The organism is Bacteroides sp. 1001136B_160425_E2, from assembly GCF_015559655.1.
Classification (GTDB): domain Bacteria; phylum Bacteroidota; class Bacteroidia; order Bacteroidales; family Bacteroidaceae; genus Bacteroides; species Bacteroides luhongzhouii.
The window spans coordinates 57,672-249,557 of record NZ_JADMQH010000009.1 but is presented as its reverse complement, the minus strand read 5'-3'; the positions used below and the strand labels follow the sequence as shown (position 1 = coordinate 249,557).

The window sequence follows — 191,886 nt, the reverse complement described above, 5'->3', positions numbered from 1 at the left end:
GGTAACAACCGTGTTGTGGCCAGGTCTGATGGAACTGTTGTTCAGACGACTCACTATTATCCTTATGGTATGTCTTTTGCAGAGGGTACCTTTGCAGACAAGCAGCCTTACAAATATAATGGTAAGGAGCTGGATACGGAGAATGGATTGAATAGTCGTACTGTAGATGACATAGCACGTCCAATAGGAGAATCCTTGGTTAGCATATGTGGGAGGGTACTTTGCCGGGAAACTTTTAGGATGGACTGCCAAAGGAATAATGCGTGCAATTGGAAAAGAGGGAGGCATGGTTGCTGGCAGGACTACTACCGCTATTAGACAGGTAGGGCGATCACTCGAAAGTGTAGATGATGTTTTGCTAACTCTTCATTGCTGCAAGGCCAAACTCCAGCCCAGGTTGAAGGCCTATTAGGTAAGACACCTGGCTGGTAGGTCGAGACATTGGGAAGAGGGGCGCATAAAGGACAAGGTAGGATACTTAGAGAATATACGACGAACGGCCGAACAGGTAGGATGATACAATGGCATCCTGGTGGTGGACATCATGGTGTAAACCCTTATTGGAAAGTTTCTTAAAGCAAAGGTTATATCTAGAATATTTTAAAGATGGAAACAAAACTTATATACAATAATCTTATTCAAGTTTTGAGGCTTGTAGCTTCAGAAGCGAATGTTCAAATAGAGTCCTTTCCACAATACGTGAATGTCACTGATGAAATAGCTTTGTTATATAGTGATATTTATTCATTGGTTCCTCAATTAGTAGATGCTGGGTTGATTTTGCCACAACATCTTGCTATTTTGAACCGAATAGACAATCTATTTGAAGTAATGTCTAATAATGAAACTTTATGGAATCTTGAAAGACTAGAAGATAATGCTAGTTGGAAACAATCTAGGTTATTGGCTTTTGAGGCATTAATGGAGCTAAATGTGTCTTATGAGAAACCCAATCTTGATTTTGTTAAGTGGATGAAGAGTTAAGCATAAGTATAACGGTAAGGCACTGAATACAGATAATGGATTGAACCTGTATGATTACGATGCCCGACAGATGGATGTTATTTCCGGACGTTTTACCAGTGTTGATTTGGGTGGTGCTGATGCTATGTAAATATTATCATCAGAAGTGAGTGCTATAAATAAACAAGGTAAATGGAATATTCCTATATTGCTGTCTTATTTATTCTTCCTTTTATTTGGATTGTTTTTAGGATATAAATTAGCTAGCGAAGCGTACGATTACTTGAAAGCATTTATTACTTTTGTTTTTAGTTTGAAAAACGCACAAGCGAAACTTATAAAATATAGTTATATACCTTTAATACATAACGACTTATGAAAATAAACAAACAAGACATTATCATTCCCACAAATAAATGTATAGATTAACGTTTAATCTTAAAATCAAAGAATTATGAAAACATTAAAGAAATCTTTGCTCGCAATTGCATTATGCAATTTCATGCTTTTTGCTTTTCCGATAGCTGCTGACGCTATGCGGATTTATGTGAAAAATTTGCATGGTGTAACACTTACATTGGAAGTTGAACAGACAACAAAAATAGAAGAGGTCAGGAAAATGATCTTTGAAAAAACGGGTTGGATACCAGAGAATATGCGATTATTATTTGCTGGAAAACAATTGGAGGATGGGCGGACTTTAGCTGACTATAATATTAGCCCAGATGCCACTTTGCATCTTTGTATGCGAGGAGTTGATTGCTAAATATTGAGATTTATAGAATTATTAATTAGGGCATGAGCGAAATGCGCATGCCCTATTGATATAGAATCTAAACATACTTGAGAATATCTAAAGGATTATTTCTTCTATGTCAGAAGAATTGATGACCTTTGTGTACAGTTTTTCTGCAATATATTTTTTCTATGAGATATGTCATTTTATTAATATCATTGATATTATCCTTGTGTGTATATGGACAAAAATCGTGTAAGATAGCTGGGGTAGTTAAAGATGTTAATAACAGAAACCTACAAGGTGCTACAATTAGACTGCTGTCTGTTCCAGATAGCACTTTTATTATTGGAACTCAAACCGATGCTTCTGGCATGTTCTCGCTAGACGTTTCGATCCCTAACTTTATAATGGAAATAAAGTTATTAGGTTTTCGAACTTTACTGAAGCAGTTTAAAATAGATATGGCGCAAGTCAATCAGCATGTCGGTGAGATTTTGCTAGATGAACAGTCATATGCGTTAAAAGAGGTTTCTATAACTGGTAGTGCTCCAGCTATTATAACAAAAGGAGATACAATAGAGTATAACACTAGCATATATTCATTGCCTGAATATGCATCAGTGAGAGACCTGTTGAAAATTCTTCCCAATGTAACAGTTTCGAATTCAGGTATCATAATGGTTCAGGGAAAGGAAGTTAAGAAAATTCTTGTGGATGGTAGAGAATTTTTTTCCGGTGATCCAGAATTAGCTTCAAAAGCATTACCAAGTAAAATTGTAAATAAGGTACAAGTCGTTGATAGGGCTTCTGTAAGTGCCCGACTCTCCGGATTTGATAATGAGAAAAAAGAGACGATCATAAATCTGGAAGTTAAAAAAGAAATGAAGACTGCGGTAATGGCGAACGCTAATGTCGGCGGTGGACTAGATATCGAAAATAAAGATGTGAAGTACGAAAATAACGCATATATAAATCTGATGAGAGACAAATGTAACTTCACATTATTCATGCAAAATAATAACACAAATAATGGCATGGAAGGAAGTTCTGATGGAATTCTTAAAACAGGGCAGATTGGACTCAATATTAGTAATGACTATTCTGGTAAAATAAAGTTATATAGTGATATCATTTATGACTCGAAAGAAAATGATATTGATAATAAAACAAGCAGTAGAAATATATTGGGCGTCGATGATTTTCTTTACGATAATAGTCGAAGCTTTAGCGTCGATAAACCAAAATCATTAAATGTAAATTCCAGATTTGAATGGAAACCAAATGATAAGAATACTCTATTTATTAAAGTCACCGGTTTATATAATACAGGAAAACGGGAGCGGACTGAAAAGTTCGAATCCCTAAATAATGCTCTTGATACATTATATAATGGGAAATCAGATATTTATTCAAAGAATAGAGGATACAATTTGGGACTGTCCGTTGACTATGCTCACAATTTCGTAAAGAAAAAAGGCCGGATTTTTTCTCTTTCATTTATTGGTGACATTAACAAGAATCGTATCACTGATAAATCAGTTTGGCATCAATATTTATTTGAAAACAAAATACTTGAAAAGGACTCTCTGTTGAATCAAAGCATCAACAATAGAAATAGAAATAGGAAACTCGTACTCTCTTTATCATATGTTGAGCCTATTTCTAAAAGAAGCCTTGTACAGTTGCTGTATAAGTTCCAAGAGTCATCTTATAGTCAAGATAGAATCACATATGATATGAGCATGTTATCTCCGGAGGAATATATAGAGGTGATTAACGGTTCCCAAAGTATCAGTTTAAGACAAAATACAAAGGAACAATGGTTCACATTAAATTTTAAGTCCTCTGTAAAGAAAATGACTTATATACTTGGTGCAAACATGATTCTGAATAATACAACAAATAAAATACATGAGCCTTACTCGACTTCTTCCGGTGAGCTTACACCTAATTCAGCGAAACTAAATACAATTCTTTATTCCCCTACCTTTAATTTCAAGTATGCTTTTACAGATAAGAAGATTCTTAAGCTTGATTACCAGGGGCTGATGACACCACCTTCTCCCACTCAAACGCAGGACTATGTTGACTCAAGTAATCCGACTAATAACGTAAAGGGGAATCCTAATTTAAAACCTCAATTCAGTAATAAAATTGTGGCCAGTTATTCAGGATCTAATCCAAAGAAGCAGATCTACTATAGTCTCTCTATTTTAAGTCAATTTATAGTAAATGATATTCGGCCAGTAACTGATATTGATATCAGTAGTGGGATAAAGACTACCACATATAAGAATTTTAAGGGAAATTGGAATGTTGGAGTAAATTCAGTCTTTAATCTTCCATTAGTGAATAAAGATTATAAGGTAGGAAACTCTTTGAGCTTTTTCGTTGATAAAAGAAACAGTGAATTTAATAATCTACACCGTACCATGAAAAGATTTACTTTTGATGAAAGACCGCATATTAGATATTATAAAGAAAATTTTGATTTTAAAGTTGAGGGTATATTCAGTTATACCAATGCAAAAAGCAATGTTCATGAGCAGGAAAATATTGAAACTTATGATTGGGGAAGTAGCTTGGATGTTTCTGTTGCGTTGCCATACAAAATACGTTTAGGCACTACGTTGCGCTGGGTTAATAAGAAAGGTTATGGTGCAGGATATAATTATTCAGAAACGATTTTGAATGGAATGTTGTCTAAACGAATATTCTCTTCACCAAGATATGGAGAGGGTATGATAAAGTTTGCTATAAATGATATCCTTCAGAACCGGAGAAATTCTTCTTTAATCATTGGAGATAATTACTATCAATCTAACGCGTCGAGAACATTAGGATGTTACTTTATCGGAAGTATTATCTATAACTTTAATTTTTTCCCAAATGCCCGGTAGAAACTTAGGTTCTGAAAACGGATTTATGATTTTCATTTCTCATATTCTCATTCATTAATCATAAATGGCAGAAAACTAATAGGATAGACTATGAGAAATGATTTATAAGACGGCATTTCTCATAGTTTTTCCGTTAAATACTCCGTATTTTACTTTGTTTCTCATACTTGTTGGATTCATTTCTCATAGTGTTTTTCCAATCAACCTATACAAGAATAAAGAAGCAACTAGTCAACGATTATCAGGGAAGTACATATTCTTCTTGTCCCATATATTGTGGGAAGGTATTCCCTATTAACAGGGAAAAGATTCTCTTATTTTGTGGGAATAAATTCTCATAATATTAGGGAATATTTTCCCATAATATATGGGACAAACGGAACTACAGTTTATCTTCAACCAGAAAAAAAGGAGAAGTATAGTATTTAACTATGAGAAATACTCTGAAATACTATGAGAATAAGGTGAATTTTAAGCTAAAATAGAAGGTGTATTATGAGAAATGCCGTCTTAGAAAGTATTTCTCATAAGCTATTTATTTGATTATTTGCTGTTTATCAGTCACCTATGAGAATATGAGAAATGAAAATGAAAAATCTTCTCTAGAGGCGGCTGAATTTTTTATTGATACATTTAAAAACGCACCGTAATAAACTAAATTATTATTTAGTTTATTACGGTGCAGAAACAAAATTAACTTTAGGAAAATTGTCCTGTGAATGGACTTAAAGTTAATCGCTTTGATTATTATTTTTATATGATTCTTTTTAAATTTCTCTTTAGTGGTTTCTCAAATTTCAAGCGTTCATAGTATAAAGTTCAATAGATATAGGTAAAAAGTTAGGATTGGTGTTTGAAATTCCACAATATTCCTCCGGTCTGTTTATTCTTCTTTTATGAGTGACCGGAGGAGTTGCTGGAAATCCTGTTTGACCAGAATGAAAATATGATATCATGAGGACTGTTTTCCAAGCTTTTGATAATGAAATTGCCTGACTAAAATCCGTTGGTGGAACTAATAACTAAAATAATATTTAAATGAGAAAAAGAATATCGTTATTGCAAATGGCTGTTTTCTTCTTTACGGCTCAGGTAGCTTGGGCAGGTAATATAAAAACAGAAAAAGTAACACTGGTAGGAAATGGAATTGTAGAATTTATCCCCGTAGGGTATGATGTTTCCCGTACGCCTTCATTAATTCTCTCCCATGAACCGGAAAAGAAAGGTGAAGTACCGGAAAACTGGAAATTAGTTCCTCAATTTACGATGACTGATGGCAAGGCAAATGCCTCATTGGATGTTCCAGCCGGAACAAGTCTGTATGGAGGTGGTGAAGTGACCGGTCCGTTGCTGCGTAATGGGCAAAAAATTAAAATGTGGAATACGGATAATGGTATGTATCGGGTTGATGGTGGCTCACGTCTGTATCAAACGCATCCGTGGGTGTTAGGTGTTCGTTCGGACGGGACAGCGTTTGGCGTATTGTTTGATAGTTTTTGGAAGGCTGAATTGATTACTAATTCAGATAAAATTGAATTTAATACTGAAGGAGCACCTTTTCGTACTTATATCATAGATCGTGAATCTCCACAAGCTGTATTAAAAGGACTTGCCGAATTGACCGGTACTATAAGTATGCCTCCCAGATGGGCAATCGGTTATCATCAGTCTCGTTTTTCTTACGTGCCGGAAGCTAGAGTGAAAGAAGTTGCCAATACTTTTCGTGAAAAGAAGATACCGTGCGATGTAATATGGTTTGATATCAACTATATGGATGAATTCCGTGTATTCACGATCAATAACAGGGATTTTCCCGATCCGAAGCGCATGAATAAGTATCTGCATGATAATGGATTCCATTCCGTGTATATGATAGATCCGGGTGTAAAAGTGGATGATAACTATTTTGTGTATAAAACCGGAAAAGAGCAGAATGCTTTTGTTTGTGATATCTATCGTAATGAGTTTCACGGGAAAGTATGGCCGGGTGCTTGCGCATTTCCTGACTTTACCCGTCCGGAGACGCGCACTTGGTGGTCCGGACTTTATAAAGACTTTATGGCTAATGGAATAGATGGCATTTGGAATGATATGAATGAACCGTCTGTATTTGATGGTCCTGGGGGAACGATGCCGGAGAACAATATTCATTTAGGAGGAGGCAACTTACCTATTGGTAGCCATTTAATGTATCATAATGCTTATGGTCGTCTGATGGTCGAAGCTTCTTATAATGGCATGATGGCTGCTAATCCAGGCAAACGTCCATTTCTTCTTTCCCGCTCCAATATTATTGGCGGACAGCGTTATGCAGCCATGTGGACGGGCGATAACGAAGCTACTTATGAACAGATGAAACTTTCTGTACCGATGTCTATTACATTGGGGTTGTCTGGTCAGCCTTTCAATGGTCCGGATATAGGTGGATTTGCTGGGAATACGACTCCCGATTTGTGGGGAAACTGGTTAGGCTTCGGTGCATTTTTCCCTTTTTCCAGAGGACATGCTTCCTGTGATACAAATAACAAGGAACCGTGGGCATTTACTAAAGATATAGAAAAGGAATCACGCATGGCATTAGAACGTCGTTATCGTTTGTTACCTTATCTTTACACTGCTTTTCATGTGGCTCATAAAGATGGACAGCCTGTGATGGCTCCGGTTTTCTTTGCTGATCCGAAAGATGAAAGTTTGCGTGCTGAAGAGCAAGCTTTCATGTTGGGGACAGACCTGTTGATAATTCCTGCATTTGCAAAGAATCCTTCTCTACCCAGAGGAATTTGGGAAAATTTATCTTTGGTTAAAGGAGATACAAAAGGTAAATATCAGGCTAAATTAAAAGTGAGAGGTGGCTCTATTATTCCAGTAGGCAAAATAATTCAGAATGTGAATGAAAATTCATTCGACCCATTGACTTTAGTTGTTTGCCCGGATGAGGATGGCAGAGCGGAAGGCTCTCTGTATTGGGACAAAGGAGATGGATGGGGATTTCAGAAAGGAGATTATAAACAGCTAACTTTTAAAGCAGAGTTAGTAGACGGGCATCATCTTATTGTAAAAGTGACAGACGATAAAGGGGAAGACCAAATTGATTTTGGAATGATAAAGGTAGAAGTATTGTATGCTGGTCATACTTATAAATCTTCTGGTGATATAGCTAAAGGCATTACAGTGAAATTGTAAAGGAGAATACAATAAATGAGGAGTTCGTTTATTTAATCATCTTCTTTTTGTACTGTTTAGAACTAAACTTCATCCTTATAATCTAAATGTGATTACTAAAAATAGCTTCCAGTCAAAAACATCAGTAAAAAAGGTTGTTGACTGAAAGCGAACCGAAAGCAAAAAAGAGAGATGAGTTCGGTCTCTTTTTTAGAGCCTCTATATTCGTTCAATAGAGCCTCTGTTTAAGTGAAATGCAGGCTTCGTTTCACTTAAACAGAGGCTCTGTTTTATTCACCTGACGCGTTCTTTGACTTGTTGTAAACGAAAACCATTCATAAATAATGTGTTAGGGATTGAAGGGAAAAGTGTACCTTTGCCCATCGTTTAACCGGAGAAGACAAGATGAACAAAATAACAGTATTGACTACAGACATCAATGTAGTGTCTATTAATAACGAAGATTATATCTGCATTACTGACATGCTAAAAGCCAAAGATGGCGATTTCTTCATATCAGACTGGCTGAGAAACAGGAATACACTGGAATACCTCGGTATATGGGAGCGGTTGTATAACCCAGGATTTAATTATGGCGAATTCGCCACAATTAGAAATCAGTCGGGGTTGAACAGTTTCAAAATCAGCGTGAAAGAATACGTGGAGAAGACCCATACTATCGGTATTTAAGCGAAAGCCGGAAGATATGGAGGCACCTATGCACACAAGGACATCGCATTTGAATTTGGAATGTGGATTAGTGCTGAATTTAAAATCTATTTAGTCCGCGAGTTCCAGCGCCTTAAGGAGCAGGAACTCGCGCAACTGGGCTGGAGTGCCAAGCGAGAACTGTCGAAAATAAATTACCGCATCCACACCGATGCTATCAAACAAAACCTTATCCCGGCAGAAGTCACACCACAACAAGCCTCCCGCATCTACGCCAGCGAAGCCGATGTGCTGAACGTTGCCATGTTCGGCCTCACTGCCCTCGAATGGCGCGATGCGCATCCCGACCTGAAAGGAAACGTCCGCGACTATGCCACGGTGAACGAATTGATTTGCCTCTCGAACATGGAGAATCTGAATGCCGTATTCATAGGAGAAGGACTTCCTCAGCACGAAAGGCTTGTCCGACTGAACCGGATAGCTATCCAGCAGATGCAGATACTGGAAGATGTAAACAAGAAGTACCTCAAGTAGCTGCTTTTACCAGAATGAACCGATAGATTTTTAGCACGGCAACTATAATAGTTTTCGTCCCGCCCCGCACACCGACTTGTGTGTGGAGTGGGACGTTTTCGTTTACGGCAAGCCATGTACCCCTACATGTACGGATTCGGCTTCCTACCAAATAACAATGCTTGATTTACAATGTGTTATCAATGAAAAAAGGGATGCATCTATGAAGACGCATCCCTTTTTTCATTAATACTACTATGAGTATTTATCAGTTTATTAGAATGTAAGTTGTACTCCTAAGTTAAACACGCGCTGGTTCATGTATGCATCACCGGCGGAGTTGGACTTGATTTCCGGGTCTTGTTGATACTTATCAAAACTTGTCCATGTAAACATGTTGTAAGCATTGAGATAGACACGGAGGTTTGTAAGCCATGAAGGCAACACTTTTGTGGGCACTTGATAGGAGACGTCGATGGTTTTCAAGCGGATGTACCAAGCATCAATCAACCAAAAGTCGGACATATACGCTGCTGCGCTGTTTACAGTTGACGGATTGCTTGTTAAGCGCGGAAATTCGATGGCTTCACCGTTCAGGTAGCGTTCCAATGTCCAGCGTTTCTGGTGTAGAGGTTGGAATTGACTCTTGAAAGGTTCGATACCTGTGCCGTTTACCGAGAAACTGTAGTTGAACGAACCTTGGAAGAGTACGCTCACTGACAATCCTTTCCACGAACCACCGATTGTCCATCCCAGTGTGGTGTTGGGTAAGTTTGGCTTACCAATAGCTCCCTTGTCGAAGTCGTTGATAACACCGTCTCCGTTCAAATCTTTGTATTTCAAGTCGCCGGCTTGGATAGGCACGTCGGTATTGGGCACAGCCGGTGCATTTGCGGCTCCTGCATGAATCAAGTCCACTTCTTCAGGTGTATAATAACCTATCCAAGTGTAACCGAATGGTTGGCCGATAGGACGACCTGTTGCCGACAACCAATCGTATCTTTGTTGTGCTTCGGCATTAAATTCTACCTTATTCTTAGCATACGAGAATACGAAGTTGGTATTGAAGTTGAACTCACCGAAACGGTCTTGATAACCAATCTGTCCGTCGAAACCCATATTGCTGGTGCGTGCCACGTTGATAGGTGAAGTACCCACACCTAAGATCTGCGGTATGTCATTGCGTTTCACAAGCTGATTATATCGTCTATCGTAGAACCAGTCGAAAGTGAATGAGAAGCGGTCGAATGCATTGAAGTCGAGACCTATGTCAAACTTCTTAGCTTCTTCCCATGTCACACTGCTATTGCCAAGGTCACCTTCCGTAATAGCAGTGGAAGTGACATCGCTTTGTCCGAAATTATAAGCATTATCAGTTGCTGTATATATCTGGTTGTAAAGGTAGCGGTTACCCATAGCTACGTCCGAACCTACAATACCATACGAAGCTCTGATTTTCAATAGTTGGATGAAAGAAATGTTATCCTTGAAGAACGATTCTTCGGAGATACGCCAACCCACGCCAATAGCAGGGAATATTCCGTAGCGGTGTCCTTCGGCGAAACGGTCGGTACCGTTGTATGCAACATTGAAGTCGACCAGATATTTATCTTTATATTTGTAACCTACGGTAGCGGTAAGGCCCTGAAAGTTTTCGGGAATCTTTTCTCCTGTATCGTTTGGATTTTTTTCTACGGTACGGCTTTGGCGGCTATACAGTAACGTGGCACTAACGTCGTGTATTCCATTGAATACGCGTGCATAGTTGATGGAGGCCTGAACATCCAAATTTTTCACAGCCTGGTTGGTTCCGGCCGTCAGAGCATACTGTGAATAAGCATATTGACGGTTGGGATTGATGTTGTACTGATCCGTAGTAGGATCGTAGTGATAGGTAGGGTACGCATCTTTTCCCCGGTTCACCTTGCGGAAGACTTCGTCGATAGTAGAATAAGCTATGCGTGCATTGGCCGACAATCCTTTGGTGAGCCAATCCATCTTCCAGTTCACACCGTAGAGAATGTTGTTATCGTTACGGCGTGTACGCGTGTAACCTTCGTTAGCCAAACGTGCATTCAATGTAGGTCCGTAACCGTCCACATCTGAAAGGTAAGCATACGATCCGTCCGGATTGAGCACCGGTGCCGAATAGGGGTGCATAGCGGTGAAATTGTAAATCTCGCCTGTAGCATTCAGACTACTCGGTTCGTTGATATTCATGAAGCGTGAACTGAAGTCCAGGCGCATAGTCAGATTATCAGTAACTGTAAAGTCCAAGTTGGTACGGTAGTCAAAACGGCGGTAAAAATAGCCGGTATTCACATCGTCATCCGCTTTAGCAAAGTTACGAACCAAACCACCTTGTGAGAAATAACCGCCGGAAACAAAGTATTTCAAACGTTTGGTACCACCCGATACGTCGACATTGATGTTCGACTGCATAGCCGATTTTTTGAACACTTCGTCGTACCAGTTTACATTAGGATGCCCGTATGGGTCGGAACCGTCTTTAAACAGTTCCAAATCATGTTGTGTAAACATTTTAGTCAAACCATCGTTAGTACGTGCCTCGTTGACTAACAGGGCGGTGTTGTATGAGTCTAAGAAGTTGGGTTTACGGACAGGTATCTGACCGCCGGCTTCTGCACGCACATGGATCACTGGTTTTCCTTCTTCACCGCGACGTGTCTTGACTACCAACACACCGTTAGCGCCCTTGATACCATAAATAGCAGTAGTGGATGCATCTTTCAATATAGATATGCTTTCAATCTCATTGACATTGATTTGCGACAGCTGTTCGTAACTGTATTCCACATCATCAACCATAATAAGCGGTTTGTTACCGTCCTCATTCAAGGAGCTTACACCTCGGATGAAGAAGTCGGAAGCATCTTTTCCCGGCTGACCGGAACGTTGCTGACTGAAGAAGCCGGGCAGTTTACCCGATAATGTATTCTGCAAGCTACTTGTAGGAACTCTACGCAATTCGTTGGCTTGAATACCGCTCACGGCACCGGTCAGAGTGATACGTTTCGCGCTACCGCGACCTGTGATAACAACTTCGTTCAAGTTGTTGGCTTCGGAAACCCTCAATGCGATATTCAGTGTGTGCTGATTCGTTATTGCGACTTCCTGATTTTGATAGCCTACAAACGAAAATACCAATGTTTCGCCGCGTTTCACTTCCAGCGAATATTTTCCATCTATATCGGTGATGGTACCCCTTCCGGCTCCCTTTACCAGAATACCCGCCCCGATAAGCGGTTCGTTGCTTTCCCCATCAATAATGGTACCGCTTATCGTAAACGATTGGGAGTATGCCTGTACAATGCAGAGGAGGCACAAGAATGTTATAATTACTCTTTTCATAAGATATTACCAATTAGGGTTTTGAACCATATTCTTATTTTTTATTACTTCCGAATAAGGAATCGGATAGAAATAACGTTTATTGTCCCATTGTACATTGAGCACAGCTTGCGGAACGTAGGTCGTGGAAGTCTGTGATTTAGTGATGTACATTCCTTGAATAGGCTGTGCATAGACCTGTTCGGCAAGTCGCCAACGACGAATGTCCCAATAGCGATGCTCTTCAAAAGCCAATTCAATGCGGCGTTCATTCTGAATCACTTTGCGCATTTCGGCTTGCGTCAAATTGTGTGTCTGCTCATTGGTTGTTAGTCCATACAAATTCTTTTCACCAGGTTCGATACCTGCACGTCGGCGCAGGGCGATGATAGCATCATATACAGCTTGTGAAGGAGTAGACAAATATTCGTTTTCGGCTTCGGCAAAATTCAGAAGTATTTCGGCGTAACGGAACATCACCCAGTTGTGTTGTGTGTCTTGATATTCGTTGGCTGCTTCGAAATCACCCATAAACTTGCGCATGTAATAACTCGTGAGCGAGTATGACGAACCAAGAGGATTATTGGCTCCACCCTGCCATGTTTCCATCGTAGAGTTCACCCATGACGAACCATTGTGTATAATGGTATATTCCAAACGTGGATCACGTTGTGCGTAAGGAAGCTGTTCATTGTATTCATATTTACCTTTATCATTGATAAAGTGACCGTCTTTCATTAAAAAGGCATCGACTAAATTCTGTGTGGGATTGGTGCGGCCGTTTCCTTGTTTGGCACCGCTAAGTCCCAACGGACCGTTAGCTGTTTCCACCGTCTTATCCATTGCGTTTTCACGGAAGAAGATAACTTCTTTATGTTCGTTTGAATACCAATTGGTAAATACATTCTTGAAATTGTCGTCAAGTCCCATGATAGCTCCGTCACCCGTTCCGTACGTGTTAATAAAGTTGCGGGCGGCATCGGCTGCTATTTTCCAACGTTCGCGATCATAAGAGGCATATCCTATCAACTCATTACCAGATTCAATGGGCTTTTCGTTGAATAACGGACTTGCTGCATAGAGCAATACACGAATCTTCAGTGCCTGGGCAGCCTGTGTGTTTACTACGTGTGCGCTAGCGGCGGCGTCAGGTAGTGGCAGCGAACGAAGGTCATCTTTGATATCGTCAAGCTCACTTACAATATACTTGATACATTGCTCGAACGTGCTACGTGGCAATTCGATGTTTTCGTTCAATTCGTACACTTTATCACCGATAATGGGCACTCCACCGTAGCGCTTTACCAATTCAAAATAGAAGTAAGCACGCAGGAACCGGGCTTCGGCTTTCATAGAATCATTGAGCCTGCGTGTATTACCGAGTGCATCAGTGTAAGTAGTGTTGAAAGGTACTACGTCAATTCCACTCAACAGAATGTTTACGCGGCGAATCACCAAATAAGGGTCGCTCCAAATCATATCCGAGTTAATAAGATTGGAGGCACTGTAACGTCCGATGGCCAGTTTGTATACATCAGACTCGGACGAATAGACAGAGAGCGCATCATCGGAAGCGGCATCCAGGTAGTCACCATTTACACCGTTGTGTCCATTGCGCATGTAATAGTAAATGCGGTTGAGATACTTACGTACGACAGTTCCGTTGGAGTCGGTCCTCGAGAAGAGGTAATCTTCTGTAAACATATCTACAGGCGTACTCTCATAACTGTCTGTACATGCGGTAGCACTCAATAACAGCATAAATGCTCCTACTGCCCATGTGCCATATTTATTTTGTTTCATATCCATCGTTTTTTATTAGAAGTTAAGATTGATTCCAGTCGTAATGGTGCGCTGTAACGGATAGCTGGTGAAGGTAACTTCAGGGTCTTGCAAGCGGGTACGTGACCATGTGAGTAAATTTTGTCCCTGTACAAATATCTTCACGCGCAGTCCGCCTAAGTAATTACGGCAGAAGTTTTCGGGTAGTTTGTACGATACGGTAGCGTTCTTGAGACGAATATAGTTGCCGTTCTGTACAAAGAGTGAAGAGTTCCAGTTGTTTCCGTAGTTGTACATATTGCCTCCGGCAGTCAGTCTCGGATACGTAGCTGTTTCAGCTGTTTCGGGTGTCCAACGATTCAGAAGATTGGTGTAAGCTTGTCCGTAGCTTTGTCCGATCACTTGGAATCCTTCGAGCAACGTGCGGTCGCTATTATATAAGTCGCGGTTGTAAGCACCTTGGATAAGTGCTGTAACTTCCAACCCTTTCCATTCAAAGCCTAAATCAATACCAAAATAGCAAGTCGGTTTGTCGCCACCAATCACAGTACGGTCGAATTCGTTGATTTCGCCGTCACCGTTCATGTCTTTGTATTTCACGTCACCCGCTTGAATATTGTTGAAGCCGTTCATTACGGGATATCCATCGGCTATATCTTTAGCTGTGAGGAATCCGGTAGCTACCAATCCGTAGATGGCACCGGTGGGTTGACCTGTCATTTTCAGATAGTCGTAAGGTACATATTGCTCGTCCATGAATAACCGTTTGTTCTGTTCCATACTCCAGTTGGCTGATACATAATAGTTCACCTTACCGATGTGATCTTGCCAGCTAAGTTGTGTTTCCAATCCGTAGTAACGTGTTTTTCCGATATTTTCTGTCGGATAAGCAATACCTAATAATTGGATGCTCTTACCACGTGATTGCAATATATCGTAGTAGTAGTCATTGTAATAGTCAGCCGAGAAAGTCAACCGGTTCTTTAATAAGGTTAAATCTAAACCTACATTGACTTTCCTTCCTTTTTCCCATGTCAGGAGGGTATTTGCCAATGGGGATATTTCCGACACTGAACCTCCGTTGCTCATGGATGTACCGTTGCTATACCAGAATCCGCCATCTTCATTGTATCTCTTTAAGTAGCTGAAGTATCCGGCATTGTCGATTCCGTTTCCTGTATGACCGTAGGTGGCACGTAACTTGAGTTGGTCTATCTTTGATGCTTCCATAAACTTCTCTTTGCTGATATCCCAACCCAGACCTACTGCCCAGAATGTTCCCCAGCGACGTCCATTGTCATAGCGGTTGTAATAGCTTTCCGTTACGGCTGCTTGCGCGAAGTATTTGTTATCGTAATTGTATTCAACTTTCTGTCCGATGTTCGACGGAATCATAGGCAGGTCGTAGTTGTTGAGTATGGTACGTGTATCGCCCCAAAGTGAAGCTTTCACACCATGCATACCGAATTGGCGTTCCCAGTCTACATACATTTTGCCATACATATATTGGTACGTTGATACTGAACGGTAACTATTGGTTTGTGAACTTACATCTCCATACTTGTCATAAGCCTCGTTGCCTTGTTGGGTTATGCTGTATTGAAATACTTGTGCCTGTTTGGTACGAACGATAGCATTACGCACTTGCGATGAGATGTTTCCTGTTGCACCAACGGAAAGTCCTCTCACCAATTTATCGAAGTCATATTTCAAATTAATGGTTCCTACGACGTCGCGGGTATTGCTTGAGATATATCCCGAACCAGTGGTCTGTGCATAGAGGTTTTGGGTATACGAAGCGTTACCACCATACGTACCGTTGGGATTTAAGACGGGATAAGCATTGTTGGGAGTCTGCCATACGTTGCTCAAAAGGTCGCTGTATCCTGTCCCCGAAATACCTCCAGGTTGGTTTCCTTCTTCTATACGTCCCATTAAGGACATGCTTACCTTAAATTCATCTGTCACGTTGATGTTTACCTTCGATGTGATGAGATACCGGTTGTACTTGAAATTGGTGTTGTAGCTGTTAGCGTCGCTCGTCTTGAACAATCCGTTTTCGCTGTAATATCCCAAACTTACAAAGTATTGAGCCACCCGTCCGCCACCTGTTACATTCAGGTTATAGGCTTGTGACGTAGTAGAATTGTTCATAATAGCATCTTTCCAATTTACGTCGGGATGCAGATAAGGGGAAGTTCCATTGCGATAGGCTTCGAAATCATCATACGTATAGAGTGGTGATTTGCCATCATTGAGCAATGCTTCGTTGAGCAGATAAGCATATTGATAAGCCGAAAGTGGATTTGGGCCGGATTTCAATGCACTGGATATACCAAACTTTCCGGTGAGTGAGAGATGGAAACCACCTTTTGCATCAGGATTTTTGGTAGTAATAATCAATGCACCACGTGAACTGCGCATTCCTAAAAACATATTGGAAAGGGCATCCTTTTGAATGGTAACCGATTCAATGGCTTCGGGATCTATGGAATACAGGTCACGTTCTACACCGTCGACAATGGCTACAGGCGATTGTCCGCGTGCTGAAATGAGAAACTCCGAATTATCTCCGTAGATACCTCCACCTACATTAGGAATAGCTCCCACTATATCGGATTTAGTATTGGCATCAGTCCGTAACAGTTGCATGCCACGGAAAGGTGATACATTAAGACCTTTCAATCGTCCTTGCAATCCGGTAAGGATGGTAGCTGACTGATATTTTATCAAGTCGTTGGTATAAACCGTCGAAGATGCTCCTAGGGTATTACTTTTAGTGTGATCCACACTGTCTATCGGTGCATCTTGTGCCTTTAGTGCGACGGCAGCTATACATAGTAGTCCCGTCGTTATCATTTTATACATATTCTGTTTCATTATCAGTAGAATATAAGGTTATCACTCGCAATAGAACGTATATATGAATGGTTCCTTCTGCGGAGGAAGAGGTATATTTAACATTACGAAGTCATCATCAGACTGTGTAACGGAGATAGATCCATCGGCATTAGTGAAGGCATATTCAATACTTACAAGCTCTGTTCCTTCAGGTACATTGAAGAACCCTTCCGGCCAGAATGTGATATTGTATGTTTTGGTATACTGATTCTCTCGTTTCATCAGGGTCTTGTCACTCTTCTCATTTACGGTATAACGGTGTCCGTCGCTAGCTACCGCCGTTCCTTCAAAATAGATCTTATCGGCCTTGACAAGTGCATTATCCTCGTCCATGCCTCCTATAAAGCTAAAGGTAACAAAGTCGTTTTGCAATGATGTCAATGGAGTGGTTTTGTTGAAGTGTTCGCTACAGAAGTCAGTAACAAGTCCTTCACCTTCTACTACCTCAAAACATCCGGCTTCCTCACATTTCTTTGCATCCGCACTTGTACTGAAGTTATCGTCAGTACTGTTAATAAAGAATGATGGTTTGAAACGCAGATTTTTGTTTCCTACCGGTACACGGACATAGATTGTAAAATGAATCTCCCCTGCAACGCCGTTATAGGGTTTTGTCCAATAGGCTGCCCATTCCATATCTTCCAGAATATTGGTACCGACACCGTATTCTTGCATGAGAGCAGCCGACCATGATAATCCTGGTTTATTGCTAGGCTGTTCGGTCGATGGGATAAGCGTCATGTTTTGCTCACCTATATTCGGATCAAATGTATCTTCTGTGTATGAAACTCTGGCATTTTGTGCCAGATTCCAACTTTTTGGAGCCAAGAAACCGAAAACAAGTCGTTTGTCATTGCGCGGATCTCCTTCAACCTTAATATGTCCATGCATTTTGAAAGTAGCAGTCATCCCGGCCTTTGCATAGTTTACGGCTTTTCCGTCTATCATTTGGGTTATATCGACAGAATCGATAAAGAGGCAACTCATAACGACGAAAGTCATAAGTATAGTTGATAACGCTACGATGTGCCGTTTGCGTTGAAGCAAGCTGATTAATTTCTTTTTCATAAAGCGTTATGATTTTTAGTTTTCTGATATTTTCTTGAATACATAAGTGTAGGTATTCGAACCACACCCGGGGCTATGAGTAATCACGATGTTACGTTCGCCATTGGTAATGGGGAATAGGATATCGGTACTGGCCTGCTCTGTGGCTCCATCCTCTGTGAAATAGAGGCGAAAAGGATAATAGATATCGTCAACTTTCCACGTGCCATTGTGGCGTACCACAAAAGGTAAATAGTTTTCAATTGTGTACTTACCATCTTTCTTCAGGTCAATTTGGAACTGGCTGAAGTCCATGGTTTCGGTAATATCATTACTGTTGCGGCTCACTGTGGTGAGTTGCCACGTGCCTGATATGTCTTTGACCTGCTCCGTGTTTTTGTCAGGATCAGCAGGAGCAGAGAACGTATCACACGATGTCACAAGCAGAGTAGTCAGCAAGGCTATTGCCGCCAAATGTATGCTATGTTTCATATTTTGGGTATTTTATTAATTATAATAGGGATTCTGTAGCAAATCTTTCGACTTCACCGTCTCATTGTAAGGAATTGGGAAAAAGTACATAGCCGGACGCCATACATGCGTGCGTACATCAAATTCTTTCCAAGTCTTTGTTCCGTCAGTGGCGCGAGTGATTTCAATGCCATGCATGGTTTTGCTTTCGGTTTGCGGAGCAATCATCCATCGGCGTACATCAAAGAAGCGATGCCCTTCAAAAGCAAATTCAAGGCGGCGCTCTTCCTGAATGGCTTGGCGCATCTGTTTTTGTGTCATATCCTTTTCAAGTCCGTACATACCATCTGCACCGGGCTCGATGCCGGCACGCTTGCGAATGAGTTTTAATATGGGATAACAACCGAGTTGTTGTCCGCCTAGCGTTTCTTCGAAATCGGGACCATGATATTCATTGGCTGCTTCAGCATACATCAGTAAGATGTCGGCGTAACGTATCAGTGGATCGTTGTGACGGCTTGGGTTCCATGTACTACCTTTACATAAGCGATCACATCCCTTGCGTACATAGAAACCGGTGGCAGTGCCTTGGTATACGGCATCGCTTGTCTGCCCTACGCCAATCCATGTGTTAACAACTGTGGTAGCACTGTAAGTATCGTCGGCAGGGACCAACGCACCATCATAAATCACAGTGTTGTTGAAACGGGGATCGCGACTTTTGGCGGGATTCAAAGGATCGAATGTGTATTGGCTATTGTTAATAGGTTTACCGTCAATCATAGGGAAAGCATCTGCCAATTCTTTGTATATGTATCCGCCGTGGCGTGTTCCGGAGTGACTGCCACTAGGTGGATAGTAAGCAGCCTCATGTCCGGACTCACGTTGATACTTACGGTCGAGGATATTGCCGGCAAAGGCTCCGTTATTGTTTTTACCATCATCATCGGTCAAATTGGCATTTCGTGTATCGCCAGCTTGGAATATGACGTAAAATCCGAAACCTGGTTCGGCTTTGCCGTTCAAATCTTTACTTCTAATAAAGAGATTATAGGTTCCTAGATTGATTACCGCGCGGGCAGCATCCATTGCCGTTTTCCAACGTTCTTTATCATAAGAGGGATAGCCTACTAATTCTTTGGTATCGGTAGGAGCGAAATCACTTCCATTGAATAATGGACTAGCTGCATAGAGGCAGACACGGGCTTTAAGACCCAGGGCGGCTGCCGATGAGGCACGGCCGTTTTCTTGTCCTGTTCGTCTTATGGGAAGTACATTGAGTTGGACGATAGAGTCACATTGATGGGTCACATACTCTACACATTCCGCCCATGTATTACGTGAGGTTTTCATAGTCGAAGTAGCATCATATACATTATTCCCAATAATTGGTACACCACCGTAGTGTTTCATCAGAATGAAGTAGTACCAGGCACGCAAGAAAAGTGCTTCGGATATGTATTGAGCTTTTCGGCTCTGTACCATCGGTGATCGGTCTATGTTGGCGAGGAATACGTTGCATCGACGAATGTTGGTGTAGCATTTCGACCATGCGTCATCACTTACCGTAACTGGATTAACCGTACCGGTAGCAAACATCATGTTTGTCCAGATGGTAGACGAAGGATAAAATTCAGCTTCGTCACAAGCGCTTTGCAGCCCACCACCATTAGCCAAAAGGTACGTCCATCGGTTGTAGTTGATATCAAATCCGATGTCGGTATAAATTCCGGTCAGGAAGTTGGCGGTATACGTACTATCTGCAAAAACGGTCTCACGATTTAAATCCGAAGTTTGGGTTTGATCGAGGAAACTGTCATTACAGGACGCAACTGTTCCTAAAAATAGGAGTAGCATTAATGATTTCATGTACAATTTCATAGTAAAACTTATAAAATTAAAATTAAACAATTTAAAGCCAATAAGCCGAGACTAATTCACGACTTGAATTTGTATTAAGACGATTGACAAGATATACACCACTAAACACAATATTTTTTTTCACGTATTATTATTCAGTAAAAAGGTCATTGTATTATTCGAGCAATGATAGTAGATCAAATACATCTAAAGAAAGAGTTATCCGAATTAGTGGTTTTTCATTCCTGAATCGTCTTTACCCTAAATTCTAATAGTGTAACATTATGAGACGCATCTTTTTGTCAACCTTTATGGCTTGTATTATCGGCTTTACAGGTGCAGAAACAAATTAAATAATCTTAAATATCTTATTAAACATGAAACCAATTCATCTTATCCTAAGTATCGCACTCCTCGCTGGAGGAGCATGTGGTGACCAGCAAGAACCTTATTACGGCAATTCAGAAGTGAAGATGCCTCAGATTGATTCCGAATGGAATCTCGAACTAATGCCAAATCGATCAGGACAATATTGGAAAGTGTTCGTCTACAAAGACTTGAAATACAATGCCCTTTTCACTCGGTCGTTGGGCTGGAATGGAGGAGACGGTGTGTTCACTACTGGTTTGCCTGACGGGAATATATTTTGGTCGTTCAATGATAGCTTCTATGGCGTAATCAATGAAAATCGTTCACGAGGTAATTGTAGTTTTCCGCGTAATAGTATTATGGTACAAACACCTGGTGAGAAGGATGAAAATCTTGTTTGGTTAGCTGATTACGTACAAACCAATGATCCTAATGCGGATAGATACTATCAGGTACGCACTCACATTCGTCATCCGAAAGCTACACTCTCGGAAGAAAAAATACAAGCTGGAGAAATCGATCAGGATTATCTTTATTGGGCAGGAGATGCTACGATATATAACAATCAGATGCAAATGTTGTGGGGAGCCGTTGATAATACCGATCCGAACAACCTGATGCGCCGCTTCGGTACTTGCTTGGCTACTTATAGCTTGGAAGGAAAGCCGGGTGATGCTACTTACATGAAACTTATCAGTCGTAATGATAACTTTAACGACCACACTTTAGGTTATGGCGACACTATGTGGGAAGACGAAGACGGACATATCTATCTTTACACAACTTCCAATTATAAGGTGGCTGTGGCACGTACCGCTACACGCGACCTTGGCAGCCAGTGGGAATATTATGTGGCCGACCCGCAAGGACATTTCTCGTGGACAACGCAGTACCCCTCAATCCAAGATGCTGAAAACTCTACAATTATCCCTTTGGAAAGTGCGTGCTCTATGCCTTGGGTATTTAAAAAAGGTGATACCTATTACATGATTGGACAATCCATGTGGTTCGGGAGAGACGTGCTGATGTTCCGTAGTAAGCATCCTTATGGGCCGTTTGTTGATCAAAAGACTCTCTTTACATTACCCGAATTTCTTGATAAGATTGGCGAACAACGTTATCAACATGTTTATATGGTAAATATTCATCCGGCTTTATCACGTACCGGTGAATTGGTGATCTCTACCAATACAGACTGTTCCAACTTTTGGGATAATTTCAATGCACCGGGTAGTGCCGACTTTTATCGTCCTTATTTCTACCGTGTATTTAATTGGGAATCATTGTACGATAACGATGCTCCACTTGAGTAAAAGGATTTACTATCTCTGGCGTTGATCATAAGTTTCACTGGGCTGATGCTGTGATTGATGGTAATTCCATCATCGTCTCATCTCCTGAAGTTGCTTTCCCAATAGCAGTGCGTTATGCTTGGGCAGATAATCCAATTTGTAATTTATACAATGGAGTTAACCTTCCGGCATCCCCTTTCCGTACGGATGACTGGCAGGGTATTACTTATGGTAATAAATAAATATAGTTGTTTCGATTTGCCAAGTGAAATAGATGTAACACATAAAAAAAGAACCATGAACAAACTCATTTATTTAGTAATCTTCTCTTTTTTTTCAACAGGTATCTATGCCCAAATGAAAGACCTTGTGCAATATGTCAATACACTGCAAGGTACCGACTCTCATTTCGGATTAAGTTATGGAAATACATATCCTACTACCGGTATGCCTTATGCCATGCATACGTGGTCTGCCCAAACAGGGAAAAATGGAGAAGGCTGGAAATATCAATATGCGGTAGATAATATCAGAGGATTCTGCCAGTCTCACCAATGTAGTCCGTGGATGAGTGATTATGCTGTGTATTCTTTTATGCCGATGGTGGGGAAATTAGTTGTTAATCAGGAGATGCGGGCAACAAAGTTCAGCCACGACAATGAAATAGCCAAGCCGCATTATTATAAAGTGACACTGGATAATGGTATTACTACCGAAATGGCGCCGACTACTCGTGGTGTACATTTGCGCTTTTCTTATCCCTCCACCGAGGACGCCTATCTGGTGATTGACGGATATACGGATATGAGTGAAATCAAGATTGATCCGGCAAAGAGACAAATCTCCGGTTGGGTGAATAACCAACGTTTTGTAAACAACTCTAAGACATTCCGTAGCTACTTTGTGGTGCAGTTCGACAAAGCATTTGAAGATTACGGTATGTGGGAAAATCAGAAAGATGAGATTTTTCCTAAAAAGTTGGAAGGAGAAGGCAAAGGTTATGGCGCTTATATCAAATTTAAAAAAGGAACGAAAGTGCAGGCAAAGGCTGCCTCTTCTTACATCAGCGCAGAGCAGGCTGTGATTACACTAAATGACGAACTAGGTAAAGATAAGAATTTGGAGGCCACTAAAATACGCGGACAGAAAACATGGAATGAATTATTGAACAGAATCCAGGTAGAAGGCGGAACGGACGAGCAAATGAAAACTTTCTACTCCTGCCTGTTCCGTGCCAATCTCTTCTCACGCAAATTCTACGAACGTAAAGCGAATGGAGAACCTTATTATTACAGTCCCTATGACGGCAAAGTGTATGACGGGTATATGTATACGGATAATGGTTTCTGGGACACCTTTCGTTCTCAATTTCCACTGACCAACATTCTTCATCCTACCATGCAGGGACGTTATATGAATGCCTTGCTTGCCGCACAAGAACAATGCGGATGGTTACCTTCCTGGTCAGCTCCCGGAGAAACAGGAGGAATGTTGGGCAATCATTCCATTTCGTTGCTGGCAGATGCGTGGGCAAAAGGAATCCGGACTTTTGATCCGGAGAAAGCCTTGAAAGCCTATGCACACGAAGCCATGAATAAAGGTCCTTGGGGAGGTGCCAACGGACGTGGTTTCTGGAAAGAATATTTTGAACTGGGATATGTTCCTTATCCGGAATCAATGGGATCGAGTGCACAGACAATGGAATATGCATACGATGATTTTTGTGGCTACCAACTGGCTAAAATGACCGGAAACAAACATTATCAGGAAGTCTTTGCCCGTCAGATGTATAATTATAAAAACGTATTCGATCCGTCTATCGGTTTTATGCGTGGAAAAGGCGTCGATGGTAAATGGCAGGAACCGTTTGATCCTCTGGAGTGGGGCGGACCTTTCTGCGAAGGTAACGCCTGGCATTATACGTGGTCTGTATTCCATGATGTAGAAGGATTAATAGACTTGTTCGGAAGTGATGAGAAGTTTACCACCAAGATGGATTCGGTATTTGCCCTTCCTAGTACTATTAAACCGGGAACTTATGGAGGAGTGATCCATGAAATGAAAGAAATGGAACTGGCAGGTATGGGACAATATGCACATGGCAATCAGCCGATTCAGCACATGCCTTATCTGTATAGCTATGCCGGTCAGCCATGGAAAACACAGTATTGGGTACGTCAGATTGTTGAAAGACTCTATAATTCAACAGAAAGAGGATATCCGGGTGACGAAGATCAAGGCGGTATGTCATCCTGGTATATATTAAGCTCATTAGGCATCTATGCCGTTTGTCCGGGTACGGATGAGTATGTGATTGGCAGTCCACTATTTAAAAAGGCTACCATAACGCTGGAAAACGGAAATAAGTTTGTAATTGAAGCAAATAACAACAATAAAGAGAATGTCTATATCCAGTCTGCTACTTTGAATGGACGTGTATTGGATAAGAATTTTATAAAATATGACGACATAGCAGACGGTGGTATGCTTCGTTTTGAAATGGGAAGTCTGCCGAATAAAGAACGATGTACATCGAAATATGCCGCTCCTTTCTCTTTGTCGAAAGAATAAGAAACTAAAAAAGTGTAACGAGAATACAGTATGAAAAATAAAGTTTTAACAGGTTTATTATTGGTTTTGATTGGAGGGTGGGGGAGTCTCTCGGCGCAGAGCGCTGGGAGTAATTATGCCCGTCAAGTAAATACCCTGATAGGAACGAAGGGCGTGGGCTTGACTTCGGGATATCTTTATCCCGGAGCCACTTATCCTTATGGAATGGTGCAGTTCACCCCCTCTTATTTTTCCAAACGTTCCGGGTTCGTCATCAATCAGTTGAGTGGTGGCGGTTGTGAGCACATGGGTAACTTTCCTACTTTTCCGGTAAAAGGTAAACTGAAGATGTCTCCGGACAATATTCTCAACTACCGCATCAATATTTCTGAAGAAAAAGGACACGCCGGTTATTATGAAGCAAAGGTGCAGGAAGATATCCATGCAAAACTGACAGTAACCGAAAGAACCGGTATGGCGAGTTATGAATATCCGGCCGATCAGCAATATGGTACGGTAATTATCGGTGGAGGTATTTCCGCAACTCCGATAGAACAGGCCGCCATCGTCATTACTGCGCCGAACAAGTGTGAAGGATATGCGGAAGGTGGCAATTTCTGTGGCCTCCGTACACCGTATAAGGTCTATTTTGTAGCAGAGTTTGATACGGATGCGTTGGAATCGGGAACATGGAAAAGAAATGAGCTGAAACCGAACGCGACTTTTGCCGAAGGAGAATATTCCGGAGTTTATTTTACTTTTGATGTGAATAAGAAGAAAAATATCCAATATAAGATTGGAGTTTCTTACGTCTCGGTAGAGAATGCACGCGAGAATCTGAAAGCGGAGAATACCGGATGGGATTTCCTGCAGATTCAGAATCAGGCAGAATCCAAATGGAATCATTACTTGGGTAAGATCGAAGTAGAAGGAACTAATCCGGATCGTACCACTCAATTTTATACCCATCTGTATCGTTCATTCATTCACCCGAACGTATGCAGCGATGTGAATGGAGAATACATGGGAGCTGACTTCAAAGTGCATAAATCCCGTTCCAAACACTATACTTCTTTTAGCAACTGGGACACCTATCGTACACAGATTCAGCTATTGTCAATCCTTGATCCTGAAGTAGCCTCTGATATTGTTATTTCTCACCAATTGTTTGCCGAAGAAGCTGGTGGTGCTTTTCCGCGTTGGGTGATGGCTAATATAGAAACCGGAGTAATGCAAGGAGATCCAACTCCTATCTTGATATCCAATGCTTACGCTTTTGGTGCCCGTAATTATGACCCGAAACCGATTTTCAAAACCATGAGAAAAGGAGCGGAAGAACCGGGAGCAATGTCACAGGAGGTTGAGGCTCGTCCGGGACTGAAACAGTATTTGGATAAAGGATATTACAACGCTTCTATACAACTGGAATATACTTCCGCTGATTTTGCAATCGCACAATTTGCCTTACATGCTGTAGGAGATGAGTTTGCAAGCTGGCGTTATTTCCATTTCGCACGTTCATGGAAGAATCTGTATAACCCGGAAACCGGATGGTTGCAATCACGCAATCCGGATGGTTCGTGGAAACCACTGACTGAAGATTTCCGTGAATCGACCTATAAGAATTATTTCTGGATGGTGCCATACGATATTGCCGGTCTGATAGAAATCATCGGAGGCAAAGCAGCCGCAGAAAAACGCCTGGATGAATTCTTTACCCGCCTGGATGCCGGTTACAATGATGCTTGGTTCGCTTCCGGCAATGAACCGAGCTTCCATATTCCTTGGATATACAACTGGGTAGGAACTCCCTATAAAGCACAGGAGATTATTAACCGTGTATTGAATGAACAGTATTCAAGTAAAATTGATGGTCTGCCGGGCAATGATGATTTAGGAACGATGGGTGCCTGGTATGTATTCGCTTGCATCGGACTTTATCCCGAAATACCGGGAGTGGGAGGCTTTACGGTGAACACTCCGATATTCTCATCTGTAAAAGTTCATTTGAAGAAAGGGGATATGGTGATAAAAGGCGGTTCGGAAAAGAATATTTATATCAAGTCCATGAAGCTAAACGGTAAACCGTATGACAGTACATGGATCGATTGGGACCAACTGAATAATGGGGCTACAATAGAATATACTACCTCGGCTAAGCCGGACGTGAAGTGGGGAACTAAAGTGACTCCTCCCTCTTTCCCTTAAAGCAAACCAACGAGGTATATAAGTTTATATCATAAATTTAGGCACGGATTACATAGATTAACGCTTGAAATTATTTTGCAAGAGTACTTATTTATAATATCAAACGTAAGAATGAAAAGAAAACTACAAAACATAGCTTATTTACTGATGGCTGCCGCATTAGTCACTTCATGTGGCGAGAAGAAGCAGACATCTGGATTCCCAGATTGGGCGTGGGCAGATTTCCAGCGTCCGGAAGGTGTTAATCCGATTATCTCTCCTGACACTACGACCCTTTTCTATTGTCCGATGCGACGAGACTCAGTAGCATGGGAAGCGAGTGATACATTTAATCCGGCTGCTACTGTTTATGATGGGAAAGTAGTGGTCCTCTACCGGGCTGAAGATAACTCGGCAACTGGTATCGGATCACGTACCTCCCGTTTGGGATATGCCTATTCTGACGACGGACTACACTTCAAACGAATGTCCCTACCCGTATTTTATCCGGCAGACGACAGCCAGAAAGAGCTGGAAAATCCCGGCGGTTGCGAAGACCCACGTGTTGCCGTAACAGAAGATGGACTTTACGTAATGCATTACACACAATGGAACCGCAAACAGGCGCGTTTGGCAGTAGCTACCTCGCGCGATCTTCAAACGTGGGAAAAACATGGACCGGCTTTCGCGAAAGCATACAACGGAAGATTCATAGATGAATTTTCCAAATCTGCCTCTATCGTAACCAAATTAATCGACGGCAAACAAGTGATAGCCAAGATTGACGGCAAATACTGGATGTATTGGGGAGAAAAGTTTGTGAATGTAGCCACTTCCACAGACTTGGTCAACTGGAAACCAATGTTGGATGAAAATGGAGAATTCCTGAAAGTGATGGCTCCCCGCGCAGGTAAGTTTGATAGTGACCTGACCGAATGTGGTCCTCCTGCCATTCTTACAGAGAAGGGAATCCTGCTACTTTATAACGGCAAAAATAAGTCGGGCGCCGAAGGAGATACACTGTATACTGCCAACTCTTATTGCGCAGGACAGGCCTTATTTGATGCCAAAGATCCTACTAAACTAATCGATCGCTTGGATAAACCTTTCTATATTCCCGAATCAGATTTCGAAAAGAGCGGACAATATCCAGCCGGAACCGTATTTATAGAAGGGCTTGTATTCCACAATCAGAAATGGTTCTTATATTATGGCTGTGCCGATTCACGTGTGGCAGTTGCCGTATATGACCCTCTCAAAAAATAAAGAAAACGTTCATGAAGAAGATAACAATTTGTAAAATATAGATTAAGACATGAAAAAATTATTTGTATTGATTGCTGCGGCTTGTATGACATGTACTGCTGCGTTTGCACAAACTGTGAAACCTTTTAAGGAAGGTGAGAGAGCAGTGTTTTTAGGAAATAGTATAACAGATGGCGGTCATTACCATTCATACATCTGGTTGTATTATATGACTCGTTTTCCGGATATGCCTATCCGTGTGTTCAACGGTGGCATTGGTGGAGATACGGCGTATGATATGAACAAACGCCTGGATGGTGATATCTTTGCGATGAAACCTTCCGTGTTGATGGTTACTTTTGGTATGAATGATTCCGGATATTTTGAATACAACGGCGATAAACCTAAAGAATTCGGAGAGCAGAAATATCAGGAGAGCATAAAAAATTACCGGCAGATGGAGAAACGTTTTCAGGAGCTTCCTGATACCCGTATCGTGATGGTTGGAACTTCTCCATACGATGAAACTGTACAACTGAAAGAGAATACGCCATTCAAGACAAAGAATGAAACCATCAAAAGGCTCGTTGAATATCAGAAAGAATCGGCAGCTAAAAATAATTGGGAATTTACTGATTTAAATGCTCCTATGGTTGCTTTGAATCAGCAATACCAACAGAAAGATCCTACATTTACTCTTTGTGGAAGCGACCGTATTCACCCCGACAACGACGGACACATGGTGATGGCCTATCTTTTTCTGAAAGCCCAGGGATTTGCAGGTAAGGAGGTAGCGGATGTGGAGATTAATGCTAATAATAAACAAGCCGTTAAGTCGGAGAACTGTACCGTTTCCAATATAAAGAAGAACGGAAAAGACTTGAGCTTTGACTATCTGGCAGGTGCTCTTCCTTATCCTTTGGATACTATTGCCCGTGGTTGGGGACAGAAAAAGAGCCAGGCAGAAGTGTTGAAGGTTGTTCCTTTTATGGAAGAGATGAACCGTGAAACGTTGAAAGTAACAGGGCTGAAAGGCAATTATAAATTGTTGATAGACGATGAAGAAATAGGAACCTGGAGTGGAAATGAACTGGCAAAGGGTATTAATCTTGCGGCTGAATCCAAAACTCCCCAATACCAGCAGGCATTAACGGTTATGCACCTGAATGAATATCGTTGGGAGATTGAAAGAACATTCAGAGAATATGCGTGGTGCGAATTCGGCTTTTTCCAGCAAAAGGGATTGTTGTATGCTGATGACAGAAAAGCGATCGAGGTGATGGATGAAAACTTGGATAAAAACGTTTGGTTGAAGGGACGTCGTGATATGTATTCAAAGATGATGTTTGAAGCTGTCCGTGATGCTCGTCAACAGGAAATGGATGTTCTTATCAATAAGATTTATGAAATAAATAAGCCTGTTGTAAGAAAGGTTTTACTTAGAAAGATATGATGTGATAGCAACGTAGAAATACGATAGAATTCTCACCGTAATGAGAAAAAATACTCATACCTATGGAAATATATTCTCATAGGCATGAGTATTTTTTCTCATAGGGATAAGTATGGTTGAGAATTGAATTTTAATTTTTTTTCCAAAAGTCGGAAGTAAAAAGTAGTAATACTGTAAATAACTCCAAACGTCCCAAGAGCATTAAAAAAGAGAGCAGCCATTTGGCAGCATCCGGCAGTTCACTCCATGAAAAGGCCGGACCACATGTGCCGAGTCCCGGTCCCATATTGCCTATACTTGAGATTACTGTTCCGATTGATTCCAAAAAGCCTACTCCTAGGCCCATCATGACAAGTACACTGATAATAACAATGACCGCATACAAGAAAGTGAAAGCTAGTACGGTAGACTGTATAGAAGGGGAAATGACTTGCTTGTTTATTCGTACCGGGAGCACGGCATTAGGGTGAAGAATATGCTTGAATTCGTTTTTTGCAACCTGAAGCAGAATAACCATACGAATACATTTGATACCTCCGGTTGTACTGCCGGCACAAGCTCCGATGATCATTACTATTACAAGACATCCCCAAAGGATAGAAGGCCATAGCATATAATCGGCTGTGGCAAATCCCGTAGAAGTTTGCAAGGAAATCACTTGGAATAGTGATTTACGGAACGCTTCTTCTATGGAGATAGAAGAAGTCTGATGGAGCCAGACTGCAATAAATATAGTAAAAAAGGAAACACACAAGAAATAGAATTTCAGTTCTGCGTCATGAATGAACTTTTTTATTTTTCCATTGAACATCAACAGTAATAGCGTGAAGTTGATACCCGAAAGAAACATGAAAGTAGAGATTACATAATCGATATAGGGTGAGTGATAATATTCAATACTCGCTTGTTTGGTAGAAAATCCGCCAGTGCTGGTAGTTGTGAAAGCATGGCATATACTATCGAATACGCTCATACCACCGAATGCTAATAGGACAATTAATGTCCCCGTCATTCCGGCGTAAATCCCCCAAATCCATTTGGCAGTGATACCAATACGGGGATGTACTTTGTCATGAGTAGGGCCGCTGGCTTCTGCTGCAAACACCTGAATTCCACCCACACCGAAAATCGGTAGAACGGCGATGGTGAAGAATACAATACCCAAACCACCTATCCATTGCGTCATAGCCCGCCAGAAAAGTATTCCATGAGGCATTGACTCTATATTATTTAAAATAGTGGCACCCGTGCTGCTGAACCCGGACATCGTTTCAAAGAATGCATCCGTGATACTTGGGATATATCCTCCTATATAATAAGGTAGCATTCCGAAAAGAGAAAAGGTAACCCATGCTGCACTGACTATGACATATCCGTCACGGCGATTCAGGGATTTCACTGCATCTTTCCCGATAGCGAGCAACAAAACCCCGATGTAGGCGGTGATGGCTGATGAAATCAGGAAGCTCTGCAAGTCGTTCTCTTTATAGAAAAGAGAGACCCCTCCACAACATAACAGCATGGCTGTTTCTATCAGAAGCAGAAAACCCAGAATCCGGAATATCATCTTCGAGTTAATCATAGACAAGTAATTTATTTAATAATACTTGATACTTACTTAGTTAAAGAACTTCTCAATCTTTTTAATCATCATGCTTAGGCAGAATACGACTACATGGTCGCCGGGACGGATTTGCGTATCACCTGTCACCAGGATACCTTCTCCGTTACGGATCATTCCTCCGATGGTGGTGCCTTTGGGAAGTCCCAGGTCTTTAATCAGGTGTTTGGTTATTTTAGCCCCTTCCGGTACAGTGAATTCGGCAACGTCCGCATTGGCAAAAGTCAGGCATTTCACGTTAGACACGTCGGCATCCAGCATCATTTGGTAGATGTGGCTGGCAGCAATCATTTTTTTATTGATAACCGTGCCGATGTCGAGACTCTCTGCCATACCGATATAGTCGATATTCTCCACTTCTGCCACCGTCTTTTCCACTCCCATACGTTTGGCGGCGAGACAGGCCAGAATATTCGTTTCCGAGTTGCCGGTCAAGGCTACAAATGCTTCGGTATTCTTTAGACCTTCTTCGATAAGCAGGTCCATGTCGCGACCGTCTCCGTTGATAATCATTGTCTTATCATCCAGTAGTTCTGTCAGGCGGTTGCAACGGTTCAGGTCATTATCCACTATTTTCACCTGCATATAGTCCGGCACATATTGTGCGGTACGGACTGCGATACGGCTACCTCCCATAATCATTACATTGCGTACGTCGGCATAGTCTTCTTTGCCGGCTATCTTACGTATATAAGGAATGTATTTGCGGGTAGTGGTGAAATAAACAATGTCATGCAATTTAATAACATCGTCTCCGCGAGGGATAATCGTTTCCGTTCCGCGTTTGATGGCTACTACGTGGTAAGGAATGTTGGGGCCGCCTAGCTGATGCAGCGGTATATTCAGGATTTCAGCCTTTTCGCGCATCTTCGTACCAATCAGGATCAGCGAACCTCCACAGAACTCCCACCATTGGCGTACCCAGCTCATGCGCATGGAAGATACGATTTCTTTAGCAGCCAGCATTTCCGGGTAAATCAGAGAATCTACTCCCAGTTTCTGGAAAAACTCTTTATTTTTAGGCAGAAGATATTCATAGTTGTCGATACGCGCCACTGTCTTTTTAGCTCCCAGGTTGGTGGCCAGCATACAGGCAGTCATGTTGCGGCTTTCGTCCGGTGTGACTGCGATAAACAGGTCGGCTTCTTTGACGCCTACTTCTTTCAATCCGGAGATGGAAGAAGGAGAAGCGGCAACAGTCAGCAAGTCAAAGTTGGCGCTAAGAGCACTTAGTTTCTCTTCGTCATCATCCATCAAGATAATATCTTGCTTCTCGCGCGATAACAGCTTGGCCAAATGGGTGCCTACGTTGCCGGCACCGGCAATAATAATCTTCATGTCAATTGATAAATTCTTTTATTTTAGTCAGAATCCCTTCTTCATCCATGCCGCACAGTTGGTACAGTTCGGCAACTGCCCCATGTTCCACAAATATGTTAGGGATACCGATACGCTTCACGGTCGGTTTGTATTCGTTGTCTGCCATAAATTCGAGGACAGCGCTACCCATACCGCCTCTGATAATTCCATCTTCGATGGTCAGGATACGTTGGAATTTACGTCCTGCCTCGTGCAACAGCTCTTCATCCAGTGGTTTCAGGAATCGTAAATCGTAATGGGCGATGGACAGTCCTAAATCAGCTTCTGCCCGGGTGATGGCACGGGCGGCTATGTTTCCTATCGGTCCGATAGTAATCACTGCAAGGTCGCTACCCTCTTTCAGTTTTCGTCCTTTTCCTACCGGAATTTCTTCCAGCGGACATTTCCAGTCCACCAGTACGCCGCGTCCACGGGGATAACGGATCACGAACGGTCCCTTGTCCGGCAATTGTGCCGTATACATCAGACGACGTAATTCGTGTTCATCCATGGGGGAACTGATAGTCAGATTAGGGATCGGACGTAAACATGCCATATCAAAAGCCCCGTGATGAGTGGGACCGTCTTCGCCAACCAGTCCGGCGCGGTCGAGACACAAAACAACAGGAAGATTCTGAATCGCTACGTCGTGGATGATATTATCATGCGCCCGTTGCATAAAAGAAGAATAGATATTGCAGAATGGTTGCAGTCCGTCTTTTGCCATTCCTCCGGAGAAGGTAACTGCATGTCCTTCGGCAATACCGACATCGAAAGCGCGTTTTGGCATTTTCTCCATCAATATATTCATCGAACAGCCGCTGGGCATGGCGGGAGTGACACCGACAATCTTCGGGTTGGCTTCGGCAAGCTCCACCAGTGTATTTCCGAATACGTCCTGGAAAAGCGGGGGCATTCCTTCGGTGTTGGCAATGAAACGTTCGCCGGTGACGGGATCGAATTTGCCGGGAGCATGCCATTCGGTGGCGTGTTTCTCTGCCGGTCCGAATCCTTTTCCTTTGATAGTATGCAGATGCAGGATTTTAGGTCCTTGCATATCTTTGATATCACGTAATACTCTTGCCAGGTTCTTTACGTCGTGTCCGTCTATCGGGCCGAAGTAACGGATATTCATCCCTTCAAAAATATTCTGTTGCTGTGCAGCCATCGATTTCAGGCTATTTCCGAAACGGATGAGCGCTTTGCGGCGTTCTTCGTTTAAAATGCCAAGCTTGAACAGCATGCGCGAGAGCTTGAAACGTAACTGATTATAGCGGTTGGAAGTTGTCAGGTTGAAAAGATACTGTTTCATGCCTCCTACGCTGCGGTCGATTGCCATATCATTGTCATTCAGGATAATGAGCAGGTTGTTCGACGTGGCAGATGCATTGTTCAGTCCTTCAAAAGCCAGTCCGCCACTCATTGATCCGTCGCCGATAATGGCTACTACATGGCGTTTGGCGTCTCCTTTCCGGGCGGCTGCGACAGCCATACCGAGAGCGGCAGAAATAGAATTGGAAGCGTGTCCGCACGTGAAAGTATCATATTCACTTTCTTCCGGAGACGGGAAAGGGCGGATTCCTCCGAGTTTCCTGTTTGTAGAAAATGCTTCACGGCGCCCTGTAAGAATTTTGTGGCCGTATGCCTGATGTCCCACGTCCCATACAATACGGTCATAAGGTGTATTATAGACGTAGTGCAGAGCTACGGTCAGTTCTACGGTCCCCAGGCTGGCTGCGAAATGTCCGGGGTTGCAGCAGAGTTCTTTAATAATGTCTTGCCTTAGTTCACCACATACTTCCGGCAGTTGCTCCACGTCTAGTTTTCGCAGGTCTTCAGGATAGTTGATCGTATTTAGCAAGTTATATATCGGTTCATTCTTCATGATTCGAGGAAATTTAGTGCAAAAATACGAAAAGAAAGTATATTCGGCCTCCTTTTTTTTATAAAATCTTATCCGGCATAGAGACGTATCTGTTTTTCCATACTCCCTAAGATCATTGAATCGTGAGGAAAAAGAGGGCGGAAATAGTTTTTTGATTACTTTTGCACATGAAACGTAATGAAATGATGGAAAATCGTATGAACTTTCAAACATCTGTAGAATTACCTGCCGGGATGCCATCTGTCAGTCATGCAGACCATATTCTTCTGATGGGGTCCTGTTTTGCGGAAAATATCGGACGGCAATTGATGGATGCCGGATTTCAACTGGACCTGAATCCTTTTGGTATTCTTTATAATCCTTTATCCGTCTCATCTGCTTTGAGGGAGATTATAAGGAATAAGGAATACAACGAACAAGATTTGTTTGCCTACAAAGATTTATGGCATAGCCCGATGCATCATGGCTCTTTTTCGGCTTTTACGCCCGAAGAGACATTGCATACAATAAATTCACGCCTTCACCATGCTTATAAGAAACTGCCGGAGTTGAACTGGCTGATGGTGACAATGGGGACTGCCTATGTTTATAAACAAAAGGAGAGTGGACAAGTGGTAGCCAATTGCCATCAGTTGCCGGAAAGTCATTTCTTGCGTTACCGGCTAACTGTTGAAGAAATTGTAGAAGATTATACAGCACTCATCACCGAAATGACCGCCCGGAATCCGGAACTAAAATGGCTGTTTACAGTCAGCCCGATCCGTCATATACGCGACGGGATGCATGCCAACCAATTAAGCAAATCGACTCTGCTGCTCGCCATCGACCGATTGCAACAACTGTTCCCGGAGCGAGTGTTCTATTTCCCCTCTTATGAAATCATATTAGACGAATTACGTGATTATCGTTTCTATGCCGACGATATGTTGCATCCGTCTCCTTTGGCGATTCGTTACCTCTGGGAACGCTTCTCCGAAACCTTCTTTTCTGCTGAAACAAAGAAGGTTATCGTAGCTGTGCAAGACATCCGCCGGGACTTGGCGCACAAGCCTTTTCATCCCGAGTCAGAGGCGTATCAACGCTTTTTAGGACAAATAGTGTTAAAAATAGAACGACTTATCGGAAAATACCCGTACTTAGATTTTCAAAAAGAAACAGAACTATGTCATATGCGATTGAATCCATAGCCAAAAGTATCGGTGCCCGCCGTGTGGGCAAACATAAAGCGACTATTGATTGGCTGTTAACAGACAGCCGCTCTTTGAGTTTTCCGGAAGAAACTCTTTTTTTTGCTTTAACTACCAAACGAAACAGCGGGGCCCGTTATATTCCCGATTTATACGACCGGGGCGTACGTAATTTTGTAATTACGGAAGAAGACTTTAAATTAATTGAGAATGGAGAGTTGAGAATGGAGAGTTCTATGCAGCATGATGGTGCGCAGCCAACTATCAATTCTCAACTATCGACTATCAATTTTCTTATCGTTCCCAATCCTCTGAAAGCTTTGCAGAAGCTTGCCGAAGCACATCGTGATAAATTTAAAATCCCTGTGATCGGTATCACCGGCAGCAATGGAAAAACCATTGTGAAAGAGTGGTTGCATCAGTTGCTTAGCCCGGATCGTTGCATCGTTCGTTCTCCACGCAGCTATAATTCGCAGATCGGAGTCCCACTTTCTGTGTGGCAACTTTCTGAAGAAGCCGAACTGGGTATTTTCGAAGCCGGCATTTCCGAGATGGGAGAGATGGGAGCTTTGAAACGAATGATTAAGCCTTCCATTGGTATTCTGACCAATATCGGTGGTGCCCATCAGGAAAACTTCTTCTCCTTGCAAGAGAAATGTATGGAAAAGCTGACGCTTTTCAAAGACTGTGATGTCGTGATTTACAACGGCGATAACGAGTTAATCAGCAATTGTGTCGCAAAATCAATGCTGACGGCGCGTGAGATTGCCTGGAGCCGTACCGACATTGAACGTCCGTTGTATATCAGCCGTGTGACCAAGAAAGAAGATCATACCGTCATATCCTATCGTTATCTGGAGATGGATAATACTTTCTGTATCCCTTTCATTGATGACGCTTCTATTGAGAATGTACTGAATTGCCTGGCAGCTTGTCTTTACCTGATGACACCTGCCGACCAGATAACCGAGCGGATGGCCCGTCTCGAACCGATTGCTATGCGTCTGGAAGTGAAAGAAGGAAAGAATAACTGTGTATTGATTAATGATAGCTATAATTCAGACTTGGCATCATTGGATATTGCTCTCGATTTCCTTGTACGCCGCTCGGAAAAGAAAGGCTTGAAACGGACGCTTATCCTGTCGGATATACTGGAAACCGGACAAAGTACCGCTACGCTTTATCGACGTGTGTCGCAATTGGTACAGAGCAAAGGTATCAATAAACTGATTGGCGTAGGGCAGGAGATATCTTCTTGTTCCGCCCGTTTTGATGATGATCTCGAACGCTACTTCTTCCCTAATACAGAAGCACTCCTTGCATCCGATATACTCAAGTCACTTCATTCGGAAGTAATCTTGGTGAAAGGTTCCCGTGTGTTCAACTTTGATTTGGTATCCGAAGCCCTCGAATTGAAGGTACATGAAACCATTCTCGAAGTAAATCTCGGAGCGATGGTAGCCAATCTAAACCATTACCGTTCTATGCTCCGTCATCCGGAGACAAAGGTGATCTGTATGGTGAAAGCATCAGCATACGGAGCCGGTTCATATGAAATAGCCAAGAGTTTACAGGAACACCATGTCGATTATCTGGCCGTAGCCGTCGCCGACGAAGGTTCCGAACTCCGCAAGGCAGGTATTACCGCTTCTATTATCATTATGGACCCGGAACTTACTGCATTTAAAACCATGTTTGATTATAAGCTGGAACCGGAAGTTTATAATTTCCATCTGCTCGACGCACTTATCAAAGCTGCGGAAAAAGAAGGAATCACCAACTTCCCCATTCACGTGAAACTCGATACGGGTATGCACCGACTCGGCTTTGCAGTGGAGGATATTCCATTGCTTATCCGTCGACTGAAGAATCAGAGCGCGGTGATTCCCCGTTCAGTATTCTCTCATTTTGTGGGAAGTGATTCGTCGCAGTTCGACGGTTTCACCCGCGGACAGATTGAATTGTTCGAGAAAGGCTCGCAAGAATTACAGGCCGCTTTCTCTCATAAGATTCTCCGTCATATCTGTAATACGGCAGGAATCGAGCGTTTTCCCGAAGCACAGTTCGATATGGTGCGCTTGGGAATCGGACTTTATGGAGTTAGCCCGATAGACAATTCGATTATACACAATGTAAGTACGCTCAAAACCACCATCCTTCAGATTCGGGATGTTCCTCAAGATGACACAGTAGGATATAGCCGGATGGGACATTTGGTACGCCCTTCCCGCATTGCTGCTATTCCTATCGGTTATGCGGATGGACTGAACCGTCACTTGGGACGCGGCAACGCCTATTGCCTGGTGAACGGAAAGAAAGCTCCTTATGTCGGGAATATCTGTATGGACGTCTGCATGATCGATGTGACGGATATTGATTGTCGGGAAGGCGATCAGGCTATCATCTTCGGCGATGAACTGCCGATTACGGTGTTGTCCGACAAGCTGGATACGATCCCTTATGAAGTGCTGACAAGTATATCGACACGGGTGAAGCGGGTATATTATCAGGATTAGAACTTTCTAATAACCCTGTGTTGTCATAAAAAACAGGGTTAATCCATGTAACCTGTGGTGAAAATGATTATATTTGCAGCAACTATTAAAAACCTCTTATATCAAATAAACTTATGACAAACTTATTATTGTTAGGCTTTTTGCCTAGTGGTTCCGAATGGATTATTATTGCTTTGGTTATCCTTCTTCTTTTTGGTGGAAAGAAAATTCCTGAACTGATGCGCGGATTAGGCAAAGGCGTAAAGAGCTTCAAAGACGGTGTGAATGAAGCGAAAGATGAAATAAACAAGGCAAAAGACGAGTTGGACAAACCTGTAGATCCTTCTAAGAACTAAAAGAGTACAACATACGGATGGCAGAAATGACCTTTTGGGATCATTTGGACGAATTGCGTAAGGTACTTTTTCGAGTAGTTGGAGCTTGGTTTGTATTGGCGATAGGCTATTTTATTGCTATGCCCTACCTCTTCGACCATGTAATACTTGCGCCTTGCCACAATGATTTCATATTCTACGATTTATTACGGCATATCGGTAAAACATTTGATTTGACTGATGACTTCTTCACGCAACAATTTTATGTGAAGCTGGTCAATATCAACTTGGCTGCTCCTTTCTTTATTCACATGTCGACTGCATTTTGGATGTCGGTAGTGACGGCTATGCCTTATATCTTTTTTGAAATATGGCGTTTCATCAATCCCGCCCTCTATCCGAATGAGAGAAAGGGCGTGCGTAAAGCATTGACTATCGGAACATTGATGTTCTTCATCGGTGTACTGCTAGGTTACTTTATGGTTTATCCGCTGACTCTCCGTTTCCTTTCTACTTATCAGTTGAGTTCGGAAGTGGAGAATATCCTGTCGCTCAATTCTTATATCGACAATTTTATGATGCTGATTCTCTGCATGGGATTGGCTTTTGAACTTCCATTGGTTACATGGCTGCTTTCTTTAATGGGAGTGGTCAACAAGTCCTTCCTGCGGAAATACCGCCGTCATGCGGTTGTCATTATAGTGATAGCAGCTGCTATTATTACTCCGACAGGAGACCCGTTCACCTTGAGTGTTGTAGCTATTCCACTTTATCTGTTGTACGAGATGAGTATTTTGATGATAAAGGACAAGAAGAAAACAGAAGAGGAAGTTGAAGATGAAGCTGGAGATGAAGTTGCCCTGTCCGAAGAGTGAAGCGATAGAATCTTATGAAATCCTTTTAGCAGTTTGCCGGGCGGAAGATACTTATCTTGCCGTAGGATATAAGCAAATGCGCGACTTGCTGGAGCGTATTTGTCGTGCGCAAATGCAAAACGAAAGTTTACAGATGACCGACCTTTCCGCACGAATCAGTTTCGTGGCGGCTAAGGTCGGTCTTTCTGTTGCAGAGCAGAACCGGCTGCATACTTTCCGGCTCACTTCGAATGCTATTCTGAACCGCCAGCAGGAGCCCAACCGGGAACAACTCTTGCGCGATGCGAAAACGTTAGCTTTCTTTATTCGTAAACTCCTGGAAGAGGATATTCCCTTGGAGCTATACCGGTTACTTCCGCGTGCGGATGCCACCTACCTGGTTGCGCCCCCTGCCCGCGAACGGGTGCAGCGGATGCGTGTCTGCTTCCAGTATGCTGATGAGCAATATTTGTATGTGACTCCCTTGGATGAAGTCTCGGAGAAACCATATCTGGTTCGTTATAATATTCCTCAAATGAATGAAGAGTTTGCAGAAACGTGCAAACTGCTTTGGCGACATGCCCAAGTCAATTTATTGGATGTTGCAGTGGATGAGACAGGAATCCTGACTCCTTCTTTCATTGTACTCGAACCGGATTATTTACTTGATATCAGTTCTCTGGCAGAGTGTTTCCGTGATTACGGGCATCATCCGGCCAATTATTTTCTTTCCCGTCTTCAACCGATCGAAAATGCCCGACCTCTGTTACTGGGAAATATAGCCAATCTTTTCCTGGACGAATGGATTCATGCGAAGAGTGAAGATATAGATTATCGTACCTGTATGCAGAAAGCTTTCCGGCGTTATCCTATTGAATTGGCTGCCTGTTCCGATTTGCGTGACAAAGAGAAAGAACGCCAGTTCTTTGAGGACTGTAAACTGCACTTCGATCATATTCGTGAAACGGTCAATGATACCTTTCATGCAGCCGGTTATGAACTGGACAAGACAGATGCCGTGCTCGAACCGTCTTATATCTGTGAAGCACTTGGACTTCAGGGACGTCTCGACTATATGCAGCGGGATATGTCTTCTTTCATAGAAATGAAATCCGGTAAAGCGGATGAATACGCTATCCGGGGGAAGGTAGAACCGAAGGAGAATAATAAAGTACAGATGTTGCTTTATCAGGCAGTCTTGCAATATTCAATGGGAATGGATCACCGGAAAGTGAAAGCCTATTTGCTTTATACCCGTTATCCGCTTCTTTATCCTTCCCGTCCTTCGTGGGCAATGGTACGTCGGGTGATTGATTTGCGTAATCGCATTGTAGCCGATGAATATGGCGTCCAATTGCGGAACAGCCTGGAATATACGGCACAAAAACTGGAAGAAATCAATGCTTCAACCTTGAATGAACGAGGATTGAAAGGACGTTTTTGGGAAACATACCTGCGTCCCTCTATTGATAACTTTCAATCGAAACTAAAAGCTCTTTCCCCACTGGAAAAGAATTACTTCTATGCGGTTTACAACTTCATTACAAAGGAACTTTATACCTCAAAATCCGGTGATGTGGATTATGAAGGACGTACAGGGGCAGCTTCTTTATGGCTTTCTACATTAGCGGAGAAATGCGAGGCAGGAGAAATTATTTATGATTTGAAAATAAAGGAGAATCATGCTGCCGATGAACATAAAGCCGGACTTACTTTTTCTTTCTTTAAAAAGGAAAAGGCTGGGAAAACTTTGTTGAATGAAGCTGCCGTAAATGATATTACTGGGGATAAAGCTATTGGAGATGATATTACTGGAGATGAAACCTCTGAAAGTAAGACTGTCAGAAGTGAAGCTCTTGAAACAGAGACTTTTCTCCCTAATTTCCGTCAAGGCGATGCCATTATTCTTTATGAACGAAACTGCGATACAGATAACGTCACCAATAAAATGGTTTTCAAAGGCAATATCGAGTACTTGACAGAAAATGAAATAGGTATTCGTTTGCGTGCCACCCAGCAGAATTCATCCGTACTTCCTGCCGAAAGCCTTTATGCGATAGAACATGATACAATGGATACAACATTCCGCTCGATGTATCAGGGCTTATATGCTTACCTTTCTGCAAGGAAGGAGCGTCGTGACTTATTGCTGTCACAACGTCCTCCGCGGTTTGATGAATCATTGGATTCCATGATTTCCCGTTCGGAAGACGATTTTACGCGAGTTGCTCTGAAAGCAAAAGCCGCACAGGATTATTTCCTTCTTATCGGACCTCCGGGAACGGGCAAGACTTCGTGTGCCCTGAAGAAAATGGTGGAGACTTTTCATGCAGATAAAGATGCGCAGATTCTTTTGCTTTCATATACCAACCGGGCTGTTGATGAAATCTGTAAGTCGCTGGCTTCTATTGCTCCGGCAGTTGATTTTATCCGTGTGGGAAGTGAATTATCATGTGATGAAGCCTACCGCGGACATCTGATTGAAAATGAATTATCCTCTTGTAACCGTCGTTCGGAAGTTTACGAACGCATCCGGAATTGTCGGATTATGGTGGGAACGGTAGCGGCTATTTCCGGTAAACCGGAACTGTTTCGTCTGAAACATTTTGATGTAGCCATTATTGATGAGGCTACCCAAATTTTGGAACCGCAGTTGTTAGGCATCCTCTGTGCACGTGGAGAAGACGAAAAGGATGCGATAGATAAGTTTGTGTTGATCGGAGATCATAAACAACTGCCTGCTGTAGTGCAGCAAAAGACGGAGCAATCGGTCATTTATGATGAATCTTTACTGTCTATCGGGTTGACCAATCTTAAAGATTCCTTGTTTGAACGCCTCTACCGGAACTGTACTGCGACGGTTCAACATATATTGTCTTCATCGGAGCAGTCGTCTCCATTGGAACAATCATATCCATCATTCGCAGCTCAGCGCTCCTACGATATGCTGTGTCGCCAAGGGCGAATGCATCCGGAAGTTGCTTTGTTTGCTAATCGTGCTTTTTATGGAGGGCGTCTGATCCCTGTCGGCCTGCCTCACCAAACAGAATCATCCGATACTATTTGTCGTTTGGCTTTTTATCCCTCTGTACCCGAAAAGGTGGGCGCATCTGCAAAGATCAACTATTCGGAGGCGCGCATTGTTGCCGACTTAGCTGTTCGCATTTATGAAGATCATCAGACAGATTTTGACGAATCCCGTACTTTAGGAATCATTACCCCTTACCGGAGTCAGATAGCACTGATTAAAAAAGAAATAGAATCATTAGGTATTCCGGTTCTGAACCGAATCTTGGTTGACACGGTAGAACGGTTCCAGGGGAGCGAACGTGATGTAATAATCTATTCCTTCTGTGTCAACTACCCTTACCAACTAAAATTTCTATCCAATTTGACGGAAGAAGAGGGTGTCTTGATCGACCGGAAACTGAATGTAGCCTTGACCCGTGCAAGAAAACAGATGTTCATCACGGGAGTCCCCGAGCTACTCGAACGCAACCCACTCTACAAAAGTTTATTAAAATTAATAGAAGGCTCCTGAAAATTGCATCATTTTTGCAGATGTTAGTTTTTATTCTCTCTTTATGCGATTCATTAACACCTCTATATTGAACAAACGCCTATATTTGCAACACGTTTTTTTCATAGAGATTTAGATTTAAGGTTAGAAGAATTGTGGAAGTCGTGAGACTTCCCTTTTTTTCATCTTAACGTTTACTATACTTCATTATAGGAATGCAAAAACACTGTTTTTAGTGTTTCGGTTAAAAAATTTGCAAGAAGATGATGCAGGATAAGTAAACCTAAAAAGCCTTCTTCGTGAGAAGAGGCTTTTTTATTTTTCATTTTTTGAATAATTGGTTAGAAAACAAAAGAGTAACTCGGCGGCGAGTTACTCTTTTGTTTTCTAACGATTCTATCTGTACGAATAGATTTAATCCAATACGATAGGTTTGTATTTCGGAACTAAAGCCTTCATGATAACCCAACCCAACAGATAAGCTACTGCACATACGCAGAAGATAACGAAATATCCGGCCGGTTTACCTTCGAATCCCATGAATGTCATGGCAGGGTGTACAAATTGTGCCCCTTGTTCCAACAGCTCTTTCGTCATTTCCACTTCATGACCGTCAACCATCGTTGTTCCGGAAGCATACACGAATAAGTTACCTGCCACTTTCTGAAGAATCATAGAGCCTACGCCTCCTGCCATACCACCTATACCGGTGATACTTGCAATAGCTGTTCTTGGGAACATATCGCCTACGGTAGAGAATATATTGGCCGACCAGGATTGATGAGCAGCTCCACCAATACCGATTAAGATAACCGGGAACCATGGAGAAACAGTACCTAACGGTTGTGCTAACAGTACAACCAGCGGGAAGAAGGCGAAAATTAGCATCGCTTTCATACGGGCTGCATACGGATTCATACCCGTTCTGTTGATGAAGATAGTAGGTAGTTTACCACCATAGATAGATAACATAGTCACTGCATAAAGTGTAAAGATCAACGCCATACCCAACGGGTCGGAGGTTTTGATACCGAATTGAGTATTCAGATAAGACGGAGTCCAGAAAAGGAAGAACCACCATACGCCGTCAGTCATGAACTTACCGAAGACAAAGGCCCATGTTTGTTTGTAGCTGAAACATTGCCAAAACTTCATTCTCTTTTCATCTTTCTCGTCTGTCATCGGAGCACTGCCTACTTCGCGATGGTCTTGCTCGATATAGTCAAGCTCTGCCTGATTGACATGTTTGCTTTTCGATGGGGCATCATACATAAACACCCAGAATCCCATCCAAATAAAGCCAAGTCCACCAATTACGATAAATGCCATTTCCCAACCGAACATTTTTGCCAGGATAGGAATGGTAAGAGGGGCGATCAACGCACCGATAGATGCACCGGCATTGAAGATAGAAGTAGCGTAAGCACGGTCTTTTTTAGGGAAGTACTCCGCGGTTACTTTAATGGCGGCAGGGAAGTTACCAGCTTCTCCTAAAGCAAGGATACAGCGGGCGGCGAGGAAGCAGTACATACTGACCGTAGCAATAGTCACCACTACATCTCCTGTGGCACCTGCCAGTTCTGCTGCGCTATGAAGACCTACCTGTGCTTCTGTGATAACACCACAAACGGCATGAAGACAAGCACCTGCCGACCATACACCGATAGCCCATAGAAAACCTTTTTTAGTTCCCATCCAGTCGACAAAACGACCGGCAAACAGCATACATATAGCGTATACAATGGAGAAAACAGAAGTAATAGTACCGTAGTGAGATTCGTCCCAGTGGAATTCCGGTTTGATAAATTCATCCCACGTCAATGAGAGAACCTGACGGTCGAGATAGTTAACTGTAGTAGCAAAAAATAGCATAGCACAGATGGTCCATCTGTAGTTTGTCATCTTTTCACCTGTTTTTTGAAATGCATTCATGATAATGGATTTAAATAGATTTTGTTTCGTTGACAAAGGTCGGTATTTCGACTGAATTTTATTTGTAAAAATTGGTCAAAATCATGTATTATTCGTTGCATTATAGTTGGATTTTGTTACATCCTATATATAATATGGTAACGAGGTGTTTGTTCTCTGGGGGAAGAATACGTAAAATCCGGAAAACTTCATCCCTTTCTCCCGGAAGAGAAAAGGATGAAGTTTTTCGGATCATTGATTATATGTATGAACAGGAATACGCAACGGTTAGCGCATTTCTGTATATTTGATCTTGTCCATGTCTCCGTAGTCGAGGTTTTCACCTGCCATACCCCAGATAAACATGTAGTTGCTTGTTCCGGCAGCAGCGTGGATAGACCATTCCGGTGACATAATAGCCTGCTCGTTCTGCATCCATACGATGCGTTCTTCTTGAGGTTCGCCCATGAAGTGACAGATAGCATTTCCAGCCGGTACATTGAAGTAGAAGTATGCTTCTACACGACGAGAGTGAGTGTGTGCAGGCATAGTGTTCCATACGCTACCCGGTTTCAACTCTGTCAGTCCCATCTGCAATTGGCAAGGGCCTTCTTCAAGTACGTTGTTAACAATCAACTGGTTGATAACGCGGTCGTTGCTTTCTTCCAGCTTTCCGGCAGCAAATGAGTTTGCTTTCAGCGAGCCTTTGCGTCCGTCGATAGTAATCAATTGAGTCTTGTATTCCTTGTGAGCAGTAGCCGAGTTGATGTAGAACTTGGCAGGATTGCTGGAATCTTTGCTCTTGAAAGTCACTTTCTGTTTGCCTCTACCTACGTACAGAGCATCTTTGAATTTCAGCGTATATTCTTTACCGTCTACCGTTACGATACCTTCGCCACCAATGTTGATGACACCCAGTTCGCGGCGTTCGAGGAAGAATTTAGATTTCAACGGGTCGATTGTTTCAAGTACCAATTCTTTTGTTGCAGGTACTGCGCCACCGAAGATCAGACGGTCGTACATAGAATAAGTAACGTTGATTTCGTTCGGGACCATTACTTTTTCCATCAGGAAGCTACTACGCAAGCGGTTAGTATCGTACGTTTTCACGTCTTGCGGACTGCAAGCCACTTGCATCTTGTAATTCACTTGGGCAGAAGCAGACATCGCTGCGATACCCAACATCATTGCAATTGCTAATTTTTTCATCATCTTTTCTTTATAGTATTTATATTATTCTTTATTGGTTGATGCGTTTTTTGCGTCGTTTCTGGTCATGCGGATACGGTTGTAGATAGCCATTCCAAGTGCCAGTGCCACGAGGATGGCAGGGCCGATAATCTTCAGACTGTAAGTCAGGTGGAAGATACCCCAGCAGAAGAGGCTGGAAGCAAAGTCGAGTGCTCCACCTTCAAAACCGGCGGGGATATTCACTGTCGGGTCGCCTGTTGCGGCATATACGTCTTTGGCGGCCAGTGTGAAGAAGCCTGCCAGGCCGGTTACGAAATACAGGCCGATTGTCAAAGCTACCAGGCCGATGATGAATGATTTCACTACGTTCCCTTTTGTAATAGGCAGAATCATCGGGAACAAGTAGAACATACCTGCCAGAGAAGCCAGCGGTAAGAAACGGTTGCCCGGAAGGATAACAGCCAGGAAGATAGTGACAGGGATCAACAGCAGAGATACCACCAAGGTAGTCGGGTGACCGATAACCAGTGCAGGGCTCATACCGATGCTCAATCCGGTGTTATTCTTATATTTCTTAGCGATCAGTTCGCGGGTAGCGTCAGAGATCGGTTTCAAACCTTCGATAAAAAGACTGGTGATACGTGGAATCAATTCCATCACCGCACCCATCTTGATACCCAGACCCAATATACTTGGGATACTGTCCACTACTTCTTTCCAACTTCCGCAGCCCAATGCACCGATACCGCAACCAATTACGATACCCAAAAACAGCGGTTCACCCATCAATCCGAATTTCTTTTTCAATCCTTCAGAATCGATATTCAGTTTGTCGAATCCCGGAATTTTATCCAATAGTTTATTGATTATAAGAGCAAACGGAACGAAACTTTGGCAGAACGGTTGAGGAATAGAGATGCCGTCCATTTTATCATAGAACTTCTGGAAAGCAGGAGCAGTCATATCAGCCATTACCAGCGTAATGATGTAGCAGATGATGGCAGCGAAGAATCCCCAATAGATATTGTCGGAAGCAAAGTACACGATAGCACCGATAAATGCGAAGTGCCAATAGTTCCAAAGGTCGATATTGACGGTACGGGTTGTTTTGGTAAGCAACATTAATAAGTTAACTCCCAAGCAAACAGGGATAATGAAAGCACCGACTGAAGTGTTGTAAGCTACCGCCGCAGCAGAAGGCCAACCCATGTCGAAAATTCCCAATTCCAATCCGTAGATTTCAACCATTTTACTTAATGCCGGACCCAGACTGCTGGTGAGCAATGCCGTCACTACTGATAAACCAACGAAACCGACACCAACCAACAAACCGCTTTTTAGCGCTTTGGGAAATTTAATACCGATACATACTCCTAAAATCGTGAAAATGATTGGCATCATTACTGCCGCTCCAAGACCGATAATGTACTTAAATACTTCTTCCATTCTGTTCTATTTTTTCTCTGTTTTAATGATAAATTACCTGTGTTTCCCCAGAGGGTATTAGTTGTAAACCGTGCCAAAAGTAAGACCTTTTTTGCTTTCTTCCAAAACGAAACTCTTAATTTATGAGATATTGCATCAAAAATGGACATTTTTGACGTTTGCGTGCACAAAATTAGTCGTTTCCGTGCACGAAAAACAAAAAATGCACCTACTTGACTAAAAAATCCCACTGGGTTTGGAGGAAAAACACTACTTTCGTAGCGTGAAAAAAGACTATGTTGAATCCTTAAAATAACAAACCATGAGACTAACTCCTTTTTATAATTTTTTTATAGTGGCTTTATTGGTTACAATGACCGTCTCCGTATCGGCACAACAGGTAGACAGCAAGCTTCCCTGGTCTGTACGACTGACTGAATCGGAAATGATCCGTTACCCCGAATCCTGGCAGCTCGACTTTCAGCCGAAACTGAAGTGGGATTATTGCCACGGACTTGAACTGGGAGCCATGCTCGATGTGTATGATACTTATGGCGACAAGAAAATTCGCGATTACGCTATCGCGTATACAGATACAATGGTGCACGAAGACGGAAGCATTACTGCTTATAAATTAACCGATTATAGTCTCGATCGTATCAACTCCGGAAAAATCCTTTTCCGTATTTATGAGCAGACCAAAAATCCTAAATATAAGAAAGCACTTGACTTGCTTTATAGTCAGTTTGAAGGACAACCGCGCAATGAGGACGGTGGTTTTTGGCATAAAAAGATTTATCCCCACCAAATGTGGCTGGACGGAATTTACATGGGAGCTCCTTTCTATGCGGAATATGCATTCCGTAATAATCTTCCGCAGGACTATGCAGATGTAATCAACCAGTTCGTCACTTGTGCTCGTCATACATACGATCCTAAAAATGGTCTTTATCGTCATGCGTGTGATGTAAGCCGCACCGAACGTTGGGCGGATCCGGTGACCGGACAGTCGAAACATACGTGGGGACGTGCGATGGGATGGTATGCGATGGCATTGGTGGATGTGCTCGAATTTATTCCGCAGCATGAAGCCGGAAGAGATTCTTTGCTTGATATATTGAATAATGTAGCTGTGCAGGTGAAGAAACTTCAGGATCCGAAGACCGGAGGATGGTATCAGGTGATGGACCGGAGTGGTGATAAGGGAAATTACGTAGAATCTTCCTGTTCCGCCATGTTTATTTATTCGCTCTTTAAGGCTGTTCGTTTAGGATATATTGATAAGTCTTATCTGGATGTGGCATTGAAAGGCTACAAAGGATTCCTGGATAATTTTATCGAAGTGGACAACAACGGATTGGTAACCATCACCAAAGCTTGTGCAGTGGCAGGATTGGGAGGAAAGGTATACCGTTCCGGCGATTATGACTATTATATTAATGAAACTATCCGCAATAACGATCCTAAAGCCGTAGGACCTTTTATTATGGCTAGCTTGGAATACGAACGTTTACAAAAGTAATTTCCGACGATGAAAAGGACTATTTTTAAAGGAATGATGTGTTTGCTTCTACTGGGTGTGGGAGCAACATCTGTTTATTCACAACAACAGCAACGCAAAGATACATTAGTCGTGGCACGCGACGGGACAGGGGAGTATCGTAACATTCAAGAAGCCGTGGAAGCTGTCCGCGCTTTTATGGACTATACGGTGACGATTTATATCAAGAACGGTATATATAAAGAAAAACTGGTCATTCCTTCCTGGGTAAAGAATGTGCAATTAGTGGGTGAAAGTGCAGAAAAAACGATTATCACTTACGATGATCATGCTAATATCAATAAGATGGGTACTTTTCGCACTTATACGGTAAAAGTGGAAGGAAATGACATCACTTTCAAAGACTTGACGATTGAAAATAATGCGGCTCCACTGGGGCAAGCGGTAGCTCTTCACACCGAAGGTGACAGACTGATGTTTGTCAACTGTCGTTTCTTGGGAAATCAGGACACTATTTATACAGGCACCGAAAGGGCTCGTCTCTTATTCACGAATTGCTATATCGAGGGAACTACCGATTTTATTTTTGGCCCTTCCACCGCCCTATTCGAATATTGTGAACTGTATAGTAAACGTGATTCGTATATCACTGCTGCTTCCACTCCTCAAAGTGAAGAATTTGGTTATGTTTTCAAAAACTGTAAGCTGACAGCCGCTCCGGGAGTGAAAAAAGTATATTTGGGTCGTCCGTGGCGTCCTTATGCGGCAACGGTCTTTATCAATTGTGAGTTTGGTAATCATATCCGTCCCGAAGGATGGCACAATTGGAAGAATCCGGAGAACGAAACAACAGCTCGTTATGCCGAGTTCGGAAATACAGGTGCGGGCTCGGATACTTCCGGGCGTGTGATGTGGGCTAAACAGTTGACAAATAAGGAGGCAATGAAGTATACTCCACAAAACATCTTTAAGGAAAGCAGTAATTGGTATCCTTATAAATAAAACAAGTAAGATGGACAATCGTTTGTCGGTTTGTTAATCCGGTTTCATGCTTTGATACATTTTGTTTCACGGTGAGAAACTAAAGTTTCCATTAAGGGGAAACAATGGTTTCATTACGGGGAAACTATAGTTCCCCTATATGGAAACTATCAGTTCCAAGCCATTGAAACTAAAGTTTCAAGTAATAAATAAGTGGTGACAGGTTGAATAAAGAACCTATCACCTCATCTAACCCCGATGAATAAGGCTTTTGCTTGATGGCGGTGATAGAGGAAAATGATTTTTTTGTATGGAGAGTAGCATAATAATAATAGTAGGTGGATATGAAGACACAAAGACATAAAATGATGGGGTTGCTGGCAGCCGTTTTTATTCTTTTTTCTGCATTTCGTGCAGACAAACCGGTAATCACTATCTTTATGATAGGCGATTCGACAATGGCTAACAAGAAAATAGACGGAGGAAACCCCGAACGTGGTTGGGGAATGGTACTTCCCGGATTCTTCTCCGAAGACATACGGATAGACAATCATGCCGCCAACGGTCGAAGTTCCAAGAGCTTTATCAGCGAAGGACGCTGGGAAAAAGTAATTTCTAAAGTGAAAAAAGGAGATTACGTTTTTATTCAGTTCGGTCATAACGATGAGAAAGCAGACTCTACCCGTCACACCGATCCGGGTAGCACTTTTGATGAAATTCTTCGTCGGTATGTGAATGAAACCCGCGCCAAAGGTGGAATTCCGGTATTGTTCAACTCTATCGTCCGTCGAAACTTTGTGCAGCCGAAGGATGATGCCATCGCAAAAGATGTACGTCGCACACCGGGGGAAAAGGAAAAACCGAAGGAAGGAACTGTTTTGTTCGATACGCATGGTGCCTATCTGGATGCTCCCCGCAATGTGGCAAAAGAACTGGGAGTGACTTTTATCGACATGAACAAAATCACCCACGACCTGGTGCAGGGACTTGGACCTGTAGAATCAAAGAAGTTGTTTATGTTTGTCGAACCTAACCAGGTGCCGGCTTTCCCGAAAGGTCGTGAAGACAATACTCATTTAAACGTATACGGAGCACGAACAATTGCCGGACTGGCAGTGGACGCTATCGGCAAGGAAATTCCGGAACTGGCGAAATATATCCGTCATTACGATTATGTGGTGGCCCAAGATGGTAGCGGTGATTTCTTTACCGTACAGGAAGCAATCAATGCTGTTCCTGATTTTCGCAAAGATGTTCGTACCACTATCCTGATTCGTAAAGGAACTTATAAAGAGAAGCTCATCATTCCTGAATCCAAGATTAATATCTCTTTGATTGGAGAAGACAGTGCGATACTGACTTATGACGGTTTTGCAAACAAGAAAAATGTATTAGGCGATAACATGGGAACTTCCGGTTCGTCCAGCTGTTACATCTATGCCCCCGATTTTTATGCGGAGAATATCACATTCGAGAACTCATCAGGCCCCGTAGGACAAGCAGTTGCCTGCTTTGTGTCTGCCGACCGTGTCTATTTTAAGCACTGTCGTTTTCTAGGTTTCCAGGATACGCTCTACACATACGGTAAGCAAAGCCGCCAATATTACGAAGACTGTTACATCGAAGGAACGGTTGATTTTATTTTCGGTTGGTCTACGGCTGTTTTCAACCGTTGCCACATTCATAGTAAGCGGGACGGTTATGTCACCGCTCCTTCTACTGATAAAGGCAAAAAATATGGCTATGTATTCTATGATTGCAAACTGACTGCGGAACCGGAAGCCACAAAAGTGTATCTGTCTCGTCCCTGGCGTCCGTATGCGCAAGCTGTATTCATCCATTGCGAACTGGGGCAACATATTCTTCCCGTTGGCTGGAACAACTGGGGCAAGAAGGAAAACGAAAAAACTGTCTTTTATGCCGAATATGAAAGTCGGGGAGAAGGAGCCAATCCGAAAGCACGCGCTGCTTTCTCCCAACAATTGAAGAATCTGAAAGGATATGAAATAAATGCTGTTTTGGCGGGAGAAGATGGATGGAATCCGGTAGAGAACGGAAACAAACTGATAACGGTAAAGCGTTGACCAGCTGACCAGGTAAAGAAACAAATGACTAAATAAAAAACAAATTAGCCGGTACAGAAGCAACGATAGCCGCGGCGGAAGTACCAATTAAACGGGCAGATGAACAAAAAACAGAATCCGACAAGATATTTTGTTTTTTGTTCATCTGCCTAAAATAGATAACTTGTCTTATAGAATGGCCCGATTCTGTTAAATAGCCGCTAAAGATTGCATTAAACTACAAGTATTTTTCTATCTTTACGCCACAGAACCGAGTGATATGATGAAGAAAACCTTAATTTCAGTAATCCTTTTGCTAGCTATTGTGTTCTCAACACATGCGCAGCAGCACTGTTTTTTCACCCACTATTCTACTGAAGATGGATTATCCCAAAATACGGTGATGAACATCTTGCAGGATCACAAAGATAACCTCTGGTTTGCCACCTGGGATGGCATCAACCGTTTCAACGGTTATACCTTCAAAACATACAAGGCCCGTCAGGGAAACTACATCAGTCTGACCAATAACCGCGTAGACCGTATATATGAAGACCGTTATGGCTTTCTGTGGTTGCTGACTTATGACAACCGTGTTCATCGTTTCGATCCGAAGACAGAGACTTTCGAACAAGTGCCAGCTGCCGGAGAGGAGGGAAGTACTTTTAATGTACATACCATTGAAGTGATGCCGAACGGAACCGTCTGGCTGCTGACGGAAAACGACGGAGCCATCCGCATCCTGACGCATCCGGATGAGAATAATCGCTTGACATGGGATATTTATTCCAGTAAGACGGAACTGTTTCCTTCTTTACATGTATTCAAAGTTCATCAGGATAAAGCTGGCAATGACTGGCTGTTGACGGATAATGGCCTCGGTATGATCCATCCCGGAAAGAAAGAACCGGATTCCTATTTTACGGAGACAAAAGGAAAGTTTGGCGGAATGAACCAGGCTTTCTATGCTGTGCAGGAACGTGACAAAGATATTTGCTTCGCCTCAGACCATGGACGTATCTGGTCTTATCAGAAAGAAAGTGGAGAATTTACGTTGATCGAGCTTCCCACAAAAGGACAGATCACCTCCATTCATCCCGTTGCACCAGACGTATCCGTTATTACCACCGATTCGGATGGTTTCTTTACTTACAATCTGCGAACAAAAACAAATGTACATTACTCGTTCCTGACTTGTAGGGCGTTACCCGCAAAGCCGATCCTTTCTGCTTATGTAGACCGTTCCTCGGAAGTGTGGTTCGAACAGGAAGAACCGGGCGTTGTAGCTCATTTCAATCCCTCGACCGGAGTGGTGACCCGTGAACAAATTCCTATAGAATACAGTAATCCTGAACGTTCCCGTCCGGCTTTTCATATCCATGAAGACGTAAACGGTTATCTTTGGGTACATCCTTATGGAGGAGGTTTCTCTTACTTCGATCCTCAAAAGAAATGCTTGGTTCCTTTCTATAACGGACTGGGTAGCCGTGACTGGCGTTTTTCCAATAAGATTCATTCAGCCTTTTCCGACAAACAAGGTAATCTGTGGCTTTGTACCCACTCTAAAGGATTGGAGAAAGTGACTTATCGAAATGTACCCTTTGCGATGATGACCCCTATGCCTCATGAACACGAATCGTTGCATAATGAGGTGCGTGCCCTGTGTGAAGACAAACTGGGAAATTTGTGGGTTGGCTTGAAAGACGGTATACTTCGTATATATGATGCAGGCAAAACTTATAAAGGATACCTCACCGAAAGCGGCACTATCTCTATCACCGGTACTCCCATGCAGGGAACCGTTTATTTTGTTATTCAAGACTCAAAAGGAATCATCTGGATTGCGACAAAAGGAGACGGCCTTGTTCGTGCCGAGCCGACTTCCTCTAACGGAATGTCCTATAAACTGACCCGTTATCTTCATCGTGAGGATGATATGTACAGTTTGAGCGATAATAATGTATATTGCGTCTATGAAGATCATTATGGCCGTATCTGGCTGGCAACTTTTGCCGGAGGTATCAATTATATCACGGAGAATGAAGCAGGAAAAACATTGTTTATCAATCACCGGAACAACCTGAAGGGCTATCCTATTGATCCTTGTTACAAAGCTCGTTTTATCACTTCCGATAATAACGGACGCTTGTGGGTAGGAACAACTACGGGTGCCGTTGCTTTTGACGAGGACTTTAAGAAACCGGAGGATGTGCAGTTCTATCATTTCTCCCGTATGCCGAATGATACGCAAAGTTTGAGTAATAATGATGTCCATTGGATTATCTCCACTAAGAAAAAGGAACTTTACCTGGCTACTTTCGGTGGGGGACTCAACAAACTGGTATCTATCAGTAAGGACGGTCATGGAGAATTTAAATCATATTCCGTACTGGATGGTCTTCCTTCCGATGTCCTGCTTTCCATCCGCGAAGATAGTAAGCAGAATTTATGGATTAGTACGGAGAATGGAATTTGTAAGTTCATCCCCTCTGAAGAACGTTTTGAAAGTTATGACGAACGTAGTATTACTTTCCCTGTACGCTTTAGTGAAGCCGCTTCGGCATTGACTGCTAAAGGAAGTATGCTTTTCGGTGCCAGTGGCGGAGTCTTTATATTTAATCCTGACTCTATCCGTAAGAGCAGCTATATCCCGCCTATCGTATTCTCCAAACTGACAGTGGCCAATGAGGACATTACCCCCGGAGTCAACTCATTGTTGAAAGTGGATATTGATGACGCTGATAAATTGGTGCTTTCGCATAAAGAGAATATTTTCTCCGTTCATTTCGCGGCACTCGATTATACCAATCCGCAGAATATACAGTATGCTTATATTCTCGACGGATTTGAGAAACAATGGACCTTTGCCGACAAACAACGTAGCGTGACTTATACGAATCTTCCGAAAGGAGAGTATGTGCTTCGCGTCCGTTCTACCAATAGCGATGGTGTGTGGGTGGATAATGAACGTATTTTGGATATTGTCATTCTGCCTTCTTTCTGGGAAACGCCGATGGCTTATGTGCTTTATATACTTTTCATTCTGATTATTATTCTTGTGGCTGTTTATATCCTGTTCACCATTTACCGGTTGAAGCATGAAGTGTCGGTCGAACAGCAGATTTCGGATATAAAACTGCGCTTCTTTACGAATATATCCCATGAGTTGCGTACTCCGCTTACGTTGATAGCAGGTCCGGTAGAGCAAGTTTTGAAGAATGATAAATTGCCGGCTGATGCCCGCGAACAGTTGGTTGTGGTTGAACGGAACACCAGTCGTATGCTTCGTCTTGTCAATCAGATATTGGACTTCCGTAAGATTCAGAATAAGAAGATGAAGATGCAGGTACAGCGAGTGGATATTGTGCCTTTCGTGCGCAAGGTGATGGATAATTTTGAGGCTGTAGCCGAAGAACATCGGATTGATTTCCTGTTTCAGACGGAAAAGGAGCATCTTTATCTTTGGGTGGACGCCGATAAGCTGGAAAAGATTGTATTCAATCTACTTTCCAATGCATTTAAGTATACGCCAAATGGCAAGATGATAACGATGTTTATTCGTGAAGATGAGAATACTGTTTCTATCGGTGTACAAGATCAGGGAATCGGAATTGCGGAAAACAAAAAGAAGTCCTTGTTTGTCCGTTTTGAGAATCTGGTAGACAAGAATCTGTTCAATCAGGCTAGTACGGGTATCGGACTTTCATTGGTGAAAGAGCTTGTAGAGATGCACAAGGCTACTATTTCCGTGGATAGTCGTTTGGGAGAAGGAAGTTGTTTCAAAGTCGATTTCCTGAAAGGGAAAGAACATTATGATAAGGAAGCCGAGTTTATCCTGGAAGATACGGATGCTCCGGCAAGAATGGGGCAGGTAGTGGATATAGCCAACTCTTCCATTCAGTCTGAAACGCTGGTGGCCGATGATTCGGAGAAGATAGAAGATGTTTATGAGGAGGAATCTGCAAAAGAAGAAAACTCTAAAGAACTGATGTTATTAGTCGAAGATAATCAGGAATTACGTGAATTCTTGCGTAGTATATTTTCTCCGATGTACAGGGTAGTGGAAGCTGCCGATGGCAGGGAAGGAGCGAATAAAGCATTGAAGTATCTCCCGGATATTATTATCAGTGACGTGATGATGCCCGAGAAAGACGGTATCGAAATGACGCGTGAACTGCGTGCGGATATGACGACCAGCCATATACCTATTATCTTACTTACTGCCAAAACAACGATTGAAAGTAAACTGGAGGGACTGGAATACGGTGCGGATGATTATATAACGAAGCCTTTTAGTGCTACCTATCTGCAAGCCCGTGTGGAAAATCTGTTGATGCAGCGTAAAAAACTGCAAAGTTTCTATCGGGATAGCCTGATGCATATCAATATGTCTGCCGGTCAGGAGGATACACCTGTTGCTACGGATGTGCCATCGGCAGAAGAAGATACTTCCGAAACTGTACCTGCAACGCTCGATATGTCTCCCAACGACCGCAAATTTATGGATAAATTGGTGGAATTAATGGAGCAGAATATGGATAATGGTGAACTGGTGGTCGATGATTTGGTTCGGGAACTGGCTGTCAGCCGCTCTGTCTTCTTCAAGAAACTGAAAACACTAACCGGACTGGCTCCTATCGAATTTATCAAAGAAATGCGTATCAAGCGGGCCACGCAATTAATAGAGACCGGAGAGTTTAATATGACGCAGATTTCATATATGGTCGGTATTAATGATCCGCGTTATTTCAGTAAATGTTTCAAGGCGAAAGTTGGGATGACGCCAACGGAGTATCGGGATAAAGTGGGAAGATAATAAGAAAGGCTATCATTTATCTGATAGCCTTTCTTATTCAATATGTCTTTTCAGACATTCTATTCTCTTTTCTTATTCTGTCCAGCGAGGGTCACCAATGCTGCTTGGGAATAGGGCATCTATAATTTTGAAGTTTCCTTCTTCCGGATTTTCAAATACTTCTGTAGATGACTTATCATATTTGGTTACGTCACCAAGAGTGCTATGGAATGTCATGTCATTGGTTCCATAAACTTTTTCGATAGTCAGACTAAGATTAGCAGCTGCATTTGCATTATGAGCCTTTCTACTAGTTCCACCATTTGCCAAGATTGTATTCTTGATAGCTAAAGACATGCCTAGGGTATTTTTATCTCCCAGTTCTAACAGTGCTTTTGTACCTCCCCAGCCGTACATCGTACAATAATCGATGGAGAAAGAAGCAGCATTTCCTGCATAGAAGATACGTCCTTGTGGTTTAATCAAGGTGCTATTTGTAATTTCAGTAACAGGTATTTGGGCGACTGCTGATTCTTTATAAGCAAACATATCCCCACTACAACCATTGATAATAGATTTGTTTACACTAACTTTATTAATTTGAATGTTTATACCTTCTTTGGCTCTTACTAATGATTTAGAGTTACTAATCGTACAGCCTTCTATTAACAAAGTGTTGATATTGGTTGATACGTCATCTGTCATATCTGCACCTTTCTGAAGATTAAAGAAATAATCTCCTTGTGCATCAACATTTAAATTATAGAAACGCACCACATCTTTGTTGCCTAAAGTCAAAATAGTTTTAGTTGTCATTGTTGCCTGTTCAGCTCCGCCACTTGCTCCCCAGAATACGATTGATGTAACAGCTTCAGGTACAATGACAGTTTTACTGAATGTGATTGCTGTAGAATGTGGTACAACTAGAACTATATTTCCACTTTGTGCAGCAAGTACCTCGTTTGGATCATCAGCAGCAGTAAGATATACAGGTGTGTAACCATCCGGGAAGTTTTCTGTAGTTTGGAATGATTTCTCACCTCTCAATACATCTTCACCGTTAACAGTATTGTATATACCGATAGTGTATGCGGTAGAAGCTGCCAGACCTGTAAGTTGATAACTGCCTTTTGCATTCATTTCCGAAGAAATTGGAATGTTTGTTACTGTTGAAGTCTCTGTGTTCGTCAGTAAGAAGTGGGTTACGCTCTGATTCTTTTTCCATGTGATAATGGCAGTAGAACCAGTGATGGTTGAGATATCCTCAATTAACTGTTCTGTCTTGGTCTTAAAGCTTGTATTTTCCGGATATACCCATTTGGAAGGTGAAGCTGTTTCAGAGCATGAACGGATACGAATATAATAACTGGTATTTGCATCCAATCCTTCAATAGTGTACGGAGAGCTTTTTATACTCTTATCCTCTCCGAAGATAACAGATCCTTCCTGATAATTTTCAGCTGTAAGTTCAGAAGTATTTACTTCAATGATGTAATAATCTGTATTGATCGTATTATTCCAAATAACTTCTGCATTGTTAATGCTAGGGCTGACTGCCAATTTAGTACTACGGAACAGACGGTTATAGGCACTATCTGTTTCCCAATCATTTGCTTTCTCACACGATGAAAGCATTACGGTCAGGGCTATAAAAAGCCCTGATAAAACCGTGTATCTTGTTGATTTGATAAAATTCATGTTCATGAGATCAGTTATTGAATGATATTCATAATTTATTAGAAATTATAAGAGTTCTCTATGTAACCGTTGGCATCCGAAACAGTCTTGGAGCCTATCGGTAATAGATGTCTATTTTTGATCGTAGCATTTAAACCACTGCTGATATCATCTACATACTCAAGATTTGTATCATTGGTTGTTTTACTAGTATCTGCTACTCCCTTCTTCCATTCATAGTTGGTTCCCCAACCGGTAACATATTCATAACCTGCAGTTTTAGCTGCTTCCTTCACTTTATCAGGATCTTCAAGGTCTCTAAGTTCATTAGGAATTTGTTCAGTACGCCAAGTGATACTATTCATGTCAATTGAATACGGATCATCTGTCTTCATTTTATAGAAGATAAATTTGGGAGCAGTCTCAATCATAGCTTTGTAGTCTGTTCTGAATTGATCCAGCTTTTCGGAAAGTGTTCCCCAACGTATCAGATCATATTTACGAACACATTCACCTGCAAACTCCCATGCACGTTCTTGATCAAGCGCTTCCATGAAATTGTTTCGGGCGGATGCTTCAATAGCGTTTTTAGCGGCATTTTGGGTAGCAGTGTCAAAGGCACGGATATGTACTTCTGTCAAAGCTTCAAGTGCAGTTTTTGTAGTGGTACCATTGGGATTGCTGCCTTCTAATCCATACAAGTTATACATCACTTCAGCATACATTAATAAAATATCGGAATAACGCATCACTACCCAGTTAATACCTGGAGCCCATTTCTGGTCTGTGTTTTGTGCCAAAGAGATGATTGCATCATCCATTTTACGAATGTCCCATTTTGCTACATAGGCACTGAAAGGAGCATTAGAAAGCAATGTCTCTTTTATAACAGCTTTATTGTCTACTGTCGTTTGTTTTAATTCATAGTAGGCGCATGTAATATCTCTACGGCTGTCGTTATTATCAAAAGATAAAATATAAGAAGCTGTAAGTCTGATATTACCACTGCTATTACCTTTTGCGCCATATTTGTTGCTGGCACCATTGATACGAACTCCGGTACTGTAACCCATTTCGCCAGATCTACCTAATCCGTGAGCTACCTCATATAGATTTTCATAATATTTAGTATCCAGTGTCCGCTTATTGATTAAGTCCCATTGGTTTTCAAAAGATGGATTCAACTTATGAACTTGTTTGCTTACTACAATATCCAAATGTGCTAATGCACGTTCGTGCAATTTTTGAACTTCTGCTTCTGACGGACGTTGAGTAGGGAATTGTCCGTCACTGCAAGTCGGATGGTTTCTATAACCTGTTTTTGCTTGTTCGCGGATGCTATATCCGGCGCGTGATAAAGCAATACGTGCAAATAATCCATGTGCAAAACCTGCAGTGGCATGCTCTGTTGTGTATCCGTCTTCACCTGCCCAAGGAAGGTAATTGGCAGCTTCGTCCAAATCATCTAACAACTGGTCTAAAATAATATCCCGGTCTGTTTTTGCTGCATACATGTTAGAACCATCAGGTTGGGTAGGCTCAAAGCGCATCGGAACATCTCCGTAATTCTTAACTATATCATAATATACCATTGCACGCATGGTTAATGCTTCTCCTAAATAACGGAGCATTGGTTTACGGGTGGTAGTTCCTTCTGCTAATAAGTCGCTATTACGAATACCGTCAATAACGATATTGGCATTTTCAATAATAGCAAAACATCTTTCCCAGTTCGTATCAAGTTTATCCCATCCTTTGCTTAGATAGTAATTACCTAATCCTCTTTCTGAATTTTGATGAACTTCCGATTGCTTGGTTGCATTTGCTAGTTCAATATCCGTATTATTACCGAAATTGATAGGGATACGAGAACCATACGTGTGGTCGTATGTCAAATCGGCATATACCTTGTTTAACGCTTGCTCTGTATACACGACAGAGTTAAAAACATTTTCTCCTTTCAACTCCGAAGGGGAAGACTGGTCGAGAAAGTCACTGCATGAAAGCAAGCTCAACAATCCGGTTCCTAGTAATATTGATTTTATATAAGTTTTCATATATGTATTTCCTTTCTATTTATGGGTTAGAATGTAACATTAATACCCCCTACAAATGAGCGGCTTTTGGGATATGCAGAATAATCTACGCCCGGAGTCATTGGAGTACTGCGACGTGTATCTACTTCCGGATCTGCTCCCGAGTATTTTGTGAAACAATACAAGTTGTAACCAGTCACATAGATACGTACGTTTTGCATAAATATTTTGTTTACAAAAACTTTAGGTAGTGTATATCCGATTGAAATGTTATTGACACGGAGGAAAGAACCATCTTCTACTGCCCAGTCAAGTAATGGCATTTCTGTGATTGAGCCTGGATTATACATGGAAGCTCCGGCATTTATTTCATTTAAACGATTAATAGTATAATCGAGCCCATTACTCTTGATATATGAACTTTTCAGCATGTTTTCTCCTGTTGACGGATCAATCCAGGAATAACGTTTGGCTAATGTAAAGTTATCATTTAAGTTCCATCCTTTTTTAGTATCATTATAGTAACTTGAACCTAACTTGGTTGCATTCACAATCTTGTTACCAAGAGAGTAATTGAAGAAAGCTGATAAATCAAAGTTCTTATAACGCATGTTTATACCGAAACCACCGGTAACAGTTGGAACTGTATTTCCTAGACGTTTCTTCGTAAATTTGCCATCTTCATCAGCTTTCAGTTTTAGTGCACCCGGACCAAAATTGTTATATTTAATCAGTTCTGTCGGATCTGTGAGATTTTCGTTAAGCACCCACTTGCTGCCGTCCCATGAAAAATCGTCAGTAGTATAGAAGCCATCCAATTCATATCCGTACACTTCTCCCAGACGTCCTCCTTCCTCAATGAAGAAGTCGTTTTGTCCGGCAGGTTTACCTCCCCAGTTACTACTTTGCCAGGTTTGTCCTCCGGCTAGCTTATCAATTTTAGCTCTATTATAAGAAATATTGAAATTGGCGTTTAAACCAAAGTCCTTAGTATCTACTATGACTGCGTCTAATGCTAATTCTATACCTTTATTTGATGTCTGTCCAAAGTTCTTATATTGGGTAGAAAAACCAGTGCTTGAAGGTATTGTTGCATTCATCAACAAGTCTTTAGTTGTATTCCAGTATGCATCAATACTACCGGATAAGCGGTTATTCCAGAATCCGAAGTCAATACCTAAGTTACGGGTAAGTGTTGTTTCCCATTTTAGGTCAGGATTAGAAAGATTAGAAGCATGTTGTAATACAACAGCACTTGTTTCATTGAAATAAATGTTTTTATCACTTGTTTCCGCTAATGAGAAAGTAGAATTAATGGCACCCGATTTAATACGGTTATTACCAGCTGTACCTACACTTAAACGAAGTTTTAGGTTGGATAACCATTCTTTGCTTCTTTCCATCCATGCTTCGTCAGATATTCTCCATGCTAAAGCTAATGATGGGAAATATCCCCATTGGTTTCCTTTTGAGAATTTACTGGAACCATCGGCACGCATTGTGAAAGTCATTAGATACTTGTCTTGTATCGTATAGTTGACACGTCCGAAGAACGATAATAGATTGTCTTTAAAACCAATATAAGTAGAGGTAGGCAATGCCGTTCCGTTACTCATGCCGGAGAGTACGTCATTAATAGTCATATATTTGGAGAAAGCAACGGAGGTGTTGATAGTCTCGTGATCGTAACTACTTGAAACTTCATGTCCTAACATAACATTTAGTTTGTGAGTGTTATTCAAGAACTTAGTATCATATGTTACTGTATTTGCATTACGCCAGTTTTTATTAACGACCTTATTTAACAGAGCTTGTGGCTGTCCATAATAACCATATTTAGAATTACTTGTAGCTTCCACTCCCCATACTTGGTCAGTATTGTTATATCTCCATCCATAACCAAACTCACTTCTGAATGTTAATCCTTTGATTGGTTTCCAGTTAAGTCCTACGTTATAGTTTTGTTGCAAGCGGGTTTGTTTCTTGTAAGTTGCATTTAAACGTTCCAGTGGGTTATATTGTGCATTGTTCACATTCTCATCATCATCGCTGTCCGAACTTGTTGTATTAATTTCCTCTACCGGTTTGTAGATGACGGAACGTGATATTAGTGAATTGGCTGCACTTGATTCGTTTGCATCTGCTCCACCACTGATACCATCAATTGTTTGGTAACTAAAACGGGCATTAAAGTCCATTGTTAACCATTTGTTGATATTGGTATTAAGTTTGGCATTAATATTCTCTTTTGAGAAACCCGAACCAAGCATGATACTTTTTTCTTCGTTATGTGCATAACTAACACTGAATTTGGTATCTTTATTACCTCCACTCACACTCACATTGTATTGTTGTTGATTTCCTGTACGACCAAAAATCTCATCCTGGTAGTCGGTGCCTTTCATAGATTTGTAAATATCCAAATCATCAAACATACCATATTTCATCCCTTCCTGGTCAATTTCTTGTTGCCATAATACATATTCGTAAGGGTTCAGTACATCTACCATTTTAGTAACTTTACGAACACCGAACGAGGCCCCCAAATTCACCTGAATCTTACCTTCCTGACCGGATTTAGTAGTAATGATGATAACACCGTTTGCACCGCGGGCGCCATAAATAGCAGTAGAAGAAGCATCTTTCAATACATCTACCGATTGAATATCTGTTGGAGCAATATCAGAGATACTTGATACGGGAAATCCGTCTACAATATAGAGTGGTGAATTATCTTGAGATAGAGAACCGCCGCCACGTACGCGGATTTTTACATCTGCATCAGGTGAACCTTCAGTGGTTGTGATAGATACACCAGCCATTTTCCCTTGTAGTGCTTCCGATGCGGAAGATACCGGAATAGCAGCAATCTGTTTGGCACTAACGGAAGATACAGAACCGGTCAAATCCTTTTTTGCAACGGTCCCATAACCAATTACCACAACTTCGTCCAACGCTTGTGTATCATCGGAAAGAGTGACATTAATTTGACTTTGTCCTTTTATAGCAATATCCTGAGTTTTCATTCCGATATAAGAAATTGTAAGGGTTGCTTTTGAAGGAACCTTGATAGAATAGTTACCATCTAAATCGGTAATTGTACCATTGGTAGTATTACCTTTCTCTACTACAGAAGCTCCGATGATCGGTTCTCCCGTTGTGTCTTTCACATTACCTTTTACGGTAATTGTTTGCGCTGATACGCTAAGCGATATCGCTGCAAATAGCATTAGCAGCCAACTGCGCATGTTTTTCACCTTGTTAGACATTCTTTGCATGTTTATTAATTAATGGTTATTGTTTTTAATTATGTACTCACATTTAGGGTTAATTCCTCGATACAAAAGTATATGAATGTGAATATAGGTATGTGCAATATTTGTTTTTCACCTAGTATTTTTTGTTTTTTAATAGCCGGTCGGCATTTTTATAATAGTTTTAAAACAAAAAATACACATGATAGCCCGAAAAGCCTTGTTTTGTCGATTTCAATGACCTCGAAAAACAAAATTTGAACAAGACTTTTTTTTATCCTGCCTACTTTTGCCCTTATTAATCTAATAATGTATGAAAATGGATATAATTCTAAGTAAATGGTGTTTAGCCATTTTGTTTGCTTTTGGAATTCTGGCGTGTACTGATGGTGGTGACGCTAATGAATTGCCTAAAGAACCTGAAGGGACTGGAGAAATTCAAGATGAAAAGATACCAGCTTTTCCTGGGGCAGAAGGACATGGACGCTACACAGCCGGTGGGCGTGGTGGTGATGTATATATTGTTACTTCATTGGAAGACAAGTTACAGAACGGAACTTTACGTTATGGTATTGAGAAACTAAGCGGAAAACGTACAATTGTTTTCCAGGTATCCGGAACCATTCATTTAAACGGTGATTTAAAGATTAAGAATGGAGATTTAACAATTGCAGGACAGACAGCTCCGGGGGATGGTATTTGTTTGGCTGGTTATCCGGTCTTCTTGGAAGCAGACAACGTTATTGTCCGTTTTATGCGTTTTCGAATGGGAAATAAAGAAGATGTCAGTGCAGACGGAGCTGATGCCTTTGGAGGTCGGTATCATAAAAATATTATGATTGATCATTGTTCTATGAGTTGGTGTACTGACGAATGTGTCTCTTTTTATCAAAACGAGAATTTCACATTGCAATGGTGTCTTATTTCTGAAAGCCTGCGTTTAGGTGGGCATACAAAAGGCCCTCATGGCTATGGTGGTATATGGGGAGGTATGAAAGCTTCTTTCCATCATAATCTATTGGCACATCATGATAGCCGTAATCCTCGTCTAGGTCCTGGGGTTAATTCGACAAAAGAGAATGAAATTGTTGATATGCGTAATAATGTCATTTATAACTGGTGTGGAAATTCTTGTTATGGTGGAGAAGCCATGCATGTAAATATTGTGAATAATTTTTATAAGCCGGGTCCTGCCACTCCTACTGGCACTTCTAAACGTGGACGTATTATTGCCATTGACAAAAAAGTGAGTGAGTCGGATAAGAAATCATATCCAGCCATTTTTGACACTTGGGGAGATTTTTTTATCCAAGGAAATGTGGTGGATGATGGGCAAATTAATGGTGCGGTTGATTACGAACGTTGTGTGAAGGCTACAAAAGATAACTGGGAGTATGGAGTTTATAATCAGTTTGATAAAAAGTATGGAACGTTGGATGAAGATACAAAAAAAGCTCTTAGACGCACCACTCCCGTAGAAACAGGTACTGTTACCACTCATGATGCCCGTACGGCTTTTGAGCGTGTTATGGATTATGCAGGTTGTTCTTTGCACAGGGATAGAGTAGATGAACGTATTGTTCGGGAGACTCGTAGCGGGACTGCGAACTACCAGGGAATGAACAAGCATAATGGTCAGGGAGTTGTTGAGGGTATTGATTGGAAAAGTGTAGGGTATCCCAAGAAAGGTATCATTGATAGTCAGGATGATGTGATTCCTGTCGGGGAATCTTCAGCATGGCTTGAATTGGTACAGGGTGTTATTTTAAAGGATTCGGATAATGATGGTATGCCTGATGAATGGGAAAAAAAATATGGTTTGAATCCGGATGATGCTTCTGACCGAAATGGTAAAACAGTAGATGAGGAAGGAACATATACAAATCTGGAGATGTATATGAATAGCCTGGTACAAAAGATTGTTGAAGAGCAGAATAAAGGAGGAGTACAATAAATAAATTAGGTGTATTTTTGTATTATTCCATAAATAAAAATATGAATATGAATTTGATCTTTCGTTGTTTAACCATTTTATTAACTCTGATCGGGAGTGGGGCTGTTTTTGCCTCTTCTGGTATTGGTAATACTCTTGATTTCGGAGAGTTGGCTGCTTTTCCCGGAGCAGAAGGATATGGACGTATGACTACAGGTGGACGTGGGGGTGAAGTGTATATTGTTACTTCTTTAGCTGATGATGGAATGCCTGGTACTTTACGTTATGGCATAGAAAAGTTGGATGGTCCTCGTACTATCATTTTTCAAGTGTCCGGTACGATATTTCTGCATAAAGACCTAAAAATACGGAAAGGGAATTTGACTATTGCGGGACAAACTGCACCGGGAAACGGTATATGCATAGCAGGTTATCCGGTGACAAATTATGCCAGTAATGTAATTCTTCGTTTTTTACGTTTCCGTATGGGTAATAAAGAATGTGTACATCCTGACGGTGCAGATGCTTTAGGAGGAAAAGGGGCAAAGAATGTGATTATAGACCATTGTTCTATCAGCTGGTGTACAGATGAATGTGCTTCTTTTTATGAGAATGATGATTTTACCATGCAGTGGTGCATTATTTCTGAAAGTCTTAGATTAGGTGGGCATACCAAAGGTCCTCATGGCTATGGAGGAATTTGGGGAGGTGAACACTCTTCTTATCATCATAATCTATTAGCCCATCATGATAGCCGGAATCCCCGTTTCGGATTAGGAGCTAAGGCACGTAAGAGTGGAGAATGTGATGGTGATTATGTAGACTTTCGCAATAATGTGATCTATAATTGGGGTATGAACAGTTCGTATGGTGGTGAAAGAATGAATATCAATATAGTGAACAATTATTATAAACCAGGTCCTGCAACGGTGACAGGCTCTAAACGTGGACGGATTTTTGCTATAGATGCAACAGAAAATGAGAATGGGGAGTATCTGTGGGGAAAGTATTATATCGATGGTAACATTGTAGATGGAGGGGCAGATGATAAAAACAGCCAGAAGGCTACAGCTAATAATTGGGAATATGGAGTTTACAATCAATTTTCGAATAATTATAAAAAAGTAATTACACAAAAAACAAAAGGCTCGATTCGAGTGGACAAACCTCATGGATTTGCATTGGTAACGACACATTCAGCTTTCAATGCTTATAAACGAGTGTTGGATTATGCGGGGTGTTCATTGCATCGAGACGATGTAGATGCACGTATTGTGAAGGAAACACGTACGAGAACAGCTGGATATAAAGGTTTGAATGCTCATAATGGAGAAGGAGGCGTTTGGAAAAGCGAAGGGTATCCGAAGCCAGGATTGATAGATAGTCAGGATGATTTGTTACCATTAAATACTCCGGGATATGTTTCTCCATGGCCTGTTCTTTTACAAGGAAGTGTTTTGATTGATTCGGATAATGATGGTATGCCTGATGCATGGGAAAGAAAATTCGGATTAAATCCGGATGATGCTTCTGATAGTAATGGAAAAACGATTGATAAACATGGCCAGTATACAAATCTGGAAATGTATATGAATAGTTTGGTGCATGACATTATTGAAAAACAAAATAGCGGTGGAAAGAAGTAATCTGCAAACATCGTATTAAGAATTATCTTTATCAGGTAAGATTCTTTATAGTCAGTTTCACCGGTTTTTATCCGGTATTCATCGGAATTTATACCGGAAATCAACAGAAAAGGCTATAGAAGCCGTGGGAAATGATGTATCTTTGAACCATTAATCAATTAATAATAGAGACAATGGAAGAGAAACAAAAATTCCCCACTGCTACAGGCTTTTCCGGTAAAATACTGATAGCTTCGCTTTTTATCCTTTCCGGGATTCTGCTGTTTGCCCGTAATATGGGATGGATTACATCTGAAGTCTTCGATATTATCGTATCCTGGCACTCACTCCTTATTATATTAGGTATATATTTTATGATTCGCCGCCATTTCATTGGTGGAATCATCCTTTTGTTGATAGGTGTGTATTTTTTGATTGGAGGGCTTTCATGGCTGCCTGAAAATTCACAGGCAATGGTATGGCCTATCGCTCTGATAACAGCAGGTGTCTTATTCTTTTTTAAATCCGGCAAGAACAGACGGGGGCAATGGGCGCACCATCATGCCATGCAACATCGTCAGAAGTGGATGAAGATGCATCAGGGACAACCCGGCATGAATTTTGAAAGTGAGCAACAGCAGGCAGAGTCGGTAGATGGCTTTCTGCGTGCCGAGAATGCTTGGGGAGCTGCCCGTCACGTGGTACTTGACGAATTGTTTAAAGGAGCTGTAATTCGCACATCCTTTGGAGGAACAACGATTGATTTGCGGCATACCCATATTGCGCCCGGAGAAACATATATAGATTTGGATTGCAGTTGGGGAGGAATTGAGATATATGTCCCTTCTGACTGGAAAGTCGTGTTTAAATGCAATGTTTTCTTTGGAGGATGTGATGATAAACGTTGGCAGAGTGGAAATATAAATAAGGAAAGTGTATTGGTGATTCGGGGAACACTTTCTTTCGGAGGCTTGGAGGTTAAAGACTAGCGTATGAAAGCACATCCGATTATAGATAATCCTTTTCGCTGGATTCCGATGCTGGTGCTGGCATTGATTCTGGTTGCATTCCAGGTCGTTTTAGTCTGTGGATATACCGGAAACGATTATCTTCCCGCTTTGGTAGATGGAATAGCGACGATCGGTTGGCTGGCGGCTATCGCCTATCTGGCATGGTTTGTGGTCGGTCTTGTCTCGTTGTTCCAGACGGATGTAATTATGATCATCATTGGAAGTATGCTTTGGTTGGCAGGGAGTTTTATGGTCTGTGATATAATGGTGAGAATTGTAGGAGTACCCTATGTTTCTTTTGCGCAGACAATCCCTTTCCGACTATTGTTCGGACTACCGGTTTTGATTGCCATTACTCTCTGGTATCGTCTGATAGTCACAAAAGAAGAAGTGCAAAACCAAGAACTGGAAAAAGAACTGGCTGTACATCAGGTGAACGTGGCTGGACAGCAGGAAGAATTACCCATGGAATGGATAGATCGTATTACAGTGAAAGACGGCTCCCGGATTCATTTGGTGAAGGCAGACGAATTGATCTACATACAAGCGTGTGGAGATTATGTGATGCTGATAACCCCCACAGGGGAATACCTGAAAGAGCAGACCATGAAGTATTTTGAAACTCATCTCTCTCCGGATACATTTGTTCGGGTGCATCGTTCTACGATTGTGAATGTTACGCAGATTTCCCGGGTCGAGCTTTTCGGAAAAGAAACCTATCAGCTACTATTGAAGAATGGAGTGAAACTTCGGGTTAGTCTTTCCGGTTACCGATTGCTGAAAGAACGATTGGGGATATAAAATCTGTTCAATCTGATCGTAAAAACTAATTTATCCTGATACCCGAAAAGGAAAGGCAACTTTCACAGGAGAAGGAAACAAACCCGGATTTATCAATAGCAGGCTTTTCTGTACCGTAGATTCGGATGGTGATGGTGCCTGACGAGTGGGAAATAAAAAACGAAGGATCCGAATAGACAATATACGAATCTTGAGATATATTTAAATAGTTTGATGCAAAATATAGTCGACGCACAGAACAAATAGATAATAAGTAATTCTCCGTTCAATACGGTGAATTTGGATGATATGCCCTTCAAGTGTTTGATGATAACACTTGAAGGGCATATCGTTTGGATGCATGGCTCATTGGAGGGGCACTTTTTTACTCAAGCTCGTTTTTTACTCCTTTTCTACTGAATCTTACTCTATATTCTCTTGCTTAATTCTCAATTTTGCACTGGTGAAAGAACTAAGAATTCACTTTAGCGAAAAACATCCTTTATGTATAATGAAAATCTAATCAAATGAGAAACATGAATTTATTGCGCCTGATAGTAAAGCCTCCTTAGAATTTTATTTCTCTTTTATAAAAAGGAAATAGAATTACTGCTTATAATTATATTTTTTAAAACTATACAAACTAATATTTATGAAACATCTAATTAATACATTTCTTGTATTGTGTCTGTTTCTTGTCTCTTGTTCGCAGAACTCGGATGAGGAATGGAATTCTGATACTTCAAATGTACCTGAAGTCCAAACTGTTGGTTTTCGTTTTACAAGAGCAAGTCTTGAAACGTTTGCTGCTCATGGAATAACCGAAATTGGTATTTATGTGTATTTGTCAGATTCTCTGGTTTATGGAGAGAATCTTTCTTTGAATGACGGCAATTTGGAAGTGGATGTCCCTTTGGGGGAAAGACTTCAAACATTTGCCGTGGCTAATGCAGATCATCTGGAAAGAACTGACAGTCTTTCTAAAGTGATTATTTACCAAGACTTACAGGCCCAAAAAGAGATTTATCTTTCAGAAGTGACCGAGTTCATGTCAGATCGTACGGTCAGCCAGGTAAACTTGGAATTAAAAAGAATTGTGGGACAAGCTACTTTTCAACCTTCTGAAAGCGGAGAAGATATTGCGGCTATTACTCAATTTGACAGGCTGAATATGGTATTTACCAATGTTGGCATCGGTTATATGGTGAACACCGGAGAGTGTATACAAGAAGATGTGGAAGTCAGTGCAGATCTTGCATCAGGTTTCACTGCATCCGTTTATTCTTTTCCGACTATTGGTCAGAATTCTACCGGACTGGATCTTATTTATATAAAGGATGGGCAGGAAGTGAATCGTACAAAGCGTGTATTGGATACGAATATTACATTTGAAATATCCAAACGTACGGTTGTTAACATACCGGTTCTGGACGAAAGTTATCTGCAGGAGGCTTTTACTCGTGGTCGTATGCTAAAGACTGCTACTAATCAAGGGTTGACTATCAAGGAATATGATTTTTAATTGAAAGCTTTATGAAGAAAAATATACTATATTCTTTAGTAGGATTAACAGTCCTATTTAGTATGTCTGCCTGTTCGGAAGACAGATATGAAACCTCTGTTGTGAAGCAGATCGAGTTGTTCTTAAATGATGAAGAATGGTTCGTGAATGTGGGAATTAATACAAAGCCGCTTTTTATCTATAATGCCGGCAGTGGAGAGTATGTGGCGAATTATACTTCTCATTATCGTTTTCCGCTGGAGAATGGCACGTATAAAGTGGTGGCTACTCCCTCACCCGAACAGTTGATTCCCTCTCCTGTCAATTTGAATGAACTGGTTATTGAGCAAGACCCCGAAGCTAGAAGAAAGGTGGAGATCTCCTCTCCGGTAGAGTACAGTTCGCCTTTCGATACTCCTTTGAGTATCCGTATGTATAGCCGTACCGGCGTACTTCGATTAAGGGCGACGGATAAAAAGTCCGACAGGAGTTATTCGACGGTACGTGCCATTGTTTCTGCTCCTATATCAGGGTATCGTGTGATGGATGCTTCTTTCATAGAGTCACCGGTCGAATTGGTACGCGACAGGGCTACCTCCACTGGTGGTGTAAACTATACGGATGATTTCGTCACTTTTGAAACAGCAACTATCGGGCAGGCAGTAAATGTTCGTATTGATTATTTGGACAATCAGGGAAATGTCATTCAATCCAAGCCGATGGAAGGTTCTTTCCCTATTCATCCTAATGATACGACACAAATTGATTTCCCGTTAAATGATACGGAACACCCGATTATTCAAGATTACACAGTAACTATACTTTCTGAAGGCTGGAATGAAGAAACAGTAGTTCCGGAGGTGCCGATTATTGTACCGGAAGGATATACTTATGTAGCTCCCGGCACTAATTTGCGCAACCTTTGCAATGAAATGTTCGATAATGAGGAAGTGACAGAAGTGCGACTTTTCCTGAAAGCAGGAACTACCTATGAACTTGGCCGTTTGGAAATAAAGAAGCCGCTTTCAATACTAGGACAAGAACCTTCGACAGGCGAAACACGGACCGTTATGAACATGGGTAATGCTTCTATCAATGGAGAGTTGGATTATTTACGTTTCGAAGGCATGGACATTAATGTCACGGACGACTATATGTTCAGACTGGCGCAACTTTCTTTCCATGTAAAAGAACTGACAGTTAAGAGCTGTGATATAAACGGTCTGCGACGTAGTATGTGGTATGCCGAGATTTCAACAGACGATCAGCAAATGGTGGATCATTTTGTATTGGACGACTGCCGGTTACTGAACTTCAATGCAGGTGACAGGAATTATTCGATGATAAGTCTGGGAACTAATAATCCGATTTATAATATTACTATACGAAATTCTACGGTTCATACGGCGACACAAGGCTTGAGAAACACTTTAATCGGTGGAACCAGAAATCAAAAAGAAAACATGAGTATTACGTTAGAGAATAGTACATTCGTTCGTTTAGGCCCTGCCAATATGACTTTCTTTGATTTGCGTACAGGTAGTGCAATGACGGAATTGAAATTGACAGTTAAGAATTGTCTCTTCTCGGGAACCACAGAATCGGGACAAGGAAGATGGATGTATCTTGACGGAAAAGCGGTGAAAGATTTTTCTGATAACTATCGCACCAGTGATTTTGTCATGAGTAATTGGGGAGTTGATACTGCTGAAGTACCTGCTGCTACGGTAACTAAAGACGAATTGTTCGAAGATGTCGCAACCGGAAATCTGATTGTCAAAGATAAGAGTTCGGAAGTATATACGAAGCGTATCGGAGACCCGCATTGGTTTGAGTAATATAAAAAACAGATAAAGAATTAGCACATGAAATCATTTATATTCATATTACTATTATCTTGTGTATTGGGGGCATGTAGTTCTTCGGATGAGGCTGACGAAACATTGATTGCCAATTCATTGGAACTATCTAAAGAGAGTGTAAAACTTTCTAATATACAAGGATCATATACTGTCTCTGTGACGGCCACGGGTGAATGGAGTGCTTCTGTGATAAATGGCGGAGATTGGTTAAGCATTTCCCGCTCAACCGGTAACGGCAGTGCCGATTTGCGCCTGTTTTTTACAGACAATACGCAGGGAGAGAAACGCGAAGGCATGATTAAAGTCGTGCAGGAGTCGGGAAACACTACCATTGAAAAAGAAATTGCCGTAGAGCAATTAGGAGGAGATCCGGATATATTACTTGATTATTCAAAAGAAAAACTCTCCTTCAGGGGAGGGGAGTTCTCTGTTACGGTAGTGGCTAATGTGGACTGGGAAGTATCGATCGATGAAGAATACGCTTCTTGGATACGGCCTGTAGAAGATGTTTTAAGCAGAACACGTGCTTTTACAAGTAATGAACGCATTTTCTTCCTATCGCCGAATAATGGATTGGAAAGAGTAGGAAAAATTGTGTTCAAGACTACCGGCGATTATGTACTTGGCAGAACCGTTGAGTTGACTCAAGAAGTATCACAAGCTTTTCTTGAACTGGCGACAAAAGAATTTGTCCTGCCTTATCGTTATCATACGCTGTCGATTCCTGTGGATTTAGGAGAATTTGACGGTGCAGAATACACGATTGAAACAGGAGAATCCTGGATTACTTGGGATCGGGAAGCCTCTACCTCTTCACAGATTGTGCTGCAAATAAAAGATAATGAAACGGACTTTCCGCGAAAGGCTAAAGTAACAGTGAAAAATGTCACATTGGAAGAAACTGTTGATATTCTTCAGTATGGTAAAGCCAATATGACTATTGGTGACGATGCGGCTACTTTATTGGCATTTCCCGGAGCGGAAGGCTTTGGACGTGTCACTACCGGTGGACGTGGTGGAAAAGTGTATCATGTGACCACTTTGGAAGACGGAGAGCAGGAAGGAACCTTACGCTATGCCATCAATCAGCGGGACACCCGTACCATTGTGTTCGATGTGGCAGGTACGATTTTCCTGAAAAGTGATTTGAGGATTCGATATGGTAATCTGACTATTGCCGGGCAAACAGCCCCCGGACAAGGAATTTGTATTGCCAGCTATCCGGTAGTTCTGGCAGCGGATAATATCATTCTTCGTTATTTGCGTTTTCGTGTCGGTAATGAGAGTGGCGGTGAACCTGACGGGCTGGGAGGTATGGAAAATACCAACGTGATTGTAGACCATTGTTCAATTAGTTGGAGTATTGATGAGTGTTTATCAGTATATGGTGGAGAAAACTTGACTATCCAATGGTGTATTGCTTCGGAAAGTCTCCGTACAGCAGGGCACGGCAAAGGTACGCACGGTTACGGTGGAAACTGGGGAGGTACGAATGTGTCTTACCATCATAATTTATTGGCACATCACGGAAGCCGTGTGCCCCGTCTTGGCCCTCGTCCTAAAACACAGGAGAACGAATATATGGATATGCGTAACAATGTGTTCTACAATTGGGGTGGAAACGGTTGTTATGGCGGTGAAGGTATGAACGTGAACATAGTGAACAACTATTATAAGCCGGGACCGGCAACTCCAAACAATTATGTCCGTTATCGGATCGCCGGAATTGGGGTTCGTACTTATGATTATTGTCATGAGGAAGATGGAACACCGAATGCATGGTTCCCGATGATGCACAAATGGGGTACGTTCTATGTAGATGGCAACGTAGTAGAAGGCAATGCCGAGGTGACAGCGGACAATTGGACGAAAGGTATCTATGAGCAAATTGATAATTCGAGATGTGATGACACATTTAATGATCAGGTAAAAGCAGAAATGCATCTTACCACTCCTTTGGCAACCGGTAGAGTAACTACTCACTCTGCACAGCAGGCCTTTGATCTTGTTGTTGATTATGCAGGATGTTCGAAGGGACGTGATCTGATTGACGACCGGATTGCCATGGAAACCCGGAACGGAACAGCAACCTACATCGGTAGTGTGACTCCGAATGCGGGAGATTCACCGGGGCTGATCGATCTTCCGGATGATGTAAAACCTGCGGGGGCAGTGAGTGCCTGGCCGGAGTTATCGGGTAACGGTGTATCATCTGCAAACTTGAAAGATACGGATGGAGACGGAATACCTGATATTTGGGAAGATGCGTATGGACTGGATAAAGAGAATGCGGCAGACGCTTCCGGATTCACGCTTAATTCCCGTTATTCAAATCTGGAGATTTATCTCCACAATCTGGTACAGCACATTGTTTATGCCCAAATTCAGGGAGGAACAGTAGAATAAAAGCTGTCTACTTAAATATGTAACTAAAAACTTATACTGTAATGAATAAAATTATCATAAGTATTTTTACTCTCCTACTGGTTGCGGTAGGCACTTCCGCCCAGGTTGTGACCGGTACGGTGACAGATGATTTGGGACCTGTAATCGGAGCTGCGGTGATGGTAGAAGGAACAACCATTGGAGCTACGACGGATCTTGACGGGAATTTTTCCATCAATGTTCCCGATGCGAAAACCGCTGTACTGGTGGTTCGATATGTCGGGATGAATGAAATAAAGGAGCCATTGAAAGGGCGTACATCAGGTATTCTTATTAAAATGACGGAAGCAGTCGGACAGTTGGACGATGTGGTTGTGATAGGCTATGGCACTCAGAAGAGGGGAAATTTGACCGGTGCAATCGCCAGTGTGTCAGGAAAGGTATTGGAGAAGGTTCCGACAGCTTCAGTGGCTGAAGCTATGGTCGGAAAACTTCCGGGTGTACAGATTACTTCCGTAGACGGTTCGCCGGATGCAGAAATAAAGATTCTTGTTCGTGGTGGAGGATCCATTACGCAGGATAACACTCCGCTTATTTTGGTGGATGGTTTTGAAGTTGGAAGCCTGAATGATATTCCTCCTACCGATGTGGAGTCTATCGAAGTATTGAAAGATGCTGCTTCAACAGCAATCTATGGTGCCCGTGGTGCGAACGGCGTTATTCTTGTTACCACTAAAAAGCCAATGGAAGGACGGGTGAGCATCAATGTAAATGCTTACCTGCAAACCAAGACTTTGTCGAACAAACTGGATGTTATGGACCCGTATGAGTTCGTACTGATGCAGTATGAATACGAGCGTCAGAGAAGTTCTAATCCTACCGGTTTTTTTGACAGGTATGGCAGGGCCAATGAACTGTATATTTATCAGGGTGACGAAGGTACGGATTGGCAAGATGAAGTGTTCGGTACCAATCCGGTGGCTAAGTATGTAGATATCAGCCTGAATGGAGGTACGGAGAAAACGAAATATAAATTCTCTTTTATCCATCAGGATCAGCCAAGTGTAATGGTGAATAACGGACTGAAGCAGAACAACCTGAATATGACGTTGAATACTAAGATTCTTGATAAACTGACCTTTGAATATCGTACGCGTGTGGTACATAAAGTGGTGGACGGTTCCGGGACAGAAGGAGTGAGTTTGCTTTCTGCACTCCGTCAAGCTCCTACAAGAGGATTGGATGAATACATGACCTTACCGGAAGATAATATATATTTCGATCCGGAATCCTATGATGAAGAGGTACGTTTTAATCCGATAGAGGAATCGGAGAGAAACTACCGGAAACGAATTTCAAAAACGTTCAATACGATGGGAGCACTGACTTGGGATATTTTGAAAGGACTGACTTTCCGTTCGGAATTTGGCTATGAATATAGCACGACAGAGAATCGACGTTTTTGGGGAGTAGATACCAGTACGGCCCGGAGTCATAATAATCTGCCGTTTGTAGAATGGGGAATGAGTCAAACCTCCAAATGGCAATTAAGCAATGTACTGAATTACAACTTCATGTTGAATGATGTACATGACTTCCGGTTAATGATCGGACAGGAAATGAAACATAATATCACAAAGGGGAAGACCTATACGACCCGTTATTTTCCTGCCAATACTACAGCAGAGAAGGCGTTTGATAACTTGGCGTTGGGTACGCCTTATGAGAATTCTTCTTCAGCGGGATCTCCGTCGCGTATAGCTTCTTTCTTTGGTCGTATCAACTATGGGTATGAAGATAAGTATCTGGCGACATTGACGTTGCGTGCCGATGGCTCTACAAAATTTGCTTCCGGCAATCGTTGGGGATTTTTCCCGGCAGCTGCTATTGCCTGGCGTATGTCTAATGAGGATTTTCTGAAAGACAGCCCGATCGTTTCCAATTTGAAATTGAGGTTGAGCTACGGTACGTCCGGTAACGACCGGATTCCTGCCGACCTGTATGCCAAATATTATGGGGTAAGCAGCAACCGTCCGGCGGGATGGGGAGAAATTTCCCGTTACTATTATCGTTTCTACAATACCAGTTATCTTTATAATCCGGATGTGAAGTGGGAAACAACGATCACTCGAAACTTGGGTGTGGACTTCGGTTTCTTCAAAGAAAGGTTGAGCGGTTCGCTTGATATTTATTGGAATACAGTAAAAGATTTGCTCGTTCCTTCGGATATTCCTGGCTATACTGGTTATACGAGTCTCATGAGCAACGTGGGGCAGACTTCCAATAGAGGTATTGAGCTTTCATTGTCAGGATACATTGTTGAGACTAAAGATTTTAGTTTAAATGCAACCTTTAATATCGGGCATAATAAGAACAAAATCGATAAACTGTCGAGTGGAGAAAATGAATGGATTCTGTCTTCCGGATGGGCGGGGACACAGTTGCTCAATACTGATGATTATCGGGCGCGCGTAGGCGGAACCAGTGGTCTCATCTACGGATTTGTGAATGACGGCTTTTATACAATGAATGATTTCGAGTCTTTTGATTCTGCCGCCAGAACCTGGAAATTGAAAGACGGAGTAGTGGACTCCAGCCCGTTGTCAGGAACACCACGTCCGGGTAATGCTAAATTCAAGAAGTTGACTCCGGTGGATGAGAATAGTGCCAATCCTTATCAGATTACGGATGACGACCGTACTGTAATTGGTGAAACAACTCCCAAGTTTTCGGGAGGATTCGGACTGAACGCTACCTATAAAGGCTTTGATTTGAGTATGTTTTTTAATTTCATGTATGGTTTTGATGTGTATAATGCAAATAAAATCATGATGACTACTTGGTATGATAATAGTGGCAATAACCTTAGTATGGATGTTGCTTCCGACAAGCGTTGGCGTAATTTTGATGATATGGGAAATGAGATCCGTTATAATCCGGAAGCATTGGCGAAGTTCAACGAGAATGCAACGATGTGGAATCCGACCTCTATCGGACGTCCCATTGCGATGTCGTATGCTATTGAAGACGGTTCGTTCTTGCGTCTGAATACCCTTACACTGGGATATACTCTCCCGCAGGCATGGACTCGTAAAGCTGGATTGAACAGAGTGCGTTTTTATATGTCGGGCTATAACCTTTGGACGATCACAGGTTATTCCGGGTACGATCCTGAAGTAAATATCGCTACCGGATTAACACCGAATATCGATCATGATGCCTATCCGAGAAGCCGTACTTACACTTTTGGCGTGCAACTGACATTTTAACAATTAATACAGAAGAACTATGAATAAGAAATTAATATATTCGGCTATTGTTTGCCTGGGACTGTCGATGTCTTCCTGCAATGACTTTCTGGATGTGGAACCTCCGGCAGGATTTACTCCCGAGTATCTTTTCGAGTCGGAAGATGAAATCAATTCTTTGATTACTAATGTTTATTCGGCAATGACCAGAGATCAGATATATGGAGGAGCATTTGCCTACAATTTAAATACGAATACTGATGTAGAGATGTCTTCTTTCACCAATAATACGGTCAACTCTGCCGGATCGGACGTCGGTTGTTTTGATGTGAAACCTTATTGGAGTACTCTGAACGATACATGGAATGCTGTTTATTCTGCCATTAATGTGTCTAATGACATCATTGAGGGAATTGAAAACTCTCCTTTGTATTTGCAGGGCAGAACCAGCGAACAGTTGAAACACATGTACGGAGAGATTAAAACCCTCCGGGCCATGCTTTATCTGGATTTGATCCGTACGTTTGGAGATGTGATATTTGTTACAAAACCGTCAGAGTCTACTGATAACTTTTTGGTAGGAGTGACAGACCGCAATGAGATTCTGGAGTTTCTGATTGAAGATCTAATCAGTGTGGAGCCGGGTATGAAATATGCTGCCGATCTGGATTATGGTGTGGAACGTGCTTCCAGAGAATATTGTCAGGGGTTGATCGGGCTGTTGGCTATGAATCGTGGCGGATGGACTTTACGTCCCGATAAAGATAATCCCTCCAGTATCGGTTACATGGAACGCGGAGAGAACTTCGAGCATTATTATGATATTGCCATTGAATATCTGGGTAAAGTGATTGGTGAAGGAAAACACGATCTGAGGCAGAGCTATGAGCAAGTATGGGCGAATGAATGTAAGTGGACAACGGTCAGCAATGACGACATCATTTTTGCCGTGCCGATGTTGAAAGGTACTACCGGACGCTATGCTTTTAATATCGGAGTGACAATAGCGGAGGGAGACCATGAATATGGACGTGCCAGAAACTATGTAACGTTCTGTGGGACGTATATCTTCTCTTTTGATAAGAATGATTTGCGTCGTGACGTGACTTGTGCTCCTTATAAATATGATGAAGATTTGAATCAGGAACTTGATATGGGGATTGCCGGTATGGGCGTAGGAAAATGGTCAAAGTTGAAAATGGATGCGCCGATGGGCTCTTCCAGCCAGGGTAATACAGGTATCAATGCTGTCCGAATGAGATTTGCGGATGTGTTATTGCTTTATGCGGAAGCTGTAAATGAACGTTTCGGACCTCGCGAAGATGCGAAAGAGGCATTGAAGCGCGTAAGAAGAAGAGCTTTTGACGCTTCGATGTGGACAGACAAGGTGGAATCGTATGTGGAAAGTCTTGGCAGCGAAGAAACATTCTTTGAAGCGTTGATGAATGAACGGAAATGGGAATTCGGAGGTGAAAGTATTCGCAAATATGATTTGGCGCGTTGGAACAAGTATGGAGAAGTGATATACAATTTATACAACGAAATGGTAAATTGGGGGCTTGTGGCTAACGGACAGTACATAGAAGGAATTGATGATGTGCCGACTAATATTTATTATAAAGATATACCGGACCCGGTGAATAATGGTCGTACCATCCTTGATATTCAGGGAATTGATGAATATATGCATGCTCGTCCGGCTGGATATGAAGATCAGGAATATGCTATTAGTTGGAGGGTGCTCGATAGGGAGACACAGACTTACAAAACAGCTGATGCCATATCCTGGAGTTTCAGAGGATTTATCAATATGAATAATGACCGGATAGTGAAACCCACCGATCCATTAAGATACTTGTGTCCTTATCCGACGAAAGTTATCACCGATCATCGCGGATTGATACAGAACTATTACGGTTTTTAATTCAACAACTCAAAAGTAAATTGAAAGAACTATGATGAGATTAAAATATATATGGTCGGCAATGACCATGTCCGTGTTGCTTTCCGGTGTGCTTTTCACCGCTTGTAAGGAGGATGAATATCATAAGATAGACGACCTGTTCCAGCCTCGTTATGTGTTGGAAGAACCGGAAGTGAAGAGCAACTCCATTGCCTTGGTGTGGTATAAAGTGAATGAAGCAGTTTCTTATACGGTAGAATATCATTTGGATAACTATTACAGAAATCTTTTTGCTTCGGTGGAAACAACAGAACCTTATATTTTCATGGACGACATACCATACGGGACCACCTTTTATATTCGTGTGCGTGCCAATGCTGCGAATGCTATCAATAACTCACAGTGGGCTTATGCCTCGGCTACCACAGAACCGCGTCCCGACTATGCTAAAATTGTGGAGGATGTCTCCAGAGGAGAGATTACTGAAAACACAGCGGTTATCCGTTGGACGATCGATCCGGAAAACCCGGTAGATAGTATCAGCGTGAAGCCAAGCATGGACACTACGCTGGAAGAGGTGACGCGTTATTTGACAGCGGAGGAAATGGCACAGGGGTATGCAGAAATCGACGGATTGACTAGAAATACGTTGTATGCAGCTAATTTGTACGATACGGGTAAACCCCGCAAGTATGACAAGCCGTACAATCAGGTGACTTTCCGTACGGCAGGTCCGTCTATGGAAACGATTATAATAGGATGGGATGATAATCTGTCTGAAATACTAAGTACGAACAACGATAATGCAGATATTCCGGAGGGAACGGAATATTTCTTGCCGGCGGGTTCTTCTTATACGGTGACTCCGTTTGAGATAAAGAAAGGCTTTAAACTGGTAGGTAGCACCGAAGGTGAAATGGCAGAGGTTGTATTGACAAGTTCGTGGAGAATTGCTTCCGGGTCTTATATTGCCAGTCTTGAATTTGAGAATATCAAGTTCAAACAGGAAGTGCTTGACAATTACTTCTTTAATTGCGGTAATTCTTATACATTGGAAAATATTAGCTTCTTCAATTGCATATTCACCGGACTGAATCGTGGCTTCTGGCGTCATCAGGGATCTAACCGGAAATATATAATGGATTTCTCGATGGAAGATTGTACGTTGGATTTATGTGGAGCACGTGCCGGAGGTACGTATGGTACGATCTATTTAGGTTCGGGAGCAGGCAACGATACGATGGACAGAGCGGTATTTAGAAATTGTACGTTCAGCAGAGATCATCAGGGATTACCGGCAGGTACGGGAAGTTTCGGCAACTTATTCTGGGCGCGTGACATGAGTACGCCTATTCATCTGGAATATAAGAATGTGACTGTTTATGATTTCTGTATTAACAGCATGATGATTAATATGCCGGCTGCCGTTGGTTCAGAGTTGATTATGGAGAAATTCCTGTTGGCATCACCTTGTGGACAGGCTTACTCTCTTGGTGCAAACACGACAACTACTTTCTCTGACAATTATATTACTACCGATTACGCTTTGGGAGGTAGTAACCTTCGTGCGACGGAGTTGGGCGTCAGTGCTGCCGATTTGTTTGTTGATCCTGCGAATGGGGATTTGACAATCAAGGATGCTTCATCACCAATTGTAACCAATCGTGTGGGGGACACCCGTTGGATTCCTTAATATAAATATTTATGTATCACCATTTTCCTTTTAGGAGTGAGCATCTCGCTTCTAAAGGAAAATGGAAATAGTTGTTACGTCATGCAACCATGTATTCGTAATTAAAATCAGGCTGAAAAAATGAATAGATTATTTGAAGAAAAAATGAGAACGCTTCTGATTATCCTTTTCTCTGTTGTGTTAGGACAGGGCTGTTCAGATTCTAAATGTGAGGGAAACAAGTGGGGGGATGTATATAAAGACCTTCCCTTCTCGATGCCTGAAGTAGAGCAACCTTCTTTTCCCGATTATCAGGTGGACATTTGCGATTTCGGAGCAAAAAGTGATGGCGTGACGCTGAATACAGAGGCAATTAATAATGCGATCAAAGCGGTGCATGACAAGGGAGGTGGCAAGGTAGTCATTCCGGAAGGCTTATGGCTGACAGGACCTATTGTTTTGCAGAGTAACGTCAATTTGCATGCGGAAAAGAATGCGTTGATTGTATTTAGTAGTGATACTTCGTTATATCCGATTATCACCACTTCGTTTGAAGGACTGGATGCCAAACGTTGCCAGTCGCCTATCTCGGCAATGAATGTGGAGAACATAGCCATCACCGGTTATGGCGTTTTCGATGGAGCAGGAGACAGATGGCGTCCCGTGAAGAAGGACAAGATGACGGACAGGCAATGGAAGAATCTGGTGAACTCCGGTGGTAAGGTGGATGAGGACGGAAAGGTGTGGTATCCTAATGAAGGAGCGCTGAAAGCATCTGTTCTCATGGCCGGCAGCGGAGATAAACGGACTGAAATCACGAGTGAGGAATGGGAAGACATGAAGAGTTGGTTGCGTCCTGTATTGCTAAGTATCGTGAAGAGCAAAAAGATTCTTCTGGAAGGTGTGACCTTTAAAAACTCTCCGAGTTGGTGTCTTCATCCCTTGTCGTGCGAGTCTTTGACATTGAATGATGTAAAGGTATTCAATCCCTGGTATTCGCAAAACGGTGACGCACTGGATGTGGAATCATGCAAGAATGTGTTGATTGCCAACTGTTTCTTTGATGCGGGGGATGATGCTATCTGCCTGAAGTCGGGCAAAGATGAAGATGGTCGCAGAAGGGGCGAACCTTGTGAGAATATAATTGTGAGAAACAACACTGTTTTGCATGGTCATGGCGGATTCGTGATTGGTAGTGAAATGTCCGGTGGTGTGAAAAATGTATATGTGTCCGAATGTTCTTTTATCGGTACGGATGTCGGATTACGGTTTAAAAGTGCCCGTGGACGCGGTGGTGTTGTGGAGAATATTTATATCAATAATATAAATATGATTGATATTCCTAATGATGCCTTGATTGCCGACTTGTATTACGCGGTCAAAGGTGCTCCCGGCGAACCGGTTCCGAGTGTGAGTGAAGAAACGCCTGCTTTCAGAAACATTTATATTTCAGATGTATTTTGCAGAGGAGCAGGACGGGCAGCTTATCTGAACGGACTTCCCGAAATGCCGATCGAGGATATTTCCATTAAGAATATGGTGGTTACGGGTGCTAAAGAGGGTATTGTTGTGAATAAAGTGGCAAAGCTCAACATTGAGAATGTGGAAATTGACACTCCCGATCAATCTATGATACAGATAGAAAATACGACGGATATCACCATTAACGGAAAAGAGTTGGGAACGATTTCAGAGAAACGGTTACTAACCAAAAACTAATTTAACCAGCTGTTTATACTGTTTTTATTGTCAATCTGTCAGGATGGCAATTAAATGTTTGAGTAACAGTATTATACCCGCTGACAATAGAAGCTGATAATAGGCTGACAATAAAGATCTCTGTCTTTTATTGTCAGCCTGTTTTGTTGTTTCAAGATGCTTATATAATTGTTTCAAGATACTTGTATTGTTGCATTAAGATACCTGTATAGTTGTATTAAGATGCTGGTAAAGTTAAGTCAGTGTGTCGGTATCAATGGCTTCCCACGGCCGTGACGAGAAGCTACCACGGGCGTGGGAAGATGTTACCACAGCCGTGGAGAGATCTCGTCACGGCCGTGGAGAACTAGTAAGACCGGTGCTTTAGGGGAACAATAGCGGCATCCTAATTGAATAATAAAGGTATCTTGGTGGAATAATGCCAGCGTGCTGAGTGAAGGGTAATGGTGGCATAGTGTAGTATTAAACAATCATAGGCTGACAATAAAAGACGGAAATCTTTATTGTCAGCCTATTGTCAGCTTCTATTGTCAGTAGGTAATAGCCTGAAAACAATTACTTTATGAAACCATAACTCTTGGCCTGACAATAAAAACCATTTTTTATAAATTCTCAATGTAGCCTAAGTTCAACTTAGCCTCAAATTATATATGGAATGGCATTACCTATTGAATCTGAATACTGCACGTTTGCAAGTCTTTTTCATTTGAACTGTTTCCGTAAAGTATCTTATATGTTCCGTTTAAAGGACGTATGGTATTGGTTGCTGTATCAAACCATTCGAAAGAATCGTATGGAAGCTCTATGTGGACATTCTGCGTCTTACCTTTAGCGATGTTAACCCGTTGGAAACCACGAAGAGTTTTTTGTGGACCTCCTTTGTCATCAGGACGGCAGATGTACACTTGAACCACTTCTTCACCATCTCTCTGTCCGATGTTGCTTACCGGGATAGTAAGGATCGCTTTTTCACCTTTGGTCAGCTTCGATTGGTTCAGGGTAGCTTTTCCATAAGAGAAACGGGTATAACTTAAACCGTAGCCGAATGGATAAAGAGGTGTTTCCGTCATGAAACGGTAGGTACGTCCTTTCATTGAATAATCTTCATAATCCGGTAATTGTTGTATGCTTTTATAGAAAGTGATAGGCAGACGTCCGGCAGGATTATAGTCTCCGAAGAGAACATCGGCAACGGCTGTTCCGCCTGCCTGTCCGGGATACCATGCTTGCAGGATAGCGTCGCAGTTCTGTGTTTCGGGTACGATGGCCATTGCCGAACCGGAGAAATTGACAAAAACAGTTTTCTTTCCATTCTTTTTCAGGAGAGCGAGCACTTCACGTTGGATGGCGGGCAATTCGATTTCCGTACGGTCGCCACCTTTGAATCCGGGATCAGATACCCGCATCGATTCTCCTTCCAACAGGGGAGAGATACCTCCGGCGAAGATGACTACATCTGCATTTTTCAACTTGTTTAGGACTTCATGGGCATCCATTGGAGTCTGTTTGGCCAGATCGAAATGAAGTGTTGGGTTGTCTTTTACCTGAATAAAATGCAATTTAATGTCATAACTCTTTCCAGCTTCATAATTGAACGAATACAGGTTGGTGTGATTCTTGATATTGGTTGCTTCCGCTATCTGCTTGCCGTTGAGGAATAAGGTAACTCCTCCATTCGTCATCACGCGGAAAGTGGCGGCGCCGGAATCTGTCGGACGGAAAGTAGAACGATAGATGGCGGTGAAGTTCTTCAATCCCACACCCGGAGCAAATACGGTAGAACCTTCTGCGCTGAAATGGAAAGGAGTAGTCAGACGGTCGGTTGCGGCAATCTTACCTTTATATTCACGGTTATTCCAATAGGTAGCGTTGAATCCGGTCTTTCCGTCGATGCTGCATTGGTTGAACAAGCTGTGCAGGGTGGTATCGTTTGTGTATCCGCACACAGGTTCGTAGATGATTTGTGCGTCGGGGAGTTTGGCGCGTATTCCTTCCAGTAAAGTTACGGTGTGTGAAGGGAAACCGTTGTAATTACCCCATTGCATTACCGAGTCGTTGGCGTTGGGGCCGATCACTGCGACTTTCATCTGGCGGTTTAATGGAAGGATATTGTTATTGTTTTGAAGCAATACAAGACTTTCATGTGCCATTTTCAGTGCCAGTTCTTTATGCTTGGGGCAGTCGATAACAGAATAAGGAATGTTACTCCACGGATGAGTCGGATTCATTTCTCCCAGTTCAAAACGGGCTTTCAGCAATCTTTTGACTGATGTGTTGATTTTCTCTTCCGAAATCAGACCTTTTTTCACGGCATCAGTGATACTTTTGAAGTTACCGCCACATTCGAGGTCTGTTCCGTTTAAAACAGCGTCGGCGGAAGCGTGGGTGGCATCGGGATGCGTTTCATGTTTTTTGCGTTGGAAGAAATCTCCGATTGCTCCGCAGTCAGTTACTACGATTCCCTTGAATCCCCAATCGTTACGGAGAATTTGGGTTAACAGGCGATTGCTGCCACAGCAGGGATCGCCCTCAAAACGGTTGTAAGCGCACATCACTTCTTTGACTCCTGCCTTTTGTACCAGCTCTTTGAAAGCTGGAAGGTAAGTTTCCCATAAATCTCTGGGAGCGATGTTCTCTGCATTGAAGCTATGGCGGTTCCATTCCGGTCCCGAGTGAACGGCAAAGTGCTTGGCGCAGGCGTGAAGTTTGTCATATTCGGCATTTTCCGGTCCTTGCAGACCTCTGACGGCTGCCATTCCCATGCGTCCGCTCAAATAAGGGTCTTCACCGTATGTTTCCTGTCCCCGTCCCCAGCGAGGGTCGCGGAATATATTGACGTTGGGAGTCCACATGGTCAGTCCCTGATAACGTTTATACTGTCCTCTTTCATTGAACTGGCGGTTTTTGGCACGTGCTTCGTCGGATACGGCATCAAAGACTTCATATAGTAATTCGTCGTTGAAAGAAGCCGCCATGCCTATGGCTTGCGGAAAAACGGTAGCCAGTCCGGCACGGGCAACGCCATGAAGAGCCTCGTTCCACCATTCATACGGCTTAATGCCAAGCCGGGGAATAGCCGGGGAATTGTTTTGCATCAACGCTACTTTTTCTTCTAATGTGAGGCGTTGAAGCAAGTCGTCCGCCCGTTGTTCGGCAGTTAATTTCGTGTCCTGATAGGGATACTTGCTGGGTTGTTGTGCCTGTACATTTACCCCTTGAATTCCGATAAGACAGGCAATGATCCATTGCTTTTTCATTTTCTAGTTCTTTTGGTTTTTAGATTTGAGGCTGCAATAGTACGCGCTTTTCATTATTTTTGTGGGGATTATCCGGTAGAAAAGGAGGAATTCTTCACTTTTTCCTCTCTTTATATTCTGATGGTGTAATTCCTATCACTTTCTTGAAACATTTGCTGAAATACTTCGGATCGTTGAATCCCGTCATATATGCTACCTGCGAGAAGTTGTATTCGTCGCTGTCAATCAATTGGACGGCACGTTTGATACGTATTTCCCGTATAAAGTCCACTGGTGTCAGTCCGACGATTGATTTTAATTTCCGGTAGAAGATGGTACGGCTAAGCATCAGTTGTTCCGCAAATTGGTCAATGGTTAGTTCGGCATTGTCCATCTGTTCTTCCATGTAAGCCATTACTTTCTCCATAAATTGCTCGTCGTACGGAGTAATTTGTGGTTGCGAAGGAGTAAGAAGATCTGGAGAAGAGGCAGTCTTTCCTTCCATCAGCCTATTCATGTAAATTTCCTGCAATGCTTTGCGCTGACGCAGCAGGGAAGCGATACGGGTTTTTAGATAAGTGGCACTGAAAGGTTTGGTGATATAATCGTCAATACCTTGTTCCAATCCGGTGATGCGATCGTCCAAAGAAGCCTTCGCAGATAACACAATGATAGGTATATGGCAAATATTATTGTTCTCTTTGATTTGCCTGATCATCTCTAAACCATCCATCACAGGCATCATGACATCACTGATAATCAGATCTGGCAAATTGTCAACAGCATGCTGCAATCCTGCTTCACCGTTGGAAGCTGTTATCACAGTGTAGTTCTCCGATAGGATGTTTTTCAGAAATGCTTTCAACTCTTCATTATCTTCTACCACCAATATGGAGAAACCATCCGAATTATTCTCGAGGTCTTCTTTTTCCTCCACCTCTTCCGGCGCTTTCATGCTATCGACCGGATGAGGCGTTGAACTTTGGCTGTCGTTCAGGATAAACTCTACCTGCACATCTTCTTCGAAAACCTCCCGTTGTAAAGGTAAACTTACTGTGAAACGACTGCCTGCTCCCGGCTGACTGTCTACTGTAATAGTGCCATGATGCATTTCCACCATCTCTTTCACCAAAGACAATCCGATGCCGGAAGAGGGTTGCAGAATATTCTGTTTTACCAATGATTCGAAACGTTGGAATAACGAATGTTGTTTTTCTACTGCAATTCCGATTCCTTCGTCTGCCACCTCTATCTCTATCATCTTTTCTTTCGTCGTAATGTTGACTGTTATTGATTTATTGGCAGGTGTATACTTGAACGCGTTGGAAAGCAGATTGAAGAATATCTTTTCAAATTTATCTCTGTCCACCCAGCTATAAACCGATTGGATGGTAGAGGTCAACTGATAGTTTATGTTCTTTTCTTCGGCTATCGATTTAAAGCTACTCATCACCTTTTGCAAAAGTGGAATCAAATCGGTCTCTTCAATCAATAGTTTCATCTTTTGATTCTGAATCTTACGAAAATCCAAAATCTGATTCATCAGCCGGAGCATGCGTTCTGTATTCTGATGTACCAAAGTCAGGTGTTCACGGGCGGAAGGAGAGAGGGGTTCATTCTCCAGGATTTCTGTCACAGGACTACTGATTAATGTCAGCGGAGTGCGTAACTCATGAGATATGTCAGTAAAGAATCGCAGTTTGATATTTGCTAATTGTTGCTCCATATCGACTCTGTGACGTAACCGGTAGATGTAAAACAACACATATACGATACTTGCCGTGAAGAGTATAAACAGAGTGAAATAGAGCAGCCATGCCCAATATGTTTCCCAAAAGGTGGGGAGCACGTGTATTTGCAGAGTTCGTACATTGTCTACCCAAACTCCGTCACTGTTTGTTGACTTTATCTGCAACTGGTACTTGCCGGCAGGCAAATTGATGTAACTTGCAGAACGGTTATTATCAGCTTCATTCCATTCATCCTCTAGCCCTTGCAGGCGATAGGCGTATAGAATCCCTTTCGGGTTGACGTAATCAAGTGCAGCAAACTGAAAAGTAACATTCCTTTGTGACGGCTTCAGTTCCAGTTCTTCCAGATCGTCGATAGAATGAGCGGTGGAATGTCCTTGAATCTTGAGTCCTGTAAATACAATAGGAGGGACATAGCCACTCTTTCGCATCTTCTCCGGAGAAACTTCCAGAAAACCTTTATCAGTTCCCAATACAATTTGATTGCGGGCATTGATAATAGGAAGAGCTTCGGAAAAATTGAAATCCTGGTAGATGGAACTCAACTCATAATTCTCAAATGTTTCTTTGGCAGGATTGAATTTGGAAAGTGCAATTTCCGAAACAACCCATAGTTGATTCTGCGCATCTTCAATCATCGATAGTGCCAAGTCGGAAGCCAATCCGTCATTCTTGTCATAGTTTTTGAATTGGATATTCTCACTAAGCAGATGGGGAGATATCACTTTGTTTATGCCTCCGGTAAAGCTAATCACATAAGTAGTTTTATTTTTGTCTGTATAAATGTGCATGATATCGTTGGCGTTAAGGCTGTTTTTATCTCCCGGCCTGCGGATATTCCGGTAGAATTTAATCTCTTCCAGACGTTCGAAATTGTTCGAGAATGTAAGCAATCCATTAGTCGTTCCCACTAAAATAACTCCTCCCGGAGCTTCAGCGATATTACGTACTTTCATTCCGTAAGCTATGGGATAGTTTCTTAATTCATTATTACTATGGATAAATGAGGTCTTTCCATCTTTAGTTTGTGTCAGCAAATTTAACCCGCCTCCATAACACCCTACCCAGATATTATTGCGACTATCCTGAAAGATTGTATAAATGCTGTTGCTGCTTAAACTGTAAGGATCATTGGGCTGGTGCTCAAAATGGTGAATAGAGTATTGATTTTCTCTTGCTTTTTGGTTTGCTTTTATCTTTTGCGGGACTCCTGTTCTTTTTAGTTGGAAGAGACCGATATCTTTTGTCCCCAACCAGATATTTCCCTCTTTATCCTCTAAAATAGAATATACTCCATTGAAGAAGGCTTGCTTTTCTTTTGTGATATTCCCTTGTTTGGATAAGTATCCTACCAGGCTGCCATCCGGTGCAAATATTTGAATATAATTAGACTTTGATGCTGTCCATAAACGATTATGGCTGTCTTGCAGGAATGCCCGTGTTTCCGCTTCGTAATCAGTCAAATTGAATTGATAACTTTGTGGAAAGAAACATAACTTTTCTACGCCGCGTGCTGTCGCGAACCAGCAGTTTCCCTGATTATCCAATGTATAATACCTGACTAACGGGCTGAAAATGGATTTGGGATTATTGATGTCCGTAAGAAGCGGTTTGAGTGTTCTTTCTTTTCTGTCATAATAGCAGAAGTTTCCTTCTGTGGGGAGTAGCCATAGGTTTTTGGCATTATCTTCAAATATAAGTTTGCGACTTTTGCGTCCATGCTTGATAATTTCATCTTTGGGAGTGAACAGATGTTCTTTCTCATTGGCCACTAGATTAAGACGGACGATGCCAGGATCTTTTGAGAAGACCCAGATCTCTCCTTGACAGTCCTGATAGACAGATTCTACAAAGTTAGAAGTTTGTGTAGCTGTGCGGATATCTATTTGCTGGAAACTGTTCTTTGGAATAGAATACAATATCAGTCCATTGTCTGTTCCCAATGCCAGTATATCTTTCCCTATCGTAGTAACATTGTTTATTTTATCGTGCGGATAAGGAATATCTACGAATTTCAGCTTTTTAGTATGAAAGTCATACTTGGCTAACTTATCTTTCTCTGCGATCAGATAGATCGTTTCCTTTATTTGAGTGATAAATTGAAAAGGAAAGTCAGTATCCAATGTTTTCTTCCCTATGATGGAAACTCCTTTGTCCGTCAATATCCATTCGTCTTCTTCAGAGTCTTGATAAACGTTAAATATCTGGTCTCCTTTCAGGTTGTGATTCGAAGTTGCATAAAGTGTGATACCTTCTCCTTTTTTACATAATTGCTCGTCCACTCTGAATGCATATCCATTTTCACAGAGAATCCAGGCAATGCCTTTCTCCAACGAATAGATACGTGTAACATAATTGCTTTGTTTCGTGGAAAGTTCAATAGGTTGAAGAACATCAATAAACTTCTCGGACTCTACATCAAAAAGACAAGCTTGCCCATCGTAAGTGGGGCACCATATATCTCCGTATTTGCTTTCTGAAATAGTTCCCATACGATTACTTCCGAATGCGTATTTACTCTCTTGTGAAGTTTTGTAAGTCTTAAACGTGTATCCGTCAAACTTGTTAAGTCCATTCCAGGTACTGAACCAGACAAGCCCTTTCTGATCTTGTAATATACTCATCACTACTCCTTGAGCAAGACCGTCACTCACCGAAAAATGTTTTACTTGGCAGATGGGTTGGGCAATTAGAGTGAGCGTTATTGTTAGAAAAAGAAATAAAGTATGGAGCCGTTTCATAGTAGTTGCTTTAATGTTTATAGCAAAAATAGATAAAACAATGCAGAATAGAAAGCGCGATAAATGGTTTGAACGAATAATACCCATTTTTGCTTATTTTTTCCTCTTTTTACTATATCGTATTGCTCTCTCTTCGTTGTTTTTGAAAAGTGAAAAGAATAATATTCATTAAAAAATCCTCTTTATAATCTTATTCAGAATATAAAGAGGATAATTTTATTGACAAGAGTTGCATGGGGTATGGTGAGATGAAATCATAAATTGGGGAATAAATTGCACAAGACTTTCACAAGTATCCTCCTGCCAATGCCTAAAATCATAACAAAGCTAATTAAATTGTTTTTTGAATCGCAATGTTTATTAATTTATCTTATAGTATTTATGATTTTTTTAATATATTGAAGATATTTTGTGCCAACTTTCCATAACTCGCTGATTTTGCTTATGTTTGTAGGTAAAATAAAGAAAGAAGTGAATGAACATGTCTACGCAGCTATTATATAATGATTTTCCTACTTTTTTGCGGAAATATTTTCCTTACAAGGTACAAAAGATTTCATTGAACGCAGGTTTCACTTGTCCTAATCGTGATGGAACAAAAGGATGGGGCGGATGTACATATTGCAATAACCAGACTTTTAATCCGGATTATTGCCGGACAGAGAAATCTATCACTACCCAATTGGAAGAAGGTAAATACTTTTTTGCCCATAAATATCCGGAAATGAAATATTTAGCCTACTTTCAGGCCTATACCAATACGTATGCGGAACTGGAAGGCTTGAAGCGTAAATATGAAGAAGCGTTGACGGTAGATGGGGTAGTGGGGCTGGTGATAGGTACACGCCCCGATTGTATGCCGGAGAGTTTGTTGCGTTACTTGGAAGAATTGAACAAACATACTTTCCTTATGGTTGAATATGGGATCGAAAGCACTTGTGATGAAACTTTAAAACGCATTAACCGGGGGCATACTTATGCAGATACGGTGGAAGCCGTCCGGCGGACAGCCGCCTGCGGTATCCTGACAGGCGGACATATCATCCTCGGACTTCCGGGCGAAACGCATGATACAATGGTGGCGCAGGCGGAAAGCCTTTCCGACCTGCCTTTAGCTACACTCAAGATCCATCAGTTACAGTTGATTCGTGGTACACGAATGGCACACGAATATGATGAGAATCCTGTTGGCTTTCATTTGTTTAGCGAAGTGGAGGAATACATTGATCTGGTGATTGATTATGTAGAGCATCTCCGTCCCGATATAGTTGTGGAGCGTTTTGTTTCCCAATCTCCTAAAGATTTATTAATAGCTCCGGACTGGGGATTGAAAAATTATGAATTTGTAGCGCGTTTACAAAAAAGAATGAAAGAAAGAGGTGCTTATCAAGGTAAGAAGTATAGGGATTCGGAAAAAAGGATTATTTTTGCAGACGATAAACTTGCCACTGAATGAATAGCTGTTTGGGCGGAATATAGATGGTGGAAGAAATATTAAATGGATTTGAAGAATGGAACATAAAACAAGAATTAAAGGAAATGTCCACTATGTGGGAGTGAATGACCGTAACAAGCATAGATTTGAAGGGATGTGGCCATTGCCCTATGGAGTTTCATATAACTCTTATCTGATTGATGATGAAATGGTGGCATTGGTGGATACGGTAGATATCTGTTATTTTGAAGTCTACTTGCGTAAGATTAAGCAAGTGATTGGCGAACGTCCCATTAATTATTTGATTATAAACCACATGGAACCGGATCATTCGGGATCGATCCGACTGATTAAGCAACATTATCCGGAAATTATTATCGTGGGTAATAAGCAGACATTCGGTATGATTGAGGGTTTCTATGGGGTAACCGGCGAACAATATTTGGTAAAGGAAGGTGATTTCTTAGCTTTGGGACATCATAAACTGCGTTTTTATATGACTCCGATGGTGCATTGGCCGGAAACGATGATGACTTTTGATGAAACGGACGGCGTTCTTTTCTCCGGCGACGGATTCGGATGCTTTGGCACTGTAGATGGCGGATTCCTGGATACGCGGATCAATGTGGATAAGTATTGGGGGGAAATGGTTCGTTACTACTCTAACATCGTAGGAAAATACGGAAGTCCCGTGCAAAAAGCTTTGCAAAAATTGGGCGGACTACCTATTTCTGCCATCTGTTCTACACATGGACCGGTATGGACAGAGAATATCGCAAAGGTAATCGGCATCTATGACCGTTTGAGCCGTTATGACGCAGACGAAGGCGTTGTTATTGCTTATGGAAGCATGTATGGAAATACGGAGCAAATGGCGGAAGCTATTGCTGAAGAGCTTTCGGCACAGGGTGTTAAGAACATCGTTATGCATAATGTGACAAAGAGCCATCCTTCTTATATTATAGCGGATATCTTCCGTTACAAGGGATTGATTATCGGTTCTCCCACTTATAGTAATCAGATATTCCCGGAAGTGGAAGCGTTGCTTTCAAAGATTCTGTTGCGTGAGGTGAAGGGGCGTTATTTGGGTTATTTCGGTTCTTTCACGTGGGCAGGTGCTGCGGTGAAGCGTCTGGCTGAGTTTGCGGAAAAGAGTAAATTCGAATTGATCGGTGATCCGGTGGAGATGAAACAGGCGATGAAAGACTTGACTTATACTCAGTGTGAAAATCTGGCACGTGCCATGGCGGATCGTTTGAAGAAAGATCGTTAAAACTGTGAATGAGATAATAATTTATTAACTAACCTATAAAACAATCGACTTATGAGACTTATTATTCAGCCGGACTATCAGTCCGTATCTCTGTGGGCTGCACATTATGTTGCTGCTAAAATAAAAGCTGCCAATCCAACCCCTGAAAAACCATTTGTATTGGGCTGCCCCACCGGGTCTTCTCCTCTGGGTATGTATAAAGCTCTGATCGACCTGAATAAGAAAGGAATCGTTTCCTTCCAGAATGTGGTAACATTTAACATGGATGAATATGTAGGATTGCCGAAAGAACACCCGGAAAGCTATTATTCTTTCATGTGGAATAACTTTTTCGGTCATATCGACATCAAACCGGAGAATACGAATATTCTGAATGGTAATGCTCCGGATTTGGATGCAGAGTGTGCACGTTATGAAGAAAAGATCAAGTCATACGGTGGCATCGACCTGTTCATGGGCGGTATCGGTCCTGACGGACATATTGCGTTCAACGAGCCGGGATCTTCATTGACTTCACGTACTCGTCAGAAAACATTGACGATGGATACCATCATTGCTAACTCCCGTTTCTTTGATAATGACATCAACAAAGTTCCCAAGACTTCTTTGACAGTGGGAGTGGGTACTGTGCTTTCTGCAAAGGAAGTGATGATTATTGTAAACGGTCATAACAAAGCTCGTGCTTTGTATCATGCAGTAGAAGGTGCTATCACACAGATGTGGACAATCAGTGCATTGCAAATGCATGAAAAAGGTATTATTGTTTGTGATGATGATGCTACGGCGGAATTGAAAGTAGGTACTTACCGTTACTTCAAAGATATCGAGTCTGCTCATTTAGATCCGGAATCTTTGATTAAGTAAGCATAAAATTGATTCTATAAAAAGAATGGGCTGCATCAGTGTTGAATTGATTGCAGCCCATTTTGTAAGTTAGAGATAGCTGTCAGTGGGAATTAATTCTCTTCCAGCCAGCCTTTTCCCTGTCGGACGATTTCCAGTTCGTTGTCCGTACATTTCACTACCGTTGAAGGTTCTATACCTCCGATACCGCCGTCGATGACCAGGTCGACGATGTCACCGAACTTTTCATCTATAAGTTCGGGATCTGTCATATATTCCAAGTCCTCATGTTCTTCGTGGGGCAGTGTGGTGGTCATAATGGGAGCGTCCAGCAGGCGTGCGATTTCACGGATGATGTTATTGTCCGGCATACGGATACCCACTTCTTTCCGGTTGCGGAAGATTTTGGGTAACCGGTTGGTTCCGTTTAAAATAAAGGTAAATGGCCCCGGAAGATTATGCTTCATCAGTTTGAATACATTATTGTTTACTTTCGCATATTCGCTGATACTGCTTAAATCATAACAGATGATAGACAGATTGTTTTTTCGAGGGTCTATTTCTTTAATCCGGCATATCCGTTCTATTGCACGTTCCTTCAGACCATGACAGCCGATGGCGTACATCGTATCGGTAGGATAGATGATAAGTCCGCCATCATTCAGGATATCGATGATTCGTTGCAAATCCTGCGGATTGTTATTTTTGTCATATAACTTCAGAAGCATAACTTATCCTCCTTCACTCTTATTTGAGTTTCTTTTTTAAGAAATCCAGTGCCTTTTCCGCAGCTTTCTCTGTAACTTTTTGTTTGATTGAGTCTTTATTGGCGGTAGCGGCAGAGTCCAGTCCGAGTTTCTGCCCGAGTTTGCTGATTGCTTCATCCGCTACGGCTTCGACAGCTTGGTTGGCCATGCTTTTGGTATCTACGCTGACTTTCGGAGAGGTGAACGAACCTCCGATTTTCAAGTCAAGAGTCATTAACTTAGAGATATTGCCTACGGATGCGGGCAGTTTCACTTTACCGGAATAGTCGATGGTTTGATCGAGTCCTGTGCTGCCGGAAAGATTCAACGTATAGTCTCCCATTTTTATATCAAATGGTTTGGTTTCTACACGTCCGTCTTTGATGGTGAAATCCAATGTCATGTCTTTCACTTTCATGTCTTTCAGACTTGGTTGTTTCACGGCATCGGCTATCTGGTCGATTGCTTTTACTCCGCTTAAACTAAGGTCGCGCGTGGAAAGGCTACCGTCACCTTGCATTGTATTCAGTACGGGGCTCATGGCTGCATCCAAATCTGTCAGGACATTGATGCTTCCGGAGAAATTACCTTTCAGGTTTTCGAAGATAGGAGCCATTTTCTGCACCATATCCAGCTCTTTGTAAGCTTGCGCAAAACCGATATCGGTGAGCTTGAATCCGGCTTTCATTTCCGGCTTCTTTACGTTGGCGGTGGAGTAATAGCCGTTCATCACGACATTACCACCCATGGTGTTCATGGAAAGGTTTTTCATATCCACTTTGCCATCTTTTACAACAAGTTTACCATTCATATTATTGAACGACATCTTGTCGAATAACACCTGTTTCAGGTTGGCGTCCATTTGGAAGTCGATGTTGCGGGGAACCTCAACAATGCCTGTGGTAGCTGTAGCTACGGAGTTGGCGGACGCAGCTTCTGATGGGGAGGCTTCATCGGTAGAAGCGGTTATGAAGTCGTTCAGATTGAAGTAGTTGGAACGAATATTCAGATTTCCTTTCAATGTAGTTCCTTTCAATGCATAACCGATATAGTTTTCAAACTTGCTGTCGGCTGTGATATCGTTCTTTCCGATGTTGACGGTTGTTTCACTCAATTGGAGGTATTTCGGGGTGAAGGTGAAGAGTGACTTTTTGATTTCTACGTCCGGCATATCCTTCATCTTGAGTTTCATGTCCGTCAGTCTGATAGTACCTGAAGCTTGTATACGCTCGTATTCTTCTTTTTCGATAGATGAGAGGCGTCCCGACATTTGCATATCAGCATCGATAGTACCGTTCAGTTCCATGTCTCCAAGCGGGTAGACTTGTTTGATCATGCCTAAGTTGAGTACTCCTTTCGCTTCTGCTTTAAAATCAGGATCGCTGACCGGTGTTTTTACATTGGCGGTCAAGCTGAACGGATTTCCGGCAAGGCGGAAACTGAACGGATTGATGTTGACTGTAGTCTGGTCAATATTTCCTCCGGGATTCTGGACGTTGGCACTGATGTTGATTTGATCTACTCCTGCCGGTAGAGCCGGATAGCGGAACATGGCATTCTTGACCTGCATGTCAATATTGAATGCGGGAACGGTATCTCCTTGCAGGATACCTTTGGCCGTTGCGGTAAGTGTTGCAGTTCCGTCTGTTTTCAGACTGGAGAATTCTGTGGCGTAAATGGCGGGAATCAATGACAAAATTTCCTTGAAGCCTATATCATTCGTGTTAAGTTTCAAGTCCATGTCAATAGCTGGGTCTTTCAAAGCTACCCAGCCGTCGATACCTGCTTGAATGGCGTTGAGGCGGATGGTGTTGTCTTTTAATGTGTATTTGTTGTTGACAAGGTCGGCATCTACGTCCATTTTAGCGGAGATATTGGCATTTGCCAGGAAAGGGATTCCATTCATCTTGTAGGTGAGTGATTTAGTTTCCGCTTCCAGTTTCAGAGTGGTATGTTCGCTTCCTAAGTCTCCGGCGCAGATAGCGTTGAAGTCGCGGATATCAGCATACATTTTACCTTGTTGGTCGTCATAAATCAGATTCATGTTTTTGATAACAAAGCGTTGCAGTTTCACTTTGAAGGGAGAAGATGTTTCTTCTTCTGTAACAGACGTTTCTGCTGTTGCAGCTGTATCCGGTTTCATGATATCCCAGTTGGCACGTCCGTCCGGTAAGACAATAGCATGTAACCGTGTGTCTTCAATAAATATTTTAGAAATATCGTAACCGCTATCTCCGAAAAGAGAGAATAAGTTGACTGCGGCGGTAACTTCTCCGGCTTGTACAAGAGTGTCATTGGCAAATTCACCTGTACCCTTCAGCCAGAAATCCTCGAGAGTGACAGAAGCCTGTGGAAAATTGCGGAACAGACTAATGTTAAGGTTCTTAAAGTCAAATTGTGCGTTAAGCATCTTGTTGCCTTCTGTTTTTACAATGTCGGCTATCTTTCCTTGGAAGGCGAAAGGAAGAAGGAACATCAAAATGATAATTACTCCTACGGTGATAGCTGCGATTTTCAAACCTTTTTTCATTTGCTTCTATTTTAAGAGTTTGATATATTACAAAGAACAAAACTAATAAAAGTTTTTGATATAGAGGGAGAAAGAAGTTATTTTTAGGGAAACTGTATCTAATTTAATTTCATATGGTGCAGTTTTGATTCTTTTCACCACAGAAAGGAATTAAAACAGATATAAGTTGTTTTATTGATTTCCGTACTGAAATGAAAATTGACATATTGATTACCTGGGCTATTTTTTCTTTCTAAGTTCTTCCGCAATTCTCCATTGCAGGGCGGCTTCTCCTTCTTTGCCGGCTTTTAACAGGGCGTCTCCGAAAAGTTCGTGTGCGCCGGCGTGTTCGGGTTTCAGGCTGGTGGCTTTGTCCAGGTCGGCGATGGCGCCTTCTGTGTTTTCTGTTTTTAGTCGGAGCTTTCCACGGTTATAGACTGCTTTAAAGTTTGCAGGATGGAGGTTGACAGCGGTGTTGAAACAGTTTTCAGCGTCGAAGTACTCTTTGTTGTTGAAGAGTGTGATTCCTTTTCTTATCCAGGCATCTATGTAGTTGGGATCGAGGCTAAGGGCTTTGTCGTAGTTGGCGAGGGCGGCACGTATGTCGTGGGCTTGGGTGACACATTCGTTTCCCATTAACAGATATTCGTGGGCGTATTGTCGTATACGTTCCTGTTGTTCGCGCATCTGTTCTTTGAGTTTTTTGTTTTGTTCTTTCAGTGTATTGATGATGCCGAGTTTGCGGCGGATCAAACGGCGGGGAACAGGTTTCTCAATATCGTAGCGGGAATGGATGGCACGGAAAAACTGTTCCAGACATTCTTCCATATCCCCTTTGTCGAAGGCGCGTGAGGCTGCGACATATTGCACATCGGCCTGTGCTTGTTTCAGGGCTTTGTCGATGGCTTGGCGGTTGTTGAAACGTCCGGCAAAGTTGACGATTTCGGGGCGGACGAAGACATCGGCACGGTTAACAGGCTTTTTGAGCTGGATGCCATCCAGTGAGGTACAACGGCTAAGTGCTACGTATGCTTGTCCTCCGGCAAATACACCACCTGTGAAGTCGATGACTACACGGCTGAAGGTCAGTCCCTGACTTTTATGAACAGTGATGGCCCATGCTAACCGGATAGGGTATTGAGTGAAGCTGCCTAACACTTCTTCTTCTATTTCTTTTGTTTTTTCGTTGTAGTGGTAGCGGATATTTCGCCATGATTCCAGTTTTACGTCACATTCTTTTCCATCGTCGGTGATGACGTAGATAGTTTCTTCTTCCTCATCAACTCCGGCAATGACACCAATCGTACCGTTTACCCACCTGCGGTCAAAATCGTTTTTGATAAAGATGATTTGCGCACCGGGTTTTAACACAAGCTCTTGTGAAGTGGGCAGACTGCTTTCCGGAAAATCTCCTTCGATAACTCCTTCAAAAGTAATGGGATCTCCGGGGAGTTCTGCTAATTTCTTTTCATTAATGGCGTCGACCGTATCTCTTCGGGTAGCGAGTGTGATGTACATATCCGCTTCAGATTCTTCAATCTGGCTTCCGTAGCGGGTGTTGAGTAGTTGCAAATCTGCAGCTCCGGCAGTATTGGTGCGGATATGGTCGAGGACGCTGACAAATACAGGGTCCGTCTGTCGATATACTTTTTGAAGTTCGATAGAGACCAGGTCTATTTGTCCGAACACTCTGGCAGAAAAAAAGTAAGGAGTGGGATAGAAGCGGTTCAAAATTTCCCGCTCATCGTTCTTCACGACGGGTTCCAGTTGGAAGACGTCACCCACCAATAAGAGTTGTTTTCCACCGAATGGTTCGCGAAGATTATGTGAATAAACTCGTAAGATACGGTCGATGGCATCAATGATGTCTGCGCGTACCATGGAGATTTCGTCGATAATGACCAGTTCTATTTGTTCCAGCAACTTACGATGTGGCTTGGTGTATTTGAAGAACTCGTGAATACGGCCACGTTGGAGACTTAAATTAGGATCATCCGGCAATAACGGATAGAAAGGTAGTTTGAAGAAACTGTGCATGGTACTTCCACCGGCATTGATTGCGGCAATTCCGGTCGGTGCAAGTACAACATGCTTCTTCTTGGTATGCTCGCAGACATAACGCAGGAATGTAGATTTCCCCGTACCAGCTTTTCCGGTCAGAAAGACAGATTGACGGGTATATTGAATCAGATTCAGTGCATCTTGAAATGCTGTGTTATCAGTATCTACGCTCATTTAGCACGTTGACGTATTTGCAAATTATTAAATGATTCCGAAATGTTTCATTGCCTTACTTATTCCGTCCTCGTCAATGGGAGCCGTGACATAATTGGCGGCAGCTTTCACGTCTTCTTTAGCTTGCCCCATGGCCACCCCGATGGCTGCGTGGCGAAGCATGCTGATGTCATTTCCTCCGTCTCCGAATGCCATCGTTTCTTCTAGTTTAATATCGAAGTAACGGATTATTTCATCAATTCCTTTCTGTTTGGTATCTCCTTTTGCCGTAACGTCTGCAAAGGCAGGATACCAGCGTCCTATCTCGCAGGTAGGGATGGACGGGCGGATTTCTTTTTCTTCTTCCTCCGTGATAAAAGGAGTCATCTGTATAATTTCCTTATTTGTTGCTTCTTCAAAAGATACAGTAGGGATCACATTCACATGCAGAAAATCGTAGAATATCTTTTTCACCATATCATCAGGTTGGCAGACAGAGATATGATGTTCTTCTACGAAAATGCAGGGAACACCTTTCTTCTCGCAAAAAGCTGCCATTGCTTTCACTTCTTCCTGTGGTATGGCACTTTTATAAATAACCTGTTCACCGACAAAACAATAGGCTCCGTTCATGGTTATATATCCATCGATAAGGTTCCGGTCCTGCAATTCGGAAAGGTTGTTGATAATGGCTTTCGGGCGTCCGGTAGCGATAAATATCTTTAGCCCTTTTGCGCGGGCAGCTTCCAGCGCCTCGATGGTAGAAGACGGTATACGGTGAGTTTCAAAACTGACCAGTGTTCCGTCTATATCAAAAAATAAAGCTTTCGTCATAAATTCCTTTTTGAATTGAGCACAAATGTACTACTTTTGTCTCACATAACATAAAAACATTATGCTGTATGAACTATAATTTTGATGAAATAATAAACCGTAACGGTACAGATTCTGTAAAATGGGATGCTGTGGAAAGTCGTTGGGGACGCAATGACTTGATTCCAATGTGGGTAGCTGATATGGATTTCCGTACGGCTCCTTTTGTAATAGAGGCTTTAAGAAAGCGCCTTGAACATGAAGTGCTCGGATATACTTTTGCTTGCAAGGAATGGTCGGAGTCTATTGTTAATTGGCTAAAGGAGCGTCATGGCTGGACGATCCGCGAAGAGATGCTGACTTTCACTCCCGGTATTGTCCGCGGATTGGCTTTTGTTATTCATTGTTTTACGCAAAAAGGTGATAAAGTAATGGTCATGCCTCCTGTTTATCATCCTTTCTTTTTGGTAACGCAGAAGAATGAGCGTGAAGTAGTATACAGCCCATTGGTACTGAAAGATGGACAGTATCATATTGACTTTGACCGTTTTCGCCGGGATGTACAAGGATGCAAACTGCTGATTTTGAGTAATCCCCATAACCCGGGTGGACGCGTATGGACAAAAGAGGAACTTTCTCTAATAGCTGATATCTGTTACGAAAGCGGTACTTTGGTGATCTCTGACGAGATTCATGCCGACTTGACCTTACTTCCTTATAAACATCCTACTTTTGCTTTAATTTCGGAAAAAGCACGAATGAATTCACTTGTCTTTATGTCTCCGAGCAAAGCATTCAATATGCCGGGGTTGGCCAGTTCTTATGCAATTATTGAAAATGACGAACTTCGTCATCGTTTCCAAAAGTATATGGAAGCAAGTGAATTCAGTGAAGGACATCTGTTTGCTTATCTTAGTGTAGCGGCAGCTTACAGTCATGGAACAGAATGGCTGGATCAAGTGGTAGCCTATATTAAAGGAAATGTGGACTTTACAGAAACATATTTGAAAGAACATATTCCTGCCATTAAAATGATTCGTCCGCAAGCCTCTTATCTTATTTTCCTGGATTGTCGTGAGTTGGGACTCAATCAGAAAGAATTGAGCCGGCTTTTCGTAGAAGATGCTCATCTTGCATTAAATGACGGAACAACATTTGGCAAGGAGGGGGAAGGCTTTATGCGATTGAACATCGCTTGTCCGCGTGCCGTGTTGGAACAAGCATTGAAACAATTGGAACAAGCAGTAAACAATAGATAGATTTATTTATTTATTTATTCTCAACTGTACTTATCCCTATGAGAAAAAATACTCATACCTATGAGAATATATTTCCATTGGTATGAGAATCTTTTCTCATAGGGATGAGAATAATCTCTTGTCTGCATGGAATGAAACAGCGTTTATAATCACTTGTCTACTAGCTTGTAACTACCTGAAAAGGTTGATTACTTTGAAATTTGTACGGAAAATATGTAATATTAGACTTTATCAGCCGAGATGAGGCGTTTTATCTCTTCTGCAGTCTCCGTGATGTATTGAGGCGCAAATTCTTCCAGTTCTGTGCGTGGTCGAAATCCCCATGTCACTCCGCAAGCGGTTACACCGGCATTGGCTGCTGTTTGCATGTCTACACCGGAATCGCCTACATAAAGAACATCTTCTTTTCGTACATTGGCAAGTTTTAATATATCAAGAACGACTGTCGGGTCGGGCTTGACATTCACTCCTTCCCGCTGCCCGAAAACAGCAGTAAAGCGGATTTCCGGGAAATAATGAGCAACGAGTTTCTCGGTAGCAGCCTGATATTTGTTGGAAGCTACGGCAATCTGAATACCTGCGGATTGCAGATACGACAATAACGCTGAAATACCCGGATAGGGACAACTATCGTCTGCATTGTGAATATCATAATAAGGAATAAACTCGTTGCGAACGCGGAGCACATTTTCTTCCGTCTTTTCCCCTTCGGGTAATGCACGTTCAAAGAGTTTGTTGATGCCGTTTCCTACCATGAAATTATACTTTTCTATCTCGTGTGTAGGATAGCCTAATTTATTTAAAGCGTAATTTGTACTGTGGGCAAGGTCGGCGATGGTATTCAGCAATGTTCCATCCAAGTCAAATATAATTAGTTTCTTCATTCTTACTGTATCTTATTGTTCTCCTTTAATCTCTTTTACCGATACAAAAATAGGTAAAAAAGATAAGATAGAGAAATCCTTATCCTGTATGCTGGATTTTTAACTTTCTCTATCTTCTTGACTGTTGTTTATCCTGAAGAGATGGTTCCGGCAGTTAATTTACTCCTCCGCCGAGAGCATGATACAGGTGTATGACGCCTTGTATCTTGCTGATTTGGTCTTGTGCCAGTGTTAGTCGGGCATTGAGCAACGACTGCTGGGCTGTGAGCACCTCTAGGTAATTGGCAGAAGTGTAACGTACCAATAGCTGTGTCTTTTCCGTGGCGGCTTTGAGGTCGGTTATCTGTTGAAGATCAAGGCGAATACGTTTATCGGAAGTCTGCCATTCGGTAAGGGCGTCGTTTACCTCGTTCCCTGCATTCAGCAGAGATTGTTCAAAACGCAGGCAGGCTTCTTCCTGTCGGGCACGGGCTATTTTCAGGTTGGCGATGTTCGTTCCTTTATTAAATAGCGGGGCAGTGAGCTGGGCGATGACATTGGAAAGCCATTTTCCTGGATTGAGAATGGTGCCGCCACCATTGTTTGTCCAGCCGAGTGTGCCGGAGAGTGTAAGGTTCGGATAGAAGGCGGAACGGGCGGCGTTGGTGGCATAGAAGGCTTCGGACAAGGCCGCTTCTGCCTGTCGTACATCAGGGCGGTTGGATAATAGTTGGAGAGGCAGACCGAGGAAGATATTGTCGGAGAACTCTTGTTCATTCAGTATGCCACGTTCGATGGTGTGAGCAGGTTCTTTCAGTAAGGCAGAGAGGCTGTTTTCTGTTTCGCTGATGTTTCTGCCGATTGAGAGTATCTGAGCATCAAGTGCTGTGCGGTTGGCTCGAGCTTGATGTATTGCCACATCATTAGTTCGTCCGGCTTTTGATAATGCTTCTAGGGTGGCAATCGTTTCATCCCAGTTTGCCAGAGTTTGTTCGGATATAGCAAGCTGGGTATCGAGCATCAACAGTGTGTAGTAGCTTTCGGCGATGGTTGCTACCAATTGCGTCTGCACAGCTTGTGCATAAATGCAACTTTGTTCGAGTGCTGCGATTGCTCCACGTTTGGCGTTGGTTACTTTCCCGAAAATATCTACTTCCCATGTAGCAGCGATTCCTAAGTTATATGTTTTTTTTGTTTCACCGTTGTAACGACTGACGCCGGCTTGCGGTGTCAGACTGACGGAGGGCAGATATGACAGGCGGGCATTCGTTAATATGGCTTGCGATTCCTCTATTTGCAGGCGGGCAATGTTCAAATCAGTGTTTCGTTTAAGCCCGGTGGTTATCAGAGTTTGCAGATGCGGGTCAGTGAAAAGTTCGCGCCAGAGTTTTGTTGCCATCGTAGTACTGTCTGCCGATTGTACCGGCATCTGGTAGAGGCTGTCTGTATTTATGTCTGTTTCCGGGCGGGAGTACCGGTTGTATATGCCGCATCCGCTCAACAAGTAGGAGGCAGCGAGAAGCATTCCTATATAATATTTTCTTTTCATGTCTCAATTCTTACAATTATTTATCAATTGCATAATCTGATGGTAATTATAATTCTTTACGTCCGGGGAGGAAACGTTCCTGTATGTATTGGCAAAGGATGAACAGTGAGGGTACGACAAAAAGTAGTGCTACTGTGCCCAGTAGCATACCACCTACGGTTCCCACACCTACCGAAATGTTACCGTTGGCCCCCACACCTTGTGCGAACATCAGCGGCAGCATACCGAAGACCATTGTCAATGAGGTCATCAGGATGGGACGCAGACGGGCTTTGGCGGCAGACATAGCGGCGGTGGTGATGCTCATGCCCTGATGGCGGCGGTCGGAAGCATACTCTGTGAGCAGGATGGCTGTTTTGGAGAGCAGACCAATGAGCATAATCAGTCCTGTCTGCATATAGATGTTGTTTTCCAGTCCCCATAGTTTGGCAAAGAGGAAACTTCCCATCAGGCCAAAGGGAACGGAGAGAATAACGGCAAACGGAATGAGCAGGCTTTCGTAGAGTGCACAAAGAATGAGGTAGATAAAGACGATGCAGACGATGAACACCAGTGTCGTTGTGTTGCCTGTTGCTGCCTCCTCGCGTGTCATGCCGCCGAACTCGTAGCCATAGCCTTCGGGCAGGGAAGTACGGGCTACCTCTTCAATCGCTTTGATAGCCTGGCCCGAACTGTAACCGTCGGCAGGAGCACCGTAAACGGTAATGGCGGAGAAAAGGTTGAAACGTGAAAGACTTTCCGACCCATATACTCGTGTGAGTGTGAGATACTGTGTGACGGGGGACATTTCGCCGTTGGCATTACGTACATAGATATTGTTCAGTGCTTCGGTGTCCAAGCGGTATTCGGGTGAAGCTTGCACCATCACACGGTATAGTTTCGTAAATCGGTTCAAGTTGGACGAATAGCTGCCTCCTATATAGCCTGAAAGCGTGCTAAGCACATCAGTCGGCGATATACCGTTGCGTTTACACAGGGCGGCATCCACTTCTACTATGAACTGTGGGTACTTCGTGTCGAACGTTGTGTAGGCACGTGATATTTCAGGTCGACGGTTCATTGCATCGATAAAAGCACGTGTGTATGTCAACAAATCTTCCATGCTACTCCCTTTTTTGTCTTGCACATATAGTTCAAAACCATCGCTCATGCCATAGCCCGAAATCATAGGACTGGTGGAGACGCGGATCTGTGCTGCCTTGATAGCATCGGTACGGTGGTATATTTCTTTCATGACGGAGTTTACGTCATCGCCTTCTTTCGTGCGTTCGCTCCAGTTCTTCAAGCGGATGGTGAATGAACCGGCAGAGGCGGATTGGTTATGGCGAGCATCTTTCCCTGTGACGCGTGAGTATATTTTGATTTGAGGAATATCATGTATGGCTGCTTCAATTTCGTCCATGATACGCTCCGTTTCTTCCAGATTGCTGCCGGGGGCGGTTTGAACGTTCACGTTGATAGTGCCCATATCCTCTTGAGGCACAAGTCCCGTTTTAGTGGTATGCATTAGCACGACCAGTGCCACGCATGCCACCATGATGCTGCCTACGGCAATACCTTTGTGACGGAATAGAAAAGAAACACCTCTCATATATTTTTGTTGCACATGGCGGAATGAGCGGTCGAAGGCGTAATGGAAACGGTTGGAGAAACCAAGCTTTCCGTCGTTCTCCATGCTTACACGCGGACGCATAATCAGGGCGCAGAGGGCTGGACTGAGCGTCATGGCATTGAGTAGCGAGATCGCAACAGCGACCGCCATTGTCAATCCGAATTGTGTGTAGAATACTCCTGTCGTCCCACCCATGAAACTTACGGGGATGAATACTGCCATAAAGACAATGGTCGTGGTTATCAGTGCTGAAGTTAGTCCGCTCATGGCATCCACTGTGGCGTGGTAGGCAGTGGTGTAACCTTCGTCAAACCGTGCCTGTACGGCTTCCACTACAACGATGCTATCGTCTACTACTGTACCTATAACTAACACGAGGGCAAAAAGTGTCAGCAGGTTCAGGCTGAATCCTACAACATAGATAAAAGCGAATGTTCCTACCAGTGATACAATGATGGCGAGTGAGGGAATGAGGGTTGCCCGCAAATCGTGCAGGAAGAGATAGACCACCAGCACTACCAGAACAATGGCGACAAATAGTGTTTCCACTACATTGGCGATAGAGGCATCGAGAAAGTCCTTTGTGCTCGTAATGTCGGTCAGTATCATGCCTTTGGGCAAGGAGGCGGAGATGTCCGCGGTTACATCGTCAATTTCCTTGATGATTTCATTGGCATTTGAACCGGAGGTCTGTGCCATCATGCAGTTAGCTCCCGGATGTCCGCTTGTCTGGCTGAGCATGGCATAGTTCTCCGCGCCGAGTTCGATACGTGCCACGTCTTTCAGGCGTAGTACTTCGCCGTTAGGCAGAGAACGAATGACCATATTCTCGTAGTCTGTCTCGTCCTCATAGCGTCCCCTGTATTTCAGTACATACTGGAACGTGTTTGCCGACTCTGAACCGAGCGTGCCCGTAGGCGACTCCACGTTTTGCTCGCCCAGCACTGTTGCGATGTCCGAGGGCATCAGACCGTATTGGGCCATTTGTAACGGATCAAGCCAGATGCGCAACGAGTAGCTGGCTCCCCAGATATTCACGTCACCTACACCGGCGATACGAGACAGGCGCGGTTCGATATTGATTTTCATGTAGTTTGTCAGGAAGTTGGCATCGTAGCTATCGTCCGGTGAGTAGAGCGACAAGGCTTTCAGCGAGTTGCTCTGACGTTTGCGTACGGTGATACCTGACTTTGTGACTTCTGCCGGAAGTAATCCTTGTGCTGATGCTACCCGGTTTTGTACGTTCACTACTGACATGTCGGGGTCAGTACCCTGGCGAAAATAGACACTGATGGAAGCTGAGCCGGTATTGGTGGCGGTGGAAGTCATGTACATCATATTCTCCACACCGTTCAATTGTTCTTCAAGTGGTGTGATTACACTCTTCATCACTGTTTCAGCATTGGCTCCGGTATAGGTGGCGGAGACACGCACTGTGGGTGGTGCAATGTCGGGAAACTGCTCTACCGGCAACTGACTCAGTCCGATAAGTCCAACGATGATGATAGCTACGGAAATGACACCCGAAAGTATCGGGCGGTCGATGAAAGTCTTGACGGTCATGATTTACTCCTTTCCGTTTTGGGGATTGACAATTGCGCCTTCACGTACTAGGCCGGCACCTTCGGCAATGATCACGTCTCCTTGCTGCAAGCCTGTTTCCACTACATACTCTATGCCGTTGTTCAGCCGGAAGACAGTAATGGGGGTGGCCTGTGCCTTACCGTCGACAACTTTGTAGACAAAGATGCGGTTCTGTAATTCATAGGTGGCTCCCTGTGGAATGACGATGCAATTCTCCCTTATGTTCGGTAGGATGACCGTTCCACTGCCACCGTCGCGAAGCAGGTTTTTTCCGTTCGGAAAATCGGCACGGAGTGTTACAGCTCCAGTTCCACTGCTGACTATGCCACTTACGGCACTGATGCGCCCTTTCTCTGCATACATCTTGCCACTAGCCATGCGTAATTCTACTTCAGGCATTTGCTTGATGAATTTGTCGAGTGAACCATACTCTTCTATTAGAGCAATTACTTGACTCTCGGTGAGCGAGAAATAAGCATACATTTGGCTGTTATCCGAAACTGTGACGAGGGGTTCGGCGATGTTGCTGTTCACCAATGCTCCTATACGATAAGCAATCATACCTGTCACACCGTTTACGGGGCTTTTCACCTCTGTATAAGAAAGGTTGTTGCGAGCGTTTACCTCTTGCGCACGTACCTGAGCGAGTGTGGCTTCGGCGGCAGCAAGATCGTTGCGGGCGGTGCTGAGGTCGTAATCTTGTACTACGTTCTTTTCGCGTAATACTTTTGTGCTTTCCATGTTCAATTGAGCGGTAGCAAGCCGTGCTTCGGCACTTTTCACGTTGGCTTCTGCTTCTGCCAGTGCTGCACGATAAGGCACTTGGTCGATGATGAACAGTACTTGTCCACGATGTACGTTTTCACCTTCACTAATGCAGATGTGTGTGATGAGTCCGTTCACTTGCGGGCGTATCTCTACTACTTGTTGTCCGGCAAGTGTAGCGGTGTATTCAGACAGCAGTGTCCGGTCTTCTCGTTTTACAGTCATAGTTTTGTAGTTCGCACTCTCTTGTGTAGCCGGTGATTGGTGGCAGGCGCACAGTGTCAGCCCCACAAACAGGGCTGGAAGCATTCTCTTTTTCATATTCTCTGATATATCCGTTTCTTATTTGGGTTTCTATATGTCAGACACAAAAGTAAGGAAACAGAGTGGGCTGTGCTGTATATAAATAAGGATGTGGGGGTAAACGGTGAAAATGTGGGGACGAATGGCTTGATTTCGGGGGCAGACATCTTCCTGCAGAGTCCTCTTTCTGCAGAAAAAGGTGTATCTTTGCATAAGATAAGTTGCGCCTTGGCAATTTGAAGTAAGTTTCGTTGCGTTTGGTTCACATTATCTTTGTGTCATTCAATCAATGAGATTAATGTAAATGTTATGATTATGGAGAAAAAAGCAATTATTACTGTAGTGCTGGCCGTATTTTTCGGTCTGGTACAAGCACAGAACAACTTTGTAAATCCTGAACACGTGGAGTCTGTGACGGCTATTAGCCGGGTATTGGGTGACGGACGTAAGGTGGCAACCGTTATATTGGAATATGATGTACCTATCAGTAACAAGAGTCTTACTACAGACAGTTATCGGGTAGAGGGAAAAGAGGTAACGCGTATCTATGCCAATACTGTACCAGAAAGAGCGGAGGTAGGTGTGAACGGTCGCTATGTAATTATCGAAGTGAAAGTTGAAGTAGATCTCAACGCACAGCCCAAACAACCTACAGAAGCAGATATGGAGAAGAAAAAAGAGCGTGACCGGATGCAGGGTGGTCCCGGACTACGTGCCGGATGGAGTACAGGTGGCGATGATGAATATCCGGGCAATGCCGTGGTAGTACAAACCAGGAATATCAAAACCGTCCAAGGAAAGATTTATAAGGCAAGTGAAACGCCTATAGAAAGTACTGTGGAGAAATGTCTCGTGGCAGATGATTTCAAACAGGAAGAATTTGTCAGTCCTTATACTGGTCAGGTGTTACCTTATAATATATATATCCCCGAAGATTATAATCCTGAAGAGAAATATCCGCTGGTGCTATTCATTCACGATGCCGGTGTGGCAAGTGGTCCTGTCACACAGACGCTTTACCAGGGGAATGGTGCCACATCGTGGGCAGAGCCGGAGGCACAGGCACGCCACAAGTGTATTGTCGTGGCTCCCGAATATCCTTTCATCACGGTAGATGATAACTGGAATTACAGCCACCACCTTGATGCTACTATCGCTTTGCTGAAAGATCTTCAAACGCGTTATTCCATCGACTCTACCCGTATCTATACCAGTGGGCAGTCTATGGGCTGTATGTCTTCTATCGTGATGATGCTGAAGGAACCTGACCTTTTTGCCGGAGCATTACTTGTGGCGGGCAAGTGGAACCCGGAGTTGATGGGGCCACTCGACAAGCAGAACATTTGGATTATCTCCTGTGAAGGTGACCATTCATCCAATACGCTGCAAGGCCAGGCTGTTGAGTTGTGGCGTAATCAAGGCAACACTGTTTCAGAAGCCACGTGGGATATGACACTTCCTGTCGAACAACTTTCCGAGGAGGCAAATAAGATGCGTGCCGAGGGGAATCATTTGCTGTTTACCCACCTCACAGGTGGAAATCACCGGGCTACGTGGTTTGTTTCTTATGGTATTGAGGGCGTACAGGACTGGCTGTTTGAGCAGCATAAATAAAATTTTCATTGAAGATGAAGAATGTGTCCCGTTACATCGACCTTGCCTTTTGCCTCATTTTTCTGCCGCTGATGATACTTGTTTTTCCGGTGGAACGATGGTGGGGCACGTATCCTGTGTTCTTCAGTTCATTCATCGGTTGGCTGTATATCACTTACTTTGTTTATAAGTATTTCGTTATCCCCCGGCTGTTTCATGCGGGCAGGCAGCGTATTTATGCTCTTGCGGCTATTGCTGCTTCCCTGCTGATAACTTTCTTTTTCTCATCTTACGAAATTACATCACCGCTCTATCATATCAACCAACATGAACGTGAACTTTATTCATATCTGATTTGGGGGGTGAGGCAGAATCAACAAGCAGTATGGCTGCATTACATTGTCGTGGTGATATTTTGTTTTGCCGTGGGGATGCTGAATGAAGCGTACCGCCAGCGATTGGCACGCGAGGAAGTAGAATATGAACGCAACAAAGCGGAACTGGCGCTTTATAAGGCACAAATCAATCCGCATTTTCTTTTTAATACGCTCAATACGATTTATGGGCTATTGATTATGCATTCCGACAAGACTGAAACCACATTGGAACAATTCATAAACTTGACGAAGTATATGTACAATAATGCCAACCATGAGTTTATCTCTCTATCTGAGGAGGTGGAATATATCAGCCAATATATTGATCTTCAGAAGTTGCGTCTGAATGAGTTTGCAGATGTATCTTTTAGTTACGAGGTCGAATCGCCCGAAATGTCCGTTCCGCCTATGATGCTGATTACTTTTGTGGAGAATGCTTTCAAGTATGGCATCTCGTCCAACGAGCCTTGTTTCATTCGCATTCACTTGGATCAAAAGGACGATACGCTCTGCTTTGAAGTGGCGAATTCCGTTTTTGAACGTAATGTGAAGAACTCCAAACGAATGGGGATTGAAAACTGCCGCAAGCGTTTGTCCTTGCTCTATCCCGGTCGTCACCGACTGGATTTAGGATGCAGTAGGGACAACACGTTCCATGTCCGGCTTGAACTTAAATGTGCACCTTTATGATGAAATGTATTGCTATAGATGACGAACCTATTGCGCTGAACATTATCAGTCAGTATTGCCGACGACGGGGAGATTTGCAGATCGAGACATACAGTTCTCCCCGGCTGGGTATGCAGCGCGTCCGTGAGTGGCAACCGGATATCGTGTTTCTCGATATTGAGATGAATGGGATATCGGGTATTGAACTGGCACGTGAATTGCCTTTGTCTTGCTGCCTGATATTTACTACCGCATACGCTCATTATGCCCTTGAAGGTTTTGAAGTGAATGCTGTTGACTTCCTGCACAAACCCTATTTTTATGACCGCTTCGATCGTGCTGTGCAGAAGGCGGAGCAGTGGCTTAAGATGCACGATTTGCTCAGTGTATCGGAGGCTGCTTCTCGACAGTTGGTGTTGAAAGTTGAGTATAAAAATGTGACTATTTCCATAGATACCATTCTTTATATTGAATCGATAGATAATTATGTCAAGATACATGGCACCGATGGCAAGACGGTACTTTCCAAAATCACATTGAGAAGCCTTGAGGAACAGCTCCCCCAAGGAGAATTTATCCGTATACATCGTTCTTTTCTGGTTCCGAAAAAAAGAGTAGCTAAATTCTCACGCTCCGAAGTGGTTTTGGTAAAAAGCGGGAAAAGTCTGCCTGTGGGGAAGAAATACGCAGAAGATGCGATGATGCTATTAGGAAAGGAAGAAGGCTGATTCCGGATTATTCAGCCTCCTTCTTGTTTTGACTATTGTTTTTTGTTGGGGGGAGAATGTCTTTACTTCTTGGTGATACGGAACCAGTCTACATCTGTCCATCCTCCGTCGTTAGTAACGATGGCAGGACGTGTGCAGAACATACCGACCTTAGCGCCGATCCATTGTCCTTCTTTTGCCTGGAAAGGATTACCCAATGATTCATACTTCTTTCCATCGAGGCTGTAGCTGAAATGACACATCGCAATGAGGTCATGTCCGCCTTCACTACCCTTGATCTTCTTGCCATCACAACTGAAGCGAACTTTCAGGTAAACCGTATTTTGAGAAAGATCAACAGAAGCATTTGCCTGTTCCAGTTTTCCTTTATCCGCTCTTTTACATTCAACTTGAGATAACACTAGTCCTTTATCTGTATTTTCCAGAATTATTCCGGCATAATCCCTGCCCATAACAACAAGTCCGGTGCGTTCACCTTTAAGTTTAGGGTTAGGGCTGAACGTAAGTTTCATTGTTGCGGTGAAATTATCAGAAGGAGTTTTCTGCAAGAGCAGGTTGGCTACATCCCACAGATTCTTATATTCTTTTAAAACCGGATAAGAATATAACCTCACATAACTCTTGTCGCCTGCGTAATAGGCCCATTTCTCATTGATGTTAGCGTGCCATTGCCATTGCGGAGAAAGTGTATATCCGTCGAATTCGTCACTTTCTTGTGGAGTGCAGATAGGATATGTCTTACCTACATTCGGCTTCTTGTAAGTCAAAACAGGTTCGCCGCAGCCGTCACCGTCTTTATCAATACCGATAACAGGCCAGTCATTTACCCATTTCATGGGTTGGAGATGCATAATGCGTCCGTAAGCGCCGACATCCTGAAAATGGAGGAACCAGTCTTCTCCGGTAGGAGTATCCACCCATGCACCCTGGTGAGGACCGTTGACTGGAGAGTTACCTTGCGCGAGTACTGTTTTCCATTCGTAAGGACCGTAGATGTTTTTAGAACGTAGTACGACCTGCCAGCCAGTCGGTACACCACCGGCCGGATGAAAGATATAATAATAGTCGTTTCTCTTATACATTTTAGGACCTTCGCAAGTCTGATGTGCTTCGTGACCGTCGAAGATAATACGAGAAGGAGTGATCGCTGCATTTGCTTCCGCATTCAGTTCGCAGATAGTGATTACACTTTTCAGTCCGGCACGGCTTCCTGCGTATGCGTGTACCATATATACTTTTCCGTCTTCATCCCAGAACGGACAAGTGTCAATAATACCTTTTCCAGGTTTCACCAAGACCGGTTCGCTCCACGGACCTTTCGGATCTTTGGCTTTCACCATAAAAGCTCCCTGATCAGGATCTCCCCAAAAGATATAAAACTCACCGTTGTGATGACGGATAGCCGGAGCCCAGACACGATTACCGTGTTCCGGCCGTTCCGGAGTTTCGATAGGAGGGAGGGCATTGGGAACTGCGGCATCGATGATTGTCCAGTTGACTAAATCTTTGGAATGAAGGATTTGCAATCCCGGCAAACAGTTGAAACTGGATGAAGTCATATAGAAATCATCTCCTACGCGGCAAGCGTCCGGGTCGGAGTAGTCGGCATAAAGCACCGGATTTTTGTATTTACCGTTTCCGAGGTCGGAAACCCATACTTCAGATACATAGTTCTTCTGTGCTACTGCGGTGAAAACCGTAAATAAGCAAAAGGCTAAAGTCTGTGTCAATCGTTTCATGTTATAGATAGATTATTTTATAGATATGATTCGTTGGTTTTATCTGATGGCAAAGGTAAATAAAAAGACTCTGCACAAGGAGGAATATTTGTGCAGAGTCATAGAAAAATTGGTAGATACCTCGTAATTTTTGTTTAGTTGTATTTGTATCTGCCCTATTTATTGGTGCGGTCATCTTTTATTTTCACTGTCACCGGATGAGCCAGCTCTTCTTTCCATTCGCGGAGATGAGCAAACCATGCTTCCGGCGTTTTATATCCGAATGTCTCTTTCATCGAGGTGAAAGTAGTGTGATATTGGAAATATTTATTTCCCGGAGCGGTAATTGTATAAAGGAAATTGGCTTTATCCTTTTCTTCCGATTTCACATAACGTTGAGGGATACAAGTGCCCAGCCCTACAGTTTCTTTAGCATATTTCACGGTGTCGTTTACCGGCCAGTCGGTTCCCCAGCTTCCCACGAGTCCTTTATGGTCGGAGAAAGACTTGGAAGTACCCACGATGTCTTGCACACCTGTACAGAAAACTTCTTTATCGAGCGGTTCGTCAAAGAATGCTTCGATATGGAGATCGCGATGTCCGGCATAAAGCGTGTAGCGTGTCATCATATTCAGTTCCTGATCCTGATATTTCCATCCGGTCACTTCAATTTCTGCAATCACCCGCACCGGTCCGTAAGAGATGATACGTTCTGTACGAGTGTCCACCGGAGTGATATGCGTTGCCTTTTGTCCGTCCCAACCTTTCAATGCGCCCGGTCCGCAGCTGTCGAACACACGAAGTACATCGTCTCCGAATCCTTTAGCTAACTGCTCATCTGTCGGGTAGAACTGCGATTCTTTGATCTCCAGCCCTTTGTTGAACTTACCGTAAATATCCGGTGTCTGTTTCTCATTGAAATAAAGACGATATCCCACCAGCTCCGATTCCAGAACCGGACCGTGAGGACGTACCATGCTGTATATATTGCTGGTGCCGGGAACGGTGATAGCCTGTACCCGTTGATGTTTGCCTTTCCGATTGTCTACTATAAACATATCGGCATAAACTCGTTCCGGATAAGTCTTTGCACTTTTCTCCGAAGAGAGTGTAACCTGGAATATTTTTCTGCCGTGAGCAGGAAGGTCGGTCACAAAGACTAGTTCGTCCATCTTGCGGTCTCTGTTCAAATCGTCCAGCTGCGAAGGAATTTCCTTTATTCCTTCCATGACAATGGCAGATTTAACTTTGAAGCCAGCGTGCAACTCATGCAGATTGATAACAACCGGAGCATCCGCTTTGGCCTGATGCCAGTTGTTTTGTACTTCAACTGTGATGGTTTTCTCCTGTTTCTGCGCTTGGGCAGACAGACTGAAAACTCCTAAAAGGAAAGTAAAAATAAAAAGATTCTTCTTCATGATTTTCTAAGGCTGAAATTATACGTCGTATTTCTCCTTGCAAAAGTAACAGAAAAAAATAGCAGACTGTCTATCTTTTGAAAAGATTATAGTCTGCTATTTGAGCTTTTTACTCTATATAATGATATTGTGGTTTTCTATGCGATGAACTTTATTTGAGACTTAAAATTTCTTCTTTCGCTCCCAGTTCTTCATAAACTTTCCCGTTTACGGTCAGATTCTTAGCATTTTTGACGTTTAATATATTGTTGCCTTTGGATGATTCCACATATACATTCTCCAAAGTAACTCCGTCAACCTGGCTGATAACAACGCCATCCGTAGCTTCTGTCATCACGACATTCTTAACGGTAATGTTGCTGATCGGCATTTCCGGCAAACCATTGAAGAACATGGCACGTCCCGAACCTCTGCAAACAATATTAGAGATATGAATATTGCGGAAAGCGGGTGTTTCTTCCGTTACCGGAGGAATACTTGTCTTCATGCGGTTCAGCAAATCCTCTTCCGATTCTTCGCCGGCACCTTTTCCGCCGTAGAACAAGTCGAACAACAACGGTTCGTTCGGAATGTTAATCATGTTGATATTATTAATGTAGATGTTTTCTACCACACCGCCACGTCCGCGAGTGCTCTTGAAGCGCAAGCCTACGTCTGTGCCCATAAATGTGCAGTCTTCCACATAGATATTCTTCACGCCACCCGACATTTCACTACCTACTACGAATCCGCCGTGTCCGTGCAGTACCGTATTATTTTTCACAATAACGTTCTGGCAAGGTTCACCGCGACGGCGTCCGTTTTCATCTTTACCGGATTTAATACAGATTGCATCATCTCCCGCATCGAATACACTATTAATAATCAGCGCGTTCTTGCAAGATTCCAAGTCGATGGCGTCACCATTCTGGGAATACCAAGGATTGATGACCATGATATTATTTACTGTGAAATCTTCGCAGGACAAGGGGTGCAGACACCAGCTTGGTGAGTTTTTGAAAGTAACACCTTCCAGCAGCACCTTCTTGCTTTGGACGATGCTTAACAGCACCGGACGCAACCACGGACGGATTTCAGCCCATTCTTCGTCTGTATTGATCCCTTCGGGTACATTGAAATCTTTACAAGCCATTGCACCTTTCAGTGAACCGGCTGTGGGGTACCATATCTCTTGTTTTTCGTCGAGAACACCTCCCGAGTTTACCAGTTTTTTCCATTGTGAAGCAGTCAGTTTGCCTTTTTTTACCGGACGCCAACAGTCGCCGTTTCCGTCAAATGTGCCGTATCCTGTGATAGCGATATTCTCTGCATTGCGTGCGGAAATAGGCGATTGGCAACGACGGGTTTCCAATCCTTCAAAAGAAGTGGCAATGATAGGATATGCCTCAAAATCACCGGTGAAAAGCACCAATGCATTCTGTTCCGTATATAAATTCACGTTGCTCAATAGTTCGATAGGTCCTGTCAACCAGATACCTTCCGGGATAATCACTTTCCCCCCTCCGCGCTGATTCACCTCTTTAATGGCATCGTTGATTGCTTTTGTATTCAGGAACAGACCATCGCCTTTGGCTCCGAATTTCTCAATGTTTACCTCGTAAGCAGGAAAAACCGGTTGCTGTACTTTGGGCATTTCAAAAGGTAGATTCTGGTAAAGAGCGTCACTGATGGAGCTCTCTTTTATGACAGTCTTGCTTTGTTTACATCCTGATGAGATAAACGGTAAACAGCATAGGACTATCCAGAAGAGTCTTTTTGTCAATGTGTTCATTTAGTAACTTATTTCTATAGGGTTATACATCTATTGTTTTTCTTGGTAGTTGGGTGATGATTAATGAGGGCGATTTCATAATTCTTATGTCCTTCCGCAGGCGATCTGTCGCAGGCAGCCTGCAGGAGAGGAATAAGACGAATTCATGTTAACCTAATTCTAACCTTAAATAAATATTATGAAAAAACCTCTTAATTATCGGTTGCAAAGATAGGTGGCAAACCCCAAGAGGATGTGGACTAATTGATAGAATACGTGTATTTTTTGTCATTTCTGTCTATTATTTGCACACTTCTCGTGTTTTTATGCAGAAAGTTCCTATCTTTGCACAAAATTTAACTATTAAAAGATATGAGTTACAACTTGTTGAAAGGAAAAAGAGGTATTATCTTCGGTGCTTTGAACGATCAGTCTATTGCCTGGAAGGTGGCAGAGCGTGCCGTAGAAGAAGGTGCAACTATTACATTATCAAATACTCCGATGGCTATCCGTATGGGAGAAGTCGATGCTTTGGCCGAAAAATTGAATTGCCAGGTTATTCCGGCAGATGCCACCAGTGTAGAAGATTTGCAAAATGTATTCAAAACCTCCATGGATATACTGGGTGGACAAATTGATTTTGTACTCCACTCTATCGGTATGTCTCCCAACGTGCGCAAGAAACGTACTTACGATGACCTTGACTATGGAATGTTGGATAAGACATTGGATATTTCAGCTGTTTCATTCCACAAAATGATTCAGTCGGCTAAAAAATTGAATGCTATTGCTGATTACGGTTCTATCGTTGCTTTGAGCTACGTGGCCGCGCAGCGTACTTTCTATGGCTACAACGATATGGCAGATGCAAAGGCATTGCTGGAATCTATTGCACGCAGCTTCGGTTACATCTATGGACGCGAACATAGCGTGCGTGTGAACACTATCTCACAGTCTCCTACATTTACTACTGCCGGTTCGGGCGTGAAAGGTATGGATAAACTGTTTGATTTCTCCAACCGTATGTCTCCGCTCGGAAATGCTACGGCTGACGAATGTGCCGATTATTGCATCGTGATGTTCTCCGATCTTACCCGTAAGGTGACTATGCAGAACTTATTCCATGACGGCGGATTCTCCAGCGTAGGTATGAGTCTTCGTGCCATGGCTACTTACGAGAAAGGACTCGACGAGTATATGGACGAAAATGGTAACATCATTTACGGATAAAAGATTATGAAACTACGGATCTCTCTTCTTATTATATTATTTAGTATGCTTTTCACCTCCTGCGGGATAAGCACAGGAAAGGGTACGGAGCAGAAGGAAGAGGAGATTTCTGTTCTAAGATATGATAAGCTGTTGAGCGAATACGTTCGCTCTAACAGCTTTTCTGCTATGCAGAAGTTGACGATGGACTATCGTATGCCGACGAAAATCCTGATTGAGGATGTATTGTCTATTGGTACGGTAAAAGATGATACTATTTCGCAACGTCTGCAGAAATTCTATTCGGATACAACTTTAGTCCGTTTGCTTAGCGACGTGGAAGCAAAGTATCCTAATCTGGATGAGGTGGAAAAAGGACTTAACAAAGGATTCCGGAAACTGAAGAAGGAAGTGCCTGATACGAAAGTGCCGTTTATCTATTCGCAAGTGTCTGCCTTCAACGAATCTATTATTTTGGTGGATTCTTTATTAGGGATCAGTCTTGATAAATATATGGGGGAAGATTATCCTCTCTATAAGCGTTTCTATTACGATTATCAATGTCGTTCGATGCGTCCGGAACGAATTGTGCCGGATTGTTTTGCTTTTTATCTTTTGAGCCGTTACGGAATGAACTATCATGAAGGTACTTGTTTGATTGACTTGATGATGCACTCCGGAAAAATCCATTACGTAGTGCAGAACTTATTGGGATATAGTGATATCGGCGAAGCGATGGGATATTCCAAGGAGGAGAGCGACTGGTGTAAGGAGAATGAAAAGGAGATATGGAATTATATCTGTACCAACGATCATCTGCATGCACGAGACCCGATGGTGATCCGCTATTATATGAAGCCCGCTCCTGCTGTCGATATGTTGGGTGCTCAAGCTCCGGCATTGATCGGAACATGGATGGGAGCAAGAATCATCGCTTCTTATATGAAAAAGCATAAGGACATGAAACTGAAAGATCTCCTGGAATTTACTGATTACCATGAGATGTTAAGTGAATCCAACTACCTGGCTTCCTAAACAGTTACATTTCTCAATTTTTAATTAGCTTCGCTCAAGACCTTATTTGATTTTTAATATTAAAAGTATAGCCTCAATTTAAAAGTGGAAACTGCCCTCTATTTATTGCCCGTGACGTTAGGTGATACATCTATTGAAAAGGTATTGCCTTCTTATAATAAGGAGATTATCTCCGGTATCCGATATTTTATAGTCGAAGATGTTCGTTCTGCCCGTCGTTTCCTGAAAAAGGTAGACCGGGAGATTGATATTGATGCATTGACATTTTATCCGTTGAACAAGCATACTTCCCCTGATGATATTTCCGGTTATTTGCAACCTTTGGTGAGTGGAGCTTCAATGGGGGTTATCTCCGAAGCTGGTTGTCCGGCAATAGCTGATCCGGGAGCGGATGTGGTTGCCATCGCACAGCGTAAAAAGTTAAAAGTGGTTCCTTTGGTCGGACCTTCTTCCATTATCCTTTCCGTGATGGCTTCCGGCTTTAACGGGCAGAGTTTTGCGTTTCATGGTTATCTGCCGATTGAGCCGGGAGAGCGTGCCAAGAAGCTGAAGACACTGGAGCAGCGCGTGTACGCTGAAAATCAGACGCAGCTTTTCATTGAGACGCCTTACCGGAATCATAAGATGATAGAAGATATTTTGTTGAATTGCCGTCCTCAAACAAAGCTCTGTATCGCTGCCAATATTACTTGTGAAGGAGAATATATACAGACGCGTACAGTGAAGGACTGGAAAGGGCACGTGCCCGATTTATCTAAGATTCCCTGTATTTTTCTCTTATATAAATAACTCCTTTCAGGTGTTCATATTCATCTTCGAAACAGCTGCTGAAGAAGCCTTTTCCTAAGTTTTCCTCTATCTGTTTGAAACTCCAAAGTTTACTGTTTTTAAAGCGGGGGGTACAAAGGATAGAATCATCTTTGATATCGACAATGAATAGATAGATAAGACGGTTGGTCACTTCATTCTCGAAGTGATAAACGATATTGAATTCAGGCTTGATACCTTTTTCATGGGGGAAAGCATTGTTGATTAAGCGAGTGGCGCCTGCTTCCAGAGATTCTCCGTAGCGGAGATAACATTCCATGGGAATATCTACTTTGCTTCTGTCTAGGATGGCTGTTGATGGCCTGTCGCAAAGGAACAACATTCCGTGAGTGGATATGGCAATTCTTATCACCGGATTGATGTATGCATTTTTATAATTAGCTGCTTCTATTGCAGGTGTTTTCCCGATCACGTCTCCTTTGGTATTTACAATAGGAACATATTCTGTGTGTGACATTAAGTGATTGAAGAAACGGATGGCTATCTGGTTGAACAGGATACTCATTAGAAAAACGGTAGGGGGCAATACTTTATAGAGTACAAACGTACTCGTCTTGCTCAACGGATCTTGAAAAACGATGGTAATGCTGATTATAATAAAATGCAATATACCGAAGATCAAAGCAATACGTGCGGATACAACGGCGGCTTCGGCTCCCTGTGCATATAAACGTTTGTTACAAGAGCCTATCTGTTTTAAAAAATGGTTGATAAACCTTTTCTTATGCATGTAAAGACTCAACATCGGAATGAGAATACTGACTTCCAGCGTAAGTGGAAGTGCACCGGGAGGAACATAATCACCGGGAATAAGAGCTGCCAAGGACAATAGTGCCAGCACTCCGGTTGCTATATAGAGGATAAAATTTGGAATTAACATTCCCTTACGTCGATAAGAAAGGTATATACCTACAATACCTATGCCTGTACCGATGTAAATAGCCGTGTCTTGCGTTATAAGTTCACACAATAAAATGGAAATAATAACGGGGATAAAACCCAGCGACATATTAAATGCGGAAGAAAGTATTCCTTTATGAGCCATCTCTATATTTATGTTTATTTGTCGGTTCTATCTATAAAACAAATCGTGTATGTGTTTTGTTTGCTAACGAATATGTTTCTCTGCGTGGTAGGAGGAGCGGACAAGGGGAGCGCTTTCTACGATGTTGAATCCTTTCTCTAAACCTACAGTTTTATATTTTGCAAATTGCAGCGGAGTGATGTATGCCGCAACGGGATAATGCCGGTGACTCGGTTGCAGGTATTGGCCTATGGTAAGAATCTGACAACCGGTTGTTAATAGATCATCCATCAATGTTTCGACTTCCTCCGGGGTCTCACCCAGTCCGACCATAATACCGCTTTTAGATTTAACTCCCTTTTCGGAAATGTGTCTGATGACTTGCAAACTTGTATCATAATTTGCCGCACTGCGTACTAACGGGCTAATGCGGCGTACGGTTTCCATATTGTGTGAAATAATGTCGGGACGGGCTTCGATTACCAAATCTACCAACTCCATCCTGCCTTGAAAATCAGGAATGAGCACTTCGATTGTTGTCTGTGGATTCAGTCTTTTGATTTCTCGGATGGTACGTGCCCAATGTGCGGCTCCCAAATCCGGCAGATCATCCCGGTCTACGGAAGTGATGACAGCATGATCCAGCTTCATCAGTGCGATAGATTCTGCTACATGGGTAGGTTCGTTTGCGTCTAACGGATGCGGGCGCCCGGTTTGTGTGTTGCAGAATTTGCAACTGCGCGTACAGATATCACCACCGATCATAAAGGTAGCAGTTCCTTTTCCCCAGCATTCTCCCATATTGGGGCAACGTCCACTGCTACATATGGTATGTAAGCAGTGGGAGTCGACAATCCGTTTGGTTTCGGTGTATCGTTCGTTGGCACCGATATTAATTTTCAGCCATTCGGGCTTACGTACTCTGTCCGTCATTATAAATTGTTCAAGAAAAAGTTGGTCAAGCGTGTGTATAAGTGTTGGCGGGTATTGCCACCATATATTCCATGATTGCGGTTCGTGTACACTTGCATATCAAATTGTTTTCCAAGTTGAACCAATTGTTCGGCATATTCCGCACAGTTTTGGAAGTGCACATTGTCATCTGCCATGCCATGCACCAACAACAAGTTTCCATGCAGTTTGTCAGCACGGGTAAAAGCTGATGATTCCTTATATCCTTCTGCGTTCTCTTTCGGAGTACGCATGAAACGTTCGGTGTAAATCGTATCATAGAAACGCCAGTCAGTTGGTGCGGCCACTGCTACTCCCGCTTTGAATACAGGCGTTCCTTCGCTCATACTCATGAGGGTCATGTAGCCACCGTAGCTCCAGCCCCAGATTCCGATGCGATCTTTATCCACGTATGGTTGTTTGCCGAGATACAAAGCAGTCTCTACCTGGTCTTTGGCTTCTTTGACTCCGATTTTCAGATAGGTACATTTCTCAAAAGCTTCTCCACGACCTCCTGTGCCACGACCGTCCACGCATACTACTATATAACCGAGGCTTGCCATATAAGTTTCCCAACTGATTCCCCAGGTATCCAATACCTGTTGAGAGCCCGGACCGCTATATTGATACATCAGTACCGGATATTTTTGGGATGCGGAGAAATTAACCGGTTTCATCATCCAGCCGTTCAACTTCACGCCATCTGTGGTTTGGAAAGTAAAGAACTCTTTTTGTGGCACAGCATATCCGGACAATGTTTGTTTCAATCCGTCATTGGTAATAAGCGTTTTGAGTGTTTTACCCGAATTATCATTCAGTGTAACCAGCATCGGAGTATTCAAGTTAGAGAACTTGTTCATGTAATACTTCATCGATTTGCTGAAGAGCGGTGTATTTGTTCCTACCTGTTGGGATAGTTTAGTCTTCTTGCCTTTCTTATCTATTTTATAGACAGCTTTGCGCAGAGGACTCTCTTCATTGCTGGTGTAATAGAAAGAACCATCTTCTTCATCGTATCCCAGAAAATCTTTCACCTCAAACTTACCGTTAGTAACCTTTTTAATCAGATTACCTCCCATGCTATACCAATAGAGGTGGCTGTAACCGTCACGCTCGCTAAGCAGACTGAAATATTCCGGATAGAACTGGATATTATCGAAAATATTCTCCTTAATATAATAAGGGGATTCATCGCGGAGTATAAGTTTGCAAAGTGTTGAACGAGGGTCGGCAAAGTAAAGATCAAAACGGTCCTGATGACGGTTCAATGTCATGATAGCCAATTTGTTGGCATCCTTTGTGAAGCGGATACGCGGAATGTATCCATCTGCATCCAATGGGAGTTTCATTGTACGGGTGACATGTGATTTGATATCATACGTACGTACCTCTACTTTCGAATTCGGATATCCGGCTTTCGGATATTTGTATGTATATTCGCCCGGATAATCTTTTAAGGCATCAATACGGGGTGCTTGCCCGGCAAATACCGGGAAAGAGTAGGAGGGAACTTCCGACTCGTCGAAACGGATAAAAGCAATCAGCGTATTGTCGGCACTGAATTCCAAGGCACGGTTGAAGCCGAATTCTTCTTCATACACCCAGTCAGGAATACCGTTGATTACAGAATTCTGTTTGCCATCTTCTGTGACCTGGCTTTCGCTGTTGCCGTAAAGCAGCTTGACAAGAAATATGTTATTGTTGCGGACAAATGCGATCATGGTACCGTCCGGAGAAAAGACGGGGACCTGTTGAGGTCCACCGTCAGACAGCCGTTCAATAATGTTGTTTGTCGTAACGCCCTTATCATTTCGTTTTAAAGGGTAAATGTAATGTACAGCTGTGTATGAATGCCTATAAATAGGTGTTGTTTTAGTAGCAATCAGTAATTTCTGACCGTCGGGCGAGAATTGGTAACTGTCGAAGTTCTTGAAGTCACATTCGCGTGTAGTATTTACATCGAAAATCACTTCTACTTTCTCACCTGTCTTGAAAGAGTATTTAATGATTTGCGTGCCGTCAGCGTTCATCTGTGTGTAGTGTTCGCCATCAGGCATAGGGATTACTCCCTGAATATTTTCCGGGCGGAAACGTCCGGAGGTAATATCTTTTAAATCAAGTGCCTTTTGTCCTTGTGCCATTCCGGTCAGACAGAGAAGGCAGAGTAATAAAGTGATGCTGATCTTTTTCATCTGCGTTTATAATCGGTTTTGGTTTTAATTCGTACTTGCAAAAGTAACAATAAACTTAGATTCAACAAAGCCTGACCAATTTTTATATAGATTTGATAAGGATTATTGGGTGAGATTCAATATCTTTGTGAAAAGGACTTTAAACATTACCACTATGAATTCAAAAAGAAAAGATTTGCAATATGCTTCCGTCTTCTTATTGGCCGTGGCATTGACGTTCCTGATGGGGAAGGGTGATAATCTGTGGTTGGTGTCATGGGGTGACTTGATACCAAGTTTGTTTGTACTGTTCATAGCAGGTGATTGTTTACATAGTTCCCTGCTTCGTATCAAACGTGGCGAAGAGGATGGAGGAGCTCGGTGGAGCACTTGCTTCACTTTTCTGGTATTCAGCATTGTTTTTATGGGAGACTTGTTCTTTATCGGCAACTTTATAGTCAATAAACTGTGGAGCTGAAAGAGATGTAACATACCTGTATCACAGGTGTTTTATAGTAGATTTTTCTTTTTAACTATAATTTTTAGTTTGATTAACTAGATGAATTAGTTTATGAACTAAAACTTTTCGTTATTTGCAGCAAACAAAGTTGCAGATATGAAAGGATTAACGGCAAAAGAAGAGGAAGGAAGTATCTTAATAATTCTTACCCGAATGCCGTTTCTTCTTTGGTTAAGGAGGAAGATATTTCCTTGGATAAATTGAAACAGCTCATCAAGGAAGTAGAACAGGCTGACAAAAAACACTAATCTATTAAACGAAAATCTATGCTATGGGAGTTTTTTCATTTATATATTAAAATCATCTGGGAAAGAATGGAGTGATTGAAGTAAATCTATTAGTGAAAGAGGAATATCAAGCCCGTCAAATGTCTATTCGTGCTGTTAATGATACAGTCACTTCAACAATAAAAGTAACTGCATCTGAAGAAAATAGCAGTAGATTTTAGATGTCTTCTGTTTCTAAATATTGTCAAAATGTAATGTTATAAAGATTGACGGAGGTACGCTAGTATCTCCGTTTCTTGTTCCGGGTGGAACCATTTTATTTCTTCATCTCTTTTGAACCAGGTCATCTGTTTACGCGAATAAATGCGGGAGTTTTGCTTGATTTTATCTATAGCAAAGGGGAGTTCCCATTCTCCGTCCAGATATTTGAACAGTTCTTTATAACCTACCGTATTTAGTGAATTGAGGTGACGATAGGGAAGTACGGAGCGTACTTCTTCCAATAATCCTTCCCTCATCATTTGGTCTACCCGGCGGTTGATACGGTCATAAAGTTCTTCCCGATCACGAGTCAGACCGATTTTCAGAATACGGAAAGGACGCTGTTTTTTTTGTTGGGTGCGAAAAGAAGTATAAGTGCGTCCGGTCATATAGCAAATCTCTAGTGCATGAATTACCCGCTTGGGATTCTTCAGATCTACAATCCGGTAATATTCCGGATCTAACAGGCGAAGTTCTGCGCAGAGTTGTTCAAGGCCTTCCTCCTCATATTTTTGTAACATGAGTTGACGGGTTTCTGCATCAACGGTAGGAATGTCATCAATCCCCTTACAGATAGCGTCTACATACATCATTGAGCCACCTGTGAGAATCACGACTGCGTGTTGCGCGAATAATTTCTCCAGAATATCCAGTGCTTCTGTTTCGTATTGAGCAGCGCTGTAATAGTCTGTAAGGTGGAGCGTGCCGACCAGTTGATGTGGAACACGTTTGAGTTGGTCGGGAGTAGGAGCTGCTGTGCCTATTTTTAATTCGGCATAAAGCTGTCTCGAATCGGCAGATACAATGCTTGTCTGAAATGTTTCTGCCAAGCGTAGACTCAACTCCGTTTTTCCCACACCTGTAGGACCTATAAGAACAATGAGAGTAGGCATAGATTTTTAAGTATTAAGTATAGAAGTATTAAGTATTAAAGCGTACGGGAGTAAAAAAATATTAGGTATTAACTGCCTGACACTACATAGCAATTAATACCTAATACTTGATATTTAATACTTAAAATTTTTCTTCTTCGTATGGGCTGCTAGTGTCACCACCTATGTCAAATCCTTCCTGATCGAAATCTTCCATGTCGAAGTCTTGGTCTCCATAGAAGTTTTCATCCAAATCAAGAGAACCTCCGGCAGCGGCCATTTCTTCAAAATCTACCGTTTGTTTGGGAGCGTCTCCTGATTTCTTGGTGCATTTGGCGCCATTCATATCTTTTCCGGTGATAATCTCGGATAGTTCGATGAAGAAGCAACGTTCTGTCATGTAATCGAATACATATAGCAGTTTCTGTTTTTCATCTTCAACCAGTTCGCTGATAGCAGTTTCTTTCATCACCCAGCTATCTATTTCCGGATTGTCATCCATTTCTTCCAAGGTTACTTCTTTTTCTTTTTCCCAATCGTCATCGCAGATAAAGAAAGAAGTCATCTGGTCGTTTGCGTACCCTGTTGATTTCAGTATTGCTTCATGGAAGTCATAAAAAGTTGCTTCCGGATCAATTTGTATTTCTCTGACAAAATCGTCAACTTCATCAGATATGATAGTAAATCTGTATATCATAATATGACTATTTTGAGCTGTTTATTTAATAATACCACGTTCTGAATTACGGATGAAATCGATGATATAGTTAATTTCCGGGCTCTTTTCGAATTCATCTTCTATTTTTTTCAATGCTTCTGTCGTGTTCAAACCACTTTGGTAAATGATACGATATGCATTGTGAATACTTTCGATCACTTCATTGGAGAAGCCACGACGGCGCAAGCCGATGATGTTGATTCCGCTGAAAGCGATCGGCTCGCGTCCTGCAATAATGTAAGGAGGAATATCTTTACTGAAGCGGCATCCGCCCTGAATCATTACATGACTGCCTACATGACAGAATTGGTGCATCAATACATTGGCGCTGACAATCGCGTTATCATCAATGACGATTTCGCCTGCCATCTTGGTAGAGTTACCGATGATACATCCGTTACCAACCAATGCGTCGTGTGCTACGTGTACACCTTCCATCAATAAATTGTTATTTCCCACAATCGTGCGCCCTTTAGCTGCTGTACCACGGTTGATTGTTACATTTTCACGAATCAGATTATTATCTCCGATTTCGGCTGTCGATTCTTCACCTCGAAATTTGAGATCCTGCGGAATGGCTCCGATAACGGCACCCGGAAAAATCGTGTTTCCGTTACCAATACGTGAACCGTATAAAATATTGGCGTTAGCCATAATTTTATTGTTGTCGCCGATAACTACGTTCTTATCTATAAATACAAAAGGCGCAATTTCTACATTTTCCCCAATCTTAGCTTCGGGATGGATATACGCTAAAGGACTTATCATGCTTTTAAATATCAATTATTACTTATTTTTTACTATTTGTGCCATGAACTCTGCTTCGCAAACAACTTTCTCGCCGACAAATGCATATCCTTTCATGGTAGAAATACCACGGCGGATAGGTGCCAGCAGTTCTACACGAAAGATGATTGTATCTCCCGGCACTACTTTTTGGCGGAATTTCACTCCATCTATTTTCATGAAATAGGTAGAATAACGTTCAGGATCATCTACGGAATTCAAGACAAGCAAACCTCCGACTTGTGCCATTGCCTCCACTTGAAGTACTCCCGGCATAACGGGTTCTTGTGGGAAATGTCCCTGAAAGAAAGGTTCGTTGGCTGTAATATTTTTAATACCTACAATGTAGTTGGCACCAATTTCAATCACTTTGTCCACCAGTTGGAAAGGATAGCGGTGAGGCAACAATTCGCGGATACGGTTTACGTCCATTACCGGCTCACGGCTACAGTCGTAACTTGGAGCCTGTATCTCGTGCAGACGGATTTCTTTCCGCATCTGACGGGCAAATTTATTGTTGATGGTATGCCCCGGACGAGTAGCGATGATACGACCTTTAATCGGTTTGCCAATTAAAGCGAGGTCACCGATGACATCCAGTAGTTTGTGACGGGCACATTCATTGGGCCAAACTAACGGTTTGTGATTAATATAGCCTAACTGATCGGCATCCATGTGAGGTACTCCCATCACATCTGCCAACTTGTCGAAGCTTTCTTGTGACATCTTGCGTTCGTAGATTACGATCGCATTGTCCAGGTCGCCACCTTTAATCAATCCGGCAGAGAGCAACGGTTCTATTTCACGAACAAAGACGAAAGTACGGCTGGCAGCCACTTCGTCTTTGAAATTATGCATATCTTCAAGTGTAGCAAACTGATTCGGGATAATAGTCGAATCGTAAGAAACCAGTACATTCAGACTGAAATTCTCGTCAGGTAGTACAATAATAGAAGAACCTGTCGTTTCATCCCGGAACTCAATTTTAGACTTGATAATATAAAAGTCTTTGACGGCATTTTGCTCTACTGTTCCTACACGTTCTATTTCTTGTACGTAATATTGTGCACTACCATCTAAAATAGGAAATTCCGGTCCGTTAACTTGGATCAGGCAGTTATCAATGCCCAATGCGTAAAGGGCTGCCATACCATGTTCGATGGTGCTTACTTTGACTCCATTTTTCGACAATACAGTACCACGGGTGGTTTCTGTTACATTGTCAGCTACTGCGTCGATAGTTGGTTGTCCTTCTACGTCAATGCGTTGGATTTTATATCCGTGATTGTCCGGAGCCGGATTAAAGGTTACAGTGAGATCAAGTCCAGTGTGAAGACCTTTCCCGCTCAGTGAAAAGCTATCTTTCAGCGTTTTTTGTTTCAGCATTGGTTACTTATTTAATAGTTGTTTTAATTCTTCTACTTCTTTGCGCAGCTTACGCAGTTCTTTCTGCATATCCGGCAGGCTTCTTTGTGCAATGGATGATTTGAAATATTGCTTCAGTTCCATAGGAGGAGTTCCGATAAGCTGGCTACCGGACTTGATGTCTCCCGGTACGCCTGATTGTGCGCCTAATCCAACTTTATCTCCTATTTTAGCATGTCCTGCAATACCTACCTGGCCACCGATCATACACCATTCACCAACTTTGGTAGAACCGGCAATTCCGGCTTGCGCAGCCATAACGGTATGCGAACCTATTTCATCATTGTGTGCTATTTGTATCAGGTTGTCCAACTTGACACCGCTATGTACTACCGTAGCTCCCATTGTAGCACGGTCTACACACGTGTTAGCACCTATATCTACTTTATCTTCCAGAATAACAATTCCGATTTGCGGAATCTTATCGTATCCGTTCGGAGTGGGAGCAAAACCAAATCCGTCAGCTCCAATCACTGCACCCGAATGAAGGATACATTCATTACCTATGCGGCAATCATGGTAGACATTTACATTGGAGTAAAGCAAGCAACTGTTGCCTATTTTCACGCCGTCTCCAACGAAAGTGTGCGGGTAAATTTGAGTATTATCTCCGATCACGGTATTTTCACCGATATAGGCAAAAGCACCGATGTATACGTTCTCACCAATTTTGGCGCTGGGTGCAACGAAAGCTAATGAATCTATACCTTGTTTCTTAGGCTTACTCATCTCATAAAGATTGAGCAATTTGGCCAGACTTTCATATGCATTGTCTACTTTGATAAGAGTAGCTTTAATTTCGTGTTCGGGAGTGAAGTCCTTATTAACCAGGACAATGCTTGATTGTGTCTCGTAGATGTAAGGTGTATATTTGGGATTTGACAGGAAAGAAATTGCTCCGGGCATTCCCTCTTCAATTTTAGCGAATGTGTGTACCGTAGCGTTTTCGTCTCCAATGATTTCCCCTTGGATAAATGCTGCAATTTGCTTAGCCGAGAACTCCATGTCTTTAATTTAAAATTTAATTAGTTCACAAATAACGGATTTTTTTTTCAGATTTCCGTGTTATTGCATGAATATTTTATACTTATCTGTGTAATCTCTGATAGCAGAGATAGTATTTCTTTACCTTTTTGGACAATAATGAGATGTTCAGCATGTCCGATGCTTCGGCAATATTTTTGATAGTGCCGTCTTTGTAGATAATATCAATACTGTCATCTGCCGGGTCATACATATTCTTTTCGATGCTGGGGGTAGAGACAAAATAGTTCGCTTCGGAAAGGGTTATGCCTAATTGCTGGCTGATGTGCAAAGTTAATTCTTTTTTTCTGTCCTCACTAATAGGTTCCGACGAAATTTCCACTTTAAAGATATTTCGGTTTATCATTCCCGTGCTTAAAGTAGAAAGTACCTTATCTGTGTGGGTGCTCCACACTTTCAAGGCTGTCCATATATCGTTGTCGTCCAGCTGGATGAAATTCTCCAGACAGTCGGGGTTATTATAGAATTCCGTAGGATTGGTATCATTGTAAAGGAAAAAACGAAATGCGGGTGATGCAAATAGTTCCACTCCTTGTGAAGCCAGTTCTTTGGCACGCAATAGAGTACTAATCAGCATCTTTTCGTATGCCACGGACGTCTTGTGCAGGTATACTTGCCAGTACATCAGGCGACGTGCCGTGAGGAAATTCTCGATGGAATAGATCCCTTTGGATTCGACTACCAGTCGGTCATCCGCTACATCAAGCATTTTGATAATTCGGGCAGAACCGATGTTACCTTCTGTCACGCCTGTGTAAAAGCTGTCGCGGCGAAGATAATCAAGTCTGTCCATGTCCAGTTGGCCGCTTACGAGTTGATGCAGAAAGCGTTTCGGGTATTCGTCCTTGAAGATTTGGATGGCAAGACTCAGCTGGCCGTTCATCTCTTTGTTCATCCGTTCCATCAGCATGAGAGAAATCTCTTCGTGTGAGACTCCTTTTACAATCGTGTCTTCCAGTACATGCGAGAAAGGACCGTGTCCTATATCATGCAACAAGATGGCAGCCTGTACGGCTTCCGCTTCACTATCAAAGATGAAGTTGCCTTTGGAGGTCAGTTGGGTGATAGCTTCACTCATCAGATAAAAAGCACCTAAGGAGTGTTGGAAGCGGGTGTGTTGCGCACCGGGGTACACAACAGATGACAATCCTACTTGCTTGATGCGGGTAAGACGCTGCAAAAGGGGATGCCGTACTATATCGTACAGTAACCCCTTTGGAATATTGATGAACCCGAATACGGGGTCGTTAATTATCTTTCTTTCGTAAGGCATTCGTTTTCTTTAGAGATCCTTTTTCTCTTTTCAGAGAATTGCTTTGAGTTGTTCAGCCATTTGTGCCTGCACTTCTTGTGCGGCGGTGCGGGCAGCTTCTGCAAATTTCTCTGTTTTATCTACGTAGATAATACCACGTGAAGAATTAACAATCAATCCGCATGTACTGTTCATACCATATTTGCAAACTTCTTCGAGTGAACCGCCTTGTGCTCCTATGCCTGGTACGAGAAGGAAATGGTTCGGGACAATCTTACGGATATCCTCAAAAGCACGTCCTTGAGTAGCACCTACCACATACATCATGCGGTCGTCGCCAGCCCATTCCTGTGATTTGCGTAATACTTTCTCGAACAGACGTTCGCCGTTTACATCCTCTGTCAATTGGAAGTCATGAGATCCTTTGTTGGAAGTCAATGCCAACAGGATTACCCATTTGCCTTCATAAGTAAGGAACGGAGTAACGCTGTCTTCGCCCATGTAGGGGGCTACTGTTACAGAGTCAATATCCAATTCATCAAAGAATGTGCGGGCATACATTGCAGAAGTATTTCCGATGTCACCACGCTTTGCGTCAGCGATGATGAATTGATCCGGATAGTTATCTTTGATGTATTTTACTGTCTTTTCAAATGCGATCCATCCTTTTACGCCCATGCTTTCATAGAAAGCCAGATTGGGTTTGTAGGCGATACACAAATCAGCTGTCGCGTCAATGATTGCTTTGTTGAACGCGAAGATCGGATCTTCTTCTTTCAACAGATGTTCCGGTATTTTCTTGATGTCAGTATCAAGTCCTACACAAAGGAATGACTTTTTGCGCTTTATGTTTTCAAATAATTGTTGCTTATCCATCTTGTTATTTACTATTTTACAATTTACTATTGACTATTCTAAGAAACGGTTCTCGATCATCCACTTTTCACGTTTTTAAAGTTCGCTTTCTTTCAGGCGTTCCGCGTTTTCCGCTACGATCAGATGGTCGATACAATCCTGGATGTCTCCGTCCATGAAGGCTGCCAGATTATAGATTGTATAGTTGATGCGGTGGTCGGTGATGCGGCCCTGGGGATAATTGTAAGTCCGTATTTTTGCTGAACGGTCTCCGGTCGATACCATTGTCTTACGTTTAGAGGCAATATCATCGATATATTTCTGATGTTCTTTGTCGTAGATAAAAGTACGGAGACGGGCCAAGGCACGCTCCTTGTTTTTGGGTTGGTCACGTGTTTCGGTACATTCGATGAGGATTTCTTCAGCGATGCCTGTGTTCGGGTTCTTCCAGATGTAACGCAGGCGTACTCCGGATTCTACCTTGTTTACATTCTGTCCGCCGGCACCACCACTTCGGAAGGTGTCCCATTTGATTTCTCCTTCGTTGATGACCACATCGAATTCTTCCGCTTCAGGAAGCACGGCCACTGATGCGGCTGAAGTGTGAACACGTCCTTGCGTTTCAGTAGCAGGAACACGTTGTACGCGGTGCACTCCCGATTCGTATTTTAAAATTCCGTATACATTATCGCCTGTCACACTACAAACGACTTCTTTGAATCCACCAGCTGTTCCTTCGTTCGCATTGGAGACTTCCATTTTCCAACCTTTGGTTTCACAGAATTTGGCATACATACGGAAGAGGTCGCCAGCAAAGATAGCTGCTTCATCGCCTCCTGCGCCTCCGCGGATTTCGAGAATAGCGTTCTTGCTGTCTTGCGGGTCAGCAGGAACAAGCATTAGTTTGATTTCTTCTTCCAACATCGGGAGTCGCTCTTGGCTATTGTCCATTTCTTCTTTCGCCATTTCGCGCATTTCAGCATCCGTTTCATTGGCAAGGATATTTTTAGCTTCTTCAATATTACCCAGTAGTTGGATATATTCTTTCCTTGCTTTCATCAAGTCGTCTAATTCCTTATATTCTTTAGTCAACTTGACATAACGTTTCTGATCGGCAATCACTGCCGGGTCTGTGATAAGGGTAGATATTTCTTCAAAACGGGCTACGAGTCCGTCTAATTTTTCTAGTATGGTACTATTGTCTGCCATTCTTTAATATCTAAATTCTCCGAATTCGCTCTTAATGATTAATTCTGTTTGCTCGCATGCTTCAACACGTCCTACAATCTGTGCCGGGATACCGAATGATTCGGAGATAGCAATTACTTCTTCCGCATGTTCCGGTGACAGGTAAACTTCGAGGCGATGTCCCATATTGAATACCTTATACATTTCTGCCCAGTCCGTGCCGCTTTGTTCTTGGATCGTTTTGAATAAAGGAGGAACAGGGAAAAGATTGTCTTTTACTACGCGTACATTTTCTACAAAATGTAGTACTTTAGTTTGTGCACCACCGGAGCAATGTACCATTCCGTGGATTTTCGGGCGCAATGCATCAAGTAATTTCTTGACTACCGGCGCGTATGTACGAGTAGGAGAGAGTACTAACTTACCAGCATCAATCGGAGAATTTTCTACGCTGTCTGTCAGTTTTAACTTGCCGGAATAAACCAATTCTTCAGGCACTGCAGCATCATAGCTTTCCGGATATTTTTCAGCAAGATATTTGCCGAATACGTCGTGGCGGGCACTCGTCAAACCGTTGCTACCCATACCGCCGTTGTATTCTTTTTCGTAAGTAGCTTGTCCGTAAGAAGCCAACCCGACAATAACGTCACCCGGACGAATATTGGCATTGTCGATAACGTCTGAACGCTTCATGCGGCAGGTTACGGTAGAGTCAACGATGATGGTGCGTACCAAATCGCCGACATCAGCTGTTTCACCACCAGTTGCATATACACCTACGCCCATTTCACGGAGTTCGGCTAGCAATTCATCTGTCCCGTTGATGATGGCAGAGATTACTTCTCCCGGAATCAACAGTTTGTTACGTCCAATGGTAGAAGAAACAAGGATATTGTCAACAGCACCTACACAAAGCAGGTCGTCGATATTCATAATCAACGCATCCTGTGCAATACCTTTCCATACAGATAAGTCACCCGTTTCTTTCCAGTACATATAAGCAAGAGATGATTTGGTTCCGGCACCATCGGCATGCATGATGTTGCAATATTCCGGGTCACCTCCCAATATATCGGGAATAATTTTACAGAATGCTTTCGGGAAGATTCCTTTGTCGATGTTCTTGATGGCGTTGTGCACATCTTCTTTCGATGCGCTTACTCCACGCATCATGTATCGTTGATTACTCATGAGTTATAGAATTATTTTGTATACGGCTGCAAAAGTACAGTTTTTTTTTGGTACAGCCAACTAGGTACTAGTAAATGTTAATCATTAACTTTTTTACTTTAGGATATTCTCTTGAAAAGGAGAACAATAATAGAAAATTAAGAGTTAAATTCATAGTAATGAGGACTATGAATTTAACTCTTAATATAGAAGTGTTTTATCTAATCTTTTTTTTAGAATTCTACCTTCGGAGCCTTCTCACTTCCTTCCTCAGCTTCAAAGTATGCTTTTTTATCGAAGCCGAACATTCCGGCGAAGATGCTCTTTGGGAAGCGGCGGATATTGGTATTATAAGCCTGTGCAGCATCATTGAAGTTTTTGCGTGCTACATTGATACGGTTTTCTGTTCCTTCCAGTTGAGCTTGAAGTTCCAGGAAGTTCTGGTTAGCTTTCAGGTCCGGATAATTCTCAGTAATGGCTAATAACTTGCCCAATGCTGATGTTACAGCACCTTGTGCTTTTTGATATTGTGCTAACTTTTCCGGTGTCAGGTCGGCGGCGTCTACTTTGATTTGAGTAGCCTGGCTACGTGCGGCAACAACTCCTTCCAGCGTTTCCTTTTCATGTGTCGCATATCCTTTCACAGTGTTTACCAGGTTAGGAATCAAGTCAGCACGACGTTGGTATTGAGTCTCTACATTTGCCCATTGACCACTTACATTTTCGTCCATGGTAACCAGACCATTATATACACTTACTGCCCATATGACAAGGATAGCCACAACGGCTAAGATGATAATAATTGACTTTTTCATGTTTCTTGTTTTTATTGAATTTGATAATTTGTTTTTTACTTATTCTCTTTAGAAACGAGAACCGGCACCGCCGCCGCCACCCATTCCTCCGCCGAAGCTGCCTCCGCTAAAGCCACCGCCACCGCCTCCGAAACTACCTCCGCCAAAGCCGCCGATGAACGGACCGCCTCCGCCGCCTCCCCGGTGATGGTAGTCACTATCATAACTTTGCTGGCGGCGTATGATGGTATGTCCGCAATTTCTGCATATATAGGTGACATCTTCTGTTTTCACCCCATTAATCCGGGATACGACTGTGCTTCCGCTTCTCTGCAATTGATGTTTGCCACATTTCGGACACCGGCTTTGTTTACGTGCCGAAAAGAAAGCCAGACCTCCACCGATTGCCATAAAGCAGAGGATAGCAAGAATAAAATCAAATGAACTACCGTCGCTTGAATCGGAGAGAGCGTCATTTTCCATCGAACCGTCAAGCCGCTGACAAGTCGCTTTCAGGCCAGCCACCATTCCTGCGTCCCAGTTTCCGTCTTTCAGGTAAGGAAGCATATATCTTGTCTGAATCCTTTTACAGATAGCGTCGGGGAGTACTCCTTCCAGACCGTAACCTGTATAGAATTGGATACAACGTTGATCGGTGACCAACAAAATGACTAATCCGTTATTTTTGTCCTTCTTTCCTACACCCCATTTATTAAGCAACTGGTGGCAGAAGTTGAAACAATCTTCTTCTCCGATTGAGGGAACTACGGCAACCACCGTTTCAATTCCTGTTTGTTGTTCCAAGGCATAAAGCATGGAGTCTATACTGTCACAAGCAGCCTGTGAAAGTATTCCTGCCGGGTTACAGACATATTGCATTTTGTTTTGCAGATGTACTTTCGGGAGGTTGTCTACCGTGTATACTTTTTCTTGAGCTTGTAATGGGAGCAGAAGAATAGTTGCCAATATAAAAGTCAGTATTGATTTCATAACGATTATTTTATGTTTGCAAATATAGAGACTTTTCTGTTATGAATCTAGAACTCCTTGTTATAATAGGTTTAATGAATGTATCGCCCGACGAATGCACGGACTCGGTCGGTATATTCCTGTTTATTCTCTTTGTATGAAACGGCATGCGCGGCTCCCGGTACAATCCACAATTCTTTGGGATCCGGTTTGGCTTCGTAGAGCGGATATACCATCCAGGTGGGGACGTATGTATCTTTGTCACCGTGAATAAACAACATGGGAAGTCGGCATTTCGCCACTTGCTTTAATGAAGAGGCTTCTTTGAAGTTCCATCCATATTTCTTCTCGCATAGCCAGCTTGTGGTATACATTAGCGGGAAAGGAGGAAGATGGAAACTGGATTTAAGTTCGTGTGAGAATTCGTCCCATACACTGGTGTAGCCGCAATCTTCAACAAAACATTTAACGAACGGTTTTTGCTCCTCACCGGATACCATCATGGTTGTCGCACCTCCCATTGAAATACCGTGTATGACCATTTGCGTACTATCTCCAAAGAGTTCATTAGCGATGTTCATCCATTGCAATACGTCCCAGCGGTCTTTCCACCCCATCTGGATGGCGGGACCTTCACTTTCTCCCTGATGTTGCAAGTCGGGAAGTAATATATTATATCCTAAATCACGGTTATACAGATACCCGATCATAAACATGCGGATGGCATTATCTGTATATCCATGCACAATGACGGCTGTCTTACTGGTAGGTTGCGGGGCAGCTACATAATAAGCGTGCAATTGTGTCCCGTGCGGGTTAATGATGAAAGTATCTTTCAGTGCATCTACTTGTCTCAGACTATCCACCCATGGGCGCAGGAAAGGGTAATCTTTATACATGAAGGGATAAGAGTCAGCATCTTTAGACAAAATTTTGGCATTCGGAGTCAGCGAGAAGTTTAACATATAAAAACTTCCTCCGATAGTGCAGCCGGTCAATACCAGCATAACGACAATGATGCTATATACAATTTTTCTCCTCATAAGAGTGTCTCCTTACCCCTCTCCGGAGAGAGGGAACTATGATAGATTTATTATTAAATGACATACATTACAATAAACAATCGGGGGGAGTAACTCCAATCTCGCTCTCTTTGGGGAGAGGGCTGGGGAGAGGCTATTTATGCCATATCTCCCAAGCGGCGAATGCTTGGAGCAGGAGCATTTCAAGACCATTTTTTACGACAGCCCCTTGTGCTTCTCCTTTTTTCATGAACAGTGTAATGTTTGGATTATATAACAAATCGTAGAGTAAATGGTTTGGAGTTAGTAGCTCATAAGGGATATTGGGACAGAAATCTACCTTAGGAAACATGCCTACGGGAGTGCTATTGACAATGACTGTGTATTCTGCCATAATTTCGGGAGTCAGTTCTTCATAAGTCAGCATATCGTCGCCTTTGTGGGTGCGCGATACGAATAGACTTTCGATCCCCAGGTTCTTTAGGCCGTGGTATACTGCTTTGGAAGCTCCGCCTGTACCCAGAATCAATGCTTTCTTGTGATGAGACTGCAGCAAAGGTTGAATGGATTGAGTGAATCCAATGATGTCGGAGTTGTAGCCGACTAATTTGACCTTTCCTTTTTGCTGGCGGATGATTTTAATAACATTTACCGCACCTATCTTTGCGGTATCACGATCGAGCTCATCCAGAAAAGGGATCACTTGTTCTTTGTAAGGAATGGTGACATTGAGTCCGCATAGGTTGGGATTCTCTTCAATAACTTCCATGAAGTTGTTGATGGTGGGAATCTCGAAATTCACATACTCTGCATTGATTCCTTCAGATTTGAACTTCTCATTAAAGTAACCGATAGAAAATGAATGTCGCAGAGGATAGCCGATTAAACCATATTTTTCCATAATATAATAAGGGTTAAATTAGTCATTTATAATGAATTGCTATTTTGTCGCGGTATAAAGAGTGCAAATACCAAAGGTCAGCCGTTTGAAGTTGACTTCGCTAAATCCGGCTCGGGCGATGACTCCTTTCATGACTTCCCCTTGAGGGAATACTTTGATCGTGTCCGGCAGATAGCGGTAGGCACTGTTGTCTTTGGAGAGAAGCTTGCCCAGTAATGGAATGACGACTTTAGAGTAGATGGAAAACAGCTGTTTCATCGGGAAACGATCCGGAGTAGTAAGTTCCAGAATCACAAGATGACCGCCCGGTTTCAATACACGGCACATTTCGGAGAGCCCTTTATCGAGGTCTTCGAAGTTGCGGATACCGAAAGCTACGGTGATAGCGTCAAAATCATTGTCGGCAAAAGAGAGTGAAGTACAGTCCTCCCGGGCAAAAGAGATTTTGTCCGAGAGTCCTTCCTTCATTACTTTTTCACGTCCCACGTTCATCATACCTTCCGAGATGTCCGTACCGATCAGTTCGGCAGGTTGCAGTTTGCGGCAGGCGAGGATTGCAAAATCCCCCGTACCGGTAGCTACGTCCATCATGCGTTGCGGTTGGAAAGGGCGTAACCAGTCTATCGCTTTTCTGCGCCAGCTACGGTCGATACCTAAAGATAGGGTATGGTTCAACTTGTCGTAGGCATGTGCGATATTGTCGAACATACGTTCCACCTGTTCGGTTTTCTTGCCCTCCTTGTCGTAAGGCTTGATATGTTGTTGTGGGTAGTCCATTTTTAATTTACAATTTATAAATTCAAGAACGTTTCAACGTTTTTGAATATACGTTCAGCGATGTTGGTGGTATCTTCTTTTACAAATTTCTCACCTGTGATGTTTTCGAACAATTCGATATAACGGTCGCTGATGCTTTGTACGATAGCCGGAGTCATTTCAGGTACCTTCTGACCGTCTTTGCCCTGGAAACCGTTTTCCATCAACCATTCGCGAACGAACTCTTTAGAAAGTTGCTTCTGTGGTTCGCCTTTTTCGAAACGTTCCTGATAACCTTCAGCGTAGAAATAACGGCTTGAATCCGGAGTATGGATTTCGTCCATCAGGTAGATAGTGCCGTTGTGTTTACCGAATTCGTATTTTGTATCTACGAGAATCAGTCCGCGTTCTGCTGCGATTTCAGTACCACGTTTGAAAAGAGCCAATGTATATTTTTCGAGAATTTCATACTCTTCCGGAGTAGCCAGTCCTTGTTTCAGGATTTCTTCCTTGGAGATGTCTTCGTCGTGCAATCCCATTTCTGCTTTCGTAGTCGGAGTTACGATAGGTTCCGGGAATTTTTGGTTTTCGCGCATTCCGTCCGGCAACTTAACGCCGCAAATTTCGCGAACACCACTTTTGTAAGCACGCCATGCGCTGCCACACAAGTAACCACGTACAATCATTTCTACCGGAAAACCTTCACACAATACGCCCACTGTTACCATTGGGTCCGGAGTAGCCAGTTTCCAGTTCGGACAGATGTCAGTAGTGGCATCAAGGAATTTGGCTGCAATCTGGTTCAGCATTTGTCCTTTGTAAGGAATACCTTCAGGCAGTACTACGTCAAAGGCCGAAATACGGTCGGTTGCTACCATGACGAGTTTTTCGCCGTTGATGTTGTACACATCGCGCACTTTTCCGTGGTACACACTTTTCTGTCCCGGAAAGTTGAAATCTGTTTTTGTTAATGCTTTCATTGTCTTTATTATAATTACAAATTACAAGTTACAAATAACAAGTCGCAATAGGGTTCCGAATTTGAAAGACGATTAGTCTTTGGCCAGTTTCACCGGACGTTCGCCGTTGATAACCAGTTGTTCGTTTTTCCGTTTTTCCCGCTCGGCTTTCGCTTCTTTATCGAACTTTTCGTAAGCATCTACGATACGTTCCACCAGTTTATGGCGTACGATATCTTTCTTATTCAGTTCAACAAAACTGATACCTTTCACTCCCTTCAAGATGCGCAGGGCTTGCACCAATCCTGATGTTTGTGAAGCGGGAAGGTCAATTTGCGTCATGTCTCCCGTCACAATCATCTTGGTGTTCATGCCCATACGGGTGAGGAACATTTTGATTTGTTGTGCGGTAGTATTCTGGGCTTCGTCCAATATAACGACTGCGTCATTCAGCGTACGTCCGCGCATAAAGGCTAACGGGGCAATCTGGATAATGTTCAATTCCATGTATTCCTTTAACTTGGCGGCAGGTATCATATCCTGCAAGGCGTCATATAAAGGTTGTAGGTATGGATCGATCTTATCTTTCATGTCTCCGGGCAGGAAACCGAGTTTTTCTCCGGCTTCTACGGCGGGGCGGCTGAGAATGATTTTTTTGATTTCTTTGTTTTTCAGTGCACGTACGGCAAGGGCAATAGCAGTGTATGTTTTTCCCGAACCTGCCGGACCGATGGCGAATACCATATCATTTTTGGCGAATCCTTCTACCAGTTTCAACTGGTTTTCGCTTCGGGGGATGATAGGCTTGCCCGTGACGCTGAACACAATCACGTTTCCTGTCTGTTCCGCTTGCGGAGCATTTCCTTTTATAATGTCAATGATAACTTCTTCTTTCAGTGAATTATATTCGGCACAGTACTTTTCAAGTTTGGTGATATTTTCTTCGAAGGCACACATTTCCTCCTCGTCGCCCAGCACTTTGATGACATTGCCTCGGGCAACTATGCGTAGCTTTGGGTATAAAGCTTTAATTAACTGTATGTTGGCGTTGTTTACACCGTAAAAAATAACCGGATCAATGTCCTCAAGAACAATCAGCTTCTCTATCATTAAGTTGTATTAAAGAAAAATTTCTGCAAATTTAATCAAACGTTTTGGATTCTCTGATTGTTTGGAGGTGAATTTTACTGCAAATCTTCTACTATCCACTTTTCGATGTTTCTTGTTTCATTACTGAAATTAATGCCTATTTTAAATATTTGTCGCTTGTCGGCAGCAAATGCTTGTGCATAATGTTTGTCATTGATTTGTTGCAGAGCTTCTTCGGCGGTTCCCTCCAGCTTGAATTCCATTACATAGATGAAATGATCGGTTTGCAGGACGAGGTCAATGCGTCCTTGTGAGGTATGATACTCTGCTTTTACATAGAATCCAATGAGTTTAAATACGATGAAGAGTACATTTTGATAATGTAGTTCCAAATCGCGTACCAATTCGTAAGGTGTATCGGCAAAGAAACTTTGCAGACGGCGGAAAAAGGCATCATAATCACCTTGTTCCACTTCATCGACAAACTGCCGTATTTGGAAAGGAGATTCGATTACGTCTATATTGGTATAGAACGGAAGGAGGTATTTAACAAAACCTTCTTCTACTTCCCGATTGGGGAATCCCAGTCGATAAATTCCAAAGCGATTGTTAAATCCTTTGATCGTGAGATATCCACTTTGATAGATGACCGGAATAGGATTTCGGGACGTCGAATCAATGCTGTTCAGTACATCTGCATCCGTTTCTTCATGGGTGATACGTTGGAGATTATAATTGGATTTCTTTAGTAATTCTACCAAATAAGTCGGGGTGCCGGTCTCAAACCAGTAACTACCGAATTTCATTTTATAGAATGTGTTGAGTAAACTGAATGGGTTGTATATTCCTATGGAATTTTCTACGAAATGATAACCATCGTAACATTCTTTCAGTTCAGAGCATACCTCCTCATAAGTCATTTTCTGTTTATCAGCCAAAATATGCAGGTCTTCTTCCATATTGTCGTGGATTTCTTTTTCTGTGATACCACAGAGTTCCACGTATTGTTCATCCATTGAAATGTCAATCAGATTATTCAGATCGCTGGAGACACTGACTTTTCCGAATTTGGTGACGCCTGTAAGGAATCCGAGTTTGATGCATCCGTCTTTACTCTTTAATGCCCCATAGAAAGGTTTTAGTGTGTTTCGGTAATATTTTTGCAGTTCTTCGTTTCCGATAGCTTGCAGCATAGGTTTGTCGTATTCGTCCACAAGGATAACGACACGTTGCCCCGTCTGTTCGTAAGCCCGCTGTATGATGCCTGCAAAGCGTAAAGAAAAGGAAACTTCCGACGGGCGTGTGCCATACAGGCTTTCCCAATGTTCCAGATTGTCATTGAGTATTTGGTTCAGACTTTCGGGAGTATCATATTTTTCGATATTTAAATCAAGGTGTAATATCGGATGTTTGATCCAGTCTTTTTCCAGTTGTTCAATAGCCAATCCTTCGAATAGTTCTTTCTTTCCTTGATAATATGCTTCAAGAGTAGATATTAGCAGACTCTTCCCAAAGCGGCGGGGACGGCTAAGAAAATAGTAACGGCCGGTTTTTACTAATTGATAAATAAGTCTGGTTTTATCTACATAAAGATAACCGTCTTTGCGGAGACTTTCAAAATTCTGTATGCCGATAGGATATAGCTTGCTCATAAGCTGATTCTTTTAGCGTTGGATTCATACAAAGATAGCTGTTCTCCATCTTAACACAAAATTCACCTTAAAGGTTTTATGATATGCTAGTCAAAGATTTTGAAAAAAGGTATTTATCGGGCGGTGATATGGAAACACCCTTGCTTCAATTCATATTTGATGTAGCATTTTTCAGCTTGTCGCAGGTCTCTTAAAACCTCGGACAAGACAAGTTTCAGTGTATCGGCACTTACATCCTGTAACGGTCTTCCATCCTTGTCTTCTACCTTTTTGAAACGTTTCCAACTGACGTCAAAGGTGGCTCCAAAGCAGTGTGCCGAGTTGGCGGAAGCATTTCCGTTGCGACGGCGGAGGCGTTTCACATCGTTTTCGGTACGTAACACTGAAGTGATGATTATCTGGTTGGGGTTTAGACCTTTGGCTGCCAATGAATCGAGAAAGTTGGAACCGATTGTATCGAGCAGTGCACTGGCACGCGGTACGAGATAGGGGATGGAGTGTGTCAGTGAATCTACTACATAAAACTCATTGTCGGTAATATGAGTTAGCTTTTCTTTCATATCTTCTGCTGCTTCCCGGTCTGCCAATGGGCGAATCCCTATCTTTTTGGCTACTTCCAGATGTGCGTCATTCAAATCAGGAAAAGAACGTTTGTAGCTGACGACGCCACGAATATTGCGTGGCTCATTCAGTTTCAGCGACATGTCTTTCTTTTTGCAGCCCGAAGTAAGCGTTGTAAGCCCAATAACTAGTAAAAATAGCGGTAATATGCGAAGCTTATAAATAGTCATTTTATATTTTTTTGCCCGCAAATATACGCTATTTTTTCATACATTCCATGCTTTGCATTATTTTCAAGTCCATACTTTTGAGGTTATTCCAAAATATTCTCTGGTATTTCAGGATAGGTATTTAATATACCTATTATAGTATAATCTGTATTGTCAATTGTTGTTTTTAGTGTGGGTACTATTGTATGTTCACTTCTGGAAAGAGCTTTTTTTACAAGTTCTTTCCAATCTACACCTAGAAATTTTGATATAAGATTTAGAATGGCATTTGCACTCGTAACTCCATCGTATAGTTCAAATCTTAATTTGTGAGGGGTGGGAGGAACTGTTGCATCGCTGAAATTTCCTTGTTCGTCAGATGCATAGTTTAGTGTTAAATAAGGTATGGCGTATGTAGGAGACGAGTTGCCGGAACCGCTTTCTAACTTGGTGAAAAAATCGTATGTTCCTTTTGCTATTGGAGTACGAGATATTTCGTCTCTAGACTCAATATAACGGAAAAAATAGCAATCTTTAGCTTCATTGTTAATAAGATAAACTACAGTGCCATTAGAAAGTGCCGGATGATTACTTTTTTTTATAGCGTATGCCAAATAACTGTCTGTAATTTTAATTCTTAAATCAACCGTTTCGTTGGTGATATTATCTTTTACTTTCACCTTTGTTTCTCCTTTCTTTTTTGGGGTGATCCTTAAGCTTCCCATTCCTATCGAACTGGATAAATCTACATCTATATTTAAAATGTCAGTTTTTTTTACAGTTACGGTGTAGTCCCTGTTTCCACCTGTGATGGTGATATTGGTTGTTCCTAACAAAGGTCGTTCGTAATACTCTTTTTCGAAAGATAAAGGATATATTTTTTTTTCATCGTCGTTGCTACAGCTAAAAAAGATAATTGTACAGAGAAATGACAGTAGTGCTCCAAGTAAATGTTTTGTCTTCATGATTATTCTGTTTTATAATTTTGCAGGAGAGATATAGTCTTATAAGTTCCTGTGTTGATGTTGGAGACAAATATAACGATTTTATCAATATGTTGAAGTAAATAGTGTATTTATTTCCTGTCCTCCAGCTATTTTCATACATTTGTGGCGGTTTATAAAAATAGGCCACTTTCCTACTAAACATAACACACATGAAAACAGATTTCGATTACAATTCTATGCCCGTTAGCTTCGCTCATTGCTTGAATGGACATTGTTTGCGTGCGGACAAATGTCTGCGACGACAAGTAACTCTCCGAATGCCGAAAGAGCGGGCTGCTGTAATGGTTATTAATCCCGAACATGTCACCTCCGATGGTGAAGATTGTACTTACTTTATTGATGAAAAGCCGGTGTTGTTTGCACGGGGAATGAAACATTTGCTGGACCGGGTGCCGCTTGCTGATGCTACCGTTATCAAGCGACAGATGATAGCCTACTTCGGCAAAACGATCTATTATCGTTGTTGCAATAAAGAACGGTTGATTAAACCAAAGGAACAAAAGTATATACAAGAACTTTTTCGAAAGAGGGGAGTTACAGAAACGCCTCAATATGACGAATATATAGAATACTATGATCTTGGGTAAGTATATCCGTTAGTTCCGGTAATCCCATATATTGTGGGAAAGTATTCTCTTATATTATGGGAATTTATTCCCGCAAAATGAGGGAATAAATTCTCTCCAGCTAGGGAATCTTTTCCCACAATATGTGGGACTACCGGGGTCTGTAATACCCTGATAATAGTTGACTACCTTTTTTCTTATCTTCGGGTTGGGTTGACATTTATTGTGTAGGTATTATATAGCAGTCCCGGTATGAGAAATGTATGATGAAAGTATGAGAAATACCGGTTTTTTATGACATTTCAGGCAAAACACTATGAGAAACACCTTTTTGAAAAGTATTTCTCATAGTGTTATTGTTTTGAATTACAGGTGATTATCCTGTAAAGTATGAGAATATGAGAAATGATTTCGCAAAATCGTTTCTAGTGCGTATTAGATGGATTGTATGGCTTCATGGCTTATTACGTTCTTTGAATATTCCAGATTTATTTGAATTATATAAAAAACAAACGCTGATGAGAACAAGTAAAATCATTCTTTTCTCATCAGCGTATATTATGTCGGATCACAACTATTTCTTATCTTTTTTCTCGTCAGCTTTTGTTGCAGGCTTTTCCTCCGTTTTGCTTTCCGGATTGATAATACCTTTCACTGTTTCACCGATAGGCAATTTATCCAATACACCGAGACTTGGAGCTACCGTTTTCACCAATGTGTTCAGGAAGTTGCTTGTACCTCCGTTTCCACCGTCGAATACAGTGATATTTCCTAAATTCATGTGTTCGAACGCCTTCACCTGTTCGCCGGCAATTTCCTTCCACTGGTCTACCATCTTATATTGGATGGCGATAGCCGGATTCGATTCGGCAGCTCTTACCATTGCTTCGAAACCTTCCGCTTCCGCAAGTAATGATTTCTTCTTACCTTCCGCTTCGGCTTCCAGTTTCAATTGGATAGCTTTTGCTTCCGCTTCGGCTTGTGCCAAAGTAGCTTTTGCGCGTGCTTCCGCTTCGCGGGTAATCTTTTCGGCGATGGCATTTGCTTGAAGGATAGCTTCCTGTCTGGCGATTTCCGCAGGAACAATCTTTTCAGCCTTTAATGAAGATTCCACTTTCCGTGCTTTAGCTTCTTCCACTTCTTTTTGGGCAATTTCGCGTGCAGTCTGTACGGCAGCTTCCGATTTTGCAGCAGCTTCACCGGCTTGCTTGTCGGCATTGGCTTGTGTTACAGCTAGTTCTGCGTTGGAAAGGGCTACTTCTTTCTGTGCGTCATTTCGTCCGATGGCAGCTTTCTTGGCAGCTTCCGCCTGTTTGATTTCCATATCCGAATTCAGTTCGGCAACACGGCTTTCCTTTTCAGTATTTGCCTGCTCGATACGGATGCTCTTTTCTGCTTCTGCTTTTGCTACTTGCGATTCTTTTTCCGCGTTGGCAATCGCTACTTGAGAGATTCTGTCCTTATCTGCATTTGCAACGGATATCTCCTGTTGTTTCTTCGTTTCTGCGATAGCGATATCCTGGTCTTTACGAGTTTCCGCAACTTTAGTTTCGCGTTCTTTAATCTGATTGGCAATTTTGATAGCACCCAGCTTTTCCTGTTCTTCGATGTTAGCCTGTGCTTCGTTCAGTGCTTTACTTTCAGCTTCCTTACCTAAGTTGACAATGTAGTTGGCAGCGTCACGAATATCACTGATGTTGATGTTCATCAGATACAAACCGAATTTGCGAAGTTCGGTATCGATGTTATCTTTCACTTTAGCCAGAAACTTATCTCGGTCTGAATTTAATTCTTCGATAGTCATATCGGCGATCACCATACGCATCTGACCATATACAACATCAGTAATTAAGTTCTGCTTGTCATCCATCGTTAATCCCAGCATACGTTCAGCAGCATTTTGCATCACTTCAGGATCGGTGCTGATAGCTACAGTGATTGTAGTCGGCACATCTACACGAATGTTTTGAGCGGATAGCGCGCCGGTCAGTTTACATTCGATTTGCATTGGTTTCATGGAAAGGAATTCATATCCTTGGATAATCGGCCATACAAAAGCAGCTCCACCATGATATAGCTTTGCCGATTTCTTATCCCCTCCCGTTTTACCATATACAACGAGGACTTCATCACTTTTACATTTGCGGTAACGCGAAAGGATACCGATAAAAGTGAGTAGGATGACTGCTACTAATATAGCAGCCATGATTAACATTTCTTGTGTCATAAAATTGTGTATTTGAATAATTATTGAATGAATAGCATTCCGTCTTTGTAGCTGGTGATAATCGTTCTGTCGCCAGTCTGATATGCTTTTCCGGATTCGGAGATGACGTCTACTTCGCGCATGGCTCCGTCCCGGGTGGTCTGTACTGTATATTTGCTGTCGCTTTGTTTGAAATAGATCACGCATTCCCGTCCCACAAGCTGATCGGTCTGTTCGGTGTGGTTCACTTGTTGCAGTTGATAGGCTTTCTTATAAAGGAACCACACAGCAAGAACAAAGAAAAGCCCCACCAGAATACCGATGACATAACTCTGAATCTCTGTGTTTCCCGCCAGATACATGTACCAACCGAATCCGATTCCGAAATGAGTCAGTCCTTTAAAGGAGACTACGCTACTGATATCAGCATCCACGTCTACATCTGCATCTATATCTCCGAAAAAGATGGATAGAATGAATTGGATTGCAAATATTCCTGTTGTCACAAGGGCAATAATAAGGAAAATGGTACTACTCATAATTGTGAAGTATTAGCAAATCATGATTATTTTGTTCTCCAAATATACAGGTTTATGCGAATTATACAAAGATAAATGAGATAAAATGACTAATTTTGCGAGCGAAAACCCTAAAAAGAGGAATTAGCGTGCAAAGGTATTTTATTTATTTGGCTTATGACGGGACCAACTATCACGGTTGGCAAATTCAACCGAATGGGATTAGTGTGCAGGAATGCCTGATGAAAGCATTGTCTACCTTTCTGCGTCGCGAAATAGAAATAATAGGAGCAGGCCGTACGGACGCGGGAGTGCATGCTTCTCTGATGGTCGCTCATTTTGAATTTGATGAACCGTTGGATGAAATATCTGTTGCCGATAAATTAAACCGTCTGCTACCTCCCGATATTTCCATTTATCGTGTTTGCCGGGTCCGGCCGGATGCGCATGCCCGCTTTGATGCGACTGCGCGAACTTACAAGTATTATGTAACGACATCGAAATATCCTTTTAACCGGCAATATCGTTGGCGGATTTATAATCAGTTGGATTATAAACTCATGAACGAAGCTGCACGTACCCTTTTCGAGTACACTGACTTTACGAGCTTCAGTAAACTTCATACGGATGTAAAAACCAATATCTGCCATATCACTCATGCCGAGTGGACACAGGAAGATGATGCTACCTGGGTATTTACCATCCGTGCCGACCGTTTCCTGCGAAATATGGTGCGAGCCATCGTAGGTACGCTGATTGAAGTGGGACGGGGGAAACTTACTGTTGAAGGCTTCCGGCGGGTTATCGAACAACAAGATCGTTGCAAAGCCGGAACATCTGCTCCGGGGCAAGCCCTGTTTCTGGTAAATGTGGAATATCCCGAAAGTATATTTGAATAATAAATAATAGATATTCTCATGTGGTTATTATTAGCATTTCTCTCGGCTACTTTGCTGGGCTTTTATGATGTATTCAAGAAGAAATCGTTGAAAGATAATGCGGTACTTCCCGTTTTGTTTCTAAATACATTTTTTTCCAGTCTCATCTTTCTGCCGTTTATCCTGATATCCGTATATAAACCGGACCTGTTGGGAGGGACGATATTTAATGTTCCCGTTGTTGGTTGGGAACAGCATAAATATATTATTATCAAGTCGTTCATCGTGTTGGCTTCGTGGATATTCGGATATTTCGGAATGAAACATCTACCTTTAACCATAGTGGGACCTATCAATGCTACCCGTCCGGTGATGGTGCTCGTGGGAGCGATGCTGGTATTTGGCGAACGGTTGAATCTCTATCAATGGATCGGGGTAATGCTGGCCATTGCCTCTTTCTTTATGTTAAGTCGTTCGGGGAAGAAAGAAGGAATTGATTTTAAGCATAACAAATGGATCTTCTTTATCGTGCTGGCTGCCATTACAGGTGCTATCAGCGGATTGTATGATAAATATCTGATGAAATCTCTGAATCCGATGCTGGTACAATCCTGGTATAATGTTTATCAGGTGTTTATTATGTGTCCTATCCTGTTATTGCTTTGGTGGCCTAAAAGAAAGTCTACCACTCCGTTTCGCTGGGACTGGACGATTATCCTGATTTCTATCTTCCTTTCGGCTGCCGATTTCGTTTACTTTTACGCATTGAGTTATGACGATTCTATGATTTCCATTGTTTCGATGGTCCGTCGGGGAAGTGTGGTGGTTTCTTTCACTTTCGGTGCACTTTTCTTCCGTGAAAAGAATTTAAAAAGCAAAGCGATTGACCTTATACTGGTGTTAATCGGAATGATATTCTTATATTTGGGGTCTAAAAGTTAAAACAGTTACACAAAATCTGTTTGTCACAGGTTAAATAAGATAGATATGAAAATAAATAAACTTGTAATCACTATATTCTTTTCTGCTGTCGGACTCTTTGCTTCGACCGCTCTTTGGGCACAAGAAGCCAAAACACTGTTTGTGAATATGCCGGATTCTCTAAGCCCGTTACTTACCAAAGTAAACCGGGAAGATTGTATTGACTTTCTGGAAAGTAAGATGAAAGCGCAAGTAGAGAACCGTTTCGGCAGGAAGTCGGAGATGACTGATCTAAGTAAAGATTATATCCGTATGCAGATGTCGCCTCAATCTACCTGGCAGATGAAAGTGTTGGCTTTGAATGACTCGACGAGTGTGATCTGTACAGTCTCTACTGCTTGTGCGCCTGCCTGCGACAGCAGCATCCGTTTCTATACAGATGACTGGAAACCGCTTACAGCATCTCTCTTTATTACTCTGCCTGTGATGGGCGACTTTCTGAATACTCCGGATTCAGCAGGCGTTTATGAGTTTGACGAAGCACGCCGTTCGGCAGATATGCTATTGATGAAAGCCGATTTTAATAAAGAAAATACAGAACTGACTGTAACATTAACTACTCCTGACTATATGGCAAAGGAGATGGCAGAGAAGCTGAAACCATTTCTCCGTCGTCCTATTGTCTATCATTGGAAGAATGGAGCATTTGTTAAATTGAAAATAGAGGATTAAAAATTGAGAAATTGGGATTATTCAATAATATCCTTGATTAAAGATATCAAAAAAGGCAACCAATTCTTTACGAGTTAGTTGCCTTATATTTTTTTATCTTGAGAATATCTCGAAATGGCTACACCGCAGCGTAGCTTATTTCTCAATTTTTAATTCTCAATTTGACAAGCATTCGTTGATAAATGCGATCATTTCCGGTGTGTTGGCTTCCACACTTTGAAGTAATTTGAATTGTGCTTTAGTACGAACCAAATTATGTTCCGGATATTTTATTTTATAATAAGTATCTCCATTGATATAGTCTGCCAAGAACCGTACACACTGCATGTATGGGAATAAAGCGGCTGCATAAGGGAGATTCTCAATCTCAATTGGAGTCAGGAATGATTTGGCTCCTTTCAGGTAACCTTTAGTAAACGCTTTGAATATTTCCATATTGAAGTTTACACGATCAAGGTCTTTATCGTCTTCATCACCCGTGTTGGCACCTGTACGGAGGAAATCCCCATAATCGGAGAAAATAAAGCTGGGCATTACCGTATCCAGGTCGATGACGCAAAGCACTTTACCATTCTCGTCGAACATCATGTTATTCACTTTCGTATCGCAGTGGCAAACACGTTTGGGGAGCTTTCCTTCACGATATAAACGTTCGGCTTTACACATCTCATCTGCACGCTTCTCTATTTCATCCAGATAGTATTTCACTTCCGATACCCGTCCGGCAGCATCTTTCGCAACAGCTTCACGTAATTGTTTGAGACGGAACTCCATGTTGTGGAAGTCAGGTATGGTTTCACCCAATGTTTCCGGAATATCGGCCAGCATGGCCTGGAAGTTGCCAAATGCTTCTCCAGCATAATTTGAAAATTCGGGATTCACCGTTTCATACGTTTTGGCACGTGGGATGAATACCATCATACGCCAATAGTTATCACCGTCGAACCAGTATGTCTTACCCTCTTCTGTTTCGAGGAAGCTCAACACTTTGCGTTCTATATCCGATTCTCCTGCTTCCGCCAGTTTTTTGCGAATGTGATTGGTGACAGCAGTAATATTGGATTGAAGCATTTCTACATTCTGAAAAATGGCATGATTGATGCGTTGCAGAACGTAGTCGGGAGTATCTGCTTCTTTGGTGTTTACCTTGTAAGTGTCGTTAATAAGTCCTGTACCCAAAGGTTTGATTTCTTCAATCGTACCTTGGACTTTAAATTTAGCTACAATGCTAGATAAATCTTTCATGGGTTTTTTCTTTAAAAATTTATACTAAGGTTATCGATAATCATATTTAGCTGCTTCATTGCTCCGTAATACATTACGGGCGGCATTCTCATCATGATCGGCTACTTCTTCCGGGCTAAAGTTATTCCATTGGTAAGGGTGGAGCAAGGCCTCTTCAGAGTCAAAGTCTTCGATAGAGTTGCGCAAGGCATTGAAACCGATCGTACTGTCGGCTACCAAAACCAGACCGTTTCCTTTGGCGGGAGATAAAACGATCCAACGGGTATCGGTGTGATGTCCGTTTTCCTGTGGACGTACATAGTTGAAGTACATTTTATCTGCTATTGTCTTATATATGCCAACGAGTGTTCCATGATTACGGTCGATATAGTTTTCTTCCGGACCACGGCCAAAGTATTGTACATTGTTCATCTGTACCGGCAAGCGGTAATACTTGCTCCGTTCGAACTTGCCGCTCAAGGCATCAGCGCGATTGTTGTATGTCATGAAAGAAGTACGTGGGTACTCCTTGTTGACTTCAACTACCTGTACATCCTGCCAATAAGTTTTCACAGCTTTTTCAGCCATTACATTAAATGTTGTCAGGGAAAATATTCCCATGAAAATGCCTGTTAATAAATTGGGGGTTGGTCGAAATTTCATGTTTCTCAATATTGTTTCTTCATTTCTTTTTTATTTTACTTTGATATGATCGAATCCTTCTCCATAAACTCCGATGACAGCACTTTGTGATACAAATGCATTCGGGTCTATATCTTTAATCAACCGGAAGATGATAGGCGATTCCCTCTTTTTGGCTAATACGAACATCATCTTTACTTCTCGTCCTGTATAAAAGCCGGTTGCATTGATTATCGTAACTCCCCGGTGTGGATACTCGTTGATATGCCGTCCTATTTCTTCATATTTATTGGATATGATAAAGAACTGTACGGATTGGCGTGCACTATTCACTACCTGATCGAGAACGAAGCTACAAATATAAAGAGTTACAAACCCATACACCACTTTTTCCCAGTCTTTTAAGACAAAATAACTGGAAGAAATAATAATCATATCGCAGATAAGTACTACTCTTCCTAATGTGATGTCCCGGTATTTGTTGATGATGGCTGCGATAATATCCGTACCTCCTGTGCTTCCGTTTGCCGAAAAAGCAACCCCTATACCGCCTCCACAGAAGGATGCTCCGATGACACATGCCATAAAGGGCTGGTCGTGGAGGAGGCCGAAACCTGCTGTCAGCTTCTGGATGACAGACAGAAAGAAGGTGAGGGTAAACACTCCAAAAATAGTTTTAATGCAAAACTTCATCCCCAGCAATTTGAGGGCCAGTAACAATAGAAAGAAGTTGATGCTGAAGTACGTATACTGTACGGGAAAACCCGTAGCCCAATATACAATAGAAGCAATACCCGGTACTCCTCCGGTCGTGATATCGTTCGGAAGTAGAAAAACGGTCCAACCGATACCATACAAAATCATGCCGATGGCAATCATTACATAATCTCTGGCTTCACGGATAATGCTTTGCTTAGAAGGTTTTGGAATAACTGTTTTCATAAACGTGATTATGATAATCTATAAAATGTTCAAACACGGCCCCATGAATAATCCGGCTTTGGGGGAGAAGCCGGATTGGTTCATTATGCTCGTACTAAAAGGATATATTCTTTTTTTATTTTGCAAAAGCGTGACGATAGCCTTGTACTTTATTCCATCCGCCGCGAGTGAAATCGGGGACTTCTACCGGAGCAGAATTGTTTTCGATGGAAAGTCTGGTAAGTTCGGCCATGCAACACCACTCTGCCAGGTCATAAACGTCCATATCTAATGGTAATCCATTTTGCAGGCAATATGCCAGACGGTAGTCCATGATAAAGTCCATACCACCGTGACCGCCTACTTTCTTGGCAGTTTCTTCCAACTCTATGTGAATTGGATCTTTATATTTATCCATCAAGGCTCTCTTTACATTTTCAGGTACAGAGCCATGTGCATTCAGATTTTCATGATTAGGCACATTTTTAGAATCAACTTGTGAAGGTCTCAGGCAATATTCTTCAATCGGATATTTGCTTGCATAACCATCGGCTCCCACTATCTGATACATACGACTGTATGGACGGGGTGTCATTACATTGTGCTGGATTAGCATCGTTTTGCCATTTTCTGTGCGAATCAAAGTCGAAGTCTGGTCACCATTTTGGAAGTCGGTCACTTCTTCTCCTGTTTGTTTCTTAATGTAAGCCGGCCCATTGACAGCTTTCGTATCCATAGATACCAATGTCTTCATACGGTCGCCACGGTGGATATTAAGTACCTGACAAGCGGGGCCCATGCCATGAGTTGCATATACGTCACCGCGATGTAGGTGATTATAATCCATTCGCCAGTTGTTCCAGTATTCAGGCCAGAAATCTTCCAGGTTGTGGATATATGAACCTTCTACATGAAGCACTTCTCCGAATACGCCCTGTTGTGCCATATTTAAAGAAGTCAGTTCAAAAAAGTCATATACACAGTTCTCGAGCTGCATACAATGTTTGCGGGTCTTTTCAGAAGTATTGATTAACTGCCAGATTTCATCCAATGTCATAGCGGCAGGAACTTCGATGGCTACATGCTTGCCGTGTTCCATGGCATAGACACCCATTGCAGCATGATGCTTCCAGTCTGTAGCTATGTATACAAGATCAATATCGTCCCGTTCGCAAAGTTTTTTCCATGCATCTTCCTCTCCGCTGTAAGAAGCAGCTGCAGGGAGTCCGGCATTTTTCAAAATTTCTTGTGATTTTTCAACACGTTCGGGAAGCAGGTCGCATAGCGCTATAATCTTAGTTCCCGGAATATGAGTCCAGCGTGCTACGGCACCGGGACCACGCATTCCTAAGCCGATGAAACCGACACGTACGGTATCAATTTTAGGAGTAACGAGTTGGATTACATCTTCTTGTCCGGCAGGGCGGGTAGGAGTCTCTACTTTGATAGGAGTAAAGGCTTCCGAAGCCTTTGGCTGTTGAGTACAACTGGTGTGCCAGGTTAACAAGGCCAAGCCGATAGCAGTGGCTATGAGTAGTTTTTTCATCATATTTTAAGTTTCTAATAGGGGTTATACGCTGTTTTTCATTTACGTGTCAAAAATAGTAATTAATTAGCCAATTATTTATATTTATAACCGATATTTTATATAGGAGGGTGTGCTAACCGGGGTACGTGCGATTGTGTCGGAGAATCTTTCATAATTTTAGTGGTCTAAAGTAAAACAAAAAAAGAGAATCCAATTTCTCAGATTCTCTTTAAAGAGCGGAAGACGGGGCTCAAACCCGCGACCCTCAGCTTGGAAGGCTAATGCTCTATCAACTGAGCTACTTCCGCAATTTTTGTGGGCAAAGATGGATTCGAACCACCGAAGTCGAAAGACAGCAGATTTACAGTCTGCCCCATTTGGCCACTCTGGTATTTGCCCTTTTTTGCTTTTGAGGAGGTTTGTTTCTCAATTGCGGTGCAAAGATACAACTATTTATTTAAACTCCAAACAAAATCGATCATTTTTATTGCAGTAATTGCACATTCGTCTCCTTTGTTACCCAGTTTGCCACCGGCACGATCCTCTGCTTGCTCCATCGTATTTGTGGTAATTAATCCGTAAATAACTGGTATATCGCCAGTTGCGTTTAATTCGGTAATTCCTTGGGTTACTCCCATACAAACATAATCAAAATGTGGAGTATCTCCTTTAATTACGCAACCAATTGCAATAATTGCATCAAGATCGCAATTTTCCATCATTTGATTGGCGCCAAAAGTAAGTTCGAAACTTCCCGGTACAGTTTTTACCAAAATATTTTCGTCTTTTGCTCCATGTTTTTTTAATGTATCGACTGCGCCTTTCAGTAAAGCACCGGTAATATTGAAATTCCATTCGGATACGACGATGCCAAATTTCATTGCTTCTGCATTCGGAACGGAATTGAAATCATATTCGGATAAGTTATGGTAAGCTGTTGCCATAGTAAATTAAAAGTTGAGAATTATAAAATGAAGTTTGAGAGCATGGAAAATCAAGAAGAAAGGCACGGATTTCACGGATTCCACGGTTTTAATAGATAGTCCGCTTAATCCGGTGTAATCCGTGCCTCGATTTCCTTATATAATAAGGTATGTTATTTTTTCATCAATTTAGCCTGTTCGATATATTTGTCGATGTCCATAGCTTGATAAGACTGGAAGTATTTATCCTTGATCTTAGTGTAAGCGTTTACAGCATCGTCATATTTTCCTTGTTTTACCAGGATTTCTCCGGCTTGTATCAGGAAAATCGGGCTTAATGTGTTGTTGTCGGCTTTGTCTGCTGCCGACAGTAAAGTAGAAGCTGCTTTGTCCAGTTGGCCAAGTTGTGCATAGCAGTTACCTGCAGCGCCCAAGATTGCCGGCGCAACCATTTGGTCTTTTCCATTGAAGCTATCCAGCATCTTCACTGCTTCTTCATATTTGCCAAGTTGTGCGTAGCAAATACCGGCATAAGCTTTAGCCAAATTAGCTGCTTTTGTTCCGCTGTACTCATCAGCTACTTTCAGGAAACCTGTGTAGCCGATGCTGTCACCGTTCAAAGCCTGCTCAAAAGCATCCTGCTCAAAGTATTCCTGTCCTTTGAAAAGAGCTGCCTGTGCTTTTTCTTCACGTGGTTCAGCATAGAGGTTTTTGTACATGATAAAACCTGCTACAATAATAATCACAGCAACAACACCGCCAATAATTGCGTTTTTGTACTTGATAAGAAATGCTTCCGATTGTGTCAGTGCATCTTCTACGTTCAGATGTTCATTCTGATTCTTTTGTTCTGCCATTTTATATGATTCTTTTTGTTATTATTCACAGTTTGATATTTCGACTCGCAAAAGTAGTTTTTTTATGTCTACAAACGAAATTTAGAAGCATCTTTTTTTGTTTTACACCCGAAAACCACGAAAATCTTGCTACTTTTGTGAACAAATTAACGTGTATACAATGATACTGAAACGAATATCCATATTAAATTATAAGAATCTGGAAGAGGTGGAGTTGGGATTCTCTGCCAAACTGAATTGTTTTTTCGGACTGAATGGGATGGGGAAGACGAATCTGTTGGATGCTGTGTATTTCTTGTCCTTCTGTAAAAGCTCCGGCAATCCGATTGATTCTCAGAATATTCGTCATGAACAAGACTTCTTTGTCATACAGGGGTTCTATGAAGCGGAGGACGGGACTCCTGAAGAGATTTATTGTGGGATGAAACGTCGTTCGAAGAAACAGTTTAAGCGGAATAAGAAAGAATATAGTCGTTTCTCGGACCACATCGGCTTCCTGCCTTTGGTGATGGTTTCGCCTGCCGATTCAGAATTGATAGCCGGAGGAAGTGATGAACGTCGCCGGTTTATGGATGTAGTGATTTCGCAGTATGATAAAGAATATCTTGAAGCACTGATACGGTATAATAAAGCATTGGTGCAGCGTAATACATTGCTGAAGAGCGAGTTCCCGATAGAGGAGGAGCTGTTTCTTGTATGGGAGGAAATGATGTCTCAAGCCGGCGAAATCGTATTCCGCAAACGTGAAGCGTTTATCCGGGAGTTTATTCCTATTTTCCAATCTTTCTATTCTTTTATCTCTCAGGATAAAGAGACTGTGGAATTGTCTTACGAGTCTCATGCGCGGGATGCTTCTTTGCTGGAAGTGTTAAAGCAGAGCAGGGAGCGGGATAAGATAATGGGGTTCTCTTTGCGGGGAATTCATAAGGATGAGTTAAATATGCTGTTGGGTGAATTCCCGATAAAGAAAGAAGGTTCGCAGGGACAGAATAAAACGTATCTGGTGGCATTGAAACTGGCACAGTTTGATTTCTTGAAACGCACGGGCAGAACTGTTCCTTTATTATTATTAGATGATATTTTTGATAAACTGGATGCTTCCCGTGTAGAGCAAATAGTGAAGCTGGTAGCCGGAGACAATTTCGGGCAGATATTTATAACAGATACAAACCGGGGACATCTCGACCGTATTTTGCATAAGGTAGGTAGTGATTATAAAATATTTCGTGTAGAGGAGGGGACAATCCAAGAAATGGGGGCTGACAATGAAGCGTAATGATGCCGAACAAATAGGAAAACTGATTCAACAGTTTCTTCGTCAGGAGAGTTTGGAATCTCCGCTGAACGAGCAAAGACTGTTGGATGCCTGGCCTCAAGTCTTGGGACCGGCGGCGGCTTATACCAGCAATCTTTATATTCGTAATCAGACATTGTATGTGCATCTTACTTCTGCAGCTCTCCGGCAGGAGTTGATGATGGGGCGTGAAGTATTGGTGCGCACACTCAATCAGAGAGTCGGCGCTATGGTTATTACAAACATTATTTTTCGTTGAGGAAAGGGATTCTGTCTATAACCTTTATACCCAGTTCTCGGAGTGTTTCGGTTGCACGGTTGTAATAAAAAGGATTTTCCAGATATTGATTATTGTGTGCGTCTACACCGATGATCGCGGTGCAACCTTCATGGGCAGCTATTTCCCAAAAATCCGGGTAGGGAATGGTGGTAATTCCATAAATGTCATTATACTCTTCATAACCGAGATTATATTCCAATGGTAGGTTTAACCGTGCTGCTGTCCGGCAGATATGTCTGCTGACCAGTTTGCAGTGATGATCGAATTCCGGGTAGGAACGCATGAATAGATCCGGATGGGCAAGGTAGGCAAATAGTCCGCTTTCCATTCCTTCAATAGCACTCTCTTCGTAGAGTTCGAGCATGTCTACCGAATCTGTATTCCGACCGAAATAGGGAAACTTCTCATCTGTATGAAAATGGTGATTTCCAAAGATGATATAATCTAGCTTATATTCTTTGATGATTCCTTTTAACCAGTGTAAATATTCAGGAAAGTATTCACATTCCAATCCTATTTTTATACTGATTTGATGCTTATATTTCTCTTGCAGCGAACGGAGGCTTTCCACATATCCCGGTAGCTCTTCGGGAAGCATTCGGATGTCGGAGATGTAATCGGTGTGGTATTTCCACGGAGTGTGGTCTGAAAAGCCTAATTCTTGATAGCCGCCTTTGATGGCGCTTAAAACAAATTCTTCGTCACTCCCTGTCGCATGATGGCAGCGGGTGGTATGGGTGTGATAATTCGTCTTCATTGATTGTTATAATTATATCCATGCGGACGTCGAATGATTCCGCAGGAACTTCTTCTACTAATTGAAACGGGAAACAAATCCCAGCTTTGTAGGCTGATGGTATGCGCGGCAAGAGGCGGTCGTAGTATCCTTTTCCCCGTCCCAAACGGTTACCTTTTACGTCGAAAGCTACTCCGGGAACAACGATGAAGTCGATGGCTGCATAGTCTGTGAATGCTTCCCCGGTTGGTTCTTCTATGCCATAGACACCACAGATTGACATATTTTCGGGTCCGGTATATATCCGAAGCTCTAAGTCATCGCCTACTACTACGGGGAGCAGGATTTGCTTCTTATCGCTCCATTTCCGGATAAACGCATGTGTATCTACTTCGTCATTTAGCGAATGGTATAGTAGTACGGTATTTGCCGCCCTGAAAGCCGGATGGGCTTCAAGGGCGGTCAGTATGTTAGCTGATTGCAGCTTTCGCATAGTCGAATCCGCGTGTTGGGTCTTCAGTAATGCTATATGCTTGCGCAGTTCTTTTTTTCTTTCCATCTTTTTTCTCCTTTGTCACTTCTTCCTCCTCGACGGCTACCGGAGCTTTTGGGAAAGCTTCTCCTTTTTCAAGTATTTCAATACCTTTAATGACGGTAGCATCTGTCTTGTTGAAATATTGAAGATAAGCTTCCAGTCCAAGCATATTGTAGATGATGTTACCAAAGAGGTTCTTCTCCAATAGTTTGTATGACTTTTGAATGAGGATGTTTCTTCTTTTCACTCCTTTACTGTCGGCAAAACGAACAAACTGTTCTACCAATCCTTGATGACGAAGATAATTCAGTAATTCTTCCTCTGTTTCATATTGGCTAAGTTTCTTCCGGTTGTTGTCAGTGTACTGGAATGTGAATTGAATAGTCAGTCCCCGGTTGATAACAGTAGAAAGATAAGAGGTGACTCCTGTTGTATCTTGCGGTACGAATATATCCGGCATGATACCACCACCACCATAAACAGTACGTCCCAGGCTGGTGTTATAACGTTCGCTCTCATTCTGCTTGATACTGTCGCGTGAGAAGAATTCCCCATGTTCGTAGCGGGTATATAAATCCAGTTCGTAGTTACGATCTTTACCACTTTCGTACGGGCGTTGGATGCAACGTCCGGAAGGAGTGTAGTAGCGGGCGATTGTCAGGCGGATAGCTGAACCATCACTGAAGTCGATAGGCTGTTGTACGAGTCCCTTACCAAAGGAACGGCGTCCGACAACTGTACCCCGGTCGTTATCCTGAATAGCTCCGGTGAAGATTTCACTGGCGGAAGCAGAACCTTCGTCAATCAATACAACGAGTGGCATTTTCTGACAGCTACCTGTACCGTTGGCAAATTCTTCTGCACGTGGATATTTACGGCCTTGAGTATATACGATCAATTTTCCTTCGGGCAGGAACTCATTTACCATGCGGATGGCAGCTTCCATATATCCTCCGGTATTACCGCGGAGGTCAATGATCAGACCTTTGCATTTTTTATGGTTGAGTTGTGCCAGTGCATTCAACAATTCTACATGACTGGTACGACCGAATTTGCTGACTTTCACGTAACCGATGTCATCGTTTAGCATATAAGCTGCATCAACGGTATTTTGAGGAATGTCTCCGCGGGTGATGTTGAAATGCAGTAAGTCTTTTTCTCCCGTTCGTTTGATTCCTAATTTCACTTGTGAACCTTTTGGACCTTTCAGAGTGCGCATAGCCCGTTCGTTAGTTACTTTCTTACCGACAAACAAACTATCGTCTACGGTAACGATACGGTCGCCCGCCATCAATCCTATCTTTTCAGAAGGGCCACCCTGAACGACTGCATTCACATGAATGGTGTCGTTCTGTATGGTAAACTGGATACCGATTCCGCTAAAGCTACCTTCCAGTTCCGAGTTGACTTCTTCGAGATTTTGGGCAGGGATATAAGTTGAATGTGGGTCTAATTCGGCCAGAATTTGCGGCATAGCTTTTTCCACTAAGTCGGCCATGTTTACGGTGTCGACATATTGATCATCTACAATGCGTAACAATGCGTTTAGCTTATTGGAGGAACCGTTGATAATACCCAAACGGTTGCCGGCAAAATGCTTGGCATAAAATGTACCGATAAGAATCCCGACTACCACGCTGACTGCTATGATGACAGGTGTAAAACGTGAAGAGTTTTTTGTACTCATGTCTATTCCTTTTTTAAAACGTTCGTCTTCTTATTTATTCGGAGAGGAATGGTCATCTAATTCTGTGTAGATAACTTCGATTCCCGCTCGTTTTAATAACTCAATTCCATCTTCCAGGCGATAATGCTCGGAGTAAACTACCCGTTTGATTCCTGCCTGTATGATTAACTTCGCACATTCGATGCAAGGAGAGGCGGTGACGTACATGGTAGCACCGTTGCTACTGTTGTTTGAACGTGCTATTTTGGTAATGGCATTTGCTTCCGCATGCAGAACGTATGGCTTTGTCAGATTGTTTTCATCTTCACACACATTCTCAAAACCGGAAGGCGTTCCGTTATATCCGTCGGAGATAATCATTTTATCCTTAACAATTAAAGCTCCTACTTTACGGCGTTGACAATAGGAATTTTCAGCCCATATACTGGCCATGCGTATATAACGTTTGTCAAGTTCTAATTGTTTCTTTTTAGTGTCCATGTTGTTTACTATTTATTACTTACTACCCGGAAAACCATACGGAAAGTTTGTTTACCGGATGCTGGTTTGTATAAAAGGTATAAGTTGTTACTGTCTCCTTCATAAGATGTGGCAGCATTAAGCCCCTCTATGAAATTTTTGGCGAGTTTGTCGTTACCATAATTACCAGCAGTGGTAACTGTAGCTTTAAAACTGTTGTTCTTGGCGTTGGCACTCCATTTTCCTTCAAAAGTACTGGTTGCAATTACAGTCCCTTTTATATTTCCGTTAATTACATCTCCATCTACTGTGCCATCAAATACGATGTTGTATGTATCATTCTTATTAAGCTCTTTAATACTTGCTTTTTCCTGTTCCTCATTCTCCCAAAAGCCAAACATCTCATGACCTCCATCTACCGTGATATAATTTAGTTTCCAGGTTTTTCCTGTAAAGATAGCAGCTACATCGTCCGAATCATTACATCCTGAAAATAAAGGAAGCAATAAAAGCAATCCTACTATTTGAAATATACTTCTCTTCATATTTTATATCTAATAACTTAATACTTACTTTTTTATTCCATTTCTGATTAATAAGGCATCAATGCTCGGTTCCTGTCCGCGGAAACGTTTATAAAGTATCATCGGATGTTCCGTTCCTCCTTTCGACAGAATATTATTGCGGAATGAGTCTGCAACTTCTTGATTGAATATTCCTTTTTGCTTGAACAATGAAAAAGCGTCGGCATCCAGTACCTCTGCCCATTTATAGCTATAGTATCCGGCAGCATATCCACCAGCAAAGATATGGGAGAACTGTGTACTCATGCAAGCTTCTGGTACAACCGGCAATATTTGTGCATCCTTCCAAGCTTCCTGTTCATAAACTTTCACGTCTCCTTCAAAAGGAGTGTTGCGAGTATACCACGCCATATCAAGTAGACCGAAACTTAGTTGTCGCAGACAAGCATAAGCAACATTGAAATTAGAAGCGTCTACAAGACGTTTTATTAATTCATCCGGTAAAACTTCTCCTGTCTGATAATGACGGGCAAATGTATTGAGGAAATCTTTCTCTATGGCGAAGTTTTCCATAATCTGCGAAGGAAGCTCCACAAAATCCCAATACACATTAGTTCCACTTAAACTTCTGTAAGTGGAATTGGCAAATATACCATGCAGGCTATGTCCGAACTCATGCAAGAATGTTTCTACTTCATTGAATGTTAATAAAGCAGGCTTATTCTCGGTGGCCTTGGTGAAGTTCATCACAACAGATACATGCGGACGACTGTTTTTACCAGTCTTTTTATCTATCCATTGGTCTTTGTAGCTCGTCATCCAAGCTCCGGCGCGCTTACCTAAACGCGGGTGGAAGTCAGTGTATAAGACAGCTAAGAATTTTCCATCTTTATCAAACACTTCAAAGGCTTCCACTTCTTTATGATAAACCGGAATCTCTGTGTTTTTCCGGAAGGTAATTCCATATAACTTTTCTGCCAGCCCAAACACTCCTTTCTTCACTTGTTCCAATTCGAAGTAAGGACGAAGCATTTCTTCATTGATATTGAATTTTTTGTCTTTCAGTTTGTTTGAGTAATAACTCCAGTCCCAAGGCATTACAACAAAATCATCTCCCTGCTCTTCGCGGGCTAGTTCTTGGATTTCTTTGTATTCCTGTTGTGCGGTAGGGGCATATGCTTCCAGTAGTTGGTTGAACAGCTTGTATACAGCCTCGCTGTTTTCAGCCATTCTTTTCTTTAGCGTATATTCCGCATAATCTTTGTATCCCAATAATTGGGCTATTTTCATGCGTGTATTAGCTATCTTTTTTACAATGTCAATATTGTTAAATTCGTTATCGTGCGTACATTTTGTATTATAAGCCATATACAACTTCTGGCGTAAATCACGATTGTCGGAATATGTCATGAAAGGAACATAGCTTGGAGCATGAAGCGTGAATGCCCATCCTTCTTTTCCTTCGCTCTTAGCTGTTTCGGCAGCTGCTTCTATGATAATTTCGGGTAATCCGGCGAGACTTTCCTTTTTTGTCAACAGCATCTGATAGGCATTTGTCTCTTTCAGGTTGTTTTCACTGAAAGTAAGCGTCAGTTTACTTAATTCGGTAGTCAGACGGCGGTATTCTTCCCGCGCTTCTCCTTCCAAATTGGCACCATGGCGAACAAAACTGTTGTATGCATTTTCCAGTAACTGTTTTTGTTCCTGCGTCAGTTGCAAAGTTTCTTTTTGGTTATACACTTCTTTCACACGTGCGAATAACTTTTCATTCAGTGTGATATTATTGCTGTGTTCACTAAGCAACGGCATAATTTTTTGAGCGAGTTCTTGCAAATCGTCATTCGTTTCTGCGCTCAACATATTGCCGAAGACGGCAACTACTTTATCCAGTAATTCCCCTGACTCTTCGAAAGCTTCTATCGTATTGGTAAAATCAGCCTTTTCCGGGTTCTGTATGATAGCCTCTATTTCAGCATTTTGTAGCTTGATTCCTTCGAGGATAGCAGGCTCATAATGTGCAGTTTCAATCCGGTCGAACGGCACGGTTTCGTGCGGCGTATGGTATTGCCCGTAGAAAGGATTCTGGGCATTTGTTATATTGTTCATAGTGCAAACTAGTATCAATGTTATTAATAATCTCTCCATAGAGGTACAAAGCTACTAAAATTGTAGCTTATTCAACGGATAACACGTTGCTTTTTAACAATATATAAAATGAAATGTATAAAAAAACCGCTACGGTTTCCCGCAGCGGTTTTCTATATGGTTCAGGCTTCTAATTAAGCGTTTACTGATGCCATGTGAGCGATCAAGTCAAGAACTTTGTTAGAGTAACCGATTTCGTTGTCATACCAAGATACAACTTTAACGAAAGTATCAGTCAAAGCGATACCTGCTTTAGCGTCGAAGATAGAAGTGCGAGCGTCACCTAAGAAGTCAGAAGAAACTACTGCATCTTCAGTGTAACCCAGAATACCTTTCAATTCGCCTTCAGAAGCTTCTTTCATTGCAGCGCAGATTTCAGCGTAAGTAGCTGGTTTAGCCAAGTTAACTGTCAAGTCTACTACAGATACGTCCAAAGTCGGAACACGCATAGACATACCAGTCAATTTGCCGTTCAATGCAGGGATTACTTTACCTACAGCTTTAGCAGCACCAGTAGAAGAAGGGATGATGTTGCCAGAAGCAGCACGACCACCTCTCCAGTCTTTCATAGAAGGACCGTCAACTGTTTTCTGAGTAGCAGTTGTAGAGTGAACTGTAGTCATCAAACCGTCAAGGATACCGAACTTGTCGTTCAATACTTTAGCGATAGGAGCCAAACAGTTAGTAGTACAAGAAGCGTTAGATACAAATTGAGTACCTTTTACATATGTTTTTTCGTTTACACCGCAAACGAACATTGGAGTGTCATCTTTAGAAGGAGCTGACATTACAACATATTTTGCACCAGCTTCGATGTGAGCCTGAGCTTTGTCTTTGCTCAAGAACAAACCTGTAGATTCAACAACGTATTCTGCACCTACTTCGTTCCATTTCAAGTCAGCCGGATTTCTTTCAGCTGTGATACGGATAGCTTGACCGTTAACGATCAATTTGCTGTTTTCAACATCTGCTTCAATAGTACCGTCGAATTGACCGTGCATTGTGTCATACTTCAGCATGTAAGCCAAGTAATCAACCGGGCAAAGGTCATTGATACCTACGATTTGAATATCGTTTCTTGTCATTGCAGCGCGGAAAACGAAACGTCCGATACGTCCGAATCCATTAATACCTACTTTAATCATTTTGTTTAAACTTTTAAGGGTTTTATAATATTTGTTCAAATATCTCTCTACCTCCGCACTTGTTTTATTTTCAAATGCGGTGCAAAATTACAAAAATGTTTTTATATTCGCACATTAAATTCACATTAAATATTGAAAAAAGATGGGAAAGAGTACATTTTTACAGGACTTTAAGGCGTTTGCTATGAAAGGCAACGTCATAGACATGGCTGTCGGTGTTGTTATTGGTGGTGCGTTTGGAAAAATCGTATCATCATTGGTTGCTAATGTTATTATGCCTCCGATTGGTTTACTGGTTGGCGGTGTGAACTTTACGGATTTGAAATGGGTGATGAAAGCGGCAGAGATCGGTGCTGACGGTAAGGAGATTGCTCCGGCTGTGACATTGGATTATGGTCAGTTTCTGCAGGCCACCTTTGATTTTCTGATTATCGCTTTTGCTATATTTTTATTTATACGTTTGATTACGAAACTGACAACTAAAAAACAGGCAGAAGTAGCGGCTGCTCCTCCAGTTCCTCCTGCGCCAACGAAGGAAGAAGTTTTGTTGACGGAGATACGTGATTTGCTGAAAGAAAAGAATAGTTGATTCTAATTAAAATAAGGGAGATTCCAGGTGTAAACTTGTGAATCTCCTTCATTTTTCTCTTCATTATTAATATAGATTGCGTACTTTTTTCTACTTTTGCAACTCAATTTATTCAAAATCCAACCATTGATATGCAGGAAAAAATAATAATTCTTGATTTCGGTTCGCAGACAACACAGCTCATAGGCCGTCGTGTACGTGAATTGGATACGTATTGTGAAATTGTTCCTTATAACAAATTTCCTAAAGAAGACCCGACTATTAAAGGAGTCATTCTCTCCGGAAGTCCTTTTTCGGTTTACGATAAAGATGCTTTCAAAGTAGATTTGAGTGAAATTCGTGGTAAATATCCGATATTGGGTATTTGTTATGGTGCACAGTTTATGTCATACACCAATGGCGGAAAAGTGGAACCGGCCGGAACACGTGAGTATGGACGTGCTCATTTGGCTTCTTTCTGCAAAGATAATGTGCTGTTTAAAGGAGTACGTGATGGGTCGCAGGTGTGGATGAGTCATGGAGATACGATTACTGCCATTCCTGCTAGTTTCAAGAAAATAGCTTCAACGGATAAAGTAGAGATTGCAGCTTATCAGATAGAAGGGGAGCAGGTATGGGGTGTTCAGTTTCATCCGGAAGTATTCCATAGCGAAGACGGAACTCAAATCCTGAAGAACTTTGTGGTAGATGTTTGCGGTTGCAAGCAAGACTGGTCACCGGCTTCTTTTATTGAAAGCACGGTTGCCGAACTGAAAGCGCAGTTGGGTGATGATAAGGTCGTTCTCGGTTTGAGTGGTGGAGTCGATTCGTCTGTTGCGGCAGTGCTGCTGAATAAGGCTATCGGCAAGAACTTGACTTGTATCTTTGTAGATCATGGTATGCTGCGTAAGAATGAGTTCAAGAATGTGATGAAGGACTACGAATGTCTCGGTCTGAATGTGATTGGCGTTGATGCCAGCGAAAAGTTCTTTACAGAACTGGCTGGAGTGGCTGAACCGGAAGCTAAACGTAAGATTATAGGTAAGGGTTTCATTGATGTGTTCGATGTAGAAGCTCATAAGATTAAAGATGTGAAATGGTTGGCTCAAGGCACAATCTATCCGGATTGCATTGAGTCATTGTCTATCACGGGTACAGTGATTAAGAGTCATCATAATGTAGGCGGACTTCCTGAAAAGATGAACCTGAAATTGTGTGAGCCACTTCGTTTGCTGTTTAAAGATGAGGTTCGTCGGGTAGGTCGTGAGTTGGGGATGCCGGAACATCTGATTACCCGCCATCCGTTCCCGGGACCGGGGCTGGCAGTGCGTATTCTGGGTGATATTACTCCTGAAAAAGTACGTATTCTACAGGATGCTGACGATATCTTTATTCAGGGATTGCGTGACTGGGGATTGTATGATAAAGTATGGCAGGCAGGAGTTATCTTGTTGCCGGTACAGTCTGTAGGTGTAATGGGAGATGAGCGTACTTATGAAAGAGCGGTTGCTTTGCGTGCTGTGACATCTACAGATGCCATGACAGCCGACTGGGCACATTTACCTTATGAATTTATGGGTAAGGTGTCAAATGATATTATCAATAAGGTAAAAGGAGTGAACCGTGTAACCTATGATATCAGTTCCAAGCCGCCAGCAACTATTGAGTGGGAATAATAACACTTTATCACATAAAAATAGCCTCAATAGGAATTCCTGTTGAGGCTATTTTTATGATGGATAGTTGCTTTTTTTTGATTGGTCAGTGTCCGTATCTACTCTCTAAGCAGCTTCTGCGCGTCCGGAATAAGAATCTCTTTCCGGCGTAACTCTAATAATCCCTTGTCTTGTAGTTCGTTGAGCGCTTTCGAAGTATTCAGCCGGGTATCGTCTAGGTAACGGGCAAGATCGTCCATCTTTACTTTGAATATCTTTTCTCCCTGTGTCTTTTCACAATGCAACAGGAAAAAGCGAATGATTTTTTCTGTTAAATCCTGTGTCGGTTCTTCCCATAAGCGGGAGTAAAGATTTTGTGCCCGGTTACTTACGATATTCATATAGTTGAGCCGGAATATTTCATATTTGAACAGATCGCTAAGTACGAATGCTTTGCTGATACTGACAGTATGCGCTTCCGTATGTGCTACATAAGCAGAAGTGTAATGGGTGTTCATGCCAAACAGCGACTGTGGTTCCAGCAGGTAAGGTGCTTCCATCTGTTCGATGACGGTGTATATATTTTCTTTGGAATTTGTGACGATAGAAACCTCGCCTTTTAACAGGAAGCAAAGTTGTTTACACGGACTACCACTCTCAATGATAGTTTCTCCCACTTTATGCTTGATAAAGTGTAGTTTGACCTTATCCAGAATACTTGTGAAATCTTCATGACAAAGACCTTGAAATAAAGGCAATTGGAGCAAAGTGTCGAACATTGTTTCCATATGTTGTAATCTCTTGTTAATCGTACAAATTTACTCATAATACAACACCACTGTCAATATCTGACCCTTCTTTTTGTTTTTTTTATTGTTTGAATGTATAAAAATAGAGTATATTTGCAGAAAAAAAGGAGGAAATTATGTTTGCAGGCTTCAATTGGCAACAGATGGTTAGTGCGTTTATCGTACTTTTTGCTGTGATAGACATTATCGGCTCTATACCTATTATAATTAACCTGAAAGAAAAGGGGAAAGATGTGAATGCAATGAAAGCTACTGTCATCTCTTTTGCTTTGTTGGTCGGATTTTTCTATGCGGGAGATATGATGCTGAAACTTTTCCATGTAGACATCGAATCGTTTGCAGTTGCCGGTGCGTTTGTTATCTTCCTCATGTCTTTGGAGATGATTCTGGATATTGAGATTTTCAAAAACCAAGGTCCTATCAAGGAAGCTACTTTGGTGCCGCTTGTCTTTCCTTTGTTGGCGGGTGCCGGAGCTTTCACAACTTTGCTTTCTCTTCGGGCGGAATATGCCAGTATCAATATCATTATAGCTTTAGTATTGAACATGATTTGGGTTTACTTTGTAGTGAGTATGACTGGTCGTGTAGAGCGTTTCCTGGGAAAAGGAGGTATCTATATTATTCGTAAGTTCTTTGGTATTATCTTATTGGCTATTTCTGTAAGGTTGTTTACGGCCAATATAACGTTATTGATTGAAGCGTTGCATCGGTCTTGATCAGGCTTAATCCTTCTTGTTAAATTGAAAACTATTGTATCGGTTGTGCCAATACGATGGCACAAGTGTGTCAATACGGGTGACACGGGTTGGCATTTATAACGTTTCTTTTTTTTCTGTTTTATCTTCTTCTGTTGCTGTTGTTTCTTCTTCTATATTTTCTTCCTCTTCCGTTTCATCTGCAAAAGGTTCCGGCCGTTGCGGTCCGTGATTTACGAAAACGAAAGCGCAGAGCGTTCCCATAATTCCTCCGCTAAGATGTCCTTCCCATGACATATTGGTAGGGGAGAAATAAGGAAACATATGCCATATAATTCCTCCATATAAAAAGGTAACAAGTAGAGAAATGGCAATGAGTGGCACATATTTGCGGAGAATGCCACTGAAAAAGAGGAAGAAAGCAAGACCATAGATCAGTCCGCTGGCACCGATGTGCCATCCCGGTTTTCCGATCAGAAAAGTAAGTAGTCCGCTTCCCAGCCAAATGAGAATAAAAATTTTATCGGCTATTCCTCGGTAAAAGTAAAAAAGACACCATGACAAGAAGAATAAAGGGATTGTATTTGCCAATAAATGACTGAATCCACTGTGTATCAGCGGATGGGTTAAAATGCCGGTCAGTCCCCGCTTCTCCATAGGATATACCCCCAAGCGAGAGAAGTCCCAGTCCATCCCAACTTCCATAATCTTGAGTATATAGAGAATAAAAATAAGAAACAAAGGCTTTGCTGCAGCCAGCATGATACGCTGAATATCTTGCTTCATGACATTCTTTTCTTTAGATATTTTACGCAATACTACGAATATTTGCACAAAATCTGAAAATAAAAAGCCTTTTTATTTTTGTTTTTATCTATAATTTGTACATTTGGGCGTTATACCCGTTGTATATGCTGTTACAGCCAATATATGCGGTATGTAACAATAAATAGATATACGATATAATGACCAATAATTAACCTTTAATAATGCACAACTATGAGTTATTTACGATTTGACAAGACCCTCATGACGAATCTGGAAGAATCTCTTCAAAGGGAAATCCTCCGGACGAACAAAGCAGGAGCTTATCATTGTACGACGATTGTTGATTGTAACACACGCAAATATCATGGCCTGTTGGTGATCCCAGTTCCCAATCTCGACGATGAAAATCATGTGCTGCTATCTTCTCTTGATGAAACGGTAATTCAACACGGTGCGGAGTTTAACTTGGGATTGCACAAATATCAGGGAAACAACTTTAGTCCTAACGGACACAAGTATATCCGCGAGTTTGACTGTGAGCATATCCCGGCAACAACTTACCGTGTCGGAGGTGTAATCCTCCGCAAAGAAAAAATCTTTGTACATCATGAAAATAGAATCCTGATTCGTTATACTTTACTTGATGCGCACTCGGCTACAACCCTGCGCTTCCGCCCGTTCCTCGCTTTCAGAAGTGTACGTGAGTACACTCACGAAAACCCACAGGCAAGCCGCGAGTATCAACTGGTGGAAAATGGTATAAAAACCTGTATGTATCCCGGTTATCCGGAACTTTATATGCAGTTGAATAAAAAGTGTGAGTTTCATTTCATGCCCGACTGGTATCGGGGGATTGAATACCCGAAAGAGCAGGAACGTGGGTACGACTTCAATGAAGACCTTTATGTTCCCGGCTATTTTGAAGTAGATATAAAGAAAGGAGAGAGTATTGTATTCTCTGCCGGAACTTCAGAAGTAACTCCTCGTAGACTGAAACAAACATTTGAGGCTGAAGTAGCTGATCGTACACCACGTGATAGCTTTTACCACTGTCTGAAAAATTCCGCTCATCAGTTCCATAACCAACAGGAAGACGAACATTATATTCTTGCCGGTTATCCGTGGTTTAAATGCCGTGCACGTGATATGTTTATCGCCTTACCTGGACTGACGCTTGCGCTTGATGAGATCGACCAGTTTGAGGATGTGATGAAAACGGCGGAAAAGGCGATTCGTAATTTTATTAATGAAGAACCTGTCGGATACAAGATTTATGAAATGGAGCATCCTGACGTTTTGCTTTGGGCTGTCTGGGCTATGCAGCAATATGCCAAAGAGACTTCCCGCGAACAATGCCGTCAGAAATATGGAGAGCTTTTGAAAGATATTATGGAGTTTATCCGTCAGCGAAGACATGAGAATCTCTTCTTGCATGACAACGGATTACTTTTTGCCAATGGTACGGACAAGGCGATTACATGGATGAACTCTACTGTGAACGGGCATCCGGTGATTCCTCGTACAGGATATATTGTTGAATTTAATGCGTTATGGTATAATGCGCTGCGTTTCATCGCTGATTTGGTGCGTGAAGGTGGTAATGTGTTCTTGGCAGATGAACTTGATGCACAGGCAGAAGTGACAGGAAAATCTTTTGTCGAGGTATTCCGTAATGAATATGGTTATTTGCTTGATTACGTAGACGGTAATATGATGGACTGGAGTGTACGTCCTAATATGATATTTACCGTAGCGTTTGATTATTCTCCTTTGGATCGTGCACAAAAGAAACAGGTGCTAGATATTGTAACCAAAGAGCTGCTCACTCCGAAAGGAATTCGTTCATTGAGTCCGAAGAGTGGTGGATATAATCCGAACTATGTAGGTCCGCAGATACAACGGGATTATGCTTATCATCAAGGAACCGCTTGGCCTTGGTTGATGGGATTCTATCTGGAAGCTTATCTTCGGATTTATAAGATGAGCGGGTTGTCATTCGTTGAACGTCAGCTGATTAGTTATGATGATGAGATGACAAACCACTGCGTTGGTTCCATTCCCGAGTTGTTTGATGGGAATCCGCCTTTCAAAGGACGTGGCGCAGTATCGTTCGCGATGAATGTAGCCGAAATACTGCGTGTCTTAAAGCTACTGTCTAAGTATTATTAAAAAAGGAGGAACGAAGATGAAAGTTTTAATGTTTGGATGGGAATTCCCTCCCAAAATATATGGTGGTCTTGCGGTTGCTTCTTATGGAATAACTAAAGGATTGAGTCTGCAGGGTGATATGGAAACGATTTTCTGTATGCCTAAACCTTGCGGCGAAGAAGAAAAGTTCTTGAAAATAATCGGTATGAATCAAGTACCCATCGTGTGGCGTGATGTCCACTATGACTACTTGAAATCCCGTTTGTTGGAAATGACACCGGAAGAATATTATTCTTTCCGCGATCATATTTATGCCGATTTTTCTTATATGCATGTGAATGATTTAGGATGTATGGAATTTGCAGGTGGTTATCCCGGGAATTTGCACGAAGAAATTAATAATTTCTCGATCATTGCCGGAGTAGTAGCCCGTCAGCAGGAGTTTGATATCATTCATGCGCACGATTGGCTGACTTACCCTGCCGGAGTACATGCTAAAATGGTTAGCGGAAAGCCGCTTTGCATCCATGTGCACGCTACGGATTTTGACCGTTCTCGTGGCAAAGTCAATCCTACTGTTTATTCGATTGAGAAGAATGGTATGGATCATGCCGATTGTATCATGTGCGTATCCGAGCTTACCCGTCGCACTGTTATTAACGAGTATCATCAGGACCCCAGAAAGGTATTTGCAATGCATAATGCTGTTTATCCATTGTCGCAGGAACTGTTGGATATTCCGCGTCCCGATCACTCAAAAGAAAAGGTGGTCACTTTCCTCGGACGTATTACGATGCAGAAAGGGCCGGAATATTTTGTAGAAGCTGCTGCGCTTGTATTGCAGCGCACTCGTAATATTCGTTTTGTAATGGCGGGGTCGGGTGATATGTTGAATGCCATGATTAACTTGGTTGCTGAACGTGGTATTGCCGATCGATTCCACTTTCCGGGCTTCATGAAAGGCAGGCAGGTATATGAGGTTTATAAGAACAGTGATGTATTTGTCATGCCGTCTGTCTCTGAACCTTTCGGTATCGCTCCGCTGGAAGCTATGCAGTGTGGAACACCTTCCATCATTTCTAAGCAGTCTGGATGTGGCGAGATTCTTGATAAGGTGATAAAAACTGACTACTGGGATATTCATGCAATGGCTGACGCTATCCATTCTTTGTGTACCAATCCGTCTCTTTTCGAATATCTCAAAGAAGAGGGAAAGAAGGAAGTGGATGGGATTACGTGGGAAAAAGTCGGCTTGAGAATCCGTGCTCTCTACGAGTCTGTGTTAAGAAACTATGGTAAATAACAAAACAATAAATAAAAATGAGAACTATCTGTCTTTATTTTGAAATACATCAAATTATCCATTTGAAACGTTATCGTTTCTTCGATATTGGTAATGACCATTATTATTATGATGATTATGCCAACGAAACGGGTATGAATGAGGTCGCTGAACGTTCGTATATTCCTGCTCTCAATACGTTGATTGAGATGGCGAAAAACTCGGGTGGTGCTTTTAAAGTAGCGCTTTCTATCTCGGGAGTAGCCTTGGAACAATTGGAAATTCATGCTCCGGCAGTCATTGATTTATTGCATCAGTTAAATGAAACTGGTTGTTGTGAGTTCTTATGTGAACCTTATTCACATGGTTTGTCTTCACTGGCTAACGAGGATTGCTTCCGTGAAGAAGTAATTCGTCAACGTGATAAGATGAAACAGATGTTTGGCAAAGAACCGAAAGTGTTCCGCAATTCCAGTCTGATTTATTCAGATGAGATAGGTGGATTGGTAGCTTCTATGGGCTTTAAGGGGATGTTGACGGAAGGTGCTAAACATGTGTTGGGATGGAAGAGCCCGCATTATGTTTATCACTGTAATCAAGCTCCAAGCCTTAAGCTCTTGTTACGGGATTTTAAACTCTCTGACGACATCAGTTTGCGTTTTTCTAATTCGGAGTGGGCGGAATATCCTTTGTTTGCTGATAAATATATCAATTGGATTGATGCATTACCACAAGAAGAACAAGTCATCAATATCTTTATGGAATTGAGTGCACTTGGTATGGCTCAACCGTTATCTTCTAATATTCTTGAATTCATGAAGGCACTGCCCGAATGTGCAAAAGCTAAGGGAATCACGTTCTCTACGCCGACGGAAATCGTAACGAAGCTGAAATCAGTGTCGCAGCTTGATGTTGCATATCCAATGTCATGGGTGGATGAAGAAAGAGATACTAGTTGTTGGCTGGGTAATGTCATGCAACGTGAGGCTTTCAATAAACTGTATAGTGTAGCTGAACGTGTTCATTTATGTGATGACCGTCGTATTAAGCAGGATTGGGATTACTTGCAGGCCAGCAATAACTTCCGTTTTATGACAACGAAGAACAATGGTATGTGGTTGAACCGTGGTATCTATGATTCTCCTTATGATGCTTTCACCAACTATATGAATATTTTGGGTGACTTTATCAAACGGGTAGATGCATTATATCCTGCCGATGTAGACAGTGAAGAACTAAATTCTTTGTTGACTACCATTAAGAATCAGGGGGATGAGATTACTGAATTGGAAAAGATATTGGCTAAATTACAGGCAAAAGTAGAAGCGGCAAAGAAAACGGCAGTTAAAAAGGCCACTAATGCTAAAGAGCCGGTAGTGAAAGAGGCCCCTGCTACTAAATCAAAACCTACTGCAAAGAAAGCTGAAGTAAAGAAAGCAACAGCCGAGCCGAAGAAGGCTACAGGGAAAGCTAAGAAGGTTACAGCTAAATAAAAAGTATAAGGTTTATTATATGGAACCGTGAGTGAGATAAAATCAAACTCGCGGTTTTTTTATAGTAGGAATTGGGGATTGTAATGAATGTCTTTACAATATAAAGAGTGAAATTATCTTTGGAGGCTTCCTCTGAAGAATCTATAAAAAGAATGGCACAGATTACATTAGTAGAGTAATCTGTGCCATTCTTTTTATAGATTCTTTTATTTATCTTCTATTTCGATTTTGTTCCGAAGTTAGTAGAAACAACTTCAAGTTTTAGTAAATACTCTGGATATAAAGGGTTGCCTTGAACATCTTGTATACTTCCTTTACTGCCTCCTTTTAAACGTGCATAACCAGGTTTTAAATCATGCTGTATACTAATAATATTATTGGAACCATAGTAACTATTATTTGAAGAGGAGTCTTTGGTCACAAGTACTGGGATAAGTACGAATTTATTCCATTCACTTAACTTTTCCCAATCTATAATATTATTAACAAGCTCATCTTTACTATTTCCTTCCGAGTCAGTTATTTTAATTGTTATAGATCCCTTTTCACGTATTTCCTTCTCTGCTTTTTCTCTATCTGATAAACAATCATTTATCATTTGAGTGATATTATTGAATGTATATTGAGTAAAGCTGGTTGTGGTAGGAGTAAATAGAGATGAAGTTATGCCATCACTTAGTTGGTTGTCTTTGAAGAAACTGTCTTTGTACTTTTTGCGTATCAATAAAACGTTACTAGGGGTAGACATTCCAAACTTCTTATCATTGGTTTCGTTATAGATCGGTATTCCTAACTTTACAGCATTTAGTGTATCACCTTGGAGTTTTTCCGCTATTTGACTAACAGGAATGGTTACCTGAGTGAATATTCCTGCTGGACTCTTTAGATATGTCCAAGTATCTTCATCAATACATTTTTGAATAGCATCCTTGTCATTATCTAATTGATTGGCTTGGATAACTTCACGAGTAGTAGCAAAAGTCCGATAGCCATAATAAGTGGAGTCTTTATATTCTGTGTCTCCCTCTTCTAATACTTTCTTTTTCAATTTAACACCTGTAAGTGTGTCAACTGCATAGCATTTATACACTACATTCATTTGAGCTTGGTCTATGTAAAGTACTGTACCGTCACCATAGTCACTCTTTACATAAATGCCTTTGAAGATATTTCTGAATGTTGCATTATCAAAATTGATACCAAATTTGTTAGCTTCTTGTATAATCTTTGTACCTATTTCTATTGCAGCATCCTGTTTAAAAGAAACATGTACGCTAGGTACATATGTACTGAGTTTGCGGATAGAATCTTTGACAGATAAATCAACTGCTGTATAGGCTTTAGTTCCCAATAGGTTTTTCGGATTGTAAAATTTTTCAGGATCAATATCTGTATAATACGCATTTTCCTGATTGAGCTCTTCTTCAGCCTCTCCTAATTCATAAACACTTAAACGACAGGCTGTTAATGAATCTCCAAAATAGCTGCTATACCATAGGTAAAGTTCAATTGTATGGATGTTACCAATGATTTTATCTTTATCATCACGTATGAAAGTGACGTCTTTATTATCTTCATTATCGTCCCCTACCATTATTTGAGTAGCTTTCCCTTTGCTGTCTAAAGCTGTCCCATTGTATACTCCAGGGAATGTCATTCCTTCAGGACAATTTAGTTGCGCCAAGAAACCTGCTTGATAAGTTCCGAATGTTTCATCTGTGAACTTACCTATATAACCAACATTGGTCATTGCATATATCTTACCGGCATGAACGGATTCTGTAGTCACATCAAATGTAGATAGCTTTCCATTGATATTCTGGTCGCTTCCCGGAAACATTCCCAATCCCAGTCCGGCAGTGTTGTCATCACAACCCCAAAAGGTGATTGCCAGTAAAGCTATTAAGGCGTATTTTGCTTTCATGATCGTCGTATCTTGATTTTTTTATTCTTCTTCGTTTGCAGTAGCATCCCATACCTGATCGTAGAACTCGTTACAAGCATCTGCATAGTTTTCCGGTTGCTGGTAGTCAAGTACCAATTTGCCAGATTGGCGGGCATATTCAATAATAGACTCGTCTACTTTTTCGCTGTTTTGTATGACTCCATCCGAATAGTCAACGGCGAGTTTGCAAAGAGTAGCATAGTCTACCGGTTCTTTCAAGTCACCTAAATCTTTTTTGGAAATGCCTTTCAGCATCAGTTTGGCTGCGAAATCGTCGCTAAGTGTATTCTTGAAGTCATCTTCATAAACAGAGAATACCACTTTGGCATCGCGGAAAGAAGGTTCGTCTTTATAGGCTTTCTTAATATAAAGAGGAGCTAAAGCTGTCATCCAGCCATGACAGTGAATGACATCAGGACACCAGCGAAGTTTTTTCACTGTTTCCAATACACCGCGCGCATAGAAAATGGCACGGCTATCGTTATCATCATATTCCACACCATTTTCATCCGATGTTTGCATACGATTCTGGAAATAATCATCATTATCGATGAAATATACCTGCATGCGTGCGGATTGGATAGAAGCAACTTTTATAATCAAGGGGTGGTCAGTATCATCAATGATCAGGTTCATACCAGAGAGGCGGATCACTTCGTGCAGCTGGTTTCTGCGCTCATTGATATTTCCCCATTTAGGCATAAAGGTTCTGATTTCACGGCCTTTTTCTTGTATCGCCTGTGGAAGGTTTCTACCTATATTGGCCATTTCGGATTCTGAAACGTAAGGTGTAATCTCTTGAGTAATAAATAAAACTTTATTTGCCTTTGTCATAATAACAATAGTTCACTATAATATTCTGCAAAGATACGAAAAAAAAGACACATTAAATAAGATATTCTTTCTTTATGTGGCAAATATTAGTTTATTTTGCAGAGTTTTTGCAAACGAGTAAAACATAAACCAATTGACGAAAATGAAAGTAGTGCACACTATCAAGGACTTACAGGCAGAATTGACTGTCTTGAGAGCCCAAGGTAAAAAGGTGGGACTGGTTCCTACAATGGGTGCTTTACATGCGGGACATGCATCTCTGGTAAAGCGCAGCGTAAGTGAGAATGGTGTAACTGTTGTGAGTGTTTTTGTGAATCCCACACAGTTTAACGATAAAAACGATTTGGAGAAATATCCGCGTACGTTGGATGCAGATTGCCGTTTGTTGGAAGAATGCGGAGCGGATTTCGCTTTTGCTCCTTCGGTAAGCGAAATGTATCCAGAACCGGATACCCGTCAATTTAGCTATTCACCATTGGATACGGTGATGGAAGGTGCTTTCCGTCCGGGTCATTTTAACGGTGTTTGCCAGATTGTCAGCAAACTGTTTGATGCCGTACAGCCGGACCGTGCATATTTCGGAGAGAAGGATTTTCAGCAGTTAGCAATTATTCGTGAGATGGTTCGACAATTGAAATATAACCTTGAAATTGTAGGTTGTTCAATTGTGCGTGAGGAAGATGGACTGGCATTGAGTAGCCGGAATAAACGTTTATCTGCGGAAGAACGTGAAAATGCTTTAAATATTTCCCGGACCTTATTTAAAAGTCGTAACTTTGCAGCCACTCACACAGTGAGCGAAACGCAAAAGATGGTAGAAGATGCGATTGAAGCTGCTCCGGGTTTGCTCATGGAGTATTTTGAGATCGTAGACGGAAACACATTGCAGAAAATTAGTAATTGGGAGGATACTTCCTATGCAGTAGGATGCATCACTGTATTCTGTGGAGAAGTCCGACTGATTGATAACATTAAATATAAAGAATAACTAAAAAGACGAAACCTTATGATGATTGAAGTGTTGAAGTCGAAAATTCATTGTGCACGTGTCACAGAGGCAAATCTGAACTACATGGGTAGTATCACGATTGATGAAGATCTGCTGGACGCTGCAAACATGATTCCGGGAGAGAAAGTGTATATTGCTGATAATAACAACGGCGAACGCTTTGAAACTTACATTATCAAAGGTGAGCGCGGTTCAGGTAAAATTTGTCTGAACGGTGCTGCTGCACGCAAGGTGCAACCGGATGATATTGTTATAATCATGTCTTATGCATTGATGGATTTTGAGGAAGCCAAGTCATTCAAACCGGCTGTAATCTTCCCCGATCCTGCGACGAACAAAGTGGTAAAGTAGAGAAAGTATCTTTGATATTTGAAATAAGAAAAGCCCCGTCTACAAAATGTAAACGGGGCTTTTCTTATTTTATTTTTATACCGGGGATGAGCGATGTTTCAGCCGTATGTGAGTTGGCTTTAGCTACCTGTTGGTCAACTTCCGAACACATATCGGATGTGTTTATTTCATGTGCTAGAGAAGTTCATCCCGGGTGTTAGCAAACGGCAATTACTTGCCGGCGTTTGCCTTCAATTGCTCATTCATGGCGGCAGCGGCTTTGCGACCATCACCCATCGCCAGAATAACAGTGGCCCCACCGCGGACGATGTCACCGCCTGCATAAATCATAGGGATGGAAGATTCCATGTTGTCATCTACAGTGATAGTTCCTTTTCGTCCTAGTTCCAGTCCTTTGATAGAGCTCGGAACAATTGGGTTAGGGGATACTCCGACACTGACTATTGCCAAGTCGATATCAATTGTTTCTGTTGCTCCCGGGATGGCTATAGGACTACGACGTCCGGAAGCATCCGGTTCGCCTAACTCCATCTTTTGCAAAATAACCTGTTTTACGCAACCTTGTTCGTCAGCAATATACTCGATCGGATTATGTAGCGTGAGGAATTCAACTCCTTCTTCTTTGGCATGTTTTACTTCTTCGATACGTGCAGGCATTTCCTCTTCCGAACGACGATAGATAATCATAGCACGCTCTGCACCAAGACGTTTGGCAGTACGAACAGAGTCCATCGCTGTATTACCACCACCGATTACTGCCACGTTTTTACCGAAAGCTACCGGAGTGTCCGAATCTTCACTGGCAGCGTCCATCAGATTAACGCGAGTGAGGTATTCGTTGGACGACATGATATTGATAGAATTCTCTCCCGGGATATTCATAAAGTTAGGCAGTCCGGCGCCGGAAGCCACGAATATTCCTTTGAAACCTTCAGCTTTCAAATCCTCTACGCCGATCGTTTTTCCTACGATACAGTCTTTGATGAAGTTGACACCCATTTTGCTCAGGTTGTCGATTTCTACGTCTACAATCTTGTTTGGCAAACGGAATTCGGGAATACCGTATTTTAATACACCGCCAATCTCATGCAGTGCTTCGAATACAGTTACATCATATCCATATTTAGCCATATCACCGGCAAATGCCAACCCTGCAGGTCCCGAACCGATTACAGCTATTTTGATACCGTTCTTCTCTGCAATGACAGGTACGGAGATTTGCCCGCTTTCACGTTCGTAATCAGCGGCAAAACGTTCCAGATAACCGATAGCGACGGGCTTTTCATTCATTTTTAAATGAATACATTTTGATTCGCACTGTTTTTCCTGTGGGCACACACGACCACAAACAGCTGGAAGTGCGCTTGTTTCTTTCAGTGTTTTGGCAGCCTCAAGAAACTCTCCGCGTTCGATATTCTTAATGAAGCGGGGAATGTCAATACCTACCGGACAGCCTTCCATACATCCCGGATTAGCACAGTCAAGACAACGTTTAGCTTCTGTAACAGCCTGTTCGGCTGTTAATCCTTGATTGACTTCCTCTTTACGGCTGTGTGAACGATATTCAGCGTCAAGCTCATTCATTTCTACACGGGGAATGGCTGTACGTTCTTTCGGTTTCATTGATTTGCGTAATTCCTGTCTCCAGGCTGCATTACGGCTTTTTTCGTCGATTTCTTTGGTTGCTTCACATTCTGGTTGAAGTTTATGCATTTCTTCGCGCTCAATATTTTTGAACGCGCCCATACGTTTCAGCATTTCATCAAAATTCACTTGGTGACCGTCGAATTCAGGACCGTCTACACAAACGAATTTAGTCTTTCCTCCCACAGTGATACGGCAAGCACCACACATTCCTGTTCCATCTACCATGATGGTGTTCAATGAAACATCAGTCGGAATTTCATATTTCTTTGTCAGCAAGCAAACGAATTTCATCATGATGGCAGGACCGATAGCGAAGCATTTGTCCACTTTCTCACGTTTGATAACTTCTTCTACGCCTTCCGTTACCAGACCTTTACGACCGTAAGAACCGTCATCAGTCATGATAATTACTTCGTCAGAGCTTTCACGCATTTCTTTTTCCAAAATAATCAGGTCTTTGTTACGTCCGGCCAATACAGTGATAACACGGTTGCCGGCTGCTTTCAAAGCCTGTACGATAGGAAGCATCGGAGCTACGCCTACACCACCACCGGCGCAGACTACTGTTCCGAATTTCTCTATGTGGGTAGCTTGTCCAAGTGGGCCTACTACATCGGTAATATAATCGCCTTCATTCAGTTCACAGAGACGGGTAGAAGAAAGCCCGACTTCTTGCACTACCAAAGTAATGGTGCCTTTTTTGAGGTCAGAACCTGCGATAGTCAAAGGCATACGTTCTCCTTTTTCACCTACACGCACGATGACAAAGTGTCCGGCTTTACGGGATTTAGCAATCAAAGGAGCTTCAATTTCAAATTTGAATACTTTTTCAGAAAAGCGTTCCTTGCTAATGATTTTGTTCATTATCTAATTAATTTGTTGTTTTTATTACGTAACTGCTACCAGAATGATATAAATATTGGCAAAGATACAGCTAATTTGCGAAATATAAAAGAAAAGCCACTCTTTTGATGAGTGGCTCTCTGTATCTGGATAATTTTCTTAGTCTATGATGTCGAAGCCGCAGTACGGAACTAATGCTTTCGGAATTCTGATACCTTCCGGAGTTTGATTGTTTTCGAGCAGGGCAGCAACAATACGTGGCAATGCTAATGCTGAACCGTTCAGTGTGTGGCAGAGTTCGGTTTTCTTTTCTGCATTACGGTAACGACATTTCAGGCGGTTGGCTTGGTAAGTGTCGAAATTGGATACAGAACTTACTTCCAACCAGCGTTTCTGTGCTTCTGAATATACTTCGAAGTCGAAGCAAAGAGCAGCGGTGAAACTCATATCTCCACCGCAAAGACGGAGGATACGATAGGGGAGTTCCAGTTTCTGCAAAAGTCCTTCTACATGGTCAAGCATTTCCTGGTGAGATTGTTTGGAGTGCTCCGGCTTGTCGATACGAACTAGTTCCACTTTGGAGAATTCGTGCAGGCGATTCAGACCACGCACATCTTTACCATAAGAACCTGCTTCGCGACGGAAACATTGTGTATAAGCACAATTCATTATAGGTAATTGTTTCTCTTCCAGAATGACATCACGGTAGATGTTAGTAACGGGAACTTCCGCTGTCGGGATCAGGTATAAATCATCTACTTCGCAATGATACATCTGTCCTTCTTTGTCCGGAAGCTGTCCAGTGCCATAGCCGGAAGCAGCGTTGACTACTGTCGGCGGCATGATTTCGGTATATCCGGATTTGCGTGCTTCATCCAGGAAGAAGTTGATAAGGGCGCGTTGAAGTTGTGCGCCTTTACCTTTGTATACAGGGAAACCCGCACCTGTGATTTTTACGCCCAGGTCGAAGTCTATTAAATCATATTTTTTTGCCAGTTCCCAGTGGGGGAGTGCATCTTTAGGAAGTTCGGTTTCCATACCTCCCATTTTCTCTACGATGTTATCTTCGGCACCTACGCCTTCCGGTACGCTGTCATAAGGAATGTTGGGGATGGTATAAAGTATATTCTGCATATCAGTTGCAGCCTGTGTCATAGCAGCGTCCAGTTCTTTGTTACCTTCTTTTAGTTCGGCAACGCGGGCACGTGCAGTTTCAGCTTCCTCTTTTTTGCCTTCTTTCATCAGTTGACCGATGGTGCGCGAAAGTGAGTTAACCTCTGCCAGGTTTTTATCTAATTCATTTTGTGTGCTACGTCTCTTGTTGTTAAGAGCGATCACCTGATCGATCGTTTCCTTTGCATTCTTGAAATGCTTCTTTTCCAGTCCGCGGAGTACCGCCTCTGTGTTCTCTGTAATTTGTTTAATGGTAAGCATATCTATACTTTTTATGAACTTTCTTATTTTAAGGTTACAAAGATAAGGAAAAAAGGAATAATCAAGCAAATATCTGGGTTATATATAATACATATCTGAGTTATATATTGGGATATAAAAAGAAAGGAGATGCAATCCTGTGGATCGCATCTCCTTGTCTTGAATATTTTCAGTTTGGATAATTATGCTTCTGTTGCAGGAACGATAGAAACATATCTTCTATCTTCTTTACCTACTTTGAAACTAACTGTTCCGTCTACTAAAGCGAAAAGAGTGTGGTCTTTACCCATTCCGATGTTTTCACCCGGGTGGAATTCAGTACCTCTTTGACGAACGATGATGTTACCTGCTTTGCAAGCTTCGCCACCAAATATCTTAACGCCTAATCTCTTGCTCTGTGATTCGCGGCCGTTCTTAGAACTACCGACACCTTTCTTATGTGCCATTTCTTCTTACTTTTTAATTGATTAAGCTACTACTTCTGTAATTGTTAATTCAGTGAACTGTTGACGGTGACCGTTCAGTTTTCTGTATCCTTTTCTTCTTTTCTTGTGGAAAACAAGAACTTTGTCGCCTTTAACCAAGTTTGAAACAACCTGGCAAACAACTTTAGCGCCTTCTACGGTAGGAGCGCCTACTGTAACGTTTCCGTCTTTGTCTACCAAAAGAACTTTTTCAAATTCTACTGTTGAACCGTTTTCTGCACCTTCGATGTGGTGAACGAACAACTTTTGACCAGCTTCTGCCTTAAACTGCTGACCGTTAATTTCTACAATTGCGTACATCTTATATATTAATGTATAAGTTAGCTCCGGCGGGTGGTCTTTAATCACTTAAAGAACTCTTTATCGAACCCGTTGCGGAATAATCGGGCACAAAAGTACTATTTTTATTTGTTCCCGACAAATATTTCTTTTGTTTTTTGCAAGAGATAAAATGATTACAGCAAATAAATGAGCATTTTAACTCTCATTGTAGTCTATTGAACCAACTCTCCCAAATTCTGCATAATGATTTTGTGTGGATAAATGCGAAGCTCCTCGGCTGTTGTCATTCCGTTCAATACGCCTGCAAAATCTACTCCCGCATTCCGGGCTGTTTCAGCATCTACGGTGCTATCTCCAATATACAATGTTTCTTCGGGCGTACTTCCGAGATGTGCCAGGGCAAATAGTACCCCTTCCGGTGAAGGTTTCGGCGCTTTTACATCTTCTCCTCCCACTACGATGTCGAGAAAATCCTTTGGCAGATATTCTTCCAGATAACTCAATATCCGGAAACGATACTTGGTAGAGATAATTCCGACGCGGGCACCCCGTTTCTTCAATTCTTTCAGTGTAGATAATGTATCGGGGAAAAGACGGGTATTTGCATTCATGTGTACATCAGCTTCCAGTCTGTATTCTTGCCGGAAAGATTCTAACTGTTTCGGGTCGGTAATTCCGGTGAGGATACTGAATGATTCTTCCAGTGTTTTGCCGATCGTACGTTTGATAGCTTCATCGGTAACGGTTAAATACTGATGCCGGGTAAGCACAATTCTGAAACACTTAACGATACCACGCGACGAATCGGCTAATGTATAGTCGAAATCGAATAAATAGGTTTTGTAGTTCATTGGGGAAAACTTTTCCGCAAAAGTACTAAATACTTTTCTTATTTCACAGGTTCTACTGTGTATCCTTGGCTTTTTAGTAACTTTAATAATCCTTTTTCTCCGGGGAGGTGCAGGGCGCCTACCGCAACAAAAGTCGGAGCGGTTTTCATAATAGCCGGTAGTTTTTCAGCCCATGCTTTATTACGGTTGTAAATCATGGCATCTTCTTCGCTGGGAAGTGCGTCGCATTGATTGCCTTTGCGCTCTTCGCTGATTTTGAACATAGTGTTCAAATCCTGTTTCATGTAAGCGTTCGTGAGCTTTTTCAGGTTTTCTACTTCAGCTTCTATATTATTAAGAGTGCACATGAGTAGCTGCGCTTGTCGTTGTAGTGAACTACCGTTGAAAAGCAGGTTGAATTGGAATTCGGCAGTTTCCAGTCCGTCCACTTTTTTCCCGTTTTGAGTGGCTTGGCTTTGAAAGAACGTGTCGAGTTGCTCTTGCGGGTTAAATTTTCCTACGTGTTTTACGTAAGCCATTACTACTACATTATTCAAAAGGAAGGCAGGTTTTAGCTTCGGAGCCATATTTAAGTCTACCATCAGGTTTTCTTTGCAGAATTTGTTAGCAGTTTCAAAGTCTTCCGGAGAAAGGAGAGAGGTTAGTGTGGTATCACTTTCGATCATCATTGCTTTTTGCATCTTTCCCATTGTGGCAGGCGACTGCATTTCAGACATTTTCAGCTCTCCATACACCTGTTGCGTTTCATTCATCGCTTTGGGAAGTCCGGCAATGCTGTCCATGATGCTGAAGGGTGCCAGGTGATGAGTGCCTATGATGTAGGAAGGTTGGGTCAGCCCGTTACCGGACACTTTCCATAAAAGTTGTGCATTGGCACTGAATGCCACACAGATAAATATAACTGCTCCGATGAATGATTTCATAATTTTATGTCATTAGAAGTTGATAATTAACGTATTCTGCCTCCGCTTATCCAGTTTTTGGCATAATAACTCTCGTTCAAGTTGCTGACGATAACTCCTTTACTGGTACTGGAATGAATGAACTTTCCGTTTTTCAGATAAATACCCACATGAGCTACTTTCTTTTTTGAACGGCTACTGGTAAAGAATACCAGGTCGCCTTCCCGAAGATTCCGTTTAGCGACCTTATTGCTTTCTTTTTTCAAGTCTTCTGTATTGCGTGGCACTTGAATGCGGTATACCTTTCGATACATTTGATAAACCAGCCCCGAACAGTCAGCTCCTCGTTTAGAATCACCCCCACCACGGTAAGGAACCCCTATCCAGTCGGCTGCTTCAAGATAGAGCTTATGGTTATCTTCCAGGTTAACATCTACGCCTAATAAAATAGAAGCTCGTGCCAATGCTTGATAGTCCAGTCGGGGAGCGGAAGTGCGACAGGCACTGAGGCTGACAACCAGTCCTAATAAAAGGATGCATTGCAGGAAGTATCTCTTCTTTCTATCAGGTTTCTTTATACTAGGCTTATGGGTACCAGACTTATCTGTTATATATCTCATTATAATTAGTTTATGCAATAATTTTAGCAAGGATGAATACTTACTATTCATTATTTTATCATTCACTATTTACCATTTATTCTTCTTCTACATTAAAATAATCCTCCAGTTCTTTTTCTGCGGAGTTATCTTCATTGATAATATCCCGGATAATGACACCGTGTTCTAGTAAAGCGATCCGTGGACATACATCTACGGTATGATTGAGGTTGTGGCTGGATATGATAACCGTAGCTTGATGTTCCTCATTGTATTTCTTAAGCAGATGTTTGATGATTGACTGGGAACTTGGATCGAGGAAATTGAACGGTTCATCCAGAATTAATAATTGCGGATAATGAAGCATGGCGGAGATAATTCCGATCTTTTGCTTGTTACCGGCAGAGTAGTTGCGAATTAGTTTTTTATGTCCGATCACTTCTCCACTCATAAAGCGTTCGAAAGGGACAAGGCGTTCGTCTACTTCTTCTTTCTTGAGTCCATACATTTTTCCGATGAAATAGAAATATTCTTCCGGTGTGAGATAATCAATCAGGAAGCCATCATCGATGAAAGCACCTGTAATGCTTTTCCAATCTTCACTTTGGCTGACATCAATATCATTAATAATCACTTTTCCATCGTCTGCTTTTAGCAGATCCAACATCAATCGGAAAAGAGTTGTTTTACCGGCACCATTGTTACCCACCAATCCGAGCATGTCGCCTTGATTGATTTCGTAATGTTCTATGTCTACGGCAACCTTTTCACCGAAATTCTTTTTAAGTTTATCAATGGTAATCATGATCTTCAATGTTTATATAGTTAATGATTCATGAACGTTTATTGGCGGCTGTCTCTGAAACCTTCCATATTTTCGTACCGCCGTTTCATGAAGCGATGATATACATTTTTTATCCATAAAGGAGAGGTCAGAGTAAATCCGAGACCAATCACTAACAGGATTGTGTAAGTGATTGTTTCTCCTAAAAGTGCATTTAATAAGCTGTATAAGATAAGCGGTACGCCGAAAGCACCGAAATTGACCACCATCTGTATGGCGCTATTGTTTTGTCGGCTTGTCACTTTTTCATTCAAAGGTACTGTCTGTTTGTTGTAAACAGCCAGTTGGAAGAAGCAGAAATAGATAAAGCCAATGGTATAGAAAAACCAGGCAAAAGCACCCAGTAAGGTTAGCTTGTTCATGATGATAGCGGGGATCATCAGTATGAAAGGTATAACCTCACCGATACTGTATGTGTAATATTTAGCTTTCAGCAAACTCATAATCGATTCTTTGCGAGACATCAGACCATCAATGTAGTTACCTTCGAATGACATAATCTGTGAAAGGATAATCATTCCGAATACGGCAAAGTTATACACACAAATAAAAGAGGTCATGAAATTACCGTCATAGACACTGGAAAAGCTAAGTGCAACGGAGAAAGCTACAATTACGATAGAGATATTGCGTAGTGCACCTTTACAGCGGCGGTTGCGTAAGAGCATTTTTAGTTCCAGTCTCATATATTCGCCCACTTCTCCGTAGCGTTCGAAGAATTTATATTCGGAGACGTGTTTAATTTGGGTATCATCTACTTTGGCTAGCTCTGCATAAATAAGCCCGGACATGATCTTGCGATTAATCAGCCATAAAAGGGCAATCACAAGTATGGTGCCGAGAAAATAGAAAATGTTTCCCTGTATATATCCATCTCCCAGATCCATGAAGAAATAGAAGAGCGGACTATCTTCGGGAATAAAAAGAAGGCAGCCTATTCCACCGTAGAAAGCGATAGGTAATAGAATCCACCAAATGCGTTCGTTAATAAGAGTGCGGCAAAGCAAGTACCAGTAATTGTTGGCAATAATTAATAATAAGATACCGATAAGATAGGTGATAACACCGGAAATACCGAAAAACTTGGTAATAGTGATGAAGGAAAAAGGGACAAACAGAAACAACCAGAACAGGTTGAACAGACTTAGTCCCGAGCGGATTAGTAAAAAGTCGATGACACGAATTCGTTTAACCGGCAACAGGAGGTAAGGTTTTACCTCCTGTGTCGGTGTTTTTTGTAACGGAACACGCAACAGGAAGTCCAGTGCTAGGATAAAGATCAGAACCACTGCGTTCATCACATGATATGGTTCCCGGTTGGGAACCATATCTGAAAAACCGAACGCGAACGTAGTACCGAAGAATATCAGGTAACCGGCCCAAAATGCGCCCATGACATAACCGAGTATTTTAGCAACTTTGTTCTTCTCATACATCGGATGCCGTTTGGCGGCGAGCCTTCCATGTTTACGTAGTTCGTTGAATATCATCATTCAGTAGATATACTAGAGAAATATTTATTTGTTTTCTTCCGGCATAGTCATAATGACTTGAATTTCGTTGTTCTGTTTCAGCAACTTGGCAAGGAAGTCCTGTACTTCTTTTGCTGTGATGCTGTTGACCAACTTTTCATAGTCTTTTGTATTATCGATACCGGTGTAGAAGTATTCGTCCATGTTATTGAGCCAGTAGCCATTCTCTTTTTGGGCGTCTTTATACTTCTTCAGCATATATTCTTTGATCTTCTGCATATGTTCGGCAGACGGACCTTCTTTTGCCATTTTGTGGAGCTGCTCTACAACGATAGTGGACAGTTGGTCTTTCTTGGCAGGATCAGTCTGGAATACGATTTGAAGAACAAGTTCTTCTTTCGGATATTTACCCAGGCTGCCGTTACAGCTAACGCCGTATGTACCACCTTCTTTTTCACGGATTTCCGCTGTGTAGACCATATCCAAAGCCTGATCTAAGAAGCTAAGCAGGACATTGTTGCGCAAGTCATATTTGCAACTACCGCTATAAAGGAACATGATGGTAGCCATCGGAGTTTCCTGTGCTTTAGCGAATACATTCTTGATCTGTCCTTTGCGGATATCCATGTGATTGTCTTTGAAAGTCTCTTTACGGTTGATAGATGGAAGACTACCCAAATATTTGGCGATCAACGGTTTCATCGTTGCCAAGTCTACATTTCCCACCAGGTAGAAAGTAAAGTCGCTTGCGTCTTTGTAGCGGTCTTTGTACATTTCGAGAATACGGTCGTAGTTGATCTGGTCTACCATATTTTCTTTCATTCTGATAGCACGTGGATGATGACCATATAATACACTTGTAACAGTGTCACTGAAAGCAGTCATCGGGTTGGCATCTGCATTTTGAAGTTCGGCTTTCAAGCGATTCTTGTAAGATTCGAATGCTTCATTGTCCTTGCGTGGAGAAGTGAAAGTCAGATAAGTGAGCTGCATCATTGTCTCAAAATCTTTCGGTGCACAGCTACCGGAAACCGTTTCTGTTGTATTACCGATACCGGCAGCCACGTTTGCGCGTTTGCCGGCAAGAGCTTTACCCAAGTCAACCTTGCTGAAATTACCGATACCACCCACCAAGGCTACTCCGTTTAATTGAGCAATATTGATAATCTCTTCGTTCGGGAATATGCTCGTACCACCGAAACTTACCCCTTTCATAACAATTTGGTCAGCTTTGAAATCAGTAGGCTTCACATACACAGTTACGCCGTTGGAAAGCACTAACTTAGTCGTACCATAAATGTCTCCGGCTTTTTCAGAAACAATTTTGCCACCTTTCAGCTCTTCCGAGATAAGCGGCTCGTTAGAGACTTTGTCTTCATAAGGCTTCAAGTCAAATGACTTCATTTGTTTCAGCAGAGCGGTAATCTCTTCTTTAGTAGGATATTTCACTCCTTCTTTTTCCGGACCGGCCAACAGAACTACCTGGTTATTATCAGTAATCAGTTGTTGCATTATCTGGTTAACAGCTTCTACCGGAATATTCGGAGCCAATTTGTTCAAAAGCGTATATTCAACTTCGATTCCCGGAATCGGTTCTTTATCAAGGAAGTTGTTAACGTATTCGTTGACATAAGAGCCGCTTTTGGTTTTTTCGCGTTCATTGTAAGCAGACTCTACGGCTTGCAGATAGTTGGCGCGTGCGCGGTCATATTCTGTTGGCGTAAATCCGAAGCGGCGTGCACGTTCAGCTTCTTCCAAAATCGTTTTCGTAGCTAAATCGATTCCGTCGATTTTGCTGCTTGCGCTGATACTGAATGCTTCTTTAGTCTTGGCAAGGAAATAGTTTCCATATTCTGCACCGGCACTTGTGAAAGGCGGATTAGCAGTCTGGCGAAGTTCGTTCAAACGGTTGTTCAGCATATTCATAGCCATGCTGACCATGTAGCTCGTTGCGTAATAAGCGATGGTGTTCTTCAAAGAATCCGGGGTAGCATCTTGTTTGAAGAAGATGTTGATAGACGGATTTTTCACTTCTTTGTCAGTACCGATATAGATAAGCGGTTCCTGATTGTCTGCTACCGGATAGTAGATACGTTCGGCCGGATTTACCGGAGCTTTTACGTCTGCGAATACTTTTTTAAGTTTGGCTTCAATTTCATCTACGTTGATGTCGCCTACAATAACGATACCTTGCAGGTCCGGACGGTACCATTTGGCATAATAATCGCGGATATCCTGATAAGGGAAGTTGTTGATAACATCAATGCTTCCGATAGGCATACAATCTGAATATTTAGAGTCCGGATACATTGTAGACTGTGCATTGGTCATGATACGAAGCATACCGCTGTTGCGGCTTCTCCATTCTTCACGGATTACACCACGTTCTTTGTCTATTTCCTTGTCAGCAAGATTGATGGCGTTCGACCAGTCATGAAGGATAAGTAGGCAAGAGTCTACCACATTGATGTTTTCAGTTGGTACGTTGCTGATATTATATACCGTCTGGTCGACACTGGTATATGCGTTCAGATTCGTTCCGAACTTGATACCTTTTGTTTCACACCAGGGCACGATACCGAGTCCGGTTTCATCACCCGGGAAATGTTTGGTTCCATTGAAAGCCATGTGTTCCAGGAAGTGAGCCAAGCCACGTTGTTGCGGTTCTTCAAGGATGGAACCTACTTTCTGTGCAATGTAGAATTCTACACGTTTTTCAGGAAGTGCATTGTGCCGAATGTAATAGGTAAGCCCGTTGTCCAGTTTACCGATGCGGACGTTTTTGTCCACAGGCAGTTCTTGCATGGGTTGTGCAAGTACGAGCTGGAAATTGCAGCATATAAAAAGGACTGCAATAAATAATCCACGTAATAAATGTTTCATGTTCTATTTAGTTTAAATAAATATTTCTTTGTTATTTGTCGTTTTGTTTGGTTGTAAATCACAAATAGACAGGGAAAAGAGTTATTTTATGGCTTCCCGTATCCTGACTAACTTCGTTAACAGCCCTTCCAGAAGGTCTAACTTTAGCATATTGGCACCGTCACTTTTAGCTACCGCAGGATTCTCATGTGTCTCGATGAATATTCCGTCAGCCCCCACGGCAATACCAGCTTTGGCTACGGTCTCTATCAGTTGCGGCATTCCACCAGTTACTCCACTGGTCTGGTTAGGCTGCTGCAAGGAATGGGTCACATCCAGGATAACCGGATAACCGAATGATTGCATTTCAGGGATGCCACGATAGTCTACCACAAGATCCTGATAGCCGAAAGTCGTCCCACGTTCGGTGAGCATCACATTCTTGTTTCCGGCTTCCACCACTTTGTCGGCAGCAAACTGCATCGCCAACGGAGAAAGGAACTGTCCTTTCTTGATATTGATTGTCTTTCCGGTTTTTGCCGCTGCAACCAACAAATCGGTCTGGCGGCAAAGGAAAGCCGGGATTTGAAGTACGTCTACATATTCGGCTGCCATTGCAGCTTCATCTGCGGTGTGAATATCCGTCACGGTGGGCACTCCGAAAGTCTCATGTACCTTTCTTAATATTTTGAGTGCTTTTTCGTCACCGATACCTGTAAATGAATCCAGGCGTGAGCGGTTTGCCTTGCGGTAAGAGCCTTTGAATACATAGGGAATTTGCAGAGTTTCGGTGATCTTTACTACTCGTTCGGCAATGCGCATTGCCATCTCTTCACCTTCTATTACACATGGACCCGCCAGTAGAAAGAAATTACCGGCAGGATTGTTCTTAAGTTCTATCATTTTTCTTAATCTAATTATAAGTTTATTTTTCAGGCATGGATTGCGCGGACTATACTGCTTTGCAGATTCAGATTTACTAAAAACCGTGTCATCCGCGT

Annotated in this window: 135 protein-coding genes, 2 tRNA genes and 4 pseudogenes; 58 read left to right on the top strand and 83 right to left on the bottom strand. The window is 42.3% G+C overall.

Annotation, left to right across the window (positions count from 1 at the left end; all coding sequences use genetic code 11):
- The 6 genes and pseudogenes from I2I04_RS11315 to I2I04_RS11290 all read left to right on the top strand — a co-directional run.
- On the top strand, positions 1–318 hold a 318-nt coding region (locus tag I2I04_RS11315; RefSeq protein ID WP_195655043.1), incomplete at its 5' end, for a hypothetical protein.
- A 288-nt stretch (positions 319–606) separates the two neighbouring features.
- A complete protein-coding gene (locus I2I04_RS11310) occupies positions 607–984 on the top strand; it encodes a hypothetical protein (RefSeq protein ID WP_195655042.1) in 378 nt (125 codons plus the stop codon).
- Between the two features lie 433 nt (positions 985–1,417).
- On the top strand, positions 1,418–1,729 hold the full coding sequence (locus I2I04_RS11305; protein WP_229126978.1) for a ubiquitin-like protein: 312 nt from the start codon (positions 1,418–1,420) through the stop codon (positions 1,727–1,729).
- A gap of 161 nt (positions 1,730–1,890) precedes the next feature.
- Complete coding sequence (locus tag I2I04_RS11300; RefSeq protein WP_195655041.1) at positions 1,891–4,602, top strand: outer membrane beta-barrel protein; 2,712 nt, start codon at positions 1,891–1,893, stop codon at positions 4,600–4,602.
- A gap of 1,038 nt (positions 4,603–5,640) precedes the next feature.
- On the top strand, positions 5,641–7,785 hold the full coding sequence (locus tag I2I04_RS11295) for a TIM-barrel domain-containing protein (protein WP_195655040.1): 2,145 nt from the start codon (positions 5,641–5,643) through the stop codon (positions 7,783–7,785).
- A 384-nt stretch (positions 7,786–8,169) separates the two neighbouring features.
- Positions 8,170–8,967: pseudogene (locus tag I2I04_RS11290) on the top strand (KilA-N domain-containing protein).
- A 255-nt stretch (positions 8,968–9,222) separates the two neighbouring features.
- On the opposite strand, the gene I2I04_RS11285 reads toward I2I04_RS11290, so the two are convergent.
- Genes I2I04_RS11285 through I2I04_RS11260 form a run of 6 tightly spaced genes read right to left on the bottom strand, consistent with a single transcriptional unit; the run spans position 9,223 to position 20,379 of the window.
- Positions 9,223–12,318: a SusC/RagA family TonB-linked outer membrane protein gene (locus tag I2I04_RS11285; protein WP_195655039.1), complete on the bottom strand. Its 3,096-nt coding sequence runs from the start codon at positions 12,316–12,318 to the stop codon at positions 9,223–9,225.
- 6 nt (positions 12,319–12,324) lie between these two features.
- Positions 12,325–14,100 carry a RagB/SusD family nutrient uptake outer membrane protein gene (locus I2I04_RS11280; RefSeq protein WP_195655038.1) on the bottom strand — a complete coding sequence of 592 codons (1,776 nt, stop codon included), beginning with the start codon at positions 14,098–14,100 and terminating at the stop codon, positions 12,325–12,327.
- Between the two features lie 15 nt (positions 14,101–14,115).
- Entirely contained in the window at positions 14,116–16,947 is a 2,832-nt protein-coding gene (locus I2I04_RS11275; protein ID WP_143260430.1) for a SusC/RagA family TonB-linked outer membrane protein, read from the bottom strand.
- Between the two features lie 33 nt (positions 16,948–16,980).
- Entirely contained in the window at positions 16,981–18,048 is a 1,068-nt protein-coding gene (locus I2I04_RS11270; protein WP_143260401.1) for a DUF4961 domain-containing protein, read from the bottom strand.
- Positions 18,049–18,063: 15 nt separating this feature from the next.
- Complete coding sequence (locus I2I04_RS11265; protein WP_004301484.1) at positions 18,064–18,519, bottom strand: DUF5004 domain-containing protein; 456 nt, start codon at positions 18,517–18,519, stop codon at positions 18,064–18,066.
- 15 nt (positions 18,520–18,534) lie between these two features.
- The gene (locus tag I2I04_RS11260; protein ID WP_143260402.1) at positions 18,535–20,379 is read right to left on the bottom strand and encodes a RagB/SusD family nutrient uptake outer membrane protein; all 1,845 of its coding nucleotides are present in this window, start codon (positions 20,377–20,379) and stop codon (positions 18,535–18,537) included.
- A gap of 356 nt (positions 20,380–20,735) precedes the next feature.
- On the opposite strand from I2I04_RS11260, the gene I2I04_RS11255 reads away from it, so the two are divergent.
- The 6 genes and pseudogenes from I2I04_RS11255 to I2I04_RS11230 all read left to right on the top strand — a co-directional run bounded on the left by I2I04_RS11255 (position 20,736) and on the right by I2I04_RS11230 (position 29,454).
- Complete coding sequence (locus I2I04_RS11255; RefSeq protein ID WP_195472019.1) at positions 20,736–22,040, top strand: DUF5005 domain-containing protein; 1,305 nt, start codon at positions 20,736–20,738, stop codon at positions 22,038–22,040.
- Positions 22,037–22,261: pseudogene (locus I2I04_RS11250) on the top strand (9-O-acetylesterase); the annotation flags it as partial. The gene I2I04_RS11255 and the pseudogene I2I04_RS11250, both read left to right, overlap by 4 nt.
- 55 nt (positions 22,262–22,316) lie before the next feature.
- Complete coding sequence (locus I2I04_RS11245) at positions 22,317–24,590, top strand: GH92 family glycosyl hydrolase (protein ID WP_195655037.1); 2,274 nt, start codon at positions 22,317–22,319, stop codon at positions 24,588–24,590.
- A gap of 30 nt (positions 24,591–24,620) precedes the next feature.
- A complete protein-coding gene (locus I2I04_RS11240) occupies positions 24,621–26,777 on the top strand; it encodes a GH92 family glycosyl hydrolase (protein WP_143260405.1) in 2,157 nt (718 codons plus the stop codon).
- A 111-nt stretch (positions 26,778–26,888) separates the two neighbouring features.
- Positions 26,889–28,022 (top strand): glycoside hydrolase family 130 protein, encoded by a 1,134-nt coding sequence (locus I2I04_RS11235; protein WP_195655036.1) that lies wholly within the window; start codon positions 26,889–26,891, stop codon positions 28,020–28,022.
- A gap of 49 nt (positions 28,023–28,071) precedes the next feature.
- Complete coding sequence (locus I2I04_RS11230) at positions 28,072–29,454, top strand: SGNH/GDSL hydrolase family protein (RefSeq protein WP_195472028.1); 1,383 nt, start codon at positions 28,072–28,074, stop codon at positions 29,452–29,454.
- Between the two features lie 130 nt (positions 29,455–29,584).
- On the opposite strand, the gene I2I04_RS11225 is transcribed toward I2I04_RS11230, so the two are convergent.
- The 3 genes from I2I04_RS11225 to dxs are packed head-to-tail and all read right to left on the bottom strand — an operon-like array spanning position 29,585 to position 34,319.
- Positions 29,585–31,036 (bottom strand): TrkH family potassium uptake protein, encoded by a 1,452-nt coding sequence (locus tag I2I04_RS11225; protein ID WP_195655035.1) that lies wholly within the window; start codon positions 31,034–31,036, stop codon positions 29,585–29,587.
- A 36-nt stretch (positions 31,037–31,072) separates the two neighbouring features.
- Complete coding sequence (gene trkA, locus I2I04_RS11220; protein ID WP_143260409.1) at positions 31,073–32,413, bottom strand: Trk system potassium transporter TrkA; 1,341 nt, start codon at positions 32,411–32,413, stop codon at positions 31,073–31,075.
- Position 32,414: 1 nt separating this feature from the next.
- Positions 32,415–34,319 (bottom strand): 1-deoxy-D-xylulose-5-phosphate synthase, encoded by a 1,905-nt coding sequence (dxs, locus tag I2I04_RS11215; RefSeq protein ID WP_195472031.1) that lies wholly within the window; start codon positions 34,317–34,319, stop codon positions 32,415–32,417.
- A gap of 167 nt (positions 34,320–34,486) precedes the next feature.
- Here dxs and I2I04_RS11210 point away from each other — a divergent pair, with 167 nt between their 5' ends.
- The 5 genes from I2I04_RS11210 (at position 34,487) to I2I04_RS11190 (ending at position 42,731) form a co-directional block, all read left to right on the top strand.
- On the top strand, positions 34,487–35,506 hold the full coding sequence (locus I2I04_RS11210; RefSeq protein ID WP_229126976.1) for a GSCFA domain-containing protein: 1,020 nt from the start codon (positions 34,487–34,489) through the stop codon (positions 35,504–35,506).
- The gene (locus tag I2I04_RS11205) at positions 35,482–38,022 is read left to right on the top strand and encodes a bifunctional UDP-N-acetylmuramoyl-tripeptide:D-alanyl-D-alanine ligase/alanine racemase (protein ID WP_195655034.1); all 2,541 of its coding nucleotides are present in this window, start codon (positions 35,482–35,484) and stop codon (positions 38,020–38,022) included. The genes I2I04_RS11210 and I2I04_RS11205 overlap by 25 nt, the downstream gene beginning before the upstream one ends.
- 113 nt (positions 38,023–38,135) lie before the next feature.
- Positions 38,136–38,357, top strand: a complete 222-nt coding sequence (gene tatA / locus I2I04_RS11200) for a twin-arginine translocase TatA/TatE family subunit (protein ID WP_004301497.1) — start codon at positions 38,136–38,138, stop codon at positions 38,355–38,357.
- A 17-nt stretch (positions 38,358–38,374) separates the two neighbouring features.
- Entirely contained in the window at positions 38,375–39,211 is an 837-nt protein-coding gene (gene tatC, locus I2I04_RS11195) for a twin-arginine translocase subunit TatC (RefSeq protein WP_185911611.1), read from the top strand.
- Positions 39,174–42,731: an AAA domain-containing protein gene (locus I2I04_RS11190; protein WP_195655045.1), complete on the top strand. Its 3,558-nt coding sequence runs from the start codon at positions 39,174–39,176 to the stop codon at positions 42,729–42,731. The genes tatC and I2I04_RS11190 overlap by 38 nt, the downstream gene beginning before the upstream one ends.
- A gap of 393 nt (positions 42,732–43,124) precedes the next feature.
- On the opposite strand, the gene I2I04_RS11185 is transcribed toward I2I04_RS11190, so the two are convergent.
- The 3 genes from I2I04_RS11185 to I2I04_RS11175 all read right to left on the bottom strand — a co-directional run bounded on the left by I2I04_RS11185 (position 43,125) and on the right by I2I04_RS11175 (position 47,258).
- A complete protein-coding gene (locus tag I2I04_RS11185; RefSeq protein ID WP_185911612.1) occupies positions 43,125–44,642 on the bottom strand; it encodes an MFS transporter in 1,518 nt (505 codons plus the stop codon).
- Between the two features lie 267 nt (positions 44,643–44,909).
- Positions 44,910–45,830, bottom strand: a complete 921-nt coding sequence (gene kduI, locus I2I04_RS11180; protein ID WP_004315058.1) for a 5-dehydro-4-deoxy-D-glucuronate isomerase — start codon at positions 45,828–45,830, stop codon at positions 44,910–44,912.
- A 24-nt stretch (positions 45,831–45,854) separates the two neighbouring features.
- On the bottom strand, positions 45,855–47,258 hold the full coding sequence (locus tag I2I04_RS11175; RefSeq protein ID WP_143260412.1) for a PTS galactitol transporter subunit IIC: 1,404 nt from the start codon (positions 47,256–47,258) through the stop codon (positions 45,855–45,857).
- A gap of 301 nt (positions 47,259–47,559) precedes the next feature.
- On the opposite strand from I2I04_RS11175, the gene I2I04_RS11170 reads away from it, so the two are divergent.
- The 4 genes from I2I04_RS11170 (at position 47,560) to I2I04_RS11155 (ending at position 56,598) form a co-directional block, all read left to right on the top strand.
- On the top strand, positions 47,560–48,759 hold the full coding sequence (locus I2I04_RS11170) for a glycoside hydrolase family 88 protein (RefSeq protein WP_143260413.1): 1,200 nt from the start codon (positions 47,560–47,562) through the stop codon (positions 48,757–48,759).
- Positions 48,760–48,768: 9 nt separating this feature from the next.
- Positions 48,769–49,740 (top strand): pectinesterase family protein, encoded by a 972-nt coding sequence (locus I2I04_RS11165; protein ID WP_143260414.1) that lies wholly within the window; start codon positions 48,769–48,771, stop codon positions 49,738–49,740.
- A 323-nt stretch (positions 49,741–50,063) separates the two neighbouring features.
- Positions 50,064–51,803: a pectinesterase family protein gene (locus tag I2I04_RS11160; protein ID WP_195655033.1), complete on the top strand. Its 1,740-nt coding sequence runs from the start codon at positions 50,064–50,066 to the stop codon at positions 51,801–51,803.
- Positions 51,804–52,062: 259 nt separating this feature from the next.
- Complete coding sequence (locus tag I2I04_RS11155) at positions 52,063–56,598, top strand: two-component regulator propeller domain-containing protein (protein ID WP_195655032.1); 4,536 nt, start codon at positions 52,063–52,065, stop codon at positions 56,596–56,598.
- A 72-nt stretch (positions 56,599–56,670) separates the two neighbouring features.
- Here the strand turns inward: I2I04_RS11155 and I2I04_RS11150 are convergent, their stop codons facing one another.
- From I2I04_RS11150 to I2I04_RS11140, 3 genes are read right to left on the bottom strand one after another with little or no spacing between them, the layout of a single operon-like run.
- Positions 56,671–58,281 carry a DUF5123 domain-containing protein gene (locus tag I2I04_RS11150; RefSeq protein WP_195472050.1) on the bottom strand — a complete coding sequence of 537 codons (1,611 nt, stop codon included), beginning with the start codon at positions 58,279–58,281 and terminating at the stop codon, positions 56,671–56,673.
- A gap of 32 nt (positions 58,282–58,313) precedes the next feature.
- A complete protein-coding gene (locus I2I04_RS11145) occupies positions 58,314–60,311 on the bottom strand; it encodes a RagB/SusD family nutrient uptake outer membrane protein (protein ID WP_143260417.1) in 1,998 nt (665 codons plus the stop codon).
- A gap of 26 nt (positions 60,312–60,337) precedes the next feature.
- A complete protein-coding gene (locus tag I2I04_RS11140) occupies positions 60,338–63,559 on the bottom strand; it encodes a SusC/RagA family TonB-linked outer membrane protein (protein WP_143260418.1) in 3,222 nt (1,073 codons plus the stop codon).
- Between the two features lie 298 nt (positions 63,560–63,857).
- Here I2I04_RS11140 and I2I04_RS11135 point away from each other — a divergent pair, with 298 nt between their 5' ends.
- The 11 genes from I2I04_RS11135 (at position 63,858) to I2I04_RS11085 (ending at position 83,182) form a co-directional block, all read left to right on the top strand.
- Positions 63,858–65,498: a polysaccharide lyase family 1 protein gene (locus I2I04_RS11135; RefSeq protein ID WP_195655031.1), complete on the top strand. Its 1,641-nt coding sequence runs from the start codon at positions 63,858–63,860 to the stop codon at positions 65,496–65,498.
- A 47-nt stretch (positions 65,499–65,545) separates the two neighbouring features.
- Entirely contained in the window at positions 65,546–67,123 is a 1,578-nt protein-coding gene (locus I2I04_RS11130) for a polysaccharide lyase family 1 protein (RefSeq protein ID WP_195655030.1), read from the top strand.
- Positions 67,124–67,296: 173 nt separating this feature from the next.
- Positions 67,297–68,091, top strand: a complete 795-nt coding sequence (locus tag I2I04_RS11125) for a LiaF transmembrane domain-containing protein (RefSeq protein WP_143260420.1) — start codon at positions 67,297–67,299, stop codon at positions 68,089–68,091.
- A 3-nt stretch (positions 68,092–68,094) separates the two neighbouring features.
- The gene (locus tag I2I04_RS11120; protein ID WP_143260421.1) at positions 68,095–68,913 is read left to right on the top strand and encodes a LytTR family DNA-binding domain-containing protein; all 819 of its coding nucleotides are present in this window, start codon (positions 68,095–68,097) and stop codon (positions 68,911–68,913) included.
- A gap of 631 nt (positions 68,914–69,544) precedes the next feature.
- Positions 69,545–70,414, top strand: coding sequence for a hypothetical protein (locus tag I2I04_RS11115; protein ID WP_143260422.1), 870 nt, complete (start codon positions 69,545–69,547; stop codon positions 70,412–70,414).
- Between the two features lie 11 nt (positions 70,415–70,425).
- Positions 70,426–72,231, top strand: a complete 1,806-nt coding sequence (locus I2I04_RS11110) for a DUF5123 domain-containing protein (protein ID WP_195472063.1) — start codon at positions 70,426–70,428, stop codon at positions 72,229–72,231.
- 27 nt (positions 72,232–72,258) lie between these two features.
- Positions 72,259–74,661 (top strand): BACON domain-containing protein, encoded by a 2,403-nt coding sequence (locus I2I04_RS23510; protein WP_143260424.1) that lies wholly within the window; start codon positions 72,259–72,261, stop codon positions 74,659–74,661.
- Positions 74,662–74,702: 41 nt separating this feature from the next.
- Entirely contained in the window at positions 74,703–77,909 is a 3,207-nt protein-coding gene (locus tag I2I04_RS11100; RefSeq protein ID WP_143260425.1) for a SusC/RagA family TonB-linked outer membrane protein, read from the top strand.
- Positions 77,910–77,928: 19 nt separating this feature from the next.
- A complete protein-coding gene (locus I2I04_RS11095; RefSeq protein ID WP_195472065.1) occupies positions 77,929–79,812 on the top strand; it encodes a RagB/SusD family nutrient uptake outer membrane protein in 1,884 nt (627 codons plus the stop codon).
- Between the two features lie 31 nt (positions 79,813–79,843).
- Positions 79,844–81,484, top strand: a complete 1,641-nt coding sequence (locus I2I04_RS11090) for a DUF5123 domain-containing protein (protein WP_195655029.1) — start codon at positions 79,844–79,846, stop codon at positions 81,482–81,484.
- A 120-nt stretch (positions 81,485–81,604) separates the two neighbouring features.
- The gene (locus tag I2I04_RS11085; protein ID WP_195655028.1) at positions 81,605–83,182 is read left to right on the top strand and encodes a glycoside hydrolase family 28 protein; all 1,578 of its coding nucleotides are present in this window, start codon (positions 81,605–81,607) and stop codon (positions 83,180–83,182) included.
- A gap of 665 nt (positions 83,183–83,847) precedes the next feature.
- Here I2I04_RS11085 and xyl3A read toward each other — a convergent pair.
- Positions 83,848–86,439 carry a xylan 1,4-beta-xylosidase gene (gene xyl3A / locus I2I04_RS11080; RefSeq protein WP_195655027.1) on the bottom strand — a complete coding sequence of 864 codons (2,592 nt, stop codon included), beginning with the start codon at positions 86,437–86,439 and terminating at the stop codon, positions 83,848–83,850.
- Positions 86,440–86,533: 94 nt separating this feature from the next.
- Positions 86,534–90,910 carry a hybrid sensor histidine kinase/response regulator transcription factor gene (locus tag I2I04_RS11075; RefSeq protein ID WP_195655026.1) on the bottom strand — a complete coding sequence of 1,459 codons (4,377 nt, stop codon included), beginning with the start codon at positions 90,908–90,910 and terminating at the stop codon, positions 86,534–86,536.
- 475 nt (positions 90,911–91,385) lie between these two features.
- Here I2I04_RS11075 and I2I04_RS11070 point away from each other — a divergent pair, with 475 nt between their 5' ends.
- Genes I2I04_RS11070 through nagB form a run of 3 tightly spaced genes read left to right on the top strand, consistent with a single transcriptional unit; the run spans position 91,386 to position 94,482 of the window.
- Positions 91,386–92,366, top strand: coding sequence for a TIGR01212 family radical SAM protein (locus I2I04_RS11070; protein WP_185911614.1), 981 nt, complete (start codon positions 91,386–91,388; stop codon positions 92,364–92,366).
- 55 nt (positions 92,367–92,421) lie between these two features.
- Positions 92,422–93,618: an FprA family A-type flavoprotein gene (locus tag I2I04_RS11065; protein ID WP_143257997.1), complete on the top strand. Its 1,197-nt coding sequence runs from the start codon at positions 92,422–92,424 to the stop codon at positions 93,616–93,618.
- 51 nt (positions 93,619–93,669) lie between these two features.
- Complete coding sequence (gene nagB, locus I2I04_RS11060) at positions 93,670–94,482, top strand: glucosamine-6-phosphate deaminase (RefSeq protein WP_195655025.1); 813 nt, start codon at positions 93,670–93,672, stop codon at positions 94,480–94,482.
- Between the two features lie 92 nt (positions 94,483–94,574).
- On the opposite strand, the gene I2I04_RS11055 is transcribed toward nagB, so the two are convergent.
- The 4 genes from I2I04_RS11055 to I2I04_RS11040 form a co-directional block, all read right to left on the bottom strand.
- Complete coding sequence (locus tag I2I04_RS11055) at positions 94,575–95,189, bottom strand: L-threonylcarbamoyladenylate synthase (protein ID WP_143257998.1); 615 nt, start codon at positions 95,187–95,189, stop codon at positions 94,575–94,577.
- A 19-nt stretch (positions 95,190–95,208) separates the two neighbouring features.
- Entirely contained in the window at positions 95,209–97,737 is a 2,529-nt protein-coding gene (locus I2I04_RS11050; protein ID WP_195655024.1) for an AsmA-like C-terminal region-containing protein, read from the bottom strand.
- Positions 97,738–97,956: 219 nt separating this feature from the next.
- Positions 97,957–99,951, bottom strand: a complete 1,995-nt coding sequence (locus I2I04_RS11045) for a tetratricopeptide repeat protein (protein ID WP_143258000.1) — start codon at positions 99,949–99,951, stop codon at positions 97,957–97,959.
- A gap of 27 nt (positions 99,952–99,978) precedes the next feature.
- Positions 99,979–100,764, bottom strand: a complete 786-nt coding sequence (locus I2I04_RS11040; RefSeq protein WP_195655023.1) for a Cof-type HAD-IIB family hydrolase — start codon at positions 100,762–100,764, stop codon at positions 99,979–99,981.
- Positions 100,765–100,832: 68 nt separating this feature from the next.
- On the opposite strand from I2I04_RS11040, the gene I2I04_RS11035 reads away from it, so the two are divergent.
- Positions 100,833–102,002: a MalY/PatB family protein gene (locus I2I04_RS11035; RefSeq protein ID WP_195655022.1), complete on the top strand. Its 1,170-nt coding sequence runs from the start codon at positions 100,833–100,835 to the stop codon at positions 102,000–102,002.
- Between the two features lie 221 nt (positions 102,003–102,223).
- On the opposite strand, the gene I2I04_RS11030 is transcribed toward I2I04_RS11035, so the two are convergent.
- The 5 genes from I2I04_RS11030 to I2I04_RS23655 all read right to left on the bottom strand — a co-directional run bounded on the left by I2I04_RS11030 (position 102,224) and on the right by I2I04_RS23655 (position 108,652).
- Positions 102,224–102,886, bottom strand: a complete 663-nt coding sequence (locus tag I2I04_RS11030) for an HAD family hydrolase (RefSeq protein ID WP_143258037.1) — start codon at positions 102,884–102,886, stop codon at positions 102,224–102,226.
- 154 nt (positions 102,887–103,040) lie between these two features.
- Positions 103,041–104,414, bottom strand: coding sequence for an efflux transporter outer membrane subunit (locus I2I04_RS11025; RefSeq protein ID WP_195655021.1), 1,374 nt, complete (start codon positions 104,412–104,414; stop codon positions 103,041–103,043).
- Between the two features lie 46 nt (positions 104,415–104,460).
- On the bottom strand, positions 104,461–107,589 hold the full coding sequence (locus tag I2I04_RS11020) for an efflux RND transporter permease subunit (RefSeq protein WP_195655020.1): 3,129 nt from the start codon (positions 107,587–107,589) through the stop codon (positions 104,461–104,463).
- 3 nt (positions 107,590–107,592) lie between these two features.
- Positions 107,593–108,600, bottom strand: a complete 1,008-nt coding sequence (locus tag I2I04_RS11015) for an efflux RND transporter periplasmic adaptor subunit (RefSeq protein ID WP_223225837.1) — start codon at positions 108,598–108,600, stop codon at positions 107,593–107,595.
- A complete protein-coding gene (locus tag I2I04_RS23655) occupies positions 108,563–108,652 on the bottom strand; it encodes a hypothetical protein (protein ID WP_370511893.1) in 90 nt (29 codons plus the stop codon). The genes I2I04_RS11015 and I2I04_RS23655 overlap by 38 nt, the downstream gene beginning before the upstream one ends.
- Positions 108,653–108,993: 341 nt before the next feature.
- Here I2I04_RS23655 and I2I04_RS11010 point away from each other — a divergent pair, with 341 nt between their 5' ends.
- From I2I04_RS11010 to I2I04_RS11000, 3 genes are read left to right on the top strand one after another with little or no spacing between them, the layout of a single operon-like run.
- A complete protein-coding gene (locus I2I04_RS11010; protein ID WP_195655019.1) occupies positions 108,994–110,292 on the top strand; it encodes an alpha/beta hydrolase-fold protein in 1,299 nt (432 codons plus the stop codon).
- A 14-nt stretch (positions 110,293–110,306) separates the two neighbouring features.
- On the top strand, positions 110,307–111,338 hold the full coding sequence (locus I2I04_RS11005; protein WP_195655018.1) for a sensor histidine kinase: 1,032 nt from the start codon (positions 110,307–110,309) through the stop codon (positions 111,336–111,338).
- On the top strand, positions 111,335–112,045 hold the full coding sequence (locus I2I04_RS11000) for a LytR/AlgR family response regulator transcription factor (RefSeq protein WP_223225820.1): 711 nt from the start codon (positions 111,335–111,337) through the stop codon (positions 112,043–112,045). The genes I2I04_RS11005 and I2I04_RS11000 overlap by 4 nt, the downstream gene beginning before the upstream one ends.
- A gap of 62 nt (positions 112,046–112,107) precedes the next feature.
- Here the strand turns inward: I2I04_RS11000 and I2I04_RS10995 are convergent, their stop codons facing one another.
- From I2I04_RS10995 to I2I04_RS10985, 3 genes are all read right to left on the bottom strand, one after another.
- Entirely contained in the window at positions 112,108–113,784 is a 1,677-nt protein-coding gene (locus tag I2I04_RS10995) for a glycoside hydrolase 43 family protein (protein WP_195655017.1), read from the bottom strand.
- A gap of 155 nt (positions 113,785–113,939) precedes the next feature.
- Positions 113,940–115,181: a DUF4861 domain-containing protein gene (locus tag I2I04_RS10990; RefSeq protein WP_195472087.1), complete on the bottom strand. Its 1,242-nt coding sequence runs from the start codon at positions 115,179–115,181 to the stop codon at positions 113,940–113,942.
- Between the two features lie 151 nt (positions 115,182–115,332).
- Positions 115,333–116,952, bottom strand: coding sequence for a glycoside hydrolase family 28 protein (locus I2I04_RS10985; RefSeq protein WP_195655016.1), 1,620 nt, complete (start codon positions 116,950–116,952; stop codon positions 115,333–115,335).
- A 351-nt stretch (positions 116,953–117,303) separates the two neighbouring features.
- Between I2I04_RS10985 and I2I04_RS10980 the strand changes: the two genes are divergently transcribed.
- From I2I04_RS10980 to I2I04_RS10970, 3 genes are all read left to right on the top strand, one after another.
- Positions 117,304–118,161 (top strand): enoyl-ACP reductase, encoded by an 858-nt coding sequence (locus tag I2I04_RS10980; protein WP_143258046.1) that lies wholly within the window; start codon positions 117,304–117,306, stop codon positions 118,159–118,161.
- A gap of 6 nt (positions 118,162–118,167) precedes the next feature.
- Positions 118,168–119,175 (top strand): gliding motility lipoprotein GldB, encoded by a 1,008-nt coding sequence (locus I2I04_RS10975; RefSeq protein ID WP_143258047.1) that lies wholly within the window; start codon positions 118,168–118,170, stop codon positions 119,173–119,175.
- Between the two features lie 84 nt (positions 119,176–119,259).
- Positions 119,260–119,964, top strand: a complete 705-nt coding sequence (locus I2I04_RS10970; protein WP_143258048.1) for an SAM-dependent methyltransferase — start codon at positions 119,260–119,262, stop codon at positions 119,962–119,964.
- Here I2I04_RS10970 and I2I04_RS10965 read toward each other — a convergent pair.
- The 3 genes from I2I04_RS10965 to I2I04_RS10955 form a co-directional block, all read right to left on the bottom strand.
- Positions 119,930–121,048, bottom strand: coding sequence for a hypothetical protein (locus I2I04_RS10965; protein WP_143258049.1), 1,119 nt, complete (start codon positions 121,046–121,048; stop codon positions 119,930–119,932). The genes I2I04_RS10970 and I2I04_RS10965 overlap by 35 nt on opposite strands.
- Positions 121,049–121,111: 63 nt before the next feature.
- Entirely contained in the window at positions 121,112–121,960 is an 849-nt protein-coding gene (lipA, locus tag I2I04_RS10960) for a lipoyl synthase (RefSeq protein ID WP_195655015.1), read from the bottom strand.
- On the bottom strand, positions 121,960–124,170 hold the full coding sequence (locus tag I2I04_RS10955; protein WP_195655014.1) for a S9 family peptidase: 2,211 nt from the start codon (positions 124,168–124,170) through the stop codon (positions 121,960–121,962). Before I2I04_RS10955 ends, lipA begins: the two co-directional genes overlap by 1 nt.
- A gap of 154 nt (positions 124,171–124,324) precedes the next feature.
- Here I2I04_RS10955 and I2I04_RS10950 point away from each other — a divergent pair, with 154 nt between their 5' ends.
- Entirely contained in the window at positions 124,325–124,627 is a 303-nt protein-coding gene (locus I2I04_RS10950; protein ID WP_143258051.1) for a hypothetical protein, read from the top strand.
- Positions 124,628–124,797: 170 nt separating this feature from the next.
- Positions 124,798–124,917, top strand: a pseudogene (locus tag I2I04_RS10945) (BlaI/MecI/CopY family transcriptional regulator); the annotation flags it as partial.
- 236 nt (positions 124,918–125,153) lie between these two features.
- Here the strand turns inward: I2I04_RS10945 and miaA are convergent.
- The 19 genes from miaA to I2I04_RS10850 form a co-directional block, all read right to left on the bottom strand.
- Positions 125,154–126,050, bottom strand: coding sequence for a tRNA (adenosine(37)-N6)-dimethylallyltransferase MiaA (gene miaA, locus I2I04_RS10940; protein ID WP_195655013.1), 897 nt, complete (start codon positions 126,048–126,050; stop codon positions 125,154–125,156).
- A 121-nt stretch (positions 126,051–126,171) separates the two neighbouring features.
- A complete protein-coding gene (locus I2I04_RS10935) occupies positions 126,172–126,726 on the bottom strand; it encodes an IS1096 element passenger TnpR family protein (protein WP_143258053.1) in 555 nt (184 codons plus the stop codon).
- A 21-nt stretch (positions 126,727–126,747) separates the two neighbouring features.
- Positions 126,748–127,515 carry an acyl-ACP--UDP-N-acetylglucosamine O-acyltransferase gene (lpxA, locus tag I2I04_RS10930; protein ID WP_143258054.1) on the bottom strand — a complete coding sequence of 256 codons (768 nt, stop codon included), beginning with the start codon at positions 127,513–127,515 and terminating at the stop codon, positions 126,748–126,750.
- Positions 127,516–127,533: 18 nt separating this feature from the next.
- On the bottom strand, positions 127,534–128,919 hold the full coding sequence (locus I2I04_RS10925) for a bifunctional UDP-3-O-[3-hydroxymyristoyl] N-acetylglucosamine deacetylase/3-hydroxyacyl-ACP dehydratase (protein WP_143258055.1): 1,386 nt from the start codon (positions 128,917–128,919) through the stop codon (positions 127,534–127,536).
- A 3-nt stretch (positions 128,920–128,922) separates the two neighbouring features.
- Positions 128,923–129,963, bottom strand: a complete 1,041-nt coding sequence (gene lpxD, locus I2I04_RS10920) for a UDP-3-O-(3-hydroxymyristoyl)glucosamine N-acyltransferase (protein ID WP_143258056.1) — start codon at positions 129,961–129,963, stop codon at positions 128,923–128,925.
- 82 nt (positions 129,964–130,045) lie between these two features.
- Positions 130,046–131,275 carry an HD domain-containing protein gene (locus I2I04_RS10915; protein ID WP_195655012.1) on the bottom strand — a complete coding sequence of 410 codons (1,230 nt, stop codon included), beginning with the start codon at positions 131,273–131,275 and terminating at the stop codon, positions 130,046–130,048.
- A gap of 30 nt (positions 131,276–131,305) precedes the next feature.
- Positions 131,306–132,130: an orotidine-5'-phosphate decarboxylase gene (pyrF, locus tag I2I04_RS10910; protein WP_143258058.1), complete on the bottom strand. Its 825-nt coding sequence runs from the start codon at positions 132,128–132,130 to the stop codon at positions 131,306–131,308.
- Positions 132,131–132,205: 75 nt separating this feature from the next.
- Entirely contained in the window at positions 132,206–133,318 is a 1,113-nt protein-coding gene (gene prfA / locus I2I04_RS10905) for a peptide chain release factor 1 (RefSeq protein WP_195655011.1), read from the bottom strand.
- Positions 133,319–133,321: 3 nt separating this feature from the next.
- Positions 133,322–134,488 carry an AIR synthase-related protein gene (locus tag I2I04_RS10900; RefSeq protein ID WP_143258060.1) on the bottom strand — a complete coding sequence of 389 codons (1,167 nt, stop codon included), beginning with the start codon at positions 134,486–134,488 and terminating at the stop codon, positions 133,322–133,324.
- A 212-nt stretch (positions 134,489–134,700) separates the two neighbouring features.
- Positions 134,701–135,282 carry a LemA family protein gene (locus I2I04_RS10895; RefSeq protein WP_143258061.1) on the bottom strand — a complete coding sequence of 194 codons (582 nt, stop codon included), beginning with the start codon at positions 135,280–135,282 and terminating at the stop codon, positions 134,701–134,703.
- 48 nt (positions 135,283–135,330) lie between these two features.
- Positions 135,331–136,251 carry a TPM domain-containing protein gene (locus I2I04_RS10890; protein WP_195655010.1) on the bottom strand — a complete coding sequence of 307 codons (921 nt, stop codon included), beginning with the start codon at positions 136,249–136,251 and terminating at the stop codon, positions 135,331–135,333.
- A gap of 71 nt (positions 136,252–136,322) precedes the next feature.
- On the bottom strand, positions 136,323–137,273 hold the full coding sequence (locus I2I04_RS10885; RefSeq protein ID WP_195472114.1) for an alpha/beta hydrolase: 951 nt from the start codon (positions 137,271–137,273) through the stop codon (positions 136,323–136,325).
- A gap of 133 nt (positions 137,274–137,406) precedes the next feature.
- Positions 137,407–138,153: a shikimate dehydrogenase family protein gene (locus tag I2I04_RS10880; protein ID WP_143258063.1), complete on the bottom strand. Its 747-nt coding sequence runs from the start codon at positions 138,151–138,153 to the stop codon at positions 137,407–137,409.
- 39 nt (positions 138,154–138,192) lie between these two features.
- Positions 138,193–138,930, bottom strand: coding sequence for a bifunctional demethylmenaquinone methyltransferase/2-methoxy-6-polyprenyl-1,4-benzoquinol methylase UbiE (gene ubiE / locus I2I04_RS10875; RefSeq protein ID WP_143258064.1), 738 nt, complete (start codon positions 138,928–138,930; stop codon positions 138,193–138,195).
- A gap of 14 nt (positions 138,931–138,944) precedes the next feature.
- Positions 138,945–139,889, bottom strand: coding sequence for a phosphoribosylaminoimidazolesuccinocarboxamide synthase (locus tag I2I04_RS10870; RefSeq protein ID WP_143258065.1), 945 nt, complete (start codon positions 139,887–139,889; stop codon positions 138,945–138,947).
- 72 nt (positions 139,890–139,961) lie between these two features.
- Positions 139,962–140,978, bottom strand: coding sequence for a PhoH family protein (locus I2I04_RS10865; RefSeq protein ID WP_143258066.1), 1,017 nt, complete (start codon positions 140,976–140,978; stop codon positions 139,962–139,964).
- Positions 140,979–141,052: 74 nt separating this feature from the next.
- Positions 141,053–142,609 (bottom strand): ATP-binding protein, encoded by a 1,557-nt coding sequence (locus tag I2I04_RS10860; protein ID WP_195655009.1) that lies wholly within the window; start codon positions 142,607–142,609, stop codon positions 141,053–141,055.
- Positions 142,610–142,722: 113 nt separating this feature from the next.
- Entirely contained in the window at positions 142,723–143,400 is a 678-nt protein-coding gene (locus tag I2I04_RS10855; protein WP_143258068.1) for a DUF5715 family protein, read from the bottom strand.
- Between the two features lie 83 nt (positions 143,401–143,483).
- Positions 143,484–144,344: a hypothetical protein gene (locus I2I04_RS10850; protein ID WP_195655008.1), complete on the bottom strand. Its 861-nt coding sequence runs from the start codon at positions 144,342–144,344 to the stop codon at positions 143,484–143,486.
- Between the two features lie 191 nt (positions 144,345–144,535).
- Between I2I04_RS10850 and I2I04_RS10845 the strand changes: the two genes are divergently transcribed.
- A complete protein-coding gene (locus I2I04_RS10845) occupies positions 144,536–144,973 on the top strand; it encodes a DUF6078 family protein (protein ID WP_008020821.1) in 438 nt (145 codons plus the stop codon).
- 553 nt (positions 144,974–145,526) lie between these two features.
- Here the strand turns inward: I2I04_RS10845 and I2I04_RS10840 are convergent.
- Together I2I04_RS10840 and I2I04_RS10835 are read right to left on the bottom strand one after the other, a co-directional pair.
- Positions 145,527–147,179 carry a flotillin family protein gene (locus I2I04_RS10840; RefSeq protein WP_143258071.1) on the bottom strand — a complete coding sequence of 551 codons (1,653 nt, stop codon included), beginning with the start codon at positions 147,177–147,179 and terminating at the stop codon, positions 145,527–145,529.
- A gap of 20 nt (positions 147,180–147,199) precedes the next feature.
- Complete coding sequence (locus tag I2I04_RS10835) at positions 147,200–147,697, bottom strand: hypothetical protein (RefSeq protein ID WP_195655007.1); 498 nt, start codon at positions 147,695–147,697, stop codon at positions 147,200–147,202.
- A gap of 128 nt (positions 147,698–147,825) precedes the next feature.
- On the opposite strand from I2I04_RS10835, the gene truA reads away from it, so the two are divergent.
- Genes truA through I2I04_RS10820 form a run of 3 tightly spaced genes read left to right on the top strand, consistent with a single transcriptional unit; the run spans position 147,826 to position 150,207 of the window.
- The gene (truA, locus tag I2I04_RS10830; RefSeq protein ID WP_195473335.1) at positions 147,826–148,575 is read left to right on the top strand and encodes a tRNA pseudouridine(38-40) synthase TruA; all 750 of its coding nucleotides are present in this window, start codon (positions 147,826–147,828) and stop codon (positions 148,573–148,575) included.
- Between the two features lie 18 nt (positions 148,576–148,593).
- Complete coding sequence (locus I2I04_RS10825) at positions 148,594–149,496, top strand: DMT family transporter (protein WP_143258083.1); 903 nt, start codon at positions 148,594–148,596, stop codon at positions 149,494–149,496.
- A 45-nt stretch (positions 149,497–149,541) separates the two neighbouring features.
- Positions 149,542–150,207, top strand: coding sequence for a DUF3256 family protein (locus I2I04_RS10820; RefSeq protein ID WP_195473336.1), 666 nt, complete (start codon positions 149,542–149,544; stop codon positions 150,205–150,207).
- Positions 150,208–150,363: 156 nt separating this feature from the next.
- On the opposite strand, the gene I2I04_RS10815 is transcribed toward I2I04_RS10820, so the two are convergent.
- The 8 genes and pseudogenes from I2I04_RS10815 to I2I04_RS10780 form a co-directional block, all read right to left on the bottom strand.
- Complete coding sequence (locus I2I04_RS10815; protein WP_195655006.1) at positions 150,364–151,452, bottom strand: phosphotransferase enzyme family protein; 1,089 nt, start codon at positions 151,450–151,452, stop codon at positions 150,364–150,366.
- Positions 151,453–151,515: 63 nt separating this feature from the next.
- Positions 151,516–151,881: pseudogene (locus I2I04_RS10810) on the bottom strand (beta-galactosidase); the annotation flags it as partial.
- A 243-nt stretch (positions 151,882–152,124) separates the two neighbouring features.
- Positions 152,125–153,015 (bottom strand): YitT family protein, encoded by an 891-nt coding sequence (locus tag I2I04_RS10805; protein WP_143258086.1) that lies wholly within the window; start codon positions 153,013–153,015, stop codon positions 152,125–152,127.
- A gap of 115 nt (positions 153,016–153,130) precedes the next feature.
- Positions 153,131–154,540 (bottom strand): Gfo/Idh/MocA family protein, encoded by a 1,410-nt coding sequence (locus I2I04_RS10800; protein ID WP_143258480.1) that lies wholly within the window; start codon positions 154,538–154,540, stop codon positions 153,131–153,133.
- Positions 154,541–154,757: 217 nt separating this feature from the next.
- Positions 154,758–154,830, bottom strand: a tRNA-Gly gene (locus I2I04_RS10795).
- A gap of 8 nt (positions 154,831–154,838) precedes the next feature.
- Positions 154,839–154,921, bottom strand: a tRNA-Tyr gene (locus tag I2I04_RS10790).
- 50 nt (positions 154,922–154,971) lie between these two features.
- A complete protein-coding gene (ribH, locus tag I2I04_RS10785) occupies positions 154,972–155,466 on the bottom strand; it encodes a 6,7-dimethyl-8-ribityllumazine synthase (RefSeq protein WP_143258087.1) in 495 nt (164 codons plus the stop codon).
- A 152-nt stretch (positions 155,467–155,618) separates the two neighbouring features.
- Positions 155,619–156,302 carry a tetratricopeptide repeat protein gene (locus I2I04_RS10780; RefSeq protein WP_004316163.1) on the bottom strand — a complete coding sequence of 228 codons (684 nt, stop codon included), beginning with the start codon at positions 156,300–156,302 and terminating at the stop codon, positions 155,619–155,621.
- 160 nt (positions 156,303–156,462) lie between these two features.
- Here I2I04_RS10780 and recF point away from each other — a divergent pair, with 160 nt between their 5' ends.
- Both recF and I2I04_RS10770 read left to right on the top strand, forming a co-directional pair.
- A complete protein-coding gene (recF, locus tag I2I04_RS10775; protein ID WP_143258088.1) occupies positions 156,463–157,578 on the top strand; it encodes a DNA replication/repair protein RecF in 1,116 nt (371 codons plus the stop codon).
- On the top strand, positions 157,568–157,855 hold the full coding sequence (locus tag I2I04_RS10770) for a DUF721 domain-containing protein (RefSeq protein WP_004316165.1): 288 nt from the start codon (positions 157,568–157,570) through the stop codon (positions 157,853–157,855). Before recF ends, I2I04_RS10770 begins: the two co-directional genes overlap by 11 nt.
- On the opposite strand, the gene I2I04_RS10765 is transcribed toward I2I04_RS10770, so the two are convergent.
- The 7 genes from I2I04_RS10765 to gap form a co-directional block, all read right to left on the bottom strand.
- On the bottom strand, positions 157,842–158,633 hold the full coding sequence (locus I2I04_RS10765) for a histidinol-phosphatase (RefSeq protein WP_195655005.1): 792 nt from the start codon (positions 158,631–158,633) through the stop codon (positions 157,842–157,844). The genes I2I04_RS10770 and I2I04_RS10765 overlap by 14 nt on opposite strands.
- Positions 158,578–159,105: a 5-formyltetrahydrofolate cyclo-ligase gene (locus tag I2I04_RS10760; protein ID WP_229067624.1), complete on the bottom strand. Its 528-nt coding sequence runs from the start codon at positions 159,103–159,105 to the stop codon at positions 158,578–158,580. The genes I2I04_RS10765 and I2I04_RS10760 overlap by 56 nt, the downstream gene beginning before the upstream one ends.
- Positions 159,083–160,834: a S41 family peptidase gene (locus I2I04_RS10755; RefSeq protein ID WP_195655004.1), complete on the bottom strand. Its 1,752-nt coding sequence runs from the start codon at positions 160,832–160,834 to the stop codon at positions 159,083–159,085. Before I2I04_RS10755 ends, I2I04_RS10760 begins: the two co-directional genes overlap by 23 nt.
- 30 nt (positions 160,835–160,864) lie before the next feature.
- Positions 160,865–161,314, bottom strand: a complete 450-nt coding sequence (locus I2I04_RS10750) for a dCMP deaminase family protein (RefSeq protein ID WP_143258091.1) — start codon at positions 161,312–161,314, stop codon at positions 160,865–160,867.
- A gap of 8 nt (positions 161,315–161,322) precedes the next feature.
- A complete protein-coding gene (locus tag I2I04_RS10745; protein ID WP_195655003.1) occupies positions 161,323–161,838 on the bottom strand; it encodes a DUF4847 family protein in 516 nt (171 codons plus the stop codon).
- A gap of 24 nt (positions 161,839–161,862) precedes the next feature.
- A complete protein-coding gene (locus I2I04_RS10740) occupies positions 161,863–163,923 on the bottom strand; it encodes a M3 family metallopeptidase (protein ID WP_143258093.1) in 2,061 nt (686 codons plus the stop codon).
- Positions 163,924–164,096: 173 nt separating this feature from the next.
- Positions 164,097–165,107, bottom strand: coding sequence for a type I glyceraldehyde-3-phosphate dehydrogenase (gap, locus tag I2I04_RS10735; protein WP_004316172.1), 1,011 nt, complete (start codon positions 165,105–165,107; stop codon positions 164,097–164,099).
- 142 nt (positions 165,108–165,249) lie between these two features.
- Here gap and mscL point away from each other — a divergent pair, with 142 nt between their 5' ends.
- Both mscL and guaA read left to right on the top strand, forming a co-directional pair.
- Positions 165,250–165,696 carry a large-conductance mechanosensitive channel protein MscL gene (gene mscL / locus I2I04_RS10730; protein ID WP_195655002.1) on the top strand — a complete coding sequence of 149 codons (447 nt, stop codon included), beginning with the start codon at positions 165,250–165,252 and terminating at the stop codon, positions 165,694–165,696.
- Between the two features lie 131 nt (positions 165,697–165,827).
- Positions 165,828–167,351 carry a glutamine-hydrolyzing GMP synthase gene (gene guaA / locus I2I04_RS10725; protein ID WP_143258096.1) on the top strand — a complete coding sequence of 508 codons (1,524 nt, stop codon included), beginning with the start codon at positions 165,828–165,830 and terminating at the stop codon, positions 167,349–167,351.
- Positions 167,352–167,449: 98 nt separating this feature from the next.
- On the opposite strand, the gene I2I04_RS10720 is transcribed toward guaA, so the two are convergent.
- Entirely contained in the window at positions 167,450–168,118 is a 669-nt protein-coding gene (locus tag I2I04_RS10720) for a Crp/Fnr family transcriptional regulator (RefSeq protein WP_195471764.1), read from the bottom strand.
- A gap of 137 nt (positions 168,119–168,255) precedes the next feature.
- Between I2I04_RS10720 and I2I04_RS10715 the strand changes: the two genes are divergently transcribed.
- Positions 168,256–168,855 (top strand): MarC family protein, encoded by a 600-nt coding sequence (locus I2I04_RS10715; RefSeq protein WP_143258098.1) that lies wholly within the window; start codon positions 168,256–168,258, stop codon positions 168,853–168,855.
- 96 nt (positions 168,856–168,951) lie between these two features.
- Here I2I04_RS10715 and I2I04_RS10710 read toward each other — a convergent pair whose 3' ends face one another.
- Positions 168,952–169,620 (bottom strand): rhomboid family intramembrane serine protease, encoded by a 669-nt coding sequence (locus I2I04_RS10710; protein ID WP_195655001.1) that lies wholly within the window; start codon positions 169,618–169,620, stop codon positions 168,952–168,954.
- Positions 169,621–169,833: 213 nt separating this feature from the next.
- Here I2I04_RS10710 and I2I04_RS10705 point away from each other — a divergent pair, with 213 nt between their 5' ends.
- From I2I04_RS10705 to I2I04_RS10695, 3 genes are read left to right on the top strand one after another with little or no spacing between them, the layout of a single operon-like run.
- Complete coding sequence (locus tag I2I04_RS10705; RefSeq protein ID WP_143258100.1) at positions 169,834–171,771, top strand: glycogen debranching enzyme N-terminal domain-containing protein; 1,938 nt, start codon at positions 169,834–169,836, stop codon at positions 171,769–171,771.
- Between the two features lie 16 nt (positions 171,772–171,787).
- Positions 171,788–173,053: a glycosyltransferase gene (locus tag I2I04_RS10700; protein ID WP_143258101.1), complete on the top strand. Its 1,266-nt coding sequence runs from the start codon at positions 171,788–171,790 to the stop codon at positions 173,051–173,053.
- A 17-nt stretch (positions 173,054–173,070) separates the two neighbouring features.
- Positions 173,071–174,525, top strand: a complete 1,455-nt coding sequence (locus I2I04_RS10695) for an alpha-amylase (RefSeq protein ID WP_195655000.1) — start codon at positions 173,071–173,073, stop codon at positions 174,523–174,525.
- A gap of 217 nt (positions 174,526–174,742) precedes the next feature.
- On the opposite strand, the gene I2I04_RS10690 is transcribed toward I2I04_RS10695, so the two are convergent.
- Positions 174,743–176,449 (bottom strand): DUF4270 domain-containing protein, encoded by a 1,707-nt coding sequence (locus I2I04_RS10690; protein ID WP_195654999.1) that lies wholly within the window; start codon positions 176,447–176,449, stop codon positions 174,743–174,745.
- Between the two features lie 21 nt (positions 176,450–176,470).
- Entirely contained in the window at positions 176,471–177,304 is an 834-nt protein-coding gene (locus I2I04_RS10685) for a glycogen/starch synthase (protein ID WP_143258104.1), read from the bottom strand.
- Between the two features lie 142 nt (positions 177,305–177,446).
- Between I2I04_RS10685 and panC the strand changes: the two genes are divergently transcribed.
- Positions 177,447–178,292, top strand: a complete 846-nt coding sequence (gene panC, locus I2I04_RS10680; RefSeq protein ID WP_143258105.1) for a pantoate--beta-alanine ligase — start codon at positions 177,447–177,449, stop codon at positions 178,290–178,292.
- A gap of 18 nt (positions 178,293–178,310) precedes the next feature.
- Positions 178,311–178,664, top strand: a complete 354-nt coding sequence (gene panD / locus I2I04_RS10675; protein ID WP_004301789.1) for an aspartate 1-decarboxylase — start codon at positions 178,311–178,313, stop codon at positions 178,662–178,664.
- A gap of 210 nt (positions 178,665–178,874) precedes the next feature.
- On the opposite strand, the gene I2I04_RS10670 is transcribed toward panD, so the two are convergent.
- The 11 genes from I2I04_RS10670 to kdsA form a co-directional block, all read right to left on the bottom strand.
- The gene (locus tag I2I04_RS10670) at positions 178,875–181,175 is read right to left on the bottom strand and encodes a bifunctional dihydroorotate dehydrogenase B NAD binding subunit/NADPH-dependent glutamate synthase (RefSeq protein WP_143258106.1); all 2,301 of its coding nucleotides are present in this window, start codon (positions 181,173–181,175) and stop codon (positions 178,875–178,877) included.
- Positions 181,176–181,313: 138 nt separating this feature from the next.
- Positions 181,314–182,588, bottom strand: coding sequence for a serine--tRNA ligase (gene serS / locus I2I04_RS10665; protein WP_195654998.1), 1,275 nt, complete (start codon positions 182,586–182,588; stop codon positions 181,314–181,316).
- A gap of 182 nt (positions 182,589–182,770) precedes the next feature.
- Positions 182,771–183,034: a 50S ribosomal protein L27 gene (rpmA, locus tag I2I04_RS10660; RefSeq protein ID WP_117810523.1), complete on the bottom strand. Its 264-nt coding sequence runs from the start codon at positions 183,032–183,034 to the stop codon at positions 182,771–182,773.
- Between the two features lie 21 nt (positions 183,035–183,055).
- Positions 183,056–183,373 (bottom strand): 50S ribosomal protein L21, encoded by a 318-nt coding sequence (rplU, locus tag I2I04_RS10655; RefSeq protein ID WP_044657262.1) that lies wholly within the window; start codon positions 183,371–183,373, stop codon positions 183,056–183,058.
- A gap of 194 nt (positions 183,374–183,567) precedes the next feature.
- Positions 183,568–184,206 (bottom strand): HAD-IA family hydrolase, encoded by a 639-nt coding sequence (locus I2I04_RS10650; RefSeq protein WP_143258108.1) that lies wholly within the window; start codon positions 184,204–184,206, stop codon positions 183,568–183,570.
- A gap of 38 nt (positions 184,207–184,244) precedes the next feature.
- The gene (locus tag I2I04_RS10645) at positions 184,245–185,129 is read right to left on the bottom strand and encodes a TraB/GumN family protein (protein ID WP_195471756.1); all 885 of its coding nucleotides are present in this window, start codon (positions 185,127–185,129) and stop codon (positions 184,245–184,247) included.
- A gap of 26 nt (positions 185,130–185,155) precedes the next feature.
- A complete protein-coding gene (locus tag I2I04_RS10640) occupies positions 185,156–185,779 on the bottom strand; it encodes a C40 family peptidase (RefSeq protein ID WP_195654997.1) in 624 nt (207 codons plus the stop codon).
- Between the two features lie 25 nt (positions 185,780–185,804).
- On the bottom strand, positions 185,805–186,512 hold the full coding sequence (locus I2I04_RS10635) for an ABC transporter ATP-binding protein (protein ID WP_009039683.1): 708 nt from the start codon (positions 186,510–186,512) through the stop codon (positions 185,805–185,807).
- 38 nt (positions 186,513–186,550) lie between these two features.
- A complete protein-coding gene (locus I2I04_RS10630) occupies positions 186,551–188,044 on the bottom strand; it encodes a DUF5687 family protein (protein ID WP_185911624.1) in 1,494 nt (497 codons plus the stop codon).
- Positions 188,045–188,068: 24 nt separating this feature from the next.
- Positions 188,069–190,906 carry a M16 family metallopeptidase gene (locus I2I04_RS10625; protein WP_143258110.1) on the bottom strand — a complete coding sequence of 946 codons (2,838 nt, stop codon included), beginning with the start codon at positions 190,904–190,906 and terminating at the stop codon, positions 188,069–188,071.
- An 81-nt stretch (positions 190,907–190,987) separates the two neighbouring features.
- Positions 190,988–191,788, bottom strand: a complete 801-nt coding sequence (gene kdsA, locus I2I04_RS10620; RefSeq protein ID WP_143258111.1) for a 3-deoxy-8-phosphooctulonate synthase — start codon at positions 191,786–191,788, stop codon at positions 190,988–190,990.
- Positions 191,789–191,886: the final 98 nt, after the last annotated feature.

Excerpts from the sequence above, each read along its gene's own strand:
- rpmA (WP_117810523.1), bottom strand. The coding sequence starts at position 183,034 with ATGGCACATAAGAAAGGTGTCGGTAGTTCTAAGAACGGCCGCGAATCA.
- I2I04_RS11025 (WP_195655021.1), bottom strand. The coding sequence starts at position 104,414 with ATGAAAAGAAAATATTATATAGGAATGCTTCTCGCTGCCTCCTACTTG.
- kduI (WP_004315058.1), bottom strand. The coding sequence starts at position 45,830 with ATGAAAAAATTAGCAATTGCAATGATGTTGGGTATCGCAGCGATGTCT.
- I2I04_RS11225 (WP_195655035.1), bottom strand. The coding sequence starts at position 31,036 with ATGATTAACTCGAAGATGATATTCCGGATTCTGGGTTTTCTGCTTCTG.
- I2I04_RS10700 (WP_143258101.1), top strand. The coding sequence starts at position 171,788 with ATGAAAGTTTTAATGTTTGGATGGGAATTCCCTCCCAAAATATATGGT.
- I2I04_RS11115 (WP_143260422.1), top strand. The coding sequence starts at position 69,545 with ATGAAACATCTAATTAATACATTTCTTGTATTGTGTCTGTTTCTTGTC.
- I2I04_RS11055 (WP_143257998.1), bottom strand. The coding sequence starts at position 95,189 with ATGCTTCTGAAGTTATATGACAAAAATAACAATCCGCAGGATTTGCAA.
- I2I04_RS10750 (WP_143258091.1), bottom strand. The coding sequence starts at position 161,314 with ATGGACACTAAAAAGAAACAATTAGAACTTGACAAACGTTATATACGC.
- I2I04_RS10975 (WP_143258047.1), top strand. The coding sequence starts at position 118,168 with ATGAAACTACGGATCTCTCTTCTTATTATATTATTTAGTATGCTTTTC.
- I2I04_RS10980 (WP_143258046.1), top strand. The coding sequence starts at position 117,304 with ATGAGTTACAACTTGTTGAAAGGAAAAAGAGGTATTATCTTCGGTGCT.
- I2I04_RS11205 (WP_195655034.1), top strand. The coding sequence starts at position 35,482 with ATGTCATATGCGATTGAATCCATAGCCAAAAGTATCGGTGCCCGCCGT.
- I2I04_RS10780 (WP_004316163.1), bottom strand. The coding sequence starts at position 156,302 with ATGGCAGAACAAAAGAATCAGAATGAACATCTGAACGTAGAAGATGCA.
- tatC (WP_185911611.1), top strand. The coding sequence starts at position 38,375 with ATGGCAGAAATGACCTTTTGGGATCATTTGGACGAATTGCGTAAGGTA.
- gap (WP_004316172.1), bottom strand. The coding sequence starts at position 165,107 with ATGATTAAAGTAGGTATTAATGGATTCGGACGTATCGGACGTTTCGTT.
- I2I04_RS10900 (WP_143258060.1), bottom strand. The coding sequence starts at position 134,488 with ATGAGTAATCAACGATACATGATGCGTGGAGTAAGCGCATCGAAAGAA.
- I2I04_RS10745 (WP_195655003.1), bottom strand. The coding sequence starts at position 161,838 with ATGAAGAGAAGTATATTTCAAATAGTAGGATTGCTTTTATTGCTTCCT.
- I2I04_RS10690 (WP_195654999.1), bottom strand. The coding sequence starts at position 176,449 with ATGAAAGCAAAATACGCCTTAATAGCTTTACTGGCAATCACCTTTTGG.
- lpxA (WP_143258054.1), bottom strand. The coding sequence starts at position 127,515 with ATGATAAGTCCTTTAGCGTATATCCATCCCGAAGCTAAGATTGGGGAA.
- I2I04_RS11150 (WP_195472050.1), bottom strand. The coding sequence starts at position 58,281 with ATGAACATGAATTTTATCAAATCAACAAGATACACGGTTTTATCAGGG.
- I2I04_RS11240 (WP_143260405.1), top strand. The coding sequence starts at position 24,621 with ATGAAAAATAAAGTTTTAACAGGTTTATTATTGGTTTTGATTGGAGGG.
- I2I04_RS10670 (WP_143258106.1), bottom strand. The coding sequence starts at position 181,175 with ATGAACAAAATCATTAGCAAGGAACGCTTTTCTGAAAAAGTATTCAAA.
- I2I04_RS10710 (WP_195655001.1), bottom strand. The coding sequence starts at position 169,620 with ATGAAGCAAGATATTCAGCGTATCATGCTGGCTGCAGCAAAGCCTTTG.
- I2I04_RS11185 (WP_185911612.1), bottom strand. The coding sequence starts at position 44,642 with ATGAATGCATTTCAAAAAACAGGTGAAAAGATGACAAACTACAGATGG.
- ribH (WP_143258087.1), bottom strand. The coding sequence starts at position 155,466 with ATGGCAACAGCTTACCATAACTTATCCGAATATGATTTCAATTCCGTT.
- prfA (WP_195655011.1), bottom strand. The coding sequence starts at position 133,318 with ATGGCAGACAATAGTACCATACTAGAAAAATTAGACGGACTCGTAGCC.
- I2I04_RS11120 (WP_143260421.1), top strand. The coding sequence starts at position 68,095 with ATGAAAGCACATCCGATTATAGATAATCCTTTTCGCTGGATTCCGATG.
- I2I04_RS10860 (WP_195655009.1), bottom strand. The coding sequence starts at position 142,609 with ATGAGCAAGCTATATCCTATCGGCATACAGAATTTTGAAAGTCTCCGC.
- panC (WP_143258105.1), top strand. The coding sequence starts at position 177,447 with ATGAAAGTAGTGCACACTATCAAGGACTTACAGGCAGAATTGACTGTC.
- I2I04_RS11140 (WP_143260418.1), bottom strand. The coding sequence starts at position 63,559 with ATGTCTAACAAGGTGAAAAACATGCGCAGTTGGCTGCTAATGCTATTT.
- I2I04_RS11075 (WP_195655026.1), bottom strand. The coding sequence starts at position 90,910 with ATGAAACGGCTCCATACTTTATTTCTTTTTCTAACAATAACGCTCACT.
- I2I04_RS10965 (WP_143258049.1), bottom strand. The coding sequence starts at position 121,048 with ATGGCTCATAAAGGAATACTTTCTTCCGCATTTAATATGTCGCTGGGT.
- I2I04_RS10640 (WP_195654997.1), bottom strand. The coding sequence starts at position 185,779 with ATGAATAGTAAGTATTCATCCTTGCTAAAATTATTGCATAAACTAATT.
- I2I04_RS11110 (WP_195472063.1), top strand. The coding sequence starts at position 70,426 with ATGAAGAAAAATATACTATATTCTTTAGTAGGATTAACAGTCCTATTT.
- miaA (WP_195655013.1), bottom strand. The coding sequence starts at position 126,050 with ATGCCTACTCTCATTGTTCTTATAGGTCCTACAGGTGTGGGAAAAACG.
- I2I04_RS11095 (WP_195472065.1), top strand. The coding sequence starts at position 77,929 with ATGAATAAGAAATTAATATATTCGGCTATTGTTTGCCTGGGACTGTCG.
- I2I04_RS11280 (WP_195655038.1), bottom strand. The coding sequence starts at position 14,100 with ATGAAACAAAATAAATATGGCACATGGGCAGTAGGAGCATTTATGCTG.
- I2I04_RS10850 (WP_195655008.1), bottom strand. The coding sequence starts at position 144,344 with ATGAAGACAAAACATTTACTTGGAGCACTACTGTCATTTCTCTGTACA.
- I2I04_RS10770 (WP_004316165.1), top strand. The coding sequence starts at position 157,568 with ATGAAGCGTAATGATGCCGAACAAATAGGAAAACTGATTCAACAGTTT.
- I2I04_RS10720 (WP_195471764.1), bottom strand. The coding sequence starts at position 168,118 with ATGGAAACAATGTTCGACACTTTGCTCCAATTGCCTTTATTTCAAGGT.
- I2I04_RS10935 (WP_143258053.1), bottom strand. The coding sequence starts at position 126,726 with ATGATATACAGATTTACTATCATATCTGATGAAGTTGACGATTTTGTC.
- I2I04_RS11230 (WP_195472028.1), top strand. The coding sequence starts at position 28,072 with ATGAAAAAATTATTTGTATTGATTGCTGCGGCTTGTATGACATGTACT.
- pyrF (WP_143258058.1), bottom strand. The coding sequence starts at position 132,130 with ATGGATAAGCAACAATTATTTGAAAACATAAAGCGCAAAAAGTCATTC.
- I2I04_RS11175 (WP_143260412.1), bottom strand. The coding sequence starts at position 47,258 with ATGGAAGAAGTATTTAAGTACATTATCGGTCTTGGAGCGGCAGTAATG.
- I2I04_RS10765 (WP_195655005.1), bottom strand. The coding sequence starts at position 158,633 with ATGAAGACGAATTATCACACCCATACCACCCGCTGCCATCATGCGACA.
- tatA (WP_004301497.1), top strand. The coding sequence starts at position 38,136 with ATGACAAACTTATTATTGTTAGGCTTTTTGCCTAGTGGTTCCGAATGG.
- I2I04_RS11210 (WP_229126976.1), top strand. The coding sequence starts at position 34,487 with ATGAAACGTAATGAAATGATGGAAAATCGTATGAACTTTCAAACATCT.
- trkA (WP_143260409.1), bottom strand. The coding sequence starts at position 32,413 with ATGAAGATTATTATTGCCGGTGCCGGCAACGTAGGCACCCATTTGGCC.
- I2I04_RS10845 (WP_008020821.1), top strand. The coding sequence starts at position 144,536 with ATGAAAACAGATTTCGATTACAATTCTATGCCCGTTAGCTTCGCTCAT.
- I2I04_RS11010 (WP_195655019.1), top strand. The coding sequence starts at position 108,994 with ATGGAGAAAAAAGCAATTATTACTGTAGTGCTGGCCGTATTTTTCGGT.
- I2I04_RS11295 (WP_195655040.1), top strand. The coding sequence starts at position 5,641 with ATGAGAAAAAGAATATCGTTATTGCAAATGGCTGTTTTCTTCTTTACG.
- I2I04_RS10635 (WP_009039683.1), bottom strand. The coding sequence starts at position 186,512 with ATGATTACCATTGATAAACTTAAAAAGAATTTCGGTGAAAAGGTTGCC.
- I2I04_RS11090 (WP_195655029.1), top strand. The coding sequence starts at position 79,844 with ATGATGAGATTAAAATATATATGGTCGGCAATGACCATGTCCGTGTTG.
- xyl3A (WP_195655027.1), bottom strand. The coding sequence starts at position 86,439 with ATGAAAAAGCAATGGATCATTGCCTGTCTTATCGGAATTCAAGGGGTA.
- lipA (WP_195655015.1), bottom strand. The coding sequence starts at position 121,960 with ATGACGGACAGAGTACGTAAGCCCGAATGGCTGAAAATTAATATCGGT.
- I2I04_RS10985 (WP_195655016.1), bottom strand. The coding sequence starts at position 116,952 with ATGAACACATTGACAAAAAGACTCTTCTGGATAGTCCTATGCTGTTTA.
- I2I04_RS11135 (WP_195655031.1), top strand. The coding sequence starts at position 63,858 with ATGAAAATGGATATAATTCTAAGTAAATGGTGTTTAGCCATTTTGTTT.
- I2I04_RS11020 (WP_195655020.1), bottom strand. The coding sequence starts at position 107,589 with ATGACCGTCAAGACTTTCATCGACCGCCCGATACTTTCGGGTGTCATT.
- I2I04_RS11085 (WP_195655028.1), top strand. The coding sequence starts at position 81,605 with ATGAATAGATTATTTGAAGAAAAAATGAGAACGCTTCTGATTATCCTT.
- I2I04_RS10870 (WP_143258065.1), bottom strand. The coding sequence starts at position 139,889 with ATGAAAGCATTAACAAAAACAGATTTCAACTTTCCGGGACAGAAAAGT.
- I2I04_RS11190 (WP_195655045.1), top strand. The coding sequence starts at position 39,174 with ATGAAGCTGGAGATGAAGTTGCCCTGTCCGAAGAGTGAAGCGATAGAA.
- I2I04_RS10825 (WP_143258083.1), top strand. The coding sequence starts at position 148,594 with ATGTGGTTATTATTAGCATTTCTCTCGGCTACTTTGCTGGGCTTTTAT.
- I2I04_RS10800 (WP_143258480.1), bottom strand. The coding sequence starts at position 154,540 with ATGAAAAAACTACTCATAGCCACTGCTATCGGCTTGGCCTTGTTAACC.
- I2I04_RS11255 (WP_195472019.1), top strand. The coding sequence starts at position 20,736 with ATGAAACCAATTCATCTTATCCTAAGTATCGCACTCCTCGCTGGAGGA.
- I2I04_RS11155 (WP_195655032.1), top strand. The coding sequence starts at position 52,063 with ATGATGAAGAAAACCTTAATTTCAGTAATCCTTTTGCTAGCTATTGTG.
- I2I04_RS11130 (WP_195655030.1), top strand. The coding sequence starts at position 65,546 with ATGAATTTGATCTTTCGTTGTTTAACCATTTTATTAACTCTGATCGGG.
- ubiE (WP_143258064.1), bottom strand. The coding sequence starts at position 138,930 with ATGGACTACCCACAACAACATATCAAGCCTTACGACAAGGAGGGCAAG.
- guaA (WP_143258096.1), top strand. The coding sequence starts at position 165,828 with ATGCAGGAAAAAATAATAATTCTTGATTTCGGTTCGCAGACAACACAG.
- I2I04_RS10915 (WP_195655012.1), bottom strand. The coding sequence starts at position 131,275 with ATGCCTTACGAAAGAAAGATAATTAACGACCCCGTATTCGGGTTCATC.
- I2I04_RS11015 (WP_223225837.1), bottom strand. The coding sequence starts at position 108,600 with ATGACTGTAAAACGAGAAGACCGGACACTGCTGTCTGAATACACCGCT.
- dxs (WP_195472031.1), bottom strand. The coding sequence starts at position 34,319 with ATGAAGAATGAACCGATATATAACTTGCTAAATACGATCAACTATCCT.
- I2I04_RS11070 (WP_185911614.1), top strand. The coding sequence starts at position 91,386 with ATGAACATGTCTACGCAGCTATTATATAATGATTTTCCTACTTTTTTG.
- kdsA (WP_143258111.1), bottom strand. The coding sequence starts at position 191,788 with ATGATAGAACTTAAGAACAATCCTGCCGGTAATTTCTTTCTACTGGCG.
- I2I04_RS11125 (WP_143260420.1), top strand. The coding sequence starts at position 67,297 with ATGGAAGAGAAACAAAAATTCCCCACTGCTACAGGCTTTTCCGGTAAA.
- I2I04_RS10650 (WP_143258108.1), bottom strand. The coding sequence starts at position 184,206 with ATGAACTACAAAACCTATTTATTCGATTTCGACTATACATTAGCCGAT.
- I2I04_RS11245 (WP_195655037.1), top strand. The coding sequence starts at position 22,317 with ATGAACAAACTCATTTATTTAGTAATCTTCTCTTTTTTTTCAACAGGT.
- I2I04_RS11165 (WP_143260414.1), top strand. The coding sequence starts at position 48,769 with ATGAAAAGGACTATTTTTAAAGGAATGATGTGTTTGCTTCTACTGGGT.
- I2I04_RS11045 (WP_143258000.1), bottom strand. The coding sequence starts at position 99,951 with ATGAGCGTAGATACTGATAACACAGCATTTCAAGATGCACTGAATCTG.
- I2I04_RS10950 (WP_143258051.1), top strand. The coding sequence starts at position 124,325 with ATGAATTCAAAAAGAAAAGATTTGCAATATGCTTCCGTCTTCTTATTG.
- I2I04_RS10755 (WP_195655004.1), bottom strand. The coding sequence starts at position 160,834 with ATGAGTACAAAAAACTCTTCACGTTTTACACCTGTCATCATAGCAGTC.
- nagB (WP_195655025.1), top strand. The coding sequence starts at position 93,670 with ATGAGACTTATTATTCAGCCGGACTATCAGTCCGTATCTCTGTGGGCT.
- I2I04_RS11035 (WP_195655022.1), top strand. The coding sequence starts at position 100,833 with ATGAACTATAATTTTGATGAAATAATAAACCGTAACGGTACAGATTCT.
- I2I04_RS10685 (WP_143258104.1), bottom strand. The coding sequence starts at position 177,304 with ATGACAAAGGCAAATAAAGTTTTATTTATTACTCAAGAGATTACACCT.
- recF (WP_143258088.1), top strand. The coding sequence starts at position 156,463 with ATGATACTGAAACGAATATCCATATTAAATTATAAGAATCTGGAAGAG.
- panD (WP_004301789.1), top strand. The coding sequence starts at position 178,311 with ATGATGATTGAAGTGTTGAAGTCGAAAATTCATTGTGCACGTGTCACA.
- I2I04_RS11065 (WP_143257997.1), top strand. The coding sequence starts at position 92,422 with ATGGAACATAAAACAAGAATTAAAGGAAATGTCCACTATGTGGGAGTG.
- I2I04_RS10630 (WP_185911624.1), bottom strand. The coding sequence starts at position 188,044 with ATGATGATATTCAACGAACTACGTAAACATGGAAGGCTCGCCGCCAAA.
- I2I04_RS11300 (WP_195655041.1), top strand. The coding sequence starts at position 1,891 with ATGAGATATGTCATTTTATTAATATCATTGATATTATCCTTGTGTGTA.
- I2I04_RS10835 (WP_195655007.1), bottom strand. The coding sequence starts at position 147,697 with ATGAGTAGTACCATTTTCCTTATTATTGCCCTTGTGACAACAGGAATA.
- I2I04_RS10885 (WP_195472114.1), bottom strand. The coding sequence starts at position 137,273 with ATGAGGAGAAAAATTGTATATAGCATCATTGTCGTTATGCTGGTATTG.
- I2I04_RS10955 (WP_195655014.1), bottom strand. The coding sequence starts at position 124,170 with ATGAAAAAGATCAGCATCACTTTATTACTCTGCCTTCTCTGTCTGACC.
- serS (WP_195654998.1), bottom strand. The coding sequence starts at position 182,588 with ATGCTTACCATTAAACAAATTACAGAGAACACAGAGGCGGTACTCCGC.
- I2I04_RS11265 (WP_004301484.1), bottom strand. The coding sequence starts at position 18,519 with ATGAAACATAGCATACATTTGGCGGCAATAGCCTTGCTGACTACTCTG.
- rplU (WP_044657262.1), bottom strand. The coding sequence starts at position 183,373 with ATGTACGCAATTGTAGAAATTAACGGTCAGCAGTTTAAGGCAGAAGCT.
- I2I04_RS10890 (WP_195655010.1), bottom strand. The coding sequence starts at position 136,251 with ATGAAATCAATACTGACTTTTATATTGGCAACTATTCTTCTGCTCCCA.
- I2I04_RS11030 (WP_143258037.1), bottom strand. The coding sequence starts at position 102,886 with ATGAAGAAACTAATTATATTTGACTTGGATGGAACATTGCTGAATACC.
- I2I04_RS11260 (WP_143260402.1), bottom strand. The coding sequence starts at position 20,379 with ATGAAATTGTACATGAAATCATTAATGCTACTCCTATTTTTAGGAACA.
- I2I04_RS11270 (WP_143260401.1), bottom strand. The coding sequence starts at position 18,048 with ATGAAAAAGAAATTAATCAGCTTGCTTCAACGCAAACGGCACATCGTA.
- I2I04_RS10990 (WP_195472087.1), bottom strand. The coding sequence starts at position 115,181 with ATGAAGAAGAATCTTTTTATTTTTACTTTCCTTTTAGGAGTTTTCAGT.
- I2I04_RS10760 (WP_229067624.1), bottom strand. The coding sequence starts at position 159,105 with ATGCGAAAGCTGCAATCAGCTAACATACTGACCGCCCTTGAAGCCCAT.
- I2I04_RS11000 (WP_223225820.1), top strand. The coding sequence starts at position 111,335 with ATGATGAAATGTATTGCTATAGATGACGAACCTATTGCGCTGAACATT.
- I2I04_RS23510 (WP_143260424.1), top strand. The coding sequence starts at position 72,259 with ATGAAATCATTTATATTCATATTACTATTATCTTGTGTATTGGGGGCA.
- I2I04_RS11160 (WP_195655033.1), top strand. The coding sequence starts at position 50,064 with ATGAAGACACAAAGACATAAAATGATGGGGTTGCTGGCAGCCGTTTTT.
- mscL (WP_195655002.1), top strand. The coding sequence starts at position 165,250 with ATGGGAAAGAGTACATTTTTACAGGACTTTAAGGCGTTTGCTATGAAA.
- I2I04_RS10645 (WP_195471756.1), bottom strand. The coding sequence starts at position 185,129 with ATGAAATCATTCATCGGAGCAGTTATATTTATCTGTGTGGCATTCAGT.
- I2I04_RS11235 (WP_195655036.1), top strand. The coding sequence starts at position 26,889 with ATGAAAAGAAAACTACAAAACATAGCTTATTTACTGATGGCTGCCGCA.
- I2I04_RS10820 (WP_195473336.1), top strand. The coding sequence starts at position 149,542 with ATGAAAATAAATAAACTTGTAATCACTATATTCTTTTCTGCTGTCGGA.
- I2I04_RS11040 (WP_195655023.1), bottom strand. The coding sequence starts at position 100,764 with ATGACGAAAGCTTTATTTTTTGATATAGACGGAACACTGGTCAGTTTT.
- I2I04_RS10995 (WP_195655017.1), bottom strand. The coding sequence starts at position 113,784 with ATGAAACGATTGACACAGACTTTAGCCTTTTGCTTATTTACGGTTTTC.
- I2I04_RS11100 (WP_143260425.1), top strand. The coding sequence starts at position 74,703 with ATGAATAAAATTATCATAAGTATTTTTACTCTCCTACTGGTTGCGGTA.
- I2I04_RS10895 (WP_143258061.1), bottom strand. The coding sequence starts at position 135,282 with ATGAAAAAGTCAATTATTATCATCTTAGCCGTTGTGGCTATCCTTGTC.
- I2I04_RS10625 (WP_143258110.1), bottom strand. The coding sequence starts at position 190,906 with ATGAAACATTTATTACGTGGATTATTTATTGCAGTCCTTTTTATATGC.
- I2I04_RS10865 (WP_143258066.1), bottom strand. The coding sequence starts at position 140,978 with ATGATAGAGAAGCTGATTGTTCTTGAGGACATTGATCCGGTTATTTTT.
- I2I04_RS10855 (WP_143258068.1), bottom strand. The coding sequence starts at position 143,400 with ATGACTATTTATAAGCTTCGCATATTACCGCTATTTTTACTAGTTATT.
- I2I04_RS11050 (WP_195655024.1), bottom strand. The coding sequence starts at position 97,737 with ATGAAAAAAGGTTTGAAAATCGCAGCTATCACCGTAGGAGTAATTATC.
- I2I04_RS10880 (WP_143258063.1), bottom strand. The coding sequence starts at position 138,153 with ATGGAAAAATATGGTTTAATCGGCTATCCTCTGCGACATTCATTTTCT.
- I2I04_RS11170 (WP_143260413.1), top strand. The coding sequence starts at position 47,560 with ATGAGACTAACTCCTTTTTATAATTTTTTTATAGTGGCTTTATTGGTT.
- I2I04_RS10840 (WP_143258071.1), bottom strand. The coding sequence starts at position 147,179 with ATGACACAAGAAATGTTAATCATGGCTGCTATATTAGTAGCAGTCATC.
- I2I04_RS10925 (WP_143258055.1), bottom strand. The coding sequence starts at position 128,919 with ATGCTGAAACAAAAAACGCTGAAAGATAGCTTTTCACTGAGCGGGAAA.
- I2I04_RS11275 (WP_143260430.1), bottom strand. The coding sequence starts at position 16,947 with ATGTATAAAATGATAACGACGGGACTACTATGTATAGCTGCCGTCGCA.
- I2I04_RS10815 (WP_195655006.1), bottom strand. The coding sequence starts at position 151,452 with ATGAAAGATTTATCTAGCATTGTAGCTAAATTTAAAGTCCAAGGTACG.
- I2I04_RS10705 (WP_143258100.1), top strand. The coding sequence starts at position 169,834 with ATGAGTTATTTACGATTTGACAAGACCCTCATGACGAATCTGGAAGAA.
- I2I04_RS11285 (WP_195655039.1), bottom strand. The coding sequence starts at position 12,318 with ATGAAAAGAGTAATTATAACATTCTTGTGCCTCCTCTGCATTGTACAG.
- I2I04_RS10740 (WP_143258093.1), bottom strand. The coding sequence starts at position 163,923 with ATGAACAATATAACAAATGCCCAGAATCCTTTCTACGGGCAATACCAT.
- I2I04_RS11005 (WP_195655018.1), top strand. The coding sequence starts at position 110,307 with ATGAAGAATGTGTCCCGTTACATCGACCTTGCCTTTTGCCTCATTTTT.
- I2I04_RS11310 (WP_195655042.1), top strand. The coding sequence starts at position 607 with ATGGAAACAAAACTTATATACAATAATCTTATTCAAGTTTTGAGGCTT.
- I2I04_RS11305 (WP_229126978.1), top strand. The coding sequence starts at position 1,418 with ATGAAAACATTAAAGAAATCTTTGCTCGCAATTGCATTATGCAATTTC.
- lpxD (WP_143258056.1), bottom strand. The coding sequence starts at position 129,963 with ATGGAGTTCTCGGCTAAGCAAATTGCAGCATTTATCCAAGGGGAAATC.
- I2I04_RS11145 (WP_143260417.1), bottom strand. The coding sequence starts at position 60,311 with ATGAAAACTTATATAAAATCAATATTACTAGGAACCGGATTGTTGAGC.
- I2I04_RS10695 (WP_195655000.1), top strand. The coding sequence starts at position 173,071 with ATGAGAACTATCTGTCTTTATTTTGAAATACATCAAATTATCCATTTG.
- I2I04_RS10715 (WP_143258098.1), top strand. The coding sequence starts at position 168,256 with ATGTTTGCAGGCTTCAATTGGCAACAGATGGTTAGTGCGTTTATCGTA.
- I2I04_RS10805 (WP_143258086.1), bottom strand. The coding sequence starts at position 153,015 with ATGAAAACAGTTATTCCAAAACCTTCTAAGCAAAGCATTATCCGTGAA.